We start from the raw sequence: 223,877 nt of genomic DNA on the forward strand, positions 1-223,877 counted from the left end.
TTGTGGGACGTCGCCACGTTCAAAATCTTTGAAATCTATGAATGCGCTGTCGGGGTATTCCCTGGGACGTGAGGCGCAGCCCTGCGCAGCTAACCGCGCAAATCAAAGAGTGGCGCTGGCAGGGTGTTTCCCTGGGACGTGAGGCGTCAGCCGCACGGCCCGCGCCTGACCTTCCCCATGGGAAGGCGCTTCTCGCCTCCCCAAGGTCAGGCGCGGGCCTTTGTTTTGGGTAGAAGGATGTCTCAATTCGGCTAGACAATTTCCCTCTTGATTTCAGCGCAATTCAGGTTCGCATTCAGACAACACTGGGACTCCATTTTTGATAACGAATACCTGCTTGCGCACTTGATCTCTAATGTTTCGGCTTTCCAAGGTCAGCGTGTATTCTTTCGAAATATCCAATTGTCTCTCGTCGATGGTAATGAGTTCGAATGGCATTTCCTTTTCGGGTGCCAGATAGGGTAACACCTTGGAACTTAGGAGTAGTTCCTGGTTATCTTCTAGAAACAAATTGCTTCCCAAGGATGCCGCGCCGACGTTTTTTGCAATGAACTTATAGCTACGCCTCCCGCCTGATGATGAGCTGCCGCCGCCTCGCAACTGAAAAAAAGGCAATTCTCTTGATTGGGAAGCGAGAGTTTGATCTTCACGAACGGCAATGTCTAAGTTCAATTGTCGCTCGGTTATGCCGACCATTTCTTTTTGCTGTTCAACAGAATTTTTTAGTTCTTCCGCTTGGAGCTCAAGAGCTTGAACACTGTGTCTAAGTTCCCTTCCCTGCTGAAAGAAACCAAGCACTAGCCAGCAAATTGCTAGGGGGCCAAAGGCACCGGCCAAAAAATCGCCGACTTCATTCAGGCTCATTGGCTCAAGCTTCAGGGCGCCAGAGTAAAAGGCGAGGGGTATGCCGCCAACAAGGAGAATGAAGTAAAATTTTGTAATCTTGAGGCCTAGTGCCTCTAGTTTCGTCGCTTTTTGCTCAAGTTTTTCCGGCCTTTTGCCCTCCTCAAACATCCAACTCCTCCACGAACTTCGCGTTCTCCTGAATATACTGAAAGCGCAGTTCGGGTTTCTTGCCCATCAGCCGTTCCACGAGGTCTCCGGTTTCGCCGGGTTCGTCCTCGTCGATGGTGACGCGGATCAGGGTGCGCGAGGCGGGGTCCATCGTGGTTTCCTTGAGGTCCTTGGCGTCCATTTCGCCAAGACCCTTGAAGCGCGAGACGTCGATCTTGCCCTTGCCGCCAAGGCCTTTTTCCAGCCATTCGTCACGCTCGGTCTCGTCGATGCAGTAGACGCGTTTCGCGCCCTGCGTCAGGCGGAACAGCGGCGGGCAGGCGAGGTAGAGGTGGCCCTGGTCGATCATCGGGCGCATCTGGGTGAAGAAGAAGGTCATCAGGAGCGAGGCGATGTGCGCACCGTCGACATCCGCATCGGTCATGATGATGATCTTGTCATAGCGCAGGTCATCGACGTTGAACTTGGTGCCAAGGCCGACGCCAAGCGCCTGTGTCAGGTCGTTGATCTCGGCGTTTGAGCCGATCTTGGACGAGGCCGCACCGAGAACGTTGAGGATTTTACCGCGCAGGGGCAGGAGGGCCTGGGTCTTGCGGTTGCGGGCCATCTTGGCCGAGCCGCCCGCCGAGTCGCCCTCGACGATGAAAAGTTCGGTTCCATCGCGGTTGGTGGCGGAACAGTCGGTGAGCTTGCCCGGCAGGCGCAGCTTTTTGGTGGCCGATTTGCGCTGGGTCTCTTTTTCCTGACGGCGACGCAGGCGTTCCTCGGCGCGCAGGATCAGGAAGTCGAGAATGGCCCCGGCGGATTTGGTATCGGCGGCCAGCCAGTTGTCAAAGTGGTCGCGGACCGAGTTTTCCACCATCTTGTTGGCGGCCTCGGTCGACAGGCGGTCCTTGGTCTGGCCGACAAAGGCGGGATCGGCAATGAAGCAGGAGACCAGCGCGCAGCCGCCGGTCATCAGGTCGTCGCGGGTGATCTGGGTGGCCTTCTTGTTGCCGACCAGTTCGCCGTAAGCCTTGATGCCCTTGAGGATCGCAGCCCAGAAGCCGGTGACATGGGTGCCGCCTTCTGGGGTGGGTACGGTGTTACAGTAGGACTGGGTAAAGCCATCGCGCGAGGGCGTCCAGTTGATCGCCCATTCGACATAGCCTGCCTCGCCGAACTTCTCGCGGAACTCGACCTTGCCGGCAAAGGGCGCGTCGGCATAGGTCGAGGCGCTGCCAAGCACCTCGGTCAGGTAGTCCTTGAGGCCGCCGGGAAAGTGGAAGGTGGCCTCGGTCGGGGTTTCATTGTCGTCGATCTCGGATTTCCAGCGGATTTCGACGCCGGAGAAGAGATAGGCCTTGGAGCGCACGAGGGTGAAGAGGCGCTTGGGCTTGAAGCGGTGCGAGCCGAAGATCTCGGCATCGGCGTGGAAGGTCACGGTGGTGCCGCGCCGATTGGGGGCGCTGCCGACCTTTTCGACGGGGCCAAGCGGTTTACCGCGCGAGAACCGCTGTTCGTGCAGTTCCTTGTTGCGGGCGACCTGGACCACGAGGGAATCCGAGAGCGCGTTCACGACCGAGGAGCCAACGCCGTGCAGACCGCCCGAGGTCTGATAGGCCTTGCCCGAGAACTTGCCGCCCGCGTGCAGGGTGCAGAGGATCACCTCGAGCGCGGATTTGTCGGGGAACTTGGGGTGCGGATCAATCGGGATGCCGCGGCCGTTGTCGCGGATCGTGACCGAATAATCGGCGTGCAGTTCCACCTCGATCCGGTTGGCGTGACCGGCAACGGCCTCGTCCATGGAGTTGTCGAGGATTTCGGCCACCATGTGGTGCAGCGCGCGCTCGTCCGTGCCGCCGATATACATGCCTGGCCTCTGGCGGACAGGTTCGAGCCCTTCGAGGACTTCGATGGAGGAGGCGTCGTAGGATTGCGATTGGGTCTCGGTCAGGAGATCGTTTGCCATGCGTCGGGCTGCTCTTCTTGGTGTTGATTGGGGGCCATTATGGCAGGAGGGCGCGGCATGGGGAAGGGGGCAGCGCGAGATAGCTGTGGAGGGATTGATTGCGGGCAGAAAAAGCCTGTCAGGCGGGGCCATGTTGACGTGCATCAATGCAGCGTCAAGGTGCTTGGGGTAGGGTGTGCGCGAGTTCAGAAAATTGGAGAATTACATGACCGCAACTTCTGCGAATACTTCCGCTGCATCGAAAAAAACCACCAACGACGCCACCGAGGCACCCGTTGCCAACGGTGCGACCGCGCCTGTTGTGGCGGAAACCGCTGCGGAAGAACGCAAGGCCAACCCAAGCCCCGAAGAGGTACGTGCTGCGTTTGAAAGCGGCAAATACCCCTACGATACGAAGCTGTCGCGCAAAACCTACGAGGCGCAGAAGGCCAAGATTCAGGCTGAACTTCTGAAGGTTCAGCTTTGGGCGCAGGAAACCGGCCAGAAGTTCGTCATGTTGTTTGAAGGCCGCGATGCCGCTGGTAAGGGGGGGACGATCAAGCGCTTTACCGAGCACCTCAATCCGCGGATGGCGCGCGTTGTGGCGCTGAACAAGCCGACGGATGAAGAACGCGGTCAGTGGTACTTCCAGCGCTATATCAATCACCTGCCGACTTCGGGCGAGATCGTGCTCTATGACCGTTCGTGGTACAACCGCGCTGGCGTTGAGCGTGTGATGGGGTTCTGCGAGCCGGGGGAATACCTTGAGTTCATGCGCCAGACTCCTGATTTCGAACAGATGCTGGTGCGCTCGGGCATCCGCCTTTACAAATACTGGTTCTCGGTCACGCAGGACGAACAGCGCCGCCGGTTCAAGAGCCGCGAGACCGATCCTCTCAAGCAGTGGAAGCTGTCGCCGATCGACAAGGCATCGCTGGACAAGTGGGATGATTACACCGAGGCCAAGGAAGCGATGTTCTTCTATACCGACACCGCCGATGCGCCGTGGACGGTGATCAAGTCGAACGACAAGAAACGTGCGCGTCTGAACTGTATGCTGCACTTCCTGAACTCGCTGGATTATCCGGGTAAGGATCTGGACATCGCGCAGGCACCGGACCCGTTGATCGTGTCGACGGCGAGCCATGTGATCCATCGTTCGGAGCATATCCTGGGCACGGCGCTGCATCCGGATACCCGAAAGAAATAAGGGCTGCTGCTGCGCTGCTTCCAGAGGAGGGGATGTAGCGCGCTCTGAATGGGCAGTAGCTCGGAAAAGGCGGTGTTGATCGTTGGGATCAAGCCGCCTTTTTCTATGGGTGTATCCGAGGTGTCGAACCATCTGGATAATGCGAAGAGTGTTTCTCGCAAAGAGGGTGCTTGCCAGAATGTCGCAGGCCGCCTAAGGCTTGGCGTATGACGAGTTCTTTCACCTATCGCGATCATTCGCGCGCGGTATTGCGCCTTGGACTGCCCTTGATCGGAGGGCACGTGGCGCAGTTTGCCATTCATTTGACCGATACAGTCATGCTTGGCTGGTACTCGGTGGCGGCGCTGGCTGCTGTGGTGCTTGGCGGTACTTATTTCTTCGTGATTTTCATCCTTGAGTCCGGATTTGCCATTGCTGTCATGCCCTTGGTCGCCGAAGCCGATGCGGCGGGCGACGAGACGACGCTGCGGCGTGTGACGCGCATGGGGATGTGGCTGTCGGTGATTGCGGCCTTCGTGGCGCTGCCCCTGTTCTGGTTCTCCGAGGCGATCCTTTTGGCGTTGGGGCAGGATCCGGACGTGGCTGCAACGGCGCAGGAATACCTGCGTATTGCCGGTTGGGGGCTGGTGCCCGCACTGCTGGTGATGGTGCTGAAAAGCTACCTCGCGGCGCTTGAGAAGACGCGCGTGGTGTTCTGGGTGACGGTTGCCGCTGCAGTGGCGAACGGGCTTGTGAACTATGCGCTTATCTTCGGCAACTGGGGCGCGCCCGAACTGGGCGTTGTAGGCGCAGCGATTGCCTCGCTGGTGGTGCAGGTGATCTCGCTTGCCGGGGTGATGATCTATGCGGCGGTTGTTCTTCCCGAGCATACCCTTTTCGCGCGTCTCTGGCGGCCGGACTGGGAGGCGTTTGCCCATGTGTTCCGGCTTGGCCTGCCTATCGGGATCACCAACCTTGCGGAAGTGGGGCTGTTCGCGGCCTCGTCGTTGATGATGGGTTGGCTTGGGACGATCCAGCTTGCCGCGCATGGGATCGCGCTTCAGCTGGCATCGCTGACATTCATGGTGCACCTCGGGCTGTCGAACGCAGCGACGGTGCGGGCCGGGAACGCGATTGGGCGCAAGGATGCCGAACACCTTGCCAAGGGCGCGCAGGTGGCGATCCTGATGTCCTTTGCGACGGCTGTTTGTGCTGTTGTCGTGTTCCTGAGCTATCCGGAGTTCCTTTTGGGGCTGTTCCTCAACCCGGATGAGCCGAACCGGATGGTGATCCTGACCGCGGGTGTGGCGCTGTTGTATATGGCGGCTCTGTTCCAGATTGTTGACGGGGCGCAGGTGATGGCGCTGGGCTTGTTGCGCGGCGTCAAGGACACGCGGGCACCGATGATCATTGCCGCGATCAGCTATTGGATCATCGGGGTGCCCTGCGGCTATGTCCTCGGGTTCTCGCTCGGCTGGGGCGGTGTTGGCGTCTGGCTGGGGCTGGTGGTTGGCCTGACGGCGGCGTCGATCCTCTTGATGTGGCGTTTCTGGGGGCCGAAACTGTCCACGCTCAGGCGGCAGTTCGCGGCCTGAGTTGGATTTTTTGCTGATAGGTCGAAGCTACTGATTGCCCTTGAGCAGGCGGTCGGCCTTTTTGCGGACAAGGACCGAGCGCAGGTCGTGCATGGCCAGCAAAAGCGCGTCGGTGACGTCTTCCAGCTGTTCCTCGGTGGCGCGGGACTGGGCCCACTGCGTGGTGAGGTTCATGTAGTCGACGGCGCGGTGAATGTCGTCGATGTCGCGATGCGCTAGCACTTCCTGGCGTTCCTGCATCCAGTCGCGGATGACCTCTAGGTCGTCATCGGACAGGATGCGATCACCGTGCGGCTTGATCTCGCCGTTGCGGATGTTGACCACCGCGATCTGATCCATGTCGATGCGGCGCTGGCGGTTCTGCGTGTCGACGCGAAAGACCAGTGCCCCGTTTTCACGAACCCGGAAGTAATATTCAGGCAGATCAGCGGACATCCACGTTCCTCAGGTCAGTGACGCGCAGAACGCCTGGATACGTTCGCAGGCGGTTTTGAGGGCGTCGTCAGAGGTAGCGTAGCTGACGCGGAAGTTTGGCGAAAGGCCGAATGCCGCGCCGAAGACCACGGCCACCTCGGCCTCTTCCAGAAGGGCGGTGGCGAAGGCCTCGTCGTTTTCAATCTTTGTGCCGGCCGGGGTGGTCTTGCCGATCAGGCCCGCGATGGAGGGGTAGACATAGAAGGCGCCTTCGGGGTTCGGGCAGGTGATGCCGTCGATTGCCGAGAGCATGGAGACCACGAGATCGCGGCGACGTGCGAAGATCTTGGCGTTGTCGGCGAGGTAGTCCTGTTGTCCGTTCAGCGCTTCGACAGCGGCCCATTGCGAGACCGTGCAGGGGTTCGATGTCGACTGTGACTGGATCTTGCGCATGGCGGCGATCAGGTCTGCGGGACCGGCGGCATAGCCGATGCGCCAGCCGGTCATGGCATAGGCCTTGGAGACTCCGTTGCAGGTGAGGGTGCGCTCATAGAGCGCGGGTTCGACCTCGGCTGGGGTGCAGAATTCGAAATCGTCATAGGCGAGGTGTTCGTACATGTCGTCGGTCATCACCCAGACGTGCGGGTGGCGCATGAGGACGTCGGTGAGGCCCTTGAGTTCCTCACGACTGTAGCCTGCGCCCGTGGGGTTCGAGGGCGAGTTGAAGATCAGCCACTTGGTCTTGGGGGTGATCGCCGCCTCAAGTTGCTCTGGCGTCAGCTTGAAGTTGTTTTCCAGCGTTGCGGTGGCGATGACGGGTTCGCCGCCCGCCAGCAGGACCATGTCGGGGTAGGACACCCAGTAGGGCGCGGGGATCACCACTTCGTCGCCCGGGTTCAGGGTCGCGACGAGGGCGTTGTAGAGGATTTGCTTGCCGCCGGTGCCGACGCTCACCTGCTTGGGTTCATATGTCAGACCGTTCTCGCGTTCGAACTTGGCGCAGATCGCGGCCTTGAGTTCGGGAATGCCGTCAACGGCGGTGTATTTCGTCTTGCCCGCGTTGATTGCCGCGATGGCCGCATCCTTGATGTTCTGCGGCGTGTCGAAATCGGGTTCCCCTGCGCCCAGGCCGATGACGTCACGCCCGGCAGCCTTCATCTCGCCTGCCTTGGTGGTGACGGCGATGGTGGGCGAAGGTTTTACGCGGGAAAGTGTCGCGGACAGGAAAGTCATCGGGAACCTCGTTTGTATTCAATCTGTGCATGTCTTAGGGTGCCGCCGGACACCGTTCAAGCATGATCGAAGCAAAGGAGGCCACAGATGGCCGAAGATTTCACCGATGAGGACTATCACGACTATTGGTATGGCGATGATGTCGCGACCTTTGGCGATCGTCTTGCGGCTGCGCGTGACTATGCCGGGCTGAGTCAGGAGGACTTCTCGAAACGTCTTGGGGTGAAACTGTCGACGGTTCGGGGCTGGGAAGACGACCTGAATGAACCGCGCGCCAACAAGCTTCAGATGATGTCTGGCCTGTTGAATGTCTCGGTTGTCTGGTTGCTAACCGGGGAAGGCGACGGTGTTGAGGCCGCGCCGGGGGAGGAGGACCATCACGATCCCGATCTGGGTGGGCTTCTGGTGGAAATCCGTGGTATCCGGGTGCAGATGAAGAACAACCTCGACCAGCTGGCCCGGTTGGAAAAGAAGCTGCGCCTGAAAGTGAAAGAAGCCAATACCGATGACTGAGACCCGCGAGAACCGCCTGAAACGCATGAAGATGCGCTCGATGCGCCGGGGCATCAAGGAGATGGACATCATCCTTGAACGTTATGCAGACGACAACCTCGCGCAGATGGATGATGCCGCACTTGATCTTTACGATGCGCTTTTGCACGAAAACGATCAGGACCTGTACCAGTGGGTCACGGGCCAGGCGGCGGCGCCAGAGCAGTTTGCAGCCCTGATCAAGGATATCTCTCAGGCCATCAGCGGCGCCGAGTAATTCGCATTTTAGGCGTTAACCGGACGATTTAACCGATTATTGGGCATTCTGCCCCAGTCTCCGACAGCGATACGGAATGTCGGAGACTAAGAATGAGCATTCATGCCCCCCTCGAGCAGAGAACAGACGCGGGCTTCATGACCTGCTACCTGGACGCGCTTGCCCTTGTGGAACGTCTGCATCGGTTGCTGCTGGATGTCATAAAGGATGAATTCGAACGCGTCGGGGTTCTTGAGGTGAACGCGGTTCAGGCGCTTTTGTTGTTCAACATTGGCGATAACGAGGTGACGGCGGGCGAGCTGAAATCGCGTGGTTATTATCAGGGCAGCAACGTCAGCTATAACCTGAAGAAGCTGGTCGAGATGGGGTATATGCACCACCAGCGGTGCGAGATTGACCGACGCTCTGTAAGGGTGCGGCTTACCCAGAAAGGCAGGATGATCCGGGATGTTGTTTCTGCTCTGTTCGAACGCCATGCCGACGGTTTGCAGTCGCGGGGCGTGATTGAGGCGCAGGGGATTGAGGACATAACGTTTTCCCTGCGGCGGGTGGAACGCTACTGGACCGACCAGATCCGTTATATCTATTGATCGAGGACAGCCAGCGACAGGCCCTGAATTTCGCGCAGCAGTTTGCGGCGCATTGCTTCGTGGAAATCGTTGAAACCCAAGGCGGTTTCGACAAAGGCGTCTGGCCCGCGCAGGACGTTGGCGCGGTAGTAAGACACCAGCTCGCCAAGTTCCGGTGTGACGCTGGCGCGGGCTTCTCCCACCACCAGACCGTTGATGGTAAGCCAGTCGGGCGTGGCAACGCCTTGGGGCAGGGGGCCGGTGTTGGATTTGCCATCGCCGGAAATGTCGAGGGTGCGTTTGGCGCAGGCTGACTGGGTCGCCAGAAGATCCGCCCCGTACTGCATGGCCGCGCCGAGGGCGGTTGAGGGATCGGCCTTGCGGCGGGTGGTTTCGCGCAGGCTTTTGGTGATGGAGGTGAGGGTGGCAAGATCGCTGACCTCGGTCCAGTCCACGAGCAGGCGGCGATTGAACATGCGCGGCCCGCTCCATTCATAGATGGCAATGCGCACGGGCCAGCGCGGGGTCGAAAGCAGCACGTCCTGCACGTCGGGGGCCAGCAGCGCCGAGGCGAGGCCATCGAGCTGGAGCCGGTATTCCGCCGAATCGACCGAGCCCGAGACATCCAGCCCGAGGGCAAGCGCCTGTCGGCAGTTGGCCGAAGCCCCACCCGCAAATGCGGAAAGGGCGGCGGTGATGAGCAGGAGTGCACGCACCGGGCTTACCAGTGGCCAGTGCTTTCCATGCTGGACCAGGGTTCTGCCGGTGCCAGAGCCTCGCCCTGTTGCAAGAGCTCGATCGAGATATTGTCTGGCGAGCGCACGAAAGCCATGCGGCCATCGCGCGGGGGGCGGTTGATGGTCACGCCGTTGTCCATCAGGTGCTGGCAGACCTCGTAAATGTTGCCAACTTCATAGGCAAGGTGGCCGAAGTGGCGGGAATCGCTTGGCAATTCATCGTCACCGTCCCAGTTGTAGGTGAGCTCTACCGGGCACTCCTCCTGGCCCTCGGGGGCCATGAAGATCAGGGTAAAGCGTCCGTCTTCGTTGTCCCAGCGGCGCGTTTCCTTGAGGCCGAGCAGTTCATAGAAGGCCATCGATTTTTCCAGATCCTTCACGCGGACCATAGTGTGCAGGTATTTCAGGTGCATGTGGTGTTTCCCCTTCGCTTGTTGAGGGAGATGTAATCACCGCATCCTGACATTTCCAAGGCAAAGTGATTGTCAGGATCAACTTTGAGGCTTGGAGCCGCGCAAGAGACCTCGTAAACAGGAAGAAACACAACACCTAGCGGGGGAAGAGGGACGTGCAGCAATATCATGATGCTCTCAAGACAATCCTGGAACAGGGCGAAGAGTCGAGCGATCGCACGGGAACGGGCACGATTTCCTATTTCGGGATGCAGCAGCGGTATTCCCTTGCCGATGGTTTTCCGCTGGTGACCACCAAGAAACTCCACCTGCGTTCGATCATTCACGAGCTTTTGTGGTTCCTCGCGGGGGACACCAATATCGGCTATCTCAAGGACAACGGTGTTTCGATCTGGGATGAATGGGCGGATGAGAACGGCGATCTTGGGCCGGTCTATGGCCATCAATGGCGCCATTTCCCCAAGCTGATCGGCGCGGGCGAGGATGGCGAAGGTCGGCCCCTGTTTCACGCCGGGGAAGTAGACCAGATCGCAGACCTCGTGCGCATGATCCAGACATCCCCCGACAGCCGCCGCCTGATCGTGTCGGCCTGGAACCCCGCGGATGTGCCGGACATGGCGCTGCCGCCGTGCCACACCCTGTGGCAGGTGCGGATCGTTGGCAAGAAGATGCACCTTCAGCTGTACCAGCGTTCGGCGGACATGTTCCTTGGGGTGCCGTTCAACATCGCCTCCTATACGCTTTTGTTGATGATGCTGGCGCATGTGACAGGATACGAGGCGGGGGATTTCGTGCATACGATTGGTGATGCGCATATCTATTCCAACCACCTTGAGCAGGTGAACACACAGCTGGCGCGGACGCCAAAGACGCTGCCGCAGGTCAGGATCAATCGTCAGGTTGAGTCGCTCTTCGATTTCAAATACGAGGATTTCGACGTTCTGAACTATGATCCCGATCCGGCGATTTCGGCACCAGTGGCGGTATAACCTTATGATTACATTGATTGTTGCCCGTGATCGCAATGGTGCGATCGGCAAAGACAACGATATCCCGTGGCGCGTGCGCGAAGACCTTGCGTTCTTTCAACGCGAGACCAGCGGTGGTGCGGTCATCATGGGGCGGAACACGTGGGACAGCCTGCCGTTCAAGCCGTTGAAAAACCGTCTGAACATCGTGGTGTCGCGGCAGGAAGGCATTGCCGAACACCGGGTGGAAAGCATCGAGGCGGCCATCGCGCTGGCCGAGGCGGAGGGCTACCGGCGGATCTATGGCATGGGCGGAGAGCGGATTTACGCGGCGCTTTTGCCACTGGCCAATCGCCTGCTCGTGACCGAGGTCGAGCTTGAGGTGGAGGGCGCGGACACGCATTTTCCGGAATTTCAAGACGCGGACTGGCGGCGTGTCGGGACCTATGAAATTCGTGCCGAGGGGCCGCGCTGCATCGCGCATGAGTACCTGCGGCGCTAGGGGAGGCGCGGAAACACATCGTTTCCGTTGTGGAAATTGACCTGTTCGACGCCAATCCGTAGGATTCCCCTATTCACGTGAACATGTTCCTCAATGGGAAGGATTCCCAATGCGTAAAGTTTTGAAACTTGCAGTCGTTGCGTCGATTGCTGCGGTCCCGGCCTATGCTCAGACCTGGAGCAGCAATGCTCCGAAGATCGGGCCGGTCAACCAGCCTGAAGGCATTTTGATTCAGCCTTATAATGCCTCGGCCAACTATTGTCCGACGGGCGCTCAGCCGATTGTGCTTGGTGGGGTGATTTGCTGTGGCACGCCCAATACCAGCGAGTCCTACAGTGCGCCAGCACAGACACGCCGGTATTACTCGCACGGCATGAGCTGCCCAGCGGGTGTCAAAGGGTGTAGCTGAGGGAAGGAATGGGGCGACGTTCAGGCGCCCCGTCCTGCATCCGGCTTAGAGAGCCTTGAGGTCGCCGGCCATTTGGCGGCCGTCGCGGCCTTCAATCAATTCGAAAGCAATCTTTTGATTGTCGGCAAGGCCGGTCATACCGGACCGTTCAACTGCCGAAATATGCACGAAAACGTCTTTGCCCCCATCGTCAGGTGCAATGAACCCATAGCCTTTAGTCGTATTAAACCATTTTACGGTGCCGCTTGGCATACCGCTTCTCCTTCTATTGTCTTCAATTCCGCCGGCCAAACCGCACCAGCGGACGCACCCCCCGAAGCCCGCAAATGTCGATTGAAAACGAGCAGCTGAATAAATGCTAAACAAAGGATTGCACGGGTTTTGTAAAAAGCAAGCAAAACAGCATTGAATTTTTGCTCTGAATTTGGATGAAGTGGTCACAAATTAGGGAGCGTGCAATGAAGATTTATGGTCTGAAGAACTGTGATACCTGCCGTAAGGCTTTGAAATCCCTTGAGGGTGCCGTGCTGGTTGATGTTCGCGCCGAGGGGGTTCCGGCTGACGTCATGAAAAAGGCGTTTGCGGAATTCGAGGGCGCTTTGGTGAATACACGGTCAACAACATGGCGTGGTCTGGACGAGGCAGAGCGCGCGCGACCGGCGCTGGAGCTGTTGGCGGATCACCCGGCGTTGATGAAACGCCCACTGATCGAAAAAGACGGGCAGCTCTATCTGGGATGGGGAAAAGACGTGCAATCTTCCCTTTGTTGATCTGGGCAGGGCACATATGTCCTGAACAGGCATAGCAAAGGAAAACACATGCGCAACGCAGCACTCACCCTTGGGATCATTGCGGGCATCGTCGGGATGTTCATTGGCTTTTTCACCTGGGGCTACACCGATCTGATCGAACGGTTCGGCGAGGTCGATGACCTTTTCGAGCAGGTGGACAATGTGCAGCTTGTGCGGGCTGGTGGGCTGTTGTCACCGTTGCTGGCGATTGCCGGTGGCGCGATGGCGCGGTCGCGGGCCCTTTGGGGCGGGATCCTTTTGATCCTGTCCGCAGGCGGCATGTATGCCGCCTTTGGGTTTAACGTTTTTACAATGTTCCCGATCAGCTTTGCCGCGCTTGGGGGCGTTCTGGCCCTTGCCGCGGGCAAACCTGACGAGCCGAAATCACATTTCTGATTTCTGACGGGGCGCGAGGAGGCGATCGAGAGACAGCGGACCCGCGCCCTTGATCACGATGACGAGCAGGGTGAACACCCAGAATGCCCGTTGGTCGAGGATGGCGGCGTTCGAGATATTGTCAAACCACGCGCCAAGGGTTTCGGGGTGTTCGATACCGCCATGGCCGTAGAGATCGGTCAGCGATTGCACGACGATAAAGCCGATCATGCCAAGCGCGGCGACACGCGACAGCAGGCCGACAACGATGAGGGCAGGCAGGATGAACTCTGCCCATGTGCCCGCGGTCACGACCGCCCAGTGAAAGATTGACAGTTGCGAGGTGTCATAGGTGACGGCCTCAAGCGCCTTGGGGAAGATCTGGGCATAGCCGCCGACGGAGGGGGCAAAGATGCCCATGATGCCGTCACCAAGTTTGGTAACGCCGGAGTTCCAGAAGTAGAACAGCAGGACGGCGGCAAAGGTAAAACGTGCCAGGGTCGGGGCGAGCCAATCGGCGCGCTCAATACGGGAGAAAATGGAATTGTGAAGCGAAATCAGAGTGTTCATGGTGTTTCCTCACAAAGTTGCAGTGGTGAGTGCCTGCTCGGTCAGCAATAGGGTGAGACAGGCGCCGAGGTCGAACTCGGCAGAGTGAGTGGTTGCATCTTCCGCGGCTTCGCCGAGGGTTTTCCCATTCTGGAGGGCGCGGATGAAAACCGCGGCTCCGGGACCGAGCAGATGCGGCTCGGGATCAAATTCAACGCGGGTGATCAGGATCTCCTGGGCCACGGGGCGGGGCTTGGGTGCGCCGTCGCGCATGTTGAAAGCCCAGATGTCATAGATCGGCCAGGGCGAGGCCAGCAGTTCGACCGAGGGCGCGAGCGTCAGGCGCACATCGGCAAGCTGGTCTTCGGGAAACTGTGCCAGCGCATCGCCGGCGATCGGTGTGGCGTCTTCTGCATGGTAGGAGCGGCGCAGGGCCTGTTCCATGGCGGCGACATCACCAAGATAGCCGAGGTGTGCGAGCGGTTCGAAGCCGCGCAGGAAATCGGGGAAAGCCGCCCCATAGTGCATCATCAGCGGGCTGCTGGGCGGGGACTGGCGCAGGAAGACACCGGCGATGGCCTTGAAGTTCTCGTTTCCCAACAGTTTCGCAATGGCAGGGAAGGCCGTCTCGAGCGCCTCGGTCAGCGAGACTGCGACGTTGTTGCGGTAGACGCTGAATCGGCGGCCTGCGGGGCGGCCCTGATCATCAACCAGCCCTTCGGGCATGGGAAGATCGGCGTCCAGAAGGGCGCTGCGGAAATCGGTCTGGGAGACGGTCATGCCGGCACCTTGGCAAGGGCGGCGGCGGCGCGTCCGGCCTCGGATTCCAGTTCCGGCCAATCGGGGACGTCGTTGTCCCATTCGATCAGGATCGGGCGCGGGCCTGCGATTTCGAGGGTGTGATCAAGAAGCGCCCAGACCGGATCAACCACCGGTTTGCCGTGGCTGTCGATCAGGAGAGGCGCGCCGTGGTCGTCTTCGTCTTCATCGTGGCCGCCGAGATGGATTTCGCCCACCTTTTCAAGCGGGTAGGCAGCGATATAGTCGCGCGGATCGTATTTCAGGTTGGTGGCCGAGACGAAGACGTTGTTCACGTCAAGCAGCAGGCCACAGCCGGTGCGTTTGCTGACTTCGCGCAGGAAGTCGGGCTCGCTCCAGGTGCTTTCGGCAAAGGCGAGATAGCTGGAGGGGTTTTCCAGCATCATCTGGCGGTTGATGGTCTCTTGCAGCTCGTCGATGTGGTCGCAAACGCGGGTCAGCGTGTCATCGGTGTAGGGCAGGGGCAGGAGATCGTTGAGAAAGGCGCTCTCGTGCGAGGACCAGGCGAGGTGTTCGGAGAACACGGTCGGGTTCAGCCAGTCGACGAGGTGCTTGAGGCGGGCAAGGTGTTCCGGATCAAGGCGACCTTCACCGCCGATCGACAGGCCAACACCGTGTACGGAAATCGGAAAACGTTCGGCCATGTGACGCATCTGGGCGTGCGGGCGGCCACCGGCACCCATGTAGTTCTCGGCGTGGATTTCGAGCCAGCCGACGCTACCGGGATTTTCGATAATGTCTTGGAAATGTTGCGGTTTGTAACCGACACCCGGCAGGTTGGGCAATTCCGGTGAGGGAGTGGGTGCATCAAACATGGGTGTCATTCCGTCTTTTTTTGTTGGGGCTGAACGCCCTTTGTGGAAAAGCCCCGGCGCGGGGATGCTGTGCCGGGGCTTCCTGTTGGCTTACGAAGCCGGGAGGTCACGCTCCAGAGCTTCCAGCGAACCCATGCGGGCCGAGCCGTCTGCCATTGCCGGCAGATCGATGCTGGTGCAGGTGCCTTTGTCGACCAGGGTCCAGGCGTTGCCTTGGTAGTCTACGGTCGAGGTGCCTGCGCAGGTGGTGCCGGGGCCGGCGGCGCAGTCGTTCTTGCCTGCCATCGAAACGCCGTAGCACTTTTCTTTTTCAGCAGCGTTGGCCGCGGTGTGGGTGGTGGCGGTCAGGGCTGCTGCAACGGCGCTGGCGACTGCGAGGGTCTTGATGGTCTTCGACATGGTTCTCTCTTCCCTTTGGTAGGTTGTGAATTCGGGCCACCGTGTTCGGCGACATGAGAAAAACCTAAGCCCTAGACCCCCTGACGTACCAATCACGGGGGCGTGTATCACGGCCCCGTGAGGCCGGTTGATGGTGTCGTGAAGATTCCAGTGCTGGAATCGGGGAAATGTTTCGAAAATGAAAGGGGCGCGCCCGGTTTCCCGTGGCGCGCCCCCGCAATTGTTGCAAAGCCGGTTATGCCAGATCGGGCGGTGTTGCCTCTTGTGACAGTTGGCTCACGATTTCGTCCAAAGTCTGGACTTTGCTTTGCTTTTCCCCAAGGCGGCGGGTCGAGACGGTGCGTTCTTCCACTTCTTTCTTGCCGATGGCGAGAATGACCGGAACCTTGCTGACCGAGTGCTCGCGGACCTTGTAGTTGATCTTTTCGTTGCGCAGATCGGCCTCGGCGCGTACGCCAACGGCTTTGAGGGCCTCGACCACTTCCAGGCAATAGTCATCTGCATCGGACACGATGGCCGCCACAACGACCTGGCGCGGGGCCAGCCAGAACGGCAGCTTGCCAGAGTGTTCTTCGATCAGGATGCCGATGAACCGCTCGAACGACCCAAGGCAGGCGCGGTGCAACATGACCGGGCGGTGTTTCTCGCCATCTGCGCCGATGTAGCTCGCATCAAGACGTTCGGGCAGAACAAAGTCGACCTGGAAGGTGCCGCACTGCCAGACACGGCCAATGGCGTCGGTCAGGCTGAATTCCAGCTTGGGACCATAGAAGGCGCCTTCGCCGGGGTTCATTTCCGGTTCGATGCCTGCCGCGCGGGTGGCTTCGAGAAGGGCGGTTTCTGCCTTGTCCCAGACTTCATCGCTGCCGGCGCGTTTTTCAGGACGGTCAGAGAACAGGATGCGGAACTCTTCGAAACCGAGGTCTTTATAGACAGCCGACAGGAAGCGGATGAACTCGGCGCATTCGGCACCGATCTGTTCCTCGGTCGAGAAAATGTGCGCATCGTCCTGCGTGAAGCCACGAACACGCATGATGCCGTGCAGTGCGCCTGAAGGTTCGTAGCGGGCACAAGAGCCGAATTCGGCCATGCGCAGGGGCAGGTCGCGGTAGGATTTCAGGCCCTGTTTGAAAATCTCGACGTGACAGGGGCAGTTCATCGGCTTGAGGGCGTTGACGGCCTTTTCGCGTGCGTGTTCCTCGTCAACTTCGACGATGAACATGTTTTCCTGATACTTGTCCCAGTGGCCGGAGGCCTCCCAGAGCTTGCGATCCACGACCTGCGGGGTGTTCACCTCGACATAACCACCGCGTTTCTGAGCGCGGCGCATGTAGTCCTGAAGCATCGTGTAGATGGTCCATCCGTTCGGGTGCCAGAAGATCTGGCCCGGTGCTTCGGGTTGCAGGTGGAACAGGCTCATTTCGCGGCCAAGGCGACGGTGGTCGCGTTTCTCGGCCTCTTCGAGCATGTGCAGGTGCGCCTTGAGGTCTTCCTTGTTCTTGAAGGCCACGCCGTAGATGCGTTGCAGCATGGCGCGGTCGCTGTCGCCGCGCCAATAGGCACCGGCGACGCTCATCAGTTTGAAGGCGTCTGCCGGGATCTGGCCGGTGTGCTGTAGGTGCGGGCCGCGGCAGAGATCCTGCCAGTGGCCGTGCCAGTACATGCGCAGCGGTTCGTTGCCCGGAATGGCATCGATCAGCTCGACCTTGTAGGGCTCGTTGTTGGCTTCGTAGAATTTCACTGCGCGGTCACGATCCCAGACCTCGGTGGTGACGGGATCGCGGCGGTTGATGATTTCCTTCATCTTCTTTTCGATGTCGCCCAGATCTTCGGGGGTGAAGGGCTCTTCGCGATCGAAGTCATAGTACCAGCCGTTTTCGATGACCGGACCGATGGTGACTTTGACATCGGGCCAGAGTTCCTGAACGGCGCGGGCCATGACGTGCGCGCAATCGTGGCGGATCAGCTCGAGCGCTTCGGCGTCATTGTCCTTCATGGTGTTGATCGCGATGGAGGCATCGGCATCGATCGGCCACTGGAGATCCCAGTGTTTGCCATCGACCGTTGCAGAGATCGCTTTCTTGCCAAGGGAGGTGGAAATGGATGCTGCCACTTCGGCAGGGGTGATGCCGCTCTGGTAAGAACGTGCATTGCCATCGGGGAAAGTCAGGGAAATATCGGCCATCAGCCTCAAGCTCCTCGTCAGTTTGGCGCCCACGGAACGCCCGGTTGCGGGTATATGGTTCGGGCGCGTTTTGCGCCTTTGGCTGTGGCAAGTCAAGTGGTCACTTGGCGAGGGGGCATGCACCGGAGGAAATGTGGTTTGTGTGCCGATGTATGCAAAGATAGTTTCTAAGGCGTTGAAAAGGTGAGGTAATATTTTTTGGAGATCAGGCCGGACTGTTGCAGGATAGTCGGCTGGGTATGGATGGATGCAGCGCAATCAGGAGACCGAACACATGGCCGAATACAATCCGAATTTCGAACTGACCATTGATGATATTGATCTTATTGAAAGCGCATTGCGGCAGACCAAGGAAGCCTATTCGCAACAGCACATTGAATTGTTTGACGAGGCAGGCACGCCGAACGAGGAGGCGATCCAGCTGGATGAGACCATGAAGCAGATTCAGGATCTGTTGGGGCGCATTCATAATCAGAAGGTTTTCTTCCGCCCGCGGGAAGAGGTGTATATCGGCGGGTAACGCCTCTTGCGGCGTCGAAGGCTTGCGGGTCTATTGGGGCAAAGCCAACAAGACCACGCGAGGGAGCGCAATGGGGCAGACCGCATTTCTTGAAACAGACAAGGGCCGCAGGCTGGCCTATCACAAGACCGAGGGCGCAGGGCCGACGGTCGTGTTCCTTGGCGGGCTAAAGTCCGACATGGAAGGGACCAAGGCCGTCCACCTTGAGGCCTGGGCCAAGGCGCGGGGGCAGGCGTTTCTGCGGTTTGACTATTCCGGCCATGGCGAGAGTTCCGGGACGTTCGAAGAAGGATGTATCGGGGATTGGCACGAAGACACGCTGGCCGCGGTTGCGGCGTTGACCGATGGCCCGCTTGTCGTAGTGGGGTCATCGATGGGTGGCTGGCAGGCGCTTTTGCTGGCGCGGGCGGTGCCGGAGCGGATTGCCGGTATGGTGACAATCGCGGCAGCGCCGGACTTTACCGAAGATGGCTATTGGGCGAACTTTACTGACGCGCAGAAGGCTGACCTTGAAAGCGTCGGGCATGTTGAATTGCCGTCGGACTATATGGAGCCCTACATCATCACCAAGCGGATGATCGAAGACGGGCGTGCGCAACTGGTTCTGCGGGCGCCTCTCGCGCTCGATTTTCCGGTGCGTTTTCTTCAGGGAACGGCCGATACGGCGGTCTCGACCGAGACGGCGGTTCGCCTGTTGGAACATGTCTCTGGTGACGATATTCGCCTGACTTTGGTGAAGGATGCGGATCACCGGTTCTCGGATGGTGATTGTCTTAATCTGATAGAAAAGACGGTTCAGAAGGTGATTGAACGATCAGTAGTTGACTAATGCGAACATTTGGGCGTTTTCTGGGGCGGGTTCTTCTTGCGCTGGTCGTTCTGGGGCTCGGGGCCTGGTTTCTTGTCCCGCGCGAGCATATTTCGGTGGTGCCGACCTTTGATGAGACGTCGATCGGACCTGATGTGGATACCTACCTCGCATCACGGGAGATGCCCTTTAGCGATCTGACCGCAGGTGTGCAGAAACGCGTGGTCTGGCATGGCGCGGCGGGCGATGTGACGCCGGTATCCATTGTTTATGTGCATGGGTTTTCTGCAACCTCCGAAGAAATCCGTCCTGTTCCTGATCGCGTGGCGGAACGTCTGGGCGCGAACCTTGTCTATACGCGGCTGCAAGGGCATGGGCGGCCCGGTGCCGCATTGGCAGAGGCCACGGCGCAGGGCTGGATGAATGACTTTGCGGAGGCTGTCGAGATCGGGCGGCGTGTCGGTGAGCGGGTCGTCGTGATGGCAACCTCTACCGGCGGGACGCTGGCGGCGGAAGCGGCGCTTCAGGATGCGCTCATGGAGGATGTGGCGGGGATCATTTTCGTGTCGCCGAACTTCGCCATTGGTGATCCGGCTGCTGCGGTGCTGACAATGCCGGGGGCACGTGACGTCGCCGGTGCATGGGGCGCACCGGCCGAGGTGAGTTCCGTCACTGTCGGAGCCGGTGATGACCCAAATGCCCATGTGATCGCGGGGGACATCATGTCACCCGGAATGAACGATCTTTCGATTGAGGGATTCATTATTTGGATTAATGGCTTGTGAGGCGAAGTTAAAGTGATGATGGAGCAGCGTGTCAGCCTGATTACCCTTGCGGTTCGTGATCTGGAACGATCTGCCGCCTTTTACGAGGTCCTTGGATGGACGCGGGTTCAAAGCCCCGATGGGGTGATTGCGTTTGACCTGCTTGGCCAGACGCTTGGGCTTTATCCGCGTGAGGATCTGGCAGACGAGTTGGGAATCCCCGTCGATGCCATTGGCGGTTTCTCGGGGGTGACGCTGGCGCATAACGTGCGCAACAAGGAGGATGTTGCCCCTCTGATTGAGCGCGCCATCGAGGCCGGAGGGCGGCCCCTGAAAACGGCACAGGATGTGTTCTGGGGCGGGTTTCACGGCTATTTTGCTGATCCCGACGGGCACGTTTGGGAGATCGCCTGGAACCCGTTTTCGCCGCTATCTGTTGCAGGTGCGTTTCGGTGGAACGGTTACGAGGGTGAATGAGCGCCCTGTCTGTTGATCTTTACACGTCCTGTGGCACACTGATCTTGCAGCCGCCAGAAGCTGTGATGTGAGAGGGACGAGTAGACATGCAGGAACCATTGGTTCTGCTTCCGGGCATGATGTGTGACGCGCGGGTGTTTGGCCCGCAGATTGCCGAGCTTTCTTCCGAGTTTGTTGTCACCTGTGCACCGATTACACAGGGTGACCGGATCGAAGAGATTGCCGCGGGGCTTTTACCGCTCTTGCCAGAAAAATTTGCCCTAGCTGGGTTGAGCATGGGCGGCATCGTCGCGATGGAGATTTTGCGCCGTGCACCGGATCGGGTGTCACGTGTGGCGTTGATGGATACCAATCCGCTTGCCGAGACACCGCAGAGTTCGACAGCTTACGAACCGATGATCGTGGGCGCACGGGCAGGGCGGTTGGACCAGGTGATGCGTGATTTCATGCGGCCCGAGTTCCTTGCGCCCGGGCCAGACCGTGAAGCGATCCTGGAGATGGTGGTGGATATGGGCGTCTATCTCGGGCCTGATATCTTCATCCAGCAGGTGCGTGCCTTGCAGCGGCGCCTTGACCAGCAGCGGACCCTGCGCACGACGAAAGTTCCCGCGTTGGTGATGTGTGGCGAGCACGACGGGCTGACACCGGTGAAGCGTCACACTTTCATGGCGGATCTCATTCCCTATGCGGAATTGAAGATTATCGAGGGGGCAGGGCACTTGCCGACGCTTGAGCAGCCTGCGGCAACGACAGCTGCGTTGCGAGAATGGATGCGGCAACCCTACGTTCTGCAATAAAAAAGGGGCCGCTGGGGCCCCTTTGAAACGTTGTTTCGTGCGGTTTACGCTGCCGCGTTCTTGTTGGCAGGTTTCTTGGACGCGGCTTTCTTGGGCGCTGCCGAGTTGGCGTCGATAAAGTCGAGAACCAGCGGACGAATGTTGTTGCGCCAGCTTTTGCCTGCGAAAATACCGTAGTGGCCTGCACCCGGTTCAACATGGCTAGCCTTCTTGTCGTCCGACAGGCCGGTGCAGAGATCAAGCGCGGCAACGCATTGGCCCGGTGCGGTAATGTCGTCCTTGGCACCTTCGACGGTTTTCACGGCCACTGTGGTGATCTTGCCGATATCGACCTTACGTCCAGCAACGACGAACTCGTTGTTGCCGATTTCGGCGTTTTTGAAGATGCGTTCAACCGTCGAAAGGTAGAATTCGGCCGGCATGTCCATGACGGCGAGGTATTCATCATAGAAACGGTTGTGGGCGTCGTGATCGGAGGCTTCGTCGCGGACCACGCGCATGATCTGGTCGCGGAACGCCTTGGAGTGGCGATCAGAGTTCATCGACATGAACGACGCGAGTTGCAGGAGGCCCGGATAGACCTTGCGGCCGACGCCGGGGTATTTGAAGCCGACGCGCTGGATCATCATTTCCTCGAGTTGGCCCATGGTGACACGGTGGCCAAAGTCGGTGACGTCGGTCGCGGCGGCGTTCGGATCGATCGGGCCGCCGATCAAGGTCAGCGAGCGCGGTTGTGCCTTGGGGTCTTCCTCGGCCAGATAGGCAGTTGCAGCAAGGGTCAGCGGGGCGGGCTGGCACACGGCGATCACGTGGGTGTCGGGGCCAAGCTCTTTCATGAAGTCGACGAGATAGAGGGTGTAGTCCTCGATGTCGAATTTGCCTTCGGAGACAGGAATGTCACGCGCGTTATGCCAATCGGTCACGTAGACTTCACAATTGACGATCAGGCTTTTGACCGTAGAGCGCAGCAGGGTGGCATAGTGGCCGGACATCGGGGCAACCAGAAGGATCTTGCGCGGCTGTTCTTCGCGGCCGGCGACATTGAAGTGGATCAGATCGCCGAAGGGGCGCTCGACCACGGTTTCGATGTTGACGAGGTGATCCTTGCCGTCTTCGCAGGTGAAAGTGCGAATACCCCAGTCAGGCTTGACCACCATGCGTTGGAATGTGCGCTCGGTCACTTCGCCCCATGCGGCCATCCATTGCAACCCAGGGTTAGGCATCCAGGAGAAGATAGGGTAGGATGCCATAGCGAGAGCAGATGCCCCCATCCATTGGTTCGTGTTACGGATGGTTTCCATCATGTCGTACGTGGCCATATAGCGCATTGGCGTCTCCTATCTGCCCCGAGCTATACTGCGGGGATAAGTTGCCCGGTTGGGAAGGGCGTGTGTCATGCTGCGTAGCAGCGAGAATAGGGCTAATTTTTGAATATGACAACTAAAGAGAATGCCGCAGGCGCGAATCTCGAACAAATGAACGAGAACCTCGCCCGTGTTGAAGAGCTTTCAAAGCGCCTTGTCGACGTTATGACCCACCGCAAACCGCTGCGCCGGGACCTCAATGCGCCGGACGAAGAAGTTTTTGTTGGGGCCGCCAACGCTTATATGCAGGCGATGGTGCAGAATCCTGGCAAGATGATTGAGCATCAACTCGAGTTCTGGACAAAGTCGGTGAAGCACTTTGTCGATGCGCAGCACATGTTGCTTCAGGGGCGACTAGAAGCCGCAGAAGACGAGACCCCAACTGATCGTCGTTTCTCCAACCCGCTCTGGCAGACACATCCCTACTTCAATTTCATCAAGCAGCAGTACATGCGCAATGCCGAAGCGATCCGCAACGCGGTGGCCGATGTTGAGGGCGTCGAAGGCAAGGATCGCCAGCGTCTCGAGTATTTCTCGCAGCAGATCATCGATATGATGTCGCCGACCAACTTCCTTGGCATGAACCCGGATGTTCTGGAGAAGGCCATCGAGACTGAAGGGGCATCGCTTGTCAAAGGGCTTGAGAACCTGATTTCGGATCTGGAAGCAAACAATGGCGAACTTGTTGTCCGTCTGGCCGATGAAGAAGCGTTCGAGATCGGTGGTAATATTGCGACCATGCCGGGTAAGGTTGTGTTCCGCAACCGCATGTTCGAATTGATCCAGTATACGCCGACCACGGAAACCGTGCATGAAGTGCCGCTGATTATCTTCCCGCCCTGGATCAACAAGTATTACATTCTGGATCTCAAAGAGCAAAACAGCATGATCAAATGGGCGGTGGACCAGGGCTACACCGTTTTCATCGTCAGCTGGATCAACCCGGACCGGTCCTATTCCGATGTAGGGATGGACGACTATATCGAGGACGGCTTCCTGACAGCGATCAGTGAGGTGAAGAAACTTACAAAGCAGAAGCAGGTCAACGCTGTTGGCTATTGCATTGCGGGGACGACCCTGCACCTGACGCTGGCGCTCATGAAGAAGCGCGGAGACAAATCGGTCAAGTCGGCCACCTTCTTTACCACGCTGACGGACTTTGTTGATCAGGGGGAGTTCACGCCGTTCCTGCAGGACGACTTTATCGATGGTATTGATGACGAGATTGATGACGAAGGCATTCTGCGTTCGTTCATCATGCAACGGACCTTTTCCTTCCTGCGATCCAATGACCTTATCTACGGTCCGGCCATCAAGAGCTACATGATGGGAGAGGCACCGCCGGCGTTTGATCTCTTGTATTGGAATGGTGATGGATCGGGTCTGCCGGGTAAAATGGCGCATCAGTATCTGCGTCGCTTGTGTCAGGCAAACGAGTTCGTGAAAGACGGTGTCAACTTTTGCGGTGAGACACTGCACATTTCGGATGTCGATATTCCGATTTGCTCGGTGACTTGCGAGACCGACCACATTGCGCGGTGGAAAGATTGCTACCAGGGGTTCCAGCAAACCAAGAGCCGTTCGAAAACCTTCATCGTGTCCGAGTCCGGCCATATCGCCGGTATCGTGAACCCGCCGTCGAAAAAGAAGTACGGCCACTACACGAACAAGGATGTGAAGGGATCGGCGGATGAGTGGATGGAAGGTGCGGAGTTCCACGAGGGATCGTGGTGGCCGCGCTGGGACACCTGGCTGTCATCGCGGTCTGGTAAGCAAATTCCGGCACGCGAACCGGGTGATTCGGATCACCCCGCCTTGTGTGATGCGCCCGGCACCTATGTTCGTGTTCTCGCAACACGCTGATTTCATGAGATAAACCATCTTTTTCTGCATTGCAGCAAGAAAAATCTTGAAATGCTGCGATGCAGAAAGCATATTGTTTGCAGATGCAGAAACGAGGGAACGGCCCTCACATCTCAAAAGGATTGAAAAGATGGCTAAGACTCAAGACATGACCGCAATGCTGAAAGACATGATGGGCGCATTCCCGGTAGACACCGCTGCCCTGGAAGACGCATTCAAGAACACCGCCTCGCTGAACGAAAAGCTGGCTGGCGTTGCTCTGGAAGCTGCAGAAAAATCGTCGGAAATCTCGTCGAAGTGGACCAAAGACACCCTGTCGAAACTGGCAGACATGTCGAAAGCCAAAGCCGAGCCGGCCGACTATGCAAAAGCAATGACCGATTTCGCTTCGGCTCAAGCTGAAGTTGCTGCCGAGAACATGGCTGCCTTCGCTGAAGTTGCGAAAAAAGTTCAAATGGAAACCGTTGAACTGATGATGGCTGCTGGCAAAGACGCAACCGAAGAAGCTCAGGCTGCTGTCAAAAAAGCAACCGACGAAGTTACCGCGGCTGCCAAGAAGGCAACCTCGAAGTAAGTTCTAGCGATACTACCGGCACCAATTCCTCCCTGTAGGTGCCGATCGCGAGGGCGGGCCATTGGCCCGCCCCTTTCTTTTTGTTTCCTTTTTCTTCTGCACTCGCATAAGCTTTTCTGCAGCGCGCAAAAAAGATTTCTGGGAGAGGCCCGTGGCTGACGACAAAAAACCACTTCTGATCAAACGCTATGCGAGCCGTCGGCTCTATAACACCGAGACCAGCGACTATGTTACGCTTGAAGACATCGCGGGGTTCATTCGGGATGGGCGCGAGGTTCAGATCGTTGACCTCAAGACTGGCGATGACCTGACCCGCCAATACCTGTTGCAAATCATTGCCGAGCACGAGAGCCGCGGTGAGAACGTGCTGCCGGTGAGCGTATTGAACGATCTCGTGCGCAGCTATACCACCCAGGCGACCAGCGTGGTCCCGCAGTTCCTTCAAGCATCTTTCGAGATGCTGCGGGAAGGGCAGGAAAAGATGATGGAAAGCATGGGCGGCGGCATGAAGATGCCCGGCCTGGAAGCGATGCAGGCGCAGCAGGAAGCTTTCATGAAAGCCATGACTGGCGGCCTTGGCAACTGGGGCGCGGGCAGCACCACCCCGGAAGAGCCCAAGGAAGAAGAGGGCGAGGATCTCGACGATATAAAGAAGCAGCTTTCCGAGTTGCAGGATAAGCTCAACAAGCTGAGCTGATACGAAAAAGCCCCGGAGATGTCTCCGGGGCTTTTCATTTGTATCGGGCTGCAGGATCAGGTGCCGTAGGCGGGAACCTGGCCCATTACGTCTTCTGCGGCACCGGTCAGGGCGCTGGCAATCACGTCGAGTTCGTCCTTCTTGAGGCGCGCGGGCAGGCGCACGTCGCAGGCGCTCATCAGCATCGCGCGGGTTTGCGGCAGGTCCGGAGTTTCGCGCATGAACTGCCAGTTCCAGAAGGCGCGGGCGTTGTCGGTGGACTGGCCAAAGACCTGCACCTTGACGCCGCGGGCGTTGGCTGCAGCCTGGAACGACAGGATCTGGTCGGTGTCCATGCCAACGAGGTTGAACTGGATCGAATCCGGCGCGCGATCTTCCGGCGCAAGCTTTTCGGGAACCTTGAGCCATGGCGAGGCATTCAGGGCGGCGGCGACATAGTCGTGATTTGCACGGCCGTCGCGGACGCGGCGCGGCACTTCATCAAGCTGCGGGCGGATGATGGCCGCCGAGAGATTGGACAGGCGCAGGTTGTAGAGCGGCAGCTTGTTCTGCCAACGGGCAAAGGCGGCGTCGAGATCGTCGGTGTTGTCGCCCTCGGGCGATTTGTGCTTTTGCCAGTTGTGTTCATAGGCGCCGGACATGATGACCGCGCGGGCCACCAGATCGGCATCGTCGGTGATCAGGATACCGCCTTCGCCGGCGTTCACCAGCTTGTAGGACTGGAACGAGAAACAGCCGACCCGGCCAATGGTGCCGATGTTGCGGCCATGCCATGTGGTGCCGAGAGAGTGGGCGGCGTCTTCGACAACCGGGATGCCGCGGGCGTCACAGAGCGCCATGATCGCGTCCATATCCGAGGTGTGGCCGCGCATGTGGCTGATGATGACGGCCGAGATGCTCTGGTCGAGACGCTTTTCGAAGTCTGCGATGTCGATCCGGTAGTTTTCGCCCACTTCGCAGAGGACGGGTACGCAATCGGCGTGGATCACCGAAGAGGGTACGGCGGCGAAAGTGAAACCGGGGATCAGGACACGCGCGTCGCGCGGCAGGCCGAGGGCCTTGAGCGACAGGAACAGGGCTGCCGAACAGGACGAGACGGCGAGGGCGTATTTGGAGCCCATCATCTTGGCGAATTCCGCTTCGAGCAGCGCAACGGGGGCGTCTTTCGGAGCGGTGTAGCGGAACAGATCACCCGTTTGCAGGAGGCGCTCGATCTCGGCACGGGCCGCTTCGGGGATCGGCTCGGCGTCGTAAACATTCGGCGGCAGGGTCATGATTTTCACTTTTCTTATACTCAACTTTGGAAAATCTAAAACAATGACGTTTTCAAATCCAGTTGTTTCCTTTGTTCGGGTGTGAATTTTCAATGACAAAAGGCCCGCGCTATGGCGGGTCTTTGCCGAAAAGTTGGGGGATTTAGATGCCGAGACGGTCGCGGAGGGCGAACCACGTCATCGCCAGCACAAGAAGGGGTGTTCTGAAACCGCCGCCGCCGGGGAAGGTTGGGGCGGGCACACGTGCCATCGTGTCAAAGCCTTCGCTATGGCCTGCAATGGCCATGGCGACAAGCTGGCCTGCATGTGTCGCGGTGCCAACGCCGTGGCCCGAATAGCCTGAGGCCGAGAGGATATTGGGGGCGAGGCGGGCAAAGTAGGGCATGCGCTTCATCGTGATGCCGAGGGTGCCGCCCCAGGCATAGTCGATCTCGATGTTGGCAAGCTGCGGGTAGATTTCCGTCATCGGTTTGCGGACCACGCCGGCGATGTCAGACGGGAAACGGTAGCCATAGCTTTCGCCGCCGCCGAATAGGAGGCGGTTGTCGTGGCTGAGGCGGAAGTAGTTTATCACGAACTTGGTGTCAGCCACCGCAACGTCACGGCGCAGTACGGTTTGCAGCTCATCGTCGCTTAGCGGGCGGGTGGCAGCGATGAAGTTGTTGATGGGCATGACGCGGGCAGCGACATTGTTGTTGAGACTGCCGAGATAGCCGTTGCATGCCAGCACGATATGATCGCAGGTCACGCGGCCCCGATCCGTCTGGACCACCGGTTTGCTGCCTTCCTGAATGTTGTGGACGTGCGTGTTTTCGAAGATGCGAACGCCTGCCTTGTCTGCGGCGCGGGCCAGACCGATGGCATAGGCGAGGGGGTGCAGGTGTCCGGCGCCCATGTCGAGAGAGCCGCCGATGTATTTCGGCGAGGGGCAGATCTCGTGCAGTTGGTCCTTGTCGAGCGCTGCGATCTGGTCATAGCCGTAGGTTTCACGAAGGTGATCCACATAGGCGTGTTCGTGTTTCACCTCGGACGGGTGCAGACAGCCATGGGCAATGCCGGGTTTGAGGTGGCACTGTATGTCGTGTTTGGCGATGAGGGCCTTGGTGAGGTCTTTTGCGTCTTCGGCGAGGTCCCAGAGCTTGCGGGCGTCATCAAGACCCATCAGCTTTTCGAGGCCGTCCTGCTCCATTCGCTGACCAGAGCCCAGCTGGCCGCCGTTGCGCCCCGAAGCACCGAAGCCAACGCGGTGGGCATCCAGCAGCACAACATCATAGCCGCGTTCGGCGAGGTGCAGGGCGGTTGAAAGCCCCGTGTAGCCCGCGCCGACGACGCAGACATCGGCCTTGGCCTCGCCGCGCAATTCGGGGAATGGGGCGAGGTGATCGGTGGTGGCGGCGTACCAGCTTTGCGGATAGTGGCCACGCTTGTCGTTGGAATAGAGCAGATTCATGGTGTCCCTCTCATCAGGTGGGTCAGACCGGGGAAGGGGACGGGCGCGTGGCGCGCCCGGTCCGGTTCAGACGTTGAGAAGAAGGTGTTCGCGTTCCCAGGGGCTGATCACGCCAAGGAATTCTTCGTACTCGGAGCGTTTGACGATGGAATAGACGCGGGCGAATTCCGGTCCGAGAACATCGTGCAGGTCTTTTGCCTCGTCGAAGATGTCGAGCGCGGCCCCCAGTTCGCGGGGGATGTCTTCTTCGCCTTCGTAGGCATCGCCCTTGTACTGTGCCTCGGGGCGTTTCTTTTCCATCAGGCCAAGATAGCCACAGGCCAGTGAGGCCGCGATGCCGAGGTAGGGGTTGCAGTCCATGCCGGCGAGGCGGTTCTCGATGCGACGGGCCTGTGGCGACGAGATCGGAATGCGGATGCCGGTGGTGCGGTTGTCGCGGCCCCATTCGAGGTTGATCGGAGCGGCGTGGTCGCGCACGTAGCGGCGATAGCTGTTCACGTAGGGGGCCATCACGGCAATCGCGGCGGGCATGTGGTTTTGAAGGCCGGCGATGAAGTGGAAGAAGGCATCGGTGTCGCCATCCTGCGGGCCGACAAAGATGTTCTGTCCGCTTTCAATGTCGATGATCGAGTGGTGGATGTGCATCGCGCTGCCGGGTTCCTCGCCGATCGGCTTGGCCATGAAGGTGGCATAGCAATCGTGGCGCAGGGCGGCCTCGCGGATCAGGCGTTTGAAGTAGAATACCTGATCGGCCAGTTCGACGGGATCGCCGTGCAGCAGGTTGATTTCAAGCTGGCCAGCGCCGCCTTCCTGCGTGATGCCGTCGATTTCGAAGCCCTGTGCCTCGGCAAAGTCGTAGATGTCGTCGATCACCGGGCCGAACTCGTCAACCGCGGTCATCGAATAGGCCTGACGTGCGGCGGCGGGGCGGCCGGAGCGACCCATCATCGGTTCGATCTTCTTGGCGGGGTCGATATTGCGGGCCACGAGATAAAATTCCATCTCGGGGGCGACCACCGGTTCCCAGCCCTGCGCACGGTAGAGTTCCACCACGCGTTTCAGCACGTTGCGGGGGCTGTAGGGGATCGGAGAGCCATCAAGATCATAGGCATCGTGGATCACCTGAAGCGTCCAGTCTCCTGTCCATGGGGCGGCGCTGGTGGTGTTCCAGTCCGGGCGCAGAACCATGTCTTTTTCGATGAACCCGTCTTCGCCGGCGGCTTCGCCCCAGCCACCGGTGATGGTCTGGAAGAAGATCGAATCCGGCAGGTGAAAGTGCGACTGGCGGGCAAATTTCGTGGCCGGGACAGCTTTGCCGCGGGCAATGCCGGGCAAATCGCCGATGATGCACTCGACCTCGTCAAGGCGTTTGCCGTTGATGTATTCCTGTGCCGCTTCGGGTGTGTTGATCAGCCATTCGGCCTGTGTGTTCTGAGTGGCCATTATGCACGCTCCCGGCGGAAGAAATCCGCCATCTGGTCGGCGAAAGTGTCGTTCGCCGTGGCTTTGTCGAGGTTGTCCAGTGCCGCATCCAAGAGATCGTCGGGCACGACGCCACGTCCACGGGTGTTGGCGAGGCCCTCGATCATAGGGGCATCAAACTCGGGGTGGGGCTGGATGGTCAGGGCGCGGTCGCCGTAGAGAAGGACCGCGTTCTCGCAGAAGTCGTTCGAGGCCAGAACGATTGCACCTTCGGGGCGTTCGACCACCTGATCCTGGTGCCAGGCGTTGAAGGACATCTCGATGCCGTTGAAATCATAGGTCTGTCGACCGATGGCCCAGCCGCCAGCAAACTTCTCGACCTTGCCGCCAAGGGCCTGGGCGATGATCTGGTGGCCGAAACACACGCCGATCAGCGGGCGCCCTTCGGTTACGATGGCGCGGATCAGGTCTTCGAGCGGTGGAATCCAGTCGTGGTCTTCATAGGCACCGTGTTTCGACCCGGTGATGAGCCAGCCGTCAGCCGCCTCGACCCCTTCGGGGAATTCATTGTCGACGACGTTGTAGACGTCGTATTCGAACCCCTGTCCGTGCAGGAGGTCCTGGAACATGTCAGAATAGTCCCCGAGCACAGGTTGCAGCTCGTCCGGGGCGTGTCCGGTTTGGAGAATGCCGATTTTCATGTGTCACCGATTTTTTTGATCAAATTTAGCGTAGCCGAGCCAAGACGTTCTCGCAAGGGTGTCTTCGCCAGCCTCTCGTAAGGTCGACCTTCCGCGCGTGGCCCGGATCGGGCCGGTGGTCACGCGGAAGGGCTCAGACTCTTTCGAGGTAGAGCTTCCAGTGATCGTTGTCGGGCAGATCCGCCAGTTTGGCAAGTTCCTGTCGCTTGGTCAGCACGAGGTTTCGGATCAGCATCTCGGGCAGGCAGCGCGCGATGAAGGGATCGTTCTCAAACCGGTCGATGGCTGCGGCCCAATCGGAGGCCAGTTGCGGCACATCGTGTTCATAGGCGTTGCCGGTGATGGGGGCGTCGGGCTTGAGGCCCTCTTCAATGCCTTCAATCGCCGCGCCCATGACGGCGGCAAACATGAGGTAAGGGTTGATGTCGCCGCCGGCAACGCGGTGTTCAATCCGACGCGCGGCGTAGGGACCACCGGGAATGCGGATGGCTGCGGTGCGGTTTTCATAGGCCCAGCAGGCGCCGGTGGGGGCGTGGGCCCCGGGTACCAGGCGATTGTAGCTTGGGCCGTTCGGGGCGAAGATCAGGGTCGAGGCCGGCATGGCCGCGACACAGCCCGCAACAGCAGAGAGCAGGGTCTCGGTGCCTTCAGGGCCGCCATTGTCAAAGACGTTGTTGCCGTCCTGATCGACCACCGAAAAGTGGACGTGCATCCCGTTTCCGGCGTCGTCCCGATAGGGTTTGGCCATGAAGGTTGCCGCCATTCCGTGCTTGCGGGCAATGCCGCGCACGAGAAGTTTGAACAGCAGGGCATCGTCAGCCGCGCGCAACGCGGTCTGGTGCGACAGGGTGACTTCGAACTGGCCCAGGCCGCTTTCGTTGATGATGCTTTGCACGGGCAGGCCCATGTCGATGCAGCCTTGATGCAGTTCGGTGAAGAAGGCGTCAAAGGCGTCCAGCTCGTCCAGCGACAGGACATCGAGGGCAAAGATACGGCGGCCGGAGCGGGGATCGCGTGGTGGTTTCAGCGTCTCGCCGCTGTCGTCGACCAGCATGAATTCCATCTCGGTGGCGGCGAAGACGTTCCAGCCACGGGCTTCGTAGCGTTCCAGAACGCTGGCGAGGGCCTGACGCGGATCGCCGAGGAACGGGGTGCGATCCTCGTTCAGCATTGTCATGGGGACCAGCGCAGAGTCGTTTTCCAGCCAGGGCATCGGCACGGCACCGCGATCTGTGGCGACCAGAATGCCGTCGGCATCCCCACTTTTGAAGACGAGGGGGGAATTCTCGATATCAGCGCCCCAGATATCGACGTTGAGTGACGAAAGGGGCATCCGCAGCGAGCCGGAGCTTAGCTTGTCGGCATAGGAAGAGGGAACGCGTTTGCCGCGCATCAGGCCATTGAGATCAGCGGCGGCGATGCGAATGGTGGCAAATTGTGACAGGTCCATGTCCGTCTCCCTTGTTTGCAGAAGTTCTAGCGCAGGGAATGAAAGCTGTCATCAAAATTTGATCAAAAAATTTTCGAGCAAAGAAAAACCGCCCCGAAGGGCGGCTTTTTATTCAGCGGATGAGGTTCAGACGGAACTTCATCTTGCCACGTCTTTCCTGTGGCAGGTGACGGTTCAGGCGCTTGTTGATCAGGCCCATCAGCCCGACGATGATCAGGGTTAGGATGATGAAGTATCCCGCGAGGATCGGGTAGGGGATGAAGGGGTTGAACGTCTTGTCCGCAAAATAGCTCGCGTAATAAAGCGCGTCGCCCTTTTGCTTGAGTGTCGGGAAGCCCGAGAAATAGACCAGCGTCGTGGCGTGGAAGAGGAAGATCGCCTCGTTGGTATAGGCGGGCCATGCAAGGCGCATCATCGTCGGAAAGACGATCCGGCGGAAGCGTGACCATCCGGACATGCCATAGGCGTCGGCGGCTTCGGTATCGCCCTTGGGGATCGACAGGAGGGCGCCATAGAAGATTTCGCCCGAATAGGCGGCGGTGTTGAAGAACAGCACCACGAGCGCCCCGAGCCAGGCGGCGGTGAAGGGCGCGAAGATCGGTACAGCCTGTTTCAGCGAGAGGAACAGGAAGTAGGCAAAGAAGAACTGGATAAACAGCGGCGAGCCACGAAAGACGAAGATGAACCACTCGGCCGGTTTGCGCACCAGGGGGGATTTCGCGTTCTTTCCGACCGCAAGGGCCACGGCAAGGAAGAAGCCCGCCAGAAGCGCCAGAACGCCGAAATAGATGTTCCAGATCATGCCCGAGCCAATCAGGGTGAACTGTTGGCAGAGGGTAAAGTCTTCGCGGGGAAGCAGGCGTTCGCCAAAGCCGATCGAGCGGAAGGCATAGTCCTGAATGGTGATCCAACAGCTCATGCGGCGGCCTTTCTCTGGGCTTCGCCACCGCTGGTGGCCTGACCGTGTGTCAGCTTTTTCATGAGGCGATCCAGAACCACTTCGGAGACCTTGGTGAAGGTGAGATAGAAGACGAGCAGCGCGAGGAAGTACCACATGCGCCAGTCGCCGTGCGGGTAGTCGGTGAACTTGGGGTTCTTGGTGCCGCCCAGTTCACGCGCCCAATAGACGATGTCCTCGATTCCGAGCAGGAAGAGAAGCGGGGTTGCCTTGATCAGAACCATCCAGAGGTTCGACAGGCCGGGCAGGGCGTAGACCCACATCTGCGGGACGAGAATGCGCCAGAAGGTCTGGCGGCGGGTCATGCCGTAGGCCTCGGCGGTTTCGAGCTGTGCCTGCGGTACGGCGCGCATGGCACCAAAGAGAACATTCGAGGCGAAGGCCCCGAAAACAATGGAAAATGTCAGGACGGCGAGGAAGAAGCCATAGGTCTCGTGAACCCATTGCGGGGAGGACGACAAGGGCAGTTTCGCGATGTCACAGACCACGAAATCGTTGCCCTGACGCACAGGGGCGTCCCAGTCGGGGCATTTGACCTGATGGCGCAGCCATTCGAAGGCCTGGTCGAGCGCAATGACGAAGAACAGGAAGAAGGCGATGTCGGGCACGCCGCGCACGATGGCGGTATAACCCTTGCCCAGCCAGCGCAGAGGCGCGATGCGGGACCGGGCGGCGGTGGCGCCGGCAAACCCGAACAGAAGGGCGACCGGTGCAGTGATGGCCAGAAGGACCAGCACGGTCACGACCGAGATATAGAGGCCCATGTGCTTGCCCGTGGTCAGGTAGCACGAGAGCCAGGTTAGCCCTTCGAGTGTTGAAGGATCTGAGCAATAGGAAAACATGCCTTGGGCTGTCCTTGTTCCGTTCTGTCAGCGGGATTTCTGGAGAAAGCCCGCTAACAAAAAGGTCCGCAGCCGGGGCCGCGGACCCGAAATCCCGAAGGGATCAGATTACCACTGGGAGGAAACTTCCCACTTGGCGATCAGGGTGTTCAGCGTGCCGTCGTCTTTCATCGACTGGATCGCCGCGTCGAACTTGGCGCGCAGGTCGCCGTCCGATTCACGGATGCCCATGCCAACGCCGCCGCCGATGGCTTCCTTGCGCTCGAGCATCACGAGGCCGTCCTGGCCAGCCATGGTGTCGAGGAAGGATTTGTCGGCGAGAACCGCGTCTGCCTCACCGTTCTTGACGGCGGCAACGGTTTCTTCCGGGGTGGCGAATTCGATCAGGGTCCAGCCCTTTTCTGCCACGAAGGCCGCCTGGATGGTGGTTGCCTGGGCGGCAACTACGGCGCCTTCCACGTCAAGACCTGCGTCAAGCGCGAGGTAGGCCGACGGATCCGGCGGGGTGTAGGCTTGGGTGAAGTCGATGACTTCGTCACGCTCTGCGGTGATCGACATGCCTGCGATGATGGTATCGTAGTTGCCCGACACGAGGTTCGGAATGATCGAATCCCAGTCGTTCTTGACCCATTCGCATTTCAGTTCTGCGCGCTTGCAGAGCTCGTCGCCCAGCTCGCGCTCGAAACCGTCGATTTCACCAGCGTCGTTGACGAAGTTCCACGGTGCATATGCGCCCTCGGTGCCCATGCGGACAACGTCGGCCATAGCAAAACCGGCTGTCAGTGCCAGCGCGGCTGTGCTGAGGATCAGTTTCTTCATGTTTTCACTCCCAGTTAGGTTCTTGAATGTCAGTGGGCGGCTGTCGCGGAGAGGAATCCGCGCAGTCGCTCGGTTTTTGGGGATCCGAAAAGGGTTTCGGGATCGCCTTGTTCTTCGATCTTGCCCTGATGCAGGAAGACCACGTGGCTTGAGATGTCGGCGGCCATTTTCATGTCGTGGGTCACGATCATCATAGTTCGGCCTTCGGCGGCCAAGTCTTTGATAACCTTGATCACTTCCTGTTCGAGTTCCGGGTCGAGCGCAGAGGTGGGTTCATCGAACAGAAGTGCTTCGGGCTCCATGCAGAGGGCGCGGGCAATTGCGGCGCGCTGCTGCTGGCCACCGGACAGCTGGGCCGGATAGACATCGTGTTTGTCCGCGATGCCGACCTTTTCGAGATAGGCGTGGGCCGCTTCCTCGACCTCGGCGCGGTCACGGCCGAGCACGGTAAGTGGCGCTTCCATCACGTTTTGCAGGATGGTCATGTGGGACCAGAGGTTGAACTGCTGGAACACCATCGACAGGTTGGTGCGAATGCGCAGAACCTGTTTGGGGTCTCCGGGATGGCGGGTGTGTCCGTCGCCTTTCCATTTCACGGGCTCGCCCTTGAAGAGGATGTCGCCCTGCTGGCTGTCTTCCAGAAGGTTGGCGCAGCGCAGGATCGTGGACTTGCCGGAGCCGGACGAGCCAATCAGCGAAACAACGTCACCGCGATGCGCCGTGATGTCGACCCCCTTGATCACCTCAAGGGCGCCATAGGCTTTGTGCAGGTTGCGGATTTCGAGAACAGGCGTTGTGTCGGACAAGGGCAGCAATCACGTTTTGTTGGCGTTATCAGCATCACAATAGGGCTGAAAAAACGCTTGAATGCAACTTGCAAAACGGATGACGCGAGGGGAATTCGACCAAATCGGCGGTAAAATTGTCCAATTGGTCAGGGGAGTGGCGGCGTTGGCACCGCGAGATAGGCACTTGGCGGGATGTATTCGAGACCGTTCAGGCCGAGTATCGCGCGGTCTTCGCCCGAGAGGGCCGAAATGGCCTTGGTCACCGCAAGCCGGATTTCCGCGGGATTCTGTTTTGGACCGGTGATGTAGGGCAGGGTCGGCGTGGGGTTTGTGCGGGCCACGACATGGAGGTTCTGGGCAAAATCGTCGTACCGCCGGATCAGTTCCCAGGTCAGGGCGTCGAGCGCGGCGAAATCGGCCCGTTTCTCGGCCACGGCCATCGCCGAGAGGTAATGAGCACCGGTTTGCAGGCGCTTGGTCGGGGTGAGATCCATCTGTTGCAGGTGATTGACCGGCGCGGCCCAGCCGGATTGGGACAGGGGTTCGTTATAGGCAAACGTGCCCTGGCAAAGTTCGGACAGGGTCGCGTGTCCGACATCCATGTGCGTGATGATCACGCTGTAGTAATGGCCAGCGGGGCAATCGGGCAGGGCATAGTTGGGGGTGCCAACCAGCTGCACCTGCCGATGCAGGCTGGTGCGATAGGGCATGCCGCAGGTCTGGGCAAAGAGCAGGTCGGGCGATTGCCAGACCTCCCAGAAGTCCATGTCGCGGGTCAGGGATTCGGGGCCATGGCCCAATTCGTTGCGGATGGCGGACCAGAGGCGATCGTTCGATGCCGACGTTTCCGGCCGGTCGTACATGCCCAGCATTGCGATCATGAGGAGGCCATCACGCGCTGGCGCGCAAGGGCGCTGTCACGGTCGTTGATGCCCAGAAGATTCGCCGCCAGTCGGACCAGCGCGTCTTCTTCGGCCTCGCGTACACCGTCGGCGAGGACAACTGTCCAGAGGGCTTCGATCACGCCGATGCGGTCTTCGTGGGGCACCGCGTCTTTGATTTCGCGCGTGAAGCGGACGGTATCGGGGGCTTCGGCCTCGACCTGTTCGGCCTCTTTGCGCAGGGCGGTGGCCTCGAAAGGCGACAGATCGTAGCGGGTGCGCAGAACCTGGTCGATCTGGGTGGCTTCGTCATCGGTGTAGGCGCCGTCTGCGCGGGCGATCCGCACGAGAAGGGCGCTCAGGGCCAGGCGGGCATCCGAAGGTGCAAGTGAGGCGGGCGTGGACGCGGAGAGGCGTTTGAAGAAATCAGCGATCATGCCCAAGACTTAGGCGCTTGGGAAAGATCCGGCAAGCATGCGCTTGGACAAAGATTGATCGAGATCAAGTCATATAAATTCCAAAAACAATATATAAAGCAAATCGAATATTATGGAAGGATGGAAACATGGTTCTGAATTGGAAAACGGGCGGGGTCCTTCTGGGCTTCGTGTTTTTCCTGGCAGTGCTGCTGGTAAAACCGATCGGTGTTTCAACGCAGTTTGTCATTCTGGATGCCATCGTTGCGGATGCGGTGAACCCCGAGCTGATCACGCAGACCGAGGATGGCGCTTATACCTCAACCAATGAATACCTCGCGAAATCAAAGGGCAAGTATGCAAAGAACGCGTCTAACCCGTTGAATTACAGCTTTGTTTTCGTGATCGCCATGATGCTGGGTGCATTCCTGTCGGCGATGGCGCGGGGCGGGATTTCAAAGGAAGAACGCAAACTGCCGGCAATCTGGTACGCCAACTATGGCGATACCCCGATGAAACGATATGCGGTCGCGTTCCTAGGCGGTTTCATCGTGCTTTATGGTGCGCGTCTTGCGGGGGGATGCACCTCCGGGCACATGATGTCGGGGATGATGCAGACCTCTTTGTCGGGGTATATTTTCGCCGCTGGTGCCTTTGCCGCCGCGGTTCCCGTCGCGATGATGATGTACAGGAAGGAGGCCTGATCCATGAATATTGTTCTCGCACTTGTGATCGGTGCCGCCTTTGGCGCGGTGCTTGACCGGATCGGCGCAACCAATCCGAACTGGATTATTCGCATGTTGTCGCTGCGCAACCTGCACCTGATGAAAACCATTCTGCTGGCCATCGGCACCGGATCGATCCTGATGTTCGGGGGCCAGATGCTTGGGCTTGTCGATGTCATGCACATGTCGGTGAAAACCGCCTATGTTGGCGTGTTCATTGGTGGTTTGATGCTGGGTGCCGGATGGGCGGCTTCGGGCTATTGCCCCGGTACGGGCGTCTGTGCTGCCGCTTCGGGCCGCAAGGATGGTCTGTTCTTCATCGCTGGCGGCCTGCTGGGCGCGGCGGCCTACATGGTGACCTATCCCACGTGGAGGGCTTCGGGCCTGTTGGACAAGCTGGCTGGTGGCAAGGTGACCCTCGGGTCAGTCCCCGGTGCCAAGTATGACGGCCTGATGGCGGTTTCGGGTGACCTGCTGGGAATCGTGTTGGGTGTCGTCTTTGTTCTGGTGGCCTTCGTGTTGCCCGAACGCCTTGTTGGAGACGGACCGGCGCCAGTGGCCGCCGAATAACAAACACGCGAAAGCGAGGGGAGCGCAGCCGGCCTTGACGCAGGGGCCGGCTGTTTCTGTTCGGGTTCGCCTTGTCTTTGGGCGGGCGGGTGCCCATCATATCCGTTGAAGATGGATTGAGACGGGGCCGTGTTTGCGCGCCCGTCGACTGGGGGCGGAATGAGCAATGAACTGAATGGCGCACCGGAACTTGCGCTGGAGTGGCATCGCGCCGGTCGCGGGGCCGTTCTGGCAACGGTTGTCGAGACCTGGGGGTCTGCTCCGCGCCGTGTTGGCGCGCAGATGGTGGTCTCCGGCGATGGCCAGATCGAAGGTTCGGTTTCGGGTGGCTGCGTCGAAGGGGCCGTGATGGTCGAGGCACTTGAGGCGCTGGAAGACGGGCGCGGCAGGTTGCTTGAGTTCGGGGTCAGTGACGGTGATGCCTTTGCCGTGGGGCTGGCCTGTGGCGGGACGATCCGCGTTCTGGTGGAACCCGTGGGCGCGGTCCTGAACGAGAAGGTTCTGGCCGATCTTGTTCTCGCGCGTTCCGAGCGACGCGCCGTTGCCTATGTCTGTGATCCCGAGACGGGTGGTGGTGCGCTGGTGTCCGACGGTTTTGTCGAGAGGTTTCGGATGGACCGCTCCGGCGTGGAGGATGACGGGCTGTTCGTGGCCATTCACAACCCGCCTTTGCGGGTGGTGATCGTCGGGGCGGTGCATATTGCGCAGGCGCTTGTGCCGATGGCGCGGATTGCGGGCTATGATCCCATCATCGTTGATCCGCGCAGCGCCTTTGGATCAGAGGCACGGTTTCCGGGAGAGACCATTCTGGATGACTGGCCCGACGAAGCCCTTGAAGCGGTCGGGCTGGACGGGCGCACCGCGCTTGTTTTGCTGACCCATGATCCCAAGCTGGATGATCCGGCGTTGCACGTCGCGTTGCGCTCGGATGTTTTCTATATCGGGGCGTTGGGGTCAAAGCGGACCCATGCGAAACGGGTTGAGAGGTTGCAGGCGGACGGGTTCTCGGATGCGGAGATCGCGCGCATTCACGGACCGGTTGGTCTTGATATCGGGGCGGCAAGTCCGCCTGAGATCGCGCTTTCGGTCATGGCAGAGATGACTGAGGTTCTGAGGAAGGGCGCATGAAGTTCGGCGCGGTTCCGCTGAGCGAGGCAGAAGGTGCGATCCTGGCGCATTCGGTTCAGGCCGGGGCAAAGAAGTTGCGCAAGGGGATGTGGCTTGGCGCTGATGATGTTGAGACATTGCGCGCAGCCGGGTTTGAGGAGGTCATCGTCGCGCTTCTGGATGCGGGGGACCTGCACGAAGATGCGGCGGCCGCCGCCATCGCCTCGGCGGTGGTGCCTGCCCCGGAGGCTGCCTCACTCGATGTGACGCGGGCCTTTACGGGGCGTGTCAATATCACGGCGGCCTGTCCGGGTGTTGTTGACTTGGATGTTGCGGCGCTGGAGGCGCTGAATGCCATCAACCCGATGATCACCCTGGCGACTGTGCCACCCTGGCAGCAGATGGGCACCGGCAACATGGTCGGGACGGTGAAGATCATTTCCTATGCGGTGCCTGAGACCGAAGTGCGTGAGGCCTGTGACTTGGCCCGAGAGGCTTTGCGTCTGCGACCCGTGGTTTACGAGACCGCCACGCTGGTGATTTCCGAGATTGATGGGGGTGCCGGGCGCAAGGGTGAAGAGGCCATTCGCGGGCGCGTCGAAGCCCTTGGCATGACTCTCGACGAGGTTCTGATCGTGCCGCATCGCACGGCGGAAATTGCCGCCGCGATCAAGGCGGCGCAGGGCGATATGGTGCTGGTTCTGACCGGATCAGCGACATCCGATCCCTTTGACGTGGCCCCCGAGGCCCTGAGGCGGGCCGGAGGAACGGTGGAGCGTTTTGGAATGCCGGTCGATCCCGGTAACCTGTTGTTCCTTGGTGAGGTTGGCGGAAAGCCGGTGATCGGGCTTCCGGGCTGTGCGCGGTCGCCTGCCCTGAACGGTGCCGACTGGGTTCTGAGCCGTGTTGCCTGTGGTCTCAAAGTCAGTGCGCAGGATATTGCGTCGATGGCGGTTGGCGGGCTTTTGAAGGAAATTCCGACCCGTCCGATGCCGCGTGAACGACGCCGCCCACGCGGGTGAACGTTACGGAACTTTGCCGGATTGGATAGGAAATCTGACCGGATGGAAAGAAATCGGGTTCTCAGAATGGAGAACACGTGTTTAAGTTCTACATATAGCAACTAATAAAAATGCAACTTTGGGAGGAGCCAATGTCACAGGTCACTATGACTGTGAATGGCAAGACTGCGTCCGGCGATGTCGAAGGGCGTACCTTGCTTAGCCAATTCTTGAGAGAAAACCTGAACCTGACGGGGACGCATGTCGGCTGTGATACCAGCCAATGCGGAGCCTGCGTGGTTCATGTTGACGGCAAGGCCGTCAAGTCCTGCACGATGCTAGCCGCGGAGGCTGATGGTGCCGTCGTGGACACGATCGAAGGACAGGCCAACGCGGATGGATCGCTGAACACCATCCAGCAGGCATTTCAGGACCATCACGGCCTGCAATGCGGCTTTTGCACCCCCGGCATGGTGATGTCGGCTGCGGCGCTTCTGAAAGAGAACCCGAAACCCACCGAGGCGGAAATCCGCGATTACCTTGAGGGTAACCTGTGTCGCTGTACCGGGTACCACAATATCGTCAAGGCGATCATGGCTGCATCCGGTCAAGACGTGGGGGCCATCGCGGCCGAGTGACCCTTTGCACCGCGCCAGAGGAGGGCGCGCAAAGGGAGCATTTTCAGGAGATTGAGGATCACGAGGGCGAGGAGGCCCGGCTTGATCCGACAGATGGGAGGAATTCATGCCAAAAGATCATGGCATTGGCGCCAGCCCGAAACGGCGCGAAGACGTCCGGTTTCTGACCGGGAATGGAAACTATACCGATGACATCAACGTACACGGACAGGCCTATGTCCATTTCCTGCGGTCCGATGTTGCTCATGGGAAAATCAATGGGATCAACACCGAAGTTGCTGCGGCGATGCCCGGCGTGGTGCGTATCTTTACAGGTGCGGACTTTGAAGGTGTGGGCGGGTTGCCCTGCGGCTGGCAGGTGACGGACCGGTTTGGTGAACCGATGCAGGAGCCGGCGCACCCGGTGCTCGCGCAAGGCAAGGTGCGCCACGTGGGTGACCCGATCGCGGCGGTGATTGCCGAGAGCCTTGAAGAGGCCCGCGACGCCGCGGAGGCCATCGAACTGGACATCGAAGAGCTTCCGGCGGTTGTGGACATGAAAGCCGCGCTTGAAGAGGGCTCTACCAAGGTCCACGACGACCTGACGTCGAACCTTTGTTACGACTGGGGATTTGTCGAAGAGAACAAGGATGCCGTCGCGCAGGCGTTCAGCGAAGCGGCGCATGTCACGACGCTCGAGCTGACGAACCAGCGCCTTGTTGCGAACCCGATGGAGCCGCGCGTGGCGATTGGCGACTATAGTCGCGCAACCGACGAGCATACGCTTTACACCACCTCGCAGAACCCGCATGTGATCCGGCTTCTGATGGGGGCCTTTGTTCTGGGTATTCCGGAACACAAGCTGCGCGTTGTCGCGCCGGATGTGGGCGGGGGTTTTGGCACTAAGATCTTCCACTATGCCGAAGAGGCCTTTTGTACCTTCGCGGCAAAGGCGGTGAATCGTCCTGTGAAGTGGACGGCGTCGCGCTCCGAGGCGTTCATGTCGGATGCCCACGGGCGCGATCACGTGACCACGATTGAACTGGCGCTGGATGCGGACAACAACTTTACCGCCCTGCGCACCGAGACCCACGCCAACATGGGGGCGTATCTGTCGACATTTGCGCCTTCGGTTCCGACGTGGCTGCATGGCACGCTGATGGCGGGCAACTACAAGACGCCGCTGATCTATGTGAACGTGAAGGCGGTGTTCACCAATACGGTTCCGGTGGATGCCTATCGTGGTGCAGGACGTCCGGAGGCAACGTTCCAGCTGGAGCGGGTGATCGACAAGGCCGCGCGTGAGCTGGGCGTCGATCCAATTGCCCTGCGGCGGCAGAACTTTATCACCGAGTTCCCCTATGCCACGCCCGTGGCGGTGGAATACGACACCGGTGACTACAACGGCACCATGGACAAGCTGGAAGAGATTGCCGATCTGAGCGGCTTTGCGGCACGGCGTGCTGAAAGCGAAGCCAGGGGCAAGATGCGCGGGCTTGGCGTGAACTGCTACATCGAGGCCTGCGGTATTGCGCCGTCGAACCTTGTTGGGCAACTGGGTGCGCGGGCCGGTCTTTACGATGCCGCGACGGTACGTGTGAACGCGACCGGATCGATCAGCGTCATGGTTGGTGCCCATAGCCACGGGCAGGGGCACGAGACATCGTTCCCGCAGGTCGTGGCGGATATGCTTGGGATCGACGAAGGCATGGTCGACATCGTGCATGGTGACAGTTCGAAAATCCCGTTCGGCATGGGCACCTATGGATCGCGGTCGATCGCGGTGTGTGGTTCGGCCATGGTGCGGGCAACCGAGAAGATCATTGCCAAGGCCAAGAAGATCGCTGCGCACCTGATGGAAGCCTCGGACGCCGACATCGAGCTGAAGGATGGGCAGTTCACGGTTGCCGGTACGGACAAGTCCGTGGCCTGGGGAGACGTGACCCTTGCAGCCTATGTGCCGCACAACTATCCGCTTGAGGATATTGAGCCGGGGCTAGAGGAAACGGCCTTTTACGATCCGGCGAACTTTACCTATCCGGCAGGGGCGTATGCCTGCGAGGTGGAGGTTGATCCCGACACCGGCAAGGTGACCATTGAACGCTTTGCCGCGGCTGATGACTTTGGCAATATCATCAACCCGATGATCGTGGATGGCCAGGTGCATGGCGGTATCGGGCAGGGGATTGGCCAGGCGCTTCTCGAGAGTTGCGTCTATGACGAGAACGGCCAGCTGTTGTCGGCGTCCTACATGGACTATGCGATGCCGCGTGCCGATGACGTGCCGTTCTATGCGGTGGACCATTCCAGCCAGACGCCCTGTACGCATAACCCGCTGGGCGTAAAGGGCTGTGGCGAGGCCGGTGCGATCGGCTCTCCGCCGGCGGTGATCAATGCCGTGGTGGATGCGCTGCAATCGGGTGGCCATGATGTGACCCATATCGACATGCCGGCCTCGCCGTCGCGTGTCTGGGCCGCGATGAACAAGTAAGGAGGACAGACCATGTATAACTTTGACTTTGAGAAGCCCTCCACGATTGCGGATGCAGTCGCGGCGCTTGCCGACGAGGATGCGCAGGCGCTGGGCGGGGGGCAGACGCTTATCCCGACCATGAAGCAGAGGCTGGCAAGCCCGAGCAAGCTGGTGAGCCTGAAGGGGATCGCGGAAATGCAGGGCATCTGCATGTCGGATGCCGGTGAGGTTTGCATCGGTGGCGCAACCTGCCATGCCGATGTCGCGGAAGGTGCCGGAAGCTATCCGGCCCTTGCGGCCCTGGCCGAAGGCATTGGTGATCCGGCCGTGCGCAACCGTGGCACCATTGGCGGATCGCTGGCCAACAACGACCCGTCCGCCTGTTATCCGGCAGCGGCGCTGGGCTCGGGGGCGACCATCGTCACCAACGCGCGCGAGATCGCGGCGGATGACTATTTCCAGGGCATGTTCACCACGGCGCTGGAGGAAGGCGAGATCATCACCGAGGTGAAGTTCCCGGTTCCCGAAGCCGCGAGCTACCAGAAGTTCGAACAGCCGGCCTCGCGGTTTGCGCTTGTTGGCGTGTTCGTCTCGAAAGGGGCGGGCGGTGTGCGCGTGGCCGTGACAGGCGCGTCCGAAGAGGGCGTGTTCCGCTGGAGCGAAGCCGAAGCGGCGCTTTCGGGGAATTTCTCGGCAGATGCGCTTGATGGCATGGCCCCGGCAGCAGATGGCATGATTTCGGACCTGCATGGCAGTTCCGCCTATCGTGCGCATCTTGTAGGCGTGATGACCCGTCGGGCCGTGGCCGCCTGCGGCTAGGGGATTACCTGATCAACACCAAGCAAGGCCGCCGGTATCCCTGGCGGCCTTTCTGTTTCTGCGGGGGCACCCTAGGTGTAGGTAAAGCTGTCTGCGTCCAGATCATCCGTCGTCAGGACAAGGACTTCGCCGTGCAGGTGGGTGACGCTGTAGCCGCCCGAGACCTTCTGCAAGCTGACATCCGAGGACGTCTGTCCGTCAAAGATGATGGCATCGAACGCGAAATCGAAATCGCTGATGGTATCGTTGCCAAGGACTGTGCCCTTGAACACGAAGTCGTCGCTTCCGGCTCCGCCTTGCATTTCATCATTGCCGCGTTCGCCTTCGAGCGTGTCATGGCCGTCGCCACCGGTCAGCGTGTCGGCTCCGTTGCCACCAAAGAGCCTGTCGTTGCCTTCTTCTCCGTCAAGGCTGTCAGTTCCGCTGCCTGCGAACAGCCTGTCGTTGTCGTTGCCTCCGAACATGGTGTCGGCGCCGTCCCCGCCGGACAGGAGGTCTGCCTGATCGCCACCATAGAGTTCGTCAGCACCGGCATTGCCATACAGGCTATCGCGGCCGAAGTTACCAAACAGCTGGTCGTTTTGCGTGCCGCCTTTCAGGAAATCCTTGCCCGCGCCTCCGGAAAGCACATCCTGCCCCGCCTGTCCGCGCAGGACGTCTTCTCCGTCTCCTCCGAACAGCCGGTCGTTTCCACCATTGCCGTAGAGAATGTCATCGCCCTTGTCGCCATAGAGCAGGTCTTTCCCGCTGCCTCCAAACAGAAAGTCGGCATCAAGGCCGCCTCTGAGCGTGTCGTCGCCTTCCTGGCCCTTGAGCGTGTCCTGATTGGCCTCGCCAAACAGTTTGTCGTTTCCGAGTTCGCCAAAAATGCTGTCATTGCCGTCGTCCCCGTGAAGAACGTCTTCTCCGGACAATCCGATGATGGTGTCATTGCCGGCGCGTCCGAAAATCAGATCGCCCGCGCCGCTTCCTGTGAGGTGATCCGCAAATTCGGTGCCAAAAAGAACCTCGGCCCCGGCGATGGTCCAGTTGAAACCGCCTGACTGAATTGTGCCTGCGCCAAGATCGGCGGTCATGGCGTCCAGCATGTTCCGACCGTCGATTGCGTCCTTCTTGCCAAGGCCCATGCGGATTGTTCCACCGCCCGGTCCGATAAGACACACGTCGTTGCCCGGGCCAGCCTCGATCGTGCAGGGGCCGGAGCCGCATTCCAGAAAGTCCTTCTGGTTGGAGCCGGTAATCCGGTTCGGCGTCAGGGCGTCATAACAACTCAGAACATTGGGGTCGGACCAGTCGGGTTCATTGCCGTCGCATTGGCTGCAGGCCGACATGAAATCTCCGAAGTCAAAGCCGCCAAGGCCATCGACGTCGCAGAGGACAGTGTCTGACGCAAACCGGCCGTTGCTGGCGAATTCGGTGATCACCATCCTATCGCAGGTTCCGGAAAAGACCGGGGCGGCTCCGCTTTCATCAATGGTGAGGTTCTGGCCGTAAATTGTGACCGAGAACTTTGCGCCGAACAGCGAACTTACCCAGAAACTCGTGCCGTCAAAGCTTGGGAAGAAGTTGTTCGCTGTGTCGTTCAGGAAGTTGATGATGAACCGCTGGTACGTGGTGCCGAAGTTGAAAAAATGCTCCGCAGACATGTTGTTCCATCCCCCAATGAAAACGTTCATCGGGAGAGTGTATCACATTTTCCTTTTGTTTTCTTGGCTCAGGCCGGTTTGCGCGCGACGAAGTCGATCAGGGCGGACATGCCGGAGTGGCCGCGCCCTTCCTGAACCTCGCGTTCGTATTCGCGGCATTCAAGGATGTCCCAGCCGACAAAGGCGGCGCGCAGGATGACCTCGGTATACATGTTCTGGGCAAAGGGCGGGCCGCCTGTGCCGTGTTCAAGCTGCTTGGGCGTATAGCCGTGCAGCATGACGAGGCCGCCGGGTTTGGTGGCTTTCTGCATGCCTTTGAACTGAATGCGGCGCCCGTCAGGACCGACGAACTGGATAAAGATACCGGCCACCAGATCGTAGGCGTCGCTTTCCCAGTCGCGGGTCAGGATGTCGGATTGCTGGAAATCGACCGACACGCCGCGTTCCTTGGCCAGATCGCGGGCGCGTTCAATGGCGGTCGGGGCGAATTCAAGCGCGGTGACCTCCATGCCGTGTTCGGCCATATAGACAGAATTGCGGCCTTCGCCATCAGCAACCGCCAGCGCCGTTTGGCCTGCCTTCAGATAGTCGGCGTGTTCCTCGAGAAACCGAGCCGGGGCCTTGCCGAAAAGAAAGTCCTCTGACGCTGCGAAACGTTCTTCCCACATGTGCCGATCCCTGTTGTTAACTGGTTCAGAGGTAAGGAATGGCGGGCGGATTGCAAGGATCATCAGGGCGCGCAGAGGCGAAATGTCTGTTGTTGATGAAAGGCCATTGCAGGGCGCACAAAAAAACCCCGGCAGGACCGGGGTTTTCGATTGGATTGTCGGGCCAGATTATTTCTGGGGCAGGGGCGCGATGATCATGATCATCTGGCGGCCTTCCATCTTCGGCATGTTCTCGATCTTGCCGATTTCCTTGACGTCTTCGGCCACACGTTCAAGCAGTTCGCGACCCAGGTTCTGGTGCGCCATTTCGCGGCCACGGAAGCGCAGGGTCACTTTGACCTTGTCGCCCTTCTCGATGAATTTCACCACGTTACGCATCTTGACGTCATAGTCGTGCGTATCGGTGTTGGGGCGGAATTTGACTTCCTTGACCTCGATGATCTTCTGCTTCTTGCGGGCTTCGGACTCGCGTTTCTGCTGTTCATATTTGAACTTGCCGAAATCCATGATCTTGCAAACCGGCGGGTTTGCGTTGGGCGAAATCTCGACCAGATCCAGGCCTGCATCCTGAGCCATATGGTAGGCCTCGCGGGGGTGGATTACACCGACATTTTCGCCGTCTGCGCCGATCAGGCGAATTTCAGGAGCGCGGATTCGCTCGTTGATGCGAGGGCCGGTGTCGCGCTGCGGAGGCGCGTTATGGGGTCTGCGGGCTATGGCTTTGATCCTTCAATGGTGGAGTTCATGTGCGCGCTAATTTATGCCTGCCCGTCGGCGTATACAAGCCGAGATTTGGCGGGAGTGAGGCAAATCTCGGGAGTTTCCCCCTTGTTGCGGCCTCTGTCTGCCCGCATCTGTCACGAGAAGCCGGGAAAACCAATGCCCCGGTACGGACAGGAGAATTTGAAATGAAAAATCTCGTTTGGGTCGTTGTTCTGCTTGGCGCTGCTGCTGCCGGGTATTTCTACATGATGAACCAGAAAGATGAGGTTGCCCAGCCGGTGACCGAACCGGTTGTCGTGGAAGAGCCGGAGGCGGTTGAGGAAACCCCGGTCGAGGAGGTTGTTACCGAGGTTGAAGAGAAGGTGGAAGAGGCCGTGGAGGCGGTCGAAGACGCTATGACCGAAGCCAAGGAAGCTGCCGAGGAAGCCGTGAACGAGGCGGTTGAAAACGCCGAGAACGCGGTGAGCGATGCCGTTGAAGGGGCGGGCGATGTTGCGGGAGCGGCAACTGAAGCCGTGACCGAAACGGCGGGTGCCGCGACAGAGACCGCGACCGAAATGGCCAGTGCTGCGGCGGATGTGCTGAGTGTCGACGGGTTCGACTTTGCCAAGGTCAGCGAGATGATTGACGGATCGTCGCTTGATGCGCTGAAAAAGGCCGCTCTGAAAACCGCGGTCGAACAGGCGCAGAACAACCCCGACCTCCTGAAAACCGCGCTGGACAGCGTGAAAGCGGCGCTGGGGATGTAATCCCCGGCCAACGCGGGGAGCGGAAAGGGCGGTCTATGGGCCGCCCTTTTTCATTTAGACAAAGCTGAAATGATCCGCGTTGTCGACTTCGGAAATCGTCGTGTTCTGGACAAGCACATACCCGTCATAGCCAACATTGCTTTCGGTGATCCGCACATCGTTGCCTTGCTGGGTAAACGCCAGGTCGTCAAAATCGAACTCTCCATCGGCGTGGAACTGAATGACGTCTGAACCAGCCTGGAAGTCGGTCACAATGGCCTGATCGAGATCATCCAGCGAAAGGATCAAGAAGACATCGCTGCCCCCGCCGCCGGTCAGGGTGTCGGTGCCATAGGAGGCCTCGAGAGTGTCTGCGCCGGCCCCGCCGAACAGGCGGTCATTGTGAACCCCGCCAGCGAGCCTGTCATTGCCATTGCCACCGAACAGGGTGTCGTTACCGTGCCCGCCTTCAAGATCGTCCGCGCCATTGCCGCCAAATAGCCTGTCGCGCCCCAGATCGCCCTTCAAAGTGTCAGCACCCCGACCGCCATAAAGGCTGTCGTTGCCATAGTCGCCCCAGAGTTCATCCTGGCCGCCGCCACCGACGAGAGTGTCAGATTTTTGGCCACCAAAGATCAGGTCGCGGGTTTTATTGCCGGTAAAATGGACTTTCTCGACATCGCTTGTTGCGACGTACCATTCCTTGTCGCCGGAGCCCCATGTTATGCGTCTCGCCCGTCCACTGTCCGAAAAAGAGAACTCGATGACGCCAGAAGTGGCTGAGGCATCCACGAACAACGTGTCGACACCGCCCTTACCGTAGAAGCTGACGCCTTCGCCGTTTTCCGACAGGGTGACGCGCAGCGTGTCCGCCTTGTCATTGGCTATGACTTCGATTTCCTCAACCTTCAGGATATCCAGAAAATTGGTGTTGATGACCTGAAAATTCTGAAAATTAAAGTCATAGGTGTGGGGAGTATTGGCCGTCAGGAGCAGGGACAAAGAGTCATGCCCATCACCGCCATCTACCCATTCGTTTCGGGCCTTTGCCGTTGCGTTGTGCAACAAGATCAGGCTGTCGTTTCCGGCGCCCGAGGTAAGCGTGTCATACCCTGAGCCGCTTTCCAGCGTGTCGTTGCCATGGTCGTCGGCCAGATAATCGTTGCCCTTGCCCCCGAAGAGACGGTCGTTACCGGCACCTCCGTTGAGTTCGTCTGCACCCGCTCCGCCGTTCAGGGTGTCGTTGCCCCTTGCGCCGAGAATGGTGTCGTTGCCGCCAAGCCCATTCAGACGTTCGCCCGAGTCGGTTCCGGTTATTCTGTCGTCGTTGGCGGTGGGAAATGATACTGGCATTTGAAAATCCGAATGAAATTGTTTCTTTCGCCAGCATGGTGCGCGGTCCGCCTTGATGGGTCAAGGTGGGGAAAAACGTAGTCATCCGGTTGAGCTACAAATGAAAAAAGCTGGCCGCGAGGCCAGCTTTGTCCAATCAGGATTTGCGCAGCGTCTTAATCGAGGAACGCCTTTTCCACCACGTATTGGGCGGGTTTGGAGTTGGCGCCTTCTTCGAGGCCAGCTTCCTCCAGCATGTCCTTGAGTTCGAGGTTGAACGCGAGGTTGCCGCAGATCATGGCGCGGTCGTTTTGCGGGCAAAGCGGCGCCACGTCGAGGTCTTTGTAGGCCTCGCCCGAGCGGATCAGGTCGGTGATCCGGCCCATCTTGGGGCTCTCTTCGCGGGTGGTGGTCGGGTAGTATTTGATCTTCTTCCAGAAGCCTTCGCCGATCACCTCGTTCAGAAGTTCGTCGTCCTTGAGGGCTTCGATCAGCTCGCGGCCATAGGTCAGTTCGCCCACGGTGCGGCAGGTGTGGGTGATGATGACCTCGTCATAGTCCTCGTAGGTCTGCGGTTCGCGCAGGAGCGAGGCGAAGGGCGCAAAACCGGTGCCGGTGGCGAAGAACCAGATGCGTTTGCCCGGGATCAGCGCGTCATGCACCAGGGTGCCAACGGGCTTGGGACGCAGGATGACTTCGTCGCCGGGTTTGATGTGTTGCAGCTTCGAAGTCAGCGGGCCGTCTTCGACCTTGATCGAATAGAATTCCATTTCCTCGTCCCACGAAGGCGAGGCGATGGAATAGGCGCGCAGGAGCGGTTTCTGCTTGCCGGTTTTCGGATCTGGATCGCCCATCAGGCCGATCATCACGAACTCACCCGAGCGGAAGCGCAGGCTTGCCGGGCGGGTACAGCGGAAGCGGAACAGGCGGTCGGTGTAGTGCTGAACCTCGGTGACGGTCTGTGCGTCGGGCAGGGTGGGCACTTTGGGTACGGCGGTTGCTTGGGCGTCGGTCACGGGTTTTTGCTCGGTCATAAGATTACAGGCGGAAAATGCCGCCCCTCACTAGCAGTTCGATAGGGTTTTTAAAGATGTATCTGGGTTGCGGCTTTGATCTGACGCAAATTGTGATCCATCAAGCGGAATTGTGACCGCGCATCCGGGTTTGGTAGTCATGCGCGCGCCAGTCCGAACGGAATTGCCATTCGCCTTCGGGCTGACGGGCTGCCAGATCATCGCTGATCTCGACTTCGTCAAAGCCCGAACGGCGGGCCATGGCGTATTGGTCCGAGATGACGTGCCCCTTGGCGCGCAGGCGGCCGTTGTAGCCTGCCAGACGCAACTGGCGGGCGATGGTAAAGCCGCGGCCATCGGCGAAGGAGGGGAAGTCGATCCGCACCATTTCCACGCCGGAAAGCTGTTCGATCAGGGCGGCCGGATCGGTGTCCGAGGCCACGTCGAGCGAGATCACGTCATTTGCGGCTTCGCTGAACGGAACGAAACCCTTGGTCCAGTCATCCGAGCCGAAGCCCGCGTCGGTTACGATAACAGTCATGTTTTCTCTCCAATTCGCACCATTTTGCCATCTACAAAATGGATGCCGCATTCGCTTTTGTCCTGCCCGCGCCAGCGGCCCGAGCGGGGGTCTTCGCCTTCCTTGACGGGGCTGGTGCAGGGCGCACAGCCGATCGAAGGATAACCCTTGGCCACCAGCGGGTGGCGGGGCAGGCGGTTTTCTACCATGTAGGCGCGCACGTCTTCCGGGGCCCAGTGGGCCAGGGGGTTGACCTTGATGCGCCCGGTGCCGTCCTCGACTTCGAAGAAATCGAGCGCAGCGCGGGTGCCGGCCTGAAAGCGTTTGCGCCCGGTGATCCATCCGTCAAAGCCGCTCAGGGCGCGTTGCAGCGGGATCGTCTTGCGCAGGGTGCAGCAGGCATCGGTGTCGTTCAGGCGCAGGGCGCCATAGGGATCGTCGCGGTCGATGTCTTCCTGTTCGGCACGCACCACGCGCACGTTCTTGAGACCCAGTCGCTCGGCCACCTCGGCCTGATAGACCAGGGTTTCGGGAAAGAGCATCTGGGTGTCGACGAACAGAACGGGCGTGTTCTTGTCGGCAATGGCAGCCATGTGCAGGAGCACCACGGATTCAGCCCCGAAACTGGACACGAGCGCGATATCGCCGCCATCCTGAAGCGCGCCGCGAAAGACGTCGGTCGCGCTGTGGTGGCGATAGCGTTCGTTAAGCTCCGAGACCTTTTCGCTGAGGGCGCGACGGTCGGCCCCCAGCTCGGTCTGGATCTCGTCAAGCGGCATGGGCCTGTGCCTCGGGGTAGAGGTAGGGTTTGAACGCTGCGAGGCCGAGACGGCGGTAGGCCTGAAGGAAGGTTTCGCCTTCATCCTGACGCAGTTCCAGATAGCCTTTTACCAAACGCTCGATGGCCGGCACGATCTCGTCATAGGCAAAGCCCGGACCTGCGCGCTCGCCGATGGCCGCGTCCCAGGTGGCGTCGCCGCCCAGCGTGATCTGGTAGTTCTCAACGCCTGCTCGGTCGAGACCGAGAATGCCGATGTGGCCCACGTGGTGGTGTCCACACGCGTTGATGCAGCCGGAAATCTTGATCTGCAGGTGGCCGATGTCGTGTTCCAGCTTCAGCTCTTCGAAACGGGTTGCGATCTGTTGTGCAACGGGGATCGAGCGGGCGGTTGCCAGGGCACAGTAGTCCATGCCGGGGCAGGCGATGATGTCGGACACCAGACCGATGTTGGCGGTGTGCAGGTCCGCTTCGCGCAGGGCGGCATAGATCGCAGGCAGGTCCGATTTGTGGACATGCGGCAGGATCACGTTCTGCTCGTGGCTGATGCGCAGCTCGTCATAGCCATAGGCCTTGGCGATTTCCGCCATCACACGCATTTGCGCGGCACTTGCATCGCCCGGAGTGTCGCCGTGTTTCTTGATCGAGATGGTCACGATGGTGTGGCCCTCGGCACGGTGTTCGCTCAGGTTGGTGTCGGCCCAGCTGCGGAACAGCGGATCGCTGTTGTAGGCCGCATCAAAGGCCTCGGTCGATGCCGATTTGAACGCAGGCGCGGCAAAGTGGGTCTTGATCTCGTCAAACAGGACCTGGTCAAAGCCACCGAAGGTGCTGCGCAGCTTGGCGAAACGCTCTTCGACACGGGCGCGGATTTCGTCCAGCCCCAGTTCGTGAACGGTGATCTTGATACGTGCCTTGTACTTGTTGTCGCGGCGACCGATCTGGTTCCAGACGGAAACGGTGGCCTCGATATAGGGTAACAGGTCAGCGCGCGGCAGGAAGTCATTGAGAACCTTGCCGATCATCGGGGTCCGGCCAAGGCCGCCACCGACGAGGATCTGGTAGCCGGTTTCGCCCGCCTCGTTGCGCACGACGCGCACGGCGAGGTCGTGTGCCTTGAGAACCGCGCGGTCCTTTTCGCCCGCCGAAACGGCAATCTTGAACTTGCGGCCCATGAACTGGAATTCCGGGTGGTCTGTCGACCACTGGCGGATCAGTTCGGCAATCGGGCGCGGATCTTCGATTTCATCTGCGGCGGCACCGGCAAAGTGATCGGCGGTGACGTTGCGGATGGTGTTACCCGAGGTCTGGATGGCGTGCATGTTCACTTCGGCCAGCGCATCGAGCATGTCCGGAATGTCGGTCAGCTTGGGCCAGTTGTACTGGATGTTCTGACGGGTGGTGAAGTGGCCATAACCCTTGTCCCATTTCTCGGCCAGAAGGGCGAGCTGGTTCATCTGGGCGCTGCTGAGGGTGCCATAGGGAATGGCCACGCGCAGCATGTAGGCGTGCAGTTGCAGGTAGACACCGTTCATCAGGCGCAGGGGCTTGAATTCATCTTCGGTCAGGGCACCGGAGATGCGGCGCTCGACCTGCTGGCGGAACTGGCGGTTGCGTTCGGCAAGGAACGCGGAGTCGAATTCGTTATACTGATACATGGATCAGGGACCTTTCGCGTGGCGCGTCTCGGGGTGGGAGACGGTCAAAAACCTAGTGCAGATTTCAGCTGGCTGCGGCGAGATCGGCTTGTTTGCCGTGGAAGTAGTTCGAGGGGCCGGTGCGGCGGAACTCTTCGCGGAAGTGCGTGGGTTCCGGACCGTTCTCGCCTGCCTTCGCATCCGCGAGATAAGGGCCGACGGCGATGCCGGGCTGCTGGATCGCATCCAGCAAGCGCAGGTCGGCATGCGCTTCGTCGGTCAGCAATTCCGCCATACACATTTCACGAGTCCATGTGTCATCTGCGGTCAGATAGATCACATCACCTTCGATCAGGTCGTTGGCTGTGATGACTTTGGGCGTGAAGGCGCGGGCCATTGCTTTGCTCCGTGAGTGGTGGATTGTGGTTGCAATATAGGAAATTGTTCCGTATTTGCGCTAGGTGTGAGAGTAAATAGGAATAATCGTTCTTGCTGATTGCGCGGCGGCGAGGAAAATTCTCAAACCTGAAGGAAAAGCGAATGTCGTTGCGAATTGACGAACTGGACCGGAAAATTCTTGATGAGCTCCAGCGGGACGCTTCACAATCCCTTGATGAAATTGCCAAGCGCGTCGGGTCTTCCAAGACGCCGGTATGGAATCGTATCCGCAAACTGCGCGACGCAGGCGTGATCCGTCAGCAGACTGTTCTTCTGGATGCCGAAGCCCTTGGCTATGAGGCCTGTTTCTTTGTTCTGATACGCACGAGCGAGCACGAGGCGTCTTGGCAGGCGGACTTCCTCAAGGCGTTGCGGGATCGCCCGGAAGTGCAGGAAGCACATCGCCTTGCAGGTGACATTGACTATATCCTCAAGGTTCGGGTGGCCAATGCCCGCGCCTATGACGCCTTTTACCAGGCGTTGATCTCGGAAGTGCGTGTTCACAACGTGACCGCGCTGCTTTCGATGGAAGAGATCAAGTCGACAACCAACTTGCCGCTTTTGCCGCCGAAGACCTAAGGCCTCACCTTCAGCGCTTCGAGACCGTGGAAGTGGTAGAGATTGCCGTATTGCGGTGTGCCTACCAATGCGAGGTTCGGACAGCGGTCGAAGAGGATGGGCAGGGCGATGCTCAGTTCGAGGCGGGCCAGAGGCGCGCCGACGCAGAAATGCACGCCTGCGCCGAATGAGGTGTTGGTGGCAACGGGGCGGGACGGATTGAAAACCTCCGGGTCTTCCCAGGGGCCGGGATCGCGATTGGCCGCTGCCAGAAGCAGGGCGACCTGATCGCCGCGTTTGAACTGGTGGCCACCGATTTCGACATCTTCATAGGCATAGCGCGTGAACATGTGCAGGGGCGGATCGTAGCGGATGATTTCCTCGATGGTCCCGCCAACAGTTTCAGTTGTCAGCACCTCTGATCCATAGCCGTGTTCGAGGAGTGCTTTCACGCCGTTGCCCAGAGTGTGCACGGTTGCCTCGTGGCCCGCGTTGAGCAGCAGGATACATGTGGTGATGAGTTCATCCGTAGAGAGCTTTTCGCCTTCTTCCTCGGCGGCGATCAGTTCCGAGATCAGATCTTCGGTCGGAGAGGTGCGGCGCTGGTCGACATAGCTGCGGATATAGTCGGCGAATTCGGTAGACGCCTTGGCAGCGGCATCTTCGATCTCGCGGGTGCGACGGGCCTGATACATGGCGACCATGTCGTTCGACCAGCGCAGAAGCTGTGGCCCCATGTCCTCGGGGACGCCCAGAAGACGGCAGATGATGGCAACAGGAAGGGGGGCTGCGTAAGTCGGGAGCAGATCAAACTCGCCGTCCGGAAATCTGTCGATCAGCGCGTGGCATGTTTCGGTAATCTCGGTTCTCAAGGCCTCGATGCGCCGGGTTGTGAAGGCGCGCAGAACAAGTTTGCGAAGGCGCGTATGGCGGGGGGCCTCAAGTTCCAGCATGGAATGGGCTTCGATGTCATAGAAGGCCTTGAGGTGCGCGGGGTGTTCGGGGGCCATTTCCGGCGGGACTTCGCGACCGAAGCTTCGATCCCGCAGGAGATGCGAGACACGCGCATGGGAGACCACCGCGGGCATGTCATAGTCCTGCCAATAGAACATCGACCCTTCTGCGCGGGCCTCTTCGTAAAAAGCATAGGGGTTCTGCACGAAGGCGGGGTCGGTCGGGGATTGGGACAGGATTTTCATGGCGCCCATGTTTTCCAACTTGCTGGTCAATGCAAGCAGGCAATTGTTAGGTTGGGGGCATGAAGACCTGGATGCGCCACCGTTTCATGATTCTGCTTGTGTTTGTCATCGTCATGGTGGCGGCCTCGGCGACGGTTTGGCGCTTGGGATACAGGCAGGCGCTGACGCAGCTTGTCGAACAGGGCGAGTCTGATCTCGCTCTTGCGGCGGACAGGCTTACGGCGCAGCTTCAGCGGTATCAGGAGCTTGCGGTTCTGATGTCCTCGCACCCGGTGCTGACGGACCTTGTAGAGGGGCGGGGTAGCGCCAGGGATGCGCGGATGCTGCTTCTGGATGCCGCCGACAAGACGACCGCGTTGAATATCATGTTCGCCGATATCAATGGGCGGGTGCTTGTGTCTGCCTTTGAAGGGCCGGACGAGTCGCTTGTGAAAACGCCCTATTTCATGCGCGCGATGCACGGTGCCCTTGGGACGCATCATGGTGTGTCGAGCAAGGATGGTAGGCGGGCGTTCTTTTATGCCGCCCCGAGCTTTGCCGCTGACGGGCATGTGCAGGGCGTGCTGATTGTCAGTGTTGATGTAGCTGACGTGGAGGACAACTGGCGAGGGGACGGTCCCGCGGTGTTCTTCGTGGATCAGGCCGGGCTTGTTTTCATCACCAACCGCTCTGAATTGTTGCTCTGGGAGCGGCGTGATGGCGATGTCGGGCTGGTGCCACCAAGAGGCGCAGCGCCGCCGTTCAGGGCCTATACGCAGGCGGGCCATGAACTCTGGAGACTGGATTGGGGGGACTATGTGCCCAAGCGGGGTCTGCACCTTGTTCAACCGCTGCCGATCATCGACCTGATCGGAGAGGCGGTGATTGATGTTTCCCCTGCGCAAAGACTTGCCGGGTTGCAGGCTGCTGTTGTTGCAGCGTTGATCCTGGCCTTTGGGGTCTTTCTCTATCAGGCGATGCAGCGAAGACAGGTCCTTGCCGAAGCCAATGCGATTTTGGAAGAACGCGTTGCCATGCGTACCCGCGCCCTTTCGGAGACCAACGTTCAGCTGCGCCGCGAGATCACGGAGCGTCAGGAAGCCGAGAAGGCGTTGAAGAAGGCGCAGGAGGAGCTTGTTCAGGCCGAGAAGCTGAGCGCATTGGGGCAGATGTCGGCGGGTATCAGCCATGAACTCAACCAGCCCCTGATGGCGATCCGCCAGTTTGCCGAGAACGGGGCCTTGTTCCTGCAACGTGGCAAGGATGAGGTGGCCTCGGATAACCTGAGCCGGATTTCCGAGATGGCTGCCCGTATGGCGCGGATCATCAAGAACCTGCGCGCCTTTGCCCGCAACGAAAGCGAGCCGATGGGGAAGGTGGACCTCGTGCAGGTGATCAATACGGCGGTCGAGTTGACGACGCCGAGGCTCAGGGCGGATCGGGTGTTGATGGAATGGAACCCCCAATCATACGGCGGGGCGGTGCTTGCATGGGGGGGCGAGGTGCGTCTGGCGCAGGTTTTCGTGAACCTGATCAACAACGCGGCTGATGCGATGATGGAGCAGGAGGACAGGCGTATCAGTATCTCGATTGAAAATGCCGAGCGTTTGTCTGTTTCCGTGCGAGACATCGGGCCGGGGATTGAAGACCCGGAAAAGATGTTCGAGCCTTTCTATTCAACCAAGGCGGTAGGCAGTTCGGAAGGTATGGGGCTTGGACTTTCGATCTCTTATGGCCTTGTCGAAAGCTTTGGTGGGCGTATCCGTGGCACTAATACCGAGAAGGGGGCCATGTTCACGGTTGAGCTTGATCCCTGGAACGAGGAAAAGGCGGCATGACGACCAAGGTTCTTGTAGTAGACGACGATGCCGATGTGCGCGAGGCGCTCAAGCAGACGATCGAGCTTGCCGATCTGGATGCGACGGCGGCGGGCAGTTTTATCGAAGCCAAGGATCACATTCTGCGTGATTTTCCCGGTGTGATCGTTTCGGACATCCGGATGCCAGGGCGGGACGGTTTCCATCTTTTAACCTATACGCAGGATGTCGACCCGGAGTTGCCCGTGATCCTTCTGACCGGAGAAGGCGATATTCCGATGGCCGTCTCTGCGATGGGCAAAGGGGCTTTCGGTTTTCTTGAAAAACCCTGTGCGCCGAAAGACCTGATCGGGGTAGTGGAAAGGGCCTTGAAGACCCGGGGTCTTGTTCTCGAGAACCGGCGCTTGAAGCTGCAACTCGAAACCGGGGATCCGGCGGCGAGGATGTTGTTTGGCACCTCTGGTCTTGCCAATGACCTGCGCGGTCGTGTGCGATCGGTTGCGCGAACCACGGCTGAAGTTCTGGTCACGGGTCAGCAAGGGGTCGGTATTTCCAAGGTCGCGGAAGTTGTCCACCTGTGTTCGCCACTTTCGAAGGGTCCATTTGGCAAGCATTCGGCGGCGGGTATGGATGTCGGACGCTTTCAGGAGGCGGTGGCTGCCGCCGCTTCCGGCAGTCTGTTTCTGGATGAGATCACCGCCATGCCGATGGAGACGCAGTTTGCACTGGTGACCCTGATGGAGCAGGGGGATCACCCGCGCCTGATCTTTGGCAGCACCGCCAATCTCAAGGCGGCGGTGGATGATGGCAGGCTGCATGGCGAACTGTTTTATCGGCTGGATGCCATGCAGGTGCGTATTCCGTCCCTTGCCGAACGCCCCGAGGATATTCCGGTGTTGTTCCGCCACTATGTTGCGCAGGCGGCAGAGCAGGCTGGATTGGTGGCGCCCGAGATCACGCCGGATGTGATTGCGGATATCATGGCGCGTGACTGGCCGGGCAATGCCCGCGCGTTGATGAGCGTTGCGATGCGCTTTGCGCTGGGCCTGCACGACGAAAGCGAAACCGAAGGCGCGCTGGGCCTTGCGGAACAGATGGCGCAGGTAGAGCGGTCATTGCTGCAAGAGGCGCTTCGGCGGGCGCAGGGGCGTGCGGCGGCGGCGGCTGAGGCGCTGAAGCTGCCACGTAAGACGTTCTATGACAAGCTGGCCAAACACGGTCTGCGACCCGAGGATTTCCGCTAGGTCTTGAGGGCTGTGTCCCGTCCTTCGCAGCGGGCGGACTGGTCGTGTTCGTGGATTTCCAAAGCACGGCTGGCGGTGAAGTCGTTTTTCACGTGGTCCCACCAGCAACCGAGGTAGGATTTCGCCGCCTCGGCATGAAAGACCTCGGGCGCCCCCCTGTGCAGGGCCGGCAGGCGGGTCCAGGCGACGTTCGGAAAGCTGTGGTGCTCGTTGTGGTAGCCGGTGTTGAACAGCAGCCAGTTGATAGGGCCATAGGTGGAACGGGTCGGATTGACGTCGTCCGTGCCGGGATGTTCGCTGAGCGACTGGCCGAGGTTGGAGATGCCCATCTTTCCAAGAAAGAAAGACAGCGACCACAGGTGGTAGAGTAGAGCCCAAGGCCCCAATAGGGCAATCATCGCGATGTTAGACAGGATCGAAACCGCGATGAAGGGGCGCATTTCCGATGATGTGGGACGGGTGCCGGTAAAGCGATCTACCGGATCGCTGATCGGCCGGCCGGATGCCCAGGCGTTCAGTCGCGGCAGAATGACGTCTGCCAGCATGAAGCCCAAGGGCAGTGAGTGAATGACGAGGGTTATGAGGGTCAGCGCACGCTGGCGTTTTGGTGTTGTGCGAATGACGTGTTGTCTGGCCTGCAGGGCGCAGATGTCTTCGTGTTCGTAATCCCGTTCGTAGTCTCCGACAAAGGGATGATGGCTCGTGATGTGCTGATGCTGGTAGATCAGTTGCTTGCCGTAGGACGTGAGGATGAATTCCAGCGCGAGGTCAAAGCCCAGTTTGGCACGCGGTTCGCGAAACACCAGTTTGTGGCAGGTTTCGTGGATGAGCGACGCGGCCGAGTGGTAGACGAGCTGGCCAACCAGAAAGGCCGAGAGGCCGATGACGATGATGCCGGCATCCGATACCAGCCACGCGATTCCCCAATGCACCGCGAGAAGGATCGGCAGAGCCAAAGCCGTGCGCGGATCAGGGCCGGAAAGGCCGGCAAGTTCGGGGTGGGCCTTTACCGCGTCTCGGCGCATGTCATTGTGACGGCGTGACTGCGGGGAAATGCCGTGTTTCGAAGCTGGCTCTTGTGTCATTTCCGAAATGGTATCCCTTCAATACTGGATGTCGGACTATAGGCGGCTAGGCGGGAAATTCCCAAGGGGCTGGATTGGGAAACCAGGATTCCAACTGTCTTTTTACCATGGTTTCCACCTTTGGGTTCGGAGTGTCGCCAAAGCTGTCGTTCAGCGTGATGCTCATAGGCTTGCGCCGGTTGATGCGATTGATTTGATACCAAGTCCAAAGTCTGAGGTTCTCGACCGAGGCGTATCCCTGAACCTTGTTGCTAAGGGCAGACGGCGCGAGGCTGGCTGCGCCGGTTTCCAGCGCCAGATGGCGGGCGAGAAACTCGGGCGGAATGGTGTTGCCCGAGCGAAACTTTGCGGTGCGCGTAGTCTCGACCAGATCAGAGAATTCCTGACACATCAGGTCCATCTGGTCACAGTCGAGGATTTGCGGGCCGTGAATGATGTGGCGGCGGGTCATTGCCCCGAACCGCTTGGTCAGGGCGTCGTCGGCATTGGCGAGCGACAGGTTCCACGGACTGGCGGTTGCCGTGTCCAGCTTGCAGTGCGGGACGACCTTGCGGCTCTCCAGATGAACCCATGGGCGGCCATCGGGTGCATACATTGCATCCATCAGATCATCCGAGTTCGCCAGCACGTCATCCTCGAAATAGAGAAACTGGCGGGACACTCCGGGCAGGAGGTGAAGGTGCGAAACGATGCAGAACGAGTTGAAGGTTGGCAGGTGCCGCGCGGCGATAACGTCGTCGTGGTGAACGAGCTTGATCCTTGGGTGACTCGTGTCCAGCCAGGAGGGCACCTGTGGGCGGCAGGAAAAGATGTAGATCGACCGCACATCCGGCAGATGCAGCCAGACCGACCTGAGCGAGTAGCGAAGAGTGTCCAGATTGTCGCGCGTGCGATTGGGATCGCTGTCGCGCGGGGCGTCTGCATAGTGTGCAAGCGTGTCTGAATAGCCGGGAAAGCTGTCGTCCACCCAGGTGTAGACAAGGTCAATTGGTTGGTTTGGAATGTTCATTCTTACGTGCCGAATTCGACCAACTATTTCGTGATATTCCGAGATTTGCAAGTATTGGTCGCCGCGAAGTGGCCTTGAATTCTGATCGGGATTGCGATTTGCGTCGAGGGAAAGTTGTGCGAAATTCCGCACAACTGCTCCGGGCGATGTGCGAAAAATCGCACAACATTGATTTTTGCGAATGCCGGAATTGCGAGAGACGCATGGCAAAAAACTGAAAACAAACAGTTTTTGGGCACTTCGCCAAAAGTTCAAACAAAGTGTTGAGCGAGATTTCTTGGATTGTCACTGTTTTGTCGTCCCGGTCCGTGATGGGCCGGATGAAAGTTTTTGGATTGGAAACCCCTGGGAGGAGACACCAATGAAATTCCTGACAACTGCAGCCACCGCACTGGCTCTTACCGTGACTGCCGGCACCGCCGTTCAGGCCGCTTGCGACGAAGGCGAGATCGTCATCAAGTTCAGCCACGTGACCAACACCGACAAGCACCCCAAAGGCATTGCTGCCTCGCTGCTTGAACAGCGCGTCAACGACGAGATGAACGGTAAGGCCTGCATGGAAGTCTTCCCGAACTCGACCCTCTACAATGACAACAAAGTTCTGGAAGCGATGCTGCAAGGCGACGTACAGCTTGCTGCACCCTCGCTGTCGAAGTTCGAAAAGTTCACCAAACAGTTCCGCATCTTTGACCTTCCGTTCATGTTCAAGGACGTGAACGCGGTTGACGCTTTCCAAGCTTCGGAAAACGGTCAGGCGCTGCTGGACTCGATGCAACGCCGCGGTCTGCAAGGTCTGGCCTATTGGCACAATGGCATGAAGCAGATGTCGGCCAACAAGCCGCTGGTCTCGCCGACTGATGCAAACGGCCTGAAGTTCCGTGTTCAGTCTTCGGACGTTCTGGTTGCCCAAATGGAAGCCATTGGTGGTTCGCCCCAGAAAATGGCCTTCTCGGAAGTCTACGGTGCGCTGCAACAGGGCGTCGTTGACGGCCAAGAGAACACCTGGTCGAACATCTACGGCAAGAAGTTCTTTGAAGTTCAGGACGGCGTGACCGAAACCAACCACGGTATCATCGACTACCTCGTTGTGACCTCGGTTGACTGGCTGGACAGCCTTGACGCCGACGTGCGTGACCAGTTCCTGACCATCCTTGGCGAAGTCACCGCAGTCCGTAACTCGGAATCGACCGCTGTGAACAACGCAGCGAAACAGTCGATCGTTGATGCAGGTGGCACTATTCGCACCCTGACCGCCGAGCAGCGCCAGGAGTGGGTCGACACAATGCGTCCGGTCTGGGACAAGTTCTCGAAAGACGTGGGTCAAGAAAACATCGACGCGGCGCAAGCCATCAACGCGTCCATGTAATCGCGTCGGCGCCCCGGCAATCGGGGCGTCACACTATGGGCGGGCCAACGAGTCCGCCCTTTTTTCAACAAAAATCGGGGACATGAGGACATGCAACACAAGCATAGCTTTGTGGACCGGATCGAGGAGACGCTGATCGCGATCCTCCTGGGGCTGATGACGGTGATCACATTCGCCAACGTCATTGCCCGGTTCGGGTTCAATTCTAACATTCTGTGGGCGCTGGAACTTACCGTGTTCCTGTTCGGCTGGCTGGTCCTGCTGGGCGCGTCATACGCAGTCAAAAAGCACAGCCACCTGGGCGTGGATGCGATCCTGAACATGGTATCGCCCGCCGTCGCCCGCGTGCTGGGCCTGATTTCCGTGGCAGCCTGCCTGCTGTTCGCGGTGTTCATGGTCAAGGGCGCCTATGATTACTGGGCTGTTTTCGCGGATCTGCCGCCGACAACGGGGCGCTGGTTCCCCACTGGATTTGCAGAGAAATTCCGCTCGCAAAGCTTCTATGAAGTTCAGGACGTGCCGATGGTCGGCTTCCTGCGTTTCCTCGAAGACTTGATCAACTACGGCGATGAATACGAGAAACTGCCAAAGGTCGTGCCTTATCTGGTGTTGCCGGTTTCGATGGCGCTTCTCTTGTTCCGCTTCATTCAGGCCGGTCTCCAGATCTGGCGTGGGGAAACCGACCGTCTGGTGGCGAGCCATGAGGTCGAAGACGAGATTGAAGAAGTGCGTGCACTTCAAGGGGAGCATGACTGATGGACGTGGTACTTCTTTTTGGCATGGTCATCGGCCTGTTGCTGATCGGCGTGCCGATCGCGGTCAGCCTTGGCCTGAGCTCGATCCTGTTCCTGTTGTTCTTCTCGGACGCGACGCTTGCGTCGGTTGCAGGTACTCTTTTCGAAGCCTTTGAAGGGCACTTTACCCTTTTGGCGATCCCGTTCTTCATCCTGGCATCGTCCTTTATGACAACAGGCGGCGTTGCGCGGCGGATCATCCGGTTCTCGATTGCCTGTGTGGGGCACCTTCCCGGTGGTCTGGCAATTGCTGGCGTCTTTGCCTGCATGATGTTTGCAGCCCTTTCAGGCTCTTCTCCGGCAACGGTTGTGGCGATCGGTTCGATCGTGATCGCGGGGATGCGTCAGGTGGGCTACTCGAAAGAGTTTGCCGCTGGTGTGATCTGTAACGCGGGTACGCTGGGCATCCTGATCCCGCCGTCGATCGTGATGGTTGTTTACGCCGCTGCCGTTGAAGTTTCGGTTGGTCGCATGTTCCTTGCGGGCGTCATTCCGGGCCTTATGGCCGGTCTGATGCTGATGATCACGATCTACGTGATCGCCAAGGTCAAGAACCTGCCGAAAGGCGAATGGCAAGGCGTTGGTGAAATCGTACAGTCTGGCCGCGAAGCGGGCTGGGGCCTGTTCCTGATCGTCATCATCCTTGGTGGTATCTATGGTGGTATCTTTACGCCGACAGAAGCGGCGGCTGTTGCGGCTGTCTATGCCTTCCTGATCGCGTCCTTCATCTACAAGGACATGGGTCCGCTGTCGGAAGGTGCGAATGGCGGACAGAAAAGCAACCTGCTGCGCAAGCCGATTGCCCTGTTCACGGCGTGGATCCACCCCGACACCAAACACACCCTGTTTGAAGCCGGTAAGCTGACTGTCACGCTGCTCTTTGTGATCGCCAACGCGTTGATCCTGAAGCATGTTCTGACTGAACAGCAAGTGCCGCAGCATATTGCGGGTGCGATGCTTTCGGCGGGTTTTGGCCCGGTCATGTTCCTTATCGTGGTCAACATCATTCTGCTTATCGGCGGGCAGTTCATGGAGCCTTCGGGTCTTCTCGTGATCGTTGCACCGCTGGTGTTCCCGATTGCCATCGAACTGGGTATCGACCCGATTCACCTTGGTATCATCATGGTGGTGAACATGGAGATCGGGATGATCACGCCACCGGTGGGGCTGAACCTCTTCGTGACCTCCGGTGTGGCCGGAATGCCGATGATGAGCGTTGTGCGGGCCGCGTTGCCGTTCCTGGCCGTGCTCTTCGTCTTCCTGATCATGGTGACCTACATCCCGTGGCTGTCGACGTTCCTGCCGAACACCTTCATGGGACCAGAGATCATTACCAAGTAGATTGGGTACGAGTAAAAGAAACGGCCCCGGAGTTTTCCGGGGCCGTTTTGCTTTGTGGGAATGCGGTGCCGGATCAGGCCGCGTCGAGTGCGTCGATGATGGCCTGGAAGTCCGTGGCCTTGAGGCTTGCGCCTCCGACCAGCGCGCCATCGACGTTCGAAACCGCAAAGATTTCCGTGGCGTTTGAGGGCTTTACCGACCCGCCATAAAGAATGCGGATCGCGTTGCCGTCTTCGCCGAACCGCGCGACGAGCTTGGCGCGGATGAAATCATGCACCTCGGCAATCTGCTCGAGCGTGGGGATCAGGCCTGTGCCGATGGCCCAGATGGGTTCATAGGCGATCACGGTGTTTGCGCCTGTGGCGGCGTCCGGGGTCGAGCCCTCAAGCTGGGTGCCGATCACGTCCAGGGTTTCGCCCGCTTCGCGTTGGGCCAGGCTTTCGCCAAGGCAGATGATCGACGTCAGACCAGCGGCCCAGATGGCCTCGGCCTTGGTGCGCACAAGCGCGTCGGTTTCGCCGTGGTCCTCGCGGCGTTCGGAGTGGCCGACGATGACCGACGTGGCACCCGCGTCCGCCAGCATTTCCGCCGAAACGTCGCCGGTGTGGGCGCCTGAGGTGGCAGTGTGGCAATCCTGACCGCCAATCGCGATTCCTCCGGATACCCCGGCAGCTTGCGCGACAAGGGTTAACGGCGGACAAATCAGGCGGTCGGTTTGGCTTGGGGCAGGGGCGGCGGCGAGGGCGGTGAGTTCTGCGAGAGAGGCCTTGAGGCCGTTCATTTTCCAGTTGCCTGCTGCCAGTTTGCGCCGCATGTCATTCCCCTGATGAGTTGATTTCGGCCCTGTTTTCGTGGGTTGGGAGGGGCGCGTCAAGGGCGCTGTGCGTCGCGTCGGTGGATTGGTGGCAGGGCGCAAACGAAAAAGGCGCCGTGGGGCGCCTTTGAAGTGTACTTTGTTTCCGGAAACCGTTTGGCGGTCAGGGGCTTACATGCCCTCGAACTTGATCGATTCCCCGCAGCCGCAGGCCTCGGTGACGTTCGGGTTGTTGAACTTGAAACCGGCCTCAAGCAGCGAAACCTCGTAGTCGATTTCGGTGCCGAACAGGAACATCTGGGCCATGGGTGCGATCATGATGCGCGCGCCGTCCTGTTCGACGACCTCGTCATGCGGGTCGGTCGTCTCGACGTATTCCATGGTGTATTCCATGCCGGCGCAGCCGCCTTTCTTGACGCCGATGCGCAGTCCTGCGTGGCCTTCCTTGGCCATCAGTTTTGAAATCTGCGCCGCAGCGGCAGAGGTCATGGTTACAGCTTGTTTTCCGGGAATGCCAAACATCAGCTTTCCTTCTCAACACGTTGACAGATCACATGAAACCCAGCTCGAGGCGGGCTTCGTCAGACATCATTTCCATGCCCCACGGCGGCGACCAGACCAGATCGACGGTTACGGTGCGAACGCCCTGGACACCGGCGCAGGCCTCTTGAACCCAGCCCGGCATTTCGCCCGCAACCGGACAGCCCGGCGCGGTCAGGGTCATGATGACGTTCACGTCGTTTTCGTCATTGGCCTCAATGGTATAGACCAGTCCGAGGTCGTAGATGTTTACCGGGATCTCGGGGTCGTAGACGCTCCGGCATGCCTCGACCAGCGCTTCGTGAAGCGGGTGGTCGGTGGTCGACGGGGCGATCAGCGGTGTGCCTTCTACGGGATCCGTTGCGTGGGTCATTGGGGTATCCTGCATCATTCCTGAGCGAACATATAGGATTTATCATTCGCAAGGTCCAGAGGGCGAAAAAAACGATGTCGGTATTACGTCGGTATTACGGAGGTATTGCGGAGGTGCGATTTGGACGAAACACGAAGAAACCGCGCCAGTGGGGCGCGGTTTCAGGAAGCTCTATTAGAAAGGGTTAATCGTTGATGTCGTGATCGAAGGTCTTGGGTTTGCTGCCGGGAAGGGCAAAGACCCGACGCAGGACCAGCCATGCGATCAGGGACAGGGCCGCGAAGATCAGGATCAGGACCGGTACCGACAGGAGCTGGGCCGGCCCCAGAAGCATCAGGCCGACGATGGCCGCGCCGATGGCAAAGCCGAGAAACACGAAACCCGGCGCCAGAACTTCGAGGATCGCAAGACCAAGGGCGGCGGCGATCCAGACCCACCACGTTGTCATGATGCCGGACATTAGGCACCTCCCTTCAGGAGTTTGAAGGCATCGCCGAAGGCTTCGAGGGCGGCGGCCGGAACAACGATGGTTTGTTTGCCGTTGCCGTTGCCCAGAGCATTCAGTGATTCCACCTGTTTCAGCGCGACTTGATACTGGGCGGCCTCGATGCCGTTTTCTGCAATGGCCTTGGCGACGACTTCGGTGGCATAGGCTTCGGCGTCGGCCTGAACGCGGCGGGCCTTGGCGGCCTGTTCGGCGGCGTAGAGTTCGGCGTCGGCCTGAAGTTCGACCGAGCGTTTCTGGCCCTCGGCCTCGGTGACCTGTGCGCGGCGGGCGCGTTCGGCGTTCAGCTGTTGCAGCATGGCTTCGCGTGTGGCCTTGTCGAGGTTCACATCAAGAATTTCCGCGCGGGTCACTTCGATGCCCCAGTCATCCACGGCGTCTTCGACGGCGGATTTGATGGTCGAGATCAGTTGCGAGCGGTTGGCCTGAACCTCGTCGAGGTCCATCTTGCCGATCTCGGCGCGTACGATGCCGGCCACGGTGGTGGCGATGGCAGAATCGGCGTTGCGGATGCGGTAGACGGTCTTTTCCGGTTCGGTGATGCGATAGAAGACGGATGTTTCCACTTGCAGGAGGACGTTGTCCTTGGTGATGGCGTCCTGACTTGCCGTCGGAAGCTGGCGTTCGAGGATGGAAATCTGGTGGCGGACCACGTCGAGGAAGGGCACGACAAAGTTGATGCCGGGGTTCAGAACCGAATGCAGGCGGCCAAAGCGTTCGACAACGTGCTTTTCGGATTGCGAGACGATGCGTACCCCCTTGAGGATGACCAGGATCAGGAAGATCGCGGCCAGAATGTAGATGATATTACTGGTCAAAAGGTCCAAAATGAGCTCTTCGGTCATGAAATTCCTCCGTACTTTTACCCCTGACGAATATGTGATGGGATCAAGGGTGTTTTACAAGTCACCGCAATTGTGGTTGGAGGGGAGAAAACCCAGAAAGGTATCAGATGACAACCCGGTTTTCCTTTGAACTGCAGGCCACCGATGGCAAGGCGCGGACGGGGGTGATTTCCACGCCGCGTGGTGACATACGCACGCCGGCCTTTATGCCGGTGGGGACGGCGGCGACGGTCAAGGCGATGATGCCCGAAAGCGTGCGGGCGACCGGTGCGGATATTCTCCTGGGAAATACCTATCACCTGATGCTGCGTCCGACGGCAGAGCGGATTGATCGGCTGGGCGGGTTGCACAAGTTCATGAACTGGGAGCGGCCGATCCTGACCGATAGCGGCGGTTTTCAGGTGATGTCACTGGCGGGGCTGCGCAAGCTGACCGAGAAGGGGGTGACCTTCAAGAGCCATATCGACGGGTCAAAACACGAGCTGACGCCGGAACGGTCGATGGAGATCCAGCGCTTGCTGGGATCGGACATCGTGATGTGTTTCGACGAATGTCCGGCGCTGCCGGCGGATCGCAAGCGGATTGCCGAGTCGATGCAGCTGTCGATGCGGTGGGCCGCGCGCTCAAAAGAGGCGTTCGGGGATCGTCCGGGCCACGCGCTGTTCGGGATCATGCAGGGCGGTCTTGAGCAGGACATGCGCGAGGAGAGCGCAGAGGCGCTGAAGGAGATCGGCTTTGAAGGTTACGCGGTTGGGGGTCTGGCCGTGGGGGAAGGGCAGGACGCGATGTTCGACTGTCTTGACTATGCGCCCGGTTTCCTGCCGGAAGACAAGCCGCGTTACCTGATGGGTGTGGGCAAGCCCGATGACATTGTTGGCGCTGTTGCGCGTGGGATCGACATGATGGACTGCGTCTTGCCGTCGCGGTCAGGGCGTACGGGGCAGGTGTTCACGCGTCATGGCGTGGTGAACATCAAGAACGCGCGCCATGCGGATGATCCGCGCCCGCTTGATGAACACTGCACATGTCCGGCCTGTTCGAACTACAGCCGTGCGTATCTTCACCATGTGTTCCGGTCGAACGAGATGATTTCGGGGATGCTGCTGACCTGGCACAACCTGCACTATTTCCAGGAAATCATGCAGGGGATGCGGGATGCTATTGCCGCGGGCACGTTCGAGGCGTGGCAGGCCGAGTTCCATGCGCAGCGTGCCGAGGGCGATATCGAGCCGCTTTAAGGTTAGTCTTGGCCTGGCCCAGGGACGCCTTCGGGCAGCCTGTCGAGGCGGTTCAGCAGGCCATCAAGGATCGCGCGGCGCAGGAGGCGTCTGTAGGTGGGGGCCTCTTCACCGTAGTGACGGGCGGCGGCAAACCAGCGGGGCAGGCGCAGGGCCAGCAGGACAGGGGCCAGAAGGCCGGCGGCGCCGCGATAGACCAGAATGCCGTTGCGATAGTTGTAATAGGCCTTCCAGACCGGTTTGTAGATCCGCAGGCCGGTTTCGAAGGTGGCGCAGTCGTGTTCGAACCGGATGGCGGGCAGGAACCCGATACGCAGGCCAGCACGGCTGAGGCGCAGGGCGTAAAGCTGGTCGTCGCCATAGAGAAACAGGCGCGGGTCGGGATAGCCGATGCGGGCGATGGCCTTGGCAGAGACGAAGAAGCCGACAAAGGATGTCATCTGAACCTGCCTTGGCGGGGCATCGGGGGCATACGCCGTATCGGAGAGGCGGAAGCCGCGGATGCTTTGCAGAAATGCCGGTAAGGAGCGGAAAGGGTTCAGGAGGGGACGGTTCATTTCGCAAATCTCGCCGTCCGGGTAGGTCACGGCGGCGGCGATGGCATCCCATTGTGCGTCGAGGTGCTGGCGGAACTGATCGAAAGCGCCCGCGAAGGGGCGGGCGTCATCGTCCATCACGACCAGCCAGTCCGGCGAGAATGTTTCGATCGCGGCCTGCATCCCCAGAGCAAAGCCTCCTGCGCCGCCAAGGTTATGTTCCGAAAGGATAATATGGGTTGTCTCGTCCGCCTGTTGCGCAAGCCATGAACGGGTTTCCGCGTCTGATCCGTTGTCGACAACCACGATGAAATCGGCCTTTTCCGCACGCAGGCGGGACAAGGTCTCGCGCAGGTGTTGTGGTCGATTCATCGTCACGACAATGGCGGCCAGTGTCGGGGAGACCGATGGGGAAGAGGAGGTATCTGGGGACATGGGGGCCGTAAAGTCGCGGGTCGTGCCAAGGATAGCGGGCGGGATTTTGGCTGTCCAGTAAGCGGGGGCGCGGGTTTTTTCCCATTTTCCGGATTCGCGCCTTGTAGGTGCCTTGCGGGACAGGCATTGTGGTTCGACCAAAGAGGCACGGTTGAAACGATGGGGGATGTGCCCCACCTATGATATCGTGAGGAAACGGAAACGACCGATGGCTGCCGAAGTCGGGGCCTGTGTTGTTTTGCTAGAACAAGGACTGAGTATGCAAGAGCCTCTCAATTCATCCTATCCGGTGCTTCCACTGCGCGATATCGTTGTGTTCCCGCACATGATTGTTCCGCTGTTCGTGGGCCGTGACAAATCTGTACGTGCGCTGGAAGAGGTGATGCAGGATGACAAGCAAATCCTGCTGTCGAGCCAGATTGACCCCGCGGAGGACGATCCGCAGGCAGATGGTATTTACCGCGCCGGTGTGCTGGCCAATGTGCTTCAGCTGCTGAAATTGCCCGACGGCACCGTGAAGGTGCTTGTCGAAGGCGTGTCGCGCGTGGAGATCACCCAATTCATCGAGAACGAGTCGTTCTTCGAGGCCGAGGCCGAGTATCTGACCGAGATGCCGGGCGACGCGGCCACCATCGAGGCGCTGTTGCGGACCGTCGCGGACGAGTTCGAGCGCTATGCCAAGGTGAAAAAGAACATCCCCGAAGAGGCGCTTTCGGCCGTGGCCGAGACCCTTGAACCGGCGAAACTTGCCGATCTCGTGGCAGGGCACCTGGGCATCGAGGTGGACCAGAAGCAGGAACTTCTGGAGACGCTTTCGGTAAGCGAACGCCTTGAGAAGGTCTATGGCCTGATGCAGGGCGAAATGAGCGTTCTGCAGGTCGAGAAGAAGATCAAGACCCGCGTCAAGAGCCAGATGGAGCGCACCCAGCGCGAGTACTATCTGAATGAGCAGATGAAGGCCATTCAGAAGGAGCTTGGCGACGGGGAAGAGGGCGCGAACGAGATCGCGGAACTCGAAGAGAAAATCGCCGAGACCAAGCTTTCGAAAGAGGCCAAGGAAAAGGCCGAGGCGGAACTCAAGAAGCTTCGCAACATGTCGCCGATGTCGGCGGAAGCCACGGTTGTGCGCAACTATCTCGACTGGATGCTGTCGATCCCGTGGGGCAAGCGCAGCCGCGTCAAGAAAGACCTGAACCGGGCGCAGGATGTGCTTGATACGGATCACTATGGCCTTGAGAAGGTGAAGGAACGCATTGTCGAGTATCTCGCGGTGCAACAGCGTTCGCAAAAGCTGCGCGGCCCGATCCTGTGTCTGGTTGGCCCTCCGGGCGTTGGTAAGACTTCGCTTGGCAAATCGGTGGCCAAGGCCACGGGGCGCGAGTTCATTCGTATCAGCCTTGGTGGCGTGCGTGATGAAAGCGAAATTCGCGGTCACCGCCGGACGTATATCGGCTCGATGCCGGGTAAGATCATTCAGGCGCTGAAGAAGGCGAAAACCACCAACCCGCTGATCTTGCTGGATGAAATCGACAAGATGGGACAGGATTTCCGCGGCGATCCGGCCTCGGCGATGCTGGAGGTGCTTGATCCGGAACAGAACTCGACCTTTGTGGACCACTATCTTGAAGTGGAATACGACCTGTCGAACGTGATGTTCCTGACCACGGCGAATAGCTATAACATGCCGGGTCCGCTTCTGGACCGGATGGAGATCATCTCGCTTGCAGGGTACACCGAAGACGAGAAAGCCGAGATCGCGACCCGTCACCTGATCCCCAAGCAGGTCAAGAACCATGGTCTGAAGGCCAAGGAGTTTCTGCTTGAGCCGGAAGCTCTGCAGGAGATGATCCGCACCTACACCCGCGAGGCGGGCGTGCGGAACCTTGAACGCGAGCTGGGCAAGCTGGCGCGGAAGGCCGTGACCAAGATCGTCAAGAGCGAGACAGAGTCGGTTCATGTGACGCCGGAAAACCTTGATGATTTCCTTGGCGTGAAGAAGTTCCGTTATGGTCTGGCCGAAAAAGAGGATCAGGTGGGTGTTGTCACCGGTCTGGCCTGGACCAGCGTGGGCGGCGATCTGCTGCACATCGAGGCGCTGAAACTGCCGGGCAAGGGTCGGATGAAGACCACCGGTAAGCTGGGCGATGTGATGAAGGAATCAATCGACGCGGCCTCGAGCTATGTGCGGTCGATCTCGCCGAAGATCGGTGTGAAGCCGCCCGAGTTCGAGAAGTTCGACATCCACGTGCACGTTCCCGATGGGGCAACGCCCAAGGATGGCCCTTCGGCGGGTCTTGCGATGGTGACGTCGATCGTGTCGGTGCTGACCGGTATTCCGGTGCGCAAGGATATCGCCATGACGGGCGAGGTTTCCCTGCGCGGCAACGCGATGCCGATTGGCGGTCTCAAGGAGAAACTCCTGGCGGCGCTGCGCGGTGGTATCAAAACCGTACTGATCCCCGAGGAGAACGAAAAGGACCTGGCCGATATTCCGGACAACGTGAAGGAAGGGCTTGAGATCATTCCTGTTACCCATGTGTCGGAAGTGCTCAAGCTGGCGCTTGTTGGCGAGCCGGAAGCGGTGGAATGGGACGAGGCGGCGGAAGTCGCGGCGGCCCTGGCCAAGGAAGCAGGGGCAGGCGCCACGGCCCACTGATCCTGACCTGATTGGAAAATGAACAGCGCGGGGGAGACCCCGCGCTTTTTCTTTTTCAGCGGCTGCCTTGCGTCTGGGGTAGGGTAGCCACATGCCCCCACACCTGTTAACTTTCCCTTAATTGAGTGAACAGTGAGGGCAGCGGGTCATGGCCAAGTCGACCACAACGAAACCGAAAACCACCAAGACGACCACGACGCGAAAGCGGACCACAACCAAACGTACGACGTCGACCAAGACCGCCAAGGCGCCAGAGCCTGTCGTTGTGGCCGAGGTCGTGCCTGAAGTCAGTGCGCCGGAACTGAAAAAGGTGGAGTTGATCGACGCCGTGGTCGAACGGACAGGTGTCAAAAAACGCGATGCGAAACCGGCAATCGAGGCGGCACTGGCGCTGATGGGTGAGGCGCTTGCAGAGGGGCGTGATCTCAACATTCGTCCGTTGGGCAAGGTCAAGGTGAAGCGCAAGAAGGAGCTTGCAAACGGGTCTGTATTGGTTGCGCGTATTCGCCAGCCGAAGATCGAGGAAAAAGCGGCGGACACCGAGAGTGATGGGGTTGCGGACGCTGCGGAGTGAGTCTAGGAAGCGCGAACCGGGTGATTAGCTCAGTGGTAGAGCGCTTCGTTCACATCGAAGATGTCAGGAGTTCAAATCTCTTATCACCCACCATGTTTCCGGGCGCTCCCCATTCGGGTTGAGCGCCCTTTTCTTTTTTTATCATGGGGTTAGCGTTTTCGTCCGGTAATGGGCGGACCGTTGGAAGAAATGTGAAACTTTTTCTATCTTCTGGCATTTTGCCTCTTGAACACCCCGATTCAGACCGATAAAAGGTCGCTCATCGGGTCGTTAGCTCAGTTGGTAGAGCGCTTCGTTTACACCGAAGATGTCGGGAGTTCGAGCCTCTCACGACCCACCATTTCCTCCCTGAAATATGCTCTTCCAACGAAGCACGTTGCTGTGTGCGTCGGTCTGTTTTCCATTCCTGCAAAACGAAAAAACCCGCCACGGGGGCGGGGTTGTGTTTGTTCGCTTGGGCAGGGTCAGAAGAGGAAGTCGTCTGCCGTGTAGCCACCGATGCCGTTCACGAGGTCGTCGTAGGACACCCCGACAAGGCGCACTGCCAAGAGGCCTCCGTTGATGACGAAGTCGCCTTCGGTCGAGGCGAAGCTGTGGTTGGTGATCAGGTCAGTGAAGTCGGCGATTTCGGTGATGCGGGAGAGGTCGATCTTTTCGGCGTTGTTGGCGCTGAAATCCGTGATGATTGAGGTGTTGTAGGCGTTGTGGAAGACAAAGGTGTCGTGGCCGCGTCCGCCGGTCAGTTGGGTTTGGGATCCGCCGTCAGAGATAATGAGGTCTGCCCCGTCACCGCCAACCACCAGGTCGGCGGATGAGCCGCCGTTCAGGGTGTCATCGCCCTGGTTGCCCTTGATGGTGTTGTTGCCGCTGGTTCCGTTGATGACGTCGTTGCCAGCACCACCCAGCAGTTGGTCGTCGCCGCTACCGCCGGTCAATTGGTCGTTGCCGTTGCCACCAAAGAGCTGGTCGTTGCCGGAACCGCCCCAGAGTTTGTCGCCACCGTCGTTGCCATAGAGGCTGTCATTGCCGTTGCCGCCATAGAGCAGGTCAGCGCCCTTGCCGCCATTGAGGATATCCGATCCGCCGTCGCCCCAAAGGCGGTCGCCGCCTGCGCCACCGCTCAGGCGGTCGTTGTTGCCTTGTCCCCAGAGGCGGTCAAAGCCGTCGCCGCCGTTCAGGGTGTCGTCGTGGGCACCGCCATAGAGCGAGTCGCGGCCGTCGCCGCCGAAGAGTTGGTCGTTCTGGCTGCCGCCCTGCAGTTCGTCGTCGCCACCGGCGCCTTTAAGGCTGTCCTTGCCCTTGAAACCAACGAGGATATTGGCGTTATCGTCGCCGGTCAGCGTGTCGGCCACCGTGCCGCCATGGGCGTTTTCGACGTTGCTGGCCGTTCCTTGGGTGGATTGCGAGCTGTAGGTGCCGAGATCGAGGTTGATCTGGACCGATTTCGTGAAGGCCGTGGCGTCGATCCAGTCGCTGCCATTGCCGCCGTCGAGCGTGTCGGTGGTAGTGTCGTCGGCAAGGGCAAAGCGGTCATCGCCTTCTTCGCCTTTCAGGGAATCATTGCCCTGGCCGCCTTCAAGCGTGTCGTTACCATCACCCCCAAGCAGGCTGTCGTTGCCAGCGCCGCCGCTGAGGTGGTTGTTGCCCACGTTGCCGGTGATCAAGTCATTGTTCGAGCCGCCGATTGCGTTCTCGATCAGAGAGCGTTGGTCCGAGTCGTGCAGCAGGGCGTTGAACAGGTGGCCACGGGCCATGTGGGTTTGGCGGGCTTCGTAGTAGCCAAGGTCGGCCCGCTGGAAATTGCCGCCAACGTTGAAGTCGGAATATTCGCCCGGGCGGAGGTCGATAGAGAGGCGCGTGGTGTAGTTCGACAGGTCATAGGTGTCGGTGCCGTCGCCATCCCAGAGGGTGCGGAAGGCGCGGTTGGAGGTTGAGTGCTCTTGCCCGACGCCGTTGACGAACATCTGCCCGGTAGAGGTGCTGAAGGTATAGACCGTGTCCGAGGCATTGAAGGCGAAGTTTGCGCCGTAGAGGTACTGGATCGCCGCGATGTCGTACATCATCGGGGTTTGGGGGGCGTCGCCATCCTGGAAGTTCACAAAGCCCGAAGTGTCCCCGACATAGCTTGTGTAGGTCATGATCGAGTATTCGAAGGAATCGGTGTCGTAGGGCAGGTCGTAGATGCCCTCGTGGCCGTGTTCGAGACCCAGTGCGTGGCCGATCTCATGGCCGACGGTGTACCAGCTGTAGTTGCCGAAGGTCGGGGAATCCGTGTCGGGGCCGAACCACACGTCGCCAGCCGTTTCATCGCTCCAGGGATAGTAGGCGTAGGCCGTGTTGGGATCTTGCGAGTTGGCGAAACGGATTGTGGCTTCGCGGTCCTGGCTGAAACCCGTGCCGTCAAGTTCGACAAAGCTCAGGCCGGAGACATTGGCATACTGGTCGAGCCAATACTTGATGGCCGTGACCTGTTGCGTAGTGACGTGGCCAAAGGTGGAAAGGATGTTCGGAGTTGTCGCGTCGTTGTCGGGGTAGTCAGACGAATAGTCAAAGCGGCTGTTTGGGGTGCTCCAGGTGAGTTCATAGTCGGCCCACTTGTAATTGCTGACCAGTGCGTCGATGTGGGTTTCGCCGCTGAAACCTATGTAGCTGTAAGGGGTTGCGCCATAGTCGAAGAGGGAATCTGGTTCGTGGGCCATGCTGGATACTCGTACTCAAAGGTTGCCGTGTCAGTGCTGGCATTCGTGGTGTTGTGACGCCTTGTAGCGTCGGGCGCGACTTTGCCGATGTGTGGACGCAGGTGCAAGGGTGCATATGCCGATAGAGTCTACAAGGGGGAATTGGGGGCAGGAAGTTGCCGACATAGAAAAAGGGCCCCGGCCAATTGGCGGAGCCCTTTCCTGTTTTGTGGTGTCCGGATCAGAAGATGAAATCGTCTGCCGTGTAGCCATTCAAGCCGTTCAGGACATCGTTGTAGGCGACGCCTTGCAGCAGGATGGAGTTGGCGCCATCAACGATCATCGCGTCGCCGCCGGAATTCACCAGGTGGCTCGAGATGAGGTCGGCATAGTCCGTGATGGCAGTAACGCCAGCCAGGTTGATGTCTTCGCTGTCCACTTTGTTGAAGTCGGTAATGACGTCCTGACCAAAGCCGTCGCTGAAGACAAAGACATCAGCCTGGCTGCCACCGGTCAGCGTATCGTTGCCGTTGCCGCCATTCAGGAGATCGCTCCCGCCGCCGCCGCTCAACGCATCGCTGCCGTTGCCACCGGCGAGGGCGTCTTTGCCGCCAGATCCGTTCAGCTGATCGTTTCCGGCGTTGCCATTCAGGGTGTCGTTGCCGCCACCGCCAACGAGGGTATCGTTCTGGCTTCCGCCGTGCAGGATGTCGACACCGCCATTGCCAACGAGCGAGTCGTCGCCTGCGCCACCATCAAGGACGTCAGCCCCTTTTCCTCCAACGAGGGTGTCTTGATCGTTGCCGCCCGAGAGGGTGTCGTTGCCGTCATTGCCATACAGCTTGTCGTCGCCATCGTTGCCGGTGACGCTGTCGTTGCCGTCTCCGCCGATCAGGTTGTTACCGACATTGGAGCCAACAAGGATGTCGTTGCCGCTGCCGGTCGTCGCATGTTCGAAACCCGAGATGGCGTCGCCGGTTGCGTTGCCACCCGCCACAAGGCTGGCGTTGAGATCGACAAAGACATCCAGGGTGTCGGAGGCGTAAGACACGGTGTCGTTGCCCGCGCCACCATCCATGGAGTCGGCTCCGGCGCCACCACCAATCAGGTCGTTGCCGTCGCCGCCAAGGATGGTGTCATCCCCACCCTGACCGATCAGTTGATCGCTGAAGGTGCCGCCGTCGATGTAGTCGTTGCCAGTGCCGCCACGGATACTGTCCGCGCCTGCATCCCCGATGAGGGAGTCGTCATCCGAACCACCGTCCAGGGTGTCGGCTCCTATGCCACCCACAAGGGTATCGGCGCCGGAACTGCCGATCATCGAGTCCTGTCCGTCGCCACCTTGCAGGTTGTCAGCGCCATTTTTGCCAATGAGCGTGTCGTGGCCAGCACCACCGATCAGCGTGTTGGCCTGGCCCCACTTGCCGGCAAGCGAGTCGTTGCCGCTGCCGCCGATTGCCTGATTGAAGATGCCAAAGATAACATCGCCGGTTGCGTGCCCGCCTGAAACCGTGTTCGACCCAAGGTCAACGGATACACCGGCCGTGTCAGCCGCGTAGGACAGAGCGTTGTCGCCGGCTCCACCGTCAATCACGTCGGCGCCGCCGCCGCCTTCAATGGTGTCATGATGAGCACCGCCAAAGATCGTGTCGTTGCCGCCGCCACCCAGAAGGAGGTCGCTGTTTTCGCCGCCTTGGATAAGGTCATGGCCGCCACCGCCTTTGAGCGTGTCAAAGCCGTTGTCGCCAAGAAGGGTGTCGTTGCCGCCACCGCCAAGGAGCGAGTCGTTGCCCGAGCGGCCGTCAAGGATGTTGTCGTCGGCTGAGCCGACGACGGTATCCGCCTTGGTGCGGCCAATGAAGTTCTCGATGTTAAGGAAGGATTGGACCCCTTCGATCCCGCCGTTTTCGATGGTGCCGGCGACCATGTCGATCATCAGATCACCAAACGAATAGCCGCTTGCGTCGAAGGTATCTGTGCCGGTTCCGCCGTCGACGGAGTCGATGAATTCAGTACCGATAATCCGGAACAGGTCGTCTCCCGCTCCGCCATTGAGACTGTCGCTTTGGCTCCCGCCGAACAGGGTGTCGTTGCCATCGCCACCGAAGATCGTATCGGTCCCGGAGCTGCCGTCGAGCACGTCATTGCCATCGCCACCGTTGAGCAAGTCGTCGTCAACCCCTCCGTCCAGGGTGTCGTCGCCGCCTCCGCCGCTTAGCGTGTCATCGCCGAAACCACCAACCAGGCTGTTGTTACCCGTGGGGGAGGTTGCGATGATTTCATTGTTGGCACCGTCGCCGATCACGGACGCATGGCCACCAACCGTGACATTTTCGATGTTGGCCAGCGCGTCGCGGTTCGCTCCGCCTTCGGTTACAAAGCCGGTGCCAAGATTGAAGGTGATGTCTGCAAGCCAGCTGGTGCCGCTTGCATCGAGGTGGTCAATGCCGAGGCCGCCATCAAAACTGCCACCGATGGTTACGGCCGAGAAGGTGATGTCGTCGTCGCCGTCACCGCCATCGACCGTATTGATCCCGCCACCAGCATTGATTTCATCGTTCTGCGAGCTTCCGATGATGGTTTCGTTCGAGGCGTCGCCGTTGATGATGATGCGGTCGCCGGGATTGAAATTGTTCCAGTCCACGAAAGTCCAGCCCGAGAGATCAGCAATCACATAGTTTGTCAGGTCAATCTGGATCGTGTCGTCAGAACCCACGTTGTCATTACCATCAATCATGATGGTCTTGAGCTCAGTTGCGCCATCCAGTTCTTTCCCACTCAGGCGCAGTGTCTTGTCAACGTTGGACCCATCTGCGTCGAAACGGATGGTTTCGACGTAGGTTGTGTTCAGGCCGCGGAAATCGAACACGCCAGCACCGTTCAGGATCATATAGTCCGTGTCATCGCCGCCATATACGGCTTCGATGGTGCCGACGTCTGCCGCTGTGAAGTAAAAATAGTCGTTGCCGGCCCCCCCGGAGGCGGTGTCGTTGCCAGCACCACCGTAGATGTGGTCTGTGCCACTGCCACCAGTGAGGTTGTCGTTGCCGATCCCCCCCATGAGGGTATCAACCCCATCGCCGCCGTTCAGCGTGTCATTGCCGTCGCCGCCATCAAGAGAGTCGTTGTTGGCATCGCCCAGCAGACTGTCATTGCCAAGTCCACCAAGCAGGGTGTCATTGCCATCGCCGCCGGAAAGGGTGTCATTGTCGGCGCCGCCATCCAGCGAGTCGTTGTCTGTGCCGCCCAGAAGGCTATCGTCGCCCGCTTCGCCATTGAGGGTGTCGTTGCCGGCGTTGCCGTTCAGCGTGTCGTTGCCCGCGCCGCCATTCAGGAGGTCTGCGCCAGCGCCGCCGGACAATTCGTTGGCATCGGCGTTACCGGCAATGCTGTCACTGCCACCGCTTCCGACGACATTTTCGATGCTGACCAGATCGGCATAGTTTGTTGCCCCGATCATGGCCGTATTCGAGACAAGGCTGATCGCCCAGTTGCTGGAGCCGTAGCTGAAATCGACGGTGTCAATGCCAGCACCGCCATCTGCAAGATGACCGGCGCCGCCGAACCCGATGGATAGAACGTCATTGCCGTCTTCACCATAGAGTTTGTCTACGCCCGCGCCGCCGTTGAGTGTGTCGTTCCCCAAACCACCTTGAAGGACGTTGTTGTTGCCATCGCCCGTGATCGAGTCATTGCCGGAGCCGCCGATCACGTTTTCGATCGAAACAAGCGTGGCGTAGTTCGTCGCGACAAGTATCGCGCTGCCCGACGTCAGGTTGATGATCCAGCTGGCGTTGGAGTAGCTCCATGTTGCGGTGTCGTCGCCAACGCCGCCGTCCAGAACATGCCCAATGCCACCTGAGTCGATCGAAAGCAGGTCGTTGCCTCCCTGGCCGTACAACGTATCGACGCCAGAGCCGCCCAGCAGGGTATCATGACCGTTCCCGCCGTAGATCGTGTTGTTGGATGCGTTGCCGGTGACGCTGTCGTTGCCGCCGCCCATCACCGCGATTTCGAAGTTGGTATAGGATTCGCCGATGAAGTTCGTCAGGCCGGTGCCCATGTCGAACACATAGTTCCCGTTGTAGGCAGTGTGGTCGATGCGGTCGATCCCAACACCGCCATCCATGGTCTCAAGACCAATTCCGGACAACAGCGTGTCGTTACCGGCGTCACCGTAGTAGAGGCCGCCATCGCCGTCCGACGTCAGGCGGTCGTTGTTATTGCCGCCGCGCAGGGTGTCTTTGCCCGTGCCACCAATCAGCGTGTCGTTGCCATCGCCACCCAGAATCGAGTCATTGCCGGCATCGCCAAGGAGACTGTCGTTGCCGGAGAAGCCGTTCAGCGTGTCATTCCCGCCTTTGCCGTCGATGGTGTCGTCTTCGGTGGTGCCGGTGATGTTGTTGGCGCTGGAGCTGCCGTTGATGAAGATCTGGTCGTTCTGGCCACCCCAGTCCTGGAATACCCAGGAGGAGAAGTTCTTGTTCTGGCCATAGGACGTGCTGAAGTTGATGGTCAGTGTCTCGTCGGCACCAATAACCGCGTAACCATCGATGATAGTGCCGTCGCCCAACTCCTGTGCGTCGTCGAGTTCCTTGTTTGTCAGGATGAGGGACGTATCGGAGGCATTGAACCGGATTTCCTCAACATCGTCGAAGTTTGCCCCCGACAAGTCGAACGTCCCGGTCGCATTCAGGTCAACAGTGTCATTGCCGGAACCGCCATAAAAGAAATCGCTGTGCGTGCCAGCCACATCAAGTTCGAAGCTGTCGTTGCCTGATCCGCCATACATGGTGTCGGTGCCGGCCCCACCGATCAGTTGGTCATTCTGGTTGTTGCCGTAGAGTAGGTCATTGCCAGTGCCGCCACGAAGAGTGTCATTGCCGTCGTAGCCACGTAGCGTGTCGTTGCCGCCGCGTCCGTCGAGATTGTTGCGGGCATCATTGCCCCTGATGCTGTCATTGCCTGAACCGCCGATCGCGTTTTCGATCAGGGAGCGGGAATCATTGTTGTACTGAAGCGCGTTGAACAGGTGGCCGCGCGACATATGGGTGCCAGCGGCGACGCCCGCTTCGTTGCCCGCAAGGTCCGCGCGCTGGAAGTTGCCGCCTACATCAAAGTCAGACCAGCCACCTGGGGCGAGGTTGATGTGAAGATCCGTCGTATAGTTCGACAGGTCGTAGGTGTCGGTGCCGTTGCCGTCCCATACGGTACGGAAGACACGGTTGGCTCCCGAGGCGCCCTGACCGACGCCGTTGATGAACATCTCGCCAGTGGTCGTCGAGAAGGTGTAGGTGGTTGATCCGCTATTGGCACCGAAATTGGCGCCATAGAGATACTGGATCGCCGCGATGTCATACATCATCAGCGACTGCGGGTTATCCCAGGTGCCGTTGGTGTTGTAACCCGCGTTCTCGCCCACGTAGTTGGTGTAGGTCATAATCGAGAATTCGCTGGAATCGAGCGAGTAGGGCAGCTGGTTGGTGCCTTCGTGGCCGTGTTTGAGGCCAAGGGCGTGACCAAGCTCGTGACCGACGGTTACGAAGTCGAAATCGCCAAAGTCGGGGTCATCCCCGGTTGAGCCGAACCAGACATCGCCTCCGGTTTCGTTGGAGCTTGGATAATAGCCATAGGCGGTGGAGGGATCGTCGGAGTTGGCGAAGCGGATGGTGGCTTCCTGATCTTCGTCCTGGGCACCTGGGGCGCCGTCCAGTTCGGTAAAGGTCAGGCCGGACACGAGCGCAAATTGCTCGGTCCAGTAAACGATTGCATCATTCTGCTTGGCCGTGGTGGTGGAAAACGTGTCCAGAATGTCCGGTGTCGCGGCGTTGTCGTCGGGATAGCCGGAGCTGTAGTCGGCCGAAACACTGGGTGTGGACCATGTGAGGTTGAAGTCGCTCCATCTATCGCCATGAAGAAGGGCGTCGATCGCTGTTACGCCGCTAAGCGTAATGTTTTCATCAGATGGGGTCGCGCCAAAGTCAATGACGCCGTCCGGTTCGTGAGCCATTCTAGCCTCCAATAATATCTTTCAAAACCCAGATGACTTGCATCCGGGGCAAATCGTAAATTGATCGAGTGGTAAACTTTACGCCCGCGATTATGGGGAGGGGGCGCGTTATTTCAAAGTGTTTTTTTGTGACAATGTCAGAATTGACAGTCGGCCGGTTCGCGGTGGTGCGGGTTTGAACGCATCAAATCTGGCGCGGGATCTATGCCTCCGAGCCCGTTGAAATCGCTTGTTGAACTGCGGTTGTTCGGGGCCGTCGGACGGAAAATCAAAAAACTTTCAAATACCCTCTCTTAACCGCTTGACGTGCCGAGCGGCTAAGCATAAACCACGCCTCACGCTTCGGGGCGCACCCTGGAGCGGACAGTGAGCGGTTGTAGCTCAGTTGGTTAGAGTACCGGCCTGTCACGCCGGGGGTCGCGGGTTCGAGCCCCGTCAACCGCGCCACCACTGTCCGTCCAAGAGCGCCGAAGAGAAAGAAATGCGCGGTTGTAGCTCAGTTGGTTAGAGTACCGGCCTGTCACGCCGGGGGTCGCGGGTTCGAGCCCCGTCAACCGCGCCATTTTCTTTACAACGTACCTTGAAAAAAGCGCTCCGATCTGGGGCGCTTTTTTCGTTTCTGGCGCCTTGTTGCGGGATGTGGAAACGCCCGCTCACGAGAGCGGGCGTTCTGTTGTCTTTACTTTGTCATCTCGTCGAGGATTCGGGCCCAGGAGCGGATGCCCTTGTGGAAGCTTTCCAGATCGTATTTCTCGTTCGGCGAGTGGATCTGGTCGTCGTCCTTGGCAAAGCCGATCAGCATGGCATCGACGCCGAGCAAGTCCTTGAAATACCCCGCGATCGGGATCGAGCCGCCACAGCCTGCAAAGGCGGCGGCATCGGGCCATTCGTCTGAAAGCGCCTTGCGGGCGGCCTCGAAGGCGGGGTTTGCCGTGGACATCTGCGAGGCGGGCGAGCCTTTCTCGGTGCGGTACTCGACGGTGAAGCCTTCGGGCAGGTTGCTTTCGAGATGCTGGCGGAAGGCGGCGCGGATCTTGTCCGGATCCTGCTGGCCGACAAGTCGGAAGGACACCTTGGCGGAGGCCTGGCTTGGCAGGACGGTCTTGAAGCCATCGCCGGTGTAGCCGCCCCAGATGCCGTTCACGTCGCATGTCGGGCGCGACCAGATTTGTTCCAGCGGGGTGCGGTCGACCTCGCCGGCGGGGGCCTTGAGGCCGACGTCGCCAAGGAAGGTGGCGTGGTCGAAGTTCAGGTTCTGCCACTGGCTGCGGATTTCGTCGGAGAGTTCAGGCACGTCATCGTAGAAGCCCGCGAGGGTTACGGCGCCGTTGTCGTCGTGCAGGTCGGCAAGGATGCGGGTCAGCACCCGGATCGGGTTCATCGCGACGCCACCGTACATGCCCGAATGGAGATCGCGGTCCGGGCCGGTGATGGTGAAGTCTTCGCCAAGCAGGCCGCGCAATTGCGTGATGATCGCGGGGACCTTGCTTTCGAACAGGCCGGTGTCGCAGATCAGGGCGATGTCCGAGGTCAGTTCGGCGGCGTTTGCCTGCATGAAGGGGACGAGAGACGGGGAGCCTGATTCCTCTTCACCTTCGAAGAAAAAGGTGATGCGGCAGGGCAGGGAGCCGTTTTCCGCCTTCCAGGCGCGGCAGGCTTCGACGAAGGTCATCAGCTGGCCCTTGTCGTCCGAAGAGCCGCGTCCGCGGATCACCTTGCCGTTGACGGTGTCTTCGAGTTGCGGCTCGAACGGGGGGCTATCCCAAAGCTCGAGCGGATCGACGGGCTGAACATCGTAGTGGCCGTAGAACAGGATGTGGGGGCCATCGCCTTCGACATGGCCCACGACCATCGGGTGCCCGGGTGTCGGGCGCTTTTCGGCCTTGACGCCAAGGCTTTGAAGGTCGGCGACAAGCCAGTCGGCGGCGCGGTCGCAATCGTCCTTGAAGGCCGGGTCGGTTGAGATCGAAGGGATCTTCAGAAGTTCGATCAAACGGTCGGTCGCGCCCTGGAGGTCGGAATCGATACGTTTGAGTACGTTGTCGAGTGACATGCACAGAATCCTGTATGCTAGAGGTGGTTCGCGGCAGAGCCTATCAGGCCGATTGGCACTGTCCAGTTTCCGATCGGAACCCTTGACGTAGATCAAGGATCGAGAGGTGGCAAAATGTAACGTAGGCCGCATGTTTTTTGCGCGATATACCCATTCTTTAAATTGAATGTCCGGTCGCGCGGATGATATGTGGATGCAACCAGCAACCCGTTCAAGGAGGGAAGCCCGTGGATTACAATGTGAAGCTCGACGAAGCGATCCAGCGTCTTCATGATGAAGGACGTTACCGTACTTTCATTGATATCGAGCGTGAGAAGGGCAACTTCCCGCACGCCATGTGGACCCGTCCTGACGGCACCAAGGCGCCGATCACCGTATGGTGTGGCAACGACTATCTTGGCATGGGCCAGCATCCGGTTGTTCTTGCTGCCATGCACGAGGCATTGGATGCGACCGGCGCCGGTTCGGGCGGCACCCGCAACATTTCGGGCACCACGATCTATCACAAGCGCCTTGAGGCGGAGCTGGCGGACTTGCATGGCAAGGAAGCGGCGCTTCTGTTTACCTCGGCCTATATTGCCAATGACGCGACCCTTTCGACCCTGCCCAAGCTGTTCCCCGGTCTGATCATCTATTCGGACGAATTGAACCACGCCTCGATGATCGAAGGTGTGCGCCGCAACGGTGGTGCCAAGCGCGTGTTCCGTCACAACGACGTTGAGCATCTGCGTGAACTTCTGGCAGCGGATGATCCGGCGGCCCCCAAGCTGATCGCCTTTGAATCGGTCTATTCGATGGACGGTGACTTTGGTCCGATCGAAGTGATCTGCGATCTGGCGGATGAATTCGGCGCGCTGACCTATATCGACGAGGTTCACGCGGTGGGCATGTATGGCCCGCGCGGTGGTGGTGTGACCGAGCGTGACAACCTCGCGCATCGTATCGACATCATCAACGGCACCCTTGCCAAAGCCTATGGCGTGATGGGTGGCTATATCGCGGCCAGCGAAAAAATGTGTGACGCCGTGCGTTCTTATGCGCCGGGCTTCATCTTCACCACCTCGCTGCCGCCGGCGGTTGCGGCAGGGGCGGCGGCTTCGGTTGCGCATCTGAAGACAGATCAGGAGCGTCGTGACAAGCACCAGGAGCAGGCGAAGATCCTCAAGCTGCGCCTGAAGGGCATGGGCCTGCCGATCATCGACCACGGCTCGCACATCGTGCCCGTGATCGTGGGGGACCCGGTTCACACCAAGGCGCTGTCGGACATGCTGCTGGAGAACTTCGGCATCTACGTGCAGCCCATCAACTTCCCGACCGTGCCGCGTGGGACCGAGCGTCTTCGCTTTACCCCGTCGCCCGTACACGGACCGGATGAGATGAATAAGCTGGTTCGCGCCATGGACGAGCTTTGGTCGCACTGTGCGCTGAATCGTGCCGAACTTGCGGGCTAGGCGATCACGAAGGTGCAAAATTTGTTGCACTGTGTTACTTTAGCCTCAACAAAGGGCCCGATCCGAATCGGGGACGTTAACGGATCGGCATTGCAGTGAGGCGAATGATATGATCAGGCGCAAGGGACAGCGCACAGCCGTAGAGCATGACGAGGGACCGAAAGGTTTCGACGATTACGACCTGCGTCTAGGGGACATGATGCGGGGCGAACGGGCAACGATGGGTAAGTCGTTGCTCGATGTTCAACGCGAGTTGCGAATCCGAGCCTCCTACATCGCTGCAATCGAGAACGCCGATCCAACGGCGTTCGAAACACCCGGCTTTATTGCCGGCTACGTGCGTTCCTATGCACGCTATCTTGGGCTGGATCCGGACGAGACATTCGCTGCGTTCTGCAAGGAAAGCGGGTTCACGCCTGCGCACGGCATGTCGGCGGAAGCCTCGACCATGCGCAAGAGTGAAAGCACGCTCAAGGTAGACCGTGATGCGTTGGACGCGCCGATCATGGCGTTCACGCCTGCGCCGGAGTCTATTCTGTCCCGGATCGAACCACGCGCGATTGGCTCTTCGATGGTGCTGGTCGCTCTGATCGCAACCATCGGCTATGGCGGATGGTCGGTTCTCAATGAAATTCAAAGGGTTAAACTGGCTCCGGTCGAGCAGACACCTGTTGTGCTCTCGGAACTGGACCCGTTGAACGCGGCCGAGCGGAGCGAAGTTGCCGGTCTTGGTACGCCGTCGACCGAGACGCTTGACCGTCTGTATCGCCCGCAGGCGCTTGATGTGCCGGTGATGGTGGCGCGGGATGCGCCGATTTCCACGCTGAACCCAGATACGATGGGCGTGTTCACGCCTGAGGCGCCGGTTCTGGCCGACCTGACGGAAGAGGTTCTGGATCGGGCGGTGCCGCAGGTTCTCGAAAACGAACGTGATGAACTTGTCCTGATGGCAGTGCGTCCGGCATGGGTTCGGGTAAGGGCTGCGGATGGGTCGGTTCTTCTGGAGAAGATCCTGAACGCAGGCGAAGAATTCACCCTGCCTGAAAAGGAAGGTGTGCCGACACTGACCGCGGGCATGAGCGGTTCGGTTTATTTCAAGCTGAACGGCGCGCTGTTCGGCCCTGTGGGAACAGGGACCAACCGGATTGGGGATCTGGCGCTGGATGCCGACCTCCTGTTGGAGCAATATGATCTGGCGGACCTTGACCAAGACCCCGAATTGGCGCGGATCGTGGCCGAAGCGGATGCTGCTCTGGTGAATGGGCAATAATTCTCTGCCGCGTTGGGCTTTGCATTGCCCCCGACACACAACGGACTTACATAGGCCCTGAACCTGCATCGGTGAGGGGCCTTTTCATATGTCGATGAACCACATCCGCCCGTGGCGCAATATCGAGCGTCGCAAATCGCGTCAGATCATGGTGGGGAATGTGCCCGTTGGTGGCGACGCGCCGATCGCGGTGCAGACGATGACGAACACGGACAGTTCGGATGTTAAGGCGACGCTGGGGCAGGTGCTTGCGGCGGCCGAGGCCGGTGCCGACATCGTGCGTGTTTCGACACCCGACGCGGCGGCAACCAAGGCCCTGAAAGAGATCGCCAAGGAAAGCCCGGTTCCGATCGTGGCGGACATCCATTTCCACTATAAACGCGCGATCGAGGCGGCCGAGGCGGGGGCTGCGTGCCTGCGGATCAACCCGGGCAATATCGGTGATGAAAAGCGGGTCAAGGAAGTGATCCAGGCGGCGAAGGATCATGGCTGTTCGATCCGGATTGGCGTGAACGCCGGTTCGCTTGAGAAACACCTGCTTGAGAAATATGGCGAGCCCTGTCCGGACGCGATGGTGGAAAGCGGGCTGGAGCATATCCGCATTCTTCAGGATAACGATTTCCACGAATACAAGATCAGCGTGAAGGCGTCGGACGTCTTCATGACGGCAGCGGCCTACCAGCAGCTGGCGGATGCGACCGACGCGCCGATCCATTTGGGTGTGACCGAGGCGGGTGGTTTCGTGAGCGGCACCATCAAATCGGCGATTGGCCTTGGCAACCTGCTGTGGATGGGCATTGGCGATACCTTGCGCGTGTCGCTCTCGGCCGATCCGGTGGAAGAGGTGAAGGTCGGTTTCGAAATCCTCAAGTCGCTTGGCCTGCGCCACCGCGGGGTGAACATCATTTCCTGCCCGTCCTGCGCGCGTCAGGGCTTTGACGTCATCAAGACGGTTGAAACGCTGGAGAACCGGCTGGCGCATATCCATACGCCGATGAGCCTGTCGATTATCGGCTGTGTCGTGAACGGGCCGGGGGAGGCGTTGATGACCGACATCGGGTTTACCGGCGGCGGGGCCGGATCGGGCATGGTCTATCTGGCGGGCAAGCAGAGCCACAAGATGTCGAACGAAGAGATGGTGGATCACATCGTCGAGCAGGTCGAAGCACGTGCCGCCGAGATCGAGGCGGAGGCCGCCGAGTAATCAGTGCCGTTGAGGCAAAGAAAAAAGGCCACTCTCATCGAGTGGCCTTTTTCGTGTTCCGCGACCGGGTCAGTTGCCGCGTTTCTCGGCAACCAGAGCGGCCATGTTGTCATAGGGCAGGTAGCCGCGCAAAAGCTGGTCCTGCATGACAAAGGTCGGCGTGCCGGAGATCGCGAGGCGGTTTGCCAAGTCGCGGGTCTGGCGGATTTCGGCTGTGACCTGATCGCTGTTCATATGGCTCAGAACGTCGCTTGCGGAATGGCCAAGCGAGTCTGCGATGCGGGTCAGCGCTGTAGGGGTCACGTCGCCCTTGAAGGCGATCAGCGTGTCATGGGCCTCGGCGTAGGCCTCGTTTCCGAACAGCTGCTTGATGGCAACGGCAAAGCGCGAGGACAGGAGCGAGCCTTCGCCGAGGATCGGAAATTCCTTGTAGATCAGACGGATATTGCCGTCTTTCTCAACCAGTTTCTTGACCTCGTCATGGGCGCGACGACAGTAGCCGCAGCGGTAGTCGACGAATTCTACCAGCGTGATATCGCCTTCGGGGTTACCGCCGACGTAAGAATAGCCGTCGTTGAAGATGGCGTCCGAATGCGCCTTGACTAGAGCGATGTCATGGCTGGCGGCGGCTTCGGCCTCGCGTTGTTCCAGAAGGCCAACCGCTTCCATGATAACCTCGGGATTGTCGAGGAGATAGGCGCGGACTTCGGCGCGGAAGGCGGCACGTTCGTCCTCGGACATCTTGTCGAGATCAAGCGCGAAGGCGGGCAGGGCGGTCAGGGCGATGGCCGCTGCGGTGGTGAGGGATTTGAGCATCGTTGTCTCCGTTATTTCTTTTTGGCGGCGCGTTCAGCGTCGGCGAGAATGTCTTCGGCCCGGCGCCATGCGCTCGAGCCGCGTGGCAGGAGGCCGCTGGCGCGTCTTGCGTGGATCGCAGCATCCTTGAGGCGGTTATGCAGGGCGTATCGCTCTGCGGTGGAAAGTGAGGCCATGCCGTTCTTGCCGGTGCGGGCATAGGCGGCGCCAAGATCACGCAGGATCCGTGGGTCACGGAAATCGCGGGCACGGGCTTTTTCAAGGTAGGCGAGCGCCTCTTTGGGGCGGTCGGCGGCAAGGAGCGCGCGACCCAAGCCACCGAGGCAGAGGGCGTTTCGTGGGGCGAGGTCAACGGATTTGCGATAGGCGTTGACCGCTTCGTTGAAACGGCGGCTTTCCAGCAAGATCTGGCCCTTGAGCTCGTAAAAATATGGATCGCGGGGGCGCATTTCGATGGTCGCGTTGATGCGGGCGATGGCCTTGGTGCGATCCGAGCGGCGGTGATAGGCGATGGCCTCGCGCATGAGCCGGATGTCGCGGCTTGGGCTTTCGTCGGCGCGTTGCATTGTCCATTTCGGAGAACGGGTAAAGGCCGAGGCCTTGCCTTGGGCGCGGGCGAACCAGTATTCGGCTTCGGGTTGTTTTTTGCCCTTGCCCTTGTTGGCGTTTGCAAAGGCCTGCATGGCGCGCATCCGGTCGCGGGTCAGCGGGTGGGAGCGCATGTAGGGGTCCTGACGCGAGACATTCAGGAGTTCCTGACCGCGAAAGAGATCGTGAACTTCGACCGCGGCATGGGGATCGACGCCTGCGCGGACCATGTATCGGACGCCCGATTGGTCGGCCGCAGCTTCTTCGGCGCGGGTGTGGGCGAGAAGGGTCCGCACTGATGCGGATTGCGTGCCAAGCGCCAGACCCGCGACGGCATCTCCGGAGGCACCGGCGGCGGCGGCGGCCAAAGCCAGCGCGAGGCCGAATCCGGCGGCAGTGCGTGCGGTGCCGATATTGGCCATACGGCGGGTGATATGGCTGTTGGTGATATGTGCGGCTTCGTGGGCGATGACGGCCTGCAACATCTCGACCCGCTCCATGCGCAAAAGGAGGCCCATGTGGATGAAAATGTGGTTGTTGTCGATCACGAAGGCATTGAGGCTTTGGTCGTTGACCACCAACACACGTACGCTTCCGCCAAGGCCGGCGGCGGCAAGGATCGGTTCGGAAACGCGTGCCAAGGCGTATTCGATGTCTGGGTCGCGGATCAGCGAAATTGCCCGCGCGGGCAGGGCCGTTACCGTGAGGATGAGGGCAAGGAAAATTCCAAGCATCCGGTGCATTGACGGCGCGGTGATTTCGCGGTGAAAGGTCATGGCGACAATAGGAACGATAAACATGCGGAATTCAAGACGTGGGGCCGTCGATCCCTTTATTGTGATGGACGTCATGGAAGCGGCAAGACAGGCCGAGGCCGAGGGTAGACATATCATCCATATGGAGGTGGGCCAGCCCGGAACGGCGGCACCCGCAGGGGCGAGGCAGGTTCTTGCCGAGGAGATGCAGAAAGACGCGCTTGGCTATACGGTTGCGCTGGGGATACCGGAGTTGCGGGCGCGGATCGCGCAGCTTTATGGCGAGTGGTACAACGTGGACCTTGATCCCGCGCGGGTGATCGTGACGCCGGGGTCTTCGGGGGCCTTCCTTCTGGCGTTCACCGCGCTGTTTGATGCAGGCGACAGGGTGGCCATCGGGGCGCCCGGATACCCGTCATACCGCCAGATCCTCAAGGCGCTTTCGCTGGAACCGGTGGACCTGCCGACTTCGAATGCCAACCGCCTGCAACCGGTGCCCGATGATTTCGCGGATATGGACGTGCAGGGCCTGATGGTGGCTTCGCCCGCGAACCCGACGGGCACCATGTTGAACAAGGGGGCGATGCAGGCCCTGGTGGATGCCTGTGCCGCCAAGGGCGCGTCATTCATCAGCGACGAAATCTACCACGGCATCGAATACGAGGCCAAGGCAGTCACGGCGCTTGAGATCACGCAGGACTGTTACGTGATCAACTCGTTCTCGAAGTATTTCAGCATGACCGGATGGCGCGTCGGCTGGATGGTCGTGCCCGAGGATCATGTGCGGCAGGTCGAGCGTCTGGCGCAGAACATGTTCATCTGCGCCCCGCACGCGAGCCAGGTTGCGGCCTTGGCGGCGATGGACTGTCACGAGGAACTTGAGGCCAACATGGCGGTCTATCGTGCCAATCGGCAGTTGATGATCGACGGGCTGCCCAGGGCGGGGTTCGATCGCTTTGCGCCGCCGGATGGCGCGTTCTATTTCTACGTGGATGTCAGCCAGTACACCAATGACAGCCGGGCCTTTGCGCGGGAGATTCTGGAAGAGGCGGGGGTGGCGGTGACGCCGGGCCTTGATTTCGATCCGGTGCGCGGCGCGGGGACGTTGCGGTTTTCCTATGCGCGGTCAACGGCGGATATTGCCGAGGGTCTGGAACGCCTTGCGCGGTTCATGAAGGCGCGTGGCCACATCTGAGGATTTGGCCGAAGGGGAACATGCGGCCGGTGGTCTTTGGATCGCCGGTAGTGTGTTGTTGCGCCTTGGTGTACCCTGTCACCAAACAGCCCGCCGGAGAGAGGGACATGAGCAGGTTTATCACGATCTTGGTTGCAGCCTTCGTGGCGGTGTTTTCCCTTTCTATCAAAGGGATGGCGCAGGAGTTTACAGCTCTGGCACGGGTGCAGCAGGAAGATAGCCGTCTGTCGAATGGATGGCGGGGCTCGGTTCTGATTGAGCTGGGACTGTCGCAGGGGGTGCCCTGGCGGGTGTTCCAGCTGGATGATCCCAAACGTATGGTTCTGGATTTTCGCGAAGTGGACTGGCGCGGCTTTGATGTGGACGCCTTCGGTGCGGCGGACGGTGTCGCGGCGGTGCGTGTCGGGCAGTTCCGACCGGGCTGGAGCCGGATGGTGGTGGACCTCTCGCTGCCGTTGGTGGTGGACGAGGCGAGCCTGACGCTGGATACCGAAACCGGTGCCGGACAGCTGCGGATTGTTCTGGAAAAACAGGATGATGCGGCGTTCTCCTTGCGTGCCGGAGCGCCGCGTGATCCGCGATGGGACCTGCCGGAGCCTGTGACGTTTGAGACGGAGACAGACGCCGAAAAGCCCGACTGGGCGCCGGTGTTGATTGTGCTTGATCCCGGCCACGGCGGCATTGATCCGGGGGCAGAGCGGTCAGGCGTGAGCGAAAAGGACTTGATGCTGACCTTTGGCCGCGAGTTGCGCGAAAGCCTGCGCCGCGCCGGGTTCGAGGTGCATATGACACGGGACGAGGATGTGTTTGTCTCGCTCGAGCGCCGCGTGTCGATTGCGCATGAAGCCAAGGCGGACTTGTTCATCTCGCTGCATGCGGATGCGCTTCAGAAGGGCCATGCGACGGGGGCCACGGTCTATACCCTGTCGGAGGAAGCATCGGACGCGGCATCGGCGACACTGGCCGAACGGCACGACCGGGCCGATATTCTGGCGGGGATTGACCTGTCGTCGGCAGATGATCAGGTGGCCGATATCCTCTTGGACCTGGCACGGCTTGAGACGCAACCGCGGTCTGAGCATCTGGCGACGCAACTGGTGCGCTCGATCAAAGGGGCAACGGGGGCGATCAACAAGAAGCCGCATCGCAAGGCGGGGTTTTCCGTGTTGAAGGCGGCGGATGTGCCGTCGATCCTGATCGAGGTTGGTTTCCTGAGTTCGGATGAAGACCTGAAGCGCCTGAAGGATGTGAACTGGCGTGCGGTGATGGCGGGTGCGATCCGTGACGGTGTTCAGGCCTGGGTTGATGAGGACAAGGCGCTGCGCGATCTGGTGCGTCAGTAAGTCTTTCGGGAAACGGCAAAATGGCGCTGACGGCTGGCGGTCATGTGTTTTGACCGTTCGGTTCGGTGTATATATAGAGACGCGAGACCAAGGCGATACGGGGGCACGGCGTGCTGAGATTCATCCTCTCCTTCTTCGGGACCATCTTCACATTCGTGACGATGGGGCTGGCCGTTATTGCCCTGTCGATCGGGGCGGTGTTCTGGATGTATGGCCGCGATCTGCCCAGCCACGAGGCCTTGGCGCAGTACAAGCCGCCTACAATCAGCCGGATTTACTCGGGCGAGGGGCACATCATCGACGAGTTCGCCAAGGAGCGGCGTCTGTTCGTGCCGTCGGACGAAATTCCGGACCTGGTGAAGCAGGCGTTCATCTCGGCGGAAGACAAGAACTTCTATACCCACAAGGGCTATGACGCGCGCGGTATTGCTGCGGCAGCCCTTGAGGCCGTTCGTTCGCGGGGGCAGAGCGTGCGGGGGGCTTCGACGATCACGCAGCAGGTGATGAAGAACTTCCTGTTGTCGGGGGATCGCCGGATTGAACGGAAGATCAAGGAGATCATCCTCGCCACGCGGGTTGAGGAGACCCTGAGCAAAGAGCAGATTCTTGAGCTGTACCTGAACGAAATCTTCCTCGGTCAGAACTCCTATGGCGTGGCCGCCGCCGCGCAGACCTATTTCAACAAGTCCCTGCGTGAACTGACACCGCATGAGGCCGCGACGCTGGCGTCGATGCCCAAGGCGCCGGGCAAATTCCATCCGGTGCGCAACAAGGACCGCGTTTTGTCGCGCCGGAACTTTGTTCTGAAGGAAATGGCCGAAAACGGCTATATCACGCAGGCCGTCTATGAGGCCGAGGCGGCATTGCCGCTGAATTCGGTTCAGAACGGGGACTACGAGAGTTTCAAGTCGGCGCTGCCTCCGCGTGACTATTTCACCGACGAAATCCGCCGTCAGCTGAGTGTTGATTTCGGGGAAGACGAGTTCTTTTCAGGTGGCATGAGCGTGCGGGCGACGGTTGATCCCGAGATGCAGGAAGTTGCGGCGCGGGCCTTGCGCCACGCGCTTGAGAAATATGACCGCGCGCAGGGGCTCTGGCGTGGGACTGGGGTCAAGTTGGACGCATCCGCGCTGGAGAGCGAGGCGGCATGGCGTGAGGCACTGGCGTCGGCAGAGGTGCCGCGTGATGTGGATCTTGATGGCAAGTGGCATCCGGCGGTTGTTCTGCTGGTTGGCAAGAACGATGCCCGGATCGGGATCGAGGGTGTTGAGGATGATGCGGACGGGCATTTCATCACGGCCAAGGATGTGACATGGGCCCGCAAGCTACGCGAGGACGGCAGCAAGGGGCGCAAGGCCAAGGTTGCCGGTGATCTGCTTGAGGTTGGCGACGTCGTGCTGGTGCGGGCGATCACCAAGGACGACAGCGGCGACTTCGTGCGCTGGTCGTTGCGCCAGGTGCCGGAAGTGCAGGGCGGTTTTATGGCGATGGACGTGAACAACGGCCGTGTCATCGCGATGCAGGGCGGATTCTCCTATCAGGATTCGGTGTTCAACCGTGCGACGCAGGCAAAGCGCCAGCCGGGCTCGAGCTTTAAGCCCTTCGTTTACGCTTCGGCCCTGGACAGCGGCTATTCTCCGGCGACAATCGTGATTGACGCGCCGATCGAGATCGACACGCCGCAGGGTGTCTGGCGGCCGCGCAACTCGTCGAACAAGTTCTATGGGCCAACCCCGTTGCGGACCGGCATTGAACAGTCGCGGAACCTCATGACGATCCGTCTTGCGCAGGAAGTGGGGATGGACGTTGTTTCGGACTATGCCGAGCGCTTTGGGGTTTACAACAACATGGGCCAGTTCCTGGCCAACTCGCTGGGGTCGGAAGAGACGACGCTTTACCAGATGGTTGCGGCCTATGCGATGTTTGCCAATGGCGGCGAGCGGGTGGAGCCGACGCTGGTGGACCGTATTCAGGACCGTTACGGCAAGACGATCTACCGTCACGACCAGCGTGACTGTACCGATTGTGACCGCCCGGATATCGCCAAGACCCGTGGCCCCCGTATCGTAACCAACCGCGAGCGGGTGATGGATGCGATCACCGCTTATCAGCTGACCTCGATGATGCGGGGCGTGGTGCAGCGCGGTACGGCGGCGAGTGCGATCAACCTGCCTGTGCCGGTGGCCGGCAAGACCGGAACCACCAACGAGGCCAAGGATGTCTGGTTCGTGGGCTTCACCAACACGCTGGTGGCGGGGTGCTACATCGGTCACGACCGTCCGCGCCCGCTTGGGCGGGGGACGTATGGTGGGTCGACCTGTGGCCCGGTGTTCCAGGAGTTCATGAAGGAAGCCATCGAGAAATACGGCTCGGGCAAGTTCCGCGTGCCGCCGGGCGGCCATTTTATCAAGATCGACCGGTTCACCGGTGCGCGCCTGTCGGATGAGGCGTCTGGCGAGGCGGTTGTGGCCGAGTATTTCCGCGATGGTGAAGAGCCCGTCTTTGGCGTGACCTACGACGGTGGTTTCGCGATGGGATCGAACCTGCCGCTGTTTGATGATGTGCAGATTCACACGGGACGCGAAGTCACGACATCAACTGGTGAAAAGGCTGTCGTGGGGCCGAAAGCGGATTTCGGAACGCTGAGTTCCGGTGGCCTTTACTAGGCGGCCAATCTCCCTTGATTTAAATGCTCTGACGGGCGTGCCGATGGCTTGCCCGTGAGGAAGGGGTGAGGTATCACCCTGATCTGACATTCAGAAGACGGATAGAGCCATGCGCGCCGAAACCCAGAACATCGTTGCTGAAATTCGCAAGTCGGTCGAACTGCTGCGGCAGCGGATGGACTGGGAAACCGCGCAATACCGTCTTGAGGAATTCAATGCACGGGTGGAAGATCCCGACCTCTGGAACGACCCGGAAGGCGCGCAGAAACTGATGCGCGAGCGCCAGATGCTGGTGGACGCGCTGGAGACCGTGACCTCGATCGAGACCGACCTGAACGACAACATCGAGTTGATCGAACTGGGCGAGATGGAAGAGGACGACGAGGTTGTGGCCGACGCCGAAGAGGCGCTGAAGGCGCTTCAGGAAAAGGCGGCGGAGAAAGAGCTTGAGGCGCTGCTGGATGGCGAGGCCGACGGCAATGACACCTTCCTCGAGATCAACTCGGGCGCGGGTGGCACCGAAAGCTGTGACTGGGCTTCGATGCTGGCGCGTATGTATGTGCGTTGGGCCGAAAAGAAGGGCTACAAGGTCGAGCTTCAATCGGAAACTGCGGGCGAAGAAGCGGGCATCAAATCGGCGGCTTACAAGATTTCCGGCCACAACGCCTATGGCTGGCTCAAGTCGGAAAGCGGCGTGCACCGTCTGGTGCGGATTTCGCCCTATGACTCGGCGGCCAAGCGGCACACCTCGTTCTCGTCGGTCTGGGTTTATCCGGTGGTGGATGACAATATCGAGATCACCGTCAATCCTGCCGATATCCGTATCGATACCTATCGCTCTTCGGGCGCGGGCGGTCAGCACGTGAACACCACCGACTCGGCGGTGCGTATTACCCACATTCCGACGGGCATTGTCACAACCTCGTCTGAGAAGTCGCAGCACCAGAACCGCGACATTGCCATGAAGGCGCTGAAATCGCGGTTGTATCAGATGGAGCTGGACCGCCGGAATGCCGACATCAACGCGGCGCACGAGGCCAAGGGCGACGCGGGATGGGGCAACCAGATCCGCTCGTATGTCTTGCAGCCCTACCAGATGGTGAAGGACCTGCGGACCAACCACGAGACCTCGGACACCAAAGGCGTTCTGGATGGTGATTTGGACGGGTTCATGGCGGCAACGCTGGCGATGGATGTGGCGGGCAAAAGCCGCGCGGACGCGCAAAGCGAAGATTGACAAGACGCAAAACACCCTTGGGTTGAATTTAGCCGTTTGACATAAGCACTGTGATTCGCTGAGTTTTTTGTCCCCGGTTAGACCTGACCGCCTTCGTCATTTCACGTTACGTAAGAAAAGGTATGGATTTCCGCACCTTTTCTTGGTGTGCCTTAACCTTTGGTCAAATTTCTCAACAATTCCATTGTTGGAATGATTTCTAACGCACTACTCTTTGACCTAGCCGAGGAAACGCATTTTTTCAGGGGGAAATATGGCTACCGAATTTATTACCAATACGCGCACGAGCACTTATACGGCGCACTTCGATGACATCATCATAGTGACCAAGGACGGGAAGTTTACCGTCACATCGGGGCACGCCATCGAGTCTGGAACAGGCAATGTCGATTATCGCGTTACCGTCCTGATGGATGGCTATATAGCTGCGGAAAAGGATGGGATTTACCTGTACGATACTAACAGCGGCACGACAGGGTCGGGTTACCATGACGTTGTCATCGGCGCGGGGGGAACGATTATTGCAGGGGACGATGGCGTCACTGTTATTGGCAATGCCAACAATGTACTCAATGCAGGCTCGATCATCGCGCATGACGATGCGTTTTATACCAATGGGTCCGGAAGTTTCGACAACACCGGAACGATCTCGGCGAATAGTGCGGGCATTTATACGACCGGGAGTTCTACTGATTTTGTAAACAGTGGCACAATTCACGCGGGCTCATATCCTATCCATTATGAGTCAGCTGATGCTGGTAGCGTGATAAATTCCGGCGTTATGATTGGTGGAACTTACGGCGCGTACATAAACTCCTCGAACAACTTCAACCTCAACAACAGTGGAACGATTTCGAGCGACCGCGGCCTTTTGCTCGACGACTCACAGGGCACGATTGTCAACACCGGGCACATTCAGGGCAACGACAGTGGCATCTACATGCGCGATGGTGCGTCGTTTGAAATCTTCAACCACGGAACCATTTCAAGCAACGACAACAACTATACCGTCATCGAAGCGGCAAACGCCGGAACCCTTTTGAACCTCGTGAACAAGGGCACGGTGATTGGTAACGTCACGGGCAATGACCAGAACGATACCGTCAAGAATGGCGGGGTCATTGATGGGGATGTGCTTTTGGGGTCGGGCAACGACGCCTACAAGGGCTTTGACGATGGCGGCGTCATTGGCAGCGTAGTGGGCGGGATTGGCGATGACAGCCTTTTTGGGGGCTCCAAGGACGATACGTTCTTGGGCGAAACCGGTGCTGACCTGCTGCGCGGGCGTGCAGGCGATGATGTTCTCTTGGGCGGTTCGGAAAGCGACACCCTCTTTGGCGGACATGGCAACGACACCATCTGGGGTGGTACTGGCCGTGACCAGGCGTTTCTGGGCGATGGGGACGATGTGTTCTCGGATGATGTCGAGACCGGGGCCTCGGGGGGCGACCAAGTTCAGGGCGGCCGTGGCGATGATGTGATCCTCATGAAAGGCGGCAAGGACACTGTCTATGGTGGCAAGGGGAATGACTCACTTGTGGGGGGCGCTGACAAGGACTTGCTGTTTGGCCAGAACGACGATGATGTCCTGTCCGGTCAGGCCGGAGCCGATACCCTATATGGTGGCAAAGGTGATGATACCCTGACCGGGGGAACGGGGGCGGACGACTTTGTGTTCTTCCGCCAGGCCGGTCATGATTTGATCACCGATTTCACAGTGGGCTCAGACGATGTCGATATCCGTGCCTTTGGTGTTGCGGACTTTGCGGCGTTGTCTGCCGGTGGGATCATGACGGATACCGGCGCTGGCACGCTGATCGACTTCTCCGAAATCGGAGGCAGCGGCTCGGTTTTGCTGATTGACGTCAGCCTTGCTTCGCTGACGGCGGGCGACTTCATCTTCTAACCCTAATTTACGACGGTGACGGCCCCGCGGTGTGCAGGGGCCGTTCCAACTGGTGATGGAAGATCTCTGTCATTTCGAAAAGTTGTTACGATTTCAGTTGGTTAAATCGAAAAGAATAATGGAAATCTACAATGGCTTACGAAACTTATAACAGCAACTACGTGCACTTATTCGCGGATAATGGCGACAGGATGATCCTCCAGAGTTCGGGGACCATCAACTCGACAACGGGTGCGGGGATTTCCCATCGCAACGTGAGTGATGGTAACGTTGATCTGCTGGTTCTGGGGCAAGTCAGTGGCGTTGAAGAAGCGGTGCTGTTTGACGGTACAGGTGGCGGCAATACGGTTTCGATTGGCAGCAGCGGTGTTTTGTTCGGGACGCATGGGATCCGGATCAAGACCAACGACAACAATGTCGTGAATGTCGCGGGAGAGATCTATTCGGATACCTTTGGCATCGGGTCCGAGAATGGCTCGGGCATGGATGTGAACGTGACGGGGCGTGTGAGCGGTGACTATGGTGTCTATCTGGCCGGAGCCGACGATGACACGCTGTCGAACAGTGGCAACATCTACGGGGTCTCCTCTGCGTTCTACGGCATCTACACCGGCAATTTCCGGATCGCCAACACCGGCGTTATGAGCAGTGCCAACCGCGGGATTGACGCTGATCGGGCTGGCTATGTCGAAATCTACAACTCCGGCGACATCATGGGCGCGGACTCGGACGGGATTGCCATCCAGTTCAACGAGTTGAGTTTTGCGCAAGCTACCACAATCCAGAATGAAGGCACCATCATGGGCGGCGATGCCAGTATCCGGCTCCGCAATCGTCAGTCGGAGATCGTGAACGAGGGGGTTATCTCGGGCAGGACCTACGGTATCCTGTCCAGCCAGCTCTCTGAGCCCACTGCCAAGACCGAGATTTTCAACTTTGGCACCATCTCGGGCGGAGACTACGGCATCTCGAGCACGACCCTGACGCGGCTGAGCAATCACGGCGAAATCAGCGGGCGTGTGACGCTGGGCAGTTTGAACGACGTGTTCCACAATTCGGGCGCGGTTCTGGGCAACGTCGACTCCTTCGCCTTTGTTGATTTGGGGGCAGGCAACGACTTTTATTTCGGCCACGGAGACGGACATGTCGCCGGTACGATCGAAGGCGGCGCCGGTAGCGATTATCTGGACGGGGCGTCGCGTGCTGATGTCATCGACGGTGAAGCTGATGCCGATGTCATCCGAGGCAGGGCTGGCGACGATACGCTTTCGGGGGGATCGGAAAACGATACGATCTTTGGCGGTCACGGGGATGACCTTGTCGACGGGGGAACTGGGCGTGACGTAGCCCTTCTTGGCGACGGGGATGACATTTTCAACGATGATGCGGAAACCGGATATAGGGGCGATGACACGGTCATTGGTGGACGCGGTGACGACGCCATCATTATGAAAGGTGGGCGTGATAGCGTGGCTGGCGGCAAGGGCGACGATACGATTTCGGGCGGCGCGGATGCGGATTTTCTCGCGGGTCAGAAGGACGATGATGTCCTGAATGGCCAAGGGGGCGTCGATACTATTGTTGGCGGGCGCGGCGATGATACGCTGACCGGTGGCCTGGGAGCGGATGACTTTCTGTTCTTTGCTCATACCGGTCATGATGTCATCACTGACTTTGCAGTTGGTGCAGACGATATTGATCTCAGTGCCACGGGCGTCGCAGACTTTGCGGCTCTGTCTGCCGGGGCGATCATGACGGACACCGGGGCCGGAACACTGATCGATTTCACCGAGTTCGGAGGAAGCGGCACAGTGTTGATTGCCGGCGTGAGCCTTGCGTCCTTGACCGCGGGCGACTTCATCTTCTGAGCAGAGGACACGGGATGATGGAAATGGCCCTGCCACTGGCGGGGCCGTTTTCGTTTTCGGGGCCTTTTTCCTGCGCGAACTTGGGCCTAGGCTGCTGTCTAAGTGGTGAGGAGGGAACATGGATCAGGGAGCAAACGGCATTCTGCGCGATATGCGCACTGGGGCTTTGTCGGCAGAGACCTTGATGGAGCTGACACTGGCGCGCATCAGCGAGAGGAATGGCGACGTGAATGCCATTGTCTCGATGCGTTCTGCCGATGATCTGATGGAAGAGGCCCGCAAAGCGGACGCGGTCACGCCGAAGGGCGCGTTGCACGGGCTGCCGATGGCGATCAAGGATTTGGCACAGGCCGCGGGATTGGAGTGTTCGATGGGCTCTCCTCTGTTCGCGGGGCAGGTTGCCAAGGTGGATGAACTGATGGTGGCGCGCTTGCGTGCGGCGGGCGCGATCTTCATTGGCAAGACCAACACGCCGGAATTCGGTCTGGGAAGTCACAGTTACAATCCGGTGCATGGGGTGACACGGAATCCTTATGACCTGTCCCGGACAGCCGGGGGATCGTCAGGTGGGGCGGCGGCGGCGCTGGCGACGGGCATGGTGGCGCTGGCGGATGGTTCGGACATGATGGGGTCGCTGCGCAATCCGGCGGGGTTCTGCAATGTCTATGGGTTCCGGCCAAGTTGGGGTGTCGTTCCGAGGGACGCGGGCGGAGAGACCTTTTTGCAGCAGCTGTCTACAAACGGTCCCATGGCGCGTTCGCCGGAAGACTTGGCGTTGCTCTTGTCGGTGATGGCTGGCCCGAATCCCGAGGTGCCCCACGGTGCGCCCGTGCAGGATTTGACATTGGGGCGGGCCGATCTGGATGGCGTGCGTATCGGCTGGCTTGGGGACTGGGGCGGCGCCTATGCGATGGAGGCGGGCATTATGTCGCTGTGCGAGGCGGGGCTGGGCGTTTTCGACGCTCTCGGCGCTGCGGTCGAGGCGATTTCTCCACCGATGGCGGCCGCGCAATTGTGGGACAGCTGGCGGGTGTTGCGACACTGGGCCGTGGCCTCGGATCTGGCGGTATTACATGCCGATCCGGCCAAGCGTGACATGCTAAAACCAGAGGCAATCTGGGAAGTCGAGAACGGGCTTGCGCTGGATGCGATGGCGGTCACGCGGGCGGGTGCGCTGCGGTCAAAATGGTTTACGAAGTCTGCGCAACTCTTTGATACGCATGAGTTCCTTGCGCTTCCCACTGCTCAGGTCTGGCCATTCCCGGCCGAGTGGGATTGGCCCAAGGAGATCGCGGGTGTGGCGGTGGATACCTATCACCGCTGGATGGAGGTGGTGGTGCCCGTGAGCCTTGCGGGATTGCCCTGCATCAGCCTGCCAGTCGGGTTTGGGGAGAACGGGCTGCCCATGGGTGTTCAGCTGTTCGCGCGCAAGGGACAGGATCGGCGTCTTCTTGAAGTGGCGCAGGCCTATCACGAGGCCACAAACTGGCCAACTGCGACGCCTTCACATATGCGCGGCGGTTGATTTGTGAAGCGACAGAGGGTCTTATCAAATTCTACGGCAGACATTTTGGGAGGGATGGATGGCGGAGACACCGAAACTTGGTGTTCCTGAACTGGGAGGCGTCGACTTTGCCATGCTGAGGCGGGCATTGGCATTGGGTTGGCGGGATTTTCGTGCCAAGCCGGGATATGGGCTGGCATTTTCATTGTTCTATGTTCTGGCGGGCTGGTTCATGGCCTGGTTGACGGTTAAGACCGGCCAGACCTACTGGCTGGTGTTTGCCGCGATTGGCTTTCCTCTGATCGGGCCGTTTGCAGCGGTGGGCCTGTACGAGGTTTCGCGACGGCTTGAACAAGGACGCGCGATGGACTGGTACGCGATTTTCGGGGTGATTGGCCGGCAGGGCAAACGGCAGTTGCCTTCGATCTGTGCGGTGGTGATCGTGATTTTCCTGTTCTGGTTCTTTCTCGCCCACATGATCTTTGCGCTATTCCTTGGTCACGCGACCATGACCAATGTGTCGTCCTCAATCGACGTTTATCTCACGTCCAACGGGCTGACGATGCTGGCCTTCGGGACAGCAGTGGGCGGGGCTTTTGCGCTGTTGCTCTACATGATCACGGTGATCTCATTGCCGCTTTTGCTGGATCGCGAGGTGGATTTCGTGACCGCTATGATCACCAGCTTCCAGTCGGTCAGCGAGAACTTTGTGCCGATGATGATCTGGGCCGCCCTGATTGCCGGCATGACCTTTGCGGCCATGCTTCCGGGCTTTCTAGGGCTGTTCCTCGCGATGCCTTTGCTGGGACATGCGTCCTGGCATCTCTATTCGCAGATGGTCGAGGCGGGTGCGCTTGAGATGGACGACGAGGTGGAGGAAGAGGGCGAACTGGCCTGAGCCTATTCGTCCCGTCCCATCGCGCGCAGGGCCTTGTGCAGGTCTGCTGCGCGGGCGTCACCCTGTTCCAGTGCAAAGACATAGGCATGGGTCAGGTAGAAGCCGCGTGCTTCTTCTGTGTTCGCCTGTGCGGCGGCTTCTGCATATAGCGTGACAAGGGCAGGGCCATCGCCTGCTGCGTGGGCCGCAAGCAGGCGATGATCGAGGCTGTCGGCGCTCATTCGGCGGCTTGCGCCGGGGTGCGGTGGGCTTCGATGCGGCCTGCCACCCATTCGTGGAAGCAGTGGGTCGGGCCGTCCATGGCGGGCGAGAAGCGACCACCGTCAAAGCCAACTGCGTGCCGGCCCTTCTGCATACCTTCGACGACGAAGATGTCTTCCTCGAAGACGGTTTTCCACATCTGCGTGTTGGTGGCGCGCAGGGTGTCGTCGGTCGTGGGCGTCGCATAGTAGAGGTGGATGTGTTCAACAGTGTTTTCGGTGTCGACAGGTTCCAGCACGATTGCGAAGGCATGGTCGCGCTGCGCCCCAAGAAGGACGTTCGGGTAGACGGCGATGTATTCTGCGCCTTCGTCCCATTGCGAGGACAGCCCTTCGAAATCGGGGAAGGTTTCGCCGCTGGCGCCCTTGAGCTGTCGATAGACGAGGGTGCCCTGACCGGAATACTTGCCCAACTCGTTGATATTGTAGTGATCTTCAAGGCGCGAGTAGCTGTTCAGACCGGGGTGAACCCACGGCAGGTGATAGCTTTCGCAATAGTTCTCGACGGCCAGTTTCCAGTTGGTGTTCACTTCGAGACGGAACTTGCTGTCGGCGCCGCCGTGATAGACCGGCTTTTCAAACTCGCTCCACCGCTCAAGCAGGTCGGCGTGGACCTCTTCGAAGGCAGGGGCATCTCCTGATATGTTGATGAAGACCACGTCGCGCCAGATGTGGCTGCGCACTTCGCGAAGGCCAAGCTCGTTGCGGTCCATGGCTTCGTGCTTGTTCTGGCCCGGGCCACCTACGTGCGGGGTGGTGACGAGGCGACCGTCGGTGGCATAGCACCAGGAGTGATAAGGGCAGCGGATGGCGCCTTCGATCTTGCGGGGTTCTTCCACGAGGATCATGCCGCGGTGGCGGCAGGTATTGTAGAAAACACGGACCTGTCCTTCCTTGTCGCGGATCAGAAGGAGCGGCATGCCGAGGAAAGACATCGGGATCGCGTCGCCCTGTTCCGGGACATCGGATGCGACGGCGAGGCCCGACCATGTCGAAAAGAGGACTGCCTTCTTTTCTTCTTCGAAGTGGGCGGGGTCGATGTAGTGTGCGTTCGACAAACCGAGCGCCGTTTCAACGGGGCGCCGGACGGCGGAAAGGTCTTGCTTATCCATGGCTGTCTCCTGATTCTGTCTGAACAGATTAGGGCAGGCGCAAAAATCCGTTTGCCCACAGGCGACCCGGTTTGACACATGGCGACACCTTGGGCGGTGTCGGCTGGCTGATTTATCAGGCGAAGGGGCGGTCGAGTTGCAGCAGTTTGCGATGGTAGGGGAACAGTTCCTCGGGGCTACAGAAGCCGACCGAGCGCGCAGCCTCGAGGATTGCGCCGGTGTTGTTTCCAAGGTGTTCATAGACCAGACGGGCCGCCCGGCGACCGTTGATCGTTTCGCGGACGGTGCGCGTGGCATAGCCGATCCAGTAGTGGTTCTGGAACGAGGCGACGCGGCTGAGATAGTTGAACGAAGTGGCCATTGTTGCCTTGTGTGACACCAGCGCGGCGACACCGTCTTCCTGGGGCAGGACAACACCGCGGAATTCGCGTGTCTCAGGGTCGGTCGGCAGACCCTGCTGACGCATGGCTTCCTTGGCCTCGTAGCCGCGAATGAACGTGTGCTGATCTTTACGGAATACGTAGATCAGGCCGATGATGATGAGATCTGACTCGGTAAAGCTTCGGCGTGAGAACCGGTAAAACCCGTCGGGAAAGACATCCTGAGGAATGTCGGTCATGCCGGTGCCGACGTAATCCTTGATCAGCGGATGATTGAGAACACCGCGTTCGGTCGCGAGGCTATCGATCGGTTCCAGCAGAATGCGGGCATCGACGTTGAAGAATGTGCAGATGCGGTAAAGAACGTCGGGGCGCGGAAAGCTCTCTCCTGAGAGGTAGCGGTTGAACTGGGTGCGGTTTATGCCGAGTTCACGGCAGAGTTGGGAGACGGAGGGAAAGGTGTCGGCAAGAACGCGCAGGTTGGCGCCGAACATCTTGCGAAGCTCGGCCGGATTGACCTGATTTTCCTGTCCACTTGCGTTGATATTCAATGCTGTCTCCGCGCGTGCTTTCATCAATTTATACCACATGATGCTGGTTTGCGTCATGTACTTTGGAGTGGCTGTTGCGATTTCGCGTCAACCTGATGCAGTTTCGCATCTAGAGTGTGTGAAGTCGACACAATTCCGCACAAGTAGACGCCCAAATTTTCATGTCCTGACGTCGGTTTCTTTGGGAAACTTTAATTAACCGCAAAAAGGAGTTCGTTCTCAAATGCTTGGCGTAGTTCTGTGGAGCGACAACACTGAAAACACGGCTGTCATCTGGTGCGAAGATCACGGTGAGTTGGCGTACTTTAGCGGCAGTCAGGGGCTTCCTATCGGGGATGTGACGCTGGATGCAGGCGATTTGATTCAGTTTGACTTGAAACAGCAACAGAATCTTCGCGTGGTCCAAAACCCGCGTCGGGTGTTTCAAGCGGCCTATTCTGGGCTGGCAGAGAGTCTTGTGGAGGCTGACGCAGAAGGGCGGCAGCGCATGGTGAGCGCGGCCGAAAACCTGCCGTTTGGACCTTCAAACGTTATTCCGTTTACGCGAAAGCGCACCAGAGAACGTGCGCGCGAGCGCGTCGCGGTTTAAACGATACTCACGGGGGGCAAAGAAGAAGGGGGCCGAAAGGCCCCCTTGCTCGTTTCATGATAGGCTTGACGTTACTCGGCACCGCGCGACAAAGCGGCCACGCCGGTGCGGGCGACCTCGACAAGGCCCAGAGGGCGCATCAGGTCGGCAAAGGCATCGATCTTTTCCGAGGTTCCGGTGATCTCGAAGACAAAGCTCTCAAGCGTGCTGTCGACAACGTTGGCGCGGAAAATGTCGGCCAGACGCAGGGCTTCGACGCGCTTGTCACCGGCACCGGTCACCTTGAGCAGGCCCAGTTCACGTTCGACGGCAGGGCCTTCGACGGTGAGGTCGTGGACCTCGTGCACCGGTACGATGCGGCCCAGTTGCGCCTTGATCTGTTCGATGACCTGCGGGGTGCCCTTGGTCACGATGGTGATGCGCGACTGGTGACCGTGATGGTCGACTTCGGCCACGGTCAGGCTTTCGATGTTGTAGCCACGGCCTGAGAATAGGCCGATGACGCGGGCGAGAACGCCCGGTTCGTTATCCACCAGTACCGCAAGAGTGTGGGATTCCTGCACATCCGAGAAGTTCGGGCGCAGGTTATACGCCGAATGTTTCGACGAGCCTTTTTTGATTTTTAGAGCAGCCATCTTTCTTCTCCTTACACCAGAACCGCGCCGCCGGCTTCGATTGCGCCCTGCGTCGAGGCTTCGCCCAGAAGCATTTCGTTGTGCGGCTTACCCGACGGGATCATCGGGAAGCAGTTCTCGTGCTTTTCAACCAGACAGTCGAAGATTACCGGACCGTCGTGATTGATCATCTCCATGATCGCATCATCGAGGTCGTCGGGGTTGTCACAGTAGATACCCTTGGCACCAAAGGCTTCGGCGAGCTTGACGAAATCGGGCAGGGCTTCGGACCAGCTGTGCGAATAGCGTTCGCCGTGCAGGAGTTCCTGCCACTGGCGGACCATGCCGAGACGTTCGTTGTTCAGAATGAACTGTTTCACCGGCAGGCGGAACTGAACCGCGGTGCCCATTTCCTGCATGTTCATCAGCCACGAGGCTTCACCGGCCACGTTGATCACGAGGCTGTCGCGGTGTGCCATCTGAACACCGATGGAGGCGGGGAAGCCATAGCCCATGGTGCCGAGGCCACCGGAGGTCATCCAGCGGTTCGGATCTTCGAAACCGAGGTACTGGGCGGCCCACATCTGGTGCTGGCCGACTTCCGTGGTGATGTAGCGATCGTGGTCCTTGGTCAGGGCCTCAAGGCGCTGCAGCGCGTATTGCGGCTTGATGATCTTGCCTTCCTGCTTGAAGGACAGGCAGTCAACCTCGCGCCACTTGTTGATCTGGGCGTGCCACTTGGCGAGACCTTCCTTGTTGGTCTTGCGGCCGCGGGCCTTCCAGACCTTCAGGATGTCTTCAAGAACGTGACCAACATCACCCACGATCGGGATGTCAACGCGGATCACCTTGTTGATCGACGAGGGGTCGATGTCGATGTGGGCCTTCTTCGAATTCGGGCTGAAGGCGTCGATCAGGCCGGTGATCCGGTCGTCGAAACGGGCGCCGACGTTGATCATCAGGTCACAGTCGTGCATTGCCATGTTGGCCTCGTAGAGACCGTGCATGCCCAGCATGCCGAGCCAGTTCTTGCCCGATGCGGGGTAGGCGCCGAGGCCCATCAGTGTCGAGGTGATCGGAACGCCGGTTGCCTCAACCAGTTCACGCAGCAGCTGCGATGCCGCGGGGCCCGAGTTGATGACGCCGCCGCCGGTATAGAAGACCGGGCGTTCCGCCTGTTCCAGCGCTTCGACGAGTTCGGTGATCGACTCGATATCGCCCTTCAGCTGCGGCTGGTAGTTCGATGTGTTGATCGCCTGCGGCGCGGTGTATTCGGCGCTGGCGAACTGAACATCCTTGGGGATGTCGATCAGAACCGGACCCGGACGGCCCGAGCGCGCGACGTGGAAGCCCTGGTGGATGGTTTCCGCGAGGGTTGCTGTGTCCTTGGCCAGCCAGTTGTGCTTGGTGCAGGGGCGGGTGATGCCGACGGTGTCTGCTTCCTGGAAGGCGTCCGAGCCGATCATGAAGGTCGGAACCTGGCCTGAGAGAACAACAATCGGGATCGAGTCGAGCAGGGCGTCGGTCAGGCCGGTCACCGCGTTGGTTGCACCGGGGCCGGAGGTCACGAGGGCAACGCCAACCTTGCCGGTCGAGCGGGCATAGCCTTCGGCGGCGTGAACCGCACCCTGTTCGTGGCGCACCAGAATGTGGCGGATATCGTTCTGCTGAAAGATCTCGTCATAAATGGGTAGGACAGCCCCGCCGGGATATCCGAACACCGTGTCCACACCCTGATCCTTGAGGGCCTGAACCACCATTCTCGCTCCGGTCATCTGACGTGTCATCTGTTTCTCCATCTACAACGTCACAAAATCATTCACACAAAAAAGCCCCCGATCGTCTGACGGGGGCGCATGGGGTACCGTTATGGTGTCCGTTACCGGCCCATGCGCCATTTTCCCACGACTACGACTAGAGTGTTCATCGGTTGGTCCTTCTTGCGTCGGGCCGGACATTATGAGCGTGACGCGGGGGCGTCAACCGCGAAATCTTTCTGCGGGCGCAAAAGTTTCTCAAATAGTGTCCGGATGGGGGTGAAATCTTTGCATTTATTGCGCTTGGCGGGGTTCTGGCGGACATATGACGTAAAAGGGAGGCCGCAATCCGTGATTTAGACACGGACATAGGCGCCTCTGTTCCGGGGATTCGTCTGGATATGCAAACAGCATCGCAGGTCGTGGCGCGGAGGGGGGGCAGTTCTGTCGGGGTGTGTGGGGCGCGTCAGAGGCTGACGCCCGTGCCCTGAAGCACACCGTGTTCCATCGCGTAGCGGGTCAGGCCCGCGGTCGACGAAATGCCGAGTTTGCGCTTGATGTTCTTGCGGTGGGTTTCGACGGTGCGTACCGAGATATTCAGGACGAGGGCAACTTCCTTGTTCGATTTGCCCTGAGCCAGTTGCAGAAGCACAGTTTGTTCCCGGCTGGTCAAAGGTTCGCGCTCGTCCATGTCGGAAGGTTCGAGCGAGCCTTTGGCACCGGTGCAGAGATAGCGTTCCCCGCGCATGACCGTGTCGATGGCCGTCTTGATCTCGTCGGTCGGAACGTCCTTCAGAATGTATCCAACCGCGCCGTGGCTGAGGGCGGTCGAGATATATTCGGGGCTGTCGTGCATGGTCAGAATCAGGATGCGGGTATCGGGATTGGCTTCGAGAAGCATCTCGGTTGCGGTTAGGCCGCCGATCTCGGGCATGTTGAGATCCATCAGGATCACATCGGGAGACAGGGTCTTCATCTGATCCACCGCTTCGCGTCCATTGGTCAGGGTGCCAACGACTTCGATGTCATCAAAGCTCTCCAGCACAGACTGGATGCCTTCTGCCACCATCGGGTGATCATCGACGATTACAACTCTGACCGGGGTGCTCATGCACTTGCCTTTCTTTTGTCTGGCGACAGCTCTTCGGGCGGAAGGATGTGGCTCAGAGGAACTTCAGCAACGATAATGGTTCCTGACCGGCTCGAAAAGATGCGTAGGGTTCCATCGAGCTGTTCAACCCGTTCCTGCATGTTGCGCAGGCCAAGGCCCGACTTGGCGCTGTTGTTCTTGTCTTGCGGAATACCGGTGCCGTCATCAGCGATGCGCAGCGTCGCGCCGCGTTTGTGGCCACGAACGTCAATGGTGACTGTCGATGCATTGGCGTGACGTTCGATATTGGTGAGTGCTTCCTGGGCGATCCGGTAGAGGGCGTTCTTGGCGTTGTGATCCAGACGGTTGCGGAACACAACGGTGTGAAACTCGGTCTTGATACCGGTGCGGGTGGCGAAATCGTCGGTCAGGGCCTTGAGGGCAGGGCCAAGGCCAAGATCGTCAAGCACGCCGGGGCGCAGGTCGCGGCTGATACGGCGCACTTCCTGAATGGCGCCTGAGAGATGATCAATGCCCTTGTCCAAAGTGTCCTTGGCGCGATCGTCGCCCGAAGCAAACCGTCTTCGCGCGCTGTCGAGTGCGTAGCGGACCCCGACGAGAATCTGGCTGATGCCGTCATGCAGTTCACGCGCCACGCGGCCGCGTTCTTCTTCCTGTGCATCAAAGACCCGCTGGGTGAGTTCCTTGAGCTTGGCATCGGCAAGGCGGCGTTCGCGGATGTTGATGACGAGGCCGGACATGAAAACCAGCAACAGTGCAGCGACAGTGATGGCTAGGATATAAGCAGAGGTGCGACGTACGCGGCTTTCGACCTCGGCGCGTGAGGCGGCGACGGTCTCGAGAACATCGTCGATGAAGATGCCGGTGCCGATGGCCCATTGCCAATCCTGCAACCCGACAACATAGGTTACCATACGTGCGGTCTCGCGGGTGGAGGGCTTGGGCCAGTCATAAGTGTGGTAGCCGCCGCCCTGGCGGGCAATCTGGATCAAGTTGTCTGTGATGGCTGTGCCGTTCTGATCTTCCAGGCCGGTCCAATTCTTGCCGATGAGATAGGTCTGCCGTGGACTGACGAGGTTGTTGCCGTCGTAGTCGAAAACGAAGAAATAGCCATCCTGGCCATAGATCATGGACGCCAGTACCTGCGTCACGGCAAGTTTTGCCTGTTCATCATCGGGGGCGGCACGGCCGTATATGTTCACGAAGGCCGTGCGCGCGATCGAGATGTAGTTTTTCAGTTCGGCTTTCTTGGCTTCGATCAACTGGATTTCCAGCGCCTTGATCTCGCGTTCGGCGAGTTGCCGGGACTGGTTGGCCACAAGGATCGAAATTGCCGCAACCGCCAGAACGAGCGGAAGGGTCGCAAGCAAAAACAGCTTTTGCCCGTAGGACAGGCGAAGATGCGAAAGAAAGTGGCGCATTCGTGATTCGTAGCGTGGATCGGATCGCGAATCCTAGGGGGGAAATTGAAATTTTCGACCCAAGGTCTTCCCTATGCGTAGTTCTACTGAAGAACCGGGGGCGAAAAGTGGGGTCTCAGCGTAGTTTCTACGCAGTACTAGGTATTCCAAGTTACAAATACCAAAGCTAGGCTCGTGGAACTTGCAACGATCCGTCCGCATGCCGCCAAGAGCATGACGGGCTGTACTAATTCTGGGAGGAAGAACTCTATGGATCGTCGTTCTTTTCTGAAAACTTCGGCAATGGGCGGTGCAGCCGCTGCAGCGACCACTCTGGCCGCACCGGCTTATGCCACCGGCAAACGCACCCTGACGATGGTGACCACCTGGGGTCGCGGTCTGGCAGGCGTGTTTGACGCGGCTCAGCGTTCGGCTGACACCATCACCGCAATGTCGGACGGCATGCTGACCGTCGACGTGAAAGCGGCTGGCGAACTGGTTGGCGCCTTCGAAGTCTTCGACGCCGTGACCGCTGGTCAGGCAGACATGTATCACGCGGCTGACTATTATTTCGTAGGCCAGCACCCCGGTTATGCGTTCTTCACCTCCGTGCCCTTCGGCATGTCGGCGCAGGAACTGGCAAACTGGTACTACCACGGTGGTGGTATGGCGATGCACGACGAGCTGGGCGAAATCTTTGGCCTGAAGTCGTTCATCGGCGGCAACACCGGTGCACAGGCCGGCGGCTGGTTCGCCAAGGAAATCTCGGGTCCGGAAGACTTCAACGGTCTGAAGTTCCGTATGCCGGGTCTGGGCGGTAAAGCCCTTGGTAAGCTGGGTGCATCGGTACAGAACCTTCCGGGTTCGGAAGTGTACCAAGCGCTGGCATCGGGCGCCATCGACGGCACCGAGTGGATCGGCCCCTGGGCTGACGAAAAAGCCGGTTTCCAGGAAATCACCAAGTTCTACTACACTGCTGGTTTCCACGAGCCGGGCGCGGCCCTGTCGGTTGCGACCAACCGCGAAGTCTTTGACTCGCTGTCGCCGGCACACCAGAAGATCATCGAGATCGCTTCGGCCGAAACCCACCAGTGGAGCCTTGCACAGTTCCTCAACAACAACGGTGCAGCGCTGCAGCGTCTGCAGTCGGCAGGCGTGAAAACCCTGCAATTCCCGGACAGTGTCTGGGATGCCTTCGGTAAGGCTTCGGCAGAAGTACACGCCGAGAACATGGGCGACGAGATCTACAAGAAGATCTACGACAGCTACCAGGCATCGATGAAAGCATCGTCGGGCTGGATTCAGAAGTCGGAAGGCGCGTATCGCGCGCAACGCGACCGCGTTCTGGGCTAATCCAACCCTCTGACGCATTTAAGGCCCTCCGAACCCGTTTCGGGGGGCCTTTTCAAAAGTCGCGACAGCGCACCTCATGAAAACAATAAGGGGATGAGGGATCATGCTGGACGCAATCGTCTGGTTTTTCACCAATATCGGCCAAGCCTTCGTGAACTTCGGGTATGCGATCACGCATCCGGGGCTTTGGCTTTCGTGGATCGGTGGTCTGGACACTGTTGAGGACAAGCAGGCGCTCATGCGCTTTGTCTACTATGGTGGCTCGACCGAGTTCTTTTTCGTTATCTTCACTGCGTTCCTGATTTTCACGGCCATCGGGCTGTGGCGTGCCAGCTTCATGTGGGGGTGCGTACGGGTTCTGGAGACATTCGCCAATTCGGTGGGCCGCTTCTTTGCATGGGCCGGCCTTTTGATGGTTTTGCAGCAGATCGTGATCGTCTTCATGCAGCGGATCTTTACCGTTGCCGAGATTTCGCTGATCTGGAATGTCGACTTCCTGACGCATGACGTGAGCTGGTGGGCGGAGGAGCTCAAGCTCTACAACGCCATGATCGTGTGCATGTGTGCGACCTACACCTTTGTTCAGGGCGGCCACGTACGTGTTGACCTGGTCTATTCGGTGGTGTCCTACCGCGTGAAAAAGATCATCGACATGTTCGGTTCTATGGTCTTCATGCTGCCGGCGGCGGTGCTGACCTGGATGTACGGCTGGTTCTTCATGTGGCGTCACCTCGTTACTCCTAAGGTCTCGGCCAGTGACAAGGTCGAACTGCTTATGCGCAAGGCGCGCATTCTCAAATGGAACGTCGAAACCATCGGTTTCTCACCTAACGGCTTTAACGCTTACTTCCTGTTCAAGATCCTCCTGGTCTGCTTTGCGGCCATGGTGTTCCTGCAGGCGATTGCCTTCTTCTACCGCTCGCTTCTCGAGCTGCGCGAAGGCAAGGCAAGCGAAGGCAAGTATCTCGACCGCGACACGCTGGGCGAGGGTGAAGAAGCCTATGAAGGCACGCACTGAGGTAAGGGGCAGAAACAATGCTATTTGGACTTGATGGGGTCGAAGTCGGCCTGATTATCGTCTTTCTTTGCCTCTTCGGGGGTATTCTGTCGGGCTTCCCGGTGGCCTTTGCCATCGGCGGCGCGGGGGTGATCTCTTTCGGGATCATTGCTGCTCTGGACAGCGCCGGCATTCTTATTCACCAGGCCATCGACACGTCGTCGGCCATGTACGCGGACCTGATCTCGCAAGGGATCAAGCCAGATGCCATATCGGTATTCCGATACCCGGAGTTGCCACGCATTGACGAGGCGATCTTCCCGGGTGGCTGGGAAAAGGCGATGGACCGCAACCTTTCGTTCATCGTGAACCGTATGAACGAGCGGGTGATCGCGGGGGCGTCGATCGAAACCCTTCTGGCGGTTCTGATGTTCGTTCTGATGGGCATCACGCTGGAACGTTCCAAGATCGCGAACGAACTCCTGACCACGATGGCGCGTGTCTTTGGCCCGCTGCCGGGCGGTCTGGCCGTTTCGGTTGTGGTTGTGGGCGCGTTCCTCGCGGCGTCGACGGGTATCGTTGGGGCAACGGTTGTGACCATGGGCCTCTTGTCGCTGCCCACCATGTTGCGTAACGGCTATTCGCCGCAGCTTGCAACCGGTGTGATCGCGGCTTCGGGCACGCTGGGACAGATCATTCCCCCCTCTATCGTGATCGTTCTGCTTGGGACGCTTGCAGGTGATCTGTATTCGACCGCACAGGAAGAACGTGCACAGCTTGCAGGCTGTTCGGATGCTTTGACCTATCTGGGTGAGCCGGCGGTTGTCTCTGTTGGTACGCTGTTCCAGGCTGCACTCATTCCGGGGATCATGCTGGCGGTTCTTTACGGCCTCTATGCCTTTGGCTTTGCCTTCCTGAACCCGAGCAAAGCACCGGCGGTACAGTTGGGGTCGTCGAACAGTGAACCGATTGGTCGTTCGCATGGCCTGACCTGGTTCCTTGGTGTACCGGCGGCGATTGTCGTGGTCTTCATCGGGCTGAGCAACGTTGGCATCATTGGCAACCAGGAAGTCACCGTTGAAAGCTTCTCGGATGCCGGTCAGACGGCAAGTCTGCGGACCAAGGTCGGTGACCAGTGTAAGGCGTCGATGATTGACCTGCATGGTCAGGAGGCCTGGGATACGGCCGTGGCCGAGCAAGCCGAGATCGATGCGGCCGGTGGTGTTCAGGAAGCGCGTGCTTTGACAGATGAAGAACGTCAGGCGGCCTATCTTGAGAAGCTGGCCAATGCCGCGCCGATCGGGTCGGGTCTTGGGATCGGCTTCCTGCTACTGGCCTTTGTTCTGACCACTGCACGTGGGGTCGGACCGTCGCGTGACACGCGCCCGCTGATGATTGGTGGCGCGGGTATCGTGGTGGCCTTGCTGGTCGACGCGCTGTTGATCACGCCGGAAACCACGCCGGGCATGACGCTGGTTCTGATCGCACTGCCGCTGGCAGCGACGCTCTATGGCTGTCGTTACGCGGCTGGTCTGCTTGGACAGAATGAACTGTTGCGCGTGGTCTTCCCGCCGCTGGTTCTGATCATCGCGGTGCTTGGTTCGATCCTCGGCGGTATCACCAACCCGACGCCGGCAGCGGCGCTTGGGGCAGGTGGCGCGATCATGCTTGCAGCCTATCGCAAGCTGCATGATCAGGAGAAATCCGGCGCGATCATCATCTGGGCCACGTTCGCCATTATCATCATGATCCTGGTGGGTGTGAACTTTGACCTGCGGGTGAACATCGAAGGTGTGACTACCGAGAACTGGATCGCGTTCATCGTGGCCAAGTCGGCGTATCTGTTCGCGATGTTCGGCATACTCTACGGCTGCTGGGTGTTGTTCCGCGGCAAGGTTCTGACGCCGATTGTTCGGGAAACCGCGAAGGTAACTTCGATGGTGTTCACCATCCTGATCGGTTCGCAGCTTCTGAACCTCGTGGTGATCTCCTTTGGTGGCGAGCACTATATCCAGCAGTTCCTGCGGTCCTTCGACAACGAGTTCACGGTCTTCCTGATCGTGATGCTGGTGCTGTTCGTGCTGGGCTTCGTGCTCGACTTCCTCGAGATCATCTACATCGTGATCCCGATTGTCGGGCCGGTGATCTATGGCTCGTACTTCGATCCGAAGTGGGTGACCATCATGATCGCGGTGAACCTCCAGACTTCGTTCCTGACACCGCCATTCGGCTTTGCGCTCTTCTATCTCAGGGGTGTGGCACCGAAGGAGGTGACGACCGGGCATATCTATCGCGGGATCATTCCCTTCGTGCTGATCCAGGTCGTTGGGCTCGCGATACTCTGGTACTTCCCGTCGATCGTTACGATCCTTCCGGATCTGATCCCGAACTGACGCGCGTTGAAAAAAGACTTAAAGGCCGCCCCGACGTTGGGCGGCCTTTTTCGTATCGACGGCCGGAATATTGAAATCCGGACGAAAGGGCGTACCTTGTGGGCATGTCGAAAGTTGTGTCGAACAAAACGATTTTGCCAGCGGGAGGAGGGGCCTTTGACCTGCCCAACCTGTCTGTTGGGATCTTTTTGAACGACCAGCCGTCGCACAGGTTTGCGCACGGATCCAAGCTGTCCGTTCACAAACCCCTGTCGCGCAACCAGGGCTGGATTTTGCCCGCTGGCAGCGATGGTATCTGCGAATACGACGACGAGCTTGAGTTCGTGATGGTCAATATCGACGATGGTATTGCGGCGGAATTCGGGCTTGGAAAGGCGTTCGAGTTCGATCCGATTATCGGCGATATTGATCCCCTGTTGCTGAACCTGAGCCTGACGGCAAGCACGGCGCTTGGGGCAGGGACGCTTTATCGCGAAACGATGCAGCGGGCGCTGGCGGCACAGATCGTGGAGACGATCAAACCCGCGTCGGAATGGCACGCGGGGATCGAGGATGCACGGCTGCGCAAGGTGCTCGACTATATCCACGACAATCTGGCCGAGGATCTGTCGTTGTCGGGAATGGCCGATATTGCCGCGATGAGCGCGACGCATTTTGCCAAGGCGTTCAAGAAAGAAGTCGGATCATCGCCCTTGCAATACGTGATTGCGGCGCGGCTTGAGCTGGCCTCGGTGCTGTTGAAGACATCGGAACTGACGGTGGCCGAGGTCGCCTGGCGGGTTGGCTATCAGGATCTGAGCCGGTTTGGACAGCATTTCAAACGCAAGTACGGTGCCACGCCTGCTGCGTTTCGGGCGGGATAGACCCGCCCGAACCTATCGAAATCACTTCGATGCCGCGCGTTCGCCAGCGAGGCCCACAAGCGCCCGGTCTCCGGTTTCCCAAAGGGCGGTCATGGTGAGGGATGTCACGACCCAGCGGTCGCCCTGTTCCTCAAGCATATAGGAATAGCGGCCACCCAGAACCCAGAGACCTTCGTCGATCCGGTGTGTCGCGGTAAAATCGGCCTCGGCCGTGGCCTTGCCATCCTGTTGGGAGGTGATGGTGTGGTTGGTCACCATGTGGTGGGTGCTGTCGAACCCCGGCAGGAAACCCGCCCATGCGCCGACAAGGGCGTCGGTCGGTTGGGTGATCGCATCACCGCCCCAAAGGCTTGAGTAATCGGTGGTTACCGTATCTGCAAAGGCGGCACGTACGCGGGACCAGTCGTGGCGATCCGCACCGGCTGCGATGTCGGTGATGGACCGCGAGATTTCAGTTGGATTTGCCATGGCGGCTCCGGCAATGAGAGTTGCGGCGCAAAGCGTTGAGAGAAAGGCTCGGGCCATTGTGTTGCTCCTGTGAAGGGGTGGCACCGGCGATGTGGGCCGGTGCCTTTGGGGCAAGATCAGCTTTCGATCTCGGCGCGGAAGTGCGTGGCCACGGTGTCGGCGGCGCGTTCGACGTCTTCGGGGTTGTCGTAGAAGTCAAACTGGGTCACGCCCTCGAGCCATTGCATGGTGGCGTCGCCGGCAAAGCCGTTCAGGAAGGTGCGGACACCCTGCGGAATGGCGGCGCTTTCCGAGTGGACGATGGCCAGCGGTTTATCCAGGCGCTGCGGATTGTCGGCAGGGTGGTAGGTGAGCCAGCCTTCCCAACCGGCGTTGTTCCACTGGTTGTCATACTCGGGGATCGCACCGCGGTCGGCCTCGTAATAGTAGCCGCCAATGGGCATCAGCACGCCTTCGGCCCCTTCGGGACCGGCGGCAGGGATGATCTGGCCGCCTGCGGCTTCGGCAGCTTGCGAGACCGAGATCAGGCCCTTGACGCCTTCTTCTCCACCGTAGACGGCCTCGACAATGCCTTCGTCCTGCAACCACGGGGCAACAAGGCCGATGCGTTGCACAAGCGCGTTCCCGGCAACCGCATCCACCATGTAGCCCGCGGATGCGCAAATGCCGAGACCGTTGATCTGGCTGGCATCCACTTCGGGCAGGTTGGCGACGGTTTCAAAAGCCGCGCGGATGTCCGAAGTTTTGGCTGCCGGGCTTTCGACAAACCGTACGTTCTGCGGCAGGTCGCCGGATTTACCCCATCCACGGAAATCGAAGGTGAAGGCGGCAAAGCCACGTTCCACCATCTCGCGGGCGTAGTTGGCGGGCATCTGTTCCTGAACCGATGTCCAGGCGCCGGTGACGACGACGACCGGAAGAGGCGCGCCTTCGTGGCCTTCGGGCAGGTAGAGGGTGCCGGAGAGGGTGGCGCCTTCGTTTTCGAAGGTAACGCTACGGGTTTCGATATCGGCGATTGCGGTGGTGGCCATGAGGGCGGCCGATGCGCTTAGAGTGGTGAGTTTCATGTGTCTTCTCCATCATGAGATTGGTGAACCTGTGATGAAAAGAAGATGCGGGATCGTGCCTTGGATTTGAGGCGCGTTTCCTGTCATTGGGTATGCGATTCTTGTGTTTGTTCAGGCGTTGGCTTTGAGTTGCAAAAGATCCCAGCGGTTGCCGAAAGGATCGCGCCAGACGGCAACCGTGCCATAGGCCTCATAGCGGGGGGCTTCTTCGAAATGGACACCGGCCTTGACCATGGCCGCATGGTCACGTGCGAAATCGTCCGTATGCAGGAAAAGGCCGACCCGTCCGCCGAACTGGTTGCCGATGGCGGCCTCTTGATCGTACCCGTCCGCCTGTGCCAGCAGGATGTTGGTTTGGGCATCTCCGTCAGGCGCGATCACGACCCATCGTTTGCCATCTTCCAGCGGCAGGTCTTCACGCAGGTCAAAGCCCAGCGTGTCGACATAGAAGGCCAGCGCGCTGTCATAGTCAGGCACGACCAGAGAGAAGGCGTGAAGGTGTCGGGGCATGGATCAGCCCCGGTAGGGGCGGGCGTCGGGCAGGGTGATATTCGCCACCTGCTCGGCAATCGGGTCGGTCGAGAGCGGGTGCAGCTCGGCGTCAAAGCGGGTGGGATCGCCGATAGGCTGCCATTTTCCGCCTGCGTAGACTTCCAGCCCCGCAAAGTTGCGCTTGTAGCCCATCTTGGGGCTGCCCGGCACCCAGTAGCCAAGGTAGACGTAAGGAAGGTTTGCTTCGCGCGCGATCTCGACGTGGTCAAGGATCAGGTAGGTGCCAAGGCTCTGGCGCGGCAGGGACGGGTCATAGAAGGAATAGACCATGCTAAGCCCGTCGCTCAGGACGTCGGTCAACGACACGCCGATCAGATCTCCGGTCTCGCTGTCGGTGTATTCGACAACGCGGCTGCGGATCGGGGTTTCCTCGATCATCGCGGCGAATTCGAAGACATCCATATCGGCCATGCCACCATCCGCATGACGGCTGTCGAGATAGGTGCGGAACAGATCGAACTGATCCTCGGTGGCCCAGGGCGATGTGGCGCGGCGCGACAGGTGTGCGTTGCGCTTGATGATGCGTTTCTGGCTTTTCGAGGGGGCGAATTTCGAGACATCAATCCGCGCCGAAAGACAGGCCGCGCAATCGGCGCAGGATGGGCGGTAAAGCACGTTTTGAGACCGGCGAAACCCTTGATGTGAAAGGGTATCGTTCAACTCGCCGGCATGTTCCCCCTGAAGCGCGGTGAAGAGTTTCCGCTCCATCCTGCCCTCAAGGTAAGGGCAGGGTTGCGGGGCCGTCACATAGAACTGGGGCGCAAGAGGAAGCGTGTGGCGCATGGGGGTCCGATTTGTCGTTCGCAAAGGACGATAGCAACCGAACCCCGCTAGGCCAACCCCCAGTTTCCAATCAGAAACGGGCGGCGCGATTGATGGCCACAGAGCCCATGACGTGATCGGTCAAACCCTGGGCGCGGGCCGAGGTCAGCATCAGGATGATCGACAGGATCTGCAGCGGGAAGACCGAGACCGACACGTGATATCCGATGGTGTGCAGGAAGGCCGATCCGAGATCGAACTGGCGCCCTTCACGGTCACGAAACTCCAAGGAAACAAGGCGCATCCCCCATGTGGCAGAGCCTGTTGCGAGGGTCACCGTGCGATAGATGAAGCCGACCACCAGGAGGATAAAGGCGAAGATGAAAAGGCCAAGCCCGACGGTGAAGACAACGACCAGCGCCGAAATCGCGAAGGTGATGACCGTGTCGATCACCCAGGCGATCAGGCGCTTGGTCGGCACGTCGGAATAGAACTCCGGCTGGATGTCAGGGTCGGGGAGGGTGAAGTTTCGGAGGGTCATTTTTCCACGTATGTATTGCGTCGGTATTATAGAGGTATCGCGGCGGTGCGCTTTGCGCCATGGGAAACCCCCGCCGAAGCGGGGGCCGGGAGGTGGTTAGGCGTCGGCGCGCGGTTCCTTGATCTCGGTCGCGGCGGCATCGGCGCGTTCTTCCATGAACTGGTCGAACTCGGCCTTGTCCTTGGCTTCGCGCAGGCGCTCGAGGAAGGCTTCGAAGTTGCGCTGCTCGTCTTCGAGGCGACGCAGGGTTTCATCGCGGTAGGCGTCGAATGCGGAGTTGCCTGTCGGGGACATCACGTGCATGCGACGGTGCGCTTTCGAACGGTGGCTGCAGGATTTGCTGAACATGCGTTTGCTCCAGATCATGTAGAAGAGAAGGGCGAGGCCCACGGGCCAGAAGAAGATAAAGCCGAGGACCATCGCGGCGATCCATGCGCCTTTGCCTTTGCTATCCAGCCAGGCTTCACTGCGGGAAAACCAACCCTGGTTGTGGGAGGTTGCAACAGTTGCGGTGGCAGAGGGTGTCATCTTGGGTCTCCGTTTTGGGATGTAAATCGCTTTCACATTACCTAGATTGGGATTGCGCCTCGGCTTTGCAAGGATTTATGTGAATGGTTTTTACATTATTTCGGTATGTAGTTGTTTTTAATGAATTAAATTTATCGAAATTTTAGGTTTTTCTCGTTCAGACCGTAAAGTTCGCGGCTTCTGCTCCGGTGAGTTTAGGCAGTTTGGACGGGCAGAGGACAAAAACATGGTTGGGCGTCCCTGCCGCGGCCCAGACCGTGTCAAACGCCATCAGGCGCCTGTCTATAAAGGCGCGGATCGGGGAGAGGTGCCCAACCGGGGAAACACCGCCGATGGCGAACCCCGTCTGCGCACGCACGAGGGCGGCGTCGGCCTTGCCAAGCGGTTCTCCGGCGAGGGCGCTGGCTTTTTCGACATCAACCTGATTTCCACCGGCAGTCAGGAACAGGATTGCCTTGCCGCTTGTTTCGCCCCGGAAGATGATTGACTTGGCGATCTGGTCCAAGGCGCATCCGACGGCGTCCGCCGCCATCTGTGCCGTTCTCGCGCCGTTGGTTTCCACGATCTCGACCGGCAGACCCGCGTCATCAAGTGCGGCGCGCACGCGTTTGAGGGATTTGCTCATTTCGATGTCTCCTGCGACGGGTCCGTCACAGTCAAGCGTTGTGACCGGCCCATGTAAAGGGCGTTGACCCCAAGAGTTGGTCGGCGCAGGGTCGCGGCATGGAAAAAGTAACGATTGAAGAGATACTGGCCCTGGAAACCAAAGTCTGGGAGGCGCTGGTGGCGGGCGATCCGCAAGCCGATGGTGCAATGCTGACCGAGGATTTTCTTGGGGTCTACACCTCCGGGTTCTCAGACAAGGCCGGGCATATGGAGCAGTTGGAAGGTGGGGCGGTGATGGCCGACTACCGTCTGAGCGCGGCGCAGTTGGTCGAGATCGGCGCGGATCATGTGCTTTTGGCCTACCGCGCAGAGTACCTTGCGACGGGCAAAACCGACTGGGAGGCGATGTATATTTCGTCGATCTGGCGCAAAACGGCGGATGGCTGGAGCAACAGTTTTTCACAGGACACGCCTGCGGCATAGGGCGGCGGAACTTGCGACAGATCATTGACCATTGCGCCGCGGATTCGCATGGTCGGCGCATGAGTTTCGAGACACGTATCACCCGCCTCCCAACCGCCTTTGATTCCGAACGTGGCGATGACACGCTTGCGCTTGTTCCCGCACTGTCCGGGGATCTGGGCAAGCTTGTGCACGGCACCGCAGGGTGCAGCCCTTACCTCAAGTCCCTGATCGAGAAAGAGAAAGACTGGCTGCCCGGTGCTTTTGACGATCCCGAGGCGGCGCTTGCGACCCTGTTTGACGAGCTTGCCGAGGTTGCGCCGGATGCTTTGGGCGCGGCGCTACGCATGGGCAAGCGGCGCGTGGCGCTGATGACGGCGCTGGCTGATATTGCCGGAGTTTGGGAGCTGGAACAGGTGACCGGCGCGTTGACGGATTATGCCGATCTGGCCAGCGATCTGGCCTTGAAAGCGGCGATCGCCAGCGAGATCAGGCGCAAGAAACTGCCCGGCCAGACCGAAGATGACGTGGCCACTGCGGGTGGCATGGTCACGCTTGCCATGGGTAAGATGGGGGCGCACGAGCTGAACTACAGTTCCGATATCGACCTGATCTGCCTGTTTGACGAAACGCGATTTGACCCAGCGGACTACCATGATGCGCGGGCCTCGTTCGTGCGGGCGACGCGCAAGATGTCTTCGATGCTGAATGATCTGACGGGCGATGGATATGTGTTCCGCACCGATCTGCGTCTGAGGCCCGATCCGGCGGTGACGCCTGTCTGTCTCGCGATGGAAGCGGCCGAGCGGTACTACGAGAGCCTTGGGCGCACGTGGGAGCGTGCGGCCTATATCAAGGCGCGGCCTTCTGCCGGTGATCTTGAGGCGGGGGGGCGGTTCCTGCAGACGCTGAAGCCCTTTGTCTGGCGGCGGCATCTGGATTTCGCGGCCATTCAGGACGCCCATGACATGCGCCTTCGGATCCGCGAGCACAAGGGGCTTGGCGGCAAGATCACCTTGGAAGGCCACAACATGAAACTGGGGCGTGGGGGCATTCGCGAGATCGAGTTCTTTACCCAGACGCGGCAGCTGATTGCCGGTGGGCGTGATCCTTCGTTGCGCGACAACCGGACGGTGCCGGCACTGGGGCATCTGGCCGAAAAGGGGTGGGTGCCGGAAGAGGCGGCGGCGATCCTTGCGCGGCACTATCGGTCGCATCGCGAGGTCGAGCACCGTATCCAGATGATCAACGACGCCCAGACCCATGATTTTCCCAAGTCAGACGACGGGATGCAGCGGATTGCCTGCCTGATGGGGCGTGATCTGGGGGAGTTGAAGGCCGAGATCGTGGACCGGCTGGAAGAGGTGCACGAGCTGACCGAAGGGTTCTTTGCGCCGGATGCCGCCAAGCCGCAGGAGGTTTCGGAGCTGGATGGTGAGATCATCGCGCGGTGGCAGACCTATCCGGCGTTTCGATCAGAACGGGCGGTGGCGATCTTTGACCGGTTGAAGCCTGACCTTCTGAACCGGTTGTCGAACACCGCCCATCCCAACCAGGCGCTCTTGTCGCTGGACGGGTTCCTTGCGGGGCTTCCTGCCGGTGTGCAGCTGTTTTCGCTGTTCGAGGCCAATCCGCAACTGATTGACCTGTTGGTGGATATTGTCGGCACGGCTCCGGCGCTGGCCAAGCACCTGTCGCGCAATTCCGGTGTGTTCGACGCGGTGATCGGCGGATCGTTCTTTACGCCCTGGCCCAATGAAGACGGGCTTCGCGCGGAACTGGCCGACGTTCTGGCGCATGAAGGCGATGATTACGAACGCAAGCTGGACAGTGCGCGGCGGTGGGCCAAGGAATGGCATTTCCGCGTTGGCGTGCATCACCTGCGTGGGTTGATTTCGGCCAAGGAGGCGGGCGAGCATTATGCCGATCTGGCCTCGGCTTCGGTCGCGGCGCTTTGGCCGGTGGTGCAAGAGAAGTTCGCGGAAAAACACGGGCCTTGCCCGGGGCGGGGCGCGATGGTGCTGGGTATGGGATCGCTGGGGGCGCGCCGTCTGAATGCCTCGTCCGACCTTGACCTGATCGTGATCTATGATGCCGACGGGGTCGATTTCTCGGAAGGAAGGCGGCCATTGGCAAGCCGTGCCTACTATGCGCGCCTGACGCAGGCGATGGTTACGGCGGTGACCGCGCAGATGGCGCAGGGGCGGCTTTACGAGGTGGACATGCGTCTGCGGCCCTCGGGCACGCAGGGGCCGGTTGCGACCTCTATCACCTCTTTCAAGGAATACCAGAAGAGTGAGGCCTGGACCTGGGAGCATCTTGCGTTGACGCGGGCGCGCCCTGTCGCGGGCGAGGAGTCTCTGATGGATGAGGTCGAGGCCTTCCGGCAGGCGCTTTTGGCCGCGCCGCGTGATGGCGCGAAGATCAAGGCGGATGTCAACGAGATGCGCGACAGGATCGCGGCAGCCAAGGCACCCAAGGGTGTTTGGGATGCCAAGATCGGGCGTGGCCGGTTGCAGGATATCGAGCTGGTGTCGCAGACTTGTGCCTTGATGGCAGGAACGCCGCTGCGCAGCGTTTTCGATGGGCTGGACGCCGGTGTCGCGATTGGGTGGTTGGATGACGCTCAGTGTATTGCCCTCAAACAGGACTATGACCTTTTCTGGAAAGTGCAGGTGGCGTCCAAGCTGCTGAGTGAACAGGACTTGTCCCCCGAGGTGATCGGAGAAGGCGGTGCCGCGTTCGTGCTGCGGGAAACGGGGGAAGAGGTGATGGAACGCCTCGCTGGTGCCCTTGTCGATGCGGCGGAACGGTCAGGCGACCTTGTTGATCTGGTTCTCGGCAAGGACCGTGAGAAGGAATAGGCGCGTGGCGGACCAGAATGACCCAAAGGAACTGATCCTCGAGAGTTACCGGATCGAGGGGATCACCGAGAGCGAGTGCCGTTCGATCTTTCTGGATTGGGCATTGAGTGTCGGGATCGACAGCCAGGTGGCCATTGCGGGACTGCTGGAAACCTATGGCACCGATTTTCCGGACCACCCGATGACGGCGATTCTGAAAGACGGGCTGGCCAAGTTGTCGGAACCGCGCCGTCGCGGCGGTTGGCGATCGCGCGAACGGTGAAGAAAAGGGGCGATGGCTGCCGGGGCTACGTCCGAATTCCCCTGAAACGAACGGGATTTGTCCCAATCTTGCCTCATTTCGAGAGCAATTTGTCTTCGAAGAGTTTGGAGCAGAAGCCCAAGGAGACAAGACAATGACCCGCGCTCGACTGACAGCAGTTATGATGGCCCTCGGACTGGGCCTTTCGGCATGCGCATCGGTAGACACCGCGACGCGGAACATCCCGCTTGAGCAGATCACCACGGAAACGGCCGCGCCGGCCCCGTCGTTTCAGCTCGTTGGATATGACGTAAGTGTCCCAACAACCCTCAAAGTTTCAGAAGCCAACAGCTATTATCCGGGCGGTGACATCGTCTGGCGCGGCGATGCCTTTGGCAATCGCTATGAGCAGGTTGGTGCAATCTTCGAAAACGCCATCGAAATCGGTGCCCGCCCGCTGGAAGGCGCGCTGCCGGTTGTTGTCGAGATCGAAGTCAAACGCTTTCACGCGCTGACCGAGAAGACCCGCTATTCGGTTGGCGGTATCCATTCGATCGAGTTCGTGATGACCATCCGTGATCCGCTGACCGGTGCCGTTGTGCGCGGCCCGCGCGAGATCAAGGCCGACCTTGTTGGCTATGGCGGCTCAAAGGCGCTTCAGGCCGAGGCCCGTGGCCTGACCCAGAAGTACCGCATCACTCAGCACCTTGCCAAAGTGGTGCGCGACGAGATGAGCCTCGCAACCGGCTGGGTCAAGCCGCAAGGCGGCGTGACAGCCCGCATTCAGCCGCTGAGCCCGGTGCAGGCACTCTGATCTTTTCTTGATCGCAGGAACACGTTAGGAGGGCGGCATGATGTCGTCCTCCTTTCCTGTTGTCCGCCTGAAACCCAAAGCCAATGCCCGTGCGATCCGCCACGGCTTTCCCTGGGTTTATGATAATGAGCTGGTGATTGACCGGCGTACCAAGAAAATTCCCGCCGGTTCCATCGTGTTGCTGGAAGATGGTGAGCGCCGCCCGATTGGCCTTGTCGCGTTCAACGCCGGATCGCGCATTGCCTGTCGGATGCTTGAGCGCGATGTGGAAGCCACGATTGATCGGAAATGGCTGACCGCCAAGTTCGTGCGGGCGCGGGAAATGCGTGACCGCCTGTTCGATGCGCCGTTCTATCGCCTGGTCCACGCCGAGGCAGACGGGTTGCCGGGGGTGATTGTCGACCGTTTTGGCGATGTGGCCGTGATCCAGCCGAATGCGGCGTGGTCCGAAGTTCTGCTGGACGAGATGGTCGCGGCGCTGGTTGCCGCGACAGGTGTCACGACGGTTCTGAAAAACGGGTCCGGTCGGGCGCGTGGCCTTGAGGGGCTGGACGAAGACAGCCGCGTGATGGTGGGCACGGCCCCCGATGCGCCGGTGCCCGTGGTGATGAACGGTGCGACCTATATGGCCGACCTGACCGGCGGGCAGAAGACCGGCCTTTTCTATGATCAACGTCCCAATCACGGATTTGCGGCCGGGCTTTGCAAGGATGCAAAGGTTCTGGATGTTTTCTCGCATGTTGGCGGCTTTTCCCTTGCCGCGCTGGCGGGGGGCGCTGCCGAAGCGATGGCGGTGGATGGCTCTGCCGCGGCGCTGGCGCTGGCCGAAGAAGGCGCGCGGCAGGCTGGGGTGTCTGATCGCTTTTCGACCCGCAAGGGCGATGCGTTTGACGTGCTGACGGCCTTGGCCGAAGAGGGCGCGCAGTTCGATGTCGTGATCTGCGATCCGCCTGCCTTTGCGCCGTCGAAGCCCGCGCTTGAAAAGGGGCTGCGGGCCTATGAACGCGTGGCGCGGCTGGCGGCACCTCTGGTGAAGGAGGGAGGCTATCTTGGCCTGTGTTCCTGTTCCCATGCGGCCGACCTTGCCAAGTTTCGCGGCGCATCGGTGCGCGGGATTGGCCGTGCCGGGCGGCAGGGGCAGTTGCTGCACACCGGATTTGCCGGACCGGACCATCCGCTGATGCCGCAACTGGCCGAAAGTGGCTATCTCAAATCCCTGTTCTTCCGCCTGTGAAACGGTTGCTGCTGGATACCTGCGTCATCTATCCGACGGTGATGCGCGAGGTGCTTCTGGGGGTGGCCAGGGCAGGGGCGTTCCAGCCGATGTGGTCGGCGCGTATCCTTGAGGAATGGGCGCGGGCGGCGCGCAAGATCGGCCCGACGGGCGAAGCGCAGGCGCGAGGGGAAATCGCCCTTGTTCGTGCGGCCTGGCCCAAGGCCGAGGTGACGTGGAAACCATCGCTTGAAGACCGGCTGTACCTGCCGGATGCGGCGGATGTGCATGTACTGGCCGCGGCGATTGCGGGTTCGGCGGACGCGATTGTCACCGTGAACGCCAAGGATTTTCCGCGCCATACCCTTGCCGAGGAAGGTCTTGAGCGGATCGATCCTGATGCCCTGTTGCGGGGGATCTGGGAGGATGCGCCGGAGATGGTTGAAGCGGTGGTCGAAAGCGTACGTCAGGAGGCGGAGCGGTTGTCGGGGGAGACCTGGGACAGCCGGAAGCTGCTCAAGAAGGCCCGCTTGCCACGCCTGGCCAAGGCGGTTTCGGGACGCGGGTAAGCGGCTGAAATCTCAGCTGATTGTGCCCCATTTCGTTTCCAGATCCTCGATCGCCTTGATGCGTTCGGTGGTCTTGGGGTGGCTGAGCAGCCATGCCGGTGTTGCCCCGCGCACCTGTGTCAGGCCTTCGAGCTTGTGGAATAGGGTTTTCTGGGCTTCGGTGCCGATCCCGGCCTTGGTCAGAAGGGCGGCGGCATAGGCGTCGGCCTCGTATTCGTCGCTGCGCGAGAGGCGGGCGGACAACAGGCGCATGGCCATTCCGGCAAGCCACGGGCCGATGCCGGGAAGAATACGGCCAAGCACCATGGCGAGCGCCGTCCGCAGGGCGTTCTGGCCCGAGAAATCGATCATGCGACGGCGGGAATGGCCAAGGGCGACATGGCCCAGCTCGTGTGCGATCACGCTGGCGAGTTCCTCGGCGCTGACGTCGCCGGCGCGGTAGCGGTCATAGAAGCCGCGGGTGATGAAGATGCGGCCATCCGGTGCGGCAAGGCCGTTGACGGGTTCGATCTCGTAGATGTGGACACGGATGCGGGGCAGATCGAGGGCCTTGGCCATGTCCTTGATCAGGGGCACGAGGCTGGGGTCGGCCAGTTCGGTGGACCGCGCATCCAGCTCGCGCGAGGTGCGCCACGCGGAAAAGCGGTAGAGCACGATGCCATAGATCAGGGCGAGCAGGATTGGCGTAAAGCGAAGCATACCCCTGATATGGCGCAGGAGGCGGTCCGTCGCAAGGTCAACAGGTGATCAGATCGGGGGCGTGGCGCGAGAGCCTTTCGACTCCGCCGTCGCGGCAGAGAACCGAATGGCCAAGGCACATGGCGTTGCCGGTGGCATCGTCCATCAGGATCATGTGCAGGAAAAACACCTGATTTTCCAACATGATGGTGGGGTTGTTCTCATAAAACATCGGGAAGTCGACCCAGATCGGCCCATAGACCGCGCCCATGCCGTAACCGCAGGCGTTGAGGCGCGCGTTGCGCAGGCCGTGGGCATCGAAGACACGGGCGTGGGCGTCATAGACGTCGCCCATCGGGGCACCGGGGCGGATGGCCGCTTCGCAGGCGGCGAGGGCTTCGGAGGCCGCGGTGTGCATCCGTTTGTGGGCGTCGCTTGGGGTGCCGACGATGAGGGTCTGCATCATGGCGGCGTGGTAGCGGGCGTAGGCGCCGGACCATTCGATGGTCATCTGGTCCTGATCCGACAGATGACGGCGGCCGGAAGCCGAGCGGCAGAGCAGGGCAGCGTCCCCTGATCCGAGGATGAATTCATTGCCCGCGTAGTCACCTCCTCCTTTAAAAACAGCACCTTGCATGGCGGCGAGGATGTCGCCTTCGAAGGCGCCGGCGTGGGTGGTGGCGAGGGCGGCGTCGAGGGCGTCGTCAGAGAGTTCGGCGGCGCGGCGGTGCATGGCGACTTCGGCGTCGGATTTCAGGCGGCGCAGGGCGGGGAAAATGCCGGAGCCGTCCTGTATATCGGGCAGGGCGGCGCGCAGGCGTTGGCCCCAGAAATCGGTGAGGCCCGCGGTGCGCGATTCAAAGGCCAGCGTCCCGTTGCGTACCCCGAGATCGCCAAGGAGGTTGGCCAGACCAGACACCGGATCAACCCCTTCGATATCCACCCAGATATGGAGCTGGTATTCGGAAAGTGTAGAGGTTTGAAGGGCTTGCAGGCGGTCAGGCGCGCGGGTGAAGAGGTGGATGTCGCCCTTTGCTGTCATCACCATGCACTGGAACATGGCAAATCCGAAGGTATCATAACCGGTCAGCCAATAGTGGCTTTCCGGCGCAAACAGCAGGATTGCATCGAGGCCATTTTCCAGAAGGGCAGCGCGGGCGCGGGATTGGCGGGCGGTGTATTCTTCGGGGGTGAAATGGCGTGGCATGGGTGATCCTGTTGGTGAAATTCCTGTGGTCAGCCTTGCGTATCGGGGCCTTTGGCGCACTTCGGTTCACGACGTCGAAATCGTCAAAAAACGACGTCGGTATTGCGTCGGTATTCCGGCTGTATCGCGGAGGTGTGAAATCAGGCGAGACCCTATAAATGGCTGAGGTGATCGCCAATCAGCGCGTCAGGTCTTTCATGCCGGATTCGATGCCCTGGAGGGTCATCGGTACCATGCGGTCTTCGAAGATGTCGCGGATCATCTTGATGGAATGGGTGTGACCCCAGTATTTTTCCGGCACCGGATTGATCCAGAGGTTCGAGGACCACTGATCGCGGGCGCGTTCGAGCCAGACTTGGCCGGATTCGGCATTCCAGTGCTCGTTGGCACCGCCGGGATAGGCGATCTCGTAGGGCGACATGGAGGCGTCGCCAACGAAGATGCACTTGTAGTCGGGCCCATAGGTGCGCAGCACCTCGTGGGTGGGGATCTGTTCCTGCCAGCGGCGTTTGTTGTCGCGCCAGACGCCTTCGTAGAGGCAGTTGTGGAAGTAGTAGTATTCCAGATGCTTGAACTCGGCGCGGGCGGCGGAGAAGAGTTCTTCGACGACGCGGATGTGCGGGTCCATGGAGCCGCCCACGTCAAGGAACAGCAGCACCTTGACGGCGTTGCGGCGTTCCGGACGGGTTTTCACATCGAGATAGCCATGTTCGGCGGTGGCGCGGATGGTGCCGTCGAGATCGAGTTCGTCGGCCGCGCCATCCCGCGCCCAGCGGCGCAGGCGTTTCAGGGCCACCTTGATGTTGCGGGTGCCCAGTTCGATGGTATCGTCGAGGTTCTTGAACTCGCGCTTGTCCCAGACCTTGACCGCACGGCGGTGGCGGCTTTCCTTCTGGCCGATGCGCACGCCTTCGGGATTGTAGCCATAGGCGCCAAAGGGCGAGGTGCCGGCGGTGCCGATCCACTTGTTGCCCCCTTGGTGGCGGCCTTCCTGTTCCTTGAGGCGCTCTTTGAGCGTTTCCATCAGCTTGTCGAAACCGCCCAGAGATTCAATCTCGGCCATTTCCTCGGCGCTGAGGTGTTTCTCGGCCATCTTGCGGATCCATTCCTCGGGAATGTCCACGGCGTTCAGAACGTCCTGAACATTGATGTCCTCGAGGCCCTTGAAGGTGGCGGCGAAGGCGCGGTCGAACTTGTCTAGGTTGCGCTCGTCCTTGACCATGATGGTGCGGGCCAGAAAGTAGAAGGATTCGATGTCGTAGGTGGCAAGCCCGGCTTTCACCCCTTCGAGAAAGCCCAGGTATTCACGCAGTGACACCGGCACGCCGCCGGACCTGAGATTTTCGAAGAAGGGAAGAAACATGGGGTTTATCCGAGGCTGCGTTCAACGAAGACGGTGATGAACAGGCCAAGGATAGCAAAGGCCATTGCGTAAACAACGGCATATTGCAGGATATCAAGCGTTTTGCCCTTACGTCTTTTTGCGATCAGGCCACCGATAAGAGCGCCCAGAACGGCGCTGACGAGAAGGATCATCTTTCTCAGTATCTCCCTTTGAGCGGGCTGAGCGATGCGATTTCACGCAGTTTTGCGCGGACGGCCCAGTCCGGGCCAAAGCCGTACCTTGCCCAGCCAAGACTGTCCAGTCGGACGGCACCGGCTTCCTGTGATTTGCCCTGCAATTCGAGGGCTTCGGCGCGCAGAAGCATGAGCGTGGCGAGGAGTTCGGCGTTCTCGTGGCGGGCGGCGACGGGGATCAGCGGGTTGAGCAGCGCAAGCGCCTCTTGCCCGCGGCCCGAGGAAATGGCCTGTGCCGCGAGTTGGGCCGTTACATAGCCGCGGTGCAGGGTGGCATGGGGAGATCGACGGTAGGCCTGATCGGCGAGCAGGAACTGGGTGTAGGCCTGTTCGGCGTCGACGCCCTGAAGCAGGCGACCAAGGGCGTAGTGGGTAAACCCGAGGCGGTGATCCTGCCAGCCTTCCTGTTTGGCGATCTGCAGGGCAAGACGGGCCGCAGTGCGCCGTTCGGCGGGATTGGCCCCGGGGCCAAGTGCGCGATGAATGGCGTTGATCCAAGCGCGTGGCGTGGCCGAGGGCTGTAGGGGCGAGACAGACTGGCCGCGCGGGTTGATGCGGGCGAGGATGGCGGGCAGGCGAGAGGCCACCTGCGCACGTGTCATGCCGTTTTTCAGGGCAGGGTCATAATAGGCGCGCAGGATCAGCATATCAAAGCCGGTCAGGACCGCGTGGACGTTGTCATCGTTGAAGACGCTGTCGGGCAGGCGGTAGAGATCGTTCAGCGGGCCAAGGGCCTGGGCGAGTTCCTCGTGCAGGCAGTCGCGCACTTCCTGCGGGCTGGTGTCGTTGGGCAGGAAGATCGACAGGCGTTCGCGGTCTTGCAGCAGGGTCCAGTCGGTGCGCGGCGAGCGGCGGGCCGCGCGGTATTGCGACAGGGACGAGACGTTGGGGGCCACGAAACAGGCGGCCTGCGGCAGGGCGCGGCGGATCTGGGTGCGGGTGACGGATTCGATGGTGATGTTGGCATCACCCGAGGTTGCCAGGTGGATGTCGATCCCGGCCTCGCGGCGCAGGCGGGCCATCAGCCGCTTGAGATCGGGGACGAGGTTTGACGGCGGAGACCCGGTGACGCGGACCGTGATCGGGCCTTCGAAGCGGGTCATCACCGGCAGTTCGCGGCCGCTTTCCATCTTGAAGGCAAGGTCAAGGAAATCGCGGGCGATGTCGCCGTTGGCGCGGGCCGGGGCCACGGGGCGCGGCGTTGCAAAGACCTTCATCGGGGGCAGCGAGGACTCGGAAATGGCAGCGCGGCTTGGCGCTTCGCTCTGCGGTTGGGCACAGGCCCCGAGGGTCAGAAGGAAGGGGACAACAAGTTGTTTCATAAAGGTCGATTGTAGCGAATAAACGGGGTCAGGGCGGCGACGCGGTCATAAAGCTGGCGGGCCGTCGTGTTGAAACCCTGCGTCAGCCAATAGACGGCGGGCGCTCCGGCCTTGTCGGCGGCGTCATAGACCGCCTCGATCAGGGCGCGGCCGATGCCGGTGCCACGGGCCTCGGGGGCGGCGAAGAGGTCTTGCAGGTAGCAGACATTCTCGACCTTCCAGGCGTGGCGGTGAAACAGGTAGTGGGTGAGGCCAAGGAGCCTGCCATCGCGTTCGGCGACAAGGCAGGAGAAATCCTGCGGATCGTCACCAAGCAGACGGGCGAAGGTGGTCTGGTAGACCTCTTCCGGGACCGAGGTTTCGTAGTAGTCGAGGTAACCCGTCCAGAGCACGCGCCAGTCAGCCTCGTCTTCGGCCCTGAGCGGACGAATGGTGATCTGGCTGTCTGCGGTCATCTGGCTGCTCCGGGTCTTGCGTGGGTCCGGTGACGTCGGACCTTGTAGAAGCTAGTCGGCCTTTTGGGCAGGAATGTGACTGGCCTCGTCAATTTTCACGCCATGATGGACCGGAGCGGAGCTGATGACAAGCGGCCCGCGAAAGGCAGAAGCCCGCGGCACGGTTTGCGTCTCACGGGCTTCGAATTAGAAGACGGCTGTAGGATGCCTCAGCGTTGCGAGCGCGCCATGAAGGCGAGGCGTTCGAAGAGGTGGACGTCCTGTTCGTTTTTCAGGAGTGCGCCGTGCAGTTTGGGCAGGGCGTTGGCGCCGTCGCGCTTGAGGTCTTCGGCATCGAGGTCTTCGGCCAGCAGTAGCTTGAGCCAGTCGAGCACTTCGGAGGTGGAGGGTTTCTTCTTGAGGCCCGGGGTTTCGCGGATCTCGTAGAACTGGGTCAGGGCGGTGGTCAGAAGCGCCTCTTTCACGCCCGGGTGGTGCACCTCGACGATGGCTTTCATCGTGTCGTGGTCGGGGAAGCGGATATAGTGGAAGAAACAGCGGCGCAGGAAGGCGTCGGGCAGTTCCTTTTCGTTGTTCGATGTGATGATGATGATCGGGCGCTGCTTGGCCTTGATCGTCTCGCCGGTCTCGTAGACGTGGAACTCCATCTTGTCGAGTTCCTGGAGAAGGTCGTTGGGGAATTCGATGTCGGCCTTGTCGATCTCGTCGATCAGCAGAACGACCTTTTCGTCGGCCTCGAAGGCCTCCCAGAGCTTGCCCTTCTTGATGTAGTTCTTCACGTCATGCACGCGCTCTTCGCCAAGCTGCGAGTCACGCAGGCGGCTGACGGCGTCATATTCGTAGAGGCCCTGTTGCGCCTTGGTGGTCGATTTGACGTTCCATTCGATCATGCGCAGGCCCAGACCGGTGGCAACCTGTTTGGCCAGTTCGGTTTTACCGGTGCCCGGTTCACCCTTGACCAGAAGCGGGCGTTCGAGCGCGACGGCAGCGTTGACGGCCACCGTCAGGTCGTCGGTGGCTACATAGCTTTCGGTGCCTTCAAAACGGTGAGTCATCTTCGTCCTTCCTGCCGGTTGCGCGCATGTCCGATTTGTCAGGCAATTGGGTAAAGCCGGCAACGGGATTTGGCAAGGTGCGCCGCTGCGTCGTTTTGAAATGGCGGGGGATCGCCCTAAATCCGTTCCCAGATGCTGTTGAACGCGCGAAATAAACTGTTTCCATTGATTATGTTGCGTCTCATTGAAAAGACAGGGAAAATCGGAACGAGGTTTTTCGGCGGGGCAATTTCGCGCTTCTTTTTTCGCCTTGCCTGCGGCTTTGTTGAAAATCGTGATGCCCGTTCGCATCGTTTTGACGCTTTGCCTAGTGACAATCCGTGCGCCGTGGGCTATTGCGAGCGCAGAGTAAGGGGGGCCTGATGTCTGAGGAAACTATTATGACGGACGTTAGCCACGATGAGGGAGCAGCCATGAAAGCAGAGACTTTCCTGCCCGACGATTATCGACCGGCAGAAGATGAACCGTTCATGAATGAACGCCAGATCGAGTATTTCCGTAGAAAACTCATCAACTGGAAAGAAGAAATCCTCGAAGACAGCCGCGACACGATCGAGGGCCTTCAGGAAAGCACCCGCAACATTCCCGATGTCGCAGACCGCGCCAGCGAGGAAACCGACCGGGCGCTGGAACTGCGGACCCGTGACCGTCAGCGCAAGCTGGTTGCCAAGATCGACTCGGCCCTGCGTCGCATCGACGAGGGCGAGTATGGGTATTGCGAAGTGACGGGTGAGCCGATTTCGCTCAAGCGTCTGGACGCGCGTCCGATTGCAACCATGAGCCTTGAGGCGCAGGAGCGCCACGAGCGCCGCGAAAAAGTGCACCGCGACGACTAAAGCGCCGGTTTCGAGAGAAAAATCTGAACGCCGAGGGTTTCACCTCGGCGTTTTTCGTTTCAAAAGACGCATATGAGTCTTTCGGGTAAGAAAATCACGGTTATTGGTGCCGGCATTGGCGGTTTGACGGCCGCCATTGCGTTGCGCGCGCGGGGCGCCAAGGTCACGGTGCTTGAGCAGGCCGAGGCAATCATCGAGGTCGGGGCGGGTATCCAGGTCAGCCCGAACGGGTTCGCGGTATTGCGGGCCCTTGGGCTGGAGGACAGGTTCCGACAGATTGCAGTTCAGGGGCAGGCGGTCGAGCTGCGCGACTATCGCGCCGACAGCCTTGTGGCCCGTCTGGATCTGGGGTTGCTGCCCGAGGATCAGCCCTATTTCTTCGTACACCGCGCCGATCTTGTCGACATTCTGGCCGATGCGGCCCGTGCGGAAGGTGTGAAGATCCGCCTTTTGCAAAAGGCGAATACGGTTGAGGCCACCGACCTACCTGTTGTGCATCTCGCCAATGGTGCCGACATGAAGGCCGATATCGTGATCGGGGCGGATGGCCTGCATTCGCGGCTGCGTCCGGTTCTGAACGGGGTGACCGCGCCGTTCTTTACCCGCCAGACCGCGTGGCGCGCGACCATTCCCAACGTGATCGACCACCCTAACGTTTCGCGGGTTCACATGGCGCCCAAGCGGCACATGGTGACCTATCCGCTGCGGGGCGGGGAGTTGATCAATATCGTGGCGGTGCAGGAGCGCACCGGCTGGGCCGAAGAGGGCTGGCAGCACAAGGATGACCCCGCCAACCTGCGTCATGCGTTCAGCGATTTCGGGGGCGATGCCAAGCGGATGCTTGCAGCGGTCGAGGACGTCGGCCTCTGGGGGCTGTTCCGTCATCCGGTGGCACCGATCTGGCATAAGGGCCATACGGCGATCCTTGGCGATGCGGCGCATCCCACCCTGCCGTTCATGGCCCAGGGCGCGGTAATGGCGATGGAAGACTCCTGGGTGTTGACCGATGCACTGGATCAGGCGGACACGGTTGAGGCCGGGCTGGCCGCCTATCAGGCGCGACGGGAAGACCGGGTGAAGAAGATTGTCGAAACCGCCAACGGCAATGCGTGGAAGTATCACCTGTCGTTCCCGCCGATGCGTTTCGGCGCCCATATGGGCCTGCGGGTGGTGTCGAAGCTGGCGCCGAAAAAGTTGATGCAGCAGTTCGACTGGATCTACCGTCACGATGTGACCAAGGGGTAGGACACTCTTCTGGAAGAGTGTCCGGTGCTGTAAATTTTCCAGAAAATTTGACTATCTTCAGGCGTCGAGGTCGACCCAGACCGGAACGTGGTCGGAGGGTTTTTCGCGGCCGCGCACCTCTTTGTCGATCTGGCAGTCGCGCAGGAGATCGGCGCAGGCGGGGCTGAGCAGGAAGTGGTCGATGCGGATGCCGTCATCGCGGTTCCATGCGCCGGCCTGGTAATCCCAGAAGGAATAGTGGCCGGGGCCGAAGGTGCGGGCGCGGAAGGCCTCGGTGAAGCCAAGGTTCATCAGGCGTCGGAAGGCGGCGCGGCTTTCGGGGCGGGCGAGGGCGTCTTGCTGCCAAGCTTCGGGGCGGCGGGCGTCTTCGTCCTGCGGGATGATGTTGTAGTCGCCCGCCATCAGGAAGGGTTCCTCGCCGGCCAGAAGCTCCTGGGCGCGGGCGTGCAGGCGCTCCATCCAGCGCAGTTTGTAATCGTATTTCCCGCCGGGCACGGGGGTGCCGTCGTCCTGGAGTTCGACTGGGTTGCCGTTGGGCAGATAAAGGCCGCAGACGCGGATCGGGGTTTTGCCGATCACGGTCGCCTCGATCCAGCGGGCCTGTTCATCGCTGTCATCCCCGGGCAGGCCGCGGGTGACATCTTCGAGGGGCAGCTTGGACAGGATCGCGACGCCGTTAAAGCTTTTCTGGCCGTGGGTTTCGACGATGTAGCCGCGGTCTTCGAAGAGTTCGCGGGGGAAGGCCTCGTCGACCGACTTGATTTCCTGCAACAGGGCGACGTCGGGCTGGGCCTCGTCGAGCCAGGCGGGAAGGGCCTGTGCGCGCGCCTTGATGCCATTGATGTTGAATGTCGCGATTTTCATGTCCGTCTCCCTGCCGCGTTGATGCCTGTATCACGCATGGGAGACGCTGTTTCAAGTCTGTCTCTGACGTTGAAGCGCGGTGTGAAAGGCGGGGTCTGATGCGAATCGGATTCGGGGATTCGCGGGGGCGGATTCCGCCGATTCCGCGCACGGATTCTGGATACATGGAGAGAGATTCGTGGTAGAATTTGTTCGTGAACAGGAAAATATGAAGAATTTTCAGAAAAAAATGTGGCAAAATTGGAAACAATCGGAATAGCTTAGAGGACAAAGTTATCAGAGGATTGTGACTCAACCTTAACGTGTAACTTGAATTTTGAATCCCGATTTGGTAGAATTTTCCGTTTGAAAAAATAAGGCTGCGTGCAAGCCTGAACCCGCTCAAAACTTCAACTTGGAGGGTTCCAAATGCTCGCTCAAAAATCAGTCGAAATGATCTCGGAAACGGTTGCGGATAGCGCTGTAACACAGCACGAAAGCAACATCCATGACGGCTCTCACACCGAGATGTTCACCTCTGGTCTTTCGCCGGAAATGGCCACTGACGCCATGGCCGGAGACGGTGCCGAAATGTTCACCTCTGGCCTTGTGCAGTTGTACACCTCGGGCCTTGCGCCGACCGCATCGGCCGAAGCCGTGACCGGTGAAGGCGTGGAGATGTTCACCTCGGGTCTTTCGGCAAGCGGCACCTCGGCGGAAGCTGGCGAGGCCGTTGAAATGTTCACATCCGGTTTGGTGCAGATGTTCACTTCGGGCCTTGCCCCAAGTGCATCCGCCGAAGCGGTGACCGGTGAGGGGGTGGAGATGTTCACCTCGGGTCTTTCGGCAAGCGGCACCTCGGCGGAAGCTGGTGACGCTGTCGAGATGTTCACATCCGGTCTGGTGCAGATGTTCACCTCGGGTCTTGCGCCGCAAGAAGAGGCCAAGGCCGACGCCGGTGAAGGTGCCGAGCTGTTCACCTCGGGTCTTTGATCGCAGGCCATGACAACGGGGGCGCGGGGAAACCCGCGCCGCTGTGTCCGCAACCGGGGAGACACCAGATGACCAATGTCGTAAAACTCAACATCGCATCGCAACGGCAGACACAGAAAGAGCGTGATATCGCGCTGATGCAGTGTTTCGCCTCGCACCGCCGGACCGGGGATGATGTGTTCTGGCTCAAGGAGAATGCAGAGCTTCTCAACATTCTTGAGTGTTCGGGGCGCAAGCTGGCGGATGCGGACCTTGCGGCCTATCGCGGGTTTTATGGCCAGGTCGAGAAACGGCTTCAGTTCTTCCCACAGTATTATCGGTTCCTTCTGTCCATTTGCCTTGATCTTGAAGATCTGGGAATGGAGGGCTGGAAGGGCGAGGTTCTGGCGAATTGGGTGTCAGATCAAGGGTTTGCCCGGTCGGAACTTTCAGATCTTCAACGTATGGAAGCGCGTCGCCTGATGATGCGCCGGGGTGTTGATCCGCTGGCGGATTATCGGGGACTGGAAGATCGGGTACGGGCCTTCATTTCCCGTTCGGGCACCTTTTCGATGCCCAACAAGAAAGCGGCTTATGAGCTGACCCATGCAGTGTTTTACCTGTCTGAATACGGGCGCAAGGATCCGTGTCTGGATAGCGAAACGCGCACATCGCTTGAGTTCACGGGGCTTCTGGCCTTCCTTGAACAGAATGCCGATCTTTTGGCCGAAGTCTGTATCGCGCTGCGTTTTGGCGGGTTCGACGTTCCCGAGGTTTGGGAGGCCTGGCTGGTGCGCCATACCCATCTGTTCGGGGTGGAGGGCGGCGACCATGTCGGCGTTCAGGATGACTATCACGAGTTTCTTGTCTGCAACTGGATGATGCAGGCCTGCGGGCATCGAAGTTTCATTAAGCCGATGCTGGGAGAGCGCATGGCGTTTCGCCGGGCGCAGTCGAATGCCGGTCCGCTGCGTGAATTGTCGGAGTGCATGTTCAAGATGGACCAGCGTTCGGACGACTGGCAGGCGATGCGGCCTGTTGTTCTTGACCATCTGTCGGAAGACGCGCAGGCGGTGGTGTCCTGGGCGGAACATTCCTCGGACCAGTTCGACGCCTTTTTCCAAGGGTTCGCGCGGGCGGGGCAAGCAATGGGGAGGCTGCAATGACCGGATTGGGACGCACGACACTTCTGGGCACGGCGTTGGTCGTGCTTTACACGCTGGCGATTTCCTCGGCGGATGCTATCACGAAGTTCGTCGCGCAAGGTTATGCTGCGCCACAACTTTTTGCCTTTTCGGGGGCGGTTGTCGTGGCCATGTCGTGGATCGGCGCGAGGTTGAAGCGCGAGGGCCAGAGCCTGCGTACCACGTGTCCGAGGGCGATGGCGCTGCGGGCGGCTTTGACGGTGGTCGGATCGGTCGCCTTTTTCTATGCGTTCAAGCTTTTGCCCTTTGCCGAGGTCTTCGTCTTTATCGGCATGATGCCGATTTTCGCAGGTCTGTTTTCCGCACCGGTTCTGGGAGAACACGTGCGGCCGCTGGCATGGGGCGCCTTGGCGGCCGGGTTTGTCGGGGTTTTGTGCCTGTTTCCGGGCGGGTTGGCTTCGGTGTCGATTGGCCATCTGGTGGCGCTGTTTGCTTGTGTGACCGGAACGCTTTCGATGGTGCTGGCGCGCTATATCGGCAAACACGAAAGCAATTCCCTGGCGCAGGTGTTTTATCCAAACCTTGCCCTGTTCCTTGCCATGGCGATGGCATTGCCATTTGTCTACAAGCCGATGCCCATGTCCGATCTGGCCTGGGTGGGGGCCTATGCGGGGTTCCTGTTTGCGGCGCGTTGGCTTTCGGTGATCGCGCTGCGCCTCTTGGCGGCCTATGCGGTGACGCCCTTGATGAACCTGCAATTCGTGTGGATGGTGGTTCTGGGTGCGGTGTTTTTTGGCGAGGTTCCTGCAGCCAATATCTATCTTGGGGTGGCGATCGTGATCGCGTCAGGCGTGTTCCTTGTCTACGATCAGATGCAGCCGGAAGGCACGCCTTATCCGTGGGTTACGCGCCTTGGAGCGCGGTTTCCCATCCTCAAGTTCGTGGTGAAGACCGTCGACTAAAGGTTTGTGGTTACATCGAAAAGCTGGTTCCGCAACCGCAGGAGCTTGTGGCGTTCGGATTGTTGATGACAAACCGGGCGCCAATCAGTTCTTCGGTGAAATCGATCACCGCGTCGGTCAGGAACGGCAGCGAGACTGCGTCGATCAGTACCGCTTCGCCATTGCCCTTGAGGACGAGGTCATCCTCGTTCGGGGTGTCGAGCTTGATCTCGTACTGGAAGCCGGAACATCCGCCACCTTCTACGGCGACGCGCAGGGCCTGGCCCTGATCGGAGGCCCCGATCTCGGCAAGACGTTCGAAGGCACGGTCGGTCACTTTCGGCGGTAGCTGCATTTTGTCACTCCTGACAATGGGTTCGCGCGGGTTGCGGCATTCTGAAACGCCTCTAAGGTGCAATATATAGAAATGAGGACGACAGGCCACAAGGACCAAACCCATGCGTGCCGCATATGCATCTGATCCTGCCACCGCCCGGGGACGGCGGGTGCCGGAAGAGGAAAGTTCGTTTCGCTCGTGTTTCCAGAGGGATCGTGACCGCATTATCCATGCCAGCGCGTTTCGCCGCCTGAAGCACAAGACGCAGGTTTTTGTGGAGCATGAGGGCGACAACTTTCGCACGCGGCTGACGCATTCCATCGAGGTGGCGCAGGTGGCACGGACGATCGCCGGGGCGCTGGGGCTGAATCCGGAACTGACCGAGGCAGTGGCGCTGGCGCATGATCTTGGGCACACGCCCTTCGGACATACCGGCGAGGACGCGCTGGACCTGTTGATGGCGCCTTATGGCGGCTTCGATCACAATGCGCAGGCGATCCGGATCGTGACGGCGCTTGAGAAACATTATGCCGAGTTTGACGGGCTGAACCTGACCTGGGAAAGCCTTGAAGGGATTGCGAAACATAATGGTCCGGTTCTGGGGGAGTTGCCCTATGCCCTGGCCGATTATAACGCGATCCATGATCTTGCGCTGCACACCTATGCCAGTGCCGAGGCGCAGGTGGCGGCTTTGGCGGATGACGTGGCCTATAACAACCACGATCTGCATGACGGGTTGCGCGCGGGGCTGTTCACGGAAGAAGAGATTGCGGCCCTGCCGATTGTCGGAGAGGCCTATGTGGAGGTCGACAAGACCTATCCGGGGCTTGAGCCGATCCGGCGGCGGCACGAGGCCTTGCGGCGGGTGTTCGGGGTCATGGTGGCGGATGTGATCGATACCTCGCGGGCGCTGCTCGAGGAGAGCGGGGCGCAATCGGTTGCGGATATCCGCGCCAATGGCGCGCCGGTTGTGCAGTTCTCGAAGCCGCTTTGGTCCGATCTGAAACAAATTCGCGAATTCCTGTTCACCCGCATGTATCGTGCGCCGTCTGTTGTGAAGATGCGCAAGGAGGTGACGGAGGTGGTGAAGGATCTGTTCCCGACCTACCTGAATGACCCGAGCCTTCTGCCGGCGCGGTGGCACGCCGAGATCGCAGCGGCGAAGGATGAAACCACGCTGGCGCGGATCGTGGCGGATTACCTTGCGGGCATGACCGATCGCTTTGCGTTGCAGGAACATGCGCGGCTGATCGGTTGACCTGAGAGTTTGGAGTGGTAAACCCGCCTGCAAATCAAAAGGACAGGTCCGATGAACCTCTTTACGGAAATGCGCGCGCTTGTAATCGCGTCGCTTGAACAGATGCAGGCCGAGGGCGCGCTGCCCGAGGGGCTTGATTTCACCAATGTTGCGGTCGAGCCGCCGCGTGATGCGCTGCATGGCGACATGGCGACCAACGCCGCGATGGTGCTGGCCAAGCCGGCCAAGATGAAACCGCGCGACATTGCCGAGGTGCTGGCGGGCAAGCTGGCGGCGGATGCGCGTGTGACAAGCGCCGAAGTTGCGGGGCCGGGCTTTTTGAACATGCGTCTTGCGGCTTCGCTCTGGCAGGGGGTCGTGAAAGCCGCGTTGGATGCGGGCAGCGATTTTGGCCGCTCGTCGATGGGCCAGGGCAAGAGCGTGAACGTGGAATACGTGTCGGCCAACCCGACCGGCCCGCTGCACGTGGGGCATACCCGTGGCGCGGTTTTTGGCGATGCGCTGGCGAGCCTGCTTGATTTCGTCGGTTTCGACGTGACCCGCGAGTATTACATCAACGACGGTGGCGCGCAGGTCGATGTTCTGGCGCGCTCCGTATACCTGCGGTATCTCGAGGCGCATGGTCAGGACGTGGCGTTCGAGGACGGCACCTATCCGGGTGAGTACCTGATCGAAGTTGGTGAGGCGCTGAAGGCCAAGGTGGGCGATGCCTATGTTGGCAAGGGCGAAGATGTCTGGCTGGCCGAGATCCGCGAATTCGCGACCGCCGCGATGATGGATCTGATCCGTGCCGACCTGAAGGCGCTTGGCGTCGAGATGGACAAGTTCTATTCCGAGAAGTCGCTTTATGGCACGGGACGCATCGAGGCTGCGCTTGAGGCGCTGGAGAACAAGGGCCTGATCTATGAAGGCGTTCTTGAGCCGCCGAAGGGCAAGAAGCCGGAAGACTGGGAGCCGCGCGAGCAGACCCTGTTCAAATCGACCGAACATGGCGATGACGTGGACCGTCCGGTGAAGAAATCGGATGGCGCCTGGACCTATTTCGCGCCGGATATCGCCTATCACTATGACAAGGTGACCCGCGGCTATGATGCGCTGATCGACGTGTTCGGCGCGGACCATGGCGGCTATGTCAAACGCATGAAGGCGGCGGTTTCGGCGCTGTCGGACGGCAAGACGCCGCTGGATATCAAGCTGACCCAGCTTGTGAAGCTCTGGAAGAACGGTGAGCCGTTCAAGATGTCGAAACGCGCGGGCAACTTTGTGACGCTGCGCGATGTGGTGGATCAGGTTGGTCCGGACGTGACCCGTTTCGTGATGCTGACCCGCAAGAACGACGCGCCGCTGGACTTTGATTTTGACAAGGTGCTGGAAAGCTCCAAGGACAACCCGGTGTTCTATGTGCAATATGCGCATTCGCGGGTGTGCTCGGTGATCCGCAAGGCCGAAGAGGCCGGTATCACGGCAGATGACGCCACCCTGTCGGCGGCCGACCTTGGCAAGCTGGACAGCGAGGCCGAGATCAACGTGGCCAAGAAGATTGCCGAGTGGCCGCGTCTTGTCGAGATCGCGGGCCGCACCAACGAGCCGCATCGCGTTGCCTTCTATCTCTATGAACTGGCAAGCGAATTGCACAGCCACTACAAGAAGGGTGACGACGATCACAGCCTGCGTTTCGTGCAGGAGGGCGATCCGGCCACATCTCAGGCGAAAATCGCGCTGGCACGTGCCGTTGCCATTGTTATTTCTGCCGGTCTTGGTATTCTTGGCGTAACTCCTGCGCAGGAGATGCGGTAAAAAACAGCACGTCGCGCGGGGTTGAGGCAAAGGCAAGATGACCCCGGCGACAACGTATCGCCGCGGCAGCGAGGCGATACATGGCTGAGATTCCGATGGGCGGGCAGGCAATGCCCGCTGCAGAACCAAAGTCTATTGGAACACTTGTGAACTGGGCCGGGGCGGCAGTGTCGCTTGGTCTGGTTGTTGGTGCGTGCGTCTGGGGCTACCAGCTCATGGTGCGCGATGTCAGCGGTGTGCCGGTGGTGCGGGCGGTCGAAGGGCCGATGCGCGTGCAGCCGGATGACCCCGGTGGCAGTCAGGCCGCCCATCAGGGGCTGTCGGTGAACACGGTTGCCGCCGAAGGGACTGCGGGTGCGCCTGCGGACCGGCTTGTGCTGGCGCCGCCGCCGATCAAGCTTGCCGAAGAAGACGCGGTTGTGACGCAGGTGAGCCTGCCGGGTTCTGCTGCGGCTCCGACACGGAATTCGAACACGTCCACGCAGGCCGACATTGTCGCGCCGCCGCCGATCACGATTGGCGAGGACGGCGATATTGATGCACTGGCCGAGCAGATTGCTGCCAATGTGGCCCCGCTGAGCGCGCCGGAGCCTGCGCCGCTCAAGGAGACCAAGGTCGAGAAATCCACGCCTGTGGTGAAAGGCGGGCTGGGGCGGTCGCTGCGCCCGCAATTGCGGCCTGCTGATCTTGGGGCTTCGGTCAAGGTGGCCTCGGCCGCGCCAGTGGCCCCGCCGAGCATCAAGGATGTGGCCAGCGATGCGGTGCCTGCAGGTACGCGCATGGTGCAACTGGGGGCCTATGCCAGTTCGGATATTGCCAAGAAGGAATGGGACAAGCTGAGTGCGAAGTTCGGGGACTATCTTGGCGACAAGACGCGGGTGATCCAGAAAGCCACCAGCGGCGGGCGCGTGTTCTATCGTTTGCGGGCGATGGGCTTTGCGGATGTGAGTGATGCACGCCGCCTGTGTTCTGCGCTTAAAGCCGAAAACGCGGATTGTATCCCGGTGACCTCGCGGTGAGCCGGTTCGGAGCGACGATCCTTGGCTGCGAGGGCCTGCGCCTGAGCAGCGGGGAAAAGGCCTTTTTCCGCGATGTACGCCCGTTTGGGTTCATCCTCTTTGCCCGCAATATCGAGAGTGCCGATCAGGTGCGCGCGCTGTGCGACGAGTTGCGTGCCTGTGTCGGGTATGATGCGCCGATCCTGATTGATCAGGAAGGCGGGCGGGTGCAGCGGTTGCGCGCCCCCCTGGCAACCGAATGGACGCCGCCGCTTGAGTTTGTCGAGGCCGCGGGGGAGGCCGCCGTGCGGGCGATGTACCTTCGCTACCGGATCACGGCGCATGAATTGATGGCGGTGGGCGTGGATGCAAACTGCGCGCCGCTGGTGGATGTGGCCTGCGCCGAAACGCATCCGTTTCTGAAAAACCGCTGTTATGGCATGACGGCCGAGACCGTGGCCGCGCTTGGCCGCGCGGTGGCGGATGCGATGGCCGATGGCGGCGTGTATTCGGTGCTGAAGCACATTCCGGGCCATGGGCGGGCGCAATCTGACAGCCATTTGGACCTTCCGCGTGTGAATGCGCCAGCGGAAGACCTGTTGCAGGATTTCGCGCCTTTCAAAGCCCTGAATGATCTGCCGATGGGGATGACCGCCCATATCGTCTACGAGGCGCTGGATGATGCGCCGGCGACCACATCGCCCAAGGTGATGGGGATGATCCGCGAAGACATCGGCTTTGACGGGCTGATCATGACCGACGACATCTCGATGAAGGCACTGTCGGGGCCATTGGCAGACCGCGCGCGTCAGTCGATCGCGGCGGGCTGTGATGTGATCCTGCATTGCAACGGCGATCTTGGCGAAATGCGCGAGGTGGCCGAGGCCGCCGGAGACATGACCGGGGCTGCCGAGAGACGGGCAGAGGCGGTGCTGAAGGCGCGGCCCGTGCCTCAAACTGTTGACATTGCGGCGCTCACTGCCGAACTTGAAGCCCTGATGTCAGGGCGAGAGAATGGCTGAGGAAACAGGGACCCTAAATTTTGGCGATGCGGTGGCGGCGCGGCTTGCAGCCGAAGCGCTGATCGTGGACGTCGACGGGTTCGAGGGACCGCTTGACCTTTTGCTGACCCTGTCGCGCACCCAGAAGGTGGACCTGCGCAAGATTTCCATTCTTGAACTGGCAAAGCAGTATCTGGCCTTTGTGGAAAAGGCCAAGGAGCTGCGGATCGAACTGGCGGCGGATTACCTCGTGATGGCGGCCTGGCTGGCGTTCCTGAAATCGCGCCTGTTGCTGCCGCCGGATCCCACGGAAGAGGGGCCGACGGGCGAAGAACTGGCGGCGCACCTTGCCTTTCAGCTTGAGCGCTTGCAGGCGATGCGGGACGCTGCGGCCAAGTTGATGGCGCGGGACCGTCGGGGGCGTGATTTCTTTGCGCGCGGCATTCCCGAAGATGTGACGCGCATCAAGCGGGTGCATTACACGGCGACCCTTTTGGACCTGATGCAGGGCTATGCCCGTATTCGCACCAAGGATGAATTCCGCCCCTTCGTGATGGACCGCGATTCCGTGTTCACCATGGAAGAGGCGCTTGAGCGGATGCGGGGTCTGATCGGGTTTGCCGGACAGTGGACCGATATCCTGAGTTACCTGCCTGCCGGTTGGGAGAACGATCCCAAGAAGCGGCGCTCGGCGACGGCGGCGACCTTTGCGGCCTCGTTGCAGCTGGCCAAAGAGGGGCAGGTGGATATCCGCCAGACAGAGAACTTCGCACCGATCCAGGTGCGACGGAAAGAGCAGAACGATGTCTGAAGAAATCGAAGAAAACCAAGTGGATGCCGCAGAGGATGTGGCAGAGGACGCGGCGGAGGATCAGGAAGAGAGCCTGTTCGAAGCCCCGCCCATCGCCGAACAGGAGCGGATGTGTGAGGCGATCCTGTTTGCCAGCGCAGAGCCGGTGACGGTGAAGGAATTGAACGCGCGGATGCCGCATGGATGCGACGCGGCCGAGGCGTTGGTGCATCTGCGTAAACGCTATGAAGGGCGCGGTGTGCGCGTGGTGCGGGTTGGGGATGCCTGGGCGATGCGCACGGCGCCGGACCTTGGCTTCCTGATGCAGAAGGAAATGGTCGAGACCCGCAAACTGAGCCGTGCCGCGATCGAGACACTTGCCATCGTGGCCTATCACCAGCCGGTGACACGGGCCGAGATCGAGGAAATCCGGGGCGTGAGCGTGAGCCGGGGCACGGTGGACCAGTTGCTCGAGATGGAATGGATCCGTTTTGGCCGTCGGCGCATGACGCCGGGGCGGCCCGTGACCTTTGTCGTGACGGCCGAGTTTCTGGACCATTTCGGCCTTGAGAGCGCGCGTGACCTGCCGGGGCTCAAGGAGCTTCGGGCCGCTGGTCTGCTGGAAAACCGCCCGCCGCCGGGCTCTATGCCATCGCTGACGCCGGAGGATGACGAAGAGGACGCAGAAGCGCGCGGTCAGTCGGAAATGTTCGAGGAATAGGTGGATTTTCGCCGTAGTCTTACTTTTTCCACAATTATTAACTAGATTACCTTGAAGTGACGAAACAAACGGAGGGCGTCATGAACGCGAACCGTATTATCAATATGATCCTGCGCATGTTCCTGCGCAAAGCCGTGAACCGGGGTGTGAACGCCGGTATCAACGCCATGTCGCGGTCTGACAGTGCAGGACGTGCCACCCCGCAGGAACAACGCAAGGCGCAGAACCTTCAGTCTGGCGCGAAACAGGCCCGAAAGGCCGCGCGCATGATGCGGCGGATGAATAAGTTCTGATATCTCAGGGGGTTGCCCCTTGGGGTGGTCGTTTTAGGACACTGGAAATGCCCGGCGATAATGCCGGGCTTTTTGCTTTCAGAGCGAGGGTTCCAGTGTTCGCTTGGCTTTTAGGCGGGCGATGAGGGCTTCGGATGCACCAAGGACGGCAAGGCCCGCCGAGGCCAGGATGCAAAGCGTCAGGCCGTCGATCTCGTAGAGCGGGCGGAACAGGACCGTCGCGCCGAAGACGCTCAGGTACATGACGCAGGAATTCAGGCCCATCACCGCGCCCCGTTGAGAGGGGTCAAGCATGCTCAGGCGGCTGACGGTGAGGTTGAGGCCAAGGTGTTGCAGGACGCCCCAGCCGAACATCAGGGCAATCAGGGCGGTGTAATCATGCACCCAGCCCGACATTAGCGTGTAATAGGCCGCAAGGGCCGAGAAGACCGCGAGAAGGCCACGGCGCGGGCCGGCGCGGTCGAGCCAGGGATCAAACAGCATCGCCGCCCCAAAGCCGAGGCCATAGGAAAGAGTGAGCCAGCCAGCATCGCTGACGGGGCGTGAAAGGTGCTCGGTGAGGTGTGCGCCAAGGTAGTTGTAGATGCCATAGAAGCCCGTTCCGAGGGCCGCGACCGAGAACAGGGCGGGCAGGATGCCGGGCACGCGCAGGCCGCTGATGGGCGAGGTTGGATTGGCGGCGGGGGTATGGGCCGGAAAGGTTGTGGCCCGCAGGACCGCGAAGATTGCCAGCAGACCAAGGGCAAGGGTTGCGAAGACGGCGCGCCAGCCGAAGAAATCGGCGATATAGGCCGAAAGGGTGACGCCGCCGACCATCGAGACCGTCCAGCCGGTGAGGACAAAGCCAATGGTGCGGGCCTCTTTGCCGGGTTCTGCAATGATCGCGGCCAGCGAGTAGATCGCGGGTAGGGCCATGCCGACGGCGATACCGGCGAGAGCCTGACCCGCGGTGAGGACAAGGAGGGTGGGGGCTAAGGTGCTGAGGCCAAGACCTGCCAGCAGGAGCACCAGCGCCTGAACCAGCGCCTTGTGGGGGCCGATGCGGTCGGCGCGCGGTGCCAGCAGCAACGCCGAGATGGCGACGCCCGCGCCGTAGAGGGCGGCCGCGGTCATGACATCAGCAGGGCCGGACGCGCCAAGACCAAGGGCCACTTCGGCGGCAATGGGCGACAGGACGAGCGAGTTGGCCCCAATCAGACCTATGGAGAGCATCAGCAAGATAATCATCGGCGGTTCACTTGTGCGGCTGAATTGCGTTAGGTTGTAGAAGATACTGCAAAACAGAATTCAGGGAATGGGTCATGAGCTCTGGTCGACAAGAAACAGATAATCTTCGGTCAAACAGGGGCGGCGGGCGTCCGCTGGATGGGTTGGATCGAAAAATATTAGGTGCGCTAACCGAGGATGCGACGCGGTCTTATGCCGATCTTGGCCAGGAGGTGGGGTTGTCGGCGCCTGCGGTGCATGAACGGGTGAAACGGTTGCGGGCGCATGGGGTGATCAAGCGCACGAGCGCCGACCTGCACGGGCCGTCACTTGGCAAGGATTTCCTTGCCTTCGTGCATGTCGAAGCGGCGGGCTGGGGCAAGACCGAAGGGGTGATCGAACTTGCCGAACTGCCCGAGGTGGAAGAGGTGCACGCGGTGACGGGGGATACTGGTCTGATCCTCAAGGTGCGGATGGATTGCCCCGAGGCTATGGAGGGCTTTCTTTGGCGGCTTTATGATATGCCGGGGGTGCGCAGCACACGGACCTATGTCGTGCTGTCAACGCATCTTGAACGCGGGGTGCAGGCGGGGATCACGCCGGAACTTTCGCAGGGGGATCACCTCAAATAGAGATTATACTGCCTTGAAATGTTTGGAGAGTTTCAGGCCTTGACCCTGATAGTTCGAGGCGATTCCGGAGCCGTAAAGCTGTTCCGGGACGTCTGCCATCCGTTCGTAGACAAGGCGGCCGACCACCTGTCCGTGCTCCAGAACAAAGGGCGCTTCGTGGCAGCGCACTTCGAGCACACCGCGCGAGCCTGCACCGCCCGCCGCGTCGTGGCCGAAGCCGGGGTCAAAGAAGCCGGCATAGTGGACGCGGAATTCGCCGACCATGGCCAGATAGGGCGCCATTTCGGCGGCATAGGCCGGTGGGATGTGAACCGCCTCGCGGCTGACGAGGATATAGAAGGCGCCGGGATCGAGGATGATCTTACCGTCGCTTGAACGTACCTCTTCCCAGTATTCCGCCGGATCGTAGTGGCCGATGTTATCAAGGTCGATGACACCGGTGTGGGGTTTGGCACGGTAGCCGACAAGATCGCCGGATGCGGGGCGCAGATCGACCGAGAAGCCGAGCCCGTCGTCGATCACGGCTTCACCGTCCACAAGGGGGCTTCGGTCGTGCAGGACGCGCAGGTCTTCGTCGGTTAGGACGCTTTGGCCCTGACGGAACCGAATCTGGTTCAGCCGCATTCCGGGTCGCACCAGCACCGAGAAGGAGCGGGGGCAGATCTCGGCGTAGAGCGGGCCGCTATAGCCGGGCTGGACGCGGTCGAACTCTGTGCCGCCATCGGTGATGGTACGGGTCAGCAGGTCGAGGCGGCCGGTCGAGCTTTTGGCGTTGGCCACGGCCTGAATGTCGCCCGGAAGGTCGAGGCTTTCCATCAGGGGCACGACATAAACGCATCCCTTTTCCAGAACGGCCCCGTCGGTGAGGTCAATCTGGTGCATTTCGAATTCCTGCAGGCGGTCGGCGACGGTGCGGTCACCCCCTGCAAGGAAGGACGCACGGACGCGGTAGGCGACGGTGCCGAGACGCAGGTCAAGGCTGGCGGGTTGTACCTGACCGGGGAGGGGCGGTTGATCCGTCTTGATCTGGTCGGAGGAGAGCATCGTTTCGATGGTCTGGCTGGGCAATACACCGGTCATGAGGTCCTCCCTAAAGGCACAAAGCAGATACAAAAAACGCCCGGGCCAAAAGGCCACGGGCGGTTTTTGATGGTCGGGCTAGCAGGACTCGAACCTGCGACCTTCCGTCCCCCAGACGGACGCGCTACCAGGCTGCGCCATAGCCCGACGATGGGGTGTTCATAGCGATTTTGAGGGCGGGGGCAAGTCAAAAATCGCAACTTTTGTCAGTGGTTCGCGGATTGCGCGATCTGGCTGCGCAGAGCTTCGATCCGGGCCAGGAGCGCGGCCACATCTTCGCGGTTTTCCGGGGCAATGCCGGTTGAGCGGCAGAGGTCGGACAGGAGCGAGGGGCCGGGTTCGGTGCGCAGGTCGGCCTCATCGGCGGCAGCGACGGTTTCTTCGGGTTCTGACAGCGAATCAATTTCCGGTTCAGAATCAGCAGGTTGTTCGGCTGTGTCCGCCTCGGGGGCGGGTGACTCGATCTGATCTTCGACCACCGTGTCTTCCTCAGGCGCGGGGGCCTCTTCGGGATCGGTAGCCTCGAGAGTCAGTTGGGTTTGCGGATCTTCCGCAGCGGGGGCCTCGGGTTCCTCCGTGCGCTGGAAGGCGAGAACCTGTGCCGTTTCCGGCTCTTCCGGGGTGTCGACGTGCACGATATCGGCGATGATTTCCTCGACGGGGTCCTGTTCCTCACCATCGACGGGCTGAGACAGGCTGGCGACGTATTTCACGCCCTTTTCGCGCAGCAGTTTCTGGGCCCCCTTGATGGTCATGCCATCGTCATGCAGCAGTTTCTTGATGCCCCCCAGAAGCATCATGTCGGACGGACGGTAATACCGCCGCCCGCCGGCACGTTTGACCGGTTTCACCTGGGTGAACTTGCTTTCCCAGAAGCGCAGGACATGCGCCTGGGTGTCGAGCCACTCAGCCACTTCGCTAATGGTGCGAAAGGCGTCGGGAGATTTGCTCATTGGGGTTGTTCCGTCTTAGCTTTTGTTCCCCGCCGCGACACGGTCTTTCATCAGGTGGGACGGGCGGAAGGTCAGAACGCGGCGCGGGTTGATCGGAACCTCTTCGCCGGTCTTGGGATTACGGCCCACGCGGGCTGCCTTGTCGCGGACACTGAAGGTGCCGAAAGACGAAATCTTGACCTGCTCGCCCCGTACCAGAGCATCCGACATATGTGTCAGAACGCTTTCGACCAGTTGGGCGGAATCGTTACGTGACAGACCGACTTCGTTGAAGACAGCTTCGCTCAGGTCCATCCGTGTGAGTGTTTTTTCGCTCATGTCTCTCCCCGCTTTTCCTTGGACAACTGTAGGGGCAAGGAATTTTACGAGTCAATATCAACCACTTGTCTGGGGCTGTTTATGTCGGGTTGAGAGGGGAGAATCGTGGAAACTGTGCCGTTACCAGCGCAGAACTACCGATCCCCAAGCCAGACCACCGCCAATTGCCTCGGTTACGAGAAGGTCGCCCGTCTTGATCTTGCCTTCGGTGACACCCACAGAAAGGGCCAATGGGATCGAGGCTGCAGAGGTGTTTCCGTGGTCCTGAACCGTGACGATCACGCGATCCATCGGGACACCCATTTTCTTGGCGGTGCCCTGGATGATGCGGATATTGGCCTGATGCGGCACGATCCAATCGACCGCGTCATCGGTCAGGCCGACCTTGCCAAGAGCGGTTTGTGCGGTGGAGGTCAGTTTCTCGACAGCCTGGCGGAAGAGGGCGTTGCCCTGCATGCGCAGTTTGCCGGAATCTCCGGTCGTCGACACACCGCCATCGACATAGAGCATATCGCGGTAGCGACCGTCCGAGTTCAGGTCGGCGGCGAGGATGCCGCGATCTTCGTTTGTCCCATTGCCGTCTTCGGCCTGAAGCACGAGCGCCCCGGCACCGTCGCCGAACAGAACGCATGTGGCGCGATCCTGCCAGTCCATGATGCGGCTGAAGGTTTCTGCACCGACCACAAGCACGGTCTTGCACTGGCCAGACAGGATCAGGGCATTGGCATTGGTCAGGGCATAGATGAACCCGGCGCAGACGGCCTGAACATCAAAGCCGAAGCCACGGGTCATGCCTAGTTTCTGCTGCAACATGGTGGCGACAGAGGGAAACGTCAGGTCGGGTGTGGATGTGGCAACAACAACGCCATCGATGTCATCGGGTTGCAGGCCCGCGTTTTCCAGCGCGGCCTTGGCGGCCTCGTAGCCCAGATCCGAGGTGGTCTGGTCTTCGGCGGCGAAGCGGCGACGCTCGATTCCGGAGCGGGAGCGAATCCACTCATCCGATGTATCGAGGAAGCTTTCGAACTCCGAATTAGGAACAATTCGTTCTGGCAAATAATGCCCAACGCCTTTGACGACGGCGCGTAGTGTCATGATGTTGTTCCGTTATTGTCCTGTGACGTTGCGGCATCTTGGGGCAGGCTCACGGCGGATGCAACCCTTGCCGCGAGTTTTTCCGAGAAGCCGGATTGGGACAATTTAAAGGCGAGTTTCACAGCTGCGGATACACCTGTCGCGTCAGAGCTTCCGTGTGATTTCACGACGGTTCCGTTCAGCCCGAGAAAGACGCCGCCATTGACGCGGCGCGGGTCGATCCGCTTGTTAAGGCGTTGCAGCGAGGTATAGGCCAGAAGGGCAGCAAGGCGCGACAGCGGCGAGAACTTGAAGGCTTCGCGCAGGAGAGAGCCGATCAGGCTCGCCGTGCCTTCGCCTGTTTTCAACGCGATGTTGCCGGTAAAGCCATCGGTCACGATCACGTCTGCCACGTCACCGGGAATGTCGCCACCTTCGACAAAGCCCACGAATTCAAAGTTGGCCGTGTCGGCGTTCTCCGAAATCATGTCATGGGCGGCCTTGAGTTCGGCGCGTCCCTTGTGTTCCTCGGTGCCGACGTTCAGCAGGCCAATGCGGGGGCGTTTCAACTCCATGCCGTTGCGGGCATAGGAGGCGCCCATCAGCGCATATTGCAGCAGGTCATGTTCGTCGGCGCGGATGTCGGCACCTACATCGAGCATGATGTTGAAACCACTTGCCGATCGAGACGGCCACAGAACCGCAATGGCGGGGCGATTGATGCCGGGCAGTTTGCGCAGGCGCACCACCGACAGCATCATCAGGGCGCCGGTATTGCCGCAGGACACGCAGACATCGGCTTCGCCGTTGCGCACGGATTCGATGGCCGACCACATCGAGGTCGACTTGCCGTGGCGCATCACCTGGCTGGGCTTGTCCTCCATCGTCACCACGCCTTCGGCGTCGCGAATCTCAACCCGTCCCGTCAGCGGCTTTTTCTTGGCCACCAGCTTGGTCAGGGTGTCCTTCGGGCCGTGCAGGAGGAAGGCGATGTCGGGATTCTTCTTGGCAGAACGCGAAATGCCGGCAACAACTGCTGCCGGCCCTCGGTCGCCACCCATGGCGTCAACTGAGATGACGATGCGCCCTGCACCCGATTTCACGGTTTCGGTCTGAGCCGTCATGCGGGCGCAATCCCAGTTGGTTTATGCTGCGTCTTCGTCCAGATCGATGTCTTCGACCATCGCAACGACTTCACGGTCGTCGTAGTGGCCGCAGGACGCGCATACGTGGTGGGGGCGTTTCAGTTCGCCGCAGTTCGGGCATTCGTTCGGGTTGCCGGCAACCAGCGCGTCGTGAGCACGGCGGTTGTTGCGGCGCGATTTCGATACTTTATTCTGCTGGACAGCCATTGTCGCAACCTTCGATTTACTGGGGCGTCGTGCCCGATTTCCTGAGCGTCCCGAGCCAATACGCGACTTGCGTGACCGAGTCCAACTCTAAATTCCAATGAGCGCGCGAAAATACTGGGAAACTCGCAATTCGCAAGAGGTATTTTCGCATTCGTCGCCGTATAGGCGGTTTGCCGGTATGGCGCAAGCGCAGCGTTCTGATTTCGTGTCAGTTTTCGCCCTGATCGCCGTCGCTGCCTGCGAGTTTGTCGCGCAGGGATGCCAGGCCTGCAAAGGGGCGGGTATCTTCATCAGTCATCGCTTTCTTGCCCGGCTCTGTAAATACAGATTCGGAGATCTCGGCACCGTCGGCACGCGGGTAGAGCGGAAGGTTGAGGGCGAGGGCCTCTGCCAGAACCTGATCGACGTCGATGTGCGTGCCAAGGAGTTCGGCGTTTTCGTCCTCGGGCATCTCGACCTCTCCGTCAACTTCCTCGGGCAGTTCGATGGTCGAGACGAAGCGGCGCTGGATGTCGACCTCGATCCGCGTTGTCACCGGCGCAAGGGTAACCACGCAGGATTGAATGACGGTTGCGCCAAGACGCGCGTTCAATTGCCAGTCAGCCTTGCCAAAGCCGCTGATCTCACCTTTGAAACGCACTTTGCGCAGGTCCTGGAGATCGAGTTCGGCAGCAAGAGCCGACAGAGTTTCCTTGTTCGGTATGATTTCGAACTTGGTCGGTTGGTTCTGCGGCAGGTCCGCGACACGATAATTTGTGGTCTGAGGCGTCATTTCGCTCATGTTACGAGGTGCTTCCATTCTTGAACCAGAGGCGTTCATTCTGTAAGCGGGATAGAAGGCGTGCAAGGCCAAGACAAGAGGGCAGTTATGACAGGACCGACCAAGGGCTTCAAATCGGCAGTTTTGGGCGTATGCCTTTTGGCAGCGACGGCCTGTACGACGCAGTACCGCAATCATGGGTATGCGCCTTCTCAGGAAGAACTTGCCGAAGTTGTGGTTGGTGTCGACACGCGTGACAGTGTGGCCGAGAGTATTGGTACACCGTCTGCCTCGGGTGTCTTAAACGAAGGCGGCTACTATTACGTGCGTAGCCGGGTGCGCCACTTTGGGGCGCGCAAGCCTAAAGTTATCGAACGCCGGGTCGTTGCCGTGACCTTCGATAATCGGGGCGTGGTGCGCAACGTTGCCGAATACTCGCTGGAAGATGGTCAGATTGTACCGCTGTCGCGTCGCGTGACGGACAGTGCTGTTGAAGAACGCAGCGTTCTTGCCCAAATTCTTGGCAATATCAGCAACTTTGGCGGATTCAACGCGGCGAACAACGGCGGTTTGTAAAACCTGTCATTAGGGTGTCACGCGTTTATCCCTATATTGATGGGACGAACAAAAGAGCGAGGCATCTATGGTTGCTTTGGCCAAGGGGCGGTATGTCGCCCGTATCGCAGAAACGGAACAAGACCTTCTGGCGGCACAACGCCTGAGGCAGTTGGCCTTTCTTGGTGATGAAGACGGGGCGCTGGATCAGGATGCGTTTGATCCGATTTGCACTCATGTGCTTGTAGAAGAGCGGTCCGGCGGACGTTTGGTATGTTGTTTCCGCATTCTCCCTTTGGCGGGTGGCGCGGAAATCGACCGTAGCTATTCAGCGCAGTTCTACGAGTTGAGCGCCCTGCGCGACTTTGACGGGCCGATGGTCGAGATGGGCCGGTTCTGTATTCATCCCGACTGCAACGACCCGGATATCCTGCGCGTGGCATGGGGGGCGATGACCGCCTATGTGGATGAAAACAATGTGGAAATGCTGTTTGGCTGTTCGTCTTTTGCGGGGACGGATGCCGAGCGGTATTTTGATGCTTTTGCCATGCTGCGCGATCGCCACCTGGCGCCGAAGCGCTGGTTGCCGCGTGTGAAGGCGCCGAACGTGTTCCGCTTTGCCGCGCGTTTGCGGCGCAAGCCCGACCTGAAGCTGGCCCAGATGCGGATGCCGCCCTTGCTGCGGACCTACCTGATGATGGGCGGCTGGGTGAGCGACCATGCGGTTGTGGATCGCCAGATGAATACACTGCATGTTTTCACCGGCCTCGAGATCAGGGCCATTCCCCCGGCACGCAAGCGTCTGTTGCGGGCAATCGGCGCCTGAGAGCGATGGGGTGTTGACCCTGTGAAGGCGGCGGTTTAGCCCGTCTTTCATGGCACGTGTACCTCTTCTGCAAATGAGCGATATCTCCCTGACCTTCGGTGGAGATCCTGTTTTCGACGACCTGAGCCTTGTGGTGCAGCCCGGTGACCGGGTGGCGCTTGTGGGGCGGAACGGGTCGGGCAAGTCGACCCTGATGAAAGTCATGGCGGGGCTGGTCGAATCCGACCGGGGCGACATTGTCGTGCCACCCGGTGTGCGGGTTGGCTACATGGAGCAAGACCCTGACATGGCGGGGTTTTCCACGCTGGGAGAGTTTGCGTCTTCGGGGTTGGAGCCGGGAGAACTCTACAAGGTGGAGCGGGCCAGTGAGGGGCTGAAGTTTGATCCGGATCGTCCCGTCGACACGGCTTCTGGCGGGGAACGGCGACGTGCTGCGCTGGCCAAGCTGATGGCCGAAGCGCCGGAGTTGATGCTGCTGGACGAGCCGACCAACCACCTTGATATCGAGGCGATTGCCTGGCTGGAAAGCGAGCTGGCCTCGACGCGGGCGGCCTATGTGCTGATCTCGCACGATCGGGCCTTTCTGCGGGCGCTGACGCGGGCGACGCTTTGGATCGATCGGGGCATGGTGCGTCGGCAGGAAAAGGGGTTCGAAGGGTTCGAGGCCTGGCGCGACAAGATCTGGGAAGAGGAAGACATCGCGCGCCACAAGATGGATCGCAAGATCAAGGCCGAAGCGCGGTGGGCCGTCGAGGGCATCAGCGCCCGGCGCAAGCGCAACCAGGGCCGCGTGAGGGCGCTTCAGGACCTGCGGGCAGAGCGTGCGGCGATGATCAAGCGGCAGGGATCGGCGGCGATGGAGCTGCAGGCGGGTCCGAAGTCGGGTAAAAAAGTGATTGATGCCAAGGGTTTGACCAAGGCCTTTGGCGAAAAGGCGATTGTGTCGAACTTTTCGATCACGGTGCAGCGCGGGGATCGCGTGGCTTTTGTCGGGCCGAACGGGGTTGGTAAAACCACGGTCATCAAGATGCTGATGGATCAGGAACCTGCGGATGCGGGGAGTGTGACGCTTGGCACCAACCTGATCCCCGCGATCTTTGATCAGAGCCGGGCGCAGCTTGATCCGGCGATGAGCCTTTGGGACAGTCTGACCGGTGATCCCGAGATGCGGGTTTCGGGCAAGGCCGATCAGGTTATGGTGCGCGGCAATCCCAAGCATGTTGTTGGATACCTTAAAGAATTTCTGTTCGACGAGCGGCAGGCGCGGGCGCCGGTGCGGAGTTTGTCGGGGGGCGAGAAGGCGCGGTTGTTGCTGGCCAAGCTGATGGCGAGGGAAAGCAACATTCTTGTGCTGGACGAACCGACCAACGATCTGGACGTAGAGACGCTCGATCTGTTGCAGGAGTTGCTGGACGACTATGATGGCACCGTGCTGCTGGTCAGCCACGACCGTGATTTCCTTGATCGTGTGGCGACCACGACGGTGGCGATGGAAGGCAATGGCAAGGCGGTGGTCTATGCCGGTGGCTGGAGCGATTATCGCGCACAGCGCGGCGACAGTGATGCGCCGAAAAAGGAAGAAAAATCAAAGCCCAAGGCGGAGAAGGTAAAGCAGGAAAAGGCCGCGAAGACGGGCCTTAGCTTTACCGAAAAACACCGGCTTGAGGCGCTGCCGGGGGTGATGGAACGGCTTGAGGCGGAGATTGCCAAGCTGGAAGAGTTCCTGATGGATCCGGAGCTGTTCACCAAGGAGCCGTTGAAGTTCCAGAAGGCCACGGATGCGCTTGTTGAACGGCAGCAGGCGCTGGCGGAGGCAGAGGAAGAATGGCTGATTCTGGAAGAGAAGGCCGAGGCCGGTTAACGCCGGTTTCGGCTGTCGGTGCCACGTCGGTATTACGTCGGTATTGCGACGGTATGGGGGGCTGAAAATCCGGGTGTTAAGACCGCGATCGGTGGTTAATGCAGCGTGCGTGGGTTAACGGGTTTTCCTACGGCGGCGGGGCGGATTTTTCGCGAAAAATCCGGGGTGGCAAAATCTTCGAGAAGATTTTCAGGGCAGCGAGATGTGCGGGCGATAGCCTGCGCGCAGCGCCGTCAGGGTTGGCGGCGGGGTGAGCAGGGTCACGCTGCCCTGTAGGCGTATTTGGGCCGGTCCATAGCCGTCGGGGGCAAAGGGCAGTTGCGCGTCCTGCCAGATCAGGGCGGGGCCGTTGGTGGTCAGGATGAAGGCGCCGTCGGGCAGGTCCTGTGCTTCTGCCGTGTGGCGGCGCTGTTCAAAGCGGCGCGGGATGGCGCGGGCGGCGTGCAGGTGGTGATCGAACTGCTTGATGCTGCCGCTGTGTCCGGCGGCGTCGAGAAAGGCGCGATAGGCGGCACGGCGGCATTCCCCGCAGGGACGGTGCCCGGCCGCCAGTGCCACGGCTTCGTCATGAAAGAACAGCTCGGTATAGCGGTTCGGGGTCATCAGGGTGCGACGGCGGTTCTTGAATTCGGTCAGACAGCAGACCCAGGCCTTGTGCCGCCAGCGGGCGGTGGTCAGGCGGCGATGGTCATCATGCAGCACACCGCGATTGCCCATGAAGCCGCCGCGGGCAGGGTGGGCGAGGATCTCTCCTGTGGGCTGGACACGGTTTTGCAGCGGCATGGGGAGAGTGTGGCGGGGATTGTGGTGTGGGGCAAGGGGGGAACTTGCGTCTGCTCCAATGGCGGCATTCCGGGTTTGGCCAAGTGACAGATTTATGCAGTCTATGGTTTGGCTCGCAATCCAAGTCTTTTGACAATAGCCTGTGGCCAACCTTATCTGACGGACTTCCCTATGCGCGCATTTCTACACTTATTTCCTAGTATTCTTATGATCATTGTCGCGGCGTCGGCCGCCAGAGGCGAGAACACGGCGTCAGAGCTTCCAAGCCCCGATCGCATACGCGAGCTCTATCAAGAAGCGTCAACCAATTGGCCGACGATACCACGCATAGCGCTAATGGCATTTGTCGCGGCGGAGGATCGCTTTTTCTTCGAAAAGCCACCTCAGAACTCGACCATCACGCAAAAGGTTGGAAGTTGGTATCTTCCACCAGGCACAGGGAGACTCCGAAGGATATCGCTTTCATTTGTGATAGGTGAAGAGCTTACACATGATGAGGTTCTAAACTGGTATGTGAACCAGATTTTCCTAGGGCAAACCTGCTTTGGCCTTCCTAGTGCAGCGATGGCTTACTTTGGGAAACCTGTTGAAGATTTGAGACTTGAGGAAGTCGCTTACCTAGCTGCACTGCCCAAAGCCCCTATGCTTTTTCATCCTGTGAGGTCCTACGACCGAGCCGTTGAGCGCAGAAATTTCGCGCTATCTGAAATGTTGAAAGGAGGGTTCATATCAGAACATGAAGCTGAAAGCGCCATCAAGACGGCCCTAGTTGTAATTCAGCCTCTGGAACGCTGCGAACCCGAAGAATAGCTGGCGTTCGCTCTCTGCGCAGCATTGGTGAGTTTGGGTTCGATGCGGACCTTAGCAGCAACGTAGCGGGTTAGATCGGTTGAGCGGCTAATCAGTGAGACTATTCAGCTAGCGTTGCGGTAGGCCAGAGGTCTGTTATGAGTTTGTCACTTTATCGATCTTGGGAAACGTGCTTGTGAGTTTGTCAAAAGCTGTTCTTAGCTGTTTTCGAAAATATTTGGTGTTCGCTGGACGTGCGACAAGAAGCGAATTCTGGTGGTTTTTGTTCTTTGCGCTCGCGCTTGTTAGTGGCGCATGGCAGATCGACAAGTTACTTTTTGGGCATCAGGTAACACAACTGATCATATCCGATAGAGATCCCAGCGACGGCGTCCACACGGTAACTCGCATTCCTTACGATGGGGTGGTGTGGCTTGGCCGGCTCAGGCTTGTCGCCATGTTGGTCGTCGCCTTCCCTCTTGCTTCGGTTGCTCGTCGCAGGCTCCGAGACGCCGGGCACGGGGCTACTTGGCTTGTACGATTGACTGTCTTGGTGCTAGTGCCCGGTGCGTTAGGTTTCATCCCAAATTGGCCAGGGGCTTTTGGCCCTGCCGGGTTCTTCATATGGCCTATACTTTCTGTTTCTTACGCAGTCATTTTCTTAGGCACGGTGCTCATTTTGTCAGTGAAATTGCTTGCTCCCTCGGCCAAGGCCTGATGTTGATAAACGCGCCGTCAGATCAACCCTCCTTTGATAGGGTTTCCCCCAGCCCGGATTTCTGCCGCCGCTAAAGCGATGTAGTGGGATCAAAACAGACAATTGGGACGTTCCGGAAGTCCGAATTGCTCGGGTATCGCAAAGCAATAGGCAACGCTGGTCTCTGGGCACATTGGGGGTGCTGGTGGGCCTACTGGCACGGCGTTTGCAGAGGCATGAGACAGGCGTGCGGCAACACCCTCAGCAGGACTCCTACATGTGGGGCGGCCCCGTGACAGGGACGCCCCGTTGTCCCGGTCAGCCGAACAGCTGGAGGAACAGGATCGGCAGGCCGAACATGCCTGCCGCGATCAGCGTGACCGAGATACCTAGTCCTTTGAACATTTTGCGCGCTCCCTTGTTCTGTTGCGTGTGAACGGGCAGCTAGCGCGGGGGCGCGGGCCGGGGATGTGTCAGCTTGCCACAGGGGCGCCGTGATCCCCGGCCGACGCGGAGTTATTGCATCCGCAGGGCGCCGTCGATGCGGATGACTTCGCCGTTCATGTAGCCGCATTCGACGATGAACTGGGCGAGGCGGGCGTATTCGTTGGGGTTGCCGAGGCGTTTGGGGAAGGTCACGTCGGCGGCCAGCGTGTCCTGCACCTCTTGCGGCAGGCCCATGAGCATCGGGGTCAGGAAGATGCCCGGCGCGATGGCCATGACGCGGATGCCCAGCTTGGAGAGGTCGCGGGCCATCGGAAGCGAGAGGCCGACGATCCCGCCCTTGGAGGCGGCATAGGCGGCCTGGCCACGCTGGCCGTCCATGGCGGCGATCGAGGCGGTGTTGATGATCACGCCGCGGGCGTTGTCATCGTCGGCGGCGTTCTCGGCCATGACCTCGGCGGCGAGGCGGGCGACGTTGAAGGAGCCCACGAGGTTGATGTCGATGGTCTTCTGGAACATGTCGAGCGGGTGCGGGCCCTTTTTGCCGACGGTGGTGGCGGCGGGCGCGATGCCGGCGCAGTTCACGGCGGCGTTGATGGTGCCCATGGCTTCGCGGGCGGCGGTGATGCTGGCCCTGACCGAGTCCTCGTTGGTGACGTCGGTCTTGTGGAAGGTGCCGCCCAGTTCCGCGGCCACTTTTTCGCCGGCCTCTTCGTTGAGGTCGAACAGGGCAACCTTGGCGCCATTGGCGGCGAAGTGGCGGGCGGTGGCTTCTCCGAGGCCCGAGGCACCACCGGTGATCACGGCGCAGGTGTTTTCGATTTTCATGGGGCTTGCCTCCCGAAAGCTGTGATGGTCGTCATGAAATGAACATGTGTTCAAATAGCCGGAAGCCGCAGGGTCTGTCCAGTGGGTAGAAACGCGGGGCGGGCAGGGGGTGGGCAGGGGCGCTGCCCCTCTTGCCCCGTTCGGGCCAATTCACCCCTTGGGTATTTGGGCCAAGAAGAAAAAAGGGCCCGCTGTGGGGCCCTTGATACGTTGTGTGTGTTTGGCTTCAGCCTTCGAGCTGCACCAGCGCGTGGCGCTTTTTGCCGGCGGAGAGCTTGATCGGCGAGGCCAGGGCGGCGGCGTCGAGGCGCAGGCCGGGATCGGTGAGCGGGGCGTCGTCGAGCTTGGCCCCGTTTTCGCCGATCAGGCGTTTGGCGTCCTTGCCGGATTTGGCGAGGCCTGCCTTGACGATCAGCTGGACGATGGAGATGCCCTCGGCCACGTCTTCGGCGGTGAGCGTCAGGGTGGGCAGGTCATCGCCGATGCCGCCTTTTTCAAAGACTTCGCGGGCGGTGGCCTCGGCGGCGGCCGCCGCTTCGGCGCCGTGGCAGAGGGTGGTCACCGCGTTGGCGAGGATGATCTTGGCGTCGTTGATCTCGGAGCCTGCGAGCGCGCCGAGGCGGTCGCATTCATCCAGCGGCATCTCGGTGTAGAGCTTGAGGAAGCGACCGACGTCGGCGTCGGTGGTGTTGCGCCAGAACTGCCAGAACTCGTAAGGCGAGCGCATGTCGGCGTTGAGCCAGACCGCGCCATCGGCGGATTTGCCCATCTTCTTGCCGTCCGAGGTGGTCAGCAGGGGCGAGGTCAGGCCGAAGATCTGGTTGTCGATCACGCGGCGGGTGAGGTCGATGCCGTTGACGATATTGCCCCACTGGTCGGAGCCGCCGAACTGAACCAGGCAGCCGTAGCGGCGGTTCAGTTCGAGGAAGTCGTAGGCCTGAAGGATCATGTAGTTGAATTCGAGGAACGACAGCGACTGTTCCCGGTCGAGGCGCGATTTCACCGACTCGAACGAGAGCATCCGGTTGACCGAGAAGTGGCGGCCGATGTCGCGCAGGAAGTCGAGGTAGTTCAGATCGTCGAGCCATTCGGCGTTGTTGAGCATAAGCGCGTCGGTGGCGCCGTCGCCGTAGTCGAGGTACTTGGCGAAGACCTTCTTGATGCCGGCGATGTTGTCGTCGATCTGGTCCGGGGTCAGCAGCGGACGCTCGTCGGCGCGGAAGGAGGGGTCGCCCACCTTGGTGGTGCCGCCGCCCATCAGGGTGATCGGCTTGTGACCGGTCTTTTGCAGCCAGCGCAGCATCATGATCTGGATCAGCGATCCAACGTGCAGCGACTTGGCGGTGGCGTCAAAGCCGATATAGCCCGGCACCACGCCCTTGATCAGCGCCTCGTCGAGGCCCTGATAATCGGTGCAGTCCGCAAGGAAGCCGCGTTCGATCATCACGGCCATGAAGTCCGATTTGGGGTGGTAGGTCATGGGTGTTACAGGCCTTGTTCTGTTTGCCCCAAAGGCGGGGACGGTTTGGTTTGTGGCTAGGTAGCAAACCCGCCCCAACACTACAATCGTTGAGCGCGGTCTTATTGCGGGAAGTTGCGCGGGGCCCACGGGTGGGGTGACGTAAAGTCATTCCGAATTTCAGATATCTTGAATTTGATATGTCTCAAAGCATTCCTGCGATGGAATGTTTTAAAATTGCGTCGAGCAAAGGGGCTCGCTCAGAAAATTTCGAAGAGCACCGAGTTGAGTGGAGGACTTTCTATGCCGACTTTTACGATGTCAGCTTCAGCGGTTTCAATCGATCCGAACACGGACCTTGCGACATCCGTCTGGGTTGCCGATGTCGATCTGGTGTTTGCCGAAGGGGTGAACACGGTCGAGTATTCCGTTCTTGCGTCTCCGAGTGGTGAGTTGCCGATTGTCGAGTTTGAGCCGGAGGCCCTGACGGTGCGCGTTGATGGCGCGTTGTTCAGCAGCCTTGGACCGGATGCGAATGTGCGTCTGGGCGATGTGTCCTGGGGCGCGGGCGAAGTGACGACGATCCTGATGTTCGAGGATCCGTCCAGCGACCGTTCCTTTATCGTGCGTCTTGCGGGCAGCGTGTTGCCCAGCTTTACCTGGACGGGGGCCTATGATGCCTGGGCGGCCAGCATCACCGGTGCCGGGGTTTCGACCCTGCCGGCCTATCTTCCCAATACGCCGATTTCCCTGGCGGGATTGCCGCTGAGCGGAACCTCGGATCATGACGAGGTGCAGCTTGGTGATGACGACGACCTGCTGGATGGCGGGCTTGGCAATGACAGGCTTTTCCTTGGCGATGGCAATGACACCGGCCTTGGTGGTGCGGGCAATGACTCGCTTTACGGAGAGGGTGGCGACGACAGTCTCGAAGGCGGTGACGGCTGGAACAAGCTCTATGGCGGTGCCGGCAATGATGACCTTGTCGGTGGCAAGGAGAACGACACGCTGCAGGGCGGTGACGGCAATGACCTTCTGGAGGGCAATGGTGGCAGCGATATGCTGCAAGGCGATGCCGGCAATGACCAGCTGATCGGTGGCGATGGCTATGACCAGCTGATCGGCGGGGATGGCGACGATTTCCTTGACGGGGGCGCCCAGCGCGACACCCTTCTCGGTGGAGACGGCGATGATATCCTGCTGGGTGGGAGTGGAGAGGACATCTTCAATCCCGGTGATGGCAGCGACCTGATCGACTTTACCGGGGACGGGCTTGGGCTGACCACGCTGACCTACCAGGATGCCTCGGGGCCGGTGACCTTTGCGATTGACGGGGCCACCAACATGTCGACGGCGGATCAGGGCGCGTTCGGCTTTGACACGCTGCACAACCTGAATGCCGCGCTTCAGGCGACGGAAGCCCCGCCGTTTGATCCCTTCCACCCGCACGAGATGGATTTCGGTCTGTTGCTCTATGGCAGCGCGCATGATGACGTGTTCCAGGTGAACCTGCCGAGCATGAGCACCTTTGAAGTGTTCGGCGGCAAGGGCAACGACCTGTTTGATCTGAATGATCCGGCTGGCAACAGTGAAGTCATTCTGAACTTCAGCCGCGATGGATACCAGATGTGGACCAGCCCCGGTCAGGGTCTCGACATCAACCTCGGCACCGGCGTGGTGGCCAATGACGGCTTTGGCTTTGTCGATACGATCATCGGTACCGCCGGGATTGACGAGCTGGTTGCGACAGAGAATGACGACGTGATTGTCGGCAGTGCGCGCAACGAGATCTTTGACGTGCTGGGTGGCGATGACACGCTGGATGGCGGTGGCGGGGTGGATACCTTCCTTGCCGAGCATTTCCGCCAGACGGTTGACCTTCAGGCCGGGTTCGCACGCTCCTATGACTGGAACGGCAACCTGATGGACGACAAGGTTCTCATGAACATCGAGAACGTCGAGGCCTCGTGGGAGAATGTGAACCTGTTCGGGGATGCCGGGGCCAATGGCTTTTTCGGCAGCCAGAACGAGGACTTCATGTCGGGCCGTGGCGGTGCCGATACGCTGGAAGGCGGCTGGGGCAATGACACGCTTCAGGGCGATGCCGGCAACGACATCCTGCGCGGTGGCAACAACGATGACATCCTGCGTGGGGGTCTTGGGGCCGATACCCTTGAGGGGGGCAATGGCGACGACATCCTTGAAGGCGGTGGTGGAACCGATGTTCTGGACGGTGGCGATGGGCTTGACCTTGTCGGGTTCCAGAGTGCGACGGCCGGTGTGACCGAAACCATCCCTTCGGGCGGGCCGTCTGCGACCGGAGATACCTTTATCTCGATCGAGGGTCTGTTGGGGTCTGACTTCAATGACTCGCTGACCGGGAACGAAGGGGACAACCTGTTGCTTGGTGCCCAGGGCAAAGACACGCTGATCGGGGCCGGGGGCAATGATATCCTCAATGGCAACCGTGGCGATGACGCGCTGAAAGGCGGGGCGGGCAACGACATCCTTGTGGGTGGCCGTGGCAATGACCTGCTGGACGGTGGCATGGGCTTTGACATCCTGAACGGGGGCCGCGGCATCGACCTTGCCGACTATAGCGCAAGTGTCTCTGGCGTGACCGCATCCCTTCAGAACCCGGTTGGCAACAGCGGCCTGGCACAGGGGGATCGCTATATCGAGATCGAGGGTTTCCTTGGCTCGGGATCGGCGGATGATCTGACCGGTGACGATGGCGACAACCTGATCTTTGGTCGTGGCGGCGCTGACACCCTGCGGGGCCTGGGCGGCGATGATGTGCTGAACGGCGGGGCCGGGGGCGATGTGCTCTTTGGTGGCGACGGATCCGACACCGCGGACTACAGCACGGCCTCGGCCAAGGTGAAGGCATCGCTTGGCGCGGCCGGAACCAATACCGGCGAGGCGGCTGGCGACAGCTATACCTCGATCGAGAACCTGTCCGGCACCGCGTTCTTTGACGAGCTTGCCGGGGACGGCGGCGCAAACATCCTGTTTGGCGGCAAGGGCAACGACAAGCTCTTGGGCAACAACGGGGCGGATACGCTGATCGGTGGCAAGGGCAAGGACACCCTGAATGGTGGCGACGGTATCGACGCGGCCAGCTATCAGGGGGCCAGCGCCGGTGTGAAGGTTGTCATGACCAATGTTGCGGCCAATACCGGCGAAGCGGCAGGGGACAAGTTCTTCAAGATCGAGAACCTGATCGGCTCGTCGCATGACGACATCCTGAGCGCCAATGGTGCGGCCAACAAGGTCTGGGGCGAAGGGGGCGATGACTCGCTGACCCTCGGCAACGGGGCCGACAAGGGCTATGGCGGCGACGGGGATGACACCCTGTCGGGCGGTGGCGGCGCGGACCAGTTGTTTGGTGGCGACGGTGTCGACCTGCTCAAGGGTGGCCTGAAAGGCGACAAGCTTTATGGCGATGACGACCATGACACGCTGAAGGGCGAAGGTGGCAACGACACGCTGGAAGGTGGTGAAGGGGCTGACGTCCTGAATGGTGGCAACGGTGTGGACACGGCCAGCTATCTCAATGCCCTGTTCGGTGTTGAAGCCTCGCTCTCGGAGCCGCAAGAGAACACCGGCGAGGCCCTCGGCGACAGCTATATCGGCATCGAGAACCTTCAGGGCTCGGCGCATGACGACGAGTTGTCGGGCGACGGGGCGGCCAACACCCTGCGCGGTGAAGGTGGCCACGACGCGCTCTATGGCGAAGCCGGGGCCGATGTCCTGAGCGGAGGTGACGGCAATGACTCGCTGTTTGGCGACAACGGCGTCGACACGCTGTTCGGCAACGACGGGGATGACCTTCTTGTCGGTGGCGGCGGTGGCGACAAGCTGAACGGCGGTGCCGGGACGGATGTCGCGAGCTACTATACCTCGGGCGGCGGCGTGACCGTTGACCTGCTGAATGGCGCGCTCAACACCGGCGATGCGGCGGGCGACAGCTTTGTCGGGATCGAAGCCCTGCAAGGCAGCAACCATGCCGACCAGTTCTTTGGTGATGCCGGGGCCAATACCTTCGACGGTCTGGACGGTGACGACTACATGGTGGGCCGTTCCGGCGCGGATGTCTTTGTCGGTGGTGACGGCAACGACACCATGGACGGCGGCAACGGGGCGGACATCTTTGTCTTCAACTCCTGGGTGGATCAGGGCGATGATGTGCTGCTGAACTTCGACGCGGTGAACGACACGGTGCAAATCGAACTGAATGGTCTGAGCACCTCCACCGTGACGGTCTCGGCCGGAGGCGGCAACACGGTGATCAACTACGGTGACTTCTTCCACCCGAACTCGATCACCATCGCTGGTCAGGAGCTGCTGGAGACGGAGATCAACTTCAACTTCGTTTGATCGAGGTCTGGCGAGAGATATGGGGCGCCCGAGAGATCGGGCGCCTTGTTTTTGTTGGGAGGGATAGGTGTTGGTGGGTGCGGGGGAATGATGTTTTGAGGTTGGAATTCTCATCCTCTGCTGCGCGGCAAATGCCTGCCTTTTCCTAATTCACCAACCTAAGTAGTGCGTATCAAAAGCGCGCTTGATGCCATTGGAGAAATAAATTATATGACGTATAAATTTAATTGTGAGGAAGAGCCAATGCCCACAGGACACGTCATGATGGCAATGAGCCTTGACGGATTTGTTGCTAGAAAAGATCACTCGCTCGACTGGCTAAATAAGCAACCTGCGTCCGGCGAAGATCACGGTTTCAATGTGTTCATGGACAGTATCGATGTACTGGTTATGGGGACTGGATCGCTGAAAACCGTGCTTGGATTTGGTGAGTGGCCGTATTCAAAACCTGTTGTGGTTCTGAGCCATTCCATGACGACCGAAGACCTGCCTGACCATCTTCGCACAAGAATCGAGTTTTCAACCGAAACACCGCAAGAATTATGGAAGACGCTCGATCAGCGGGGTTTCAACCGCGTCTATGTCGATGGTGGTGCAGTTGTGCAATCCTTCATCAAAGCAGGCTATGTTCAAGACATGAAGATCACAATAGTTCCGATTTTGTTGGGGGATGGGATACGGATTTTTGGACAAAACGGGGGTGATATTGATTTGGACTTGATTTCTGCCACACCGTTTCCTTCGGGCATGGTTGATCTCGACTATTCTGTGAAGAATGAGTGAGTTCTCCAATGGCCGGCCGACCTAAGAAATCAAGTCAACATCTGTCAAAGAGCGTAATCCTTCAAGCCGCGTTGCCAATTGTCCAAAGCATGGGTGTGGATGCTCTGTCATTCCGTTTGATCGCCGAAAAGTTGAAGGTTACACCGATGGCTGTGACCTATCATTCTGGTAGTAAGAAAGAGCTAGTAGCCGAACTGGTTGAATTGGCTTTTCACAATACGCTTCATAGTGTTGGTGGAGATTGCCCGGCTGAAAAGGTTCGGAGCATTTTGAGCGCATATTTCCATCGCGCTGTCCTAAACGCCAACCTTTTGCGGGCTGTTCTCGACGATGTTTCACTAATGGGGCGAGAACTCCGCTACATCACGAATGAGTTGCAGTCCTGTGTTCGGGAACTGGGCAATGGAGACCATGACAATGTGCTCTTACACCTTCTCATCGACTACACACATGGGTTTGTTCTCTCCGCAACTAGCGGTAGTGGCGCGACGTTAAGTGTAGATGAATACTTGCGTGGAGTGGATTGGGTTTTGGCGCACGCGGCGGTTGGCGAGGGAGCAGGGCATTCGAAAGAAACAGGGTAGCGTCTACCATTTCCGGATTGCGACTGTTTCGAGATTCTGAACTCTCGCAAAGATCTGTGGGAGATTGATCCACCAGTGGTTTTCAAAGGGAGCGATATCCCCCCTCAGACAATCCCTCTTCACCCTTGCAGGAGGGCGAGGGTTTGGTCGGCGATGACGCCTTCTTCGTCGGTGGGGATCACGAGGGCCTTGAGGCGGCTGTTGGGGGTGGTGATCACGGGGCCGCGGGCGGCGTTGGCTTCGGGGTCGAGGTCGGCGCCAAGCCATTCGCAGCCCTTCAGGATGCCGGCGCGGATGTTGGCGGCGTTTTCGCCGATGCCGGCGGTGAAGACGATGGCGTCGATGCCGCCAAGCACGGCGGCCATGGCGCCGATCTGGCGGTAGGCGCGGAAGATGAAGAGGTCGATGGCTTCCTGCGCGGCCGGGTCATCGCTGGCGGCGAGGTCGCGCATGTCGCTGCTGATGCCGCCGGAGACGCCGTAGAGGCCCGACTTGGAGGAGACCAGTTCCTCGGCCTCGTCGACGCTCATGGCCATGTCGCGGATCAGGTGGAAGATCACGCCGGGGTCGATCTCGCCACAGCGTTTGCCCATCATCAAGCCGTCAAGCGCGGTGTAGCCCATCGAGGTGGCCACCGATTTGCCGTCTTTCATGGCGCAGACGCTGGCGCCGTGGCCAAGGTGCAGGACAACCACGCGGCGCTGGGTTTCGGTGTCGAGGAAATCGGGCAGGCGCGAGGCGATGTATTCGTAGCTGAGGCCGTGAAAGCCATAGCGCAGCACGCCGTCATCGGTGAGTTCGCGGGGAATGGCGAACAGCTGGGCAAGGCGATCCTGCGTGCGGTGGAAGGCGGTGTCGAAACAGGCGACCTGGGGCAGGTCGGGCCAGACCGCGCTGAGGGCGGCGATGCCCGAGAGGTTGTGCGGCTGGTGGGCCGGGGCGAGCGGGGCAAGGGCGGTGATGCGCTGGATCACGTCGGCGTCGATCAGGGCGGCACCGGTGAAATCGTGCCCGCCATGCACCACGCGGTGCCCGGCGGCGACCACGTGCAGATCGGGGAAGCGTTCCTGAAGGTCGGCGGTCAGCCAGGCGAGGGCCTCCTTGTGGCCGGACTCATGCGGCACGGGCAGGGGGGTGCTGTGATTTGGTCCGTGGTGGGCGGGGCCGTGGCCGATCCGGTCGATCAGGCCCTTGGAAATCAGCTTGCGATCAGAGTCGGCCTTGTACATGGCGTATTTGATCGACGAACTGCCCGCGTTCAGAACCAGAATGGCGTTGGTCACAGGATGCCCTTTCCTTGGCGATGGTGCACGAGCAATAGCGCCAGTGCCGCCGAGATGACACGCGACAAGGTGCCATCGGCGCGGCTTGTCAGCATAACGGGCACGCGGGCGCCTAGAACGATGCCTGCCGCGTCGGCGCTGGCGAGGTAGATCAGCTGTTTGGCGATCATGTTGCCCGCTTCGAGGTCGGGGGCAATCAGCACGTCGGGATCGCCTGCCACCTCGGAGACGATGCCCTTGGTTTCGGCGGCTTCCTTGCTGACCGCGTTGTCAAAGGCGAGCGGGCCGTCGAGCAGGCCACCGGTGATCTGGCCGCGGTCTGCCATCTTGCAGAGCGCGCCGGCCTCAACGGTCGAGGGGATCTTGGGGTAGATGGTTTCAACTGCCGACAGGATCGCGACCTTGGGCAAATCGACGCCGAGGGCATGGCCGAGTTCGATGGCGTTCTGGACGATGTCGGCCTTGGTTTCGAGATCGGGAAAGATGTTGATCGCGGCGTCCGAGATCAGGAGCGGTTTGGGGTAGGTGGGCACGTCGAGCACGAAGACGTGGCTCATCCGGCGTTCGGTGCGCAGGCCGCGTTCCTTGTGGACCACTTCGGACATGATCTCGTCGGTGTGGAGCGCGCCTTTCATGAGGGCCTGAGCCTTGCCCTGACGCACCATCAGCACCGCCTGCTTGGCCGAGTCATGGCTGTGTTTGGTCGAGACGATCTCGACGCCGTCGAGGGTGAGGCCGGCTTCATCGGCGGCGGCCTGGATGCGGTCTTCGGGGCCGACGAGGATGGGCACGATCAACCCGTGATCGCGGGCGGCAAGAGCACCTTCGAGAGAGGTGTCGTCGCAGGGATGCACGATGGCCGTGGGGATCGGATCGAGCGGCCGGGTGACCTCGAGCATATGGGCAAAGCTTGCGCCCATGTCCTGGATTTCGGCTTCGGTCTTGGTCTGGTCAACGGGGAGTATCACCGGTTTGCTCCTTACGGTTGTCACTCGTGCAGTGGCGGTATTATGCATCCAAGGGTCACGCGAAAATGACACAGGACAAATCCTGGGCCAAGCGGCGCAGGTGCCGTTGCGGAATGGTGAAATTTCATGCAGCTGTCATGAAACTGCCGCCACGGGGGCAATCAGGTCTCTGCAAGGAAGCCGCCGAACTGGCCGTTGGCAAAGACAAGCGGGCTGCCGGTTTTCAACATGACGTGGTCGACCTGGCCCACCATGATGGCATGATCGCCGGCATCGTGCAGGGCCGAGGTCGTGCATTCGAAACGGGCGAGGCAGCTGTCGATCAGCGGGACGCCGTTGTCGCTCAGGTGCACCGAGAGGCCTTCGAAGGCATCGCCCTGTTTGGCAAAGCGCATGGCGATGTCTTTCTGGTCTTCGCCCATGACGTGGATCGCGAAATGCGTGGCGGTTTCGAAATGGGGATAGCGCAGCGAGGTCTTGGACGGTGCCCAGAGCACCAGCGCCGGATCGAGGGAAACCGAGGAGAAGCTGTTGGCCGTCATGCCGATGCCGCCCGTCGGGGACGGGGCGGTGATGACGGTGACGCCGGTCGCAAAACGCCCAAGCGCATCGCGAAAGGCGCGCGTGTTGTCTTCATCCGGTGAGAACCGCATGACCATGACTGATTGACCCTTGTTGTTCGCGCGTGGTGGGTTTGCCCGCATTTACGCTATTTGTGTCCACGTGCAAGGGGTTTCGCGGCGTTCAGTTCAGATCTTCGAGCAGGCGGCCGTGCTTGCGGGTTTCGCGGATGACCTCGCCGAAGGTGGCGTAGCCGCGCGATTGCAGCATGGGCAGCAGTTTGCACAGCACTTCGGCGGTGGCCTGCGCGTCGCCAAGGGCGGTGTGGCGCAGGTGGGGCGGGATGGTCACGCCGAGACGGTCGCACAGGGCATCGAGGGTGTGGGTTTCGCTGGCCCCGAAGAGGACGGCCGAAAGAAGCACGGTGTCGATGATCGGGTGATCCCATGCCACGCCAAGCCGTTTGCCATGACGCTTGAGGAAGGCCATGTCGAAGGGGGCGTTGTGGGCGACGATGACCGAGCCATTGGCGAACTTGTGGAAGTCGCGCGACACGGTGTCGATGCCGGGGGCGTCGGCGACCATTTCGTTGGTGACGTGGTGCACCTTGGTCGAGGCGGCGGGGATCTTCATGCCGGGATTGACCAGTTGGTTGATCTCTTCGCCGGGTACGATGCGGCCGTTGACCACGCGCACTGCACCGATTTGAACGATCTCGTCCTTGTGCGGCAGGAGGCCGGTGGTTTCGGTGTCGAACACCACGAAGTTCAGGGTGGTGAGCGGCGTGTCTTCGAGCGCGCGTTCGCTGTCGTGTTCCATGAGGTCGAAGTCATAGATCAGCGGGCGGGCGGCATCGGGCGAGATTTCGGCATGGGCCTCGTCGATCAGGAGCATGTAGCCGGGGGCGTGGCCCACAGGCTTCAGGCGGGCATCGAAAGTGAGCCGTCCTTCGACGCCGTGGACCTCGAAGGCGACTTCCTTGCCGGTCTTTGCAAGCTGGGTATAGGCGGCGAGGATTTCATCCTTGCGGAAGTAATCGAAAATCGAGGCGTTGAGGCGCGGGGTGTGGATCTGGCCAAGGACACTTGCCGCCTGACCATCATACAGCACGATCTGGTGGGCGGGGTTGACCAGCACCATGGCCACGGGAATGTCGGTCAGGAGCGAGGTCAGACGTTCCTTTTCGGCGGCGAGGCGGGCGGTTTCCTGGGCTACGGCTTCGGCGCGATCAAGGGTGGTCTGGCTCAGCTGGGTCGAGACGGCCTGAGCGGCGGGGGCGAGATCGCCGAGATAGCGCGCCTGGTGGGTGTCGACCGAGGAATCGACGCCAGCATGGGCATTGGTGCGCATGGTCGCGGCGATACGTTCGATGGGTTTGGCGACATTTTCGTCAAACAGCAGCCAGATACCGACCGAGAGGCCGATCAGGCCAAAGCCTGCAAGGATGCCGGAGAAGACGAAGCCGGACATCATGTCGCCTTCGAGGGCGCGGCGATAGCCGAGGGCAAGGGCGAGGCCGATCAGGGCAACACCGGCGACGGCGATGAAGACGAAGAACAGGAAGACGCGGACGCGCAGGCTCAGTTGGGTAAACATCAGCTTGCCTCGCAGATTGTCTTGAGGATCGGGTCGGTGGCGGGGACGGTCGACCATTTCACGCCCTCGACCGACCCGTCATCGTTCATCTGCACGGCCTCGGTGATTGGGGCGCGTCGCAGGGCCTCGCAATCGGCGAGAACACCCAGCGATTTGACCGGCGACCAGCGCGAGTAGAGGAAGATCTCGGCAATGCGGCGCTCAGGCACGGCGGGGTGGCGGTTGATGGTGGCGGTGTCGACGGCGACGAAGCGTTCCACGAAGGGGAAGAGATAGGTCCAGGGACGATAGAAGGCGGTGGCCTCGACGCTTTCGGCGATGACGAACTCGGGGGGCATATTGTCTGTCTGGCGCGGGAACCAACCGTATTCGTTGCTGATGGTGGCGGCCAGCATGGCAAAACCGGCGGCAACCGGCATCAGCCAGCGGGGCAGGCGGCCCTTGAGGCTGCGGTTGATCACGAAAACGATCCCGGCGGCGGCGATGCCGGCAACCAGCGTGGCGATCAGTTCAAAAAACATGTCTTCTCCTCCTCGGGGATGGCCCCGTGACACGCTCCGTTCGAGGCCTCCACCCCGGACGGTGTGCCGTCATCTTTGTTAGCCCAGCATACCGCGGCCGTGGCCGATGGCGGATTGCAGGGATTTCACCACGACGAATGCGTCGCGCAGGTGGCTGCGTTCGAAATCCGAAAGTTCGGCGGGCAGCAGGTAATTGTCGGGCGCAAGGCCGTTCTTGACGCGCTCGGCCTGGTGCAGCAGGCGGGTCTCGGCGATCAGGTCGTAGGCGTCCAGAAGATCACGGGCACCGGACGAACTTAGCACGCCGGAATGTTCGGCGGCTTCGAGACGGGCGCGGGTGTTGACCTCGGTCAGCTGGCCCTGAAGCGCGTAGATGCGGCCAAGATCGACGATCGGCACAACGCCGTTGTGTTTCATGTCGAGTTGGTTCTTGTGTTCGCCCGAACGGATGGTGGCGAAGCCACGCAAGAGACCCAGCGGCGGTTGGTGCTTGAGCGAGTTGGAAATCATGTGGGCCACGAAGATCGAGTTCTTCGAGGCGGCGGCGAGGGTGTCTTCCTGAAGGTCTTCGAACAGGTGACGGTGGCCGCCGATGGGACGCAGGTCGAACATGACCGAGGCCAGCATCTGGGCTTCGGGATCGGGTTTGTTGATCCACTTGTCGAAGTAGCCTTTCCAGACCTTGAGCGGCTGGCACCAGCGCGGGTTGGTCGCCATCATGTCGCCGGGGCAGTAGACATATCCGCAGGTGTTGAGGCCGTCGCAGACGAAGGTGGCGAGATCGGCGAAATAGGCCATGTCGGCTTCGGTGGCGCTGTCATGCAGGACGATGCAGTTGTCCTGATCGCTGACGCCGGTCTGTTCCTGACGCCCCTGCGAACCGCAGGCCAGCCAGAGGTAGGGCACGGGGGCGGGGCCGAGTTTTTGTTCACCCAGGGCCAGAAGGCGGCGGGTGGCGGTGTCGGCGATATCGGTGATCAGGCGGGTGACGACCTCGTGGCGGTTGCCGCCAGCAACCAGTTGCACCAGCAGTTGCGGGATGCGGTCGGTGACCTTGGCCATCTCTTCTGCGGTGTCGGCATGGGCGATTTCACTGACCAGTTCGGCCGAACTGACGGCCTGAAAGCGGGTCAGGTCGGTTTGAGTGACAATGCCAACCAGTTTGCCCGCCTCGACGATCGGGATGTGGCCGATCTTCATCTCCATCATGGCGTGCAGCACGTCCGAGCCTATGGCGGTGGGCGCAAGCGTGACGGGGTTACGGGTCATGACATCCGAAATCGGGGTGGTGACGGGCAGGGCCTTGGCCAGCACCTTACCCGACAGGTCGCGGGTGGTGAGAATGCCGGTGAGTGCGTCGCCTTCGGCGCTGATGCAGAGCGAGGAAATGCCCTTGTCGCGCATCAGGATAGCGGCGTCCTGTACGGTGGCATCGGGGGGGCAGGTGACTGGGCTGTGGGCCATCAGGGTTTCAACGCGGCTGGTGGCCAGATCGTTGCCGCGGGGTTTTTCGATGCGGGTGCGGTCAAAGAACTTGCGGGCAACCTCGTGGTCCTCGATCAGCTTGTAGAAGGGGATCGGGGGCAGCACCAGGAGGATGGAGTGTTCATCGGCGCGGGCGCTGGTGACGGAGATGCCGTCGCGCAGGAGGCCGCGTTCGCCAAAGGAGTTGCGGATGCCGAGGTGCGAGACCACCACGTCGTTTTCATCCGAGACCTCGATCTGGCCTTCGTAGACCAGAAACAGGCCGGGGAGCTTTTCGCCAAGGTCATAAACCGAAAAGCCTTTTTCGATTTCCCAGGCTTCGAACAGGGGCGTGTATTCCTCGAGAACCTCGGGGGCGAGGGCGTCGTAGGGGTGAACCGATTTCAGGAAACGCAGGATCTGTTCTTGGGTGAGAGGCATGGGAATCGACCTTGGAGGAGAAATAAAAAAGTCCTGTCCGATATGAACCGGACAGGACCAAATTTAAAGATGGCGGGCAGTCGCAGGGGACTGCCCGACCAGAGCCTCTTAGTGACCTGCGGCGGCTGCGCCTGCACCTTTCGGGATGCGGACGTTTTCGACCAGTTCGTCGATTTCGGCCGGGATCGGATCGGTCGACTTCGAGACCATGAAGGCAACTGCGAAGTTGATCATTGCACCGATTGCACCGAAGGAGGTCGACTTGATGGTGCCGAGCAGCGGGTCAGCATCCGAGAACGAGTTGGTACCCGGGATGAAGAACCAGCCTTTGTGCAGGAAGATGTAGATCAGGGTTACGACCAGACCTGCCAGCATACCTGCAACGGCGCCTTTGTTGTTCACCTTGGTGAAGATACCCATCATCAGGGCCGGGAAGATCGACGCAGCGGCCAGACCGAATGCCAGAGCAACGGTTTGTGCGGCGAAGCCCGGAGGGTTCAGACCGAGGTAGGTCGCGACCGCGATAGCAACAGCCATCGAGATACGTGCCGACATCAGTTCGCCTTTTTCCGAGATGTTCGGGCTGATGGCGCCTTTGATGAGGTCGTGCGATACCGCCGACGAGATCGCGAGCAGGAGGCCTGCAGCGGTCGACAGAGCGGCAGCCAGACCACCAGCAGCAACCAGGGCGATCACCCAACCCGGCAGGTTGGCGATTTCCGGGTTGGCCAGAACCAGGATGTCGCGGTTGAACTTGACCAGTTCGTTCTCGCTACCCCAGCCAGCGGCTTCCATTTCGGCAACTTTGTCGGCGTTCTTGTCGTTGAAGTACGCGATTTTGCCGTCGCCGTTTTTGTCTTCCCAGTTCAGAAGACCGGTTTTCTGCCAGGTGGCCATCCAGTCATACTGAGCTTCGTCTTCCATCATCTGAACCGATACCGGTTCGGACGAGGTGCCGTTCGGCCACATCAGTTCTGAGATGTTCAGACGTGCCATTGCACCAACAGCCGGAGCGGTGAGGTACAGCAGGGCGATGAACACCAGGGTCCAGCCAGCCGACCAACGTGCGGCCGAAACGGTGGGAACGGTGAAGAAGCGCATGATGACGTGGGGCAGACCCGCGGTACCGATCATCAGCGACAGGGTGAACAGAACCATGTTCAGCGTGTCGGCGTGGTGTGCGGTATACTCGGCAAAGCCCAGCTCGGTCACGATTGCGTCCAGTTTCGCCAGCAGCGGTTCACCCGAAGCAGCGTGCTCGCCGAACAGGCCCAGGGCCGGGATCGGGTTGCCGGTCAGCTGCAGCGAGATGAAGATCGCCGGGATGGTGTAGGCGATGATCAGAACGCAGTACTGAGCAACCTGGGTGTAGGTCACACCCTTCATGCCGCCGAAAACGGCGTAGGCGAAAACAACACAGGCGCCGATCAGCAGACCGGTGGTGTTGTCAACTTCCAGGAAGCGGCCGAAGGCAACGCCAACACCGGTCATCTGGCCGATCACGTAGGTGGTCGAAGCCACGATCAGACAGATAACGGCCACCAGGCGTGCGGTGGGCGAGTAGAAGCGGTCGCCGATGAATTCCGAAACGGTGAATTTGCCGAACTTACGCAGGTACGGTGCCAGCATCAGAGCAAGCAGAACGTAACCACCGGTCCAGCCCATCAGGAACGACGAGTTGTCATAGCCGGTGAATGCGATCAGGCCCGCCATCGAGATGAACGACGCTGCCGACATCCAGTCAGCACCAGTTGCCATACCGTTGACGACGGGGTGAACACCCTGGCCAGCAGCATAGAATTCAGAAGTCGAGCCCGCGCGGGCCCATACGGCAATACCGATGTAGAGCGCAAAGCTCGCACCGATAAAGATCCAGTTAAGTACAAACTGATCCATTGTCCCTCAGTCCTCTTATTCTTCCACGCCGTGTTCGGCGTCGAGTTTGTTCATGCGCCAGGCGTAGAAGAAGATCAGCGCCAGGAAGACCAGGATCGAACCTTGCTGGGCAAACCAGAAGCCCAGGTCGGTTCCGCCGACGGCGATGCCGCTCAGCGCCGGGCGCAGCAGGATGCCGAACCCGAAAGAGACCAGCGCCCAGATAACGAGGCTGATCTGAATGATGCGAATATTGGCTTTCCAATAATCGTTGTTGGATGAGTTGTCGGCCATGATGGCTCCTCCCTCTTTTCCGTTTCCTCCGCAAAGAAACGCGGGGGACCAGCCCCGCGTTCTTTACACTTCCCCTTTACGCGGTTGCCTTTTCGACAATCGCGCTCAGATTGCCTGCGATTACAGCGATGTCGCCCATGGCGTCGGTGCGTTGCAGGCTGCCCTTGCCGTCATAGTAGGCAATGAGCGGTGCCGTCTGCGCGTGGTAGGCCTCAAGTCTGCTTGCCACGGTTTCGGCGTTATCGTCGGCGCGGCGTTTCATTTCCGTGCCTCCGCATTTGTCGCAGACGCCGTCGACGGCGGGCTGCTTGAATTCATCGTGATAGCCTTCGCCGCAACCGGCGCAGGTGTAACGGCCCGAGATGCGGGTCACCATTGCGGCGTCCTCGACCTCGAGGCTGATGGCGGCGTTGATCTTCTGGCCGCTTTCCGCCAGCAGATCGTCCAGCGCGCTTGCCTGTACGGTGGTGCGCGGGAAGCCGTCGAGGATCACGCCCTTGGCGCAGTCCTCATCGGCAAGGCGATCACGCAGGATGTTGATCACGATTTCGTCGCTGACCAAATCCCCGGCTTCCATCACGGCCTTGGCGGCCAGACCGGCTTCGGTACCCGCAGCAACGGCTGCGCGCAGAAGATCGCCGGTGGAGAGCTGAACCAGCCCGAATTTCTCTTCGAGCATACGGGCCTGGGTGCCTTTCCCGGCCCCCGGAGGGCCGAGAAGGATCAGAACCGGGGCGGTCGATGCGGTGGTTGCTCCGTCCATCGAATTAACCCTTGTTCATGCGGTTTTCGATCAGGTCGTCCACGACCGACGGATCAGCGAGGGTCGAGGTGTCGCCCAGCGAGCCATAGTCGTTTTCGGCGATCTTGCGCAGGATGCGGCGCATGATCTTGCCCGAACGGGTTTTCGGCAGGCCGGGGGCCCACTGGATGAGGTCGGGCGATGCGATCGGGCCGATCTCGGTGCGGACCCAGGTGCGCAGTTCCTTGCGCAGCTCTTCCGACGGTTCCTGGTCGTTCATCAGGGTGACGTAGCAGTAGATGCCCTGACCCTTGATGTCGTGCGGGTAGCCCACAACGGCGGCCTCGGCCACGGCGGCGTGTGCAACAAGTGCGCTTTCCACTTCGGCGGTGCCCATGCGGTGGCCCGAAACGTTGATCACGTCGTCGACGCGGCCGGTGATCCAGTAGTCACCGCCTTCGTCACGGCGGCAGCCGTCACCCGCGAAGTAGTAGTTCTTGTAGTCCGAGAAGTAGGTTTTTTCGAAACGCTCGTGGTCGCCCCAGACGGTACGCATTTGCGACGGCCAGCTGTCGCCGATGCACAGAACGCCTTCGACGCCGTTGCCGGTGATTTCTTCACCCGAGTGCGGGTCAAGAACAACCGGCTTGATGCCGAAGAAGGGCTTCATGGCCGAACCCGGCTTGGTCGCGTGTGCGCCCGGCAGCGGGGTCATCATGTGGCCACCGGTTTCAGTCTGCCACCAGGTGTCAACGATCGGGCATTTGCCCTTGCCGACAACGTCGTTGTACCAGTTCCAGGCTTCCGGGTTGATCGGCTCACCCACGGTGCCGAGGACGCGCAGGTCGGAGAGGTCGCATTTCTCGACGTACTCGTTGCCCTGGCCCATCAGGGCGCGGATGGCGGTGGGGGCGGTGTAGAACTGGTTGACCTTGTGCTTTTCGCAAACCTGCCAGAAGCGCGAGGCGTCGGGGTAGGTCGGAACACCTTCGAACATGACGGTGGTCGCGCCGTTGGCCAGCGGGCCGTAGACGATGTAGCTGTGGCCGGTGACCCAGCCCACGTCAGCGGTACACCAGAAGATGTCGCCTTCGTGGTAGTCGAAGGTGTACTGGTGGGTCATCGAGGCAAAGACGAGATAGCCGCCCGAGCAGTGAACAACGCCCTTGGGCTGACCGGTCGAACCCGAGGTGTAGAGGATGAACAGCGGGTCTTCGGCGTTCATCTCGGCGGGCTTGCAGTAATCGTCTGCTTCCAGCGCCATTTCGTTGTAGTCGAAGTCACGGCCGTCGATCCAGGTGGTCTGGTCGCCGGTGCGCTTGACCACGAGGCATTTCACGGTGTCCTTGCAGTGCAGGAGGGCTGCGTCTGCGTTCGACTTCAGCGCGGTCTTGCGGCCACCGCGCGGTGCGGTGTCTGCGGTGATGACCACCTTGGCGTCACAGCCGTTGACACGGGCAGCGAGAGCGTCGGGCGAGAACCCCGCGAAAACGATCGAGTGGATCGCGCCGATACGGGCACAGGCCAGCATCGCGTAGGCGGCTTCGGGGATCATCGGGAGGTAGATGATAACGCGGTCGCCTTTGCGCACGCCCATGTCTTCCAGGATGTTGGCCATCTTGCAGACCGACACGTGCAGCTGTTTGTAGGTGATGTGCTGGGCTTCTTCGTTCGGATCATCCGGTTCGAAGATGATGGCGGTCTGGTCGCCACGGGTTTCAAGGTGGCGGTCGATACAGTTGGCGGCGACGTTCAGGGTGCCGTCTTCGAACCACTTGATGTCGATGTTGCCGGGGGCAAAGGACGTGTTCTTGACCTTGGTGAAGGGCTTGATCCAGTCGACGCGCTTGCCGTGCTCGGCCCAGAACGCTTCGGGATCTGCCATCGAGGCCGCGTACATTTCATTGTATTTCGCTTCATCCGCATGGGCACGCGCGATCATTTCGGCGGATGGCGGATAGGTGGGGTTTGCGGTGGCTTCAGACGACATCGAGGCTCCTCCCTCTGGTGTTGACAAATGGCTTTAACCTGCCGGAACGCAGGATGATCCTCCTTTATCCGGCGTTGCTTGGGATCATACCCAAGACTGAAAATTATGAAATAAGTAGCCGAAAGCTAAGGAAGTTTTTGTGAAGACTTTTCCAGACGGCCTGTCGAAGTTGTAAATATTTTGCCAGAATTTGTAAAAACCCCTGCAAAAGCAAGCGATTGAGAGTCAACGGTGTTTTGAAAAGGCGTTTACTGACCCTTGAAAACGGGGGATTGCGGCCTAATACCCAATTCTACCGAGGTGTGACAAATCGTTCATCGTGAATATTTGCGCTGCAAGGCCGGCAAGAAACGCGGCATTGGGAATCGTTGCACGGGCGATGGACCGAGCACGGGGCTTGCAGTATCACTGGACCCGGAGCATCCGCCGGAACGGATGTGCAGAATGTCATGCAAAAGGGCAGGGCCATGAAGACGGTCGTATCAGGCAAAAAGGCGAATTTCGGGATCATGCGCGCGCTTGGCGCAATGTCGGGCACCTCGCTTGACGGGGTCGATGCGGCGGTGGTCGAGACCGATGGCCTGCGCATTGTGGGGTTCGGGGCACAGGACTACCGCGCCTACAGTCAGGAAGAACGGGACGTGCTGACCGCGGCCTTGGGGACGTGGGGCGGCGGAGCGGCAGACAAGGCGGCTCGGATTGTCGAAGCGGCGCATATCGAGGTATTGAGAGGGTTCGAAGATGTGGACCTGATCGGGTTTCACGGTCAGACCCTTGCGCATGAGCCGCGCGGGCGCGGGACCTGCCAGGTGGGCGATGGTCAGGCGCTGGCCGAGGCGCTGGGGCGTCCGGTGGTCTGGGATTTCCGCTCGTCCGATGTGCAGCTTGGCGGTGAGGGTGCGCCGCTGGCGCCGTTTTTCCATTTCGCCTGTGCCAAGTGGATCGGGGCCGAGCGTCCCTTGTGTTTCCTGAACCTTGGCGGGGTTGGCAATATTACGTGGGTTGATCCGCGCAAGGCGGCGCCGGAAGAGGATGGCGCGCTTTTGGCATTTGACACGGGGCCTGCCAATGCGCCGGTCAACGACCTGATGCGCGAGCGGCTGGGTCTGGACTGTGACCGCGACGGGGCGGTGGCGATGGAGGGCGAGGTGGAGACCGGGGCGCTGGAACTGTTCCTTGCCGAGCCTTACTTTACGCGGATGCCGCCCAAGTCGCTTGACCGCAACGACTTTGCCGAGATGGTGGGGCTGGTGCGCGAATTGTCGGATGCGGATGCGGCAGCCACCCTGACGGCGATGTGTGCCGCCGGTGTCGCGGCGGGCATGGCGCATTGTCCGGAGCCGCCGGAAAAGGTGCTTGTCACCGGGGGCGGGCGCAAGAACCCGGTGCTGATGGAAATGCTGCGGGTGTCGCTTGACTGTCCGGTTGAGCCGGTCGAGGAGGTCGGGCTGGATGGCGATATGCTGGAGGCGCAGGCCTTTGCCTATCTCGCGGTGCGGGTGGCGCGGGGGCTGCCGACCTCCTGTCCGGCGACCACGGGTGTGAGCGCGCTTGTCGGTGGCGGCGTGGTGAGCGATCCGGAGTAACGGAAGGTCAATAAGGGGCGCTGCCCCTCTTGCCCCGTGCGGGGCAATTCACCCCGGGGTATTTGGGCCAAGAAGAAATTCAGGGAATATCGAACCCCGGTGCGGCCAGGGTGAAGCCTTCGAACTGGAAGGCGGGGGATACGGTGCAACCCACCAATGTCCAGTCGCCGGTGGTTTCGGCCGATTGCCAGTGGTTTTCCGGCACGATGACCTGCGGGAGCTGACCTGCGGCGAGGTCGGGGCCTAAGCGGTGCACCTGTTTTGGACCTGCCTCGGTGGCGGCGAGGTGCAGGTTCAGCGGTGCGCCGGCGTAGTGGTGCCAGATCTCGGTGGCATCGACGCGGTGCCAATGGCTGCGTTCGCCGGATTTGAGCAGGAAATAGATCGCCGTGCCAGCGGGGCGCTGGCCGTCTTCGGCCTCGGCAATCCATGTCTGACGGTAGTGGCCGCCTTCGGGGTGCGGGGCGAGGTTCAGGTGGGCAATGATCTCATCAGCAGTCATGCCGCGACATTTGCCGAAGGGGACGGGGCTTGCAAGTGGGAAAGGGCCTCGAGCGCGAGGTCTGCCGCGACTGCCGGCACTTCGAGGGGGAAGAGGTGGCCTCGGTCGGGAAGGTGGGTGAAGGGGATGTCAGGGCGCACCTTTGCCAGCGCGGCAAGGCTTTCGGGGGGCACGAAGAGCGAGGGTTTGGCCGCGATGATGCGGGTTGGCACGGTGAGGGCCTTTAGGGCTGGCAGCGTGTGCGGTGGCGTGACGAAGTTGTGGCCCTCCCAGCGCGGCGAAAACCGCAGGGTGATGCCGTGGGTGTCTTCCTCGGTGATGTTGTCGACGAGGGTGGCGAGGGCGTCGTCGTCAAACCGCTTGTAGGCGGGGATGGCGCGCAGTTCGGCAAAGGCGGCGGCGCGGTCGGGCCAGTGGGCGCGGCGGTGGAAGGTGGCAGGCGCCGGGCCGAGGCGGCTGCGCAGGCCGTAGGGCAGGAGGCGCATCATGGTGGCGATGCGGCGGGTGGCGCCCGAGGGTTCGATCAGGACGAGGCCGCGAAACAGGTCGGGGCGTTTGACGGCGGCCATGGCGGTGGCGGCAGAGCCCATGGAATGCGCGACGGCAAGGATCGGGCCCAAGCCATTGGCATCAAGCCAGGCGATCAGGTCATCGGCGTATTGATCCCAGCCACGGTGGCGCAGCGGGTGTGGTTTGGAGGGCCAGAAGGGCCGCATCTCGAGCGCGTGGACATCGTATTTGGTGGCGAGGCTTTGCAGGAAGGGTTGGTAACAGGCCGGGCCAAAGCCGTTGGCGTGGTAGAAATGCAGGGCAGGCCCATCGCCCGGAAAATGCAGGGCGCTGGCGGTGTGGCTGCCGATGGGGGTGTGGGAAATGGAATAGGTCATCCGCGGGACGGTAGGCCGGGACACGCGGGGGGCAAACCCTGACGTTGCGTGAGGGGCGTCAGAGGGGGCGCACATCCCTGAAGGTGGCGGCTTCGCCCAGTTTGGCGCCCGTGGCGTCGGTCAGGGGCCAGATGATGGCGTTGCGGATTTCGAACCGCCTGCCGCTGGCGGAGACGCGGATGCCGGCATAGTTCTCGATGAAACCTTTCTCGCGCATCTGGGCAAACATGGCGTCCCGCTGGCCGCGTTCGGCCGGTTCGGCGGTGCGCCGAGAGGGCATGGAGGTGAGTGTCTGCCAGTCCATCTCCCACAGGTGCTGGGCCGCGAGGTTGCCGTAGGTCAGGACCGGATCGTCGGCGGTGTTGTGCGACAGGATCGGAAAGGGCGCGTGGTAGAGGGCTTTGGCGGTGTCGGGGTCATGCAGCGGACGGCCAAGCAGGCGCGCGAAGGTGGTGGCCAGGAGGGTGGCGTGGGCAGGTTGGTAGGCGTTTTTGGGGGAGGGGGCGTGCATGGAAGTTGGCTGGTCTGGATCGTGGAAGCAGTATCTGGTGCGGGTCAGCGCGTGACGGTTGGTGGTCTTGGCCGCAGAAACGGTGACGGGTCGATCAGGGCGAGGGCTGCGAGGTTGGTTGCCAGACCAAGTGCAGAGGCGATGGTGAAGCTTTGTTCAAAGGGAATGGAGAACAGGGCGTCGGCGGCAAAGATGTAGAGGCGCGCTGTCGACACTGTAAGCCCGAGGGCAAAGGCGAGGCGCATCAGGCGTTGGTGTCGGGCGAACCGGCGTCGTTTTGCAGAGTTCAGCGCAAGAAGCATGGCCGCGATCATGCCAAGGCAGATCGCCCAGGTGACGATCTGGGTGAGCAGACCGCCGAGGGCGGGGAAGACCAGAACCATATACATGACGCCAAGGCTCGAGGTGATGCCTGTCGCGATGAAGGTACGGCCGGCGAGACGGTGCAGTTGGGGTGTTTTGCGGCGCAACCCGGGGTGAAACTGCAGCGGGGCAATGAGGAAAAAGATCAGTCCGGGCAGAAGGTGGAACGTCGTGGCGATCGGGTGTGCGGCGTAACGCTGATCGACGAGAGGCAGGGCGTCATGGCTCTGCCAGACAAAGAGTAGCCGGTCGATGCTGTCACGCAGGACTGGCCAGGAAAGACCGTAGAGCAAGAGTGTTGTGATCGTGGAGCGCACGTAGGCCCCTGTATTCGAAACGAGCAGGCGAAAGAAAGCCCCGCCGGTAGGGCGGGGCTTTGAAATGGTTTACTTCAGGATCGAGCGGCCTGCGTATTCGGCGGTTTCGCCGAGCAGTTCTTCGATGCGGATCAGCTGGTTGTATTTCGCGAGCCGGTCGGAACGCGCCAGCGAGCCGGTTTTGATCTGGCCGCAGTTGGTGGCAACCGCGAGATCGGCGATGGTGGCGTCTTCGGTTTCGCCCGAGCGGTGCGACATCACGTTGGTGTAGCGGGCGCGGTGGGCCATGTCGACGGCCTTGAGGGTCTCGGTCAGCGAGCCGATCTGGTTCACCTTGACCAGCATCGAGTTGGCAACACCCTGGGCGATGCCGTCGGCGAGGCGGGCCGGGTTGGTCACGAAGAGATCGTCCCCGACCAGCTGGACCTTGTCGCCGATCATGTCGGTCAGGATTTTCCAGCCTTCCCAGTCGTCTTCGTCCATGCCGTCTTCGATCGAGATGATCGGGTAGTCGTTGCAGAGATCGGCGAGGTACTGGGCGTTTTCGGCCGAGGTCAGCGATTTGCCTTCGCCTTTCAGCTCGTATTTGCCGTCCTTGTAGTATTCCGAGGAGGCGCAATCGAGGGCGAGGTAGATGTCTTCACCCAGCTTGTAGCCGGCTTTTTCGACCGAGGTCTTGATGAAGTCGAGCGCGTCGCGGGTCGAGGCGATGTTGGGGGCAAAGCCGCCTTCGTCACCGATGCCGGTCGACAGGCCTGCGGCGGAGAGTTCTTTTTTCAGGGTGTGGAAGACTTCGGCGCCCATGCGCACGGCTTCTTTGATGTTGGCAGCCGACACAGGCATGATCATGAATTCCTGGATGTCGATCGGGTTGTCGGCGTGTTCGCCGCCGTTGATGATGTTCATCATCGGCACCGGCAGGATGCGGGCCGAGGTGCCGCCAACGTAGCGGAACAGGGGCTGGGCGGTGAAATCGGCTGCGGCCTTGGCCACGGCCAGCGAGACGCCGAGGATGGCATTGGCGCCGAGGCGGCCCTTGTTCGGGGTGCCGTCGAGTTCGATCATGGCCTCGTCGATGGCAACCTGTTCGGTCACGTCAAAGCCGACCAGCGCCTCGGCGATTTCGCCGTTGACGGCGGCCACGGCTTCGAGAACGCCTTTGCCGAGATAGCGGTCCTTGTCGCCATCGCGCTTTTCCACGGCTTCGTGGGCCCCGGTCGAGGCGCCCGAGGGCACGGCGGCGCGGCCCATGGTGCCGTCTTCGAGGATCACGTCGACTTCGACGGTGGGGTTGCCACGGCTGTCGAGGATTTCGCGGGCGTGGATGTCGATAATGGTGCTCATCGGGACTCTACTTCCTTGGGAATATGGTCGTTTGCGCGTTTCATAGCAGGGGCGTGGCGAATGTAAACGGCCTGAGCGCAGGGATGCGGCAGGTTAGCGCGAACAGCGACATGTTGGCCCCTGTGGCGGGGTGGGCAGGGGCGCTGCCCCTCTGGGTCCGGCGGGGCCGGCCCCATTCACCCCGAAGTATTTCGGGTGCATTGAAGCGGATCAGTCCTGCGGGAACTCGGCCTGTGGTTCGGCGACGGGGCGCGAGAGACGACGTTCGCGCAGGAAGGTGTAGAGGCCGGTGGCGATGATCAGACCGGAGCCGAGCAGGGTGGGAAGGTCGGGGCGTTCGGAGAAGACGAAGACACCGACCAGCATGGAGAAGACCAGCCGGGTGTAGCGGAAGGGGGCGACAACCGAGGCTTCGCCCACGCGCATGGCGATGACGATGCCGAGATAGCCGAGGGCACCGAAGACGATGGCGCCTGCGAACATGCCGGATTGTGCGCTGTCGATGGCGGCAAGGGGCGTGCCGGTGAAGGCCAGCATCAGCCCGCCCGCGATGATCAGCGAGGCAAAGCCCTGGAAGGAGACGACGTAGGAGGAGACGGCGGCATCGATGCGGCGGGTGATGAGATCGCGGGCCACCACGGCGACCACGGCAACGAGGACAAGGAGGGTCGCGGGCTGGAAGCCTTCGAAGCCGGGGCGGATGATCATCAGGACGCCGATAAAGCCGATGCCGATCGCGCTCCAGCGCCGCCAGCCGACCTGTTCGCCGAGGAAGAGGGCCGCGCCCATGGTAAGGACCAGCGGCAGGGCCTGGAAGACGGCGGCGACGGTGGAGATGTCGACCAGTGCCAGGGCCGAGGCAAAGAACATCGCGGCAAAGCCTTCGCTGGCGGCCCGCCACAGGAGGGGGGCACGCCAGGCGGCGCGGGCAAAGAGGTTCTGGCCCTTGAGAGTGGCGGTGATGGCGAAGATCAGCGAGGAGCCGATGCCGAGGCCGATCAGGATCTGGCCGGTGGCCAGCGACGACGACAGGGCCTTGATGAACATGTCTTCAAGGGTAAAGCCCGCCATGGCGAGGACGATGAGAAGGATGCCCTGGACGTTGTTCATGAAATGGCCTGCAAAAGAGTTCGCGTGTTAACGACCAGAAGCGACAAATCCGGGCATGGCGCAAGCGTATTTGCGACATTGCGCCATGGGATTTTGTGAGGCCACGTATCACGGGGCGTGATGGCAGGGCGCAGTACATGCGCCGTGCTGATGGTGTCAGAGCGGGCGGATCTTGAGGCTTGTGATGCGGTTGGCCTCGCGGTCCATGACCTCGAAGCGGAAGCCGTGGAACGAGAAGACCTGGCCGACGGTGGGGATCATCTGGGCCTCGTGGATCACCAGACCGGCGATGGTGTTGGCCTCGTCATCCGGCAGCGCCCAGTCGGTTGCGCGGTTCAGGTCGCGGATCGTCATCGCGCCGTCGATCAGGAACTGGCCGTCATCCGAGCGGGCGATTTCCGGCTCGTCGTCGATGTCGAATTCGTCGGTGATCTCGCCGACGATTTCCTCGAGGATGTCTTCGAGCGTGATCAGGCCCTGAAGCGAGCCGTATTCGTCGACCACCAGCGCAAAGTGCGAGTGGCGGCGCAGGAATTCGCGCATCTGGTCGTCGAGCGAGGTGGTCTCGGGGACGAAGTAGGGCTCTTTGGCGACCTCTGCGATGGCGAAGTCAGTGAGGCTTTCGAAGGCGCCTTCGGCGTTGGAAATCCGCTGGTAGAGGGCGCGGAACAGGTCTTTGGCATGGACCACGCCGATGATGTTCTCGGGGTCGTCCTTGAACACCGGCAGGCGGGTGTGGTTGCTTTCAAGACATTGGTTCAGGATCGCGGTGGCATCGTTGTCGGCGTCGATCATCTCGATGCCGGAACGGTGCAGCATGATTTCCTCGACGGCGCGGTCGGCAAGGTCCAGCGCGCCGAGAATGCGGTCGCGGTCTTCTTTCTCGACGATGCCTTCGGAGTGGCCGAGCTGGATCGCGCCGGCGATTTCCTCGCGCACGGCGAGGATGTGGCTGTCGGGGTCGATCTTGACGCCGACCACGCGCAGGACGCCGCGCACAAGAAGACGCACGGCGCTGACGATGGGGGCAAACAGGGTGACCAGCACGCCGATGGGGGCGGCGACGCGGGCGGCGGCGCCTTCGGGGTTCGAGATCGCGTAGGTCTTGGGCAGAACCTCGGCGAAGATCAGGACCAGGAGGGTCATGACGAGGGTGGCCAGCGCCACGCCGGATTCGCCAAAGGCGCGGGTGAAGATCGCGGTGGCGAGCGAGGCCGCGAGGATGTTGACCAGGTTGTTGCCCAGAAGCACCGAGCCGATCAGGCGTTCATTGTCCTCGGTGATACGCAGGGCGCGGGCGGCGCCGCGGTTGCCCTTGTCGGCCTGCGTGCGCAGCTTGCCGCGCGACGCGGCGGTCAGCGCGGTTTCCGAGCCGGAGAAGAACCCGGACAGCACCAGCAGCCCCAGAATGGCGCCTGCGGTGATCCAGAACCCTGCATCCAATGACGATGTCGTGACTTCCATTTTCGGTGTCTATCCTCTTAGGTCACTTGGGTTATGGGGCGCGGGCGGCGCGCAATCAAGGGATCAGCGGATGAGAATTGTCGATCTGGGTGTGCTTGAGGGGCCTGTACTGGTGTTTGGCGGGCCATATTCCAATTTGCAGGCGACCGAGGCGCTCATGTCCGAGGCGGTGCGGCGCGGTATTGCGCCCTCGCGGATGATCTGCACGGGGGATGTGGTGGCCTATTGCGCGGCCCCTGCGGAGACGGTGGCGCGGGTGCGCGAGAGTGGATGTGTCGTGGTGGCGGGGAACTGTGAAAAGCAGCTTGCGGCCAATGCCATGGACTGTGGCTGTGGATTTGAAGAGGGCACCGCCTGTGACCTGTTGTCGGCAGGGTGGTACGCCCATGCGGATCGCGAGATCGGGGCGGATGATCGTGCGTGGATGGCGGGGCTGCCGGATCTGGCGGTGTTTACGCATGAAGGCAAACGCTGGGCCGTGCTGCATGGCGGGATGAGCGACATCAGCCGGTTTCTCTGGAGTGTCTCGCAGGAGGCTGATTTTGCGGGAGAAATCGGATTGGTGCGCCGTGCCGTGGGGGATGTAGATGGCGTTCTTGCCGGGCATTGTGGCATTCCATTCCGGAGGGACGTGGCCGGTGTGGAGTGGGTGAATGCCGGGGTGATCGGGATGCCGCCGCATGATGGCGGGACGGCGACGCGTTATGCGGTGCTGGAGGGCGGAACGGTTGAATTCTGTACGCTGGCCTATGATGCAACGGCGGCGCGGGAGGCGATGGAAGCGGTGGGCCTGCGGCAGGGGTATCACGCGGCGCTGACCTCGGGGATCTGGCCGTCGGAGGATGTTCTGCCGCCTGTGTTACGACGGGCCGATCAGGTTTTGCCCGCCAGCGGGTGATGGGTCATCACCAGTTCGCGCAGGCGTTCATCAAGCACGTGGGTGTAGATTTCCGTGGTGGAAATGTCGGCGTGGCCCAGAAGGGTCTGGATCACCCGCAGGTCGGCACCGTTGGCCAGCAGGTGCGTGGCAAAGGCGTGGCGCAGCGTGTGTGGTGTGACCTTTTCAGGTGATACGCCACCATTCACCGCCAACTCTTTGATAAGCATGTAGAATCGGTGTCGAGTGAGATGGCCGGACTTCCCCCGTGACGGGAACAGGAAGCGGGATTTCGGGTGGCCTTTTTCGCGGGCGGCTTCCTCGGCCTCGTCGCGGGATTTGAGCCAGTCGGCAAGGGCCGCGCGGGCCGGTGGCGACAGGGGCACCATGCGTTCCTTGCTGCCTTTGCCCATGATCAACAGCATGTTGGGATCGCCGCGGGCGGCAGAGACCGGAAGAGAGACCAACTCCGTGACACGCATTCCGGTGGCGTAGAGCAGTTCCAGAAGACAGGTGTTGCGCAGGCGGTCTGACGGGGTGCGGCCAGAGGCGCGGGCGGCTTCAAGCAGGCGGTCGACCTCGGCTTCGTCGAGTGTTTTTGGCAGGCGTTTGTCGCGGCCCGGACCCTTGATCTGGATCGCCGGATTGCTGTCGCGCCAGCCTTCTTCAAAGGCGAAACGGTAAAGCTGTTTGATCGCGGAGAGGCGGCGGGCGCGGGTGGACTTGGCCAGGCCCTGGGCCTCGCAGTGGATCAGGTAGGTTTCGATATCGGAGCGGGTTGCTTCCGCGACGGAGACCTTGGTGTCATTGGCCCATGCGGCAAAGTTCTCAAGGTCGCGGCGGTAGCTGATCAGGGTGTTTTCCGAGGCGCCGAGCTCGGCGGATTGTGCTTCAAGAAAAAGCTCCAGCCAATTGTAAACGCTCATGTTTTACCCCCTGAAATCCAGAAGGGCGGCCTGGAGGGCGGCGCGGCGGGCGGTGTCTTCGAGACCAACCGCGCGGAAGATCGCCAGCGCATTGGTCAGGGCGGCAAGATCGCCGGAGGCGCCGGCCTCCATCTGGTCCATGGCGCGCAGGATGACCTCGCCCAGTTGGCCGCGCACAAGCATGGTCGAGATGTCCTGCGGCACGCCTGCGTCGTGGAAGGCATCGGCGATGGCGCGGTGCAGCGGGTTGGTCGGGGTGCGTGGCGGCGTGCCCATGGCGAGACCGGCAAGGAAATCGCGCGGGCCGGACTTGGCGGCCAGTTCATAGGCGGGCGACAGGAGGGCGACATCGCGGGCAAGGCGGGCGCTCACGCCGGTTAGTTTCAGGCGCAAGAGGCGTTCGCCGTAGAGGCGGGCGAAGGGCACCTCGAGATGCACCGACTGCATGGCGGACCAAGCCGACGGGAGGGTATCGGCCACGGCGTTGGCGTCCTGTGCCTCGATGGCGCGGTCGAAGGCCTGCACGGCGGCGACACGATCCCAGATCATGCCGGAGGCCGAGGGTTTGCCTTCGGAGTAGATGCCGAGCAACCGGTTGGCTGGCAAAGCGCCGGTGCGTGCCAGACGTTCTGCCGCATCGAGACGGGCCTTCCAGCCGGCGGTTTCACGCAGGTCCGCATGGGCAAAGGGGCGCGGCAGGCCGGTGGTGGGGCGAGCTTCGCCGATGGCTTCGTAGAGGCGGAAGGTCAGCGGGGTGATCGTGCCGGGGGCCACGTCGAGCGGGTCGCCTTCAAAGAGATCGGGATCGAGGAAACGGGCCAGAAGCGCGTCTTCCTCGGCGGTCAGAAGGCCCAGCGCATTGGCGGTGCCAAGGGTCAGGACGGCGGCCGTCCATTCGCCCGCGCGGGCAGTACAGAACACGCGGGTGGCATAGTTCGGCGCGAGGTGCGGGGATTTGGCAAGCTGCGCACAGGCGCGGTCTTCGCGCCCCAGAAGCAGCGTGATGTCGAGCCAGCGTTCGAACAGGGCGGGTGTATCGGGGCCTGCGCGGTCGATCAGCGCCTCGGCTTGATCCAATGCGCCCATTTCCATCAGCTTGTCGATGCGGGTGAGCAGCATGGCGTCTGGGCCGGCGGGATCGGTGGTCGGATTGGCCTCGGCCAGAAGCAGGGTGTAGAGCAGCGCCTGCGTTGCGGGCACGAGTTCGGGGCGCGCCCCGGCGATCAGGGCGCCAAGGCGGTCGGATTGGCTGTTCTGCCAGAGGGTCTGGGGCAGGCCGGTCATATGCGGCGGCAAGAGGCCCACGGCGTTGCGGCCGGGATCGTCCAGCGTGTCGACAGAGATGGTCGGCGTCTCGACACCGGCAGAGACCGGCGGTTCCTCGAGTTGAAGGGTGACGGTGGGGGTCTGGTTCAGCCAGTCGATGGCCGAGAGAGGTACGGGCTCTTGCGCCCAAAGCGATGTCGGCACGGCCAGTAGCAGCGCCGCGAGGGGTGCCCTAGTTGCCATTTGTCGGTGTCAGGGTCACGGGAACCCGGATTTCCTGTTGTGGTGCGCTGAAGTCAGCCCCGAGGATCGGCCCGACATAGGCGTAGCCGACAAGGCCGATCGCAGCCAAGGCGACCAGCAGGAAAAGGAAGAGGATCAGCTTGCCCATTGTAACCCCGTATGACTCTGCCTGTTTTTTTTGGAACTTATAACTGGCCTTTTCGGCAATATCACGTCATTCAGTGCCGAAAGATGAAATTTGGGCGAAGCTTGGCCTATCTGGGGCGTGACTGATGCGTTTGAAGCTTAAAAAGACAGTGGTTCTCGTGGGCATGATGGGGGCCGGGAAAACGGCTGTGGGGCGGGCTTTGGCAGCGCGTCTCGAGGTGCCTTTCCTGGATTCGGATGCGGAAATCGAAAAGGCGGCCAACATGAGCATCGCCGAGATTTTTGCCCGCGACGGCGAGCCGTTCTTCCGCCGCAAGGAGGCGCAGGTGATTGAACGCCTGCTGGACGAGGAACGCGGTATCCTGTCGACGGGGGGCGGGGCCTATCTTGCTGATGGCAACCGCACGGTGATTGGCGAAAAGGGCATCGCGGTCTGGCTGGATGCGGATCTTGAGCTGCTGTGGAACCGGGTCAAGCACAAGGACACGCGACCCCTGCTGCGCACCGCCGATCCCAAGGCGACGCTGACCGAGATTTTCGAGGCACGTGTGCCTGTTTATTCGCTGGCGGAACTGTCGGTGAAGGCGGACCCGTCCTATTCGATTGAAGAGATGGCCGAGAGGGTGGTGGATGCGCTGCTGACGCGGCCCGACGTACTGGAGACACTGGCATGATGGAAACCGTTCACGTGGGGCTGGGCGATCGCGCCTATGACATTCATATCGGCCCCGGCCTTCTGGCCCGTGCGGGCGAGCTGATCAAGCCGATGCTGAAACGCCCGCAGGTGCGGGTTGTGACCGACGAGAACGTGGCCGCGATTCACCTTGATGGCCTGCGTGCCGGACTGGCCGCGGCGGGTATCGAGATGGAGGCGCTGGTGCTGCCTGCGGGGGAAAGCACCAAGAGCTGGCCGCATTTCGAGCGCACGGTGGAATGGCTTCTGGAAGAGAAGGTCGAGCGGCGTGATCTTGTCGTGGCCTTTGGCGGTGGTGTGATCGGCGACCTGACCGGTTTTGCCGCGGCGGTGCTGCGTCGGGGTGTTGGGTTCGTGCAGATCCCGACCTCGCTTCTGGCGCAGGTCGACAGTTCGGTTGGCGGCAAGACCGGCATCAACTCGGCGCAGGGCAAGAACCTGATCGGGGCGTTCCACCAGCCATCGCTGGTTCTGGCGGACACCGAGGTATTGGGCACGCTGACGGCGCGGGATTTCCTTGCCGGTTATGGCGAGGTGGTGAAATACGGCCTGCTGGGCGATGCGGCGTTTTTCGAGTGGCTTGAGGCGCAGGGACCGGCGCTTGCATCGGGCGATATGACGGCACGGATCGCGGCGGTGAAACGCTCCTGCGAGATGAAGGCCGAGATCGTGGCACGCGACGAGACCGAGCAGGGGGATCGCGCGCTTTTGAACCTTGGTCATACCTTCTGTCACGCGCTGGAAGCGGCCACTGGATACGGGGATCGCCTGTTGCACGGCGAGGGGGTTGCGATTGGTTGTGCGCTGGCCTTTGAACTGAGCCACCGTCTTGGCCTGTGTTCGCAGGAAGAGCCGAGCCGCGTGCGCGCCCACCTTGCCGAGATGGGCATGAAGGTGGACCTTAGGGACATTGACGGTGATCTGCCGGATGCCGATGGCCTGCTGGACCTGATGGGGCAGGACAAGAAGGTTGTGGACGGGCAGTTGCGATTTATCCTCGCCAAGGGGATCGGCAAGGCTTTCGTGACATCGGACGTGCCGCGTGATGTGGTGAAGGGCCTGCTTGAGGACGAATTGAAGCGGCGGTGAGCGCATGGCCTACAGGGCGGAGTTCCTAGACGATATGGCCGGAGGGCGCCCCGTGATGGGGCTGCTGGTCTTGTCTTCGGATGAGGTTCTGGAACAGGACATGCGGGTTTTGTTGCCAGCCTCGGCGGTGGTGATGCACACATCGCGTGTCGAGAATTCGGACGAAATCACCGGCGATACGCTGGCGGCGATGGCAGAGACGCTGACACCGGCCGCGCGGGCCTTGCCACCTTCGGCGAGGTTTGACGTGATCGGCTATGGCTGTACCTCGGGAACGGCGGTGATCGGGTCTGACCGCGTGGCGGAACTGGTGCGTGCGGGTGCCAGGGTGGCGCAGGTGACCTCGCCCCTGGATGCGTTGCAGCGGGCCTGTGCGTCGCTTGGGGTTTCGCGGCTGGCGCTCTTGTCGCCCTATGTCGAAGAGGTCTCGGACCGGCTTCGACAGGCCATGGCGGCGCGGGGGCTTGAGACACCGGTGTTCGGCTCGTTCAACGAAAGCCGCGAGGAGGCGGTCGCGCGGATTTCCCCGGCTTCGATCATCGAGGCGGCTGTCGATCTGGGGCAGAGAGAGGTTGAGGCGGTGTTCATGTCCTGCACCAACCTGCCATCGCTTTCGGTGATCGAAGAGATCGAGGCGTTTATCGGAAAACCGGTGCTGTCGTCGAACCAGGTGCTGGCCTGGGACATGGCGCGGAGGGCGGGGATCACCTCCATGCCGGTGCCGGTCGGGCGGTTGCATCGCGCTTAGCGCAACTCGCTTTATTGTCCACTGGCGTTACCGCGTCAAAACGCCCTATCAAATCCGCGTAACATTTAGGCAAGTGTCGCCTTCAATACTGTTTTGAAGGAAGTGAACCCATGTCGTCCTATCTCAAGTCGCACCCGACCCGTGATGGTTTCTTTGGTGAATATGGCGGTGCCGAGTTGCCGCCGGTTCTGGAGCCACATTTCAAGGCGATCGGGGAGGCCTATGACAAGATTTCCAAGTCGGCCGAGTTCATTCGTGACCTGCGCTATGTGCGCAAGCATTTCCAGGGGCGTCCGACGCCGGTCTCGCATCTGAAGAACCTGAGCGACATGTGCGGCGGGGCGCAGATCTATGCCAAGCGCGAAGACCTGAACCATACCGGCGCGCACAAGCTGAACCACTGTATGGCCGAGGCGCTGCTGGCCAAGCACATGGGCAAGACCAAGCTGATGGCGGAAACCGGCGCGGGCCAGCATGGTGTGGCGCTGGCCACGGCGGCGGCTTATTTCGGCATGGAGTGCGAAATCCACATGGGCGAGATCGACATCGCCAAGGAAGCGCCGAACGTGACGCGGATGAAGCTTTTGGGGGCGGAGGTTGTGCCCGTGGGCTTTGGCGGGCGGTCGCTGAAAGAGGCGGTGGATTCGGCGTTCCAATCCTATGTGCCGCAGGCCGACACCGCGCTGTTTGCGATTGGTTCGGTCGTCGGGCCGCACCCGTTCCCGATGATGGTGCGCGATTTCCAGCACGTAGTGGGCATCGAGGCGCGCGAGCAGTTCATGGAAATGACCGGCCAGTTGCCGGACATGGTCGCGGCCTGCGTGGGCGGTGGTTCGAACGCGATGGGCCTGTTTGCGGGGTTCATCGACGACGCGGACGTGGCGCTTTACGGGGTTGAGCCGATGGGCACCTCGTCCAAGCTTGGCGATCACGCGGCGACCATCACCTATGGCGAGGATGGCGACATTCACGGCTTCCGCACCATGGTTCTGAAGGACGAAAACGGCGAGCCTGCACCGGTGCATACTGTGGCCTCGGGGCTGGATTATCCGGGTGTCGGACCCGAGCACGCCTATCTTTATCGTTCGGGCCGCGCCAACTATACGGCCGCGAACGACAAGGAGGCGCTGGATGCCTTCTATAAGCTCTCCAAGCACGAAGGCATCATCCCCGCGCTTGAAAGCGCCCATGCAGTGGCCTTTGCCATGCGCGAGGCGGCGAACAACCCGGGCAAGTCGATCCTGATCAACCTGTCGGGTCGCGGGGACAAGGACATCGACTATGTCACCGAAACCTATGGGTTCGGCGTCGAGTAAGCCCGTGTGACAGCCAATTGAAAACGCCTCTGCATTGGTCGGGGGCGTTTTTGTTTTCGGGATCAGATCAGGGAGAGTTCGCCGTTGCCGGCTGGAACCAGAGGGTGGTTTCGTCCGTCATTGCGCGTACCGCAAGATCGCCCGACGCGGTTGTATTCCGAGACTTGCTTGGCCGCCTACCGCCCTTTCAGCACCATCAGTTCGCCGACGTTGTCCTTGGTGACATAGCCGACCATCTGGCCGCTGCTGGCAGAGATCAGGGCGACAGCGGGGGCGCCTTTGTGCAGGGCGTCCAGCACCGCTTCGAGGCCGGCAGTCAGGGGCAGGCGCGGGATGTCGGTGGTCATGATCTCGGCGACCGGCTGCATCTTGTGGTCATCCCCCATCATGGCGTGGAAGATGGCGTTGCGGGTGACAAAGCCCAGCAGGGCACCGCTGGTGTCTTCCACCGGGAATTCGTGCTGCGTGGTGCGGATCAGGGCGGCGGCTGCGGCGCTGGCGGTATCGGTGGGGGAAAGGGTTTCGTAGGTGGTGATCATCGCGTCGCGGGCGGTCAGGCGGCGGGTGACGGCGCGGATGGCGACGTCCTGGTTCTCGGCATTGGCGGCGATGAAGACGAAGAAGGCCACGAGGATCAGGATCGGGTTACCGGTGTTGAGGCCGAGAAAGGCCAGTAGAAGCGCCACAAGTTGCCCGGCGGCGGCAGCGATGCGGGTGGCCTGAACGCGGGACATGTAGAGGCTGAGGGCGGCGCGGAAGACGCGTCCGCCATCCATCGGGAAGGCCGGGATCATGTTGAAGACGGCAAGGAACAGGTTGATCATGGCCAGTTGGGCGAAAAAGCCGATCTCGGGGTCTTCGAGGTTGGGCATGGTCGAGAAATCGGGGCGCGCCCCGAAGAGCACGGCCAGCACGAACCAGATCACCACGTTCACGGCGGGGCCGGCGATGGCCATCAGGATCTCCTCGCGCGGTTTTTCGGGCATCTTTTCAAGGCGTGCCATGCCGCCGATGGGCAGGAGCGTAATATCGGGGGTGCGGATGCCGAAGCGACGCGCCACGAGGGCATGACCGTATTCGTGGGCGAGGACGCAGGCAAAGAGGGCGATCACCAGTGAGACATTGCGCAGGGCGGCCTCGGGGCCGGACTGGACGTAGGCGGCCCAGCCGATCCAAGCCAGCAGCAGGACGAACGTCAGGTGGATGCGGACTTCGCTGCCAAGAAGGCGACCGAGGGAAATGGACCAGCTCATGACATCTCCTGCAAAGTGAAAAGGGGACGGCTGACCGTCCCCTTCATTACATCAGATGGCCCCAGCGGCGTCGAGGGGCGCGTCGTCAGCCTGCGGCGCGTTGCACGAGGTTGAGGCAGATGCGGGTTGCCGCGGCCATGTCCTGCACGCTGATCCACTCAAGCGGGCCGTGGATTTGTTGCATCCCGGTAAAGAGGTTGGGGCAGGGGACGCCAAGTTCGGTAAGGCGCGAGCCATCGGTGCCGCCACGGATCGGGATCGAGAGCGGCTCGAAGCCTTCGTCGCGATAGGCGTCGCGGGCGAGATCAACCGGGGTCATGTCCTTTTCCAGCCAGTAGCGCATGTTGCGGTATTGCTTGGTGATGGTGCAGGTGACACTGGCCCCCGGAAAATCGGCCTCGGCTTTGGCGCAGGCTTCTTGCAGGCGGGTGCGGCGGGCCTCAAGCCCGTCCAGTTCGAAATCGCGCAGGATGAACTTGAGCGTGGCATCGGACGAGCCGCCTTCCATGCCGTAGCAGTGGATGAACCCCTCGCGGCCTTCGGTGGTTTCCGGTGTTTCGCCCTCGACATCGAGATCGGTGACAATGCTCGCGGCGACATGCAGCGCGTTGACCAGCGTGTTCTTGGCCCAGCCCGGGTGGGCGGAGATGCCCTTGACCACAACCACCGCGCCATCTGCCGAGAAACTTTCGAACTCGATGCTGCCGGCGCGGCTGCCGTCGAGGGTGAAGGCAAAATCCACGTTGAAATCGGCGGGCAGGCGGTCGTCGACCCCACGGCCGATTTCTTCGTCGGGGGTAAATGCAAGACGCACGCGGCCATGTTTCAGATCGGGGGTGGTGAGAAGGTGTTCGGCCATTGTCATGATGATGGCGACGCCGGATTTGTCGTCGGCCCCCAGCAGGGTGAGGCCAGAGGCGGTGATGATGTCGTCACCCGACTTGGCGGCGAGATAGGGCAGCTTGGCCGGATCAAGCAGCAGGTCGGGATTGTCGGGATAAGTGATCGGCGTGCCGTCCCATGCGGTGTGGACACGCGGTTTGACGCCTGTGGCGTTGAACTGCGGCGCAGTATCGACATGGGCGCAGAAGCCGATGGACGGGGCGGCGGTATCGGTGGCGGGGACCGTGGCCAGAACCGCGCCATAGGGGGTGAGTTCGATCTCTGCCGCGCCGATCCGTTCGAGTTCGGCAACCAGATGGCGCTGCATGTCGAGCTGGATCTCGGTGCTGGGCTGGCTGGGAGAGGTTTCATCGCTCTGGCTGTCGATGGCGCAATAGGCCACGAGGCGGGATTCCAGGGCGCGGTCGAAGGCGGGGTAACGGCTCATGTCGGGTGTCCAATCCTTGGGGGTTGGCGGCAGAATGAGCGCGAAGCGGGGCGGAGTTCAAGGGCAAAGAAAGGGGCAAAGAAAAAGGGCCGGCGCGGTGCCGACCCTTTGGGTGTTTTCGTGAAGCGGGGCTGTGCCGCCAGCCGCTTAGAACGGGATTTCGTCGTCAAGGTCGCGCGAGGGGGCACCGCCGCCCTGACCGCCGCCAAAGCTGCCGCCCTGATCGTTGCCGTAACCGCCGCCGTAGCCGCCCTGATCGCCACCGCCGTAGCCGCCACCGTAGTTGCCGCCGCCACCCTGGCCACCGCCATAGTCGCCGCCGCCACCGCTGCGGCCATCAAGCATCACGAGGGTGGCGTCAAAGCCCTGAAGCACAACCTCGGTCGAGTAGCGGTCCTGGCCGGACTGGTCCTGCCATTTGCGGGTTTGCAGTTTGCCTTCGATGTAAACCTTGGAACCCTTGCGCAGGTATTGTTCGCAGACCCGCACCAGCCCTTCGGAGAACACGGCAACCGAGTGCCATTCGGTGCGTTCACGGCGTTCGCCGGTGTTGCGGTCTTTCCAGGTCTCGGAGGTGGCAATGCGCAGGTTGCAGACCTTGCCGCCGTTCTGGAACTGGCGCACTTCGGGGTCGCGGCCCAGATTGCCCACGATAATGACTTTGTTGACGGATCCGGCCATGTGTTGTTCCCCTCAGAATCTCTTGTTTTGGTTTGCGCCAGCATAGACCATTCCACGCCCTGCATTGGAAGGCCAATTTCCATTTTTTTCACCGCCTGCGCCGATAGGTTTTCAGCACGAAACCGCCAAGGACGCTGCGGCCTTTTCAGGAATGCTGGAAAATTTCTTAAAATCACGTATATAGGCGCACGAGAAATGGAACGGGGCAGTGCGCAGGCATGAAACGCGTCATTCTTTTGAGTGCTTTGATTGTCGGGCTCGGCGCGGGTGTGCCGGCCTCGGCGGATATTCTGTCGACAAAGAGCAAGAAGAACCTGTTCCGCTCTCAGACCAAGGTTCTGGATAACCGCGCCAAGCAGCAGTACCGCAATTCGGTGCGGCTTCAGCCCAAGCCGATCTATACGCCCAGCAAATGGGGCGATGGCAGTTTCAAGGGCAAGTACAACGGCCCCTACCTTGGCATGGCAAGGGAAGCGGCGCTGCGGCACGGTATTCCTGTCGATCTGTTCCTAAAGCTGGTGCAGCAGGAGTCGGGATGGAACGCCAATGCCAAATCGCACAAGGGTGCGCTTGGGCTTGCGCAGTTGATGCCCGAGACGGCGCGGTCCCTGAACGTGGACCCGCTGGACCCTTACCAGAACCTTGATGGCGGGGCGCGCTATCTTGCCAAGCAGTACAAGGCTTTTGGTTCGTGGCGGCTGGCGCTGGCGGCTTATAACGCTGGCCCGCAGGCGGTGCGCAAACATGGGGGTGTGCCGCCCTATGAAGAGACCCGCAACTATGTGCGGATCATCTTCGGCAGCTAATGGTTTTGGCGGGTGCCCGTTAATTCCGACAAAAAATATCGGAAATTTGTTCTGGATCAATTGTGGTCCCGTCGAACTCGTGCAAAGACCTCTGGCAGTTGGATGAATGGAGCGGAACCATGTCGCGTGTATTCAAAGGTCTGATGATCGGGGCGCTGAGCGCAGGGACCGGGATGGCAGAGCCGGTCTATGACAGTCTGGAGGCACTGGGCGAGGCGCTGTTCTTTGATGAGAACCTGTCGAAGAACCGCACGCAGGCCTGTGCCACCTGTCATGACCCCGATTATGGGTTTGTCGACCCGCGCGAGACCGAGGCCGGCAGGGCAGTGAGCCTTGGCGATGACGGGGTATCGCTTGGGGATCGCACGGCGCCGACCGCGGCCTATGCGGCCTTCACGCCGGAGTTCCACATCAACAAGGATGGCCAGTATGTTGGCGGCATGTTCTGGGACGGGCGCGAGCCCGGGCTTGAGGGGCAGGCAGGCGGGCCGCCGCTGAACCCGATCGAGATGGGGATGCCCGACAAGGCCTCGGTTGTTGCGCGGCTGATGGAGAATGGCGACTATGTCGTGAGCTTCAACGCGCTGTTCGGCGAGGGGGTGCTGGGCGACGTGGAGGCGGCCTATGACGGCATGACCCGCGCGATTGCAGCGTTTGAGCGGACCGATGTCTTTGCGCCCTTCGATTCCAAGTACGACCGGTTCCTACGCGGGGAGGTGGACCTGACACGCGAGGAGCACATGGGCCGGGTGCTGTTCTTCTCGCCGCAGTTCACGAACTGCAACCTGTGCCACCAGCTGCGCCGCAGTGCGGTGGACCCGCGCGAGACCTTTTCGAACTACGAGTACCACAATATCGGCGTGCCGGTGAACGAACGGGTGCGGGCGGTGAATGGCTCGCCGGAGAAGGCGCTCGACAAGGGGTTGCTGGCCAATCCGGCGGTGGACGCTCCGATCATGGTGGGCAAATTCAAGGTGCCGACCCTGCGCAACGTGGCCGTGACCGGGCCTTACATGCACAACGGCGTGTTCGAGGACCTGCGCACGGTGGTTCTGTTCTACAACAAATACAACAGCAAGGATCCGCAACGGCAGATCAACCCCGAAACCGGCAAGGCGTTCCGCTGGCCGGAGGTGGCCTTTACGCTATCGACGGCGGAGCTGACCGAGGGGCCGGCGCTGGATGACAGGCGTATCGACGCGCTGGTGGCCTTCATGAAGACCCTGACCGACTCCCGGTATGAGCATCTGCTGGAGGAGTGACGAGGACAGAAATTTCTCGAAATTTCTGATGTCGGGCTTTTCTTCTAGAAGAAAAGCGCAGCGAGGTATTTGGTAGGCGCGACTTAGCGCCATTTACGAAGTGTGCCATGCCATTTAGGAAAGCTTGATTTTATGGAAAGCGTTGTTCTGCTGTTTGTCCTTGGGGCGGTTCTTGTTGGGAGATGGTATCTTCGCACGCCCAGTGGCCGGGGATGGGTCGGTGAAGCGACTGTGAAACGCGGGTTGGCGTGGCGCCTGAATCCTGAAGAATACCATGTTCTCAATGATCTAACACTTCCGACCGACAGGGGAACAACCCAGATCGACCACGTCGTTCTATCGCGTTTCGGTATCTTTGTGATCGAGACAAAGAACTGGGCCGGGTGGATTTTTGGAGGTGCTGATCAAAGCGAATGGACGCAGGTCCACTACAAGAGAAAGCGACGTTTTCAAAACCCGCTTAGACAAAACTACCTGCACATCAAAGCTGTTGAAAAGATAACGGATGTGCCACCAGATCATCTGCATGGTCTTGTCGTGTTTGTCGGCGACGCAGAGTTTAAGACATTGATGCCTGCGTCGGTTGTACTTGGCTCTGGCGGTTTGGCCGACGCCATCAGACTGCGAAGGAAAATCGTTTTCTCTGAAGCGCAGGTTCTTTCGCTGCAAAGAAAGCTTGAACGTGCGGCACTGCAACCGGGGCGCAAGACTCGCGTGGCGCATGTGGCCCATGCAAACGAGAGGCGCGCTCAGCGGCAACAAGACACGATTTCATGTCCGCGGTGTGGCGCGAAAATGCGCGAAAGAACCAATCGACAAAGTGGGGCGCGGTTTCTTGGCTGCGCACGCTATCCAAAGTGCAAGGGAACACGGGCCATGCCAGAAAAGGAAGCCAGGCACTAACGCCCTTCTGGCCCGTCATAAGCCCGTTCAACCTTGGCGACGCGTAGGGTGTAGTGATCGTACCAGCGGGTCTTGCCGAGTTTCTGGGCCAGGAGGTGCTGGGCGACGTCTTTCCAGGCCAGGAGGCTGGCTTCGTCCTGCCAATAGCTCACGGTGATGCCGAGGCCGGTTTCGTCGCGGGTGGTTTCCACGCCGATGTAGCCGGGTTGTGCCTTGGCCAGTCTCACCATTTCATCCGCCATCGCGCCATAACCGAGATCGCCCTCGGTGCGTTGGACGGTGAAGATGACGGCGTAATAGGGTGGATCGGGCAGGGGGGCAAAGCGTGACATGGGGGCAGCCTGATTTGACGGGATCAAAAAAGAAAAGGGGCCGGTTGTCCGGCCCCTTGTTGTGTTTCGGCTTGTTTATTCAGCCGCGATCTTGATGACCGGTTCCATGCGTTCGAGCACGTCTTCGGCGAGGTGGCACTTGACCTGGTGGCCGTCGGCCAGGGTCTGGACCGGGGGCACCTCTTTCTCGCAGAGACCGCCGGGGACCTCGCTTTTCCAGCGGCAGCGCGTCTGGAAGGGGCAGCCCGGGGGTGGTGACATGGCCGAGGGGATGTCGCCTTCGAGAACGATGTGTTGTTTCTCGATCGAGGTGTCCGCGATGGGCACCGCCGACAGGAGCGCCTCGGTATAGGGGTGGTAGGGCGGCGCGAAGACCTGATCGGTCGTGCCGAGTTCCACCACGTGGCCAAGGTACATCACCATGACGCGATCCGAGAGATAGCGCACGATCGAGAGGTCGTGGCTGATGAAGAGAAGGGTTGTCTTCTCTTCGCGCTGGATCTCCATCAGGAGGTCGGTCACGGCGGCCTGAACCGACACGTCGAGCGCCGAGACCGGTTCATCGGCCACAACGATGCGGGCGCCGCCGGCAAAGGCGCGGGCGATGCCGACACGCTGTTTCTGACCCCCCGAAAGCTGGCGCGGCATGCGGTCGGCAAAGGCGCGCGGCAGTTTCACGAGGTCGAGCAGTTCCAGCATACGGGCGCGGCGTTCGGCTTCGCTGTTGCCGATGCCGAAGATTTCCAGCGCGCGCATGATCTGGCGGCCCACCGTCATCGAGGGGTTCAGCGTGTCAAACGGGTTCTGGAAGACCATCTGGACATCGGCGACGGTCTTGGTGTCGCGGGCTTCGATCGGTGTCTGTTCGATGTTGTTGTTGTCGAGCAGGATCTGACCGTCGGTCGCGGTTTCAAGACCCATGAGCACCTTGGCGAAGGTCGACTTGCCGCAACCGGATTCCCCCACGATGGCGAGGGTTTCGGATTCGCGGGCTTCGAACGAGAGGGTTTCGTTGGCCTTGACCACTTTCTTGGCGCCGCCGCCGAAGATCGCGTTGGCCGCCACCTCGTAGTATTTCTTGAGGTTGTCCATCTTGAGGACAACCTTGCCGACTTCGGCCTTTTCCTTCTGTTCGCCCACCTGGATCGGCGCGTTCCAGTCGATTTCCTTGTACTTCAGGCAGCGCGTGGTGTGGCGTTCGAACCCTTCCACGGCCTCCATCGGAATGTCTTGAGCGTCGCAGCGACCCTCTTCGAAATAGTCGCAGCGCGGGCCGAAGTTACAGCCCGGTGGCCGCTCGTGGGGCAGGGGGAAGTTGCCGCGGATCGCCACCAGCGGGCGGGCGTTCTTGTCGGCACCCGGCAACGGGATCGAGCGGAACAGCGCCTGTGTATAGGGGTGCTGCATGTTGTCGAAAACATCTTCGATAGAGCCGCGTTCCACGGCTTCGCCCGAGTACATCACGCAGAGACGGTCGCAGGTTTCCAGAACCAGACCGAGGTTGTGCGAGATGAAGAGCATCGAGGTGCCGTATTTCTTGCCGAGGTCCTTGACCAGTTCGACCACGGCGGCCTCGACCGTCACGTCGAGCGCGGTGGTCGGTTCGTCGAGGATCAGCAGCGAGGGTTTCGACATCAACGCCATGGCGATGACGATCCGCTGCTGCTGGCCACCAGAAAGCTGGTGCGGGAAGGAGTTCAGCATGCGCTCCGGGTCGGGCAGGCGCACGTCTGTCACCACTTCCAGCGCGCGGGCATAGGCCTCTTCGGCGCTGACGCCTTCGTGGATCATCGGCACTTCCATCAGCTGTTTGCCGATTTTCATCGCCGGGTTCAGCGAGGCCATCGGTTCCTGATAGATCATCGCGATCTCGTTGCCGCGCACATCGCGCAGTTCCTCGGGGGTGAAGTCGGCGAGGTCGCGGCCCTTGAACTTGATGTTGCCGCCGACGATACGGCCGTTCTTGCCAAGGTCCTGCATGACGCCAAGGGCCACGGTGGATTTGCCGCAGCCGGATTCACCAACGAGGCCAACGGCTTCGCCGGGCATCACGCGGACCGAGAAGTCCATCACGGCCGGGATTTCACGCAGGCGCGTGAAGAAGGAGATAGACAGGCGATCGATCTCGAGGATCGGGCCGTCGTAATCTGCCATTTTACTCATGTTCCAGTCTCCCTGTTGGAGCGGTGGGGTGTTGACCCCGATGATTGTTCGTTGTCCGGGGACCGGCGCGGGGCCGGTCCCACACGGGGTTCATCAGTCGCGCAGGGACTCTTCGCGCAGACCGTCGGCCAGGAGGTTCAGACCCAGCACCAGGCTCAGCAGCGAGAAGGCCGGAACCAGCGCGGGGTGCGGATAGATCGACAGCAGTTTACGGCCGTCATTGATCGTGGTCCCCCAGTCCGGGCTTTCCGGCGGCAGACCCAGGCCGAAGAAGCCCAAGGTCCCCAGAAGGATGGTGGTGTAGCCAATACGCAGGCAGAAATCGACGATCAGCGGACCACGTGCGTTGGGCAGGATCTCCCAGAGCATGATGTACCACGGACCCTCGCCACGGGTTTGCGCCGCTGCCACGTAGTCACGCGTCTGGATGTCCAGCGCGAGGCCACGCACGATGCGGAACACGGTGGGCGAGTTGACGAAGACCACCGAGACGAAGACCACGAGGATACCACCGGGGATATCGAACAGGTCCATCGAGGACGGCAGGATGTTGATGACCGTGCCCGGCGCCGAGATCAGCGACAGGTAGATCCAGACCATCACCACCATGATCCCCGCAAGAAGCGGTGTTCTGACACGCGGACGTGTGTAGTAGCGCGAGTTGATCAGGACGCCGACGAAGATGATCGGGAAGACGAACAGCACCATCGCCATGAAGGACGGGATGCCGGTTGCAACGATCTCGGGGGTCACCAGCAGGTAGAACAGCAGGATCACCGGGAAGGCGAGGATCAGGTTTGCGAGGAACGACAGGCCGGTGTCCAGACGGCCACCGAAGTAGCCTGCCGGAAGGCCCAGCGTGATGCCGACCATGAAGGCAAAGAGCGTCGCCAGAGGCGCGATGCGGATCACGATCCACGAGCCTTCCACCATGCGGGAGAAGACGTCGCGGGCGAGGTTGTCGCCGCCGAGGATATACCAGCAGGCGGTACCGCATTCAGCCGCGTCTGCGCCGCGCATCGGGGTGCCGGGGACCTTGTTCTTCATGCCCGAGACCTGGGTCAGCGGGTCGTGGGTCGCAATCATGTCGAAGACGCCCGAGAAGATCGCGGTGTAGACCCAGAACATCACCAGGCCAAAGCCGATCATGCCGATGGTCGAGTCAAACAGCTTGCCGTAGAGGCCCAGTTTGCGCTTGTAGACGATCGACAGGATGAAGGTCACGAAGAGGGCCAGCCAGACCGGCGAGAAGCGGGCAGCCATCGCGCCGATGATGCCGGCCTTGCCGAAGGGCATGACCATACCGGCGATGATGTAGAGCACTGCCAGCGCGATCAGGCCAAGGAGGCTGTATTTCGAGACCCTGGTGATCAGTTCGATCGGGCCGCTCCCGGCGCTCAGGGTGCCGTCAGCATTGGTGATGACCGCTGCCGGTTTGAAGATGAAGGACGACACGATCTGAAGCGCGACCGCGACGATGAAGATCACCGCGATGATGCTGAAGATCGGGTCGAGTACGGTTCCTACGGAGCCAGTCCAAGTCAGTTTTTCCATGATCAGGCCTCCTTAGGAAATGCGGATACGCGGGTTGAGGTAAACATAGCCGATATCCGAGATCAGCTGTGTGAACAGAACCACGGCCACCGACACCACCGAAACCGCAAGGAGCATTTCGATGTCGTTGTTGCCTGCCGCCGTCACCAGCTGGAAGCCGAAGCCGGGGTAGGAGAACAGCGTTTCCACGATCACCACGCCGTTCAGCAGCCAGGGGAACTGAAGCATGATGACGGTGAAGGGTGCGATCAGCGCGTTGCGCAGGGCGTGTTTCATCACGATGTTGCGGAAGCTGACGCCCTTGAGACGTGCCGTCCGGATGTACTGTGCGGTCATGACCTCGGCCATCGAGGCGCGGGTCATGCGGGCGATGTAGCCCATGCCGTAGAGCGCAATCGTGATAACGGGCAGGGTGAAGTTCTGGAGCGTGGCGTTGTCCATCGCGGATTTCGCCGTGCCTTTGAACAGGGCCTTGCCCTCGATCAGACCCCATTCATGCAGGATCGGGCCGAGACCGAAGCGGGTCGAGGCCAGAAGCGCGATGAAGATAACACCGGAGACGTATTCCGGCGTCGCGGTCGACAGGATCGAGAAGGTCGACAGGGTCCGGTCGGTGCCGCTGCCTTCACGCATACCGGCGAGAACACCGATGATGAGGGCTGAGGGCACCATGACGACCATGACCCAGAACATCAGCTTGCCGGTACTGGCAAGACGCGAACCGAGAACGTCGGACACCGGTGCCTTGGACACCGTCGAAAAGCCCCAGTCGCCCTGAAGGATACCGCAGTAGCGCGGCGTGTCTTCCGGCGCGACGCCGGGACGGACACACTTGCCGACAAGCGAACCGTCTTCCTTGACGGTACGGTGGCCGGGCATGAGGCCAAGCCACTGCGCGTATTTGATGGGTGTGGCCTGAAGATAGCCACGGTCTTCGAGGTAGCTCGCAACCGCTTCGTCGGACATACGGAAGTTGCCCTGCGTTTTCGCGAGTTTCTCGAGGTTGGGATAGAGGTTGGTCATGAAGAACACGATGAACGTCAGGCATAGTGCCGTGACAATCATCATGCCAACCCGCCTTAGAATAAACAGTCCCATTTGATCCCCTGTCGGTCTGTTCCAGTTGTGGTTGGGCCGGACCCGTTATGCCTTGTCGTTGGTCTTGCGCCCTGATGGGCGAAGGGGTCCGAAGCGAAATCGACGGCCCTGCGAGGAGATGCAGGCCCGTTGCATAGTTCCATTAGTGTTTTTGGGAAACGGCTACTCTCTGAAGCTCGCGGCGCGGTAAGGCGGCAGCGGCGGCAAAAAAGGTCAGGACAAGAAGTGCGCTTGCGAGAGCTGGCGTCATGTATCCCCCGTTGGATGCGTTCACCGATCCGAAAATGAACGTTTATTGTTGTTTAGCATCGGGCCGATAAGGCCAGATCGGATCTTCGGACCCCCATTCGGCACCAGAATGGACGCGCCGTCAATGTTCTCTATCGGCATAAACGTGACAAAAAACGACATATGCGGTGTCGAAAACTGACTGCCACACTCACAAACCGGTGATCAGCTGCCGTGCTGGGCGGTCTTTCGAATCTGGCTTGGGGCTGCGCCGAAGTGTTGTTGGCTGAAACGCGAAAAATAGGCGGCGCTGCCAAAGCCGAGACGGTCTGCGATTTCGTTCATCGGCAGGTCCGAGCGGGTCAGGAGGGTGCGGGCCTCATGCTGGATCATCTGGTTGAGCATGTCAGCAGCGGTCAGGCCGGCGCATTGGCGGCAGACCCGCGTCAGGTGAGTCGGGGTGATGTCGAGGTCTTCGGCATAGGCGGCCATCGGGCGGCCCGAGCGGAAATCCTCGGACAGGAGATCGGAAAACCGGCGCACGATGCGTTCGGCGGCGGTGGCGCGCCCTGCTGGCCCTGCAATCTGCATCTGACGGCGCAGCCAGATCGACACGAGCGAGGCCACCGCGGTCAGGGCCTCGGTCAGCAGGGGACGATTTTCGTGGATTTCGCGGCGCAGGTCATCGAACAGACCGGTCAGTTCGGCCTGTGCGAGGCCGTCCTGAATGCGCAGTTGGTGGGTGCGGTCGGGCAGGTTGACGCGCCCGTCGGCAGGAATGACCAGTGCCTGACCCTGAACATGGCGACCGGCTTCCATCGACAAAAGCTTGCCCGCAGGCACGAAGATCGCGTTATGCGCACCATAGCCGCGGCGCAGGCCATGCAGCAGGATTCTGCCCTGTCCACGAGTGATCCAGAGAAACAGGTGATGATCGCGGACATGCAGCTGTTCCAGCTGCCAGGGGCCGCCCAGCGTGAGCTGTGCGAGGGTCATGACCTGGATGCCGGATGTGGCGTGCGGCTGCACCGGAGCGGGTTGCGAATTGGCCGCAACATCAAGGGTTTCCCGGATAACAGCGCGCGGCTTATCCCCATGTGCCGTGCGTGTCATGAATGATGGAATATGTAAACTTCTGTCCGTCATCGAAGGCAAGGAATGACAGGCAGGTTCGATTCCGGCAAGCGTTAATTCACGTCACGTGGCCTGATCCGGGCGATATCTTGCCCAAGTCTTCATTTTTGAGCGGAACCACGTGCGTTGCCGCTTGGCGAACTGTCGGGTGGCAATGGTGGCGCGTTCACAGGCTGTGTCCAAATCCAGTTCGCCGTTGAGGTGGGCCATCAGCTCGGGGGCGCCAATTGCCTTGGCAGACAGGTGTTTGGGGTTCCAGATAGGGAGATTCGCGCGGGCTTCTTCAAGGGCCCCCAATTCGATCATGAGATCAAACCGCCGGGCGATGCGGTCGTTCAGCCAGTCTTTGTCGACGTCAAACAGGATGGGCACACAGGCGGCCTCGGGCAGCAGAGGGGCAGGGGTGTTGTCTTGCCATGCGGCAAGCGGTTGTCCGGTGGCGCGCAGCACTTCCCAGGCACGTTGAACGCGCATCGGGTTCAACTGGTCGATTCGCGCGGCGGTTTCGGGATCGAGTTCGGCAAGGAGGGATTCGAAACCGTCCTCGGCGACGCGTGCGTCTGCCTCGGCGCGGATTTCGGGCGGGGTTGCCGGGATGTCGGCCAGACCCTGTGTAAGGGCCGTGAAATAAAGGCCGGTGCCGCCGGTGATGATCGGACGCTGGTCGCCAGTGAGAAGCGGGGCGACCTCGCGCAGCCAGTGGCCCACGGAATACTCGGCATCATGTGCGATGTGTCCATAAAGCGCGTGAGGCGCGCGCGATTCGTCTTCTTCCGAGGGCCGCGCGGTCAGGATGCGCCAGTTTTCATAGACCTGAATGGCATCGGCATTGACGATCACGCCGCCCTGCGTTTCCGCGATTTCCAGCGCCAGCGCACTTTTGCCGCTGGCGGTTGGACCGGCGATCAAGACCGGCTGGTCCGGGGATATGGGGGGCAGGTTGCGCATCGACGCCTCGAGTTTTTCTGTGCCAGAGCCCGCGCACGTGCATATCGCGCATTGAACCCGACGGTGTTTTCCGACATTTTGCGCGCAATCCTAAATCTTTGCGCAGATGGAGTGCAATATGACCGACGCGGCGCCCGAATCCGAAACCAAGTTCAATCGTGTGATGCTTAAGATTTCGGGGGAGGCGTTGATGGGGGACCAGGGCTTTGGCCTGCATCCGCCGACGGTCCAGCGGATCGCCGAAGAGGTCAAACGCGTTCACGAGCTTGGCGTGGAAATCTGCATGGTGATCGGCGGCGGCAACATCTTCCGCGGTCTCAGCGGCTCGGCTCAGGGCATGGAGCGCACCACGGCAGACTATATGGGAATGCTGGCAACGGTGATGAACGCGCTGGCGATGCAGTCGGCGCTGGAGGGCGTTGGCGTCTTTACCCGCGTGATCTCGGCCATTCGCATGGATGAGGTCTGTGAACCCTACATCCGCCGCCGCGCCGTGCGCCACCTTGAGAAAAAGCGTGTCTGCATCTTTGCCGCCGGCACCGGGAACCCCTATTTCACCACCGACACCGCCGCGACCCTGCGTGCCAACGAGATGGCCTGCGAGGCGATCTTCATGGGCAAGAACGGCGTGGACGGTGTTTACGACAAAGACCCCAAGGAACATGCCGACGCAGTGCGTTATGACAGCGTGAGCTATGACGACGTACTGGCCAAGCGCCTGAAGGTCATGGATGCGAGCGCCATTGCGCTGGCGCGTGACAACAACCTGCCTCTGATCGTGTTCTCGCTGGATGAGCCGGGTGGTTTCCGGGGAATTCTGGCGGGCAAGGGCACCTATACAAAGGTCGGCTGAAGCCGTTAGACTACGTGATGAAACCGGCCTTTGCGCCGCACAACGACAAGAGCAATACGATGTCTGAAGAATTTGAACTTGATACCGACGATCTGAACCGCCGCATGGAAGGTGCGATGAGCGCCCTGAAAACCGAATTCGCCTCGTTGCGGACGGGCCGCGCTTCTGCGTCGATCCTAGAGCCGGTCACCGTGGAAGCCTATGGCCAGCGCACGCCGATCAACCAGGTGGGTACCGTCAACGTGCCCGAGCCGCGCATGGTCACGATCAACGTCTGGGACAAGTCGCTGGTCAGCGCGGTTGAGAAGGCGATCATGAACTCGGGTCTGGGCATCAACCCGCAGACCAACGGCACCATCGTGATGCTGCCGATCCCGGAACTGAACGAAGAGCGCCGCGCCGAACTGGCCCGCGTTGCCGCCCAGTATGCCGAAAGCGCCCGCGTTTCGATCCGTAACATCCGTCGTGACGGCATGGATCAGATCAAGAAGGGCAAGGACAACATGTCGGAAGACGACATGAAGCTCTGGGAAGCCGAGGTTCAGGAGCTGACCGACAAATACATCAAGAACGTCGATGGTGCGCTTGAAACCAAGCAAGCCGAAATCATGCAGGTTTGAGCCTTTCAGGAAGGAACCGAGACGTGGGAGCCAAAGACATTGGCGCGGCGGGTCCCCGTCACGTTGCAATCATCATGGATGGCAATGGTCGCTGGGCGCAGTCGCGCGGGCGGCCACGGCTTTTCGGGCACCATGCCGGTGCGCGCCGGGTGCGCGAGATCGTTGAGGCCTGCCCGGCAAATGGCGTCAAGTATCTGACAATATTTGCGTTTTCGACAGAGAACTGGAAGCGGACCCAGACCGAAGTGGCCGGTCTGATGAGCCTGTTCCGTCGCTACATTATGAAGGAAATGCAGGATTTCGTGCGCCAGAATGTGCGTGTGCGCTTTATTGGCGACCGTGTACGGCTGGACGAAAAACTGCGTTCCCTGATGGATGAGGCCGAGGAGTTGACCTCGCATTGCACGGGCACGAACCTGACCATCGCGCTGAACTATGGCGGCCGCGACGAGGTGGCCCGCGCCACCCAGCGTCTGGCGCAAGACGTGGCTGATGGTCGGCTGAAGCCGGAAGATGTCGATGAAGAGACGCTGCCGAAGTACCTTGATACCTGCGTGCTGCCCGATCCGGACCTTGTGATCCGGACCAGCGGCGAGGCGCGGATTTCGAACTTTCTTTTGTGGCAGTCGGCCTATGCCGAATACGAATTCATCGACACGCTGTGGCCCGATTTTACCAAGGACGTGTTCCACAAGCTGGTGTCCTCCTATGGCAGCCGCGAACGGCGCTATGGCGGGGTCAAGGCATGAGTGACGGCAAGTGGGGAGACCTTGGCGCGCGTGTCGTTTCGGCGATCGTGATGCTGGCCGTCGGGGCCGTTGGCCTTTGGCTTGGCGGTATCTGGTTCACGCTGCTTGTGGCGGCTGTTGGTGGCGGCATGATCTGGGAACTGGGGCGGATGATTGCCCCGGAGCAGACCGCGTTGCGGGTGTCGATGGGGGCGCTGACGGCGGCGGCCATCGTGCTGGCCGGGTTTCTGCCGGGTGAGGCGGTTCTGCCGGTTCTGGTTGCGCCTGCCATTGTCGGGGCCTCGCAGATTGCCAGGGACCGCTGGATTTATGCGGCCTATGCGGCGGGGCTGATGCTGGCCTGTTTTGGTATCACGCTTCTGCGCAACAAGTTCGGCATCGACTGGGTTGTCTGGCTGATCCTCGTGGTGGTCGCCACCGATGTTGCGGGCTATTTCGTGGGGCGGGTCGTTGGTGGCCCGAAGTTCTGGCCCAAGGTGTCGCCCAAGAAAACATGGTCGGGCACCGCTGGTGGCTGGGTGGCCGCGGGGATCGTGGGTGCCTTTTTCGGCGGACCGGCGGTGATTGCCTTGAGCCTTGCGGCGTCTTTCTGTTCACAGATGGGCGATGCCGCGGAAAGCGCGATCAAGCGCCGCACGGGGGTCAAAGACAGTTCCAACCTCATTCCCGGCCACGGCGGTCTGCTGGACCGGTTTGACGGGATGATGGGGGCTGCGCTTCTGGTGGTCGTGATCGGGGCATTGGTAGGATTACCGTAATGCGGAAAGTTTCGATTTTCGGGGCGACGGGCTCGATCGGGCAGAACACCATCGACCTGATCGCGCGCGATCCCGAAAGCTATGACGTGGTCGCCCTGACCGGCGGGCGCAACATTGCGCAGCTTGCGGAAGACGCCCGCCGCCTTGGGGCGGATGTGGCAGTAACGGCGCATGACGAACTGATGCCAGACCTGCGTGCAGCGCTCGAGGGCAGCGGTGTCGAAGCGGCCGCAGGCGGCGAGGCAATTGCCGAGGCTGCGGACCGGCCTGCCGACTGGGTGATGTCGGCCATCGTCGGCGCAGCGGGCCTGAAACCGGGTCTGCGGGCGCTGGAGCAGGGGGCGACGCTGGCGCTTGCCAACAAGGAGTCGCTGGTGACGGCAGGGCCGCTGATCATGGGCGCGGCCAAGGCGCATGACGCCCGTATCCTGCCGGTGGACAGTGAGCATTCGGCGGTGTTTCAGGGGCTGGTGGGCGAAGATTTCGACGCGGTCGAGCGGATCATCATCACCGCCAGTGGCGGGGCGTTTCGCGATTGGAGCCTTGAAGACATGGCGCGCGCCACGCCGGCACAGGCCTCGAGCCACCCGAACTGGAACATGGGGCAGCGGATCACGATCGACAGCGCCAGCATGTTCAACAAGGCATTGGAAGTCATTGAAACCAAGGAGTTCTTTGGCTGTTCTCACGAGATGATCGAGGTGCTTGTTCATCCGGAATCGATGATCCATGCGCTTGTCGGTTTCAACGACGGGGCCTTGATGGCCCATGTTGGCCCGCCCGATATGCGCCATGCCATCGGCTATGCCCTGCATTGGCCCGAACGCCAGACCCTGCCGGTGGAACGGCTTGATCTGGCCCGTATCGGACAGTTCACCTTCCGCGCGCCCGATCCGGTGCGCTATCCGGCCCTGCGGCTTGCGCACGAGGTGCTTGAGGCGGGCGGTCTGAACGGTGCGGTGTTCAATGCAGCCAAGGAGCGGGCGCTGGACGGGTTCCTCGAGGGGCGCATCGGATTCCTGCAGATGGCAGAGGTTGTCGAGGAGGTTCTCGCGCGAATGTCATCCGATCCACGCCATAATAATGCCGAAATGACCCTTGATACCGTCTCGGAAACAGACCATCTCGCGCGGCAGGTGGCGGATGACGTCATGCGCGAATGGCAGAACAAATAGGGCAGAGCGAAACGTGGATATCTTTGGACTGATTGCCGGTTTTGGAAACATCTTCTGGGTGCTGATCGCCTTTGTGATCGCGCTTTCGGTGATCGTGGCGATCCACGAATACGGCCACTATATCGTTGGCCGCTGGTCGGGGATCGGTGCGGACGTGTTCTCCATCGGCTTTGGTCCGGTTCTGTGGTCTCGTCACGACAAGCACGGCACGCGCTGGCAGATCGCCGCGATTCCGCTTGGTGGCTATGTGAAGTTCAAGGGCGATGCGAATGCCGCGTCGGGCAAGGACGCAGGCGCGATGCAGGGCCTGTCTGACGAAGAGCGCCGCCACACGATGCACGGGGCGCCCCTGTGGGCGCGTACGGCCACGGTTGCGGCCGGTCCGGTGTTCAATTTCATCCTGTCGACCGTGATCTTTGCCGCCGTGTTCCTGAGCCAGGGGCAGGTGGGCGACCGCCTGATCGTCGGCGAGCTGCGCGATCTGCCGCCGCCTGCGGGCGAATTGCAGGTGGGTGACGAAATCCTTTCGGTGGGCGGTATTCGCCTGCCGCAGGGTGATGACGACGGGGCGGCGTTGAATTCCCTCTGGGAGGACCTGCCGCTGGAAAGCCCGATTCTTTATGGTGTGAACCGTGACGGGCGCGAGATCGAGGTCGAGGGTCCGTATTTCTATCCGGCCATCGTCGGGCGGGTTGTGCCGCGTTCGGCGGCGTTTGATTCCGGGCTGGAAGCCGGCGACGTGATCACCGCGATTGACGGTGAGAAGATCGTCGGGTTTTCGCAGTTGAAAGACGCCGTGGAAAGCGGTGAAGGCAAGCCGTTGCTGCTGGATGTGTGGCGCGAAGGCGAGGCGCTGGAGTTCACGCTGGTGCCGCGTCGTGTGGATGAGCCGCAGCAGGGCGGCGGGTTCAAGACCTACTGGCGGATCGGTATCGGCGGCGGCGAGGCCTTTATGCCTGCAACCGAAGCCCTGCCTTTCGGCATGGCGGTCTGGGGCGGCGTGGCCAAGACCGGCGAAATCATTTCCGGTTCGGTATCAGGGCTTTACCACATGATCACCGGCCAGATTTCGACCTGTAACCTGTCCGGACCCGTTGGTATCGCGGAAACATCGGGGGCGATGGCAAGCCAGGGGCTGGTCGACTTTATCTTCTTTATCGGCGTGCTGTCTGCGGCGATCGGAATGTTGAACCTGTTCCCGATCCCGATGCTGGATGGCGGGCACCTGGTTTTCTATGCCTACGAGGCGGTTGCCGGACGTCCGCCCAGCGACAGGATCGTTCAGGTGTTGATGACGATGGGTCTGTTCATCGTTCTGTCCATGATGATGTTCGGCCTCTTCAACGATACGATCGGCTGCCCCTGACAACGGTCACCATGACGGGGCGGGTCATGGAGGTTCCATCAATCTGCCCCATTCTTGCCCCAATTGGTTCCTAGCTTCGGTTTTGAAGTTACCTGAACTGGACAAGAACCATGCAAACGATTGCACAAGGCTACCGCGCACTGGGATTGCTGATCGACATCAACTGGGACCGTATGCTGTTCCCGTTTGCGATTTTGGCGGGTCTCATGGTCGCAGCCTATCTCGGCTCGCTTGGTCTTCTCTGATCAGGGCTTACGTCCCTTATTTTCCGTCCCCTTAAGGTCCGCAGGTTTCCCCGCCTTGCGGACCTTATCCTTTTGACGCCGCAACAAGTTCCGACCTTGGCGCGCAATGCCATTTTGACATCGCGCCCCAGACCCGTTAGTCACTTCTCAACTGGGATATGTCTGCAGGATTTGGGGTATGACAAATCATAATCGAGCTGCCGCTCGGGCCATCGCGGTTGAAACCACGTGGCTTCGTAAGTTTCATCTTGCTGTTTTTCTTTTTGTTTCAGCGATTTTCTTGGCTTTGCCACTGGTGGCAAACGCTCAGGAATATCGGTTTACGCGGATCGATGTGACCGGCAACCAACGTATCGAATCTGCCGCGATCCTGAACTACGCGGGAATCGAACGGGGCAAATCGATTAGTCCCGGCGCTCTGAACGAAGGCTACCAACGCATTCTTGCCAGCGGCCTGTTCGAAAGCGTCGAACTGGAGCCGCGCGGCAATCTTCTGCGTATCCGCGTTGTCGAATACCCAACCATCAACCGCGTGAGCATCGAAGGCAACCAACGTCTCAAGGATGACGCTTTGCTGGCGCTGGTGGAATCAAAGTCACGGCACGTTCTGAACCCCGAAACCGCCGAACGGGACGCCGCGCGTATTGCTGAGAGCTACAACCAGTCCGGTCGCGTGGCGGCGCGGGTTACCCCGCGTATCATCCGCCAGCGTGACAACCGCGCTGACCTCGTTTTCGAAATCTTCGAGGGTGGTGTTTCGGAGGTGGAGCGGATTGGCTTTGTAGGCAATAAGCAATACTCGGACCGCCGTCTGCGCCGCGTCCTGTCGTCCAAGCAAGCTGGTATTCTCCGCGCATTTTTCCAGAACGATACCTTTGTCGAGGACCGCATAGAGTTTGATAAACAGGTTCTGCGCGATTTCTATCTTTCGCGTGGTTATGTCGACTTCCGTATTACCGGTGTGAACGCTGAGCTTGCGCGAGATCGCGATGCATACTTTCTGACCTTCAATATCCAGGAAGGACAGCAGTTCCGTTTTGGCGAAATAACGGCCTCGACGACTCTGGATGGCGTAGATACTGATGAATACCTGGACACTTTGAAGATCAAGCCGGGTGTCGTTTACACGCCCCTGTTGGTTGAAAACTCGATCGCGCGTATGGAACGCCTCGCAATCCGCAATGGCCGTGACTTCTTGCGTGTCGATCCGCGTATCACCCGCAACGAGCGCGATTTGACATTGGATGTTGAGTTCGTAATCGAGCGTGGGCCGCGTGTGTTCGTGGAACGTATCGATATCGAGGGTAACACCACGACACTGGACCGCGTTGTTCGCAACCGCTTCCGGATTGTCGAAGGTGACCCGTTCAACGCCCGCGAAATCCGCGAGAGCGCCGAACGTATCCGTGCGCTTGGCTATTTCGAGACCGCGGAAGTGAACGCGCGCGAGGGATCGGCACCGGACCAGGTGATCGTAGATGTTGATGTTGTCGAACAGCCGACCGGTTCGCTTCGTATCGGTGGTACCTATTCGACCGACAATGGTATCGGTCTCGCGGTGAGCTTTTCGGAACAGAACTTCTTGGGCCGTGGACAGCGTGTTGACCTAACGTTCTCGACTTCTTCGGATATCAGCGACTATGCCTTCCGCTTCTATGAGCCGAGCTTCCTTGGCCGTGATCTCGGGTTTGGTCTGGAACTGACACTGCGCGATCAGGAATCGAGCGAGACACGCTGGACCAGCGAAATTCTGCAGTTCAAGCCCGTACTGGAATTCCCGGTGAGCGAGTTTGGACGTGTTCGTCTTAACTATACCGCCCGCCGCGTCGGGATGAACGTCGCTGCAGCCGATGCAATCGCGGGTTCGATCATTGATACCGACGCGAATGCCGGTGACGTGTTCAACAGCTCGGTTGGTTACTCTTACGTGTACGACACTCGGAACACCGGCCTTGATCCAAACCGTGGCGTTTATCTGAACGTTAGCCAGGATTTCGGTGGAGTGGGTGGCGACTTCAGCTTTGTCCGCACAACGCTCAGCGCCGTTGCCGAAGCCAAAATCCTGCGGGAAGAGGTTGGTGTCCGTGTCAGCTTTGATGCCGGCGTCTTGCATACCCCGGACGACGATAGCCGTACCGTGGATCGTTTCTTCCTTGGCAAGAGCCAGCTGCGCGGCTTCGACCCGTTCGGCATTGGCCCGCGCGAGCGCGTCGCTGGCACTCAGGATGATGCCGTCGGTGGGCGCTACTATGCGTCTGCCCGCTTCGAGACGGATTTCCCGCTTGGTTTGCCCGAAGAATACGGTATCCGCGGCGGTCTGTTCTACGATGTCGGTTCGCTTTGGGGCTCGGGTCAGTCTTCGGCCAACCTGATCCAGGACGACTTCTCCCTTCGCCATGTGATTGGCTTCTCGGTGCTGTGGAATACGGCAGTTGGTCCGCTGCGCTTTGACTTCTCTAAGGCATTGCAAAAAGAAGATTTTGATCGCGATCAAAACTTCAACTTCTCGATCAGCGCGCAGTTCTGATTGGTCGGCTTGATGCTCCGGTTTGTTAAGACCATTGCGGTGGCGCTCATGTTTATGAGTGCCGCCGTTTCCGTTTCGGCCCAGACATTTGGCGCCCCGCGGGCAACGCCGATCCTGACCGTGGATTCAGATCGCATGTTTGCAGAGTCAGCTTTCGGGGTTCGTGTGTCCCGTGACGTTGAAGCAGGGCAGTCGGTGCTTCTTGCGGAAAATCGCAAGATCGAAGCCGAACTGGAAGCGGAAGAGAAACGCCTGACCGAGTTGCGGGCCGATATGGAGCCGGGTGAGTTTCGGGCGGTTGCGGATGCCTTCGACGAACGTGTTCAGGGCATTCGGGTTCAGCAGGACGGCAAGGCTCGGGCGATTGCGGAAACCCGTGACGACCAGCGCGCCCTCTTTTTCCAGGCTGCCCAGCCGGTTTTGACCGAGCTGATGCGCGAGATGCGGGCGGAAATCCTGATTGAGCGTCGGACGGTTCTCATCTCGAGCAATGCCATCGACATTACGGATCGTGCCATCGAGCGACTGAATGCGGCGCTTGGAGATGGTCGGGATCTTCTTGAAAACCCGTGATCTGCTTGCCGAAACCGGCGCGGATTGTTAGGGCTAAACCAACCAGAACAACAAGATACTCTCTTAAAGGAGGGACAGATGTCCGAGACCCTGCAGACCGCCGATATTGACCTGATCCAGCGGATCATTCCACATCGTTATCCTTTCCTGCTGGTCGACAAGGTCGTGGACATTGACGGCTACAGCTCGGCCACCGGCATCAAGAACGTCACCATGAACGAACCCCACTTCCAGGGGCACTTCCCGGGCAAGCCGATCATGCCGGGTGTGACCATTGCCGAGGCGATGGCGCAGACCGCCGCCGTGATGGTGGGCGTGGCGCTGGACATGGCGGACAAGGAACTGCTGGTTTATTTCATGTCGATCGACAAATGCAAATTCCGCCGCATGGTGGTGCCGGGGGATCGGCTCGAGATGAAGCTGACCACCGTGCGTGGCAAGCCAGGTGGCAAGGTCTGGAAGTTCCAGGGCGTGGCCACGGTTGACGGCGAGATGGCCTGCGAGACCGAATTCACCGCGATGATGGACCTGCCCAAGGAGTAATCCCAGATGGCGATTTCCGAAGAGGCCAGGGTTCACCCCTCTGCCGTGATCGAAGAGGGTGCCGTGATCGCGGCGGGCAGCGAAGTTGGCCCGTTCTGCGTGATTGGTGCCGATGTTGTGTTGCACGAGGGTGTGGTGCTCAAATCGCATGTGGTCGTGACCGGGCACACCGAGATCGGCAAGGACACGGTAGTGTTCCCCTTTGCCGTCATTGGCGAGATCCCGCAGGACCTCAAGTTCAAGGGTGAGGCATCGCGCCTTGAGATTGGCGAGCGCAACCGCATTCGCGAGCACGTGACGATGAACTCGGGCACCGAAGGCGGTGGTGGCGTGACCAAGATCGGCGATGACGGGCTGTTCATGGCGGGCTGTCACATTGCCCATGACGCCATTATCGGTGACCGTGTGATCGTGGTGAACTCCTCGGCCGTGGCCGGGCACTGCGTGATCGAGGACGACGTGATCATCGGCGGCCTGTCGGGCATCCACCAGTGGGTGCGCATCGGCAAGGGCGCGATCATTGGTGCGGTCTCGATGGTGACCAATGACGTGATCCCCTATGGTCTCGTTCAGGGGCCGCGCGGCAAGCTGGACGGTTTGAACCTCGTAGGGCTCAAGCGTCGCGGCGTGAGCCGTGCGGACATCACCGCGTTGCGGGCGGCGTTCCAGATGATGGCGCAGGGCGAAGGCGCCTTCCAGGAGCGCGCCAAGCGCATGGGAGACGAGTTTGACAGCGACTATGTGCAGGAGATCGTCGACTTCGTCCTTGGGGACACCGATCGTTCGTTCCTGACACCGGGTTAAGACAGGATAGCTGATGGGCAAACTGGCGATTATTGCAGGGGCAGGCGCATTGCCTGTCATGCTGTCCAACGCGCGGCCGGATGCGCTGCGCGTTGTCTTCGAAGGTGTCGCGCACGACATGGCCGCGCCGCTGCGCACCCACAATGTCGCCAAGCTAGGCGTGTTGTTCGATGACCTTCTGGGCGAGGGTGTGGATCAGGTGATTTTCGCCGGAGCGATGGCGCGTCCGCAGTTCAACCCGGCCGACTTTGACCCGCTGACCCTGTCCTTGCTTCCCAAGTTGCAGGGCGCGTTTCAAAGCGGCGACGATGCGGTGTTGCGCTTCTATGTCTCGCTGTTCGAGGAACGCGGCATGAAGGTGGTTGGCGCGCATGAGGTACTGGCCGAGCTGGCAGTGCCGGAGGGGCTTTATGGCGGGCCTCAGCCGAGCGAGGCGCAGCTTGCGGATGCGGCGAAGGCCACGGATATCCTTCTGGCGCTGTCGCCGCTGGATGTCGGGCAGGGGGCGGTTGTTGCTGGTGGCCTGTGTCTGGGGATCGAGACCTTGCAGGGCACCGATGCCCTGTTGCGCTTTGTCGGGGAAACGCCTGCGCATTTGCGGCGCGGTATTGGCGGCGTGCTGGTCAAGGCCCCCAAGCGCGGGCAGGACCTGCGGGTCGATATGCCCGCCGTGGGGCCGCAGACCGTGCGTAACGCGGCGGCGGCGGGTCTTGACGGGATCGTTGTCTCGGCGGGCAAGGTGCTGGTACTGCAGCCCGAGGACACCCGTGCGGCGCTTGAGGAGACCGGCCTGTTCCTTTTCGCGCAGGTGCTGTGATGAAAGTCTTCCTGATCGCCGGAGAATTGTCTGGCGACAGGCTGGGCGGGGCCCTGATGGAGGGGCTGAAGGAATTGGTGCCGGGTGTCACTTTTGAAGGCGTCGGCGGCCCTCTGATGCAGGCGCAGGGGTTGCAAAGCCTGTTCCCGATGGACGAGTTGAGCGTCATGGGCATTGCCGAGGTGCTGCCCAAGTATCGCCACCTGAAACGCAGGATGCACCAGACCGCCGAGGCGGTTCTGGCGGCCAAGCCCGATGTGTTGATCACCATCGACAGCCCGGATTTCTGTCTGCGAGTTGCCAAGGAAGTGAAAGCCGCAAGCAACATTCGCACGGTGCATTACGTGGCACCCTCGGTCTGGGCATGGCGGCCAAAGCGGGCCGCCAAAATGGCGCGGGTCATTGATCAGGTTCTGGCGCTCTTGCCATTCGAGCCACCCTACATGGAAGCCGAAGGCATGCGCTGTGATTTCGTGGGGCATCCGGTGGTGGCCGAGCCCGTTGCGAGTGACGATGAGGTGGCCGCCTTTCGCGCGGATCACGGCATTGGTGATGCGCCCTTGTTGCTGGTGCTGCCCGGTTCAAGGCGTGGCGAGGTCGGCAGGTTGATGCCCGGTTTTGGCGAGGTGGTGGCGCGGCTTGTGGCCGAGACACCTGATCTGCGCGTTGTGCTGCCTGCGGCGGCCCCTGTTGCGGGGCTGGTCAGGGAAAAAGCGGCGGTTTGGGCCGTGGCGCCGATCATCCTTGATCCCAATGGTATGCCCACCGATGCGGCGCTGACAGCCAAGCGCGCGGCTTTTAGGGCAGCAGATGTGGCACTTGCGGCTTCCGGAACGGTCTCGCTTGAACTGGCTGCCAATGCGACGCCCATGGTGATTGCCTATGACATGAGCTGGCTGAGCTGGCAGATCATGAGCCGCGCGGCGCTGATCGATACGGTGACGCTTGTGAACCTCGTGTCCGAGACGCGCGACATTCCCGAATTCCTTGGCCCTGCCTTCAAGCCCGAAGACATTGCGCCGGCGGTCTTGCAGGTTCTGAAAGACCCATCGGCGCAGGTAGGGCCGATGAATGTCACGATGCAACGTATCGGACGTGGCGCGGAACGCCCCGGATTGCGGGCGGCACGGGCGGTTCTGGATGGTGTGCGGGACCGCGGGTAAATCCTTCTTGAAGGATTTTCCGATGGAAAATCTTCGAGAAGATTTTCAGCCTTTCCAGATCCAGCCACCACCGAAAATGCGGCTGCTGTCGGTGTCATAGAAGACGCAGGCCTGACCGGGAGAGATGCCTTCCTCGGGCGTCAGGAGTTCCACCTCGGCGGTGTCCGGCCCGGTGGGGCGGATGATCGCTTCGCGCGGCGGGCGGGTCGAGCGTACCTTGACCGACAGATGCCATGCCTCGCGGCTCTCGAAGGGTTCGTCGCCCAGCCAGTTGATTTCCCGCACCGGAACGATGCGCGTGGCGAGCATTTCTTTCGGGCCGACCACAACCTGTTTGCTGTCGACATCCAGTTTCACCACATAGAGCGGTTCGGACAGGCCGCCGATGCCAAGGCCGCGCCGCTGGCCGATGGTGTAATGGATGACGCCTTCGTGGGTGCCCAGAACCTTGCCCGTGGGATCAACGATCTCGCCCGGTTCCGCCGCGCCGGGGCGCAGTTTCTCGATCACGCTGGCATAGTCGCCATTGGGCACGAAACAGATGTCCTGGCTGTCGGGCTTGTCGGCCACGGCAAGGCCGTATTCCGCCGCAAGCGCGCGGGTCGCATCCTTGTTGGGCAGGTGGCCCAGCGGGAAGCGCAGGTAATCCAGCTGTTCCGGCGTGGTGGAAAACAGGAAATACGACTGGTCGCGGCGCGCATCTGCGGCCGAGTGCAGTTCCGCGCCGTTCGCACCCATCTTGCGCTGGATATAGTGGCCGGTGGCCATGCAATCGGCATCAAGATCCTTGGCGGTTTCCAGAAGATCCTTGAACTTGACGCGCTCGTTGCAGCGGATGCAGGGCACCGGGGTTGCGCCAGCGAGGTAGCTGTCGGCGAATTCGTCGATTACCGCGTCCTGAAAGATGTTCTCGTAGTCGAGAACATAATGCGGAAAGCCCTTTTCCTCGGCCACGCGGCGGGCGTCGTGAATGTCGATACCGGCACAGCAGGCACCTTTCTTGGCCAGCGCCGCGCCGTGATCGTAAAGCTGGAGGGTCACGCCAACCACGTCATAGCCTTCGTCGGCCAGCTTGGCCGCCACGACCGAAGAATCCACGCCGCCCGACATGGCAACAACCACGCGGGTTTCGGAAGGGGGCTTGGCAAAGCCGAGCGAGTTCAGTTGTGGGTCTTGATCAAGCGCCATGGCGACTCTCCGTTCAGAAGTCGTCGAGAATATAGGAAAATCTTACCTACTCTCAAGAGGCAGTTTCATTTCCCGTTAAGCCCGTTTCGCCAGCATGGGCCGAAAGTGAGGGTTTGGGATGTACTTACGCAAGATCGAGGGGCCGCGCACCGTGACTTTGGCGGACGGGCGGATCATGTCGCAGGCGGACTTGCCGCCGCCCGACACGCGCAGGTGGGTTGCGTCGCGCAAGGCCGCCGTGGTGCGTGGTGTGGCCTATGGCCTGATTACCAAGGCCGAGGCGCTGGCCCGCTATGGGCTGAGCGAGGAGGAGTTTGAGCAATGGGTCGTAGCAGTGCGCGAGCATGGGGTGGAGGCGCTCAAGGCCACGTTGCTGCAAAAATATAGACAACTTTAAGGAGAGTTGATAAAGATCGCACATTAGTAACGCGCGATTAACCATTCTTGTTCAGGTTGGTGCGCATCGAAATGATTTATGCGAGGAGTTTGCCATGCGTGTCCTGCTGGTAGAGGATGATCCGGCCACTTCGAAAAGCATCGAGATGATGCTGACCCATGCAAACCTGAATGTCTATGCGACGGACCTTGGAGAAGAGGGCGTCGATCTTGCAAAGCTCTATGACTATGATCTGATCCTTCTTGATCTCGGGCTGCCCGACATGAACGGCCACGAGGTGTTGCGCCAGCTGCGCCTTGCACGGATCGAGACGCCGATCCTGATCCTGTCGGGGGCGGATGACACCGAAAGCAAGCTCAAGGGATTCGGGTTCGGCGCGGATGATTATCTGACCAAGCCGTTCCATCGCGAGGAGCTGGTGGCGCGCATCCATGCCATCATCCGCCGCTCAAAGGGCCATTCCCAGTCGATCATCCGCACCGGCAAGGTGGCGGTGAACCTTGATGCCAAGACGGTCGAGGTGGAGGGCGAGCAGGTGCATCTGACCGGCAAGGAGTACCAGATGCTCGAATTGCTGAGCCTGCGCAAGGGCACGACGTTGACCAAGGAGATGTTCCTCAACCATCTTTACGGCGGCATGGATGAGCCGGAACTGAAAATCATCGACGTCTTCATCTGCAAGCTCCGCAAAAAACTGAGCGAGGCGACGGGCGGCGAAACCTATATCGAAACCGTCTGGGGCCGTGGCTATGTGTTGCGTGATCCGGCCCCGGTTGAAAACACTGGCGAAGAGCGCGTCGCCCTGCGCGCCTGACTCATCGGTTCTGGACCTCTCGCGGTCTCCCGCATATCACTTGGAGAAAGTGACAGGGGAGACCGCAGGTGAGCGCCGAGATCGAGATTTCCAAAATGACGCCGGAAGAGGCGCGGGCCGAGCTTGAACGGCTGGCCGCGCTGCTTGGTCGTGCGAACACCGCCTATCACGGCGAAGACGCGCCGGAGATTTCGGATGCCGAGTATGACCGTCTCAAGCGGCGCAATGCCGATATCGAGGCGGGTTTTCCCGATCTCAAACGCGCCGACAGCCCCAGCGACAGGGTGGGCGCGGCCCCGGCCGAAGGCTTTGGCAAGATCACCCACGCGGTGCCGATGCTCTCGCTTGGCAATGCGTTCGAGGATTCGGACGTCAGCGATTTTGCCGATCGCATCCGGCGCTACCTCGGGATGGAGAGCGGTGCGCTCGACTTCACCGCAGAGCCCAAGATCGACGGGTTGAGCCTGTCGCTGCGCTATGAGGGGGGCGTGTTGCAACATGCGGCGACCCGTGGTGACGGCGAGACCGGTGAAAACGTGACCGAGAACGCCCGCACCATTGCCGACATCCCGCAACAGATTGCCGGCGCACCGGACGTTCTTGAGGTGCGTGGCGAAGTCTATATGAGCCACGCCGATTTCGAGGCCTTGAACGCCCGTCAGGCCGAAGCGGGCGAGAAGCCCTTTGCCAACCCGCGCAACGCCGCTGCCGGCAGTTTGCGGCAGCTGGATTCCAAAATCACCCGCGCGCGTCCGCTTCGGTTTTTTGCCTATGCCTGGGGTGAGTTGTCTGCGCCACTGGCCGAAACACAGATGGGCGCGATCGAGAGGTTGCGTGACTTCGGGTTTGTTATCAACGATTTGACAGCCGTATGTGATGGGCCGAAAGCCCTGATCGCCCACTATCGAAAGATCGAGGAACAGCGCGCGACGCTGGGCTATGACATTGATGGCGTGGTCTACAAGGTGAACCGCCTTGATCTGCAATCGCGCCTTGGCTTCCGCGCCACCACACCGCGTTGGGCCGTGGCGCACAAGTTCCCGGCGGAACTCGCCTGGACACGGCTTGAGGCCATCGACATCCAGGTCGGACGTACCGGCGCGCTGAGCCCTGTGGCCCGTCTGACTCCGGTCACGGTGGGCGGGGTTGTGGTGTCGAATGCCACCCTGCACAATGAGGATTACATCCAGGGCCGCGACAGTAAGGGCGCGGAAATTCGCGGCGGCAAGGATATTCGCATCGGTGACTGGGTGCAGGTGTATCGCGCAGGCGATGTGATCCCGAAAGTCGCGGATGTGGACCTTGGCAAACGCCCCGAGGATGCCGCGCCCTATGTCTTTCCCACGGAATGCCCCGAATGCGGATCAAAGGCCGTGCGCGAAGAAGGCGACGCGGTGCGTCGCTGCACGGGTGGGTTGATTTGTCCCGCGCAGGCCGTTGAAAAACTTAAACATTTTGTCTCTCGAAAGGCTTTTGATATTGAAGGGCTCGGCGCCAAGCAAATCGAGATGTTCTATGACGACGAAGACCTGCCGATCCGGACGCCGGTTGATATTTTCCGGCTTGAAACGCGGGATGGCGGCAATCTGACCAAGCTCAAGAACCGCCACGGCTGGGGCGATCAAAGTGCGACGAACCTGTTCGCGGCGATCACCGAGAAGCGCCGGATCGCGATGGGGCGCATGATCTTTGCCCTTGGAATCCGCCATGTGGGTGAAGTGGCGGCCAAGGATCTGGCGATGCATTTCGGAGGTTGGCCCGCCCTTGCGGAGGCGGTGGATGCGGCGCGGCCTGCGGCGCTTGCCCATCGCGCGGCGGATGAAGCCGAGGATCGCGAGCGCATCGCGGCAGCGGCCGAGGGCCGGCGGGCGCGGATCAAG

At 60.3% G+C, this 223,877-nt stretch carries 213 protein-coding genes and 5 tRNA genes (1 of these 218 only partly in view); 106 read left to right on the plus strand and 112 right to left on the minus strand.

The window, feature by feature from the left end:
• Nucleotides 1–273: 273 nt before the first annotated feature.
• Complete coding sequence (locus NNA36_RS07650; protein WP_255105945.1) at nt 274–1,014, minus strand: hypothetical protein; 741 nt, start codon at nt 1,012–1,014, stop codon at nt 274–276.
• Nucleotides 1,007–2,965: a DNA topoisomerase IV subunit B gene (gene parE / locus NNA36_RS07655; RefSeq protein WP_255105947.1), complete on the minus strand. Its 1,959-nt coding sequence runs from the start codon at nt 2,963–2,965 to the stop codon at nt 1,007–1,009. The genes NNA36_RS07650 and parE overlap by 8 nt, the downstream gene beginning before the upstream one ends.
• Before the next feature lie 205 nt (nt 2,966–3,170).
• Here parE and ppk2 point away from each other — a divergent pair, with 205 nt between their 5' ends.
• Both ppk2 and NNA36_RS07665 read left to right on the plus strand, forming a co-directional pair.
• Nucleotides 3,171–4,154, plus strand: coding sequence for a polyphosphate kinase 2 (gene ppk2, locus NNA36_RS07660; protein WP_255105949.1), 984 nt, complete (start codon nt 3,171–3,173; stop codon nt 4,152–4,154).
• Nucleotides 4,155–4,360: 206 nt separating this feature from the next.
• The gene (locus NNA36_RS07665; RefSeq protein ID WP_255105952.1) at nt 4,361–5,728 is read left to right on the plus strand and encodes an MATE family efflux transporter; all 1,368 of its coding nucleotides are present in this window, start codon (nt 4,361–4,363) and stop codon (nt 5,726–5,728) included.
• Nucleotides 5,729–5,755: 27 nt separating this feature from the next.
• On the opposite strand, the gene NNA36_RS07670 is transcribed toward NNA36_RS07665, so the two are convergent.
• Together NNA36_RS07670 and NNA36_RS07675 are read right to left on the minus strand one after the other, a co-directional pair.
• Nucleotides 5,756–6,163 carry a hypothetical protein gene (locus NNA36_RS07670; protein ID WP_255105955.1) on the minus strand — a complete coding sequence of 136 codons (408 nt, stop codon included), beginning with the start codon at nt 6,161–6,163 and terminating at the stop codon, nt 5,756–5,758.
• 9 nt (nt 6,164–6,172) lie between these two features.
• Nucleotides 6,173–7,375: a pyridoxal phosphate-dependent aminotransferase gene (locus tag NNA36_RS07675; protein ID WP_255105958.1), complete on the minus strand. Its 1,203-nt coding sequence runs from the start codon at nt 7,373–7,375 to the stop codon at nt 6,173–6,175.
• Between the two features lie 87 nt (nt 7,376–7,462).
• Here NNA36_RS07675 and NNA36_RS07680 point away from each other — a divergent pair, with 87 nt between their 5' ends.
• The 3 genes from NNA36_RS07680 (at nt 7,463) to NNA36_RS07690 (ending at nt 8,734) form a co-directional block, all read left to right on the plus strand.
• On the plus strand, nt 7,463–7,888 hold the full coding sequence (locus NNA36_RS07680; RefSeq protein WP_255105961.1) for a helix-turn-helix transcriptional regulator: 426 nt from the start codon (nt 7,463–7,465) through the stop codon (nt 7,886–7,888).
• Nucleotides 7,881–8,144, plus strand: coding sequence for a succinate dehydrogenase assembly factor 2 (locus NNA36_RS07685; protein ID WP_255105964.1), 264 nt, complete (start codon nt 7,881–7,883; stop codon nt 8,142–8,144). The genes NNA36_RS07680 and NNA36_RS07685 overlap by 8 nt, the downstream gene beginning before the upstream one ends.
• A gap of 92 nt (nt 8,145–8,236) precedes the next feature.
• A complete protein-coding gene (locus tag NNA36_RS07690; protein WP_255105967.1) occupies nt 8,237–8,734 on the plus strand; it encodes a MarR family winged helix-turn-helix transcriptional regulator in 498 nt (165 codons plus the stop codon).
• On the opposite strand, the gene NNA36_RS07695 is transcribed toward NNA36_RS07690, so the two are convergent.
• The gene (locus NNA36_RS07695; RefSeq protein WP_255105969.1) at nt 8,728–9,429 is read right to left on the minus strand and encodes a DUF1194 domain-containing protein; all 702 of its coding nucleotides are present in this window, start codon (nt 9,427–9,429) and stop codon (nt 8,728–8,730) included. The genes NNA36_RS07690 and NNA36_RS07695 overlap by 7 nt on opposite strands.
• A gap of 5 nt (nt 9,430–9,434) precedes the next feature.
• A complete protein-coding gene (locus NNA36_RS07700) occupies nt 9,435–9,863 on the minus strand; it encodes a VOC family protein (RefSeq protein WP_255105971.1) in 429 nt (142 codons plus the stop codon).
• Between the two features lie 155 nt (nt 9,864–10,018).
• Here NNA36_RS07700 and NNA36_RS07705 point away from each other — a divergent pair, with 155 nt between their 5' ends.
• Together NNA36_RS07705 and NNA36_RS07710 are read left to right on the plus strand one after the other, a co-directional pair.
• On the plus strand, nt 10,019–10,852 hold the full coding sequence (locus NNA36_RS07705; protein WP_255105973.1) for a thymidylate synthase: 834 nt from the start codon (nt 10,019–10,021) through the stop codon (nt 10,850–10,852).
• Nucleotides 10,853–10,856: 4 nt separating this feature from the next.
• Nucleotides 10,857–11,333, plus strand: coding sequence for a dihydrofolate reductase (locus NNA36_RS07710; protein ID WP_255105975.1), 477 nt, complete (start codon nt 10,857–10,859; stop codon nt 11,331–11,333).
• A 454-nt stretch (nt 11,334–11,787) separates the two neighbouring features.
• On the opposite strand, the gene NNA36_RS07715 is transcribed toward NNA36_RS07710, so the two are convergent.
• Nucleotides 11,788–11,994 (minus strand): cold-shock protein, encoded by a 207-nt coding sequence (locus tag NNA36_RS07715; RefSeq protein ID WP_255105976.1) that lies wholly within the window; start codon nt 11,992–11,994, stop codon nt 11,788–11,790.
• Nucleotides 11,995–12,200: 206 nt separating this feature from the next.
• On the opposite strand from NNA36_RS07715, the gene NNA36_RS07720 reads away from it, so the two are divergent.
• The gene (locus NNA36_RS07720) at nt 12,201–12,512 is read left to right on the plus strand and encodes an ArsC/Spx/MgsR family protein (RefSeq protein ID WP_255105977.1); all 312 of its coding nucleotides are present in this window, start codon (nt 12,201–12,203) and stop codon (nt 12,510–12,512) included.
• A 48-nt stretch (nt 12,513–12,560) separates the two neighbouring features.
• Nucleotides 12,561–12,929: a hypothetical protein gene (locus NNA36_RS07725; protein ID WP_255105979.1), complete on the plus strand. Its 369-nt coding sequence runs from the start codon at nt 12,561–12,563 to the stop codon at nt 12,927–12,929.
• Here NNA36_RS07725 and NNA36_RS07730 read toward each other — a convergent pair.
• The 5 genes from NNA36_RS07730 to thrS all read right to left on the minus strand — a co-directional run bounded on the left by NNA36_RS07730 (nt 12,918) and on the right by thrS (nt 17,675).
• Nucleotides 12,918–13,478 carry a DoxX family protein gene (locus NNA36_RS07730; RefSeq protein WP_255105982.1) on the minus strand — a complete coding sequence of 187 codons (561 nt, stop codon included), beginning with the start codon at nt 13,476–13,478 and terminating at the stop codon, nt 12,918–12,920. The two genes, NNA36_RS07725 and NNA36_RS07730, sit on opposite strands and share 12 nt — an antisense overlap.
• 9 nt (nt 13,479–13,487) lie before the next feature.
• Nucleotides 13,488–14,237: a DNA-binding domain-containing protein gene (locus tag NNA36_RS07735; RefSeq protein ID WP_255105984.1), complete on the minus strand. Its 750-nt coding sequence runs from the start codon at nt 14,235–14,237 to the stop codon at nt 13,488–13,490.
• Nucleotides 14,234–15,091: a DUF692 family multinuclear iron-containing protein gene (locus NNA36_RS07740; RefSeq protein WP_255105986.1), complete on the minus strand. Its 858-nt coding sequence runs from the start codon at nt 15,089–15,091 to the stop codon at nt 14,234–14,236. The genes NNA36_RS07735 and NNA36_RS07740 overlap by 4 nt, the downstream gene beginning before the upstream one ends.
• 90 nt (nt 15,092–15,181) lie before the next feature.
• The gene (locus tag NNA36_RS07745; RefSeq protein ID WP_255105988.1) at nt 15,182–15,490 is read right to left on the minus strand and encodes a DUF2282 domain-containing protein; all 309 of its coding nucleotides are present in this window, start codon (nt 15,488–15,490) and stop codon (nt 15,182–15,184) included.
• A 235-nt stretch (nt 15,491–15,725) separates the two neighbouring features.
• Nucleotides 15,726–17,675 carry a threonine--tRNA ligase gene (gene thrS, locus NNA36_RS07750; RefSeq protein WP_255105990.1) on the minus strand — a complete coding sequence of 650 codons (1,950 nt, stop codon included), beginning with the start codon at nt 17,673–17,675 and terminating at the stop codon, nt 15,726–15,728.
• A gap of 247 nt (nt 17,676–17,922) precedes the next feature.
• Between thrS and NNA36_RS07755 the strand changes: the two genes are divergently transcribed.
• The 5 genes from NNA36_RS07755 (at nt 17,923) to NNA36_RS07775 (ending at nt 21,041) form a co-directional block, all read left to right on the plus strand.
• Entirely contained in the window at nt 17,923–18,195 is a 273-nt protein-coding gene (locus NNA36_RS07755) for a hypothetical protein (RefSeq protein WP_255105992.1), read from the plus strand.
• Nucleotides 18,196–18,265: 70 nt separating this feature from the next.
• Nucleotides 18,266–19,024, plus strand: a complete 759-nt coding sequence (locus NNA36_RS07760; RefSeq protein ID WP_255105994.1) for a carboxylesterase — start codon at nt 18,266–18,268, stop codon at nt 19,022–19,024.
• Entirely contained in the window at nt 19,024–19,788 is a 765-nt protein-coding gene (locus tag NNA36_RS07765) for a carboxylesterase (protein WP_255105996.1), read from the plus strand. The genes NNA36_RS07760 and NNA36_RS07765 overlap by 1 nt, the downstream gene beginning before the upstream one ends.
• Nucleotides 19,789–19,806: 18 nt before the next feature.
• Entirely contained in the window at nt 19,807–20,244 is a 438-nt protein-coding gene (locus NNA36_RS07770) for a VOC family protein (protein WP_255106830.1), read from the plus strand.
• Nucleotides 20,245–20,330: 86 nt separating this feature from the next.
• Nucleotides 20,331–21,041 carry an alpha/beta fold hydrolase gene (locus NNA36_RS07775; protein ID WP_255105998.1) on the plus strand — a complete coding sequence of 237 codons (711 nt, stop codon included), beginning with the start codon at nt 20,331–20,333 and terminating at the stop codon, nt 21,039–21,041.
• Nucleotides 21,042–21,085: 44 nt separating this feature from the next.
• Here the strand turns inward: NNA36_RS07775 and phaZ are convergent, their stop codons facing one another.
• Complete coding sequence (phaZ, locus tag NNA36_RS07780; RefSeq protein WP_255106000.1) at nt 21,086–22,369, minus strand: polyhydroxyalkanoate depolymerase; 1,284 nt, start codon at nt 22,367–22,369, stop codon at nt 21,086–21,088.
• Nucleotides 22,370–22,474: 105 nt separating this feature from the next.
• Between phaZ and NNA36_RS07785 the strand changes: the two genes are divergently transcribed.
• The 3 genes from NNA36_RS07785 to phaR all read left to right on the plus strand — a co-directional run bounded on the left by NNA36_RS07785 (nt 22,475) and on the right by phaR (nt 25,539).
• Nucleotides 22,475–24,268 carry an alpha/beta hydrolase gene (locus NNA36_RS07785; protein ID WP_255106002.1) on the plus strand — a complete coding sequence of 598 codons (1,794 nt, stop codon included), beginning with the start codon at nt 22,475–22,477 and terminating at the stop codon, nt 24,266–24,268.
• 130 nt (nt 24,269–24,398) lie between these two features.
• Nucleotides 24,399–24,842: a phasin, PhaP gene (locus NNA36_RS07790; RefSeq protein ID WP_255106831.1), complete on the plus strand. Its 444-nt coding sequence runs from the start codon at nt 24,399–24,401 to the stop codon at nt 24,840–24,842.
• A gap of 151 nt (nt 24,843–24,993) precedes the next feature.
• Entirely contained in the window at nt 24,994–25,539 is a 546-nt protein-coding gene (gene phaR, locus NNA36_RS07795) for a polyhydroxyalkanoate synthesis repressor PhaR (RefSeq protein ID WP_255106005.1), read from the plus strand.
• 56 nt (nt 25,540–25,595) lie between these two features.
• Here phaR and NNA36_RS07800 read toward each other — a convergent pair whose 3' ends face one another.
• The 11 genes from NNA36_RS07800 to NNA36_RS07850 form a co-directional block, all read right to left on the minus strand.
• Entirely contained in the window at nt 25,596–26,813 is a 1,218-nt protein-coding gene (locus NNA36_RS07800) for a DegT/DnrJ/EryC1/StrS aminotransferase family protein (RefSeq protein WP_255106008.1), read from the minus strand.
• 142 nt (nt 26,814–26,955) lie between these two features.
• Entirely contained in the window at nt 26,956–28,263 is a 1,308-nt protein-coding gene (locus tag NNA36_RS07805) for an FAD-binding oxidoreductase (RefSeq protein WP_255106010.1), read from the minus strand.
• 66 nt (nt 28,264–28,329) lie between these two features.
• Entirely contained in the window at nt 28,330–29,706 is a 1,377-nt protein-coding gene (locus NNA36_RS07810; RefSeq protein ID WP_255106012.1) for a glutamine synthetase family protein, read from the minus strand.
• Nucleotides 29,706–30,386 carry a type 1 glutamine amidotransferase gene (locus tag NNA36_RS07815; RefSeq protein ID WP_255106014.1) on the minus strand — a complete coding sequence of 227 codons (681 nt, stop codon included), beginning with the start codon at nt 30,384–30,386 and terminating at the stop codon, nt 29,706–29,708. The genes NNA36_RS07810 and NNA36_RS07815 overlap by 1 nt, the downstream gene beginning before the upstream one ends.
• Nucleotides 30,387–30,519: 133 nt before the next feature.
• Nucleotides 30,520–31,836: a glutamine synthetase family protein gene (locus NNA36_RS07820; protein WP_255106016.1), complete on the minus strand. Its 1,317-nt coding sequence runs from the start codon at nt 31,834–31,836 to the stop codon at nt 30,520–30,522.
• 112 nt (nt 31,837–31,948) lie between these two features.
• A complete protein-coding gene (locus NNA36_RS07825; RefSeq protein ID WP_255106019.1) occupies nt 31,949–32,755 on the minus strand; it encodes an ABC transporter permease in 807 nt (268 codons plus the stop codon).
• On the minus strand, nt 32,752–33,636 hold the full coding sequence (locus NNA36_RS07830) for an ABC transporter permease (protein ID WP_255106022.1): 885 nt from the start codon (nt 33,634–33,636) through the stop codon (nt 32,752–32,754). The genes NNA36_RS07825 and NNA36_RS07830 overlap by 4 nt, the downstream gene beginning before the upstream one ends.
• A 108-nt stretch (nt 33,637–33,744) precedes the next feature.
• Complete coding sequence (locus tag NNA36_RS07835) at nt 33,745–34,455, minus strand: transporter substrate-binding domain-containing protein (RefSeq protein ID WP_255106024.1); 711 nt, start codon at nt 34,453–34,455, stop codon at nt 33,745–33,747.
• A gap of 29 nt (nt 34,456–34,484) precedes the next feature.
• A complete protein-coding gene (locus tag NNA36_RS07840; protein WP_255106027.1) occupies nt 34,485–35,261 on the minus strand; it encodes an ABC transporter ATP-binding protein in 777 nt (258 codons plus the stop codon).
• Between the two features lie 128 nt (nt 35,262–35,389).
• Nucleotides 35,390–36,124, minus strand: coding sequence for a phosphate/phosphite/phosphonate ABC transporter substrate-binding protein (locus tag NNA36_RS07845; protein WP_255106029.1), 735 nt, complete (start codon nt 36,122–36,124; stop codon nt 35,390–35,392).
• The gene (locus NNA36_RS07850) at nt 36,121–36,561 is read right to left on the minus strand and encodes a TerB family tellurite resistance protein (RefSeq protein ID WP_255106031.1); all 441 of its coding nucleotides are present in this window, start codon (nt 36,559–36,561) and stop codon (nt 36,121–36,123) included. Before NNA36_RS07850 ends, NNA36_RS07845 begins: the two co-directional genes overlap by 4 nt.
• 128 nt (nt 36,562–36,689) lie before the next feature.
• Here NNA36_RS07850 and NNA36_RS07855 point away from each other — a divergent pair, with 128 nt between their 5' ends.
• The 7 genes from NNA36_RS07855 to NNA36_RS07885 all read left to right on the plus strand — a co-directional run bounded on the left by NNA36_RS07855 (nt 36,690) and on the right by NNA36_RS07885 (nt 43,852).
• On the plus strand, nt 36,690–37,244 hold the full coding sequence (locus NNA36_RS07855) for a YeeE/YedE thiosulfate transporter family protein (RefSeq protein WP_255106033.1): 555 nt from the start codon (nt 36,690–36,692) through the stop codon (nt 37,242–37,244).
• A gap of 3 nt (nt 37,245–37,247) precedes the next feature.
• Nucleotides 37,248–37,835: a DUF6691 family protein gene (locus NNA36_RS07860; RefSeq protein WP_255106035.1), complete on the plus strand. Its 588-nt coding sequence runs from the start codon at nt 37,248–37,250 to the stop codon at nt 37,833–37,835.
• 159 nt (nt 37,836–37,994) lie between these two features.
• Nucleotides 37,995–38,963 (plus strand): XdhC family protein, encoded by a 969-nt coding sequence (locus tag NNA36_RS07865; RefSeq protein WP_255106038.1) that lies wholly within the window; start codon nt 37,995–37,997, stop codon nt 38,961–38,963.
• Nucleotides 38,960–39,964: a molybdopterin-binding protein gene (locus tag NNA36_RS07870; protein ID WP_255106041.1), complete on the plus strand. Its 1,005-nt coding sequence runs from the start codon at nt 38,960–38,962 to the stop codon at nt 39,962–39,964. Before NNA36_RS07865 ends, NNA36_RS07870 begins: the two co-directional genes overlap by 4 nt.
• 131 nt (nt 39,965–40,095) lie before the next feature.
• Nucleotides 40,096–40,581 (plus strand): (2Fe-2S)-binding protein, encoded by a 486-nt coding sequence (locus NNA36_RS07875; protein ID WP_255106043.1) that lies wholly within the window; start codon nt 40,096–40,098, stop codon nt 40,579–40,581.
• Nucleotides 40,582–40,687: 106 nt separating this feature from the next.
• Nucleotides 40,688–43,051 carry a xanthine dehydrogenase family protein molybdopterin-binding subunit gene (locus NNA36_RS07880; RefSeq protein WP_255106045.1) on the plus strand — a complete coding sequence of 788 codons (2,364 nt, stop codon included), beginning with the start codon at nt 40,688–40,690 and terminating at the stop codon, nt 43,049–43,051.
• Nucleotides 43,052–43,063: 12 nt separating this feature from the next.
• The gene (locus NNA36_RS07885) at nt 43,064–43,852 is read left to right on the plus strand and encodes a xanthine dehydrogenase family protein subunit M (protein WP_255106047.1); all 789 of its coding nucleotides are present in this window, start codon (nt 43,064–43,066) and stop codon (nt 43,850–43,852) included.
• Nucleotides 43,853–43,923: 71 nt separating this feature from the next.
• Here the strand turns inward: NNA36_RS07885 and NNA36_RS07890 are convergent, their stop codons facing one another.
• The 3 genes from NNA36_RS07890 to infC form a co-directional block, all read right to left on the minus strand.
• Entirely contained in the window at nt 43,924–45,498 is a 1,575-nt protein-coding gene (locus NNA36_RS07890) for a calcium-binding protein (protein ID WP_255106050.1), read from the minus strand.
• Nucleotides 45,499–45,566: 68 nt separating this feature from the next.
• On the minus strand, nt 45,567–46,166 hold the full coding sequence (locus NNA36_RS07895; protein ID WP_255106051.1) for a cyclopropane-fatty-acyl-phospholipid synthase family protein: 600 nt from the start codon (nt 46,164–46,166) through the stop codon (nt 45,567–45,569).
• Nucleotides 46,167–46,334: 168 nt separating this feature from the next.
• Nucleotides 46,335–46,883 carry a translation initiation factor IF-3 gene (gene infC / locus NNA36_RS07900; RefSeq protein ID WP_255106832.1) on the minus strand — a complete coding sequence of 183 codons (549 nt, stop codon included), beginning with the start codon at nt 46,881–46,883 and terminating at the stop codon, nt 46,335–46,337.
• Between the two features lie 191 nt (nt 46,884–47,074).
• Between infC and NNA36_RS07905 the strand changes: the two genes are divergently transcribed.
• Complete coding sequence (locus NNA36_RS07905) at nt 47,075–47,638, plus strand: hypothetical protein (RefSeq protein ID WP_255106054.1); 564 nt, start codon at nt 47,075–47,077, stop codon at nt 47,636–47,638.
• Between the two features lie 54 nt (nt 47,639–47,692).
• On the opposite strand, the gene NNA36_RS19930 is transcribed toward NNA36_RS07905, so the two are convergent.
• The 6 genes from NNA36_RS19930 to NNA36_RS07940 form a co-directional block, all read right to left on the minus strand.
• Nucleotides 47,693–48,970, minus strand: coding sequence for a calcium-binding protein (locus NNA36_RS19930; protein WP_303623682.1), 1,278 nt, complete (start codon nt 48,968–48,970; stop codon nt 47,693–47,695).
• Between the two features lie 155 nt (nt 48,971–49,125).
• Nucleotides 49,126–49,983 carry a ferredoxin--NADP reductase gene (locus tag NNA36_RS07920; protein WP_255106057.1) on the minus strand — a complete coding sequence of 286 codons (858 nt, stop codon included), beginning with the start codon at nt 49,981–49,983 and terminating at the stop codon, nt 49,126–49,128.
• Nucleotides 49,984–50,083: 100 nt separating this feature from the next.
• Nucleotides 50,084–50,503: a DUF934 domain-containing protein gene (locus NNA36_RS07925; protein ID WP_255106059.1), complete on the minus strand. Its 420-nt coding sequence runs from the start codon at nt 50,501–50,503 to the stop codon at nt 50,084–50,086.
• On the minus strand, nt 50,500–51,261 hold the full coding sequence (locus NNA36_RS07930) for a phosphoadenylyl-sulfate reductase (RefSeq protein WP_255106061.1): 762 nt from the start codon (nt 51,259–51,261) through the stop codon (nt 50,500–50,502). The genes NNA36_RS07925 and NNA36_RS07930 overlap by 4 nt, the downstream gene beginning before the upstream one ends.
• Nucleotides 51,251–52,918: a nitrite/sulfite reductase gene (locus NNA36_RS07935; RefSeq protein ID WP_255106063.1), complete on the minus strand. Its 1,668-nt coding sequence runs from the start codon at nt 52,916–52,918 to the stop codon at nt 51,251–51,253. Before NNA36_RS07935 ends, NNA36_RS07930 begins: the two co-directional genes overlap by 11 nt.
• A 64-nt stretch (nt 52,919–52,982) precedes the next feature.
• A complete protein-coding gene (locus NNA36_RS07940; protein WP_255106067.1) occupies nt 52,983–53,294 on the minus strand; it encodes a DUF2849 domain-containing protein in 312 nt (103 codons plus the stop codon).
• Between the two features lie 143 nt (nt 53,295–53,437).
• On the opposite strand from NNA36_RS07940, the gene NNA36_RS07945 reads away from it, so the two are divergent.
• Nucleotides 53,438–53,914: an Lrp/AsnC family transcriptional regulator gene (locus tag NNA36_RS07945; protein ID WP_255106068.1), complete on the plus strand. Its 477-nt coding sequence runs from the start codon at nt 53,438–53,440 to the stop codon at nt 53,912–53,914.
• Here the strand turns inward: NNA36_RS07945 and NNA36_RS07950 are convergent.
• Nucleotides 53,911–55,092, minus strand: coding sequence for a cytochrome P450 (locus tag NNA36_RS07950; protein ID WP_255106070.1), 1,182 nt, complete (start codon nt 55,090–55,092; stop codon nt 53,911–53,913). The two genes, NNA36_RS07945 and NNA36_RS07950, sit on opposite strands and share 4 nt — an antisense overlap.
• A 59-nt stretch (nt 55,093–55,151) precedes the next feature.
• Here NNA36_RS07950 and NNA36_RS07955 point away from each other — a divergent pair, with 59 nt between their 5' ends.
• Together NNA36_RS07955 and NNA36_RS07960 are read left to right on the plus strand one after the other, a co-directional pair.
• The gene (locus tag NNA36_RS07955; protein ID WP_255106072.1) at nt 55,152–56,909 is read left to right on the plus strand and encodes an ATP-binding protein; all 1,758 of its coding nucleotides are present in this window, start codon (nt 55,152–55,154) and stop codon (nt 56,907–56,909) included.
• Complete coding sequence (locus tag NNA36_RS07960; RefSeq protein WP_255106075.1) at nt 56,906–58,132, plus strand: sigma-54 dependent transcriptional regulator; 1,227 nt, start codon at nt 56,906–56,908, stop codon at nt 58,130–58,132. Before NNA36_RS07955 ends, NNA36_RS07960 begins: the two co-directional genes overlap by 4 nt.
• On the opposite strand, the gene NNA36_RS07965 is transcribed toward NNA36_RS07960, so the two are convergent.
• Both NNA36_RS07965 and NNA36_RS07970 read right to left on the minus strand, forming a co-directional pair.
• Nucleotides 58,129–59,217, minus strand: coding sequence for a fatty acid desaturase (locus NNA36_RS07965; RefSeq protein WP_255106077.1), 1,089 nt, complete (start codon nt 59,215–59,217; stop codon nt 58,129–58,131). The two genes, NNA36_RS07960 and NNA36_RS07965, sit on opposite strands and share 4 nt — an antisense overlap.
• A 46-nt stretch (nt 59,218–59,263) precedes the next feature.
• Nucleotides 59,264–60,226, minus strand: a complete 963-nt coding sequence (locus NNA36_RS07970; protein ID WP_255106080.1) for a hypothetical protein — start codon at nt 60,224–60,226, stop codon at nt 59,264–59,266.
• A gap of 361 nt (nt 60,227–60,587) precedes the next feature.
• On the opposite strand from NNA36_RS07970, the gene NNA36_RS07975 reads away from it, so the two are divergent.
• The 3 genes from NNA36_RS07975 (at nt 60,588) to NNA36_RS07985 (ending at nt 63,727) form a co-directional block, all read left to right on the plus strand.
• Nucleotides 60,588–61,592: a DctP family TRAP transporter solute-binding subunit gene (locus NNA36_RS07975; protein ID WP_255106082.1), complete on the plus strand. Its 1,005-nt coding sequence runs from the start codon at nt 60,588–60,590 to the stop codon at nt 61,590–61,592.
• A 90-nt stretch (nt 61,593–61,682) separates the two neighbouring features.
• Nucleotides 61,683–62,348, plus strand: coding sequence for a TRAP transporter small permease (locus NNA36_RS07980; protein ID WP_255106083.1), 666 nt, complete (start codon nt 61,683–61,685; stop codon nt 62,346–62,348).
• A complete protein-coding gene (locus tag NNA36_RS07985) occupies nt 62,348–63,727 on the plus strand; it encodes a TRAP transporter large permease (RefSeq protein ID WP_255106084.1) in 1,380 nt (459 codons plus the stop codon). The genes NNA36_RS07980 and NNA36_RS07985 overlap by 1 nt, the downstream gene beginning before the upstream one ends.
• 73 nt (nt 63,728–63,800) lie before the next feature.
• Here NNA36_RS07985 and tpiA read toward each other — a convergent pair whose 3' ends face one another.
• The 5 genes from tpiA to NNA36_RS08010 form a co-directional block, all read right to left on the minus strand.
• Nucleotides 63,801–64,541 carry a triose-phosphate isomerase gene (gene tpiA, locus NNA36_RS07990; protein WP_255106085.1) on the minus strand — a complete coding sequence of 247 codons (741 nt, stop codon included), beginning with the start codon at nt 64,539–64,541 and terminating at the stop codon, nt 63,801–63,803.
• Between the two features lie 171 nt (nt 64,542–64,712).
• Nucleotides 64,713–65,063, minus strand: a complete 351-nt coding sequence (locus NNA36_RS07995) for an iron-sulfur cluster assembly accessory protein (RefSeq protein WP_255106086.1) — start codon at nt 65,061–65,063, stop codon at nt 64,713–64,715.
• A 28-nt stretch (nt 65,064–65,091) separates the two neighbouring features.
• Entirely contained in the window at nt 65,092–65,454 is a 363-nt protein-coding gene (locus NNA36_RS08000; RefSeq protein WP_255106087.1) for an SUF system Fe-S cluster assembly protein, read from the minus strand.
• A gap of 184 nt (nt 65,455–65,638) precedes the next feature.
• On the minus strand, nt 65,639–65,914 hold the full coding sequence (locus tag NNA36_RS08005) for an NfeD family protein (protein ID WP_255106088.1): 276 nt from the start codon (nt 65,912–65,914) through the stop codon (nt 65,639–65,641).
• Nucleotides 65,914–66,804 (minus strand): SPFH domain-containing protein, encoded by an 891-nt coding sequence (locus NNA36_RS08010; RefSeq protein ID WP_255106089.1) that lies wholly within the window; start codon nt 66,802–66,804, stop codon nt 65,914–65,916. The genes NNA36_RS08005 and NNA36_RS08010 overlap by 1 nt, the downstream gene beginning before the upstream one ends.
• Before the next feature lie 107 nt (nt 66,805–66,911).
• Here NNA36_RS08010 and tgt point away from each other — a divergent pair, with 107 nt between their 5' ends.
• Nucleotides 66,912–68,042, plus strand: coding sequence for a tRNA guanosine(34) transglycosylase Tgt (gene tgt / locus NNA36_RS08015; RefSeq protein ID WP_255106091.1), 1,131 nt, complete (start codon nt 66,912–66,914; stop codon nt 68,040–68,042).
• Nucleotides 68,043–68,044: 2 nt separating this feature from the next.
• On the opposite strand, the gene NNA36_RS08020 is transcribed toward tgt, so the two are convergent.
• The gene (locus NNA36_RS08020; RefSeq protein ID WP_255106093.1) at nt 68,045–69,013 is read right to left on the minus strand and encodes a glycosyltransferase; all 969 of its coding nucleotides are present in this window, start codon (nt 69,011–69,013) and stop codon (nt 68,045–68,047) included.
• A 259-nt stretch (nt 69,014–69,272) separates the two neighbouring features.
• Between NNA36_RS08020 and lon the strand changes: the two genes are divergently transcribed.
• The 4 genes from lon to NNA36_RS08040 all read left to right on the plus strand — a co-directional run bounded on the left by lon (nt 69,273) and on the right by NNA36_RS08040 (nt 72,583).
• Nucleotides 69,273–71,669, plus strand: coding sequence for an endopeptidase La (lon, locus tag NNA36_RS08025; RefSeq protein WP_255106096.1), 2,397 nt, complete (start codon nt 69,273–69,275; stop codon nt 71,667–71,669).
• 148 nt (nt 71,670–71,817) lie between these two features.
• Nucleotides 71,818–72,243: an HU family DNA-binding protein gene (locus tag NNA36_RS08030; RefSeq protein ID WP_255106098.1), complete on the plus strand. Its 426-nt coding sequence runs from the start codon at nt 71,818–71,820 to the stop codon at nt 72,241–72,243.
• An 18-nt stretch (nt 72,244–72,261) separates the two neighbouring features.
• Nucleotides 72,262–72,336 (plus strand) — tRNA-Val (locus NNA36_RS08035).
• A 171-nt stretch (nt 72,337–72,507) separates the two neighbouring features.
• Nucleotides 72,508–72,583: transfer RNA gene (locus NNA36_RS08040), tRNA-Val, on the plus strand.
• 124 nt (nt 72,584–72,707) lie between these two features.
• Here NNA36_RS08040 and NNA36_RS08045 read toward each other — a convergent pair.
• The gene (locus NNA36_RS08045; protein ID WP_255106099.1) at nt 72,708–74,942 is read right to left on the minus strand and encodes a M10 family metallopeptidase; all 2,235 of its coding nucleotides are present in this window, start codon (nt 74,940–74,942) and stop codon (nt 72,708–72,710) included.
• A 220-nt stretch (nt 74,943–75,162) separates the two neighbouring features.
• Nucleotides 75,163–80,931, minus strand: a complete 5,769-nt coding sequence (locus NNA36_RS08050) for a M10 family metallopeptidase (RefSeq protein ID WP_255106102.1) — start codon at nt 80,929–80,931, stop codon at nt 75,163–75,165.
• A gap of 370 nt (nt 80,932–81,301) precedes the next feature.
• Here NNA36_RS08050 and NNA36_RS08055 point away from each other — a divergent pair.
• Nucleotides 81,302–81,378: transfer RNA gene (locus NNA36_RS08055), tRNA-Asp, on the plus strand.
• A gap of 38 nt (nt 81,379–81,416) precedes the next feature.
• A tRNA-Asp gene (locus tag NNA36_RS08060) sits at nt 81,417–81,493 on the plus strand.
• Between the two features lie 117 nt (nt 81,494–81,610).
• On the opposite strand, the gene NNA36_RS08065 is transcribed toward NNA36_RS08060, so the two are convergent.
• The gene (locus tag NNA36_RS08065) at nt 81,611–82,984 is read right to left on the minus strand and encodes a M20/M25/M40 family metallo-hydrolase (RefSeq protein ID WP_255106103.1); all 1,374 of its coding nucleotides are present in this window, start codon (nt 82,982–82,984) and stop codon (nt 81,611–81,613) included.
• A 227-nt stretch (nt 82,985–83,211) separates the two neighbouring features.
• On the opposite strand from NNA36_RS08065, the gene hemA reads away from it, so the two are divergent.
• The 3 genes from hemA (at nt 83,212) to ispG (ending at nt 86,909) form a co-directional block, all read left to right on the plus strand.
• Nucleotides 83,212–84,435, plus strand: a complete 1,224-nt coding sequence (gene hemA / locus NNA36_RS08070; protein ID WP_255106106.1) for a 5-aminolevulinate synthase — start codon at nt 83,212–83,214, stop codon at nt 84,433–84,435.
• Nucleotides 84,436–84,544: 109 nt separating this feature from the next.
• The gene (locus NNA36_RS08075) at nt 84,545–85,705 is read left to right on the plus strand and encodes a helix-turn-helix domain-containing protein (protein WP_255106109.1); all 1,161 of its coding nucleotides are present in this window, start codon (nt 84,545–84,547) and stop codon (nt 85,703–85,705) included.
• Between the two features lie 88 nt (nt 85,706–85,793).
• The gene (ispG, locus tag NNA36_RS08080) at nt 85,794–86,909 is read left to right on the plus strand and encodes a flavodoxin-dependent (E)-4-hydroxy-3-methylbut-2-enyl-diphosphate synthase (protein ID WP_255106112.1); all 1,116 of its coding nucleotides are present in this window, start codon (nt 85,794–85,796) and stop codon (nt 86,907–86,909) included.
• A gap of 69 nt (nt 86,910–86,978) precedes the next feature.
• Here ispG and NNA36_RS08085 read toward each other — a convergent pair whose 3' ends face one another.
• Nucleotides 86,979–87,725 carry a DsbA family protein gene (locus NNA36_RS08085; protein WP_255106115.1) on the minus strand — a complete coding sequence of 249 codons (747 nt, stop codon included), beginning with the start codon at nt 87,723–87,725 and terminating at the stop codon, nt 86,979–86,981.
• Between the two features lie 11 nt (nt 87,726–87,736).
• The gene (locus NNA36_RS08090; RefSeq protein ID WP_255106117.1) at nt 87,737–89,113 is read right to left on the minus strand and encodes a M48 family metalloprotease; all 1,377 of its coding nucleotides are present in this window, start codon (nt 89,111–89,113) and stop codon (nt 87,737–87,739) included.
• Here NNA36_RS08090 and NNA36_RS08095 point away from each other — a divergent pair.
• From NNA36_RS08095 to NNA36_RS08130, 8 genes are all read left to right on the plus strand, one after another.
• Entirely contained in the window at nt 89,112–90,263 is a 1,152-nt protein-coding gene (locus NNA36_RS08095; RefSeq protein WP_255106119.1) for a pyridoxal phosphate-dependent aminotransferase, read from the plus strand. The two genes, NNA36_RS08090 and NNA36_RS08095, sit on opposite strands and share 2 nt — an antisense overlap.
• Nucleotides 90,264–90,370: 107 nt before the next feature.
• Nucleotides 90,371–91,606 carry an N-acetylmuramoyl-L-alanine amidase gene (locus NNA36_RS08100; RefSeq protein ID WP_255106121.1) on the plus strand — a complete coding sequence of 412 codons (1,236 nt, stop codon included), beginning with the start codon at nt 90,371–90,373 and terminating at the stop codon, nt 91,604–91,606.
• Nucleotides 91,607–91,716: 110 nt separating this feature from the next.
• Nucleotides 91,717–94,272 carry a penicillin-binding protein 1A gene (locus NNA36_RS08105; RefSeq protein ID WP_255106123.1) on the plus strand — a complete coding sequence of 852 codons (2,556 nt, stop codon included), beginning with the start codon at nt 91,717–91,719 and terminating at the stop codon, nt 94,270–94,272.
• A 109-nt stretch (nt 94,273–94,381) separates the two neighbouring features.
• Nucleotides 94,382–95,509: a peptide chain release factor 2 gene (prfB, locus tag NNA36_RS08110; RefSeq protein ID WP_255106125.1), complete on the plus strand. Its 1,128-nt coding sequence runs from the start codon at nt 94,382–94,384 to the stop codon at nt 95,507–95,509.
• 253 nt (nt 95,510–95,762) lie between these two features.
• A complete protein-coding gene (locus tag NNA36_RS08115; RefSeq protein ID WP_255106127.1) occupies nt 95,763–97,415 on the plus strand; it encodes a calcium-binding protein in 1,653 nt (550 codons plus the stop codon).
• Between the two features lie 131 nt (nt 97,416–97,546).
• On the plus strand, nt 97,547–99,283 hold the full coding sequence (locus tag NNA36_RS08120) for a calcium-binding protein (RefSeq protein ID WP_255106129.1): 1,737 nt from the start codon (nt 97,547–97,549) through the stop codon (nt 99,281–99,283).
• 118 nt (nt 99,284–99,401) lie between these two features.
• Nucleotides 99,402–100,808 carry an amidase gene (locus NNA36_RS08125; protein ID WP_255106132.1) on the plus strand — a complete coding sequence of 469 codons (1,407 nt, stop codon included), beginning with the start codon at nt 99,402–99,404 and terminating at the stop codon, nt 100,806–100,808.
• A 58-nt stretch (nt 100,809–100,866) separates the two neighbouring features.
• On the plus strand, nt 100,867–101,685 hold the full coding sequence (locus NNA36_RS08130; RefSeq protein ID WP_255106134.1) for a DUF2189 domain-containing protein: 819 nt from the start codon (nt 100,867–100,869) through the stop codon (nt 101,683–101,685).
• Between the two features lie 2 nt (nt 101,686–101,687).
• On the opposite strand, the gene NNA36_RS08135 is transcribed toward NNA36_RS08130, so the two are convergent.
• From NNA36_RS08135 to NNA36_RS08145, 3 genes are all read right to left on the minus strand, one after another.
• Nucleotides 101,688–101,906 (minus strand): hypothetical protein, encoded by a 219-nt coding sequence (locus NNA36_RS08135; RefSeq protein WP_255106136.1) that lies wholly within the window; start codon nt 101,904–101,906, stop codon nt 101,688–101,690.
• Nucleotides 101,903–103,057, minus strand: a complete 1,155-nt coding sequence (locus NNA36_RS08140; RefSeq protein WP_255106137.1) for an aromatic ring-hydroxylating dioxygenase subunit alpha — start codon at nt 103,055–103,057, stop codon at nt 101,903–101,905. The genes NNA36_RS08135 and NNA36_RS08140 overlap by 4 nt, the downstream gene beginning before the upstream one ends.
• 115 nt (nt 103,058–103,172) lie before the next feature.
• On the minus strand, nt 103,173–103,988 hold the full coding sequence (locus NNA36_RS08145) for a helix-turn-helix domain-containing protein (RefSeq protein ID WP_369681641.1): 816 nt from the start codon (nt 103,986–103,988) through the stop codon (nt 103,173–103,175).
• A gap of 223 nt (nt 103,989–104,211) precedes the next feature.
• On the opposite strand from NNA36_RS08145, the gene NNA36_RS08150 reads away from it, so the two are divergent.
• Complete coding sequence (locus NNA36_RS08150) at nt 104,212–104,577, plus strand: hypothetical protein (protein WP_255106139.1); 366 nt, start codon at nt 104,212–104,214, stop codon at nt 104,575–104,577.
• Nucleotides 104,578–104,648: 71 nt separating this feature from the next.
• On the opposite strand, the gene ilvN is transcribed toward NNA36_RS08150, so the two are convergent.
• The 4 genes from ilvN to NNA36_RS08170 form a co-directional block, all read right to left on the minus strand.
• The gene (ilvN, locus tag NNA36_RS08155; protein WP_255106141.1) at nt 104,649–105,212 is read right to left on the minus strand and encodes an acetolactate synthase small subunit; all 564 of its coding nucleotides are present in this window, start codon (nt 105,210–105,212) and stop codon (nt 104,649–104,651) included.
• An 11-nt stretch (nt 105,213–105,223) separates the two neighbouring features.
• On the minus strand, nt 105,224–106,978 hold the full coding sequence (locus NNA36_RS08160; protein ID WP_255106143.1) for an acetolactate synthase 3 large subunit: 1,755 nt from the start codon (nt 106,976–106,978) through the stop codon (nt 105,224–105,226).
• Nucleotides 106,979–107,414: 436 nt separating this feature from the next.
• Entirely contained in the window at nt 107,415–108,059 is a 645-nt protein-coding gene (locus NNA36_RS08165; protein ID WP_255106145.1) for a response regulator transcription factor, read from the minus strand.
• A complete protein-coding gene (locus NNA36_RS08170) occupies nt 108,056–109,480 on the minus strand; it encodes a cache domain-containing protein (RefSeq protein WP_255106147.1) in 1,425 nt (474 codons plus the stop codon). The genes NNA36_RS08165 and NNA36_RS08170 overlap by 4 nt, the downstream gene beginning before the upstream one ends.
• A gap of 249 nt (nt 109,481–109,729) precedes the next feature.
• On the opposite strand from NNA36_RS08170, the gene NNA36_RS08175 reads away from it, so the two are divergent.
• From NNA36_RS08175 to NNA36_RS08190, 4 genes are all read left to right on the plus strand, one after another.
• Nucleotides 109,730–110,812: a TRAP transporter substrate-binding protein gene (locus NNA36_RS08175; RefSeq protein WP_255106150.1), complete on the plus strand. Its 1,083-nt coding sequence runs from the start codon at nt 109,730–109,732 to the stop codon at nt 110,810–110,812.
• Nucleotides 110,813–110,915: 103 nt separating this feature from the next.
• The gene (locus tag NNA36_RS08180; protein ID WP_255106153.1) at nt 110,916–111,830 is read left to right on the plus strand and encodes a TRAP transporter small permease subunit; all 915 of its coding nucleotides are present in this window, start codon (nt 110,916–110,918) and stop codon (nt 111,828–111,830) included.
• 17 nt (nt 111,831–111,847) lie between these two features.
• Nucleotides 111,848–114,202, plus strand: a complete 2,355-nt coding sequence (locus tag NNA36_RS08185) for a TRAP transporter large permease subunit (protein ID WP_255106155.1) — start codon at nt 111,848–111,850, stop codon at nt 114,200–114,202.
• A gap of 104 nt (nt 114,203–114,306) precedes the next feature.
• Nucleotides 114,307–115,065, plus strand: a complete 759-nt coding sequence (locus NNA36_RS08190; RefSeq protein WP_255106157.1) for an AraC family transcriptional regulator — start codon at nt 114,307–114,309, stop codon at nt 115,063–115,065.
• A gap of 21 nt (nt 115,066–115,086) precedes the next feature.
• On the opposite strand, the gene NNA36_RS08195 is transcribed toward NNA36_RS08190, so the two are convergent.
• The 7 genes from NNA36_RS08195 to NNA36_RS08225 all read right to left on the minus strand — a co-directional run bounded on the left by NNA36_RS08195 (nt 115,087) and on the right by NNA36_RS08225 (nt 119,608).
• Nucleotides 115,087–115,533 (minus strand): nuclear transport factor 2 family protein, encoded by a 447-nt coding sequence (locus tag NNA36_RS08195; RefSeq protein WP_255106159.1) that lies wholly within the window; start codon nt 115,531–115,533, stop codon nt 115,087–115,089.
• Between the two features lie 116 nt (nt 115,534–115,649).
• Nucleotides 115,650–116,600 carry an alpha/beta hydrolase gene (locus NNA36_RS08200; RefSeq protein WP_255106161.1) on the minus strand — a complete coding sequence of 317 codons (951 nt, stop codon included), beginning with the start codon at nt 116,598–116,600 and terminating at the stop codon, nt 115,650–115,652.
• A 111-nt stretch (nt 116,601–116,711) separates the two neighbouring features.
• Nucleotides 116,712–117,110 carry a VOC family protein gene (locus NNA36_RS08205; RefSeq protein WP_255106163.1) on the minus strand — a complete coding sequence of 133 codons (399 nt, stop codon included), beginning with the start codon at nt 117,108–117,110 and terminating at the stop codon, nt 116,712–116,714.
• A 3-nt stretch (nt 117,111–117,113) separates the two neighbouring features.
• The gene (locus NNA36_RS08210; RefSeq protein ID WP_255106166.1) at nt 117,114–117,935 is read right to left on the minus strand and encodes an arginyltransferase; all 822 of its coding nucleotides are present in this window, start codon (nt 117,933–117,935) and stop codon (nt 117,114–117,116) included.
• Between the two features lie 70 nt (nt 117,936–118,005).
• Nucleotides 118,006–118,455, minus strand: coding sequence for an RDD family protein (locus NNA36_RS08215; RefSeq protein WP_255106169.1), 450 nt, complete (start codon nt 118,453–118,455; stop codon nt 118,006–118,008).
• A gap of 96 nt (nt 118,456–118,551) precedes the next feature.
• Nucleotides 118,552–118,983 carry a DUF2852 domain-containing protein gene (locus NNA36_RS08220; RefSeq protein WP_255106171.1) on the minus strand — a complete coding sequence of 144 codons (432 nt, stop codon included), beginning with the start codon at nt 118,981–118,983 and terminating at the stop codon, nt 118,552–118,554.
• Nucleotides 118,984–119,140: 157 nt separating this feature from the next.
• Nucleotides 119,141–119,608: a YbaK/EbsC family protein gene (locus NNA36_RS08225; RefSeq protein WP_255106173.1), complete on the minus strand. Its 468-nt coding sequence runs from the start codon at nt 119,606–119,608 to the stop codon at nt 119,141–119,143.
• A 98-nt stretch (nt 119,609–119,706) separates the two neighbouring features.
• Between NNA36_RS08225 and NNA36_RS08230 the strand changes: the two genes are divergently transcribed.
• The 6 genes from NNA36_RS08230 (at nt 119,707) to NNA36_RS08255 (ending at nt 125,752) form a co-directional block, all read left to right on the plus strand.
• Entirely contained in the window at nt 119,707–120,072 is a 366-nt protein-coding gene (locus NNA36_RS08230; protein ID WP_255106175.1) for a nuclear transport factor 2 family protein, read from the plus strand.
• 59 nt (nt 120,073–120,131) lie between these two features.
• The gene (locus tag NNA36_RS08235) at nt 120,132–122,915 is read left to right on the plus strand and encodes a glutamine-synthetase adenylyltransferase (protein WP_255106178.1); all 2,784 of its coding nucleotides are present in this window, start codon (nt 120,132–120,134) and stop codon (nt 122,913–122,915) included.
• Between the two features lie 4 nt (nt 122,916–122,919).
• The gene (locus tag NNA36_RS08240) at nt 122,920–123,177 is read left to right on the plus strand and encodes a hypothetical protein (protein ID WP_255106181.1); all 258 of its coding nucleotides are present in this window, start codon (nt 122,920–122,922) and stop codon (nt 123,175–123,177) included.
• 133 nt (nt 123,178–123,310) lie between these two features.
• Complete coding sequence (locus NNA36_RS08245; RefSeq protein WP_255106184.1) at nt 123,311–123,970, plus strand: DUF6778 family protein; 660 nt, start codon at nt 123,311–123,313, stop codon at nt 123,968–123,970.
• 37 nt (nt 123,971–124,007) lie between these two features.
• Nucleotides 124,008–125,204: an RSP_2647 family RNA methyltransferase gene (locus tag NNA36_RS08250; RefSeq protein ID WP_255106187.1), complete on the plus strand. Its 1,197-nt coding sequence runs from the start codon at nt 124,008–124,010 to the stop codon at nt 125,202–125,204.
• Complete coding sequence (locus NNA36_RS08255; RefSeq protein ID WP_255106190.1) at nt 125,201–125,752, plus strand: RSP_2648 family PIN domain-containing protein; 552 nt, start codon at nt 125,201–125,203, stop codon at nt 125,750–125,752. The genes NNA36_RS08250 and NNA36_RS08255 overlap by 4 nt, the downstream gene beginning before the upstream one ends.
• A 12-nt stretch (nt 125,753–125,764) precedes the next feature.
• Here NNA36_RS08255 and NNA36_RS08260 read toward each other — a convergent pair whose 3' ends face one another.
• The 7 genes from NNA36_RS08260 to NNA36_RS08290 all read right to left on the minus strand — a co-directional run bounded on the left by NNA36_RS08260 (nt 125,765) and on the right by NNA36_RS08290 (nt 132,047).
• The gene (locus tag NNA36_RS08260; RefSeq protein ID WP_255106192.1) at nt 125,765–126,451 is read right to left on the minus strand and encodes a M48 family metalloprotease; all 687 of its coding nucleotides are present in this window, start codon (nt 126,449–126,451) and stop codon (nt 125,765–125,767) included.
• Between the two features lie 37 nt (nt 126,452–126,488).
• A complete protein-coding gene (locus tag NNA36_RS08265) occupies nt 126,489–127,637 on the minus strand; it encodes a Xaa-Pro peptidase family protein (RefSeq protein WP_255106195.1) in 1,149 nt (382 codons plus the stop codon).
• Between the two features lie 178 nt (nt 127,638–127,815).
• Entirely contained in the window at nt 127,816–129,000 is a 1,185-nt protein-coding gene (locus NNA36_RS08270; RefSeq protein ID WP_255106197.1) for a VWA domain-containing protein, read from the minus strand.
• A gap of 5 nt (nt 129,001–129,005) precedes the next feature.
• Nucleotides 129,006–129,173: a hypothetical protein gene (locus NNA36_RS08275; RefSeq protein WP_255106200.1), complete on the minus strand. Its 168-nt coding sequence runs from the start codon at nt 129,171–129,173 to the stop codon at nt 129,006–129,008.
• 5 nt (nt 129,174–129,178) lie between these two features.
• Nucleotides 129,179–130,537: a DUF2927 domain-containing protein gene (locus NNA36_RS08280; RefSeq protein WP_255106204.1), complete on the minus strand. Its 1,359-nt coding sequence runs from the start codon at nt 130,535–130,537 to the stop codon at nt 129,179–129,181.
• Nucleotides 130,534–130,992 carry a GNAT family N-acetyltransferase gene (locus NNA36_RS08285; RefSeq protein WP_255106206.1) on the minus strand — a complete coding sequence of 153 codons (459 nt, stop codon included), beginning with the start codon at nt 130,990–130,992 and terminating at the stop codon, nt 130,534–130,536. The genes NNA36_RS08280 and NNA36_RS08285 overlap by 4 nt, the downstream gene beginning before the upstream one ends.
• A 209-nt stretch (nt 130,993–131,201) precedes the next feature.
• Nucleotides 131,202–132,047, minus strand: a complete 846-nt coding sequence (locus tag NNA36_RS08290) for a MoxR family ATPase (RefSeq protein WP_255106209.1) — start codon at nt 132,045–132,047, stop codon at nt 131,202–131,204.
• A 413-nt stretch (nt 132,048–132,460) separates the two neighbouring features.
• Between NNA36_RS08290 and dksA the strand changes: the two genes are divergently transcribed.
• Both dksA and NNA36_RS08300 read left to right on the plus strand, forming a co-directional pair.
• Nucleotides 132,461–132,883 (plus strand): RNA polymerase-binding protein DksA, encoded by a 423-nt coding sequence (gene dksA / locus NNA36_RS08295; protein ID WP_255106211.1) that lies wholly within the window; start codon nt 132,461–132,463, stop codon nt 132,881–132,883.
• A gap of 72 nt (nt 132,884–132,955) precedes the next feature.
• Nucleotides 132,956–134,128: an FAD-dependent monooxygenase gene (locus tag NNA36_RS08300; protein WP_255106214.1), complete on the plus strand. Its 1,173-nt coding sequence runs from the start codon at nt 132,956–132,958 to the stop codon at nt 134,126–134,128.
• Between the two features lie 57 nt (nt 134,129–134,185).
• On the opposite strand, the gene xth is transcribed toward NNA36_RS08300, so the two are convergent.
• A complete protein-coding gene (xth, locus tag NNA36_RS08305) occupies nt 134,186–134,992 on the minus strand; it encodes an exodeoxyribonuclease III (RefSeq protein WP_255106216.1) in 807 nt (268 codons plus the stop codon).
• 408 nt (nt 134,993–135,400) lie between these two features.
• Here xth and NNA36_RS08310 point away from each other — a divergent pair, with 408 nt between their 5' ends.
• The 3 genes from NNA36_RS08310 to NNA36_RS08320 all read left to right on the plus strand — a co-directional run bounded on the left by NNA36_RS08310 (nt 135,401) and on the right by NNA36_RS08320 (nt 138,050).
• A complete protein-coding gene (locus NNA36_RS08310) occupies nt 135,401–135,964 on the plus strand; it encodes a DUF6749 family protein (protein WP_255106218.1) in 564 nt (187 codons plus the stop codon).
• 68 nt (nt 135,965–136,032) lie between these two features.
• Nucleotides 136,033–137,109, plus strand: coding sequence for a hypothetical protein (locus NNA36_RS08315; protein ID WP_255106221.1), 1,077 nt, complete (start codon nt 136,033–136,035; stop codon nt 137,107–137,109).
• Nucleotides 137,106–138,050: a DMT family transporter gene (locus NNA36_RS08320; RefSeq protein ID WP_255106223.1), complete on the plus strand. Its 945-nt coding sequence runs from the start codon at nt 137,106–137,108 to the stop codon at nt 138,048–138,050. Before NNA36_RS08315 ends, NNA36_RS08320 begins: the two co-directional genes overlap by 4 nt.
• Nucleotides 138,051–138,060: 10 nt before the next feature.
• Here the strand turns inward: NNA36_RS08320 and NNA36_RS08325 are convergent, their stop codons facing one another.
• Complete coding sequence (locus tag NNA36_RS08325) at nt 138,061–138,384, minus strand: iron-sulfur cluster assembly accessory protein (RefSeq protein WP_255106225.1); 324 nt, start codon at nt 138,382–138,384, stop codon at nt 138,061–138,063.
• A 103-nt stretch (nt 138,385–138,487) separates the two neighbouring features.
• Between NNA36_RS08325 and NNA36_RS08330 the strand changes: the two genes are divergently transcribed.
• The 7 genes from NNA36_RS08330 to NNA36_RS08360 all read left to right on the plus strand — a co-directional run bounded on the left by NNA36_RS08330 (nt 138,488) and on the right by NNA36_RS08360 (nt 145,224).
• Nucleotides 138,488–139,624, plus strand: a complete 1,137-nt coding sequence (locus NNA36_RS08330) for a deoxyguanosinetriphosphate triphosphohydrolase (protein ID WP_255106228.1) — start codon at nt 138,488–138,490, stop codon at nt 139,622–139,624.
• Between the two features lie 51 nt (nt 139,625–139,675).
• On the plus strand, nt 139,676–141,421 hold the full coding sequence (gene argS, locus NNA36_RS08335) for an arginine--tRNA ligase (protein ID WP_255106231.1): 1,746 nt from the start codon (nt 139,676–139,678) through the stop codon (nt 141,419–141,421).
• 80 nt (nt 141,422–141,501) lie between these two features.
• Nucleotides 141,502–142,440, plus strand: coding sequence for an SPOR domain-containing protein (locus NNA36_RS08340; protein WP_255106234.1), 939 nt, complete (start codon nt 141,502–141,504; stop codon nt 142,438–142,440).
• A complete protein-coding gene (nagZ, locus tag NNA36_RS08345) occupies nt 142,437–143,441 on the plus strand; it encodes a beta-N-acetylhexosaminidase (protein WP_255106237.1) in 1,005 nt (334 codons plus the stop codon). Before NNA36_RS08340 ends, nagZ begins: the two co-directional genes overlap by 4 nt.
• The gene (locus NNA36_RS08350; RefSeq protein WP_255106240.1) at nt 143,434–144,231 is read left to right on the plus strand and encodes a ScpA family protein; all 798 of its coding nucleotides are present in this window, start codon (nt 143,434–143,436) and stop codon (nt 144,229–144,231) included. The genes nagZ and NNA36_RS08350 overlap by 8 nt, the downstream gene beginning before the upstream one ends.
• Entirely contained in the window at nt 144,224–144,931 is a 708-nt protein-coding gene (gene scpB / locus NNA36_RS08355; RefSeq protein ID WP_255106242.1) for an SMC-Scp complex subunit ScpB, read from the plus strand. Before NNA36_RS08350 ends, scpB begins: the two co-directional genes overlap by 8 nt.
• An 80-nt stretch (nt 144,932–145,011) precedes the next feature.
• Nucleotides 145,012–145,224 (plus strand): hypothetical protein, encoded by a 213-nt coding sequence (locus NNA36_RS08360; RefSeq protein ID WP_255106245.1) that lies wholly within the window; start codon nt 145,012–145,014, stop codon nt 145,222–145,224.
• A gap of 78 nt (nt 145,225–145,302) precedes the next feature.
• Here the strand turns inward: NNA36_RS08360 and NNA36_RS08365 are convergent, their stop codons facing one another.
• Nucleotides 145,303–146,451, minus strand: coding sequence for an MFS transporter (locus tag NNA36_RS08365; protein WP_255106248.1), 1,149 nt, complete (start codon nt 146,449–146,451; stop codon nt 145,303–145,305).
• Between the two features lie 74 nt (nt 146,452–146,525).
• On the opposite strand from NNA36_RS08365, the gene NNA36_RS08370 reads away from it, so the two are divergent.
• Nucleotides 146,526–147,062: an Lrp/AsnC family transcriptional regulator gene (locus NNA36_RS08370; protein ID WP_255106250.1), complete on the plus strand. Its 537-nt coding sequence runs from the start codon at nt 146,526–146,528 to the stop codon at nt 147,060–147,062.
• A gap of 3 nt (nt 147,063–147,065) precedes the next feature.
• On the opposite strand, the gene NNA36_RS08375 is transcribed toward NNA36_RS08370, so the two are convergent.
• The 8 genes from NNA36_RS08375 to NNA36_RS08410 form a co-directional block, all read right to left on the minus strand.
• Nucleotides 147,066–148,142, minus strand: a complete 1,077-nt coding sequence (locus NNA36_RS08375; protein WP_255106252.1) for a 2'-deoxycytidine 5'-triphosphate deaminase — start codon at nt 148,140–148,142, stop codon at nt 147,066–147,068.
• Nucleotides 148,143–148,212: 70 nt separating this feature from the next.
• Nucleotides 148,213–148,289, minus strand: a tRNA-Pro gene (locus tag NNA36_RS08380).
• A 59-nt stretch (nt 148,290–148,348) separates the two neighbouring features.
• Complete coding sequence (locus NNA36_RS08385) at nt 148,349–149,095, minus strand: MerR family transcriptional regulator (protein WP_255106254.1); 747 nt, start codon at nt 149,093–149,095, stop codon at nt 148,349–148,351.
• Nucleotides 149,096–149,110: 15 nt separating this feature from the next.
• Entirely contained in the window at nt 149,111–149,413 is a 303-nt protein-coding gene (gene ihfA, locus NNA36_RS08390; RefSeq protein WP_255106256.1) for an integration host factor subunit alpha, read from the minus strand.
• Nucleotides 149,414–149,533: 120 nt separating this feature from the next.
• Complete coding sequence (locus tag NNA36_RS08395) at nt 149,534–150,508, minus strand: beta-ketoacyl-ACP synthase III (RefSeq protein WP_255106258.1); 975 nt, start codon at nt 150,506–150,508, stop codon at nt 149,534–149,536.
• Complete coding sequence (gene plsX, locus NNA36_RS08400) at nt 150,505–151,611, minus strand: phosphate acyltransferase PlsX (protein ID WP_255106259.1); 1,107 nt, start codon at nt 151,609–151,611, stop codon at nt 150,505–150,507. Before plsX ends, NNA36_RS08395 begins: the two co-directional genes overlap by 4 nt.
• Before the next feature lie 21 nt (nt 151,612–151,632).
• The gene (gene rpmF, locus NNA36_RS08405; RefSeq protein WP_255106261.1) at nt 151,633–151,839 is read right to left on the minus strand and encodes a 50S ribosomal protein L32; all 207 of its coding nucleotides are present in this window, start codon (nt 151,837–151,839) and stop codon (nt 151,633–151,635) included.
• Between the two features lie 208 nt (nt 151,840–152,047).
• Complete coding sequence (locus tag NNA36_RS08410; RefSeq protein WP_255106263.1) at nt 152,048–152,620, minus strand: DUF177 domain-containing protein; 573 nt, start codon at nt 152,618–152,620, stop codon at nt 152,048–152,050.
• A gap of 87 nt (nt 152,621–152,707) precedes the next feature.
• Here NNA36_RS08410 and NNA36_RS08415 point away from each other — a divergent pair, with 87 nt between their 5' ends.
• The 3 genes from NNA36_RS08415 (at nt 152,708) to NNA36_RS08425 (ending at nt 155,841) form a co-directional block, all read left to right on the plus strand.
• Entirely contained in the window at nt 152,708–153,175 is a 468-nt protein-coding gene (locus tag NNA36_RS08415) for an outer membrane protein assembly factor BamE (RefSeq protein ID WP_255106264.1), read from the plus strand.
• 67 nt (nt 153,176–153,242) lie between these two features.
• Nucleotides 153,243–153,980 (plus strand): GNAT family N-acetyltransferase, encoded by a 738-nt coding sequence (locus NNA36_RS08420; RefSeq protein WP_255106266.1) that lies wholly within the window; start codon nt 153,243–153,245, stop codon nt 153,978–153,980.
• 49 nt (nt 153,981–154,029) lie between these two features.
• Nucleotides 154,030–155,841, plus strand: a complete 1,812-nt coding sequence (locus NNA36_RS08425; RefSeq protein ID WP_255106269.1) for an ABC-F family ATP-binding cassette domain-containing protein — start codon at nt 154,030–154,032, stop codon at nt 155,839–155,841.
• 189 nt (nt 155,842–156,030) lie between these two features.
• Here the strand turns inward: NNA36_RS08425 and NNA36_RS08430 are convergent, their stop codons facing one another.
• Nucleotides 156,031–156,624 carry a hypothetical protein gene (locus tag NNA36_RS08430; protein WP_255106271.1) on the minus strand — a complete coding sequence of 198 codons (594 nt, stop codon included), beginning with the start codon at nt 156,622–156,624 and terminating at the stop codon, nt 156,031–156,033.
• 336 nt (nt 156,625–156,960) lie between these two features.
• On the opposite strand from NNA36_RS08430, the gene NNA36_RS08435 reads away from it, so the two are divergent.
• Nucleotides 156,961–157,434: a transglycosylase domain-containing protein gene (locus tag NNA36_RS08435; RefSeq protein WP_255106273.1), complete on the plus strand. Its 474-nt coding sequence runs from the start codon at nt 156,961–156,963 to the stop codon at nt 157,432–157,434.
• A 220-nt stretch (nt 157,435–157,654) separates the two neighbouring features.
• Nucleotides 157,655–158,131 (plus strand): DUF805 domain-containing protein, encoded by a 477-nt coding sequence (locus NNA36_RS19980; RefSeq protein WP_369681651.1) that lies wholly within the window; start codon nt 157,655–157,657, stop codon nt 158,129–158,131.
• Nucleotides 158,132–158,626: 495 nt separating this feature from the next.
• Here the strand turns inward: NNA36_RS19980 and NNA36_RS08440 are convergent, their stop codons facing one another.
• A complete protein-coding gene (locus tag NNA36_RS08440) occupies nt 158,627–159,382 on the minus strand; it encodes a 3-hydroxyacyl-CoA dehydrogenase (RefSeq protein WP_255106275.1) in 756 nt (251 codons plus the stop codon).
• A 226-nt stretch (nt 159,383–159,608) separates the two neighbouring features.
• Nucleotides 159,609–160,862: a tyrosine--tRNA ligase gene (tyrS, locus tag NNA36_RS08445; protein WP_255106277.1), complete on the minus strand. Its 1,254-nt coding sequence runs from the start codon at nt 160,860–160,862 to the stop codon at nt 159,609–159,611.
• A gap of 282 nt (nt 160,863–161,144) precedes the next feature.
• Here tyrS and NNA36_RS08450 point away from each other — a divergent pair, with 282 nt between their 5' ends.
• The 3 genes from NNA36_RS08450 to NNA36_RS08460 all read left to right on the plus strand — a co-directional run bounded on the left by NNA36_RS08450 (nt 161,145) and on the right by NNA36_RS08460 (nt 166,588).
• Nucleotides 161,145–165,221: a hypothetical protein gene (locus NNA36_RS08450; protein ID WP_255106279.1), complete on the plus strand. Its 4,077-nt coding sequence runs from the start codon at nt 161,145–161,147 to the stop codon at nt 165,219–165,221.
• Between the two features lie 261 nt (nt 165,222–165,482).
• Nucleotides 165,483–166,004 carry a dihydrofolate reductase family protein gene (locus NNA36_RS08455; protein ID WP_255106281.1) on the plus strand — a complete coding sequence of 174 codons (522 nt, stop codon included), beginning with the start codon at nt 165,483–165,485 and terminating at the stop codon, nt 166,002–166,004.
• Nucleotides 166,005–166,012: 8 nt separating this feature from the next.
• On the plus strand, nt 166,013–166,588 hold the full coding sequence (locus NNA36_RS08460; RefSeq protein ID WP_255106283.1) for a TetR/AcrR family transcriptional regulator: 576 nt from the start codon (nt 166,013–166,015) through the stop codon (nt 166,586–166,588).
• A gap of 119 nt (nt 166,589–166,707) precedes the next feature.
• Here the strand turns inward: NNA36_RS08460 and NNA36_RS08465 are convergent, their stop codons facing one another.
• The 10 genes from NNA36_RS08465 to acs form a co-directional block, all read right to left on the minus strand.
• Nucleotides 166,708–167,871, minus strand: coding sequence for an acetate/propionate family kinase (locus NNA36_RS08465; RefSeq protein WP_255106285.1), 1,164 nt, complete (start codon nt 167,869–167,871; stop codon nt 166,708–166,710).
• Complete coding sequence (locus NNA36_RS08470; protein ID WP_255106287.1) at nt 167,868–168,839, minus strand: bifunctional enoyl-CoA hydratase/phosphate acetyltransferase; 972 nt, start codon at nt 168,837–168,839, stop codon at nt 167,868–167,870. Before NNA36_RS08470 ends, NNA36_RS08465 begins: the two co-directional genes overlap by 4 nt.
• 161 nt (nt 168,840–169,000) lie before the next feature.
• Nucleotides 169,001–169,492 carry a flavin reductase family protein gene (locus NNA36_RS08475; RefSeq protein WP_255106288.1) on the minus strand — a complete coding sequence of 164 codons (492 nt, stop codon included), beginning with the start codon at nt 169,490–169,492 and terminating at the stop codon, nt 169,001–169,003.
• 91 nt (nt 169,493–169,583) lie between these two features.
• Nucleotides 169,584–170,996 carry a PolC-type DNA polymerase III gene (locus NNA36_RS08480; protein WP_255106290.1) on the minus strand — a complete coding sequence of 471 codons (1,413 nt, stop codon included), beginning with the start codon at nt 170,994–170,996 and terminating at the stop codon, nt 169,584–169,586.
• Nucleotides 170,996–171,517 (minus strand): hypothetical protein, encoded by a 522-nt coding sequence (locus NNA36_RS08485; RefSeq protein WP_255106294.1) that lies wholly within the window; start codon nt 171,515–171,517, stop codon nt 170,996–170,998. Before NNA36_RS08485 ends, NNA36_RS08480 begins: the two co-directional genes overlap by 1 nt.
• 78 nt (nt 171,518–171,595) lie before the next feature.
• Nucleotides 171,596–173,422: a DUF294 nucleotidyltransferase-like domain-containing protein gene (locus NNA36_RS08490; RefSeq protein ID WP_255106297.1), complete on the minus strand. Its 1,827-nt coding sequence runs from the start codon at nt 173,420–173,422 to the stop codon at nt 171,596–171,598.
• A gap of 108 nt (nt 173,423–173,530) precedes the next feature.
• Nucleotides 173,531–175,318 (minus strand): sodium:solute symporter family protein, encoded by a 1,788-nt coding sequence (locus NNA36_RS08495; protein WP_255106300.1) that lies wholly within the window; start codon nt 175,316–175,318, stop codon nt 173,531–173,533.
• A gap of 15 nt (nt 175,319–175,333) precedes the next feature.
• Complete coding sequence (locus tag NNA36_RS08500) at nt 175,334–175,591, minus strand: DUF4212 domain-containing protein (RefSeq protein ID WP_255106302.1); 258 nt, start codon at nt 175,589–175,591, stop codon at nt 175,334–175,336.
• A gap of 76 nt (nt 175,592–175,667) precedes the next feature.
• Nucleotides 175,668–176,354: an adenylate kinase gene (locus tag NNA36_RS08505; protein WP_255106303.1), complete on the minus strand. Its 687-nt coding sequence runs from the start codon at nt 176,352–176,354 to the stop codon at nt 175,668–175,670.
• 4 nt (nt 176,355–176,358) lie between these two features.
• Nucleotides 176,359–178,323, minus strand: coding sequence for an acetate--CoA ligase (gene acs / locus NNA36_RS08510; RefSeq protein ID WP_255106305.1), 1,965 nt, complete (start codon nt 178,321–178,323; stop codon nt 176,359–176,361).
• Nucleotides 178,324–178,790: 467 nt separating this feature from the next.
• On the opposite strand from acs, the gene NNA36_RS08515 reads away from it, so the two are divergent.
• Complete coding sequence (locus tag NNA36_RS08515; protein ID WP_255106307.1) at nt 178,791–179,909, plus strand: anhydro-N-acetylmuramic acid kinase; 1,119 nt, start codon at nt 178,791–178,793, stop codon at nt 179,907–179,909.
• A gap of 79 nt (nt 179,910–179,988) precedes the next feature.
• Here the strand turns inward: NNA36_RS08515 and NNA36_RS08520 are convergent, their stop codons facing one another.
• The 7 genes from NNA36_RS08520 to NNA36_RS08550 all read right to left on the minus strand — a co-directional run bounded on the left by NNA36_RS08520 (nt 179,989) and on the right by NNA36_RS08550 (nt 186,407).
• Nucleotides 179,989–180,411 carry a cupin domain-containing protein gene (locus tag NNA36_RS08520; RefSeq protein ID WP_255106309.1) on the minus strand — a complete coding sequence of 141 codons (423 nt, stop codon included), beginning with the start codon at nt 180,409–180,411 and terminating at the stop codon, nt 179,989–179,991.
• The gene (locus NNA36_RS08525) at nt 180,408–181,298 is read right to left on the minus strand and encodes an alpha/beta hydrolase (protein ID WP_255106311.1); all 891 of its coding nucleotides are present in this window, start codon (nt 181,296–181,298) and stop codon (nt 180,408–180,410) included. The genes NNA36_RS08520 and NNA36_RS08525 overlap by 4 nt, the downstream gene beginning before the upstream one ends.
• A 58-nt stretch (nt 181,299–181,356) precedes the next feature.
• Nucleotides 181,357–181,809, minus strand: a complete 453-nt coding sequence (locus NNA36_RS08530; protein ID WP_255106313.1) for an MEKHLA domain-containing protein — start codon at nt 181,807–181,809, stop codon at nt 181,357–181,359.
• Nucleotides 181,810–181,853: 44 nt separating this feature from the next.
• Nucleotides 181,854–182,489, minus strand: coding sequence for a DUF2306 domain-containing protein (locus NNA36_RS08535; RefSeq protein WP_255106316.1), 636 nt, complete (start codon nt 182,487–182,489; stop codon nt 181,854–181,856).
• Nucleotides 182,490–182,558: 69 nt separating this feature from the next.
• Entirely contained in the window at nt 182,559–183,833 is a 1,275-nt protein-coding gene (gene eno / locus NNA36_RS08540) for a phosphopyruvate hydratase (protein ID WP_255106319.1), read from the minus strand.
• Between the two features lie 210 nt (nt 183,834–184,043).
• Nucleotides 184,044–184,943, minus strand: a complete 900-nt coding sequence (locus NNA36_RS08545) for a DMT family transporter (protein WP_255106322.1) — start codon at nt 184,941–184,943, stop codon at nt 184,044–184,046.
• 156 nt (nt 184,944–185,099) lie between these two features.
• A complete protein-coding gene (locus NNA36_RS08550; protein ID WP_255106326.1) occupies nt 185,100–186,407 on the minus strand; it encodes an HlyC/CorC family transporter in 1,308 nt (435 codons plus the stop codon).
• Between the two features lie 70 nt (nt 186,408–186,477).
• On the opposite strand from NNA36_RS08550, the gene NNA36_RS08555 reads away from it, so the two are divergent.
• Nucleotides 186,478–187,305, plus strand: a complete 828-nt coding sequence (locus NNA36_RS08555; RefSeq protein ID WP_255106328.1) for a metallophosphoesterase — start codon at nt 186,478–186,480, stop codon at nt 187,303–187,305.
• Here NNA36_RS08555 and NNA36_RS08560 read toward each other — a convergent pair.
• Genes NNA36_RS08560 through NNA36_RS08570 form a run of 3 tightly spaced genes read right to left on the minus strand, consistent with a single transcriptional unit; the run spans nt 187,281 to nt 189,867 of the window.
• Nucleotides 187,281–188,210 carry a site-specific tyrosine recombinase XerD gene (locus NNA36_RS08560; protein WP_255106330.1) on the minus strand — a complete coding sequence of 310 codons (930 nt, stop codon included), beginning with the start codon at nt 188,208–188,210 and terminating at the stop codon, nt 187,281–187,283. The two genes, NNA36_RS08555 and NNA36_RS08560, sit on opposite strands and share 25 nt — an antisense overlap.
• Before the next feature lie 3 nt (nt 188,211–188,213).
• Nucleotides 188,214–189,719, minus strand: coding sequence for a hypothetical protein (locus NNA36_RS08565; protein ID WP_255106332.1), 1,506 nt, complete (start codon nt 189,717–189,719; stop codon nt 188,214–188,216).
• On the minus strand, nt 189,709–189,867 hold the full coding sequence (locus NNA36_RS08570) for a hypothetical protein (RefSeq protein ID WP_255106334.1): 159 nt from the start codon (nt 189,865–189,867) through the stop codon (nt 189,709–189,711). The genes NNA36_RS08565 and NNA36_RS08570 overlap by 11 nt, the downstream gene beginning before the upstream one ends.
• Nucleotides 189,868–189,991: 124 nt before the next feature.
• Between NNA36_RS08570 and NNA36_RS08575 the strand changes: the two genes are divergently transcribed.
• From NNA36_RS08575 to trpB, 4 genes are all read left to right on the plus strand, one after another.
• Complete coding sequence (locus tag NNA36_RS08575) at nt 189,992–190,540, plus strand: shikimate kinase (protein ID WP_255106336.1); 549 nt, start codon at nt 189,992–189,994, stop codon at nt 190,538–190,540.
• Entirely contained in the window at nt 190,537–191,649 is a 1,113-nt protein-coding gene (aroB, locus tag NNA36_RS08580; RefSeq protein WP_255106338.1) for a 3-dehydroquinate synthase, read from the plus strand. The genes NNA36_RS08575 and aroB overlap by 4 nt, the downstream gene beginning before the upstream one ends.
• Before the next feature lie 4 nt (nt 191,650–191,653).
• Complete coding sequence (locus NNA36_RS08585; RefSeq protein WP_255106340.1) at nt 191,654–192,397, plus strand: aspartate/glutamate racemase family protein; 744 nt, start codon at nt 191,654–191,656, stop codon at nt 192,395–192,397.
• A gap of 110 nt (nt 192,398–192,507) precedes the next feature.
• Nucleotides 192,508–193,713: a tryptophan synthase subunit beta gene (gene trpB, locus NNA36_RS08590; protein WP_255106342.1), complete on the plus strand. Its 1,206-nt coding sequence runs from the start codon at nt 192,508–192,510 to the stop codon at nt 193,711–193,713.
• A gap of 176 nt (nt 193,714–193,889) precedes the next feature.
• On the opposite strand, the gene NNA36_RS08595 is transcribed toward trpB, so the two are convergent.
• From NNA36_RS08595 to ssb, 3 genes are all read right to left on the minus strand, one after another.
• Nucleotides 193,890–194,966, minus strand: coding sequence for a site-2 protease family protein (locus NNA36_RS08595; RefSeq protein ID WP_255106344.1), 1,077 nt, complete (start codon nt 194,964–194,966; stop codon nt 193,890–193,892).
• An 85-nt stretch (nt 194,967–195,051) separates the two neighbouring features.
• Nucleotides 195,052–196,296, minus strand: coding sequence for a peptidase T (pepT, locus tag NNA36_RS08600; protein ID WP_255106345.1), 1,245 nt, complete (start codon nt 196,294–196,296; stop codon nt 195,052–195,054).
• Nucleotides 196,297–196,443: 147 nt separating this feature from the next.
• Nucleotides 196,444–196,977, minus strand: a complete 534-nt coding sequence (ssb, locus tag NNA36_RS08605) for a single-stranded DNA-binding protein (protein WP_255106346.1) — start codon at nt 196,975–196,977, stop codon at nt 196,444–196,446.
• Between the two features lie 218 nt (nt 196,978–197,195).
• On the opposite strand from ssb, the gene NNA36_RS08610 reads away from it, so the two are divergent.
• From NNA36_RS08610 to NNA36_RS08620, 3 genes are all read left to right on the plus strand, one after another.
• Nucleotides 197,196–197,783 (plus strand): lytic transglycosylase domain-containing protein, encoded by a 588-nt coding sequence (locus tag NNA36_RS08610; RefSeq protein WP_255106347.1) that lies wholly within the window; start codon nt 197,196–197,198, stop codon nt 197,781–197,783.
• A 119-nt stretch (nt 197,784–197,902) separates the two neighbouring features.
• A complete protein-coding gene (locus NNA36_RS08615) occupies nt 197,903–199,045 on the plus strand; it encodes a cytochrome-c peroxidase (RefSeq protein ID WP_255106348.1) in 1,143 nt (380 codons plus the stop codon).
• A 132-nt stretch (nt 199,046–199,177) separates the two neighbouring features.
• On the plus strand, nt 199,178–199,948 hold the full coding sequence (locus tag NNA36_RS08620) for a nuclease-related domain-containing protein (protein WP_255106349.1): 771 nt from the start codon (nt 199,178–199,180) through the stop codon (nt 199,946–199,948).
• Here NNA36_RS08620 and NNA36_RS08625 read toward each other — a convergent pair.
• The 6 genes from NNA36_RS08625 to miaA all read right to left on the minus strand — a co-directional run bounded on the left by NNA36_RS08625 (nt 199,945) and on the right by miaA (nt 207,405).
• A complete protein-coding gene (locus tag NNA36_RS08625) occupies nt 199,945–200,280 on the minus strand; it encodes an antibiotic biosynthesis monooxygenase (protein ID WP_255106351.1) in 336 nt (111 codons plus the stop codon). The two genes, NNA36_RS08620 and NNA36_RS08625, sit on opposite strands and share 4 nt — an antisense overlap.
• 75 nt (nt 200,281–200,355) lie before the next feature.
• Nucleotides 200,356–202,443, minus strand: a complete 2,088-nt coding sequence (locus tag NNA36_RS08630) for an ABC transporter ATP-binding protein (protein WP_255106352.1) — start codon at nt 202,441–202,443, stop codon at nt 200,356–200,358.
• 93 nt (nt 202,444–202,536) lie between these two features.
• Entirely contained in the window at nt 202,537–203,997 is a 1,461-nt protein-coding gene (locus NNA36_RS08635; RefSeq protein WP_255106353.1) for an ABC transporter permease, read from the minus strand.
• 12 nt (nt 203,998–204,009) lie between these two features.
• Nucleotides 204,010–205,095 carry an ABC transporter permease gene (locus NNA36_RS08640; protein WP_255106354.1) on the minus strand — a complete coding sequence of 362 codons (1,086 nt, stop codon included), beginning with the start codon at nt 205,093–205,095 and terminating at the stop codon, nt 204,010–204,012.
• Between the two features lie 453 nt (nt 205,096–205,548).
• Nucleotides 205,549–206,436, minus strand: a complete 888-nt coding sequence (locus NNA36_RS08645) for an AraC family transcriptional regulator (protein WP_255106355.1) — start codon at nt 206,434–206,436, stop codon at nt 205,549–205,551.
• Between the two features lie 84 nt (nt 206,437–206,520).
• The gene (gene miaA / locus NNA36_RS08650; protein WP_255106356.1) at nt 206,521–207,405 is read right to left on the minus strand and encodes a tRNA (adenosine(37)-N6)-dimethylallyltransferase MiaA; all 885 of its coding nucleotides are present in this window, start codon (nt 207,403–207,405) and stop codon (nt 206,521–206,523) included.
• A 118-nt stretch (nt 207,406–207,523) separates the two neighbouring features.
• Between miaA and pyrH the strand changes: the two genes are divergently transcribed.
• The 13 genes from pyrH to lpxB all read left to right on the plus strand — a co-directional run bounded on the left by pyrH (nt 207,524) and on the right by lpxB (nt 219,598).
• On the plus strand, nt 207,524–208,258 hold the full coding sequence (gene pyrH / locus NNA36_RS08655) for a UMP kinase (protein ID WP_255106357.1): 735 nt from the start codon (nt 207,524–207,526) through the stop codon (nt 208,256–208,258).
• Between the two features lie 59 nt (nt 208,259–208,317).
• Nucleotides 208,318–208,878, plus strand: coding sequence for a ribosome recycling factor (frr, locus tag NNA36_RS08660; RefSeq protein WP_255106358.1), 561 nt, complete (start codon nt 208,318–208,320; stop codon nt 208,876–208,878).
• A gap of 23 nt (nt 208,879–208,901) precedes the next feature.
• Nucleotides 208,902–209,627: an isoprenyl transferase gene (locus NNA36_RS08665; protein WP_255106361.1), complete on the plus strand. Its 726-nt coding sequence runs from the start codon at nt 208,902–208,904 to the stop codon at nt 209,625–209,627.
• The gene (locus tag NNA36_RS08670; RefSeq protein WP_255106364.1) at nt 209,624–210,385 is read left to right on the plus strand and encodes a phosphatidate cytidylyltransferase; all 762 of its coding nucleotides are present in this window, start codon (nt 209,624–209,626) and stop codon (nt 210,383–210,385) included. The genes NNA36_RS08665 and NNA36_RS08670 overlap by 4 nt, the downstream gene beginning before the upstream one ends.
• Nucleotides 210,385–211,560 (plus strand): 1-deoxy-D-xylulose-5-phosphate reductoisomerase, encoded by a 1,176-nt coding sequence (gene dxr, locus NNA36_RS08675; protein WP_255106367.1) that lies wholly within the window; start codon nt 210,385–210,387, stop codon nt 211,558–211,560. Before NNA36_RS08670 ends, dxr begins: the two co-directional genes overlap by 1 nt.
• Nucleotides 211,561–211,573: 13 nt before the next feature.
• Nucleotides 211,574–212,926 (plus strand): RIP metalloprotease RseP, encoded by a 1,353-nt coding sequence (rseP, locus tag NNA36_RS08680; RefSeq protein WP_255106370.1) that lies wholly within the window; start codon nt 211,574–211,576, stop codon nt 212,924–212,926.
• Nucleotides 212,927–213,036: 110 nt separating this feature from the next.
• Nucleotides 213,037–213,171 carry a hypothetical protein gene (locus NNA36_RS08685; protein WP_255106373.1) on the plus strand — a complete coding sequence of 45 codons (135 nt, stop codon included), beginning with the start codon at nt 213,037–213,039 and terminating at the stop codon, nt 213,169–213,171.
• Nucleotides 213,172–213,451: 280 nt separating this feature from the next.
• Nucleotides 213,452–215,698, plus strand: coding sequence for an outer membrane protein assembly factor BamA (gene bamA, locus NNA36_RS08690; RefSeq protein WP_255106375.1), 2,247 nt, complete (start codon nt 213,452–213,454; stop codon nt 215,696–215,698).
• Nucleotides 215,699–215,746: 48 nt separating this feature from the next.
• The gene (locus tag NNA36_RS08695) at nt 215,747–216,271 is read left to right on the plus strand and encodes an OmpH family outer membrane protein (protein ID WP_255106378.1); all 525 of its coding nucleotides are present in this window, start codon (nt 215,747–215,749) and stop codon (nt 216,269–216,271) included.
• 78 nt (nt 216,272–216,349) lie between these two features.
• Nucleotides 216,350–216,814, plus strand: coding sequence for a 3-hydroxyacyl-ACP dehydratase FabZ (gene fabZ, locus NNA36_RS08700; RefSeq protein WP_255106381.1), 465 nt, complete (start codon nt 216,350–216,352; stop codon nt 216,812–216,814).
• Nucleotides 216,815–216,820: 6 nt separating this feature from the next.
• Nucleotides 216,821–217,618, plus strand: a complete 798-nt coding sequence (gene lpxA / locus NNA36_RS08705; protein ID WP_255106383.1) for an acyl-ACP--UDP-N-acetylglucosamine O-acyltransferase — start codon at nt 216,821–216,823, stop codon at nt 217,616–217,618.
• A 13-nt stretch (nt 217,619–217,631) separates the two neighbouring features.
• Nucleotides 217,632–218,435 carry an LpxI family protein gene (locus NNA36_RS08710; RefSeq protein WP_255106386.1) on the plus strand — a complete coding sequence of 268 codons (804 nt, stop codon included), beginning with the start codon at nt 217,632–217,634 and terminating at the stop codon, nt 218,433–218,435.
• Nucleotides 218,435–219,598: a lipid-A-disaccharide synthase gene (gene lpxB / locus NNA36_RS08715; protein ID WP_255106389.1), complete on the plus strand. Its 1,164-nt coding sequence runs from the start codon at nt 218,435–218,437 to the stop codon at nt 219,596–219,598. The genes NNA36_RS08710 and lpxB overlap by 1 nt, the downstream gene beginning before the upstream one ends.
• Nucleotides 219,599–219,643: 45 nt before the next feature.
• Here the strand turns inward: lpxB and mnmA are convergent, their stop codons facing one another.
• Complete coding sequence (mnmA, locus tag NNA36_RS08720) at nt 219,644–220,786, minus strand: tRNA 2-thiouridine(34) synthase MnmA (protein ID WP_255106391.1); 1,143 nt, start codon at nt 220,784–220,786, stop codon at nt 219,644–219,646.
• 118 nt (nt 220,787–220,904) lie between these two features.
• On the opposite strand from mnmA, the gene NNA36_RS08725 reads away from it, so the two are divergent.
• The 3 genes from NNA36_RS08725 to ligA all read left to right on the plus strand — a co-directional run.
• Complete coding sequence (locus NNA36_RS08725) at nt 220,905–221,183, plus strand: DUF1153 domain-containing protein (RefSeq protein ID WP_255106394.1); 279 nt, start codon at nt 220,905–220,907, stop codon at nt 221,181–221,183.
• A gap of 94 nt (nt 221,184–221,277) precedes the next feature.
• Complete coding sequence (ctrA, locus tag NNA36_RS08730) at nt 221,278–221,997, plus strand: response regulator transcription factor CtrA (protein ID WP_255106397.1); 720 nt, start codon at nt 221,278–221,280, stop codon at nt 221,995–221,997.
• 95 nt (nt 221,998–222,092) lie between these two features.
• Nucleotides 222,093–223,877: the 5' portion of an NAD-dependent DNA ligase LigA gene (ligA, locus tag NNA36_RS08735; RefSeq protein WP_255106835.1), read on the plus strand. 438 nt of this gene lie beyond the right edge of the window; the window shows 1,785 of its 2,223 coding nt (coding positions 1–1,785); the start codon lies at nt 222,093–222,095; its stop codon lies beyond the right edge, outside the window.

The sequence above is a fragment of the Shimia sp. CNT1-13L.2 genome (genome assembly GCF_024331145.1).
In the GTDB taxonomy this organism is placed as follows: Bacteria; Pseudomonadota; Alphaproteobacteria; order Rhodobacterales; family Rhodobacteraceae; genus Shimia.

What these genes read in the sequence shown, in the direction of transcription:
- tpiA (WP_255106085.1), bottom strand. Translation starts at nt 64,541, where the DNA reads ATGCGGCGCAAACTGGCAGCAGGCAACTGGAAAATGAACGGCCTCAAG.
- NNA36_RS07800 (WP_255106008.1), bottom strand. Translation starts at nt 26,813, where the DNA reads ATGACCCTGCCGCCGAATGTTTACGACGCCGAGCCGATCCCCGAAGCG.
- argS (WP_255106231.1), top strand. Translation starts at nt 139,676, where the DNA reads ATGAACCTCTTTACGGAAATGCGCGCGCTTGTAATCGCGTCGCTTGAA.
- NNA36_RS08115 (WP_255106127.1), top strand. Translation starts at nt 95,763, where the DNA reads ATGGCTACCGAATTTATTACCAATACGCGCACGAGCACTTATACGGCG.
- NNA36_RS08140 (WP_255106137.1), bottom strand. Translation starts at nt 103,057, where the DNA reads ATGGATAAGCAAGACCTTTCCGCCGTCCGGCGCCCCGTTGAAACGGCG.
- NNA36_RS08440 (WP_255106275.1), bottom strand. Translation starts at nt 159,382, where the DNA reads ATGAAAATCGAAAACACCTGCGCCGTGATCACCGGTGGTGCCTCGGGC.
- NNA36_RS08280 (WP_255106204.1), bottom strand. Translation starts at nt 130,537, where the DNA reads ATGAAACAACTTGTTGTCCCCTTCCTTCTGACCCTCGGGGCCTGTGCC.
- tyrS (WP_255106277.1), bottom strand. Translation starts at nt 160,862, where the DNA reads ATGACCTACCACCCCAAATCGGACTTCATGGCCGTGATGATCGAACGC.
- plsX (WP_255106259.1), bottom strand. Translation starts at nt 151,611, where the DNA reads ATGACGGCTCAGACCGAAACCGTGAAATCGGGTGCAGGGCGCATCGTC.
- thrS (WP_255105990.1), bottom strand. Translation starts at nt 17,675, where the DNA reads ATGGCCGATATTTCCCTGACTTTCCCCGATGGCAATGCACGTTCTTAC.
- ilvN (WP_255106141.1), bottom strand. Translation starts at nt 105,212, where the DNA reads ATGGCTGCTCTAAAAATCAAAAAAGGCTCGTCGAAACATTCGGCGTAT.
- NNA36_RS07905 (WP_255106054.1), top strand. Translation starts at nt 47,075, where the DNA reads ATGAAAAATCTCGTTTGGGTCGTTGTTCTGCTTGGCGCTGCTGCTGCC.
- NNA36_RS07845 (WP_255106029.1), bottom strand. Translation starts at nt 36,124, where the DNA reads ATGATCGCAATGCTGGGCATGTACGACCGGCCGGAAACGTCGGCATCG.
- NNA36_RS08000 (WP_255106087.1), bottom strand. Translation starts at nt 65,454, where the DNA reads ATGACCCACGCAACGGATCCCGTAGAAGGCACACCGCTGATCGCCCCG.
- NNA36_RS07735 (WP_255105984.1), bottom strand. Translation starts at nt 14,237, where the DNA reads ATGACCGTCTCCCAGACCGATTTCCGCAGCGCCCTTCTGGACGCCGAT.
- NNA36_RS07995 (WP_255106086.1), bottom strand. Translation starts at nt 65,063, where the DNA reads ATGTTTGGCATTCCCGGAAAACAAGCTGTAACCATGACCTCTGCCGCT.
- NNA36_RS07700 (WP_255105971.1), bottom strand. Translation starts at nt 9,863, where the DNA reads ATGCACCTGAAATACCTGCACACTATGGTCCGCGTGAAGGATCTGGAA.
- NNA36_RS07835 (WP_255106024.1), bottom strand. Translation starts at nt 34,455, where the DNA reads ATGAAGAAACTGATCCTCAGCACAGCCGCGCTGGCACTGACAGCCGGT.
- NNA36_RS08230 (WP_255106175.1), top strand. Translation starts at nt 119,707, where the DNA reads ATGGAAAAAGTAACGATTGAAGAGATACTGGCCCTGGAAACCAAAGTC.
- NNA36_RS08245 (WP_255106184.1), top strand. Translation starts at nt 123,311, where the DNA reads ATGACCCGCGCTCGACTGACAGCAGTTATGATGGCCCTCGGACTGGGC.
- NNA36_RS08290 (WP_255106209.1), bottom strand. Translation starts at nt 132,047, where the DNA reads ATGACTCACCGTTTTGAAGGCACCGAAAGCTATGTAGCCACCGACGAC.
- NNA36_RS08185 (WP_255106155.1), top strand. Translation starts at nt 111,848, where the DNA reads ATGCTATTTGGACTTGATGGGGTCGAAGTCGGCCTGATTATCGTCTTT.
- NNA36_RS07820 (WP_255106016.1), bottom strand. Translation starts at nt 31,836, where the DNA reads ATGGACCTGTCACAATTTGCCACCATTCGCATCGCCGCCGCTGATCTC.
- NNA36_RS08315 (WP_255106221.1), top strand. Translation starts at nt 136,033, where the DNA reads ATGACCAATGTCGTAAAACTCAACATCGCATCGCAACGGCAGACACAG.
- NNA36_RS08565 (WP_255106332.1), bottom strand. Translation starts at nt 189,719, where the DNA reads ATGGCAACTAGGGCACCCCTCGCGGCGCTGCTACTGGCCGTGCCGACA.
- NNA36_RS07940 (WP_255106067.1), bottom strand. Translation starts at nt 53,294, where the DNA reads ATGGCCCGCGCCTTCACGCCCAAAGTCATCACAGCCAACGACCTGATC.
- eno (WP_255106319.1), bottom strand. Translation starts at nt 183,833, where the DNA reads ATGAGCACCATTATCGACATCCACGCCCGCGAAATCCTCGACAGCCGT.
- NNA36_RS07830 (WP_255106022.1), bottom strand. Translation starts at nt 33,636, where the DNA reads ATGTTTTCCTATTGCTCAGATCCTTCAACACTCGAAGGGCTAACCTGG.
- NNA36_RS08235 (WP_255106178.1), top strand. Translation starts at nt 120,132, where the DNA reads ATGAGTTTCGAGACACGTATCACCCGCCTCCCAACCGCCTTTGATTCC.
- NNA36_RS08215 (WP_255106169.1), bottom strand. Translation starts at nt 118,455, where the DNA reads ATGACCCTCCGAAACTTCACCCTCCCCGACCCTGACATCCAGCCGGAG.
- NNA36_RS07890 (WP_255106050.1), bottom strand. Translation starts at nt 45,498, where the DNA reads ATGTCTGCGGAGCATTTTTTCAACTTCGGCACCACGTACCAGCGGTTC.
- NNA36_RS08150 (WP_255106139.1), top strand. Translation starts at nt 104,212, where the DNA reads ATGCTTGGCGTAGTTCTGTGGAGCGACAACACTGAAAACACGGCTGTC.
- tgt (WP_255106091.1), top strand. Translation starts at nt 66,912, where the DNA reads ATGACAACCCGGTTTTCCTTTGAACTGCAGGCCACCGATGGCAAGGCG.
- NNA36_RS07665 (WP_255105952.1), top strand. Translation starts at nt 4,361, where the DNA reads ATGACGAGTTCTTTCACCTATCGCGATCATTCGCGCGCGGTATTGCGC.
- NNA36_RS08495 (WP_255106300.1), bottom strand. Translation starts at nt 175,318, where the DNA reads ATGGATCAGTTTGTACTTAACTGGATCTTTATCGGTGCGAGCTTTGCG.
- NNA36_RS08310 (WP_255106218.1), top strand. Translation starts at nt 135,401, where the DNA reads ATGCTCGCTCAAAAATCAGTCGAAATGATCTCGGAAACGGTTGCGGAT.
- NNA36_RS07650 (WP_255105945.1), bottom strand. Translation starts at nt 1,014, where the DNA reads ATGTTTGAGGAGGGCAAAAGGCCGGAAAAACTTGAGCAAAAAGCGACG.
- NNA36_RS07725 (WP_255105979.1), top strand. Translation starts at nt 12,561, where the DNA reads ATGCGCAACGCAGCACTCACCCTTGGGATCATTGCGGGCATCGTCGGG.
- NNA36_RS07805 (WP_255106010.1), bottom strand. Translation starts at nt 28,263, where the DNA reads ATGAATCTGCTCTATTCCAACGACAAGCGTGGCCACTATCCGCAAAGC.
- NNA36_RS08065 (WP_255106103.1), bottom strand. Translation starts at nt 82,984, where the DNA reads ATGTCACTCGACAACGTACTCAAACGTATCGATTCCGACCTCCAGGGC.
- NNA36_RS08670 (WP_255106364.1), top strand. Translation starts at nt 209,624, where the DNA reads ATGAGTGACGGCAAGTGGGGAGACCTTGGCGCGCGTGTCGTTTCGGCG.
- NNA36_RS08420 (WP_255106266.1), top strand. Translation starts at nt 153,243, where the DNA reads ATGGTTGCTTTGGCCAAGGGGCGGTATGTCGCCCGTATCGCAGAAACG.
- phaZ (WP_255106000.1), bottom strand. Translation starts at nt 22,369, where the DNA reads ATGCGCTATATGGCCACGTACGACATGATGGAAACCATCCGTAACACG.
- NNA36_RS07865 (WP_255106038.1), top strand. Translation starts at nt 37,995, where the DNA reads ATGAGCAATGAACTGAATGGCGCACCGGAACTTGCGCTGGAGTGGCAT.
- NNA36_RS07945 (WP_255106068.1), top strand. Translation starts at nt 53,438, where the DNA reads ATGTCGTTGCGAATTGACGAACTGGACCGGAAAATTCTTGATGAGCTC.
- NNA36_RS07755 (WP_255105992.1), top strand. Translation starts at nt 17,923, where the DNA reads ATGCAGCGCAATCAGGAGACCGAACACATGGCCGAATACAATCCGAAT.
- NNA36_RS08585 (WP_255106340.1), top strand. Translation starts at nt 191,654, where the DNA reads ATGGCCTACAGGGCGGAGTTCCTAGACGATATGGCCGGAGGGCGCCCC.
- NNA36_RS08435 (WP_255106273.1), top strand. Translation starts at nt 156,961, where the DNA reads ATGGCATTTGTCGCGGCGGAGGATCGCTTTTTCTTCGAAAAGCCACCT.
- NNA36_RS07925 (WP_255106059.1), bottom strand. Translation starts at nt 50,503, where the DNA reads ATGACTGTTATCGTAACCGACGCGGGCTTCGGCTCGGATGACTGGACC.
- lpxA (WP_255106383.1), top strand. Translation starts at nt 216,821, where the DNA reads ATGGCGATTTCCGAAGAGGCCAGGGTTCACCCCTCTGCCGTGATCGAA.
- acs (WP_255106305.1), bottom strand. Translation starts at nt 178,323, where the DNA reads ATGTCGTCTGAAGCCACCGCAAACCCCACCTATCCGCCATCCGCCGAA.
- NNA36_RS08630 (WP_255106352.1), bottom strand. Translation starts at nt 202,443, where the DNA reads ATGAGTAAAATGGCAGATTACGACGGCCCGATCCTCGAGATCGATCGC.
- NNA36_RS08340 (WP_255106234.1), top strand. Translation starts at nt 141,502, where the DNA reads ATGGCTGAGATTCCGATGGGCGGGCAGGCAATGCCCGCTGCAGAACCA.
- NNA36_RS08475 (WP_255106288.1), bottom strand. Translation starts at nt 169,492, where the DNA reads ATGCGGTTCTCACCGGATGAAGACAACACGCGCGCCTTTCGCGATGCG.
- NNA36_RS07855 (WP_255106033.1), top strand. Translation starts at nt 36,690, where the DNA reads ATGGTTCTGAATTGGAAAACGGGCGGGGTCCTTCTGGGCTTCGTGTTT.
- NNA36_RS08575 (WP_255106336.1), top strand. Translation starts at nt 189,992, where the DNA reads ATGCGTTTGAAGCTTAAAAAGACAGTGGTTCTCGTGGGCATGATGGGG.
- NNA36_RS08410 (WP_255106263.1), bottom strand. Translation starts at nt 152,620, where the DNA reads ATGAGCGAAATGACGCCTCAGACCACAAATTATCGTGTCGCGGACCTG.
- NNA36_RS08175 (WP_255106150.1), top strand. Translation starts at nt 109,730, where the DNA reads ATGGATCGTCGTTCTTTTCTGAAAACTTCGGCAATGGGCGGTGCAGCC.
- NNA36_RS08625 (WP_255106351.1), bottom strand. Translation starts at nt 200,280, where the DNA reads ATGTCACGCTTTGCCCCCCTGCCCGATCCACCCTATTACGCCGTCATC.
- frr (WP_255106358.1), top strand. Translation starts at nt 208,318, where the DNA reads ATGTCTGAAGAATTTGAACTTGATACCGACGATCTGAACCGCCGCATG.
- NNA36_RS07740 (WP_255105986.1), bottom strand. Translation starts at nt 15,091, where the DNA reads ATGTTTGATGCACCCACTCCCTCACCGGAATTGCCCAACCTGCCGGGT.
- NNA36_RS08300 (WP_255106214.1), top strand. Translation starts at nt 132,956, where the DNA reads ATGAGTCTTTCGGGTAAGAAAATCACGGTTATTGGTGCCGGCATTGGC.
- NNA36_RS07715 (WP_255105976.1), bottom strand. Translation starts at nt 11,994, where the DNA reads ATGCCAAGCGGCACCGTAAAATGGTTTAATACGACTAAAGGCTATGGG.
- NNA36_RS07885 (WP_255106047.1), top strand. Translation starts at nt 43,064, where the DNA reads ATGTATAACTTTGACTTTGAGAAGCCCTCCACGATTGCGGATGCAGTC.
- NNA36_RS08090 (WP_255106117.1), bottom strand. Translation starts at nt 89,113, where the DNA reads ATGTTTATCGTTCCTATTGTCGCCATGACCTTTCACCGCGAAATCACC.
- NNA36_RS08555 (WP_255106328.1), top strand. Translation starts at nt 186,478, where the DNA reads ATGAGAATTGTCGATCTGGGTGTGCTTGAGGGGCCTGTACTGGTGTTT.
- NNA36_RS08100 (WP_255106121.1), top strand. Translation starts at nt 90,371, where the DNA reads ATGAGCAGGTTTATCACGATCTTGGTTGCAGCCTTCGTGGCGGTGTTT.
- NNA36_RS08425 (WP_255106269.1), top strand. Translation starts at nt 154,030, where the DNA reads ATGGCACGTGTACCTCTTCTGCAAATGAGCGATATCTCCCTGACCTTC.
- ihfA (WP_255106256.1), bottom strand. Translation starts at nt 149,413, where the DNA reads ATGAGCGAAAAAACACTCACACGGATGGACCTGAGCGAAGCTGTCTTC.
- NNA36_RS08695 (WP_255106378.1), top strand. Translation starts at nt 215,747, where the DNA reads ATGTTTATGAGTGCCGCCGTTTCCGTTTCGGCCCAGACATTTGGCGCC.
- NNA36_RS08225 (WP_255106173.1), bottom strand. Translation starts at nt 119,608, where the DNA reads ATGAGCAAATCCCTCAAACGCGTGCGCGCCGCACTTGATGACGCGGGT.
- NNA36_RS08125 (WP_255106132.1), top strand. Translation starts at nt 99,402, where the DNA reads ATGGATCAGGGAGCAAACGGCATTCTGCGCGATATGCGCACTGGGGCT.
- miaA (WP_255106356.1), bottom strand. Translation starts at nt 207,405, where the DNA reads ATGCGCAACCTGCCCCCCATATCCCCGGACCAGCCGGTCTTGATCGCC.
- NNA36_RS08075 (WP_255106109.1), top strand. Translation starts at nt 84,545, where the DNA reads ATGATCAGGCGCAAGGGACAGCGCACAGCCGTAGAGCATGACGAGGGA.
- NNA36_RS08270 (WP_255106197.1), bottom strand. Translation starts at nt 129,000, where the DNA reads ATGTTTCTTCCCTTCTTCGAAAATCTCAGGTCCGGCGGCGTGCCGGTG.
- NNA36_RS08275 (WP_255106200.1), bottom strand. Translation starts at nt 129,173, where the DNA reads ATGATCCTTCTCGTCAGCGCCGTTCTGGGCGCTCTTATCGGTGGCCTG.
- NNA36_RS08490 (WP_255106297.1), bottom strand. Translation starts at nt 173,422, where the DNA reads ATGCCTCTCACCCAAGAACAGATCCTGCGTTTCCTGAAATCGGTTCAC.
- NNA36_RS08685 (WP_255106373.1), top strand. Translation starts at nt 213,037, where the DNA reads ATGCAAACGATTGCACAAGGCTACCGCGCACTGGGATTGCTGATCGAC.
- NNA36_RS08360 (WP_255106245.1), top strand. Translation starts at nt 145,012, where the DNA reads ATGAACGCGAACCGTATTATCAATATGATCCTGCGCATGTTCCTGCGC.
- NNA36_RS08450 (WP_255106279.1), top strand. Translation starts at nt 161,145, where the DNA reads ATGCCGACTTTTACGATGTCAGCTTCAGCGGTTTCAATCGATCCGAAC.
- NNA36_RS07980 (WP_255106083.1), top strand. Translation starts at nt 61,683, where the DNA reads ATGCAACACAAGCATAGCTTTGTGGACCGGATCGAGGAGACGCTGATC.
- NNA36_RS07720 (WP_255105977.1), top strand. Translation starts at nt 12,201, where the DNA reads ATGAAGATTTATGGTCTGAAGAACTGTGATACCTGCCGTAAGGCTTTG.
- NNA36_RS08120 (WP_255106129.1), top strand. Translation starts at nt 97,547, where the DNA reads ATGGCTTACGAAACTTATAACAGCAACTACGTGCACTTATTCGCGGAT.
- NNA36_RS07955 (WP_255106072.1), top strand. Translation starts at nt 55,152, where the DNA reads ATGAAGACCTGGATGCGCCACCGTTTCATGATTCTGCTTGTGTTTGTC.
- NNA36_RS08570 (WP_255106334.1), bottom strand. Translation starts at nt 189,867, where the DNA reads ATGGGCAAGCTGATCCTCTTCCTTTTCCTGCTGGTCGCCTTGGCTGCG.
- NNA36_RS07860 (WP_255106035.1), top strand. Translation starts at nt 37,248, where the DNA reads ATGAATATTGTTCTCGCACTTGTGATCGGTGCCGCCTTTGGCGCGGTG.
- NNA36_RS08460 (WP_255106283.1), top strand. Translation starts at nt 166,013, where the DNA reads ATGGCCGGCCGACCTAAGAAATCAAGTCAACATCTGTCAAAGAGCGTA.
- NNA36_RS07825 (WP_255106019.1), bottom strand. Translation starts at nt 32,755, where the DNA reads ATGAGCTGTTGGATCACCATTCAGGACTATGCCTTCCGCTCGATCGGC.
- NNA36_RS08505 (WP_255106303.1), bottom strand. Translation starts at nt 176,354, where the DNA reads ATGGACGGAGCAACCACCGCATCGACCGCCCCGGTTCTGATCCTTCTC.
- ppk2 (WP_255105949.1), top strand. Translation starts at nt 3,171, where the DNA reads ATGACCGCAACTTCTGCGAATACTTCCGCTGCATCGAAAAAAACCACC.
- NNA36_RS08095 (WP_255106119.1), top strand. Translation starts at nt 89,112, where the DNA reads ATGCGGAATTCAAGACGTGGGGCCGTCGATCCCTTTATTGTGATGGAC.
- NNA36_RS07930 (WP_255106061.1), bottom strand. Translation starts at nt 51,261, where the DNA reads ATGCCGCTTGACGAGATCCAGACCGAGCTGGGGGCCGACCGTCGCGCC.
- NNA36_RS08190 (WP_255106157.1), top strand. Translation starts at nt 114,307, where the DNA reads ATGTCGAAAGTTGTGTCGAACAAAACGATTTTGCCAGCGGGAGGAGGG.
- NNA36_RS08180 (WP_255106153.1), top strand. Translation starts at nt 110,916, where the DNA reads ATGCTGGACGCAATCGTCTGGTTTTTCACCAATATCGGCCAAGCCTTC.
- aroB (WP_255106338.1), top strand. Translation starts at nt 190,537, where the DNA reads ATGATGGAAACCGTTCACGTGGGGCTGGGCGATCGCGCCTATGACATT.
- NNA36_RS08195 (WP_255106159.1), bottom strand. Translation starts at nt 115,533, where the DNA reads ATGGCAAATCCAACTGAAATCTCGCGGTCCATCACCGACATCGCAGCC.
- NNA36_RS08725 (WP_255106394.1), top strand. Translation starts at nt 220,905, where the DNA reads ATGTACTTACGCAAGATCGAGGGGCCGCGCACCGTGACTTTGGCGGAC.
- NNA36_RS07895 (WP_255106051.1), bottom strand. Translation starts at nt 46,166, where the DNA reads ATGTGGGAAGAACGTTTCGCAGCGTCAGAGGACTTTCTTTTCGGCAAG.
- NNA36_RS08480 (WP_255106290.1), bottom strand. Translation starts at nt 170,996, where the DNA reads ATGTTTACCCAACTGAGCCTGCGCGTCCGCGTCTTCCTGTTCTTCGTC.
- NNA36_RS07970 (WP_255106080.1), bottom strand. Translation starts at nt 60,226, where the DNA reads ATGAACATTCCAAACCAACCAATTGACCTTGTCTACACCTGGGTGGAC.
- NNA36_RS08500 (WP_255106302.1), bottom strand. Translation starts at nt 175,591, where the DNA reads ATGGCCGACAACTCATCCAACAACGATTATTGGAAAGCCAATATTCGC.
- NNA36_RS08320 (WP_255106223.1), top strand. Translation starts at nt 137,106, where the DNA reads ATGACCGGATTGGGACGCACGACACTTCTGGGCACGGCGTTGGTCGTG.
- NNA36_RS08220 (WP_255106171.1), bottom strand. Translation starts at nt 118,983, where the DNA reads ATGACACCCTCTGCCACCGCAACTGTTGCAACCTCCCACAACCAGGGT.
- NNA36_RS07810 (WP_255106012.1), bottom strand. Translation starts at nt 29,706, where the DNA reads ATGGCCACTCAGAACACACAGGCCGAATGGCTGATCAACACACCCGAA.
- NNA36_RS08640 (WP_255106354.1), bottom strand. Translation starts at nt 205,095, where the DNA reads ATGGGACTGTTTATTCTAAGGCGGGTTGGCATGATGATTGTCACGGCA.
- NNA36_RS07680 (WP_255105961.1), top strand. Translation starts at nt 7,463, where the DNA reads ATGGCCGAAGATTTCACCGATGAGGACTATCACGACTATTGGTATGGC.
- NNA36_RS08645 (WP_255106355.1), bottom strand. Translation starts at nt 206,436, where the DNA reads ATGACACGCACGGCACATGGGGATAAGCCGCGCGCTGTTATCCGGGAA.
- NNA36_RS08250 (WP_255106187.1), top strand. Translation starts at nt 124,008, where the DNA reads ATGATGTCGTCCTCCTTTCCTGTTGTCCGCCTGAAACCCAAAGCCAAT.
- NNA36_RS08265 (WP_255106195.1), bottom strand. Translation starts at nt 127,637, where the DNA reads ATGCCACGCCATTTCACCCCCGAAGAATACACCGCCCGCCAATCCCGC.
- NNA36_RS07850 (WP_255106031.1), bottom strand. Translation starts at nt 36,561, where the DNA reads ATGATCGCTGATTTCTTCAAACGCCTCTCCGCGTCCACGCCCGCCTCA.
- NNA36_RS07975 (WP_255106082.1), top strand. Translation starts at nt 60,588, where the DNA reads ATGAAATTCCTGACAACTGCAGCCACCGCACTGGCTCTTACCGTGACT.
- NNA36_RS08620 (WP_255106349.1), top strand. Translation starts at nt 199,178, where the DNA reads ATGGAAAGCGTTGTTCTGCTGTTTGTCCTTGGGGCGGTTCTTGTTGGG.
- NNA36_RS08010 (WP_255106089.1), bottom strand. Translation starts at nt 66,804, where the DNA reads ATGACCGAAGAGCTCATTTTGGACCTTTTGACCAGTAATATCATCTAC.
- NNA36_RS08045 (WP_255106099.1), bottom strand. Translation starts at nt 74,942, where the DNA reads ATGGCCCACGAACCAGATTCCCTCTTCGACTATGGCGCAACCCCTTAC.
- NNA36_RS08160 (WP_255106143.1), bottom strand. Translation starts at nt 106,978, where the DNA reads ATGACACGTCAGATGACCGGAGCGAGAATGGTGGTTCAGGCCCTCAAG.
- NNA36_RS07675 (WP_255105958.1), bottom strand. Translation starts at nt 7,375, where the DNA reads ATGACTTTCCTGTCCGCGACACTTTCCCGCGTAAAACCTTCGCCCACC.
- NNA36_RS08545 (WP_255106322.1), bottom strand. Translation starts at nt 184,943, where the DNA reads ATGAACAACGTCCAGGGCATCCTTCTCATCGTCCTCGCCATGGCGGGC.
- NNA36_RS08330 (WP_255106228.1), top strand. Translation starts at nt 138,488, where the DNA reads ATGCGTGCCGCATATGCATCTGATCCTGCCACCGCCCGGGGACGGCGG.
- NNA36_RS08325 (WP_255106225.1), bottom strand. Translation starts at nt 138,384, where the DNA reads ATGCAGCTACCGCCGAAAGTGACCGACCGTGCCTTCGAACGTCTTGCC.
- NNA36_RS08260 (WP_255106192.1), bottom strand. Translation starts at nt 126,451, where the DNA reads ATGCTTCGCTTTACGCCAATCCTGCTCGCCCTGATCTATGGCATCGTG.
- NNA36_RS07745 (WP_255105988.1), bottom strand. Translation starts at nt 15,490, where the DNA reads ATGTCGAAGACCATCAAGACCCTCGCAGTCGCCAGCGCCGTTGCAGCA.
- NNA36_RS07670 (WP_255105955.1), bottom strand. Translation starts at nt 6,163, where the DNA reads ATGTCCGCTGATCTGCCTGAATATTACTTCCGGGTTCGTGAAAACGGG.
- rpmF (WP_255106261.1), bottom strand. Translation starts at nt 151,839, where the DNA reads ATGGCTGTCCAGCAGAATAAAGTATCGAAATCGCGCCGCAACAACCGC.
- NNA36_RS08525 (WP_255106311.1), bottom strand. Translation starts at nt 181,298, where the DNA reads ATGACCTATTCCATTTCCCACACCCCCATCGGCAGCCACACCGCCAGC.
- NNA36_RS08560 (WP_255106330.1), bottom strand. Translation starts at nt 188,210, where the DNA reads ATGAGCGTTTACAATTGGCTGGAGCTTTTTCTTGAAGCACAATCCGCC.
- NNA36_RS07935 (WP_255106063.1), bottom strand. Translation starts at nt 52,918, where the DNA reads ATGTATCAGTATAACGAATTCGACTCCGCGTTCCTTGCCGAACGCAAC.
- NNA36_RS08595 (WP_255106344.1), bottom strand. Translation starts at nt 194,966, where the DNA reads ATGAGCTGGTCCATTTCCCTCGGTCGCCTTCTTGGCAGCGAAGTCCGC.
- NNA36_RS08515 (WP_255106307.1), top strand. Translation starts at nt 178,791, where the DNA reads ATGAAGACGGTCGTATCAGGCAAAAAGGCGAATTTCGGGATCATGCGC.
- NNA36_RS07685 (WP_255105964.1), top strand. Translation starts at nt 7,881, where the DNA reads ATGACTGAGACCCGCGAGAACCGCCTGAAACGCATGAAGATGCGCTCG.
- NNA36_RS07690 (WP_255105967.1), top strand. Translation starts at nt 8,237, where the DNA reads ATGAGCATTCATGCCCCCCTCGAGCAGAGAACAGACGCGGGCTTCATG.
- trpB (WP_255106342.1), top strand. Translation starts at nt 192,508, where the DNA reads ATGTCGTCCTATCTCAAGTCGCACCCGACCCGTGATGGTTTCTTTGGT.
- scpB (WP_255106242.1), top strand. Translation starts at nt 144,224, where the DNA reads ATGTCTGAAGAAATCGAAGAAAACCAAGTGGATGCCGCAGAGGATGTG.
- NNA36_RS08350 (WP_255106240.1), top strand. Translation starts at nt 143,434, where the DNA reads ATGGCTGAGGAAACAGGGACCCTAAATTTTGGCGATGCGGTGGCGGCG.
- NNA36_RS07710 (WP_255105975.1), top strand. Translation starts at nt 10,857, where the DNA reads ATGATTACATTGATTGTTGCCCGTGATCGCAATGGTGCGATCGGCAAA.
- pepT (WP_255106345.1), bottom strand. Translation starts at nt 196,296, where the DNA reads ATGAGCCGTTACCCCGCCTTCGACCGCGCCCTGGAATCCCGCCTCGTG.
- NNA36_RS07775 (WP_255105998.1), top strand. Translation starts at nt 20,331, where the DNA reads ATGCAGGAACCATTGGTTCTGCTTCCGGGCATGATGTGTGACGCGCGG.
- dxr (WP_255106367.1), top strand. Translation starts at nt 210,385, where the DNA reads ATGCGGAAAGTTTCGATTTTCGGGGCGACGGGCTCGATCGGGCAGAAC.
- NNA36_RS08385 (WP_255106254.1), bottom strand. Translation starts at nt 149,095, where the DNA reads ATGAGCAAATCTCCCGACGCCTTTCGCACCATTAGCGAAGTGGCTGAG.
- NNA36_RS08415 (WP_255106264.1), top strand. Translation starts at nt 152,708, where the DNA reads ATGACAGGACCGACCAAGGGCTTCAAATCGGCAGTTTTGGGCGTATGC.
- NNA36_RS07760 (WP_255105994.1), top strand. Translation starts at nt 18,266, where the DNA reads ATGGGGCAGACCGCATTTCTTGAAACAGACAAGGGCCGCAGGCTGGCC.
- NNA36_RS07785 (WP_255106002.1), top strand. Translation starts at nt 22,475, where the DNA reads ATGACAACTAAAGAGAATGCCGCAGGCGCGAATCTCGAACAAATGAAC.
- parE (WP_255105947.1), bottom strand. Translation starts at nt 2,965, where the DNA reads ATGGCAAACGATCTCCTGACCGAGACCCAATCGCAATCCTACGACGCC.
- fabZ (WP_255106381.1), top strand. Translation starts at nt 216,350, where the DNA reads ATGTCCGAGACCCTGCAGACCGCCGATATTGACCTGATCCAGCGGATC.
- NNA36_RS08455 (WP_255106281.1), top strand. Translation starts at nt 165,483, where the DNA reads ATGATGGCAATGAGCCTTGACGGATTTGTTGCTAGAAAAGATCACTCG.
- ssb (WP_255106346.1), bottom strand. Translation starts at nt 196,977, where the DNA reads ATGGCCGGATCCGTCAACAAAGTCATTATCGTGGGCAATCTGGGCCGC.
- NNA36_RS07880 (WP_255106045.1), top strand. Translation starts at nt 40,688, where the DNA reads ATGCCAAAAGATCATGGCATTGGCGCCAGCCCGAAACGGCGCGAAGAC.
- NNA36_RS08170 (WP_255106147.1), bottom strand. Translation starts at nt 109,480, where the DNA reads ATGCGCCACTTTCTTTCGCATCTTCGCCTGTCCTACGGGCAAAAGCTG.
- NNA36_RS08430 (WP_255106271.1), bottom strand. Translation starts at nt 156,624, where the DNA reads ATGCCGCTGCAAAACCGTGTCCAGCCCACAGGAGAGATCCTCGCCCAC.
- NNA36_RS08050 (WP_255106102.1), bottom strand. Translation starts at nt 80,931, where the DNA reads ATGGCTCACGAACCGGACGGCGTCATTGACTTTGGCGCGACCCCATCT.
- NNA36_RS08520 (WP_255106309.1), bottom strand. Translation starts at nt 180,411, where the DNA reads ATGACTGCTGATGAGATCATTGCCCACCTGAACCTCGCCCCGCACCCC.
- NNA36_RS08085 (WP_255106115.1), bottom strand. Translation starts at nt 87,725, where the DNA reads ATGCTCAAATCCCTCACCACCGCAGCGGCCATCGCCCTGACCGCCCTG.
- NNA36_RS08375 (WP_255106252.1), bottom strand. Translation starts at nt 148,142, where the DNA reads ATGACCGGTGTATTGCCCAGCCAGACCATCGAAACGATGCTCTCCTCC.
- NNA36_RS07950 (WP_255106070.1), bottom strand. Translation starts at nt 55,092, where the DNA reads ATGAAAATCCTGTCCCAATCCCCGACCGACCCCGCCTTCGTGCAGAAC.
- NNA36_RS08135 (WP_255106136.1), bottom strand. Translation starts at nt 101,906, where the DNA reads ATGAGCGCCGACAGCCTCGATCATCGCCTGCTTGCGGCCCACGCAGCA.
- prfB (WP_255106125.1), top strand. Translation starts at nt 94,382, where the DNA reads ATGCGCGCCGAAACCCAGAACATCGTTGCTGAAATTCGCAAGTCGGTC.
- lpxB (WP_255106389.1), top strand. Translation starts at nt 218,435, where the DNA reads ATGAAAGTCTTCCTGATCGCCGGAGAATTGTCTGGCGACAGGCTGGGC.
- dksA (WP_255106211.1), top strand. Translation starts at nt 132,461, where the DNA reads ATGAAAGCAGAGACTTTCCTGCCCGACGATTATCGACCGGCAGAAGAT.
- NNA36_RS07790 (WP_255106831.1), top strand. Translation starts at nt 24,399, where the DNA reads ATGGCTAAGACTCAAGACATGACCGCAATGCTGAAAGACATGATGGGC.
- NNA36_RS07965 (WP_255106077.1), bottom strand. Translation starts at nt 59,217, where the DNA reads ATGACACAAGAGCCAGCTTCGAAACACGGCATTTCCCCGCAGTCACGC.
- NNA36_RS08165 (WP_255106145.1), bottom strand. Translation starts at nt 108,059, where the DNA reads ATGAGCACCCCGGTCAGAGTTGTAATCGTCGATGATCACCCGATGGTG.
- NNA36_RS07875 (WP_255106043.1), top strand. Translation starts at nt 40,096, where the DNA reads ATGTCACAGGTCACTATGACTGTGAATGGCAAGACTGCGTCCGGCGAT.
- NNA36_RS19930 (WP_303623682.1), bottom strand. Translation starts at nt 48,970, where the DNA reads ATGCCAGTATCATTTCCCACCGCCAACGACGACAGAATAACCGGAACC.
- NNA36_RS08020 (WP_255106093.1), bottom strand. Translation starts at nt 69,013, where the DNA reads ATGTCCCCAGATACCTCCTCTTCCCCATCGGTCTCCCCGACACTGGCC.
- NNA36_RS08635 (WP_255106353.1), bottom strand. Translation starts at nt 203,997, where the DNA reads ATGGAAAAACTGACTTGGACTGGCTCCGTAGGAACCGTACTCGACCCG.
- NNA36_RS08485 (WP_255106294.1), bottom strand. Translation starts at nt 171,517, where the DNA reads ATGTTTTTTGAACTGATCGCCACGCTGGTTGCCGGCATCGCCGCCGCC.
- NNA36_RS08200 (WP_255106161.1), bottom strand. Translation starts at nt 116,600, where the DNA reads ATGAAACTCACCACTCTAAGCGCATCGGCCGCCCTCATGGCCACCACC.
- NNA36_RS08370 (WP_255106250.1), top strand. Translation starts at nt 146,526, where the DNA reads ATGAGCTCTGGTCGACAAGAAACAGATAATCTTCGGTCAAACAGGGGC.
- NNA36_RS07985 (WP_255106084.1), top strand. Translation starts at nt 62,348, where the DNA reads ATGGACGTGGTACTTCTTTTTGGCATGGTCATCGGCCTGTTGCTGATC.
- pyrH (WP_255106357.1), top strand. Translation starts at nt 207,524, where the DNA reads ATGACCGACGCGGCGCCCGAATCCGAAACCAAGTTCAATCGTGTGATG.
- NNA36_RS07765 (WP_255105996.1), top strand. Translation starts at nt 19,024, where the DNA reads ATGCGAACATTTGGGCGTTTTCTGGGGCGGGTTCTTCTTGCGCTGGTC.
- NNA36_RS07730 (WP_255105982.1), bottom strand. Translation starts at nt 13,478, where the DNA reads ATGAACACTCTGATTTCGCTTCACAATTCCATTTTCTCCCGTATTGAG.
- lon (WP_255106096.1), top strand. Translation starts at nt 69,273, where the DNA reads ATGCAAGAGCCTCTCAATTCATCCTATCCGGTGCTTCCACTGCGCGAT.
- NNA36_RS08610 (WP_255106347.1), top strand. Translation starts at nt 197,196, where the DNA reads ATGAAACGCGTCATTCTTTTGAGTGCTTTGATTGTCGGGCTCGGCGCG.
- NNA36_RS07960 (WP_255106075.1), top strand. Translation starts at nt 56,906, where the DNA reads ATGACGACCAAGGTTCTTGTAGTAGACGACGATGCCGATGTGCGCGAG.
- NNA36_RS07920 (WP_255106057.1), bottom strand. Translation starts at nt 49,983, where the DNA reads ATGACCGAGCAAAAACCCGTGACCGACGCCCAAGCAACCGCCGTACCC.
- NNA36_RS07870 (WP_255106041.1), top strand. Translation starts at nt 38,960, where the DNA reads ATGAAGTTCGGCGCGGTTCCGCTGAGCGAGGCAGAAGGTGCGATCCTG.
- NNA36_RS08005 (WP_255106088.1), bottom strand. Translation starts at nt 65,914, where the DNA reads ATGTCCGGCATCATGACAACGTGGTGGGTCTGGATCGCCGCCGCCCTT.
- NNA36_RS08130 (WP_255106134.1), top strand. Translation starts at nt 100,867, where the DNA reads ATGGCGGAGACACCGAAACTTGGTGTTCCTGAACTGGGAGGCGTCGAC.
- ctrA (WP_255106397.1), top strand. Translation starts at nt 221,278, where the DNA reads ATGCGTGTCCTGCTGGTAGAGGATGATCCGGCCACTTCGAAAAGCATC.
- NNA36_RS08395 (WP_255106258.1), bottom strand. Translation starts at nt 150,508, where the DNA reads ATGACACTACGCGCCGTCGTCAAAGGCGTTGGGCATTATTTGCCAGAA.
- NNA36_RS08210 (WP_255106166.1), bottom strand. Translation starts at nt 117,935, where the DNA reads ATGCGCCACACGCTTCCTCTTGCGCCCCAGTTCTATGTGACGGCCCCG.
- NNA36_RS07815 (WP_255106014.1), bottom strand. Translation starts at nt 30,386, where the DNA reads ATGAAAATCGGCATTCTCCAAACCGGACACGCCCCGGACGAGCTGCAA.
- xth (WP_255106216.1), bottom strand. Translation starts at nt 134,992, where the DNA reads ATGAAAATCGCGACATTCAACATCAATGGCATCAAGGCGCGCGCACAG.
- NNA36_RS07770 (WP_255106830.1), top strand. Translation starts at nt 19,807, where the DNA reads ATGGAGCAGCGTGTCAGCCTGATTACCCTTGCGGTTCGTGATCTGGAA.
- NNA36_RS08030 (WP_255106098.1), top strand. Translation starts at nt 71,818, where the DNA reads ATGGCCAAGTCGACCACAACGAAACCGAAAACCACCAAGACGACCACG.
- NNA36_RS08550 (WP_255106326.1), bottom strand. Translation starts at nt 186,407, where the DNA reads ATGGAAGTCACGACATCGTCATTGGATGCAGGGTTCTGGATCACCGCA.
- NNA36_RS08615 (WP_255106348.1), top strand. Translation starts at nt 197,903, where the DNA reads ATGTCGCGTGTATTCAAAGGTCTGATGATCGGGGCGCTGAGCGCAGGG.
- ispG (WP_255106112.1), top strand. Translation starts at nt 85,794, where the DNA reads ATGTCGATGAACCACATCCGCCCGTGGCGCAATATCGAGCGTCGCAAA.
- NNA36_RS08285 (WP_255106206.1), bottom strand. Translation starts at nt 130,992, where the DNA reads ATGACCGCAGACAGCCAGATCACCATTCGTCCGCTCAGGGCCGAAGAC.
- NNA36_RS08710 (WP_255106386.1), top strand. Translation starts at nt 217,632, where the DNA reads ATGGGCAAACTGGCGATTATTGCAGGGGCAGGCGCATTGCCTGTCATG.
- mnmA (WP_255106391.1), bottom strand. Translation starts at nt 220,786, where the DNA reads ATGGCGCTTGATCAAGACCCACAACTGAACTCGCTCGGCTTTGCCAAG.
- NNA36_RS08365 (WP_255106248.1), bottom strand. Translation starts at nt 146,451, where the DNA reads ATGATTATCTTGCTGATGCTCTCCATAGGTCTGATTGGGGCCAACTCG.
- NNA36_RS08530 (WP_255106313.1), bottom strand. Translation starts at nt 181,809, where the DNA reads ATGCACGCCCCCTCCCCCAAAAACGCCTACCAACCTGCCCACGCCACC.
- NNA36_RS08205 (WP_255106163.1), bottom strand. Translation starts at nt 117,110, where the DNA reads ATGCCCCGACACCTTCACGCCTTCTCTCTGGTCGTGCCTGACTATGAC.